Source organism: Geodermatophilus bullaregiensis (genome assembly GCF_016907675.1).
Classification (GTDB): Bacteria; Actinomycetota; Actinomycetes; order Mycobacteriales; family Geodermatophilaceae; genus Geodermatophilus; species Geodermatophilus bullaregiensis.
Genome location: NZ_JAFBCJ010000001.1, coordinates 4,338,044 through 4,564,303, shown reverse-complemented (window position 1 = coordinate 4,564,303; position 226,260 = coordinate 4,338,044). Strand labels below are relative to the sequence as shown.

General features: G+C 74.7%; 223 protein-coding genes and 1 riboswitch (2 of these 224 only partly in view). Of the genes, 113 read left to right on the top strand and 110 right to left on the bottom strand.

All coding sequences use genetic code 11. The features are described 5' to 3' along the window. The 4 genes from JOD57_RS21905 to JOD57_RS21890 form a co-directional block, all read left to right on the top strand. Window positions 1–821: the 3' portion of an ATP-dependent DNA ligase gene (locus tag JOD57_RS21905; RefSeq protein WP_204693950.1), read on the top strand. It extends 250 nt beyond the left edge of the window; only the last 821 of its 1,071 coding nucleotides appear in the window; its start codon lies beyond the left edge, outside the window; it ends in the stop codon at window positions 819–821. An 86-nt stretch (window positions 822–907) separates the two neighbouring features. Then, entirely contained in the window at window positions 908–2,485 is a 1,578-nt protein-coding gene (locus JOD57_RS21900) for an alpha/beta hydrolase (protein WP_204693949.1), read from the top strand. A 30-nt stretch (window positions 2,486–2,515) separates the two neighbouring features. Beyond that, a complete protein-coding gene (locus tag JOD57_RS21895; protein WP_204693948.1) occupies window positions 2,516–3,589 on the top strand; it encodes a DNA polymerase domain-containing protein in 1,074 nt (357 codons plus the stop codon). A 49-nt stretch (window positions 3,590–3,638) separates the two neighbouring features. Then, window positions 3,639–4,562, top strand: a complete 924-nt coding sequence (locus JOD57_RS21890; protein ID WP_204693947.1) for a tyrosine-type recombinase/integrase — start codon at window positions 3,639–3,641, stop codon at window positions 4,560–4,562. Here the strand turns inward: JOD57_RS21890 and JOD57_RS21885 are convergent. Together JOD57_RS21885 and JOD57_RS21880 are read right to left on the bottom strand one after the other, a co-directional pair. Further along, complete coding sequence (locus JOD57_RS21885; RefSeq protein WP_239568730.1) at window positions 4,559–4,864, bottom strand: hypothetical protein; 306 nt, start codon at window positions 4,862–4,864, stop codon at window positions 4,559–4,561. The two genes, JOD57_RS21890 and JOD57_RS21885, sit on opposite strands and share 4 nt — an antisense overlap. A 604-nt stretch (window positions 4,865–5,468) precedes the next feature. Beyond that, window positions 5,469–6,257 (bottom strand): M48 family metalloprotease, encoded by a 789-nt coding sequence (locus JOD57_RS21880; RefSeq protein ID WP_204693946.1) that lies wholly within the window; start codon window positions 6,255–6,257, stop codon window positions 5,469–5,471. Between the two features lie 400 nt (window positions 6,258–6,657). Here JOD57_RS21880 and JOD57_RS21875 point away from each other — a divergent pair, with 400 nt between their 5' ends. From JOD57_RS21875 to JOD57_RS21860, 4 genes are all read left to right on the top strand, one after another. Then, complete coding sequence (locus JOD57_RS21875) at window positions 6,658–7,107, top strand: hypothetical protein (RefSeq protein WP_204693945.1); 450 nt, start codon at window positions 6,658–6,660, stop codon at window positions 7,105–7,107. Next, complete coding sequence (locus JOD57_RS21870) at window positions 7,104–8,168, top strand: helix-turn-helix domain-containing protein (protein ID WP_204693944.1); 1,065 nt, start codon at window positions 7,104–7,106, stop codon at window positions 8,166–8,168. The genes JOD57_RS21875 and JOD57_RS21870 overlap by 4 nt, the downstream gene beginning before the upstream one ends. A 638-nt stretch (window positions 8,169–8,806) precedes the next feature. Next, entirely contained in the window at window positions 8,807–9,769 is a 963-nt protein-coding gene (locus tag JOD57_RS21865; protein ID WP_204693943.1) for an NADPH:quinone oxidoreductase family protein, read from the top strand. Between the two features lie 145 nt (window positions 9,770–9,914). Then, entirely contained in the window at window positions 9,915–10,364 is a 450-nt protein-coding gene (locus JOD57_RS21860) for a MaoC/PaaZ C-terminal domain-containing protein (RefSeq protein WP_204693942.1), read from the top strand. A 491-nt stretch (window positions 10,365–10,855) separates the two neighbouring features. Here JOD57_RS21860 and JOD57_RS21855 read toward each other — a convergent pair whose 3' ends face one another. Next, window positions 10,856–12,862, bottom strand: coding sequence for a CehA/McbA family metallohydrolase (locus JOD57_RS21855; protein ID WP_204693941.1), 2,007 nt, complete (start codon window positions 12,860–12,862; stop codon window positions 10,856–10,858). Between the two features lie 274 nt (window positions 12,863–13,136). Further along, the gene (locus JOD57_RS21850; protein WP_204693940.1) at window positions 13,137–13,706 is read right to left on the bottom strand and encodes a carboxymuconolactone decarboxylase family protein; all 570 of its coding nucleotides are present in this window, start codon (window positions 13,704–13,706) and stop codon (window positions 13,137–13,139) included. Window positions 13,707–13,874: 168 nt separating this feature from the next. Here JOD57_RS21850 and JOD57_RS21845 point away from each other — a divergent pair, with 168 nt between their 5' ends. Beyond that, on the top strand, window positions 13,875–15,089 hold the full coding sequence (locus JOD57_RS21845) for an FAD-dependent monooxygenase (protein ID WP_204693939.1): 1,215 nt from the start codon (window positions 13,875–13,877) through the stop codon (window positions 15,087–15,089). A 26-nt stretch (window positions 15,090–15,115) separates the two neighbouring features. Continuing rightward, the gene (locus tag JOD57_RS21840) at window positions 15,116–15,388 is read left to right on the top strand and encodes an acyl carrier protein (RefSeq protein ID WP_204693938.1); all 273 of its coding nucleotides are present in this window, start codon (window positions 15,116–15,118) and stop codon (window positions 15,386–15,388) included. 55 nt (window positions 15,389–15,443) lie between these two features. On the opposite strand, the gene JOD57_RS21835 is transcribed toward JOD57_RS21840, so the two are convergent. The 4 genes from JOD57_RS21835 to JOD57_RS25820 all read right to left on the bottom strand — a co-directional run bounded on the left by JOD57_RS21835 (window position 15,444) and on the right by JOD57_RS25820 (window position 19,401). Continuing rightward, window positions 15,444–16,691 (bottom strand): benzoate/H(+) symporter BenE family transporter, encoded by a 1,248-nt coding sequence (locus tag JOD57_RS21835; protein WP_204693937.1) that lies wholly within the window; start codon window positions 16,689–16,691, stop codon window positions 15,444–15,446. Between the two features lie 283 nt (window positions 16,692–16,974). Then, window positions 16,975–17,430, bottom strand: coding sequence for a universal stress protein (locus JOD57_RS21830; protein WP_204693936.1), 456 nt, complete (start codon window positions 17,428–17,430; stop codon window positions 16,975–16,977). Between the two features lie 75 nt (window positions 17,431–17,505). Next, window positions 17,506–18,912 (bottom strand): MFS transporter, encoded by a 1,407-nt coding sequence (locus JOD57_RS21825; RefSeq protein ID WP_204693935.1) that lies wholly within the window; start codon window positions 18,910–18,912, stop codon window positions 17,506–17,508. A gap of 147 nt (window positions 18,913–19,059) precedes the next feature. After that, on the bottom strand, window positions 19,060–19,401 hold the full coding sequence (locus JOD57_RS25820) for a cupin domain-containing protein (RefSeq protein WP_204693934.1): 342 nt from the start codon (window positions 19,399–19,401) through the stop codon (window positions 19,060–19,062). Between the two features lie 408 nt (window positions 19,402–19,809). On the opposite strand from JOD57_RS25820, the gene catA (JOD57_RS21815) reads away from it, so the two are divergent. The 6 genes from catA (JOD57_RS21815) to JOD57_RS21790 all read left to right on the top strand — a co-directional run bounded on the left by catA (JOD57_RS21815) (window position 19,810) and on the right by JOD57_RS21790 (window position 24,560). Further along, on the top strand, window positions 19,810–20,679 hold the full coding sequence (gene catA / locus JOD57_RS21815) for a catechol 1,2-dioxygenase (protein ID WP_204693933.1): 870 nt from the start codon (window positions 19,810–19,812) through the stop codon (window positions 20,677–20,679). Between the two features lie 184 nt (window positions 20,680–20,863). After that, window positions 20,864–21,151 (top strand): muconolactone Delta-isomerase, encoded by a 288-nt coding sequence (gene catC / locus JOD57_RS21810; RefSeq protein ID WP_204693932.1) that lies wholly within the window; start codon window positions 20,864–20,866, stop codon window positions 21,149–21,151. Continuing rightward, window positions 21,148–21,564, top strand: coding sequence for a nuclear transport factor 2 family protein (locus tag JOD57_RS21805; RefSeq protein WP_204693931.1), 417 nt, complete (start codon window positions 21,148–21,150; stop codon window positions 21,562–21,564). Before catC (JOD57_RS21810) ends, JOD57_RS21805 begins: the two co-directional genes overlap by 4 nt. Next, window positions 21,561–22,325 (top strand): 3-oxoadipate enol-lactonase, encoded by a 765-nt coding sequence (pcaD, locus tag JOD57_RS21800; protein ID WP_204693930.1) that lies wholly within the window; start codon window positions 21,561–21,563, stop codon window positions 22,323–22,325. Before JOD57_RS21805 ends, pcaD begins: the two co-directional genes overlap by 4 nt. 12 nt (window positions 22,326–22,337) lie before the next feature. Next, a complete protein-coding gene (locus tag JOD57_RS21795) occupies window positions 22,338–23,159 on the top strand; it encodes a CoA transferase subunit A (protein ID WP_204693929.1) in 822 nt (273 codons plus the stop codon). Between the two features lie 186 nt (window positions 23,160–23,345). Next, window positions 23,346–24,560, top strand: coding sequence for an acetyl-CoA C-acetyltransferase (locus JOD57_RS21790; RefSeq protein WP_204693928.1), 1,215 nt, complete (start codon window positions 23,346–23,348; stop codon window positions 24,558–24,560). A 99-nt stretch (window positions 24,561–24,659) separates the two neighbouring features. Here the strand turns inward: JOD57_RS21790 and JOD57_RS21785 are convergent, their stop codons facing one another. The 4 genes from JOD57_RS21785 to benA form a co-directional block, all read right to left on the bottom strand. Further along, window positions 24,660–27,392 (bottom strand): helix-turn-helix transcriptional regulator, encoded by a 2,733-nt coding sequence (locus JOD57_RS21785; RefSeq protein WP_204693927.1) that lies wholly within the window; start codon window positions 27,390–27,392, stop codon window positions 24,660–24,662. A 61-nt stretch (window positions 27,393–27,453) separates the two neighbouring features. After that, window positions 27,454–30,213, bottom strand: coding sequence for a benzoate 1,2-dioxygenase electron transfer component BenC (gene benC / locus JOD57_RS21780; RefSeq protein WP_307824856.1), 2,760 nt, complete (start codon window positions 30,211–30,213; stop codon window positions 27,454–27,456). A gap of 74 nt (window positions 30,214–30,287) precedes the next feature. Beyond that, window positions 30,288–30,836, bottom strand: coding sequence for a benzoate 1,2-dioxygenase small subunit (benB, locus tag JOD57_RS21775; RefSeq protein ID WP_204693925.1), 549 nt, complete (start codon window positions 30,834–30,836; stop codon window positions 30,288–30,290). Window positions 30,837–30,840: 4 nt separating this feature from the next. Continuing rightward, window positions 30,841–32,217: a benzoate 1,2-dioxygenase large subunit gene (benA, locus tag JOD57_RS21770; protein ID WP_204693924.1), complete on the bottom strand. Its 1,377-nt coding sequence runs from the start codon at window positions 32,215–32,217 to the stop codon at window positions 30,841–30,843. A gap of 243 nt (window positions 32,218–32,460) precedes the next feature. On the opposite strand from benA, the gene JOD57_RS21765 reads away from it, so the two are divergent. The 6 genes from JOD57_RS21765 to JOD57_RS21740 all read left to right on the top strand — a co-directional run bounded on the left by JOD57_RS21765 (window position 32,461) and on the right by JOD57_RS21740 (window position 39,111). After that, window positions 32,461–33,405, top strand: a complete 945-nt coding sequence (locus JOD57_RS21765; protein WP_204693923.1) for a LysR substrate-binding domain-containing protein — start codon at window positions 32,461–32,463, stop codon at window positions 33,403–33,405. Next, entirely contained in the window at window positions 33,402–34,505 is a 1,104-nt protein-coding gene (locus JOD57_RS21760) for a mandelate racemase/muconate lactonizing enzyme family protein (RefSeq protein WP_204693922.1), read from the top strand. Before JOD57_RS21765 ends, JOD57_RS21760 begins: the two co-directional genes overlap by 4 nt. A 143-nt stretch (window positions 34,506–34,648) precedes the next feature. After that, on the top strand, window positions 34,649–35,500 hold the full coding sequence (gene catA / locus JOD57_RS21755) for a catechol 1,2-dioxygenase (RefSeq protein ID WP_204693921.1): 852 nt from the start codon (window positions 34,649–34,651) through the stop codon (window positions 35,498–35,500). Beyond that, on the top strand, window positions 35,497–35,817 hold the full coding sequence (gene catC, locus JOD57_RS21750; protein WP_204693920.1) for a muconolactone Delta-isomerase: 321 nt from the start codon (window positions 35,497–35,499) through the stop codon (window positions 35,815–35,817). The genes catA (JOD57_RS21755) and catC (JOD57_RS21750) overlap by 4 nt, the downstream gene beginning before the upstream one ends. 160 nt (window positions 35,818–35,977) lie before the next feature. Next, window positions 35,978–37,378, top strand: a complete 1,401-nt coding sequence (locus tag JOD57_RS21745) for an MFS transporter (RefSeq protein WP_204693919.1) — start codon at window positions 35,978–35,980, stop codon at window positions 37,376–37,378. Window positions 37,379–37,497: 119 nt separating this feature from the next. Continuing rightward, the gene (locus JOD57_RS21740; protein WP_204693918.1) at window positions 37,498–39,111 is read left to right on the top strand and encodes a tannase/feruloyl esterase family alpha/beta hydrolase; all 1,614 of its coding nucleotides are present in this window, start codon (window positions 37,498–37,500) and stop codon (window positions 39,109–39,111) included. Between the two features lie 301 nt (window positions 39,112–39,412). On the opposite strand, the gene JOD57_RS21735 is transcribed toward JOD57_RS21740, so the two are convergent. Both JOD57_RS21735 and JOD57_RS25815 read right to left on the bottom strand, forming a co-directional pair. Further along, complete coding sequence (locus tag JOD57_RS21735) at window positions 39,413–40,144, bottom strand: SDR family NAD(P)-dependent oxidoreductase (protein ID WP_204693917.1); 732 nt, start codon at window positions 40,142–40,144, stop codon at window positions 39,413–39,415. Between the two features lie 84 nt (window positions 40,145–40,228). Then, window positions 40,229–40,615, bottom strand: a complete 387-nt coding sequence (locus JOD57_RS25815; RefSeq protein ID WP_307824855.1) for an MmyB family transcriptional regulator — start codon at window positions 40,613–40,615, stop codon at window positions 40,229–40,231. A 21-nt stretch (window positions 40,616–40,636) separates the two neighbouring features. Here JOD57_RS25815 and JOD57_RS21725 point away from each other — a divergent pair, with 21 nt between their 5' ends. From JOD57_RS21725 to JOD57_RS21715, 3 genes are all read left to right on the top strand, one after another. Then, window positions 40,637–41,983, top strand: a complete 1,347-nt coding sequence (locus JOD57_RS21725) for a metallophosphoesterase (RefSeq protein WP_307824854.1) — start codon at window positions 40,637–40,639, stop codon at window positions 41,981–41,983. A 28-nt stretch (window positions 41,984–42,011) separates the two neighbouring features. Continuing rightward, window positions 42,012–43,400: an MFS transporter gene (locus JOD57_RS21720; protein ID WP_204693915.1), complete on the top strand. Its 1,389-nt coding sequence runs from the start codon at window positions 42,012–42,014 to the stop codon at window positions 43,398–43,400. 395 nt (window positions 43,401–43,795) lie between these two features. Further along, on the top strand, window positions 43,796–44,029 hold the full coding sequence (locus JOD57_RS21715) for a hypothetical protein (protein WP_204693914.1): 234 nt from the start codon (window positions 43,796–43,798) through the stop codon (window positions 44,027–44,029). Window positions 44,030–44,365: 336 nt separating this feature from the next. Here JOD57_RS21715 and JOD57_RS21710 read toward each other — a convergent pair whose 3' ends face one another. Continuing rightward, window positions 44,366–45,589, bottom strand: coding sequence for an IS110 family RNA-guided transposase (locus tag JOD57_RS21710; RefSeq protein WP_239572960.1), 1,224 nt, complete (start codon window positions 45,587–45,589; stop codon window positions 44,366–44,368). 481 nt (window positions 45,590–46,070) lie between these two features. Between JOD57_RS21710 and JOD57_RS21705 the strand changes: the two genes are divergently transcribed. Next, entirely contained in the window at window positions 46,071–46,961 is an 891-nt protein-coding gene (locus JOD57_RS21705) for an IS110 family transposase (protein WP_204693912.1), read from the top strand. Window positions 46,962–47,443: 482 nt separating this feature from the next. Here JOD57_RS21705 and JOD57_RS21700 read toward each other — a convergent pair whose 3' ends face one another. After that, window positions 47,444–47,728 carry a hypothetical protein gene (locus JOD57_RS21700; protein ID WP_239568722.1) on the bottom strand — a complete coding sequence of 95 codons (285 nt, stop codon included), beginning with the start codon at window positions 47,726–47,728 and terminating at the stop codon, window positions 47,444–47,446. Between the two features lie 5 nt (window positions 47,729–47,733). After that, the gene (locus JOD57_RS21695; RefSeq protein WP_204693910.1) at window positions 47,734–47,988 is read right to left on the bottom strand and encodes a hypothetical protein; all 255 of its coding nucleotides are present in this window, start codon (window positions 47,986–47,988) and stop codon (window positions 47,734–47,736) included. A gap of 944 nt (window positions 47,989–48,932) precedes the next feature. Here JOD57_RS21695 and JOD57_RS27110 point away from each other — a divergent pair. The 8 genes from JOD57_RS27110 to JOD57_RS21655 all read left to right on the top strand — a co-directional run bounded on the left by JOD57_RS27110 (window position 48,933) and on the right by JOD57_RS21655 (window position 59,961). Continuing rightward, window positions 48,933–51,347 (top strand): DEAD/DEAH box helicase, encoded by a 2,415-nt coding sequence (locus tag JOD57_RS27110; protein ID WP_204693909.1) that lies wholly within the window; start codon window positions 48,933–48,935, stop codon window positions 51,345–51,347. 671 nt (window positions 51,348–52,018) lie between these two features. Next, window positions 52,019–54,820, top strand: a complete 2,802-nt coding sequence (locus JOD57_RS21685; RefSeq protein ID WP_204693908.1) for a winged helix-turn-helix domain-containing protein — start codon at window positions 52,019–52,021, stop codon at window positions 54,818–54,820. Window positions 54,821–54,973: 153 nt separating this feature from the next. Next, window positions 54,974–55,678 carry a hypothetical protein gene (locus tag JOD57_RS21680; RefSeq protein ID WP_204693907.1) on the top strand — a complete coding sequence of 235 codons (705 nt, stop codon included), beginning with the start codon at window positions 54,974–54,976 and terminating at the stop codon, window positions 55,676–55,678. 140 nt (window positions 55,679–55,818) lie between these two features. Next, window positions 55,819–56,052 carry a hypothetical protein gene (locus JOD57_RS21675; protein ID WP_204693906.1) on the top strand — a complete coding sequence of 78 codons (234 nt, stop codon included), beginning with the start codon at window positions 55,819–55,821 and terminating at the stop codon, window positions 56,050–56,052. Next, the gene (locus JOD57_RS21670; RefSeq protein ID WP_239568719.1) at window positions 56,049–56,399 is read left to right on the top strand and encodes a DUF8691 family protein; all 351 of its coding nucleotides are present in this window, start codon (window positions 56,049–56,051) and stop codon (window positions 56,397–56,399) included. Before JOD57_RS21675 ends, JOD57_RS21670 begins: the two co-directional genes overlap by 4 nt. A 412-nt stretch (window positions 56,400–56,811) precedes the next feature. After that, window positions 56,812–58,092 (top strand): ABC transporter substrate-binding protein, encoded by a 1,281-nt coding sequence (locus JOD57_RS21665; RefSeq protein WP_204693905.1) that lies wholly within the window; start codon window positions 56,812–56,814, stop codon window positions 58,090–58,092. 40 nt (window positions 58,093–58,132) lie between these two features. Beyond that, a complete protein-coding gene (locus tag JOD57_RS21660; protein WP_204693904.1) occupies window positions 58,133–59,119 on the top strand; it encodes a carbohydrate ABC transporter permease in 987 nt (328 codons plus the stop codon). After that, entirely contained in the window at window positions 59,116–59,961 is an 846-nt protein-coding gene (locus JOD57_RS21655) for a carbohydrate ABC transporter permease (protein ID WP_204693903.1), read from the top strand. Before JOD57_RS21660 ends, JOD57_RS21655 begins: the two co-directional genes overlap by 4 nt. A gap of 517 nt (window positions 59,962–60,478) precedes the next feature. Here the strand turns inward: JOD57_RS21655 and JOD57_RS21650 are convergent. Both JOD57_RS21650 and JOD57_RS21645 read right to left on the bottom strand, forming a co-directional pair. After that, window positions 60,479–62,182, bottom strand: a complete 1,704-nt coding sequence (locus tag JOD57_RS21650) for a S8 family peptidase (RefSeq protein WP_307824853.1) — start codon at window positions 62,180–62,182, stop codon at window positions 60,479–60,481. A 241-nt stretch (window positions 62,183–62,423) separates the two neighbouring features. After that, window positions 62,424–62,648: a hypothetical protein gene (locus tag JOD57_RS21645; RefSeq protein WP_204693901.1), complete on the bottom strand. Its 225-nt coding sequence runs from the start codon at window positions 62,646–62,648 to the stop codon at window positions 62,424–62,426. Between the two features lie 326 nt (window positions 62,649–62,974). Here JOD57_RS21645 and JOD57_RS21640 point away from each other — a divergent pair, with 326 nt between their 5' ends. Next, on the top strand, window positions 62,975–64,978 hold the full coding sequence (locus tag JOD57_RS21640; RefSeq protein ID WP_307824852.1) for a transglycosylase domain-containing protein: 2,004 nt from the start codon (window positions 62,975–62,977) through the stop codon (window positions 64,976–64,978). 651 nt (window positions 64,979–65,629) lie between these two features. Here the strand turns inward: JOD57_RS21640 and JOD57_RS21635 are convergent. After that, window positions 65,630–66,346 carry a DUF4383 domain-containing protein gene (locus JOD57_RS21635; RefSeq protein WP_204693899.1) on the bottom strand — a complete coding sequence of 239 codons (717 nt, stop codon included), beginning with the start codon at window positions 66,344–66,346 and terminating at the stop codon, window positions 65,630–65,632. Window positions 66,347–66,577: 231 nt separating this feature from the next. Between JOD57_RS21635 and JOD57_RS21630 the strand changes: the two genes are divergently transcribed. After that, window positions 66,578–68,374: a GmrSD restriction endonuclease domain-containing protein gene (locus JOD57_RS21630; protein WP_307824851.1), complete on the top strand. Its 1,797-nt coding sequence runs from the start codon at window positions 66,578–66,580 to the stop codon at window positions 68,372–68,374. A gap of 215 nt (window positions 68,375–68,589) precedes the next feature. Further along, window positions 68,590–68,793, top strand: coding sequence for a cold-shock protein (locus JOD57_RS21625; protein WP_073420333.1), 204 nt, complete (start codon window positions 68,590–68,592; stop codon window positions 68,791–68,793). Between the two features lie 84 nt (window positions 68,794–68,877). Here JOD57_RS21625 and JOD57_RS21620 read toward each other — a convergent pair whose 3' ends face one another. Beyond that, on the bottom strand, window positions 68,878–69,339 hold the full coding sequence (locus JOD57_RS21620) for a hypothetical protein (protein WP_204693898.1): 462 nt from the start codon (window positions 69,337–69,339) through the stop codon (window positions 68,878–68,880). A 75-nt stretch (window positions 69,340–69,414) separates the two neighbouring features. Between JOD57_RS21620 and msrB the strand changes: the two genes are divergently transcribed. Next, window positions 69,415–69,834, top strand: coding sequence for a peptide-methionine (R)-S-oxide reductase MsrB (gene msrB / locus JOD57_RS21615; RefSeq protein ID WP_204693897.1), 420 nt, complete (start codon window positions 69,415–69,417; stop codon window positions 69,832–69,834). A 108-nt stretch (window positions 69,835–69,942) separates the two neighbouring features. On the opposite strand, the gene hemQ is transcribed toward msrB, so the two are convergent. The 4 genes from hemQ to hemE are packed head-to-tail and all read right to left on the bottom strand — an operon-like array spanning window position 69,943 to window position 73,588. Next, window positions 69,943–70,671: a hydrogen peroxide-dependent heme synthase gene (gene hemQ, locus JOD57_RS21610; RefSeq protein WP_204693896.1), complete on the bottom strand. Its 729-nt coding sequence runs from the start codon at window positions 70,669–70,671 to the stop codon at window positions 69,943–69,945. A 7-nt stretch (window positions 70,672–70,678) separates the two neighbouring features. After that, window positions 70,679–71,143 (bottom strand): hypothetical protein, encoded by a 465-nt coding sequence (locus tag JOD57_RS21605; protein WP_204693895.1) that lies wholly within the window; start codon window positions 71,141–71,143, stop codon window positions 70,679–70,681. 25 nt (window positions 71,144–71,168) lie between these two features. Next, window positions 71,169–72,536, bottom strand: a complete 1,368-nt coding sequence (gene hemG / locus JOD57_RS21600) for a protoporphyrinogen oxidase (protein ID WP_204693894.1) — start codon at window positions 72,534–72,536, stop codon at window positions 71,169–71,171. Further along, complete coding sequence (gene hemE / locus JOD57_RS21595; RefSeq protein WP_204693893.1) at window positions 72,533–73,588, bottom strand: uroporphyrinogen decarboxylase; 1,056 nt, start codon at window positions 73,586–73,588, stop codon at window positions 72,533–72,535. The genes hemG and hemE overlap by 4 nt, the downstream gene beginning before the upstream one ends. Before the next feature lie 103 nt (window positions 73,589–73,691). On the opposite strand from hemE, the gene JOD57_RS21590 reads away from it, so the two are divergent. Both JOD57_RS21590 and JOD57_RS21585 read left to right on the top strand, forming a co-directional pair. Continuing rightward, entirely contained in the window at window positions 73,692–74,321 is a 630-nt protein-coding gene (locus JOD57_RS21590; protein WP_307824850.1) for a DUF3000 domain-containing protein, read from the top strand. Window positions 74,322–74,435: 114 nt separating this feature from the next. Beyond that, complete coding sequence (locus JOD57_RS21585) at window positions 74,436–75,734, top strand: ribonuclease D (RefSeq protein ID WP_204694994.1); 1,299 nt, start codon at window positions 74,436–74,438, stop codon at window positions 75,732–75,734. 115 nt (window positions 75,735–75,849) lie between these two features. On the opposite strand, the gene JOD57_RS21580 is transcribed toward JOD57_RS21585, so the two are convergent. The 3 genes from JOD57_RS21580 to JOD57_RS21570 form a co-directional block, all read right to left on the bottom strand. Continuing rightward, window positions 75,850–77,136: a sugar ABC transporter permease gene (locus JOD57_RS21580; RefSeq protein WP_204693891.1), complete on the bottom strand. Its 1,287-nt coding sequence runs from the start codon at window positions 77,134–77,136 to the stop codon at window positions 75,850–75,852. Between the two features lie 3 nt (window positions 77,137–77,139). Continuing rightward, entirely contained in the window at window positions 77,140–77,946 is an 807-nt protein-coding gene (locus JOD57_RS21575; RefSeq protein ID WP_307824849.1) for an ATP-binding cassette domain-containing protein, read from the bottom strand. An 84-nt stretch (window positions 77,947–78,030) separates the two neighbouring features. Then, entirely contained in the window at window positions 78,031–79,140 is a 1,110-nt protein-coding gene (locus JOD57_RS21570; RefSeq protein ID WP_204693889.1) for a sugar ABC transporter substrate-binding protein, read from the bottom strand. A gap of 254 nt (window positions 79,141–79,394) precedes the next feature. On the opposite strand from JOD57_RS21570, the gene JOD57_RS21565 reads away from it, so the two are divergent. The 3 genes from JOD57_RS21565 (at window position 79,395) to JOD57_RS21555 (ending at window position 83,437) form a co-directional block, all read left to right on the top strand. Beyond that, on the top strand, window positions 79,395–80,600 hold the full coding sequence (locus tag JOD57_RS21565) for a thiolase family protein (RefSeq protein ID WP_204693888.1): 1,206 nt from the start codon (window positions 79,395–79,397) through the stop codon (window positions 80,598–80,600). Further along, window positions 80,597–82,681 carry a 3-hydroxyacyl-CoA dehydrogenase NAD-binding domain-containing protein gene (locus tag JOD57_RS21560; RefSeq protein WP_204693887.1) on the top strand — a complete coding sequence of 695 codons (2,085 nt, stop codon included), beginning with the start codon at window positions 80,597–80,599 and terminating at the stop codon, window positions 82,679–82,681. Before JOD57_RS21565 ends, JOD57_RS21560 begins: the two co-directional genes overlap by 4 nt. Window positions 82,682–82,867: 186 nt before the next feature. After that, window positions 82,868–83,437 (top strand): dihydrofolate reductase family protein, encoded by a 570-nt coding sequence (locus JOD57_RS21555; protein ID WP_204693886.1) that lies wholly within the window; start codon window positions 82,868–82,870, stop codon window positions 83,435–83,437. 9 nt (window positions 83,438–83,446) lie between these two features. Here the strand turns inward: JOD57_RS21555 and dxs are convergent, their stop codons facing one another. Next, window positions 83,447–85,366, bottom strand: coding sequence for a 1-deoxy-D-xylulose-5-phosphate synthase (gene dxs / locus JOD57_RS21550; protein ID WP_204693885.1), 1,920 nt, complete (start codon window positions 85,364–85,366; stop codon window positions 83,447–83,449). Between the two features lie 224 nt (window positions 85,367–85,590). Here dxs and JOD57_RS21545 point away from each other — a divergent pair, with 224 nt between their 5' ends. Continuing rightward, window positions 85,591–86,772: an ROK family transcriptional regulator gene (locus tag JOD57_RS21545; RefSeq protein ID WP_204693884.1), complete on the top strand. Its 1,182-nt coding sequence runs from the start codon at window positions 85,591–85,593 to the stop codon at window positions 86,770–86,772. Between the two features lie 39 nt (window positions 86,773–86,811). Here JOD57_RS21545 and JOD57_RS21540 read toward each other — a convergent pair whose 3' ends face one another. The 5 genes from JOD57_RS21540 to JOD57_RS21520 all read right to left on the bottom strand — a co-directional run bounded on the left by JOD57_RS21540 (window position 86,812) and on the right by JOD57_RS21520 (window position 91,741). Beyond that, window positions 86,812–87,180 carry a hypothetical protein gene (locus JOD57_RS21540; protein ID WP_204693883.1) on the bottom strand — a complete coding sequence of 123 codons (369 nt, stop codon included), beginning with the start codon at window positions 87,178–87,180 and terminating at the stop codon, window positions 86,812–86,814. A gap of 66 nt (window positions 87,181–87,246) precedes the next feature. Then, window positions 87,247–88,068, bottom strand: a complete 822-nt coding sequence (locus JOD57_RS21535) for a histidine phosphatase family protein (RefSeq protein WP_204693882.1) — start codon at window positions 88,066–88,068, stop codon at window positions 87,247–87,249. 50 nt (window positions 88,069–88,118) lie between these two features. Continuing rightward, window positions 88,119–88,328 (bottom strand): hypothetical protein, encoded by a 210-nt coding sequence (locus JOD57_RS21530; protein WP_204693881.1) that lies wholly within the window; start codon window positions 88,326–88,328, stop codon window positions 88,119–88,121. Between the two features lie 43 nt (window positions 88,329–88,371). Continuing rightward, a complete protein-coding gene (locus JOD57_RS21525) occupies window positions 88,372–89,562 on the bottom strand; it encodes a class I SAM-dependent RNA methyltransferase (RefSeq protein WP_372440274.1) in 1,191 nt (396 codons plus the stop codon). A 139-nt stretch (window positions 89,563–89,701) separates the two neighbouring features. Then, entirely contained in the window at window positions 89,702–91,741 is a 2,040-nt protein-coding gene (locus JOD57_RS21520) for an APC family permease (protein ID WP_204693879.1), read from the bottom strand. A 167-nt stretch (window positions 91,742–91,908) separates the two neighbouring features. Between JOD57_RS21520 and JOD57_RS21515 the strand changes: the two genes are divergently transcribed. Next, window positions 91,909–92,574, top strand: coding sequence for a potassium channel family protein (locus JOD57_RS21515; RefSeq protein ID WP_204693878.1), 666 nt, complete (start codon window positions 91,909–91,911; stop codon window positions 92,572–92,574). Next, window positions 92,574–93,239, top strand: a complete 666-nt coding sequence (locus tag JOD57_RS21510; RefSeq protein ID WP_204693877.1) for a potassium channel family protein — start codon at window positions 92,574–92,576, stop codon at window positions 93,237–93,239. The genes JOD57_RS21515 and JOD57_RS21510 overlap by 1 nt, the downstream gene beginning before the upstream one ends. A gap of 25 nt (window positions 93,240–93,264) precedes the next feature. Here the strand turns inward: JOD57_RS21510 and JOD57_RS21505 are convergent, their stop codons facing one another. The 7 genes from JOD57_RS21505 to JOD57_RS21475 all read right to left on the bottom strand — a co-directional run bounded on the left by JOD57_RS21505 (window position 93,265) and on the right by JOD57_RS21475 (window position 97,866). Continuing rightward, window positions 93,265–94,017 carry a DUF3159 domain-containing protein gene (locus tag JOD57_RS21505; protein WP_204693876.1) on the bottom strand — a complete coding sequence of 251 codons (753 nt, stop codon included), beginning with the start codon at window positions 94,015–94,017 and terminating at the stop codon, window positions 93,265–93,267. A 107-nt stretch (window positions 94,018–94,124) separates the two neighbouring features. Next, on the bottom strand, window positions 94,125–94,502 hold the full coding sequence (locus JOD57_RS21500; RefSeq protein WP_204693875.1) for an OB-fold nucleic acid binding domain-containing protein: 378 nt from the start codon (window positions 94,500–94,502) through the stop codon (window positions 94,125–94,127). Further along, window positions 94,499–95,296: an alpha/beta hydrolase family protein gene (locus tag JOD57_RS21495; RefSeq protein WP_204693874.1), complete on the bottom strand. Its 798-nt coding sequence runs from the start codon at window positions 95,294–95,296 to the stop codon at window positions 94,499–94,501. The genes JOD57_RS21500 and JOD57_RS21495 overlap by 4 nt, the downstream gene beginning before the upstream one ends. Further along, window positions 95,293–96,018: a DUF3710 domain-containing protein gene (locus tag JOD57_RS21490; RefSeq protein ID WP_204693873.1), complete on the bottom strand. Its 726-nt coding sequence runs from the start codon at window positions 96,016–96,018 to the stop codon at window positions 95,293–95,295. The genes JOD57_RS21495 and JOD57_RS21490 overlap by 4 nt, the downstream gene beginning before the upstream one ends. A 1-nt stretch (window position 96,019) precedes the next feature. Further along, window positions 96,020–96,496 carry a dUTP diphosphatase gene (gene dut, locus JOD57_RS21485; protein WP_204693872.1) on the bottom strand — a complete coding sequence of 159 codons (477 nt, stop codon included), beginning with the start codon at window positions 96,494–96,496 and terminating at the stop codon, window positions 96,020–96,022. A 50-nt stretch (window positions 96,497–96,546) separates the two neighbouring features. Further along, complete coding sequence (locus tag JOD57_RS21480) at window positions 96,547–97,470, bottom strand: hypothetical protein (protein ID WP_204693871.1); 924 nt, start codon at window positions 97,468–97,470, stop codon at window positions 96,547–96,549. Between the two features lie 93 nt (window positions 97,471–97,563). After that, window positions 97,564–97,866 carry a DUF4193 domain-containing protein gene (locus JOD57_RS21475; protein ID WP_204693870.1) on the bottom strand — a complete coding sequence of 101 codons (303 nt, stop codon included), beginning with the start codon at window positions 97,864–97,866 and terminating at the stop codon, window positions 97,564–97,566. Between the two features lie 299 nt (window positions 97,867–98,165). On the opposite strand from JOD57_RS21475, the gene JOD57_RS21470 reads away from it, so the two are divergent. Continuing rightward, entirely contained in the window at window positions 98,166–99,212 is a 1,047-nt protein-coding gene (locus JOD57_RS21470; protein ID WP_204693869.1) for a phosphotransferase family protein, read from the top strand. Between the two features lie 70 nt (window positions 99,213–99,282). Next, window positions 99,283–99,819, top strand: coding sequence for a LytR C-terminal domain-containing protein (locus tag JOD57_RS27105; protein ID WP_204693868.1), 537 nt, complete (start codon window positions 99,283–99,285; stop codon window positions 99,817–99,819). A gap of 59 nt (window positions 99,820–99,878) precedes the next feature. Here JOD57_RS27105 and JOD57_RS21460 read toward each other — a convergent pair whose 3' ends face one another. Then, complete coding sequence (locus tag JOD57_RS21460; protein ID WP_204693867.1) at window positions 99,879–100,688, bottom strand: inositol monophosphatase family protein; 810 nt, start codon at window positions 100,686–100,688, stop codon at window positions 99,879–99,881. 51 nt (window positions 100,689–100,739) lie between these two features. Between JOD57_RS21460 and ppgK the strand changes: the two genes are divergently transcribed. The 5 genes from ppgK to JOD57_RS21435 all read left to right on the top strand — a co-directional run bounded on the left by ppgK (window position 100,740) and on the right by JOD57_RS21435 (window position 107,668). Continuing rightward, complete coding sequence (gene ppgK, locus JOD57_RS21455) at window positions 100,740–101,492, top strand: polyphosphate--glucose phosphotransferase (protein ID WP_307824848.1); 753 nt, start codon at window positions 100,740–100,742, stop codon at window positions 101,490–101,492. Between the two features lie 361 nt (window positions 101,493–101,853). After that, window positions 101,854–103,212 carry an RNA polymerase sigma factor gene (locus JOD57_RS21450; RefSeq protein WP_307824847.1) on the top strand — a complete coding sequence of 453 codons (1,359 nt, stop codon included), beginning with the start codon at window positions 101,854–101,856 and terminating at the stop codon, window positions 103,210–103,212. Between the two features lie 477 nt (window positions 103,213–103,689). Further along, on the top strand, window positions 103,690–103,914 hold the full coding sequence (locus JOD57_RS21445) for a DUF7455 domain-containing protein (protein WP_239568717.1): 225 nt from the start codon (window positions 103,690–103,692) through the stop codon (window positions 103,912–103,914). Between the two features lie 143 nt (window positions 103,915–104,057). Beyond that, window positions 104,058–106,481: a VanW family protein gene (locus tag JOD57_RS21440; protein WP_204693866.1), complete on the top strand. Its 2,424-nt coding sequence runs from the start codon at window positions 104,058–104,060 to the stop codon at window positions 106,479–106,481. Window positions 106,482–106,561: 80 nt separating this feature from the next. Then, the gene (locus tag JOD57_RS21435; RefSeq protein WP_307824846.1) at window positions 106,562–107,668 is read left to right on the top strand and encodes a YihY/virulence factor BrkB family protein; all 1,107 of its coding nucleotides are present in this window, start codon (window positions 106,562–106,564) and stop codon (window positions 107,666–107,668) included. A gap of 80 nt (window positions 107,669–107,748) precedes the next feature. Here the strand turns inward: JOD57_RS21435 and JOD57_RS25800 are convergent, their stop codons facing one another. Further along, window positions 107,749–107,979, bottom strand: a complete 231-nt coding sequence (locus JOD57_RS25800; protein ID WP_204693865.1) for a DUF3039 domain-containing protein — start codon at window positions 107,977–107,979, stop codon at window positions 107,749–107,751. 107 nt (window positions 107,980–108,086) lie between these two features. On the opposite strand from JOD57_RS25800, the gene JOD57_RS21425 reads away from it, so the two are divergent. Together JOD57_RS21425 and JOD57_RS21420 are read left to right on the top strand one after the other, a co-directional pair. Next, entirely contained in the window at window positions 108,087–109,040 is a 954-nt protein-coding gene (locus JOD57_RS21425; protein WP_204693864.1) for a pseudouridine-5'-phosphate glycosidase, read from the top strand. Between the two features lie 11 nt (window positions 109,041–109,051). Next, window positions 109,052–109,927, top strand: coding sequence for a carbohydrate kinase family protein (locus JOD57_RS21420; RefSeq protein ID WP_204693863.1), 876 nt, complete (start codon window positions 109,052–109,054; stop codon window positions 109,925–109,927). Between the two features lie 9 nt (window positions 109,928–109,936). On the opposite strand, the gene JOD57_RS21415 is transcribed toward JOD57_RS21420, so the two are convergent. From JOD57_RS21415 to JOD57_RS21400, 4 genes are all read right to left on the bottom strand, one after another. Beyond that, window positions 109,937–110,251 carry a DUF3099 domain-containing protein gene (locus JOD57_RS21415; RefSeq protein WP_307824845.1) on the bottom strand — a complete coding sequence of 105 codons (315 nt, stop codon included), beginning with the start codon at window positions 110,249–110,251 and terminating at the stop codon, window positions 109,937–109,939. A gap of 226 nt (window positions 110,252–110,477) precedes the next feature. Beyond that, entirely contained in the window at window positions 110,478–111,098 is a 621-nt protein-coding gene (locus JOD57_RS21410; RefSeq protein ID WP_204693861.1) for an HhH-GPD-type base excision DNA repair protein, read from the bottom strand. A 133-nt stretch (window positions 111,099–111,231) separates the two neighbouring features. Next, window positions 111,232–111,729, bottom strand: coding sequence for an SRPBCC family protein (locus tag JOD57_RS21405; protein ID WP_204693860.1), 498 nt, complete (start codon window positions 111,727–111,729; stop codon window positions 111,232–111,234). Then, a complete protein-coding gene (locus tag JOD57_RS21400; protein ID WP_204693859.1) occupies window positions 111,726–112,757 on the bottom strand; it encodes an LLM class flavin-dependent oxidoreductase in 1,032 nt (343 codons plus the stop codon). Before JOD57_RS21400 ends, JOD57_RS21405 begins: the two co-directional genes overlap by 4 nt. A 102-nt stretch (window positions 112,758–112,859) precedes the next feature. Between JOD57_RS21400 and dtd the strand changes: the two genes are divergently transcribed. From dtd to JOD57_RS21385, 3 genes are all read left to right on the top strand, one after another. Next, window positions 112,860–113,291: a D-aminoacyl-tRNA deacylase gene (dtd, locus tag JOD57_RS21395; RefSeq protein ID WP_204693858.1), complete on the top strand. Its 432-nt coding sequence runs from the start codon at window positions 112,860–112,862 to the stop codon at window positions 113,289–113,291. 241 nt (window positions 113,292–113,532) lie between these two features. After that, window positions 113,533–114,516, top strand: coding sequence for an RNA polymerase sigma factor SigB (sigB, locus tag JOD57_RS21390; protein ID WP_204693857.1), 984 nt, complete (start codon window positions 113,533–113,535; stop codon window positions 114,514–114,516). Between the two features lie 148 nt (window positions 114,517–114,664). After that, window positions 114,665–115,216 (top strand): TIGR03086 family metal-binding protein, encoded by a 552-nt coding sequence (locus tag JOD57_RS21385; protein WP_204693856.1) that lies wholly within the window; start codon window positions 114,665–114,667, stop codon window positions 115,214–115,216. 177 nt (window positions 115,217–115,393) lie between these two features. Here the strand turns inward: JOD57_RS21385 and JOD57_RS21380 are convergent, their stop codons facing one another. Both JOD57_RS21380 and JOD57_RS21375 read right to left on the bottom strand, forming a co-directional pair. After that, the gene (locus JOD57_RS21380) at window positions 115,394–118,006 is read right to left on the bottom strand and encodes a bifunctional acetate--CoA ligase family protein/GNAT family N-acetyltransferase (protein ID WP_307824844.1); all 2,613 of its coding nucleotides are present in this window, start codon (window positions 118,004–118,006) and stop codon (window positions 115,394–115,396) included. Window positions 118,007–118,175: 169 nt separating this feature from the next. Beyond that, window positions 118,176–119,357, bottom strand: coding sequence for an acetoin utilization protein AcuC (locus JOD57_RS21375; protein ID WP_204693855.1), 1,182 nt, complete (start codon window positions 119,355–119,357; stop codon window positions 118,176–118,178). 196 nt (window positions 119,358–119,553) lie between these two features. Here JOD57_RS21375 and JOD57_RS21370 point away from each other — a divergent pair, with 196 nt between their 5' ends. Both JOD57_RS21370 and JOD57_RS21365 read left to right on the top strand, forming a co-directional pair. Next, on the top strand, window positions 119,554–120,261 hold the full coding sequence (locus JOD57_RS21370; protein ID WP_204693854.1) for an iron-dependent transcriptional repressor DtxR: 708 nt from the start codon (window positions 119,554–119,556) through the stop codon (window positions 120,259–120,261). A gap of 103 nt (window positions 120,262–120,364) precedes the next feature. Then, window positions 120,365–122,494, top strand: a complete 2,130-nt coding sequence (locus JOD57_RS21365; RefSeq protein WP_307824843.1) for an alpha/beta fold hydrolase — start codon at window positions 120,365–120,367, stop codon at window positions 122,492–122,494. 43 nt (window positions 122,495–122,537) lie between these two features. On the opposite strand, the gene JOD57_RS21360 is transcribed toward JOD57_RS21365, so the two are convergent. The 3 genes from JOD57_RS21360 to JOD57_RS21350 all read right to left on the bottom strand — a co-directional run bounded on the left by JOD57_RS21360 (window position 122,538) and on the right by JOD57_RS21350 (window position 124,999). Further along, on the bottom strand, window positions 122,538–123,320 hold the full coding sequence (locus JOD57_RS21360) for a DUF899 family protein (RefSeq protein ID WP_204693852.1): 783 nt from the start codon (window positions 123,318–123,320) through the stop codon (window positions 122,538–122,540). Between the two features lie 143 nt (window positions 123,321–123,463). Continuing rightward, a complete protein-coding gene (locus JOD57_RS21355) occupies window positions 123,464–124,579 on the bottom strand; it encodes a DUF4192 domain-containing protein (protein WP_204693851.1) in 1,116 nt (371 codons plus the stop codon). A gap of 126 nt (window positions 124,580–124,705) precedes the next feature. Beyond that, the gene (locus JOD57_RS21350) at window positions 124,706–124,999 is read right to left on the bottom strand and encodes a Dabb family protein (protein ID WP_204693850.1); all 294 of its coding nucleotides are present in this window, start codon (window positions 124,997–124,999) and stop codon (window positions 124,706–124,708) included. Window positions 125,000–125,061: 62 nt separating this feature from the next. Between JOD57_RS21350 and JOD57_RS21345 the strand changes: the two genes are divergently transcribed. The 5 genes from JOD57_RS21345 to JOD57_RS21325 are packed head-to-tail and all read left to right on the top strand — an operon-like array spanning window position 125,062 to window position 129,982. Continuing rightward, window positions 125,062–126,315 (top strand): glycosyltransferase family 4 protein, encoded by a 1,254-nt coding sequence (locus JOD57_RS21345; protein WP_204693849.1) that lies wholly within the window; start codon window positions 125,062–125,064, stop codon window positions 126,313–126,315. Continuing rightward, window positions 126,309–127,091, top strand: a complete 783-nt coding sequence (locus tag JOD57_RS21340) for a class I SAM-dependent methyltransferase (protein WP_204693848.1) — start codon at window positions 126,309–126,311, stop codon at window positions 127,089–127,091. Before JOD57_RS21345 ends, JOD57_RS21340 begins: the two co-directional genes overlap by 7 nt. 37 nt (window positions 127,092–127,128) lie before the next feature. Then, complete coding sequence (locus tag JOD57_RS21335) at window positions 127,129–128,166, top strand: prenyltransferase (protein ID WP_307824842.1); 1,038 nt, start codon at window positions 127,129–127,131, stop codon at window positions 128,164–128,166. After that, window positions 128,163–129,050: a glycosyltransferase gene (locus JOD57_RS21330; RefSeq protein WP_307824841.1), complete on the top strand. Its 888-nt coding sequence runs from the start codon at window positions 128,163–128,165 to the stop codon at window positions 129,048–129,050. The genes JOD57_RS21335 and JOD57_RS21330 overlap by 4 nt, the downstream gene beginning before the upstream one ends. Continuing rightward, window positions 129,047–129,982, top strand: coding sequence for a glycosyltransferase family 2 protein (locus JOD57_RS21325; RefSeq protein ID WP_204693847.1), 936 nt, complete (start codon window positions 129,047–129,049; stop codon window positions 129,980–129,982). The genes JOD57_RS21330 and JOD57_RS21325 overlap by 4 nt, the downstream gene beginning before the upstream one ends. Before the next feature lie 227 nt (window positions 129,983–130,209). Here JOD57_RS21325 and JOD57_RS21320 read toward each other — a convergent pair whose 3' ends face one another. From JOD57_RS21320 to JOD57_RS27100, 3 genes are read right to left on the bottom strand one after another with little or no spacing between them, the layout of a single operon-like run. Further along, window positions 130,210–130,536, bottom strand: coding sequence for a TraR/DksA family transcriptional regulator (locus JOD57_RS21320; protein WP_204693846.1), 327 nt, complete (start codon window positions 130,534–130,536; stop codon window positions 130,210–130,212). Further along, a complete protein-coding gene (locus JOD57_RS21315) occupies window positions 130,533–131,150 on the bottom strand; it encodes a class I SAM-dependent methyltransferase (protein ID WP_204693845.1) in 618 nt (205 codons plus the stop codon). The genes JOD57_RS21320 and JOD57_RS21315 overlap by 4 nt, the downstream gene beginning before the upstream one ends. Next, window positions 131,147–132,415 carry a YibE/F family protein gene (locus tag JOD57_RS27100; protein ID WP_307824840.1) on the bottom strand — a complete coding sequence of 423 codons (1,269 nt, stop codon included), beginning with the start codon at window positions 132,413–132,415 and terminating at the stop codon, window positions 131,147–131,149. Before JOD57_RS27100 ends, JOD57_RS21315 begins: the two co-directional genes overlap by 4 nt. A 326-nt stretch (window positions 132,416–132,741) precedes the next feature. Here JOD57_RS27100 and JOD57_RS21305 point away from each other — a divergent pair, with 326 nt between their 5' ends. After that, complete coding sequence (locus JOD57_RS21305) at window positions 132,742–133,185, top strand: hypothetical protein (RefSeq protein ID WP_204693844.1); 444 nt, start codon at window positions 132,742–132,744, stop codon at window positions 133,183–133,185. On the opposite strand, the gene JOD57_RS21300 is transcribed toward JOD57_RS21305, so the two are convergent. After that, entirely contained in the window at window positions 133,182–133,676 is a 495-nt protein-coding gene (locus JOD57_RS21300; protein ID WP_239568711.1) for an STAS domain-containing protein, read from the bottom strand. The genes JOD57_RS21305 and JOD57_RS21300 overlap by 4 nt on opposite strands. A 130-nt stretch (window positions 133,677–133,806) precedes the next feature. On the opposite strand from JOD57_RS21300, the gene JOD57_RS21295 reads away from it, so the two are divergent. The 8 genes from JOD57_RS21295 to JOD57_RS21260 all read left to right on the top strand — a co-directional run bounded on the left by JOD57_RS21295 (window position 133,807) and on the right by JOD57_RS21260 (window position 140,057). Then, complete coding sequence (locus JOD57_RS21295) at window positions 133,807–134,298, top strand: Hsp20/alpha crystallin family protein (protein ID WP_204693843.1); 492 nt, start codon at window positions 133,807–133,809, stop codon at window positions 134,296–134,298. Window positions 134,299–134,423: 125 nt separating this feature from the next. Next, on the top strand, window positions 134,424–134,840 hold the full coding sequence (locus JOD57_RS21290) for a MerR family transcriptional regulator (RefSeq protein ID WP_307824839.1): 417 nt from the start codon (window positions 134,424–134,426) through the stop codon (window positions 134,838–134,840). 33 nt (window positions 134,841–134,873) lie between these two features. After that, on the top strand, window positions 134,874–135,185 hold the full coding sequence (locus JOD57_RS21285; protein WP_307824838.1) for a metal-sensitive transcriptional regulator: 312 nt from the start codon (window positions 134,874–134,876) through the stop codon (window positions 135,183–135,185). A gap of 24 nt (window positions 135,186–135,209) precedes the next feature. After that, window positions 135,210–135,419, top strand: coding sequence for a heavy-metal-associated domain-containing protein (locus JOD57_RS21280; RefSeq protein ID WP_204693841.1), 210 nt, complete (start codon window positions 135,210–135,212; stop codon window positions 135,417–135,419). Between the two features lie 31 nt (window positions 135,420–135,450). After that, window positions 135,451–136,401: a DUF8832 domain-containing protein gene (locus tag JOD57_RS21275; protein ID WP_204693840.1), complete on the top strand. Its 951-nt coding sequence runs from the start codon at window positions 135,451–135,453 to the stop codon at window positions 136,399–136,401. Between the two features lie 10 nt (window positions 136,402–136,411). Further along, on the top strand, window positions 136,412–138,721 hold the full coding sequence (locus JOD57_RS21270; protein ID WP_307824837.1) for a heavy metal translocating P-type ATPase: 2,310 nt from the start codon (window positions 136,412–136,414) through the stop codon (window positions 138,719–138,721). Then, a complete protein-coding gene (locus tag JOD57_RS21265) occupies window positions 138,718–139,071 on the top strand; it encodes a hypothetical protein (protein WP_204693839.1) in 354 nt (117 codons plus the stop codon). Before JOD57_RS21270 ends, JOD57_RS21265 begins: the two co-directional genes overlap by 4 nt. Window positions 139,072–139,160: 89 nt before the next feature. Continuing rightward, window positions 139,161–140,057, top strand: coding sequence for an oxidoreductase (locus tag JOD57_RS21260; RefSeq protein WP_204693838.1), 897 nt, complete (start codon window positions 139,161–139,163; stop codon window positions 140,055–140,057). A 38-nt stretch (window positions 140,058–140,095) separates the two neighbouring features. On the opposite strand, the gene JOD57_RS21255 is transcribed toward JOD57_RS21260, so the two are convergent. Together JOD57_RS21255 and JOD57_RS21250 are read right to left on the bottom strand one after the other, a co-directional pair. Next, the gene (locus JOD57_RS21255; protein ID WP_204693837.1) at window positions 140,096–141,028 is read right to left on the bottom strand and encodes a M56 family metallopeptidase; all 933 of its coding nucleotides are present in this window, start codon (window positions 141,026–141,028) and stop codon (window positions 140,096–140,098) included. 1 nt (window position 141,029) lies between these two features. Further along, window positions 141,030–141,389 (bottom strand): BlaI/MecI/CopY family transcriptional regulator, encoded by a 360-nt coding sequence (locus tag JOD57_RS21250; protein ID WP_204693836.1) that lies wholly within the window; start codon window positions 141,387–141,389, stop codon window positions 141,030–141,032. Between the two features lie 172 nt (window positions 141,390–141,561). On the opposite strand from JOD57_RS21250, the gene JOD57_RS21245 reads away from it, so the two are divergent. Genes JOD57_RS21245 through cydC form a run of 3 tightly spaced genes read left to right on the top strand, consistent with a single transcriptional unit; the run spans window position 141,562 to window position 147,532 of the window. Next, a complete protein-coding gene (locus JOD57_RS21245; protein WP_204693835.1) occupies window positions 141,562–143,133 on the top strand; it encodes a cytochrome ubiquinol oxidase subunit I in 1,572 nt (523 codons plus the stop codon). An 11-nt stretch (window positions 143,134–143,144) separates the two neighbouring features. Next, complete coding sequence (gene cydB, locus JOD57_RS21240; protein WP_204693834.1) at window positions 143,145–144,164, top strand: cytochrome d ubiquinol oxidase subunit II; 1,020 nt, start codon at window positions 143,145–143,147, stop codon at window positions 144,162–144,164. Continuing rightward, entirely contained in the window at window positions 144,161–147,532 is a 3,372-nt protein-coding gene (cydC, locus tag JOD57_RS21235) for a thiol reductant ABC exporter subunit CydC (protein ID WP_204693833.1), read from the top strand. The genes cydB and cydC overlap by 4 nt, the downstream gene beginning before the upstream one ends. Here cydC and JOD57_RS21230 read toward each other — a convergent pair. Continuing rightward, entirely contained in the window at window positions 147,529–147,840 is a 312-nt protein-coding gene (locus JOD57_RS21230; protein ID WP_204693832.1) for a hypothetical protein, read from the bottom strand. The genes cydC and JOD57_RS21230 overlap by 4 nt on opposite strands. A gap of 149 nt (window positions 147,841–147,989) precedes the next feature. Between JOD57_RS21230 and JOD57_RS21225 the strand changes: the two genes are divergently transcribed. Further along, entirely contained in the window at window positions 147,990–148,541 is a 552-nt protein-coding gene (locus tag JOD57_RS21225) for a dihydrofolate reductase family protein (RefSeq protein ID WP_204693831.1), read from the top strand. Window positions 148,542–148,545: 4 nt separating this feature from the next. Here the strand turns inward: JOD57_RS21225 and rraA are convergent, their stop codons facing one another. Then, window positions 148,546–149,037: a ribonuclease E activity regulator RraA gene (gene rraA, locus JOD57_RS21220; RefSeq protein WP_204693830.1), complete on the bottom strand. Its 492-nt coding sequence runs from the start codon at window positions 149,035–149,037 to the stop codon at window positions 148,546–148,548. An 86-nt stretch (window positions 149,038–149,123) separates the two neighbouring features. Here rraA and JOD57_RS21215 point away from each other — a divergent pair, with 86 nt between their 5' ends. Both JOD57_RS21215 and JOD57_RS21210 read left to right on the top strand, forming a co-directional pair. Further along, complete coding sequence (locus tag JOD57_RS21215) at window positions 149,124–149,816, top strand: GntR family transcriptional regulator (protein WP_307824836.1); 693 nt, start codon at window positions 149,124–149,126, stop codon at window positions 149,814–149,816. Further along, a complete protein-coding gene (locus tag JOD57_RS21210) occupies window positions 149,813–150,997 on the top strand; it encodes an MFS transporter (RefSeq protein WP_204693829.1) in 1,185 nt (394 codons plus the stop codon). The genes JOD57_RS21215 and JOD57_RS21210 overlap by 4 nt, the downstream gene beginning before the upstream one ends. Before the next feature lie 93 nt (window positions 150,998–151,090). Here the strand turns inward: JOD57_RS21210 and JOD57_RS21205 are convergent, their stop codons facing one another. Genes JOD57_RS21205 through JOD57_RS21195 form a run of 3 tightly spaced genes read right to left on the bottom strand, consistent with a single transcriptional unit; the run spans window position 151,091 to window position 152,939 of the window. After that, window positions 151,091–152,176: an isocitrate/isopropylmalate dehydrogenase family protein gene (locus JOD57_RS21205; RefSeq protein WP_204693828.1), complete on the bottom strand. Its 1,086-nt coding sequence runs from the start codon at window positions 152,174–152,176 to the stop codon at window positions 151,091–151,093. Beyond that, the gene (locus JOD57_RS21200; RefSeq protein WP_307824835.1) at window positions 152,173–152,631 is read right to left on the bottom strand and encodes a cupin domain-containing protein; all 459 of its coding nucleotides are present in this window, start codon (window positions 152,629–152,631) and stop codon (window positions 152,173–152,175) included. The genes JOD57_RS21205 and JOD57_RS21200 overlap by 4 nt, the downstream gene beginning before the upstream one ends. After that, the gene (locus JOD57_RS21195) at window positions 152,628–152,939 is read right to left on the bottom strand and encodes a putative quinol monooxygenase (protein ID WP_204693827.1); all 312 of its coding nucleotides are present in this window, start codon (window positions 152,937–152,939) and stop codon (window positions 152,628–152,630) included. The genes JOD57_RS21200 and JOD57_RS21195 overlap by 4 nt, the downstream gene beginning before the upstream one ends. Before the next feature lie 48 nt (window positions 152,940–152,987). Between JOD57_RS21195 and JOD57_RS21190 the strand changes: the two genes are divergently transcribed. Together JOD57_RS21190 and JOD57_RS21185 are read left to right on the top strand one after the other, a co-directional pair. After that, window positions 152,988–154,070 carry an Ldh family oxidoreductase gene (locus JOD57_RS21190; RefSeq protein WP_239568708.1) on the top strand — a complete coding sequence of 361 codons (1,083 nt, stop codon included), beginning with the start codon at window positions 152,988–152,990 and terminating at the stop codon, window positions 154,068–154,070. Next, complete coding sequence (locus JOD57_RS21185) at window positions 154,067–154,780, top strand: GntR family transcriptional regulator (protein WP_204693826.1); 714 nt, start codon at window positions 154,067–154,069, stop codon at window positions 154,778–154,780. The genes JOD57_RS21190 and JOD57_RS21185 overlap by 4 nt, the downstream gene beginning before the upstream one ends. A 112-nt stretch (window positions 154,781–154,892) precedes the next feature. On the opposite strand, the gene JOD57_RS21180 is transcribed toward JOD57_RS21185, so the two are convergent. From JOD57_RS21180 to JOD57_RS21170, 3 genes are all read right to left on the bottom strand, one after another. Beyond that, a complete protein-coding gene (locus tag JOD57_RS21180; protein WP_204693825.1) occupies window positions 154,893–155,288 on the bottom strand; it encodes a universal stress protein in 396 nt (131 codons plus the stop codon). Window positions 155,289–155,379: 91 nt separating this feature from the next. Continuing rightward, a complete protein-coding gene (locus JOD57_RS21175) occupies window positions 155,380–156,117 on the bottom strand; it encodes a response regulator (protein ID WP_204693824.1) in 738 nt (245 codons plus the stop codon). Beyond that, window positions 156,114–157,697 carry a sensor histidine kinase gene (locus JOD57_RS21170; protein WP_204693823.1) on the bottom strand — a complete coding sequence of 528 codons (1,584 nt, stop codon included), beginning with the start codon at window positions 157,695–157,697 and terminating at the stop codon, window positions 156,114–156,116. The genes JOD57_RS21175 and JOD57_RS21170 overlap by 4 nt, the downstream gene beginning before the upstream one ends. Before the next feature lie 172 nt (window positions 157,698–157,869). On the opposite strand from JOD57_RS21170, the gene JOD57_RS21165 reads away from it, so the two are divergent. The 4 genes from JOD57_RS21165 to JOD57_RS21150 all read left to right on the top strand — a co-directional run bounded on the left by JOD57_RS21165 (window position 157,870) and on the right by JOD57_RS21150 (window position 161,413). Continuing rightward, complete coding sequence (locus tag JOD57_RS21165) at window positions 157,870–158,877, top strand: Bug family tripartite tricarboxylate transporter substrate binding protein (protein ID WP_204693822.1); 1,008 nt, start codon at window positions 157,870–157,872, stop codon at window positions 158,875–158,877. Continuing rightward, window positions 158,874–159,389 carry a tripartite tricarboxylate transporter TctB family protein gene (locus JOD57_RS21160; RefSeq protein ID WP_204693821.1) on the top strand — a complete coding sequence of 172 codons (516 nt, stop codon included), beginning with the start codon at window positions 158,874–158,876 and terminating at the stop codon, window positions 159,387–159,389. Before JOD57_RS21165 ends, JOD57_RS21160 begins: the two co-directional genes overlap by 4 nt. After that, window positions 159,389–161,002 (top strand): tripartite tricarboxylate transporter permease, encoded by a 1,614-nt coding sequence (locus JOD57_RS21155; RefSeq protein ID WP_204693820.1) that lies wholly within the window; start codon window positions 159,389–159,391, stop codon window positions 161,000–161,002. Before JOD57_RS21160 ends, JOD57_RS21155 begins: the two co-directional genes overlap by 1 nt. Window positions 161,003–161,086: 84 nt before the next feature. Continuing rightward, complete coding sequence (locus JOD57_RS21150; protein WP_204693819.1) at window positions 161,087–161,413, top strand: glycerate kinase; 327 nt, start codon at window positions 161,087–161,089, stop codon at window positions 161,411–161,413. Window positions 161,414–161,423: 10 nt separating this feature from the next. Here the strand turns inward: JOD57_RS21150 and eutC are convergent, their stop codons facing one another. The 5 genes from eutC to JOD57_RS21125 form a co-directional block, all read right to left on the bottom strand. Further along, complete coding sequence (gene eutC, locus JOD57_RS21145) at window positions 161,424–162,167, bottom strand: ethanolamine ammonia-lyase subunit EutC (RefSeq protein WP_204693818.1); 744 nt, start codon at window positions 162,165–162,167, stop codon at window positions 161,424–161,426. A 73-nt stretch (window positions 162,168–162,240) separates the two neighbouring features. Then, the gene (locus tag JOD57_RS21140; RefSeq protein WP_204693817.1) at window positions 162,241–163,656 is read right to left on the bottom strand and encodes an ethanolamine ammonia-lyase subunit EutB; all 1,416 of its coding nucleotides are present in this window, start codon (window positions 163,654–163,656) and stop codon (window positions 162,241–162,243) included. After that, window positions 163,653–165,119: an ethanolamine permease gene (eat, locus tag JOD57_RS21135; RefSeq protein WP_307824833.1), complete on the bottom strand. Its 1,467-nt coding sequence runs from the start codon at window positions 165,117–165,119 to the stop codon at window positions 163,653–163,655. Before eat ends, JOD57_RS21140 begins: the two co-directional genes overlap by 4 nt. Before the next feature lie 110 nt (window positions 165,120–165,229). Next, entirely contained in the window at window positions 165,230–166,111 is an 882-nt protein-coding gene (locus JOD57_RS21130; RefSeq protein ID WP_204693816.1) for an SDR family NAD(P)-dependent oxidoreductase, read from the bottom strand. Between the two features lie 82 nt (window positions 166,112–166,193). Next, the gene (locus tag JOD57_RS21125) at window positions 166,194–166,592 is read right to left on the bottom strand and encodes a hypothetical protein (RefSeq protein WP_204693815.1); all 399 of its coding nucleotides are present in this window, start codon (window positions 166,590–166,592) and stop codon (window positions 166,194–166,196) included. A 154-nt stretch (window positions 166,593–166,746) separates the two neighbouring features. Here JOD57_RS21125 and JOD57_RS21120 point away from each other — a divergent pair, with 154 nt between their 5' ends. The 4 genes from JOD57_RS21120 (at window position 166,747) to JOD57_RS21105 (ending at window position 168,915) form a co-directional block, all read left to right on the top strand. Continuing rightward, window positions 166,747–167,373 (top strand): hypothetical protein, encoded by a 627-nt coding sequence (locus JOD57_RS21120; RefSeq protein ID WP_204693814.1) that lies wholly within the window; start codon window positions 166,747–166,749, stop codon window positions 167,371–167,373. A gap of 83 nt (window positions 167,374–167,456) precedes the next feature. Beyond that, window positions 167,457–167,726 (top strand): DUF2277 domain-containing protein, encoded by a 270-nt coding sequence (locus JOD57_RS21115; protein WP_204693813.1) that lies wholly within the window; start codon window positions 167,457–167,459, stop codon window positions 167,724–167,726. Window positions 167,727–167,827: 101 nt separating this feature from the next. Further along, window positions 167,828–168,373 carry a hypothetical protein gene (locus tag JOD57_RS21110; protein ID WP_204693812.1) on the top strand — a complete coding sequence of 182 codons (546 nt, stop codon included), beginning with the start codon at window positions 167,828–167,830 and terminating at the stop codon, window positions 168,371–168,373. A 44-nt stretch (window positions 168,374–168,417) separates the two neighbouring features. Further along, complete coding sequence (locus JOD57_RS21105; RefSeq protein ID WP_204693811.1) at window positions 168,418–168,915, top strand: PGPGW domain-containing protein; 498 nt, start codon at window positions 168,418–168,420, stop codon at window positions 168,913–168,915. A gap of 56 nt (window positions 168,916–168,971) precedes the next feature. On the opposite strand, the gene map is transcribed toward JOD57_RS21105, so the two are convergent. Both map and JOD57_RS21095 read right to left on the bottom strand, forming a co-directional pair. Beyond that, complete coding sequence (gene map, locus JOD57_RS21100) at window positions 168,972–169,754, bottom strand: type I methionyl aminopeptidase (protein ID WP_307824832.1); 783 nt, start codon at window positions 169,752–169,754, stop codon at window positions 168,972–168,974. Between the two features lie 41 nt (window positions 169,755–169,795). Continuing rightward, complete coding sequence (locus JOD57_RS21095; protein WP_204693810.1) at window positions 169,796–170,068, bottom strand: hypothetical protein; 273 nt, start codon at window positions 170,066–170,068, stop codon at window positions 169,796–169,798. Window positions 170,069–170,206: 138 nt separating this feature from the next. On the opposite strand from JOD57_RS21095, the gene JOD57_RS21090 reads away from it, so the two are divergent. Next, window positions 170,207–170,779, top strand: coding sequence for a DUF6328 family protein (locus JOD57_RS21090; RefSeq protein ID WP_204693809.1), 573 nt, complete (start codon window positions 170,207–170,209; stop codon window positions 170,777–170,779). 119 nt (window positions 170,780–170,898) lie between these two features. On the opposite strand, the gene JOD57_RS21085 is transcribed toward JOD57_RS21090, so the two are convergent. Then, window positions 170,899–171,363: a very short patch repair endonuclease gene (locus JOD57_RS21085; protein WP_204693808.1), complete on the bottom strand. Its 465-nt coding sequence runs from the start codon at window positions 171,361–171,363 to the stop codon at window positions 170,899–170,901. A gap of 56 nt (window positions 171,364–171,419) precedes the next feature. Between JOD57_RS21085 and JOD57_RS21080 the strand changes: the two genes are divergently transcribed. The 3 genes from JOD57_RS21080 to JOD57_RS21070 all read left to right on the top strand — a co-directional run bounded on the left by JOD57_RS21080 (window position 171,420) and on the right by JOD57_RS21070 (window position 174,831). Then, window positions 171,420–172,856 carry a glycosyltransferase family protein gene (locus JOD57_RS21080; protein ID WP_204693807.1) on the top strand — a complete coding sequence of 479 codons (1,437 nt, stop codon included), beginning with the start codon at window positions 171,420–171,422 and terminating at the stop codon, window positions 172,854–172,856. A gap of 98 nt (window positions 172,857–172,954) precedes the next feature. Further along, entirely contained in the window at window positions 172,955–173,986 is a 1,032-nt protein-coding gene (locus JOD57_RS21075) for an ATP-binding cassette domain-containing protein (protein ID WP_307824831.1), read from the top strand. Then, a complete protein-coding gene (locus tag JOD57_RS21070; RefSeq protein ID WP_204693806.1) occupies window positions 173,983–174,831 on the top strand; it encodes an ABC transporter permease in 849 nt (282 codons plus the stop codon). The genes JOD57_RS21075 and JOD57_RS21070 overlap by 4 nt, the downstream gene beginning before the upstream one ends. A 1-nt stretch (window position 174,832) precedes the next feature. On the opposite strand, the gene JOD57_RS21065 is transcribed toward JOD57_RS21070, so the two are convergent. From JOD57_RS21065 to JOD57_RS21040, 6 genes are all read right to left on the bottom strand, one after another. Then, the gene (locus tag JOD57_RS21065) at window positions 174,833–175,513 is read right to left on the bottom strand and encodes a glycosyltransferase (protein WP_204693805.1); all 681 of its coding nucleotides are present in this window, start codon (window positions 175,511–175,513) and stop codon (window positions 174,833–174,835) included. Further along, window positions 175,510–176,361 carry an NAD-dependent epimerase/dehydratase family protein gene (locus JOD57_RS21060; protein ID WP_204693804.1) on the bottom strand — a complete coding sequence of 284 codons (852 nt, stop codon included), beginning with the start codon at window positions 176,359–176,361 and terminating at the stop codon, window positions 175,510–175,512. The genes JOD57_RS21065 and JOD57_RS21060 overlap by 4 nt, the downstream gene beginning before the upstream one ends. Further along, window positions 176,358–177,161 (bottom strand): aldolase/citrate lyase/malate synthase family protein, encoded by an 804-nt coding sequence (locus JOD57_RS21055; protein ID WP_204693803.1) that lies wholly within the window; start codon window positions 177,159–177,161, stop codon window positions 176,358–176,360. Before JOD57_RS21055 ends, JOD57_RS21060 begins: the two co-directional genes overlap by 4 nt. A 257-nt stretch (window positions 177,162–177,418) precedes the next feature. Next, window positions 177,419–178,483 carry an ABC transporter ATP-binding protein gene (locus JOD57_RS21050; RefSeq protein ID WP_204693802.1) on the bottom strand — a complete coding sequence of 355 codons (1,065 nt, stop codon included), beginning with the start codon at window positions 178,481–178,483 and terminating at the stop codon, window positions 177,419–177,421. Next, window positions 178,480–179,982 carry an ABC transporter permease gene (locus JOD57_RS21045; RefSeq protein ID WP_204693801.1) on the bottom strand — a complete coding sequence of 501 codons (1,503 nt, stop codon included), beginning with the start codon at window positions 179,980–179,982 and terminating at the stop codon, window positions 178,480–178,482. Before JOD57_RS21045 ends, JOD57_RS21050 begins: the two co-directional genes overlap by 4 nt. 86 nt (window positions 179,983–180,068) lie before the next feature. Next, window positions 180,069–181,091, bottom strand: coding sequence for an iron ABC transporter substrate-binding protein (locus JOD57_RS21040; RefSeq protein ID WP_204693800.1), 1,023 nt, complete (start codon window positions 181,089–181,091; stop codon window positions 180,069–180,071). A 114-nt stretch (window positions 181,092–181,205) separates the two neighbouring features. Here JOD57_RS21040 and JOD57_RS21035 point away from each other — a divergent pair, with 114 nt between their 5' ends. Beyond that, entirely contained in the window at window positions 181,206–181,646 is a 441-nt protein-coding gene (locus tag JOD57_RS21035) for a GNAT family N-acetyltransferase (protein WP_307824830.1), read from the top strand. 7 nt (window positions 181,647–181,653) lie between these two features. Here the strand turns inward: JOD57_RS21035 and JOD57_RS27095 are convergent, their stop codons facing one another. Further along, window positions 181,654–182,193, bottom strand: coding sequence for a DM13 domain-containing protein (locus JOD57_RS27095; protein ID WP_204693799.1), 540 nt, complete (start codon window positions 182,191–182,193; stop codon window positions 181,654–181,656). A 71-nt stretch (window positions 182,194–182,264) separates the two neighbouring features. Between JOD57_RS27095 and JOD57_RS21025 the strand changes: the two genes are divergently transcribed. Next, window positions 182,265–182,648, top strand: a complete 384-nt coding sequence (locus tag JOD57_RS21025) for a PaaI family thioesterase (RefSeq protein ID WP_204693798.1) — start codon at window positions 182,265–182,267, stop codon at window positions 182,646–182,648. 61 nt (window positions 182,649–182,709) lie between these two features. Here JOD57_RS21025 and JOD57_RS21020 read toward each other — a convergent pair whose 3' ends face one another. Further along, window positions 182,710–183,375 carry an LppU/SCO3897 family protein gene (locus tag JOD57_RS21020; protein WP_204693797.1) on the bottom strand — a complete coding sequence of 222 codons (666 nt, stop codon included), beginning with the start codon at window positions 183,373–183,375 and terminating at the stop codon, window positions 182,710–182,712. A gap of 53 nt (window positions 183,376–183,428) precedes the next feature. Continuing rightward, window positions 183,429–183,686, bottom strand: coding sequence for a hypothetical protein (locus JOD57_RS21015; RefSeq protein ID WP_204693796.1), 258 nt, complete (start codon window positions 183,684–183,686; stop codon window positions 183,429–183,431). Between the two features lie 172 nt (window positions 183,687–183,858). Here JOD57_RS21015 and JOD57_RS21010 point away from each other — a divergent pair, with 172 nt between their 5' ends. After that, window positions 183,859–184,140 carry a DUF427 domain-containing protein gene (locus tag JOD57_RS21010; RefSeq protein ID WP_204693795.1) on the top strand — a complete coding sequence of 94 codons (282 nt, stop codon included), beginning with the start codon at window positions 183,859–183,861 and terminating at the stop codon, window positions 184,138–184,140. A gap of 112 nt (window positions 184,141–184,252) precedes the next feature. Here JOD57_RS21010 and JOD57_RS21005 read toward each other — a convergent pair whose 3' ends face one another. The 4 genes from JOD57_RS21005 to JOD57_RS20990 form a co-directional block, all read right to left on the bottom strand. Then, complete coding sequence (locus JOD57_RS21005) at window positions 184,253–184,675, bottom strand: hypothetical protein (protein ID WP_204693794.1); 423 nt, start codon at window positions 184,673–184,675, stop codon at window positions 184,253–184,255. 116 nt (window positions 184,676–184,791) lie between these two features. After that, window positions 184,792–185,763: a ferritin-like domain-containing protein gene (locus JOD57_RS21000; protein WP_204693793.1), complete on the bottom strand. Its 972-nt coding sequence runs from the start codon at window positions 185,761–185,763 to the stop codon at window positions 184,792–184,794. Between the two features lie 148 nt (window positions 185,764–185,911). Continuing rightward, window positions 185,912–186,055 (bottom strand): hypothetical protein, encoded by a 144-nt coding sequence (locus JOD57_RS20995; RefSeq protein ID WP_204693792.1) that lies wholly within the window; start codon window positions 186,053–186,055, stop codon window positions 185,912–185,914. Window positions 186,056–186,480: 425 nt separating this feature from the next. After that, complete coding sequence (locus JOD57_RS20990; protein WP_204693791.1) at window positions 186,481–186,945, bottom strand: NUDIX hydrolase; 465 nt, start codon at window positions 186,943–186,945, stop codon at window positions 186,481–186,483. Window positions 186,946–187,192: 247 nt separating this feature from the next. On the opposite strand from JOD57_RS20990, the gene proA reads away from it, so the two are divergent. Beyond that, the gene (gene proA / locus JOD57_RS20985; protein ID WP_204693790.1) at window positions 187,193–193,213 is read left to right on the top strand and encodes an anti-phage protein ProA; all 6,021 of its coding nucleotides are present in this window, start codon (window positions 187,193–187,195) and stop codon (window positions 193,211–193,213) included. Window positions 193,214–193,345: 132 nt separating this feature from the next. Further along, window positions 193,346–194,632 carry a threonine ammonia-lyase IlvA gene (ilvA, locus tag JOD57_RS20980; protein ID WP_307824829.1) on the top strand — a complete coding sequence of 429 codons (1,287 nt, stop codon included), beginning with the start codon at window positions 193,346–193,348 and terminating at the stop codon, window positions 194,630–194,632. Between the two features lie 3 nt (window positions 194,633–194,635). Here ilvA and JOD57_RS27090 read toward each other — a convergent pair whose 3' ends face one another. Both JOD57_RS27090 and JOD57_RS20970 read right to left on the bottom strand, forming a co-directional pair. After that, window positions 194,636–196,903, bottom strand: a complete 2,268-nt coding sequence (locus tag JOD57_RS27090) for a SpoIIE family protein phosphatase (RefSeq protein WP_204693788.1) — start codon at window positions 196,901–196,903, stop codon at window positions 194,636–194,638. Between the two features lie 10 nt (window positions 196,904–196,913). After that, window positions 196,914–197,264 carry an STAS domain-containing protein gene (locus JOD57_RS20970; protein WP_204693787.1) on the bottom strand — a complete coding sequence of 117 codons (351 nt, stop codon included), beginning with the start codon at window positions 197,262–197,264 and terminating at the stop codon, window positions 196,914–196,916. A 69-nt stretch (window positions 197,265–197,333) separates the two neighbouring features. Here JOD57_RS20970 and JOD57_RS20965 point away from each other — a divergent pair, with 69 nt between their 5' ends. Then, a complete protein-coding gene (locus JOD57_RS20965) occupies window positions 197,334–197,756 on the top strand; it encodes an ATP-binding protein (protein ID WP_204693786.1) in 423 nt (140 codons plus the stop codon). Window positions 197,757–197,767: 11 nt separating this feature from the next. On the opposite strand, the gene JOD57_RS20960 is transcribed toward JOD57_RS20965, so the two are convergent. Together JOD57_RS20960 and JOD57_RS20955 are read right to left on the bottom strand one after the other, a co-directional pair. After that, complete coding sequence (locus tag JOD57_RS20960; RefSeq protein ID WP_307824828.1) at window positions 197,768–198,124, bottom strand: cupin domain-containing protein; 357 nt, start codon at window positions 198,122–198,124, stop codon at window positions 197,768–197,770. Window positions 198,125–198,185: 61 nt separating this feature from the next. Then, the gene (locus tag JOD57_RS20955; protein WP_204693785.1) at window positions 198,186–199,154 is read right to left on the bottom strand and encodes a TIGR03557 family F420-dependent LLM class oxidoreductase; all 969 of its coding nucleotides are present in this window, start codon (window positions 199,152–199,154) and stop codon (window positions 198,186–198,188) included. 200 nt (window positions 199,155–199,354) lie between these two features. Between JOD57_RS20955 and JOD57_RS20950 the strand changes: the two genes are divergently transcribed. After that, the gene (locus JOD57_RS20950) at window positions 199,355–200,518 is read left to right on the top strand and encodes an RtcB family protein (protein WP_204693784.1); all 1,164 of its coding nucleotides are present in this window, start codon (window positions 199,355–199,357) and stop codon (window positions 200,516–200,518) included. Between the two features lie 618 nt (window positions 200,519–201,136). On the opposite strand, the gene JOD57_RS20945 is transcribed toward JOD57_RS20950, so the two are convergent. Together JOD57_RS20945 and JOD57_RS20940 are read right to left on the bottom strand one after the other, a co-directional pair. Further along, on the bottom strand, window positions 201,137–202,312 hold the full coding sequence (locus tag JOD57_RS20945; protein ID WP_204693783.1) for a serine hydrolase domain-containing protein: 1,176 nt from the start codon (window positions 202,310–202,312) through the stop codon (window positions 201,137–201,139). Between the two features lie 238 nt (window positions 202,313–202,550). Next, window positions 202,551–202,703, bottom strand: a complete 153-nt coding sequence (locus JOD57_RS20940; RefSeq protein ID WP_204693782.1) for a hypothetical protein — start codon at window positions 202,701–202,703, stop codon at window positions 202,551–202,553. A 375-nt stretch (window positions 202,704–203,078) separates the two neighbouring features. Further along, a riboswitch (cyclic di-AMP (ydaO/yuaA leader) is annotated at window positions 203,079–203,213 on the top strand. A 12-nt stretch (window positions 203,214–203,225) separates the two neighbouring features. Between JOD57_RS20940 and JOD57_RS20935 the strand changes: the two genes are divergently transcribed. The 4 genes from JOD57_RS20935 to JOD57_RS20920 all read left to right on the top strand — a co-directional run bounded on the left by JOD57_RS20935 (window position 203,226) and on the right by JOD57_RS20920 (window position 206,679). Next, window positions 203,226–203,738, top strand: coding sequence for a C40 family peptidase (locus tag JOD57_RS20935; protein WP_204693781.1), 513 nt, complete (start codon window positions 203,226–203,228; stop codon window positions 203,736–203,738). A gap of 80 nt (window positions 203,739–203,818) precedes the next feature. Then, a complete protein-coding gene (locus JOD57_RS20930; protein ID WP_204693780.1) occupies window positions 203,819–204,724 on the top strand; it encodes a carbohydrate kinase family protein in 906 nt (301 codons plus the stop codon). A 112-nt stretch (window positions 204,725–204,836) separates the two neighbouring features. After that, the gene (locus tag JOD57_RS20925; protein WP_307824827.1) at window positions 204,837–205,994 is read left to right on the top strand and encodes an HNH endonuclease signature motif containing protein; all 1,158 of its coding nucleotides are present in this window, start codon (window positions 204,837–204,839) and stop codon (window positions 205,992–205,994) included. 64 nt (window positions 205,995–206,058) lie between these two features. Continuing rightward, entirely contained in the window at window positions 206,059–206,679 is a 621-nt protein-coding gene (locus JOD57_RS20920) for a restriction endonuclease (protein WP_204693778.1), read from the top strand. A gap of 134 nt (window positions 206,680–206,813) precedes the next feature. On the opposite strand, the gene JOD57_RS20915 is transcribed toward JOD57_RS20920, so the two are convergent. Together JOD57_RS20915 and JOD57_RS20910 are read right to left on the bottom strand one after the other, a co-directional pair. Beyond that, a complete protein-coding gene (locus tag JOD57_RS20915; RefSeq protein ID WP_204693777.1) occupies window positions 206,814–207,257 on the bottom strand; it encodes a hypothetical protein in 444 nt (147 codons plus the stop codon). Further along, window positions 207,254–210,532, bottom strand: coding sequence for a TM0106 family RecB-like putative nuclease (locus JOD57_RS20910; protein ID WP_204693776.1), 3,279 nt, complete (start codon window positions 210,530–210,532; stop codon window positions 207,254–207,256). Before JOD57_RS20910 ends, JOD57_RS20915 begins: the two co-directional genes overlap by 4 nt. 66 nt (window positions 210,533–210,598) lie before the next feature. Here JOD57_RS20910 and JOD57_RS20905 point away from each other — a divergent pair, with 66 nt between their 5' ends. Beyond that, window positions 210,599–211,999 carry an ADP-ribosylglycohydrolase family protein gene (locus JOD57_RS20905; protein WP_204693775.1) on the top strand — a complete coding sequence of 467 codons (1,401 nt, stop codon included), beginning with the start codon at window positions 210,599–210,601 and terminating at the stop codon, window positions 211,997–211,999. A 4-nt stretch (window positions 212,000–212,003) separates the two neighbouring features. Here JOD57_RS20905 and JOD57_RS20900 read toward each other — a convergent pair whose 3' ends face one another. From JOD57_RS20900 to JOD57_RS20875, 6 genes are all read right to left on the bottom strand, one after another. Then, window positions 212,004–212,444: a VOC family protein gene (locus JOD57_RS20900; protein WP_204693774.1), complete on the bottom strand. Its 441-nt coding sequence runs from the start codon at window positions 212,442–212,444 to the stop codon at window positions 212,004–212,006. Window positions 212,445–212,707: 263 nt separating this feature from the next. Then, window positions 212,708–212,998, bottom strand: coding sequence for a type II toxin-antitoxin system RelE family toxin (locus tag JOD57_RS20895; protein ID WP_204693773.1), 291 nt, complete (start codon window positions 212,996–212,998; stop codon window positions 212,708–212,710). Continuing rightward, on the bottom strand, window positions 212,995–213,267 hold the full coding sequence (locus tag JOD57_RS20890) for a type II toxin-antitoxin system Phd/YefM family antitoxin (protein WP_204693772.1): 273 nt from the start codon (window positions 213,265–213,267) through the stop codon (window positions 212,995–212,997). The genes JOD57_RS20895 and JOD57_RS20890 overlap by 4 nt, the downstream gene beginning before the upstream one ends. A 96-nt stretch (window positions 213,268–213,363) precedes the next feature. Further along, window positions 213,364–213,795 (bottom strand): ester cyclase, encoded by a 432-nt coding sequence (locus JOD57_RS20885; RefSeq protein ID WP_204693771.1) that lies wholly within the window; start codon window positions 213,793–213,795, stop codon window positions 213,364–213,366. Window positions 213,796–214,219: 424 nt separating this feature from the next. Continuing rightward, entirely contained in the window at window positions 214,220–214,858 is a 639-nt protein-coding gene (locus JOD57_RS20880; protein WP_204693770.1) for a DUF8548 family protein, read from the bottom strand. Continuing rightward, window positions 214,858–216,246 (bottom strand): DUF4407 domain-containing protein, encoded by a 1,389-nt coding sequence (locus JOD57_RS20875; protein WP_204693769.1) that lies wholly within the window; start codon window positions 216,244–216,246, stop codon window positions 214,858–214,860. The genes JOD57_RS20880 and JOD57_RS20875 overlap by 1 nt, the downstream gene beginning before the upstream one ends. Window positions 216,247–216,446: 200 nt before the next feature. On the opposite strand from JOD57_RS20875, the gene JOD57_RS20870 reads away from it, so the two are divergent. The 4 genes from JOD57_RS20870 (at window position 216,447) to JOD57_RS20855 (ending at window position 218,989) form a co-directional block, all read left to right on the top strand. After that, window positions 216,447–216,863 (top strand): cupin domain-containing protein, encoded by a 417-nt coding sequence (locus JOD57_RS20870; RefSeq protein ID WP_204693768.1) that lies wholly within the window; start codon window positions 216,447–216,449, stop codon window positions 216,861–216,863. A gap of 250 nt (window positions 216,864–217,113) precedes the next feature. Next, the gene (locus tag JOD57_RS20865) at window positions 217,114–217,311 is read left to right on the top strand and encodes a ribbon-helix-helix protein, CopG family (protein ID WP_239572884.1); all 198 of its coding nucleotides are present in this window, start codon (window positions 217,114–217,116) and stop codon (window positions 217,309–217,311) included. A gap of 213 nt (window positions 217,312–217,524) precedes the next feature. Next, window positions 217,525–217,953, top strand: coding sequence for an SRPBCC family protein (locus JOD57_RS20860; protein ID WP_204693766.1), 429 nt, complete (start codon window positions 217,525–217,527; stop codon window positions 217,951–217,953). A gap of 175 nt (window positions 217,954–218,128) precedes the next feature. Then, the gene (locus JOD57_RS20855; protein WP_204693765.1) at window positions 218,129–218,989 is read left to right on the top strand and encodes a trypsin-like serine protease; all 861 of its coding nucleotides are present in this window, start codon (window positions 218,129–218,131) and stop codon (window positions 218,987–218,989) included. A 78-nt stretch (window positions 218,990–219,067) separates the two neighbouring features. Here JOD57_RS20855 and JOD57_RS26515 read toward each other — a convergent pair whose 3' ends face one another. Both JOD57_RS26515 and JOD57_RS20845 read right to left on the bottom strand, forming a co-directional pair. After that, window positions 219,068–219,466 carry a type II toxin-antitoxin system VapC family toxin gene (locus tag JOD57_RS26515; protein ID WP_204693764.1) on the bottom strand — a complete coding sequence of 133 codons (399 nt, stop codon included), beginning with the start codon at window positions 219,464–219,466 and terminating at the stop codon, window positions 219,068–219,070. Next, window positions 219,463–219,699, bottom strand: coding sequence for a FitA-like ribbon-helix-helix domain-containing protein (locus JOD57_RS20845; RefSeq protein WP_204693763.1), 237 nt, complete (start codon window positions 219,697–219,699; stop codon window positions 219,463–219,465). Before JOD57_RS20845 ends, JOD57_RS26515 begins: the two co-directional genes overlap by 4 nt. 179 nt (window positions 219,700–219,878) lie before the next feature. Between JOD57_RS20845 and JOD57_RS20840 the strand changes: the two genes are divergently transcribed. Further along, window positions 219,879–220,397, top strand: coding sequence for an HAD domain-containing protein (locus tag JOD57_RS20840; RefSeq protein WP_204693762.1), 519 nt, complete (start codon window positions 219,879–219,881; stop codon window positions 220,395–220,397). Window positions 220,398–220,470: 73 nt separating this feature from the next. On the opposite strand, the gene JOD57_RS20835 is transcribed toward JOD57_RS20840, so the two are convergent. Further along, entirely contained in the window at window positions 220,471–220,734 is a 264-nt protein-coding gene (locus JOD57_RS20835; RefSeq protein ID WP_204693761.1) for a type II toxin-antitoxin system RelE family toxin, read from the bottom strand. Then, complete coding sequence (locus JOD57_RS20830) at window positions 220,731–221,006, bottom strand: type II toxin-antitoxin system Phd/YefM family antitoxin (RefSeq protein WP_204693760.1); 276 nt, start codon at window positions 221,004–221,006, stop codon at window positions 220,731–220,733. Before JOD57_RS20830 ends, JOD57_RS20835 begins: the two co-directional genes overlap by 4 nt. A gap of 145 nt (window positions 221,007–221,151) precedes the next feature. Here JOD57_RS20830 and JOD57_RS20825 point away from each other — a divergent pair, with 145 nt between their 5' ends. Beyond that, the gene (locus JOD57_RS20825) at window positions 221,152–221,346 is read left to right on the top strand and encodes a hypothetical protein (RefSeq protein WP_204693759.1); all 195 of its coding nucleotides are present in this window, start codon (window positions 221,152–221,154) and stop codon (window positions 221,344–221,346) included. A gap of 203 nt (window positions 221,347–221,549) precedes the next feature. On the opposite strand, the gene JOD57_RS20820 is transcribed toward JOD57_RS20825, so the two are convergent. The 5 genes from JOD57_RS20820 to JOD57_RS20800 are packed head-to-tail and all read right to left on the bottom strand — an operon-like array spanning window position 221,550 to window position 225,439. Next, window positions 221,550–222,197, bottom strand: coding sequence for a 4Fe-4S single cluster domain-containing protein (locus JOD57_RS20820; RefSeq protein WP_204693758.1), 648 nt, complete (start codon window positions 222,195–222,197; stop codon window positions 221,550–221,552). 38 nt (window positions 222,198–222,235) lie between these two features. Next, a complete protein-coding gene (locus JOD57_RS20815) occupies window positions 222,236–223,123 on the bottom strand; it encodes a ComEA family DNA-binding protein (RefSeq protein WP_204693757.1) in 888 nt (295 codons plus the stop codon). After that, window positions 223,104–223,319, bottom strand: coding sequence for a DUF2997 domain-containing protein (locus tag JOD57_RS20810; protein WP_204693756.1), 216 nt, complete (start codon window positions 223,317–223,319; stop codon window positions 223,104–223,106). Before JOD57_RS20810 ends, JOD57_RS20815 begins: the two co-directional genes overlap by 20 nt. 2 nt (window positions 223,320–223,321) lie before the next feature. Beyond that, complete coding sequence (locus tag JOD57_RS20805; protein WP_204693755.1) at window positions 223,322–223,774, bottom strand: hypothetical protein; 453 nt, start codon at window positions 223,772–223,774, stop codon at window positions 223,322–223,324. Window positions 223,775–223,804: 30 nt separating this feature from the next. Then, a complete protein-coding gene (locus tag JOD57_RS20800) occupies window positions 223,805–225,439 on the bottom strand; it encodes a Ycf46 family AAA ATPase (RefSeq protein WP_307824826.1) in 1,635 nt (544 codons plus the stop codon). A gap of 289 nt (window positions 225,440–225,728) precedes the next feature. On the opposite strand from JOD57_RS20800, the gene JOD57_RS20795 reads away from it, so the two are divergent. Further along, a protein-coding gene (locus JOD57_RS20795; protein WP_307824825.1) for a phosphorothioated DNA-binding restriction endonuclease crosses the window boundary here: on the top strand, window positions 225,729–226,260 show its 5' portion. It continues 371 nt past the right edge of the window; the window shows 532 of its 903 coding nt (coding positions 1–532); it begins with the start codon at window positions 225,729–225,731; its stop codon lies off the right edge, out of view.

Here is a 226,260-nt window from a genome sequence, read left to right as displayed (position 1 = left end):
CGCAGGGCGACCGGCTGCACTTCGAGTCGCTGCTGCAGCGCATCCACCCCGCGCAGTCGCGCGTCGACCTGCTCGCCGAGCAGACCCCGGCCCACTTCGTCGCCTTCGACCTGCTGGCGCTGGGCGACGAGTCGCTGCTCGAGGTCCCCTTCGCGCAGCGGCAGGCCCGGCTGCACGCGGCGCTGTCCGGGAGGCACGAGCGGGTGCACGTCACCGCCGTCACCCAGGACGTGGCGACGGCGCAGCGCTGGTTCGAGGAGTTCGAGGGCGCCGGGCTCGACGGCGTCGTCGCCAAGGCGCCCGACCTGCCCTACGGCCCGGACCAGCGGCTGATGACCAAGGTCAAGCACGTGCGCACCGCCGACTGCGTGGTGGCCGGGTTCCGCTGGCACAAGAGCGGCCCGATCGTCGGGTCGCTGCTGCTGGGCCTCTACGACGACGGCGGCCTGCAGCACATCGGCGTCGCGGCGTCCTTCCCCATGGCCCGCCGGGCCGAGCTGGTCGAGGAGCTGGCGCCCTACCGGACCGACGCGCTGGAGACCCACCCGTGGCGGGAGTGGGCGAACGCCGAGCTGCAGGCCGACGGCGAGCACCGGATGCCCGGTGCGCAGAGCCGGTGGAACGCCAAGAAGGACCTCTCCTGGGTGCCGCTGCGGCCCGAGCTCGTCGTGGAGGTCAAGTACGACCAGCTCGAGGGCCGGCGGCTGCGGCACACCGGGCAGTTCCTGCGGTGGCGGCCCGACCGCGAGCCGCAGAGCTGCACCTACGAGCAGCTCGAGGTCCCGGTGCGCTACGACCTGGCCGAGGTGTTCGACGGGTGACGGACCCCCGTGCCCCCCGCCGCTCGCGAGCCCGCGGCGGGTCCCTGGAGGGGAGCCGTCCCGGGACGCCTCCTACCCTCGTGATCATGCGTCTGCGCCGCGGCCTGTTCGCCGCCTCGACCGGGCTGCTCCTGGCGGTCACCGGCTGCACCTCCTTCTCCGGGTCGATGCAGGCCTCGGAGACGTCGGCCACCGCGACGACGTCGGAGGGTGAGGCGCAGGACGGCGCCGAGGCCGCGCCGATCACCTGGACCGACTGCGACGCCCAGATCACCGGCCTCATCGCCGGCTCGCCGGGCAGCGAGCGCGACCTGGCCTTCGAGTGCGGCCGCACCGAGGTGCCCATCGACCACGACGAGCCCGACGGGGAGACGCTGCCGCTGTTCCTCATCCGCGCGACGCTGGCCGGCCAGACCGACCGGATCGGCTCCCTGCTGATCAACCCGGGCGGCCCCGGCGCCTCGGGCGCGGACTTCACGCTCAGCCAGGCGCTCAGCCTGCCCGAGGACGTGCTGCGCCGCTTCGACCTCGTCGGGTTCGACCCCCGCGGCGTGGGCCTGTCGACGCCGGTCGAGTGCATCCCGGCCGACCTCAAGGACCGGTCGGTCGCCGCCGAGCCGCGCCCGACGACGCAGGAGCAGATGGAGGAGGTCCTCGCGCTCGCCGACGAGGCCGCCGACGCCTGCGCCGAGGAGTACGAGGAGGCGCTGGGCACCTTCAACACCGTCGACACCGCCCGCGACATGGACCTGCTGCGCGAGTCCCTCGGCGACGAGCAGCTCACGTACCTCGGCTACTCCTACGGCACCACGCTGGGCTCGACGTACGCCGAGCTCTACCCCGAGCGGGTGCGCGCGCTGGTGCTCGACGCCGCCGTGGACCCCGACGCGGACCAGCAGGAGAAGGCCGAGGCCGCCTCCGCCGGGCTGGAGGCCGCCTTCGACGCCTTCGCGGCCAACTGCACCGGCCTGGTGTCGGGCTGCCCGCTCGGCGGTGACCCGCGCCGGTTCCTCGAGGACCTGCTCGCCGTGGCCGCCGGCGCGCCCATCGCGAGCAGCGCGCCCGGCGAGACCCGCAGCGCGACGCCCGGGGTGGTCATGACCGCCGTGCTCGCCGCGATGTACGACCCGGCGAGGTGGCCGCAGCTGTCGCAGGCGCTGTCGGCCGCCAGCACCGGCGACGCGGCGGGCGTGTTCTCCCTGGCCGACAGCTACTCCGGCCGGCTCGACGACGGCAGCTACACCAACCTGCTCGACGCCAACGTCGCGGTCACCTGCGCCGACACCCCCCAGGACGAGACCTACGACGAGGAGCAGGTGCTCCAGCTGGCCCAGCAGTGGGCGCAGCAGTACCCGCTCTTCGGTGCCGGCGGGGCCGCGGGCCTCTACGCCTGCTCGGTCTGGGAGGCCGCGCGCACCCCGCTGCCCGAGCGGGACGCCGACGGCAGCGCGCCGATCGTGGTCGTCGGCAACTCCGGGGACCCGGTGACCCCGCTGCCCGGTGCGGTCGACATGGCCGAGGACCTCGAGTCCGGCGTGCTGGTGACCTGGCAGGGCCAGGGGCACACCTCCTACCCGAGGACGCCCTGCGTCACCGACGCGGTGAACGCCTACCTCGTCGACCTCGTCCCGCCGCAGGACGGGCTGACCTGCCCCGCCGCCTGACCGCCCGACCCGCCCCGAGACGAGGAGCCCATGGCCAGCAGCAAGGACGCCGTCGTCCTGTCGGTCGACGGGCGGGAGGTGCGGGTCACCTCGCCGGAGAAGCCGTACTTCGGTGAGCGCGGGATCCGCAAGATCGACGTCGTCGAGTACTTCGTCGCCGTGGGCGAGGGGATCCTGTTCGCGCTGCGGGACCGGCCGACGACGCTCGAGCGCTGGCCCGGCGGGGTGTTCGAGGGCGCCCGGCTGTCCACCCGGGTGGACAACACCGGCGACGCCTTCTACCAGAAGCGCGTGCCCAAGAACGCGCCCGACTGGGTGCCGACGGCGCACATCACCTTCCCCAGCGGGCGGACGGCGGACGAGATCGCGCCGGACTCGGTGGCCGTCGTCGCCTGGTGCGCCAACCTCGGGACGCTCACCTTCCACCCGTGGCCGGTGTCGAAGACCGACGTCGAGCAGCCCGACCAGATCCGCATCGACCTCGACCCGCAGCCGGGCACCGACTTCTCCGACGCGGTCTGGGTGGCGCCGCACGTGCGCGCGCTGCTGCACGAGCTCGGCATGGAGGGCTGGCCGAAGACGTCCGGCGGGCGCGGCGTGCACGTCTACGTGCCGATCCAGCCCCGGTGGACCTTCCCCGAGGTGCGGCGGGCGGTCATCGCCTTCGGCCGCGAGCTGGAACGCCGCATCCCCGACCGCGTGACGATGTCGTGGTGGAAGGAGGAGCGCGGCGAGAAGATCTTCATCGACTACAACCAGATGGCCCGGGACCGCACGATCGCCTCGGCGTACTCCATCCGGCCCAAGGCGCACGCCCCGGTGTCAGCACCGCTGGACTGGGACGAGCTGCCCGACGTCGTCCCCACCGACTTCGACGTGCTGACCATGCCCGCCCGGTTCGCGGCCGTCGGGGACAAGCACGCCGGGATGGCCGGGCACGCCTTCGGCATCGAGCCGCTGCTGGAGCTGGCCGAGCGGCAGGTCAGGGACGACGGCCTAGGCGACCTGCCCTACCCCCCGGACTACCCGAAGATGCCGGGCGAGCCGATGCGCGTGCAGCCCAGCCGCGCCAAGCGCCTCACCAGCGAGGATACCGTCGGCTGACGTCTCGGGGCCGATGGCACACCGCTCGTTCGACCGATAACCTCCCCCCGTGGCGGTGCGGCTGGAAGACCTTCTCGCGTCATTTCGTCGGCACCTGCGGGCGGCCAGCAAGGCGCCGCGGACCATCGAGCTGTACAGCCAGAGCGTTCGCTACTTCAGCGCGTGGCTGGTCGAGCGCGGTCGCCCGGCGACCCTGGACGAGCTGACCCGCCACGCGATCAGCGCCTGGCTGGCCGAACTCGCCGAGACCTGCCAGCCCAGCACCGTGGCCACCCGGCTGCGCGGCATGCGGCGGTTCTGCCGGTGGCTGGTCGTCGAGGGCGAACTGGACAAAGCACCGACGGAGGGCATCGAGATCGCCACCGCCCCGGACAAGCCGGTGCCGATCCTCACCGACGCCGAGATCACCGCTCTGCTCAAGACGTGCGCGGTCGGCCGCGGCCGTCCGGGGACGTTCGCTCGCCCGATATTTCTCGGCCGACGCGACGAGGTGATCCTGCGGTTGCTGCTGGACACCGGCGTCCGGGTGTCCGAGCTGTGCGGGCTCAAGCTCGAGGACGTCGACCTGGACCGCGAGGTCGCCTACGTCATCGGCAAGGGGTCCCGGCCGCGGGCGGTGCCTTTCGGCGCCAAGACCGGGCAGGCGATCGACCGCTACCTGCGGTTGCGTGCACTGCACGCCCGGGCGAGCTCACCGAAGCTGCTGCTCGGGTTGCGCGGCGCGATGACCGTCGACGGGGTTCGCGAGGTGCTCGAGGTGCGCAGCCGGCAGGCGGGGGTCGAGGGGGTGCATCCGCACCGGTTCCGGCACACGTTCGCCCACCGCTGGCTCGTCGGCGGCGGGCAAGAGCGGGACCTGATGATGCTGGCCGGCTGGCGCAGCGACGAGATGCTGTCCCGCTATGCCGCCTCGACCGCGGTCGAACGTGCGCACGAGGCGCACCGCCGACTGGCCCTCGGCGACCGGCTCTAACGGCGTCGGCCGCGTTCGGCGGCCGTCCGCCGCGCCTGTGCCGAGGCCCTGGCCAGACGCAGCATGTGCGCGGTCAAGAGGGCCTCGGCGCGGCGAGCGCGCTCGGCGGCGTCGAGAACGCCGTCGGGGTCGGCCTCCCGCTCGAACCGAGCCCGCAGCCCACGCCGGGCCGGCTCGGTCGCCGCCGCCCGGTCGGACGTGCGCGCCCACCGCTCGGCGGCTGCGATGCGCGCGATCACGGCACGGTCGCGGGCACGGCTGTCGCCGGACGCCGGCTTCGGCTCGGGGGCAGGCTCGGTCATGTCTCCTCCGGAGAGCTGCGCCCGCTGCCTCGGCCGGCGCGGGTCATCTGGAGAAGGCGCCGAAACGGTCGATTTGGTGACAGCCGCGCGGAGGTGACGTCGACCCAGCAACGCTGACGGTCTGGGGTGACGCCGCACGGACAGACGATGCGTCGGGGGGTGACATCGTTCCTCCCCGTCGCTCCGTCGCGGGGGGTGACACAGTGCAGGCCCCCTGGGGGACCTCGTCGCCTGCGGTGGCGCCGCCGATCTCTCCGCCCGTGGAGTGGTGGTTGCGCCGACCGCTGCCCCGTCAGGCCCTGCTACGCCCGCAGGGATCCGGATTGCCGAAGATCGGTCGTCGGGCCTGCCCAACGGCCGATCCATCCTGCGATTTGATCTTGAGCCGTTGGGCCGCGTTGTTTGGCGTTGAACATGCAGGTCAGGCCCAGTGTGCAGGGTTGGCTGCGACGGTTGGAGACGGCTAGGAACGAGAGTATTGGGTGCGTAAAGAGTGCTTGGTCGCAGTACTCGCGCGCCGACGACCGTTCCGCCTCGCCCTCGCCGACACGCCTATGTACCGGACCTCAAGCCGTCTCGGCTGCTGCGGACTCCTCCCCTGTTGCTATCCCCGTCTCCCGGTCACGATGCCGGCTCGGGGCCGTAGTGGCGCACTGGACGAAGAAGACCCAGTCGCCGCGAGGAGTGCGCGGATGCGCTGCTCGAAGGTCGGATGAGGGGTCATCAGCCGAGACCATCCGCAGGCCCCACGACGGCCGTCGTCCATCGCGCGCAGTGCAGCGGCCAGCTCCAGCGCGAGGCCGTGGTCGACGGCGAACCGGTCGGCGGCGAACTCGGACTGTCGGCTGATCGCGGCGTCGGCCAGGGGACAGAGCACCGCCGCCAGCCCCACGAAGGCCAGCACTCCCCCGACCAGCCACTGGCCCTGCTGCAGAGCGCGCGTCACGGCCACGGCCAGTCCGGCGGCCACGACGATGGCCATGCCGCGCCGGGGCGGGCGGTTGGCCAGGATGCTCGCGAGACCGGTCAGCAGGCTCGCCGCCAGCCGCCACGGCGCGGCGAGGAACGACACGAGCAGCATCGGCCGAGTCGCTCCCGTGGCGTGGTGGCCCAGCTCGTGCACCAGCACGGCCACCAGCTGGTCCTCCGGCAGTCGACCAGAGTCGTAGTCCTCCAGGACCCGGCTGGTGACTGCGACGCTGCGTCCCCCGGCGGCGTACGCGTTGGGCGTCCGAGCGGTCTGGACGTACAGCTCAACGTCGCCGGCCGCTGTCCCGGTCGTTCGTAGGGCGGTCGCCCATGCCGACTTCAGCGCCGCGGCCTGCACCGGGCTGGGGCCGCGGAACCGGCACGCGGCGCGGACGGCGAACCGTTCGCCGACCCGGGTGATCATGCCGTTCCGCAGGCTACCCAGCCCAGCAGCAGCAGTTCCGCCCACCGACCCTGTGGGCCGACGGCGACCGAGACGCACAGCAGGCTGCCGATCACGGCCGGCGTCGCGGCGAGCGCCCGCCACAGCCCGAACCGGGCGGTCTGACGCCGTGGGCCACCGGATGGCCGGGACCCGCTGCTCCCCATTCATGGACCTCCTCGACGTCACAGACGCCGATCAGCCTGCCGGGCGGTGATGACATCCGCGTTCACCGTCGTGAGCGCGCAGGGTGCCGGGCTCCGGGGTTCGACGCGGCCGCTGTGCCGGCGCCGCCGAGACTTCTTTCGCCGACGGTGTCACCAATCGGCCGAAAACGACGCCTCCTCCCGGTGTGAGCACCAGCCACCCGGCGGGAGGGCCGATGTGGGAGCAGAACCCGGCAGCAGTCATCGCCGACACGTGCCCGACCGTGGACCCGGACGACCATCGCCGGCCCCGAGCCGCCGACCCGGTCGTCCCGGTCGGGCCGGTCGTGCGCTGCTGGGCTGTCGAGGCCCTCATCGCCGCCTACGGCGGGGACACCCACCGGCTGCTGACCGAGCTGGCCGATGCCCTCGGGGCCAGCGTCGCCTACGTCGACCGGCCCACCGTCGAGGCCCACCTGGAGCGCCCGCTGTCCGACGACGAGTGGTCAGCGGTCGCCACCCAGTTCACCGCCATGGCCTTCGACGAGCACGTCGGTGAAGCCGGAACCCTGCGCACCGACTGGATCGAGGACAGACTGCGCCGCGCCGGCGTCCCCGGCCGCACTCTGCGCGCCACCCTGAGGTCGGGGGCCTCGCGGCCGCCGCGGCCGCCGCGGCCGCGATGAGGGTCAGCCGCACCTGCCCGGCCTGCGGCTACACCGCCGACTACGCCAGCGCGCCACTCGCCGACGCCCGCCATCGGCGGCACTCGTGCGCCAAGCACCGGCGCGGCCTCGACCAAGCCGCTCGCCGAGTTGAGCGCCTCCAGCCGCGGCTGACGCGGGAGTGCAGTCATCCACAGGCCTGCCACCGGCACGGCACCCGAGCTGCCTACGTCAAGGACCGCTGCCGCTGCACCGAGTGCACCGCCGCCAACACCGCCGCCAGCCGCACCGCCACGCGAGAACGGGCCTACGGCCGCTGGCAGCCCTACGTCGACGCCAGCCCCGTTCGTGAGCACATCGCTGCGCTGCGCGCGGTCGGGATAGGCGTCGAGCGCATCGCGCACCTTGCCGGAATCTCGGTCAGCCACATTCGCGAACTGGCCGAGCGCGACCATGGCGATTCCCCAGGGACGCAGCGGGTCCGCCCAGGCACGGCCGCCCGCATCCTGGGCATCGGCATCAGCGACGCTAGCCGGGCGCCGCACAGCCGGGTCGACGCCACCGGCACCCGCCGTCGCTTGCAAGCGCTCCAGGCCGTCGGCTGGTCAGTTGAGCTGCTGGCAGTCCAGCTCGGCCGCCGGCCGAACAGCCTGCACCGCAGCATGACTGGCCGATCGGTCACCGCTGGCACCGCCCAAGAAGTGACGACCCTCTACGAACAGCTGTGGCACATCAGGCCGCCACGGATGACCGGCGAGCAGCGTGCCGCCGCCGACGCTGCCCAGGCTCATGCCGCTGCACAAGGCTGGCTGCCACCGCTGGCCTGGGACGACATCGATTCCGACCCCACACCGCCGGCAACGATTGCCGGCGCCTCCCAGCAAGGCGACATGGACGAGATCGCCGTGGAACGTGCCCTCGCTGGCGATCACATCACCTATGACGACCTCACCACAGTCGAACAACAGGAGGTCATCCGCCGTCTCACTGCCCGCGGTAGCTCGATCCGGGACATCGCTGCCCAGCTCGGGACCACGAAGCGCACCGTCTCCCGCCGGCGAGCATCCTTCGGCGCAGCATGACCACGTGGGCTGCGGGCGGGCCGACCTTCACCTTGACGACCAGCCGGATGCCGGAGTCCGACGCTTGCATCGGCGACAACGATCTCCAGCCGGCCAAGCTGGCCATGCGGGTTCGATTCCCGTCACCCGGGAGGACGAGCGGTCCGCCCAATTGCACCCCCACGCTGTGCTGACGGTTCCTTTCGGACCGGTCGAGACGTCTTGTCCCCAGTCACGTTCGGGACATTTGCCGTCGTTCGCGGTCGTGCTGTTCGGGCAGGTCACAAGGCCGAGAGCGTCCGCCGCGGTTGGGCCGGGTACGCGCTCATCCGGACCGCGTCGCTGTACCGGTTGCTGTAGTCGTCCCCTGCGCCCGGACGTGTCAGCCGCTGTGCCCCGCCTTCAGTGCTGAACCGGGGCGGACGCCTGGTGCACTCCCGGCTGGCAGGACGAGATGTCACGAGCTGCAGCGCATGCCGAGGGCCTGGCGCGCCGCAGCTGAACGACTGACGGGCCAGGAGTGCGCCAGCAGCCTCTGGACTCTTCGGTCGTCCTGCCACAGTTGCGTCACGAACACGCTCGGGACGAGCCGCGGCCCCCGTCAGGTCGGCCCGCCTCCCTGCTGCCCCGCGGTTCTGACGACCCCAGAGGAGAGACCAGTGCACGCAGCACTCATCACCACCCTGACCGGTCCGGACGCCGTCGAGGTCGGCGACGTTCCCGACCCCGTGCCGCAACCGGGCCAGGTGTTGGTCGACGTGGAGTTCGCCGGCGTCGTCTTCCCCGACGTGCTGCAGACCCGCGGGGAGTACCAGCTGTGCCCCGAGCTGCCCTTCATCCCGGGGTGGGAGGTGGCGGGGGTGGTGCGCGAGGACGCCGCCGGCTTCCGGGCGGGTGACCGGGTGGCGGCGATGCCGGTCACCGGCGGCTTCGCCGAGACGGTCGCCGTCGACCCGGGCATGGTCTTTCCACTGCCCGACGAGGTGCCGTCGGACAAGGGGGCGGCACTGCCGCTGAACTACCTGACCATGCACTTCGCCCTCACCCGCCGCGCGCGGCTGGCGGCCGGCGAGACCGTTCTGGTGCACGGCGCGGCCGGCGGCGTGGGCACTGCGGCGTGCCAGCTGGCAGCGGCCTACGGGGCGCGGGTGATCGCGGTCGTGTCCACCCCGGACAAGGGAGTGGTCGCCCGGACCGCGGGGGCGCACGAGGTCGTGCCGGTCGACGGCTTCCGCGAGGCGGTCCGCCGGCTCACCGACGGTCGCGGTGTGGACGTCGTCGTCGACCCGGTCGGCGGCGACCGTTTCACCGACTCGCTGCGCTCGCTGGCCCGGGAGGGCCGGCTCGTCGTCCTCGGCTTCACCGGCCGGGAGATCCCCACGGTCAAGGTCAATCGGCTGCTGCTGGCCAACACCACGGTGGTGGGGGCGGCCTCGGCGGAGTTCTGGCGGACGGAGCCGGGACACGCCGGCCGGCAGTGGCGCGACCTCGTGCCCCTGATGCAGTCCGGGGCGATCGACCCACCGATCGGTTCGGTGTACGCCCTGGACCAGGCCGCAGCAGCGATCCGGGAGATCGACCTGCGCCGAGCGGCGGGCAGAGTGCTCATCCGCGTCCGCTGACCGACGGCATCCCGGGAGCGAGTCGTTGCCACGCATGCCGACACGGCCGGCTCCCGGCGGCGGCCGCCCTGATCGACCGACCGACACCTGCAGCGCGGTCCGAGGCCGACGAGACAGCCCCGGCGCACGAACGAGAGGAGCCACGGTGACCCACTACTACGAGGACTTCCGGCCTGGTCAGGTGTTCCTGAGCCAGGCGCGCACCATCACCGAGGCGGACGTCGTCACCTTCGCCGGGTGGAGCTGGGACACCAACCCCGTGCACACCGACGCGGAGACCGCCCGGCACGGACGGTTCGGCGGACGGATCGCGCACGGACTCCTCGGGCTGTCCGTCGCGCTGGGGCTGGCATCACGGCTCGGGGTGTTCGAGTCCTGCTCGATCGCGCTGCTGGGCATCGACGGCTGGCGGTTCCAGCGGCCCCTGCTGCTCGGGGACACGGTGCGCTGCCGCGTGGAGATCCTGGACACCAGGCTGACCAGCAAGGGGGATGCGGGCGTCCTGCGGCGGCGCTTCACGCTCCTCAACCAGCGCGACGAGGACGTCCAGGAGGGAGAGCTCCCCTTGCTGGTCAGCCTCCGCGCCGGCGGCTGACCCCCTGCGCCGCGGAATCCCTCCGTGCGTCAAGCTGGCTGCGTGCCCTGGCCGCGCCGACGAGCCGGCTGTCGAGCTCCGTCCGATGGTCCGCGGCACGGACCACCTCCCAGGGCGGTTCAGGCCGGTGCTGCTCGTCAGAATACCGGCCGGGGGTGATCGACTCGTGGTCACGACGCCATGCATCACCATGGTGTGGGTCGACCTCCACCGTGATGATCTGCGCGTCCGGATCGTCGTCTGTGACGATGAGAAGCACCTTGTCCGCGCCGTTCCACACGTCCAGGTGGGGGTTGAAGTAGGCAGGTGGCGATGACCCCGACCGGCAGTCGGGTGAGTGCGGCCACGTCAACAGCCAGACGTCCGCCCATGCTCGCTTCGAAAAGCACCACCGACCGGGTGTCGTGGCTGGCCCTGGTCACGGCCCGAACCAGTGAGCGCGGCGGGTTCTCGCTGACCCTGGACGTGCGCTCCCGTCTGCCCGCTCGTGGTCATCGTTCGACGGCGCGATACACCTGCCGGGCACGGTCGAGCACTGCGACGAGGTCGCCGAGCTGGCGCGCGCGCCGCTGCGGATCGAACCGGCCGTGCTCGGTCACCAGCGACTGGAACCCGTCGAGCACGTCGAGGCACCACCGAGCCGACTCGGCGCGCGCGACGCGGCGCCCACCGACGTCGACGTACACCGGAGTGGTGTGGGCGAACACGGGTGCGCCGAGCGTGTGGGGATCATCGTCGCCGTGCGCGGCGGCCGCCAGCCAGGACCCGGCCTCACCGAGCACCACCTCGTGGTGCAGCTCGTCGCCGGCAGTGGCGGCGAGCTCCCCATCGGGCCCGTAGAGCACCAGTCGCTGTACCCCGGACCCGACCGTCTGCACGCGGACGGTCAGCCGCTGGCCCGGCCGGCGGTCGAGGACCGTGCCCGGGCCGTGCCCGTCGACGTCGAGGGTGAGCCAGGGGCCGTTGGTGACGACGGTCCGGCCCGCGCGGATGGCGTCGGCGAACGCCGCTGCCGACAGGCGGGCACCACCGAGCTGCGCGTAGACCCGGCCCCAGCCCGGTGGGTTGGACGCGGGGGCCGGACCGTGGGCGAAGGACAGGAAGGTGTCGGTGCCCGCGGTGGCCGCCAGGCGCAGCCCGCAGGAGAGCAGGTGGTGGTAGAGCACCAGCGCGCCGCGGTCGTCGAAGCAGGAGACCAGCTCGATGGCGTCGACCACGCCCAGCGCGGCGTCGGCCACCAGCTCGCGGGCCTCCACCGTGCGGTGAGGGCTGAACAGGTCGCCGGGTTGGGTCAGCGGGGAGTACACGGGGTGCGCGTAGGTGGTGACGGCCCCGAGGGCCCGCATCTGCCCGCACGCGACGCTGTTCGGTGGCCAGTCCCACGGGTGCTCGCTGCCCTCGTGGCCGGTGTGCAGCACCTCCGGCACTCCGGCCAGGCCCAGCCCGTGCACGTGCCCGAGCAGGTCGTTGCGGTACTCCAGACCGGCACGGGCGACCATGCGGTCGCGCGCCCACAGGTCGGCACCGGCAGTCGACTCCAGCAGCTCTCGGTCGTAGACCAGTGATCCGCCGAAGTTGCCGGCCGTGAGGTGCATCAGGTGCAGGCCCTCGCCGCGTTGCATCCGCGCGGCGTCGACGGGGTGCACGACGTGGTCGCCGCTGTAGTTGAGGTGCACGTGCAGGTCCGCTCCGTACCAGCCGTCCGCGGCCGGGGCAAACCGCCGGGCGGGCCGGTAGTCCAGCTCGACAGTCTGGCCGGGGGCCGGTTCGGGCGCGAACTCCTGCCGCTCGAACTCCAACCCGCGAGCGGCGGTCACGTGCAGCGGCCCGGCCGGCACGGCCATGGTGACCGTTCCCGGGTCGGTGTGGAAGAACGGCCGGTCGTCCGCGTCCCACTTGCGCGGTACCCCGCCCGCGAACCACGCGCCGCCGGTGGCGTCCAGCACGGACCAGCGGGCCCCGTCGGGGCAGGTCAGCCGGAGCGTCGCCGCCGGAGTCGCGACGACGGCCCCGTCGACGTCGAGTCGCTCGGCACCGCATGCGACCGCGATCGGCGGCGCGTCGGCGTCGAGGTCGAGGGTGCACAGGCCGGCCCCTCCGGTCGGCACGGCGACGTCCTCGCCCGCCACCGTGACGGCGACGTCGCGGTCGAGTCCGGAGTCGATCACCACGTCGACCTGGACCGCTCCACCGGCGATCCCCGGGCGGGGCGGGCCGAGGCGCGCGGAGAGAGCGCCGTCCGCGTCGATCGAGACCAGCACCAGACCCGCTGGGACGACGTCGCCGACCGCGGCGCGGACCGCTCCCGCCCAGTCCCCGGTCGCAGCGAGTTCGTCGAAGACCGGCCCGAGCCGGGAGAACCGGGCCCATCGGAAGAACTCCGGCAACGCCTCCTCGCCCCAGCCGAAGCCCCGCTCGTCGCGCATCCGGCGGTAGCGCGCCACCATCTCGATCACCGCGGGCGGCAGCCCCAGCACGCCGTCGTCCTCACAACACATCGCTCTCCTCCCCAGACGCGGAGCCGTGAGGCGGCTCCGGCGAGGCTGCCACCGACCCGCCCAGGGCCCGACCCGCGTCGCCGCAGGTCGGGGTCCTCCCGGTGCCGGCCGGGTCAGTGCAGATGAGCAGCACGGGCTCGCGGCCGGACGATGCACTGGAGAGGTCGTGATCGACCGCCTCGGAGCATGACCTCCTGCGACCCGCGGCAGCACGGGCACCGGTCACGGGCACTGCGGGCTGTGAGGTCCCGGCCCGGGACGTCGTGTGCCCCGGTCACGGTTCCTCACCCTCGACGGGGACTCTGAAGGCGTCGAGCACTCGCGGCACCATGGCGTAGAAGCCCGCGGTGAGGATCAGCTCCACCTGCTCCGATCCGGTGAAGTGGCGAGACAGCTCCTCGTGCACAGCGTCGACGACGTTGCCCGTCAGCATTGCGTCGGTGAGCATCAACGCGGCACGTTCCGCCGGGTCGTACAGGTCGGAGGGCTGCCAGGCCGCGACCGCCCGGACCTTGTCCTCGGGGACCCCCGCCTTGTGGGCCATGGCGACGTGCTGGCTCCACTCGTACTCCGAGCGCATCACCACGGCGGTGCGGAGGATCATGATCTCGCGGAGCGAGCGGGGCGTGCTGCACCGCTCGCGGAGCGCCCACGCCCAGGTGATCCACGCATCCAGCAGCTCGGGGTTGTGGGCGAGGGAGCGGTACAGGTTGACCTGCCTGGCCCCCAGCCCGCGGACCCGCTCACCGATCGGTCCCTCGAGATCCAGCAGCGGCACCCCCTGCCGCTCGGGCGCCCACGGCAGGTCGGACGGGTCGTCGGTGGGCGGCTCGGCTGCGGGCACGGTTGTCCCTCCTCCCTCGGCGGTCGGGTGTGGCCATGATGGGCCCGGCCCCTCCCTCCGCTGCCCGGCCGGAGCCGCCCGGACACCCGGCGCCACTCCCCCGCAGGCCGGCGGTGCCGGTCCGCACAGCCGATGTCGTCCCGGGCCGCCACGGCTAGGTTGCCCCGCATGAGGGACAACGACCTCCGGATCGCGATCGTCGGAGCCGGCATCGGGGGGCTGTCCCTGGCTCTCGCGCTGCGGGAGCGCGGCGTGCAGGCCGACGTGTTCGAGCAGGCCGCGGAACTGACCGAGATCGGCGCCGCGATCGCGCTGTCGGCCAACGCCACCCGGGAGTATGCCCGGCTGGGCCTGGTCGACGAGCTGGCCGCGGCCGCCACGATCCCCACGGAGCTGGTCTACCGCCACTGGGAGGACGGCAGCCGCGTCGCCGCCCATCCCGTCCGCGAGGGCGACGCCTACGTGCACCGGTTCGGCGCCCCCTACTTCGGGATCCACCGCGCCGACCTGCAGCGGACCCTCAGCACGGCGTTCGGGACCGAGCACCTGCACCTGGGCTGCCGGTTGACCGACATGGTCCGGGAGCGGGACTCGGTGGTGCTGGAGTTCACCAGCGGTCGGGTCGAGCGGGCCGACGTCGTCGTCGGCGCCGACGGCGTGCGGTCCATGGTGCGGCGGTGGGTCACGGGCGCGGACGACGTCGTCTACTCCGGTACCAGCGCCTTCCGCGGGATCGTGCCGACGGCGGCGCTGCCCTCGCTGCCCGATCCGCACGCCATCCAGTTCTGGATGGGCCCCGACGCCCACCTGCTGCACTACGCGATCGGCGGCGCCGGTGAGTCGGTCAACTTCTTCGCGGTGGTGGAGGGCCCGCCGGTCTGGCCGCACGACGGCTCGGTCGCCGAGGTCCGCGAGGACGTCCCCGTCGAGTCCTTCCGGGGCTGGCACCCCGCCGTCACCGAGATGATCCGAGCGGCCGAGAGCCCCGTCCGCTGGGGGTTGTTCACGGTGCGCCCGCTGCTGCGCTGGTCCCGGGGGCGGATCGTCGTCCTCGGCGACGCCGCCCACGGCATGCTGCCGCACCAGGGTCAGGGCGCCAACACCTCGATCGAGGACGCCTTCGCCCTGGCGGCACTGGTAGCCGGCGCCCGGCCCGGGGACGACCTGGAGCCGGTGCTGACTCGGTTCCAGGCGCTCCGCCGGGCCCGCACGCGCGCGATCCAGCGCAGCTCTCGAGTGACCAGCTCCCTGCTCCACCTGCCCGACGGACCGGCCGCCCGGATGCGGAACGCGAAGATGGCACGGTTCCCGGAGGACTTCGGCTGGATCCACGAGCACGACGTGCAGCAGACGCTCCAGGCGTCAGCTCCCCTGCACCGCTGAACCACCGGCACCGACGGAGACACCCGATGACGCGAGACGAGCTGGCAGCCGGGCTGGCCGAGGTCCTCGGCACGGTCGCGGGCATCGACCGCGCCGCAGTCGCCCCGGGGAAGTCCTTCGCCGAGGACCTCGGCATCGACTCCCTGACCATGGTCGAGGTCGTCGTCGCGGCCGAGGACCGGTTCGGCGTGCTGGTCCCCGACGACGAGTGGGCGCGGTTCACGACGGTGGACGACGCCCTCCGGTTCCTCGCGCAGTCCGCCGTCGCACCGCCGTGGACGCCGCCGCGGACCCGGTAGGTGCGGGCTGCCCCGGCGGGGCCCCTGCCGCCGAGGCCGGGCCCGCGTTGGGCGCTCAGCTACGCCCCGAGGAGAAGTCGGGACGCTCCAGCAGCCCGGAGACGGCCAGCCCGGCGAGCAGGCCCCAGAAGGCGGCGCCGACGTTGAGGACCGCCGTGTCGGCGACGGTGACCACGAAGGTGACCAGGGCGCCGAGGGTGAAGCGGGTGCTGAACGCCGCGACGAACGAGGCCTGCAGCACCCGCAGCAGGGCCAGGCCGCCGAGAGCGGCGATGAAGGCCGGCGGCGTGGCGAGCATGGCGCTGGTGAACAGCGGCGAGAACAGACCGAACAGCATGGCCAGCAAGCCGCAGGTGATCCCGGCGGTGTACTGCCGGGATCGCTCGCCGGAGGCCGCCAGCAGGGCGTTGGTCGGTCCGGTCAGGCAGGTCGACACCGTGCCCACCACCGCGGTGAGGATCGACCAGGCGCCACAGGCGACGGTGGCGACGTTGATCGGCGGGGTGTGTCCGGCGGACCGCAACACCGCGATGCCCTGCCCGTTCTGCACCACCAGCACGGTGATGGCCAGCGGTACGACGAGTTCCACCATCGCCTGCAGCGACCACTCGGGCGCCTGGAGCACCGGCGCGGCGAACCACTCACCTCCCGCTACGGCGGGGCTGAACCGGCCGGACACCACCACCGCCACCGCCCCGACGACCAGCGCACCGATGATCGGAGGGACCCGCCGCCCCAGGCTCGGCAGCGCGCTGAGCAGCAGGAAGACCAGGACCATGGGCACGGCGATCATCACGTCGTCGCGCAGGGCGTGCACCAGGTCGATCCCGAACCGCAGGAAGATCCCGGCGACCATGGCCATCACGATCGGCATCGGCACGACCGCCATGGCCCGACGCACCCACCCGCTCAGCCCCAGGAGGAGGACGAGCACGCCGGTGGCGACGAAAGCACCGACCACCTGCGGCCAGCTGAGGTGGCTCAGGGCCGGCCCGACGAGCACGGTGCCCGGGATCGTCCAGAAGAAGGCCAGCGGCTGTCGGTAGAGCCAGCACGCCACGACGGTGAGGACGCCGTTGAGGAAGAAGGCGCCGAAGATCCACGAGGCCAGCTCCTGCTGGGACAGCCCGCCCTGCGCGCCCACCGCCAGGATCACCGCGACCGGACCGGTGGCGGCGAAGACGAGGCCGATGAGGCCGTTGGCGGCGTAGACACCGCCGGCGTCCTGCAGCAGCCGGCGCGGGCCGGCCAGGGGCCGGACGGGGCGCTCGAGCAGGTGCTCGTGCACTGCTGAGCCGGGCACGGCGTTCTCCAAGGCGCGCCGGGGTCTCATGTGCTCCGTTCCCGTCCGGTCACCGCTCGGGGAAGAGAACGTGTCCGGCGCGGGGACGAGGGCGACCGCCGGCGCTGCACTGCCGCCTCGGCGCGGCGCGAGGACCACGGAGGGGTCGCCCGCGCGAGGACGGTCCCGCACGTGCGACCGCCAGGCGGCGATCCCCGTCCTGGGTTCTGCGCACCTGCTCGGCCCGGGCCGACCGAGGTCACGCTCGGTCTCCGGGGCGAGTCGGGGTGGTCACCAGCGACCCCTACCGCCGTTCCTGGGGTGGCCGGGCCAGCAGGACGGAGTACGCCGGGTGGTGGTGGATCACCCGTTCGGCGGTGCGGGATCCCCGGTGGTGCTGGTGACCGAGGACCAGGAGGTCCACGCCGAGCTCGTCGGCCCGTTGCAGGATGACGTCGGCAGCGTCGTGTTCGGTCGCTGTCACCATCTCTCCGTGGGCGTCGACGCCGGCGGCGCAGAGCCCGTCGATCAGTTGCTGCAGCGCGGCCCGGTCGGCGTCCTCGGGGTCATCCTCGGCAGTCCAGACGCCGAGGCGCGCCGAACCGCCGGTGATGTCCTCCGGGATGATGTGCCCCCGCGCCACGTGGAGCACGTGCACGACAGCCCCGGTCAGCGTGCCGATCTGCTCGGTGCGCCGGATCGCGGAGGCGTTCTCCTCCGTGGGGTGCGCATCGATTGCGACGAGGATCCGCTCATACACCGTTGCTCGCCTCCCTGGAGGAGTAGAAGATCGACGGACGAACCGCTCCCCGGAGCGGTCGCGCCTGACCGGCGCTCATCGCCCGGCGGAGGGCTGCGCCGCGAGGCTGGGCTCCACCAGCACGGTCCTGACCGGGACCGCTCGCCGGGCCACGGGGACCAGCAGGGTGAGCAGTGCACCGAAGGCCGCCAGCCCGGTGAGCACGTAGAAAATGGACTCCAGCGCGAGCCCCGCGGCCACGAGGAGGCCGCCGACCAGAGGGCCTGCGACACCCCCCAGGCGCCCGAAGCCCGCGCACCAGGCGACACCGGCGCTGCGCACGTTGGTGCGGTAGTAGTTGGCCACGAAGCCGTAGATCAGGATCTGGGTGCCGCTCGTCCCCGCCCCGACGACCGCGACGAAGAACAGGAGCAGGGCGAGGGGAGCGTCGACGGTGAGCAGCGCCAGAGCGATCGCCCCCATCAGGAACGACCCGACGACCACCATCTTGGGCCCGAACCGGTCGGCGAGGCGAGAGGCCACCAGGGCCGCGACGACCGCCCCGCCGTTGAGCACCAGGAGGAAGGACAACGATCCCTGCGTCGAGTACCCGGCGCGGCCCATGAGCTCGGGCAACCAGGTGTTCAGCACGTAGACCAGGATCAGCCCGGTGGCGCTCATCAACCCCAGCACCAGCGTGGGGAACAGGTACTGCCGCCCGAACAGCCCCGCGAAGCCCGCCCGCTCCCGCCGTGCCGGTGCCGTGCCGTTGCCGGGCGCGGAGCTGGATGTCACGACGATCGGCACGCCGGTGCGTTCGGAGACCCTCCGGGCCTCCGCCAGCCGACCGCGGGACGCGAGCCAGCTGGGCGACTCCGGCATCAGGAAGAAGGCCAGCGGCAGCAGGGTCACCAACGGGAGCGCGCCGATCCAAAACATGCCGCGCCAGCCGATCTGCCCCAGCAGGAGGATCGCCATCAGCGCGGCCAACAGGCTCCCGATCGGCACACCGGAGTAGGTGATGGCGTTGGCGAGGTTCTTCTTCCCGGCCGGTGCGTACTCGGCGACCAGGGCACCGGTGGTGGCGACCAGGGCCCCGACGCCCATGCCGGTGAGGAAGCGCAGGAGCCCGAAACCGCCGACGCTGTTCATCAGCGCGGTTGCGCCCATGCCGATGCTGAACCACGCGTACGCCGTCAGCATGACCTTCCGGCGGCCGACGATGTCGGCGACGCTGCCGGCGAGCAGGGCGCCGACCAGGACGCCGAACAGCGCGTAGCTGCCCAGTGCACCGGCGACGGGGGGCGTGACCTGGCCGATCTGGCCGGGATCGGCGAGGAACAGCGGGACGACGGTGCCGTAGACGACCAGGTCGTACCCGTCGAACACGAGCCCGAGGGTGGCCAGCGCGACGACCCAGACCACGGTCCGCCGGCGCCGGGCCTCCTGCTCCCGGGTCGGCTCCGTGGCGGCGTCCGGAGAGCCGGCGGTGACGGTTGACATTGCGGACCTCCTGGCAGGTGGTGGTGCGGCCGACCAAGTCCGTGGGCACCGCATCCGGCACCGCGGGCCCCGCAGGTGGCCCGGGTCACACCTCAGCGCCGGATGCGGGTGGGCATCGAGCGGTCGTCGGGGCGACGTGGCGGTGGGTCACTCCTGGTCGGGGAACTCGGGCGGGGCGAACACCACCATGAGGTGGAGGTCCTCCCTGATGTCGACGAAGCGGTGGTCCTCGCCGTGGTCGACCGAGACCACGCTGCCGGGACCCACCGCGACATCGTGATCGCGGACCCGCAACGTCCCCCGCCCGCGCAGGACGAGGTACATCTCGTCGGCGGCGTGCGGGTGCTGCCGGTCCTCGGCGCCGACCGGGAGCCGGTACAGCCCGACGGACATGCCCCGTCGCCGCAGGAACTCGAGGTACGGCTGGTCGGACTCGCTCACCTTCCGCTCGAGGTCCTCGAGCTGGAAGACCTGGAAGAACGCGGTCACCACTCCTCCTCTTCTCGGGTGAGGGGACACCCCACCCGAGGTCACAGGGTCCACGAGGGATCAGCGGACACGGGCCCGGACCCGAACCGCTGTCACGGCCGTGTCCGTGGGGCTCGGTCCTGGCTGGTCCGCCCGATCCTGTGACCTGGGTCACTGCAGCGTAGAGGTGTCGCCACGTCTCCGCGTCCCCATCCGTGGCCTGGACGGAGGTCGCGCACAATGGCCGCGCATTCAGACGTGACGACCGGCCCGGAGCAGCTACCGGCCTGGCCGAGAGCCGAATGCGACCTCGATGGCTGGACGGCCACCCACCGCGGGGGCCACGATGGCACGACTCCACTCCGGAATCGCAGGCCCGGCCCAGGACGCGCGGTCGGAGTACCGCGCTGACATCCGAGGAGCACAGCCATGACCGACACCCAGCAGACCCCCACTGCGGCCGGTTCGGGCGCCAGCGCAACCGAGTCGTTCCTGACCAACGAGATGTACGAGGCTGCCCGCCAGGTGCCCCCGGAGCGGGTCGACGCGGTCGTCCGCGCGGTACTGGACGGCGTGCACTCGGCCATCCGGGAGCACAAGGTCACCTATCCGGAGTTCCAGGCCGCCAAGGCCTGGCTCATCCAGGTGGGCGAGGGCGGCGAGTGGCCGCTGTTCCTCGACGTCTTCGTCGAGCACGTCGTCGAGGAGGTGCAGTCCGAGACCCAGCAGGGCACCAAGGGCACCATCCTCGGTCCCTATTACCTGCCCGGTCAGCAACGGCTCAGCTCCCCGGCCACCCTGCCCACGCGCGAGGACGAGAAGGGCACCCCGCTGGTCTTCGCCGGCCAGGTCCGCGATCACGACGGCAACCCCGTCGGTGGCGCGGAGATCGACATGTGGCAGGCCGACGCCGACGGCTACTACTCCGGCTTCGCCCCACACGTGCCCGAGGGCAACCTGCGCGGCCTGGTCGTCGCCGACGACGACGGCCGGTTCGAGATCCGCACCATCCAGCCCGCGCCGTACCAGATCCCCACCGACGGACCCACCGGCAAGCTGATCGAGACCGCCGGCTGGCACCCCTGGCGCCCGGCCCACCTGCACCTGATCGTCAGCGCTCCGGGCCACCGGGCCATCACCACCCAGCTGTACTTCCGCGGCGGCGAGTGGCTCGACAGCGATGTCGCCTCCGCGGTCAAGCCCGAGCTCATCCTGGATCCGCAGGACCAGGGCGACGGCACCGGACGCGTCGAGTACGACTTCGAACTGCAGCGCAACGAGGCCGCCCAGGCCGCCTGACCGCCGAGCCCGGGCCGGACAGCGGCACCCCGCGCCCGGCCCGGGGCGCCCCGAGTGGAGGGAGTCGACCGTGGCGGACCCGGCGATCGATCGCGTCAACGGCTCCCTGCGCCCACTCCCACGGCCCAGGGTCCGGCGTGGAGCTCGATCCGGCCGTCGTCGCCAGGTCCAGGAGGAACTGAGCATGCTCTTCCACGTCCGCATGGACGTCGCGGTTCCCCGCGACCTCGACCCAGACGAGCGCACCCGGCTGGTCACCACCGAGAAGGCCCGGGCGCTGGAGCTGCAGCGCAGCGGCACGTGGGTGCACCTGTGGCGGGTGGTCGGCCAGTACAGCAACATCAGCGTCTTCGACGTCGACTCCAGCGACGAGCTCCACGAGATCCTCTGGAACCTCCCGCTGTTCCCGTTCATGTCGATCGCGGTGACCCCGCTGACCGAACACCCCTCGGCGCTGTCAGCCAACCCGTGAGCCCGCTCGAGGAACGGCTGCGGCGGCTGGAGGACGCCGCGGCGATCCGGACCCTCGACGCCACTTGCTGCCGCCTGCTCGACGACGTCGACTGGCCGGCGCTGGTCGCGCTGGTCACCGAGGACGGCGTCTTCGACGGGCTCAGCCGGGTGCGCGGGCACCGGGACCTGCTCATGTTCTCCGGCGGCCTGGCAGACGCCGGGATGAGCGTCTTCTGGCACCACGACGGCATCGCCCACGTGGCCTCCGGCCGGTATGCCGACGAGCTGACCCACGCCGGCGAGGGCTGGCGCTACCGGGTCGAGCAAGTCCGGTTCTCCTACCGGGCCCCCCTGGCCGAGGGGTTGGACCGGCACCGGTTCGCCCTCGAGTCCGCCCGCTCCGCCGCCGTCGCACGGAGGACGCCCGCATGACCGCACGCCTGTCGGCCGTCGGCGACGGTCCGGACGACGCCCCGGTGCTCGTGCTGGGCCCGTCGCTGGGCACCGACACCGGCCTGTTCGACCCCCAGGTCGCCGAGTTCGCCCGCACCCACCGGGTGGTCCGCTACGACCTGCGGGGGCACGGCGGCTCGGAGGTCGTGCCCGGGCCGTGCACCATCGCCGACCTCGCCGGTGACCTGCTGGCGCTGCTGGACTCGTGGAGGGTGGAGCGGTTCTCCTACGCAGGCGTCTCCATCGGCGGCGCCATCGGCCAGCAACTCGCGCTCACGGTCCCCGGCCGGCTGGAGAAGCTGGCGATCATCGCCTCCGCGGCGCAGTTCGCCGATCCGCCGTCGTGGGCGGTGCGGGCCGCGCAGGTGCGGGAGCAGGGCACCGAGATCCTCGTGTCCTCGCGCACCGGCACCTGGTTCACCGCCGAGTGGGCCGAGGAGGAACCGGCCGCAGCCGAGCGGCTGCTGGACATGCTGCGGGCCACCCCCGCGGAGGGCTACGCCGCCTGCTGCGAGGCGATCGGCGCCTTCGACGTCCGCGACCGGCTCCGCGGCATCACCGCCCCGACGCTGGTCGTCGCCGGCGCCGAGGATCCCGCGACTCCCGTCGACATGGTCCGGCTGGTCGCCGACGGCATTCCGGACAGCGAGTTCGTCGTCGTCCCCGGAGCCGCCCACCTGCCCAACGCCACCCACTCCGGAGCGGTGAACGCCGCGCTGCGGGACCACGTCGGCGACTGAAGGAGGCCGTCCATGGACAAGGTCGTTGCCGGGGCCAGGGAGGCCGTCGCCGACATCCCCGACGGCGCCGTGCTGGCCGTGGGCGGGTTCGGGTTGTGCGGTGTGCCGTTCGGGCTGATCGACGCGCTGCTGGAGCAGGGCACGCGGAACCTCACCACGATCTCCAACAACTGTGGCGTGGAGGACCAGGCGCTCGGGGTGCTGCTGTACGCCGGCCGGATCCGCAAGACGATCAGCTCCTTCGTCGGCGGCAGCAAGGAGGTCGCCCGGCTGTACCTGTCCGGGGAGCTGGAGGTGGAGCTCACCCCGCAGGGCACGCTGGCCGAGCGCCTGCGCTGCGGGGGTGTCGGCATCCCGGCCTTCTACACCCCCACCGGCGGCGGCACGCTCGTCGCCGACGGCGGCATCCCGTTCCGGTACGACGCCCAGGGCAACGTCGTGGCCACCAGCGAGCCGAAGGAGGTGCGGGTCTTCGACGGCCACCAGTACGTGCTGGAGACGGCGTTGACCGCCGACTTCGGCCTGGTCCGGGCCGCCACCGGTGACCGGCACGGCAACCTGTGGTTCCACGAGTCGGCCTGCAACTTCAACCCGCTGGTCGGCATGGCCGGACGGATCACCATCGCCGAGGTCGAGGAGCTCGTCGAACCAGGCCGGATCCGGCCCGAGGACGTGCACCTGCCCGGCGTCTTCGTCGACCGGGTCGTCGTCGTCGGCCCCGAGGGCAAGAGAATCGAGAAGCGCACCACCCGGTCGCGCACCGAGCCATCCGCCGCGCCGCCGGCCGCCGCCGGTGAGGAGGCCACCACCGCTCCCGAGGGAGGCGACGCCTGATGGCTCGGACCCGTGACCGGTTCGCCGCCTCCGTGACCCTCCCGGCAGGGAGCGCCCCCGCGCGTGGGCATGCCGCGGACCGGCTGTCCCGGCTCGGTGCTCCCGGGCCCTCGGCACGCCGGTGAGCTGCGCCGTCTCTGCCGCACGCGGGTCAACCGCTGACCGACGATCGACCAGGAGGAAGCCGTGCGCACTGCGGTCATCTGCGAGCCCCTGCGGACCCCCGTGGGGGGCTTCGGCGGATCCCTCCGGGACGTCCCGGTGCAGGAGCTCGCCGCCACCGTCATCCGGGCGCTGATGGAGCGCACCGGCCTGCCACCGGAGTCGGTGGACGACGTCCTGCTCGGCCACTGCTACCCGACGATGGACGCCCCGGCGCTGGGCCGGGTCGCCGCACTCGACGCCGGCCTGCCGGTCACCGCCTCGGGCATCCAGCTCGACCGCCGCTGCGGCTCCGGCCTGCAGGCGGTCGCCTATGCGGCGATGCAGGTGTCCTCCGGCACCTCGGACGTCGTGCTGGCCGGCGGGGCCGAATCGATGAGCAATGCGCCGTTCTACTCCACCGCCATGCGCTGGGGCGTCAAGGCCGGTCCGGGGGTGCTGCTGGCCGACGGCCTGGCCCGCGGCCGGGTCACCGCCGGCGGCCAGCACCACCCCGTGCCCGGCGGCATGCTCGAGACGGCGGAGAACCTGCGCCGCGACTACCGCATCTCGCGCGAGGAGCAGGACGAGTACGCCGTCCGCAGCCACCAGCGCGCCGCGGCCGCCACCGAGGAGGGCCGCTTCGCCGACGAGATCGTGCCGGTGACCGTCAAGGGCCGGAAGGGCGACACCGTCGTCGACCGCGACGAGCACATCCGGCCCGACTCCTCGGTCGAGACGCTGGCGAAGCTACGGCCGATCATGGGTCGCGACGACCCGGAGGCCACCGTCACCGCCGGTAACGCCAGCGGGCAGAACGACGGCGCCGCCGTCTGCGTCGTCACCCACCCCGACAAGGCCGACGAGCTGGGGCTGCGGCCGCTGGCGACGCTGGTGTCCTGGGGCGTGGGCGGCGTCCCGCCGAAGACGATGGGCATCGGCCCGGTACCCGCCACGGCCAAGGCGCTCGACCTGGCCGGCGTGGCCCTCAAGGACGTCGACCTCATCGAGCTCAACGAGGCCTTCGCCTCGCAGGTGCTGGCGGTGACTCGGGAGTGGGGGCTCACGCCGGGCGACTTCGACCGGATGAACGTCAACGGCTCGGGCATCTCGCTGGGGCACCCGGTGGGCGCCACCGGCGGGCGCATCCTGGCCACGCTCACCCGTGAGATGGCCCGCCGCGACGCCCGCTACGGGCTGGAGACGATGTGTATCGGCGGCGGCCAGGGCCTCGCCGCCCTCTTCGAGCGGGTCGGGTGAGAGCGGCCGCGGCGCTCCACCCGGGCCCGCGGCGGGACCCGACGACCCCGCGCCACTACCGCCGGATACCACCGAGACCTCTGGACAGCGGCCCCGTCCTCAGGCCACGGGATGGCGTGGGAAGCGCGCGGCGAGCTCGGAACGGGACCGCACCCCGAGCTTGGTGTAGACGCGCGTGAGGTGGAACTGGACGGTCTTGACCGACAGCAGCATCGACGCAGCCACCTCCTTGTTGGTCAGGCCCGTCGCCACGAGTCCGGCGACGGTCCGCTCCTGCTCGGTGAGGCCCTGCGCATCGGCCTCGGTTCCTCGCGGTGCGGGGCGACCGGTCTTGAGCTCCCGATCGCAGCGCTCCACGTAGACCTGCGCGCCCAGCGCAGCGAAGGACTGGCGTGCCGTGGTGAGCAGCGCGGCGGCGCCCCGGCGCCGGCCGGCACGACGGAGGGTGATGCCGTGGGCGAAGTCCACGCGGGCCCGGTCGTACGGCAGCGGCAGTCCCCCCAGTTGGGCTCGCGCCTCCTCGAAGGCCGCCTCCGCGCGGACGAGGTCACCGCGTCCGGCCAGCAGCCGGCCCCGGACGTAACCGAGCCGGGCGCTCGCGGAGCGGTGCCCCCGCAGGTGCACCGTCGCCTCGAGCGGGGAGAGGAACTCCTCGGCCTCGGAGAGCCGGTCGGTCACGACGAGGGCGTTGGCGTAGACGTCGTGCCAGGGCCAGAAGCCGGGTTCGTCGAGCCCGCCCCGCGGCGTCCGGGTGGCCAGTGCGGCGAGGTGACGGACGACCGCTGGATAGTCCGACACCGCCTCGGCGACGTGTGCCCGTGCGAGGAGGGCGGGCACGGTCATGATCGTGTAGTCCTGCGCCCCTGCCCCGCCCAGTTGTAGGTGCCGCTCCGCGGCCTCCGGCTCACCGCGGAGGGCCCGGATCTGCGCGCCGGTCCAGTGGATGAGGGGCCGCAACAGCTCCAGCCCCGTGGTGCCGAGCAGGACCTCGCCCTGGCCGACCGCGTCCAGCGCCCCGGCCCAGTCCCCCAGCGCGAAGCGGGTGCGGGCCAGCCACACCAGAGCCCACAGCGAGATGCGGTTGGAGCCGGCCTGCCGGGCGGTGGGGACAGCGAACTCCAGCTCCCGTCGGGCCGCCTCGGGATCGTCCTGGGCCAGGTACAGCCAGCCCAGGCCCATGCGCGCCCGCTGGTGCTGGGGTCCGGACGGGTTCTCGGCCACCGCCTGCCGGTAGGCGGTGAACGCCGCGGCGACGTGGCCGCGGGCGGCGTGGCCGAGGCCCACGATCGCGCGTGACTCCACCGCGGCGGGCGAGCCGGGCTCGGCGTGCTCGACCGCTCGGCCGGCCCACCGGACCAGCGCCTCGCCGTCCCAGTCGGCCAGGGCGTGCAACACCTCCCGCTGGCACACCACCGCGGCGGCGCGCCGGTCCGAGCCCCGACGGCGCCAGGCGGTGTCGAGGTGGGTGGCGGCCTCGGCCCGGCGGCCACGCTGGATGGCGACGTAGGCCAGGACCGCGTCCCGGCGAGGGCCGGCGGGCAGCGCCTCCACCTCGGGGAGGGCGTCGACGGCCTGGGCGATCAGACCGGCCCCGGCGAGCGCGTCGACAGCCCGGATGAGGCGGTCCTCCCGGTCGGCCCGGGTGGGGCTGATCCGGCTGGCGTCGACGAGCGCACCGGCGACGACCGCCCACGCCCCCTCGTCGGCCTTGCGCGACGCCAGCTCCACCAGTTCGTCGGCGAGGTGGGCGTCCGGGAGGGGGGCCGCCTCGACCCGGTGGCGGAGCCGCTCGGTGTCGTCGGTGACCACGGCGGCCGCTCGCAGGTGCAGGTCGTGCCGTGCCCGCGGCGAGAGGGTCGCGTGGACGGCGCCGCGGATGAACCGCTCCGGAAAGACCAGCCCGTCCAGTCCGTGGCCGTCGGCGGTCGCCAGGAGCCCGGCGGCACAGGCCTCGTCGAGAGCGGCGATCGGGTCGGTGAGCCGGGCCAGGGCCGCGGCGTCGGCGAGCACGGGGTTCCGGCCGAGCACGGCCGCCGCCTGAACGAGCGCCTGGGCCTCCGGGGAGCAGCGCTCGAGCGCCTGCTGGACGCGGCGCTGGATGCTGGCCGGCGCGGGCAGCCGGGTCTGCCAGTCCGACCAGCGGACCGGTCGGGTGTCGCGGAGCATCTCCAGGAGGTGCCCGGGGATGCCGGCGGTGTGCTCGCAGAGTCGGCGGGCGACGGGCGTCGGGAGGTCGACCGCCGCCACCCGCGCGGCGAGCAGCCGGGTCTCGGCCGGCCCGAGCCGCGACACGGGGACAGAGACGGCCGCGAGCCGGTCGAGGACGGCGCCGGCCTCGGGGTCGCTGGTGTCCGGCCACCCGGTGGTCCGGACGAGCAGCAGGACGACCGGGTCCTCGTGGATGCGCGCGACCGCGGAGGCGATCGCCTGCAGCGAGACGGGGTCCGCGCAGTCGGCGTCGTCGACGACGACCAGCAGCGGCTCCTGCCCGGCCCGGGCCTCCCACCGTCGGGCGAGCGCGATGCCGAGGTCGACCGGGTCGTTGCCGGCCGGCCCCGGCGAGGTGTCCTCGGGGTCGTCGTCGAGCAGCCGTCGGGCGAGCTCACCGGCCCGGCGGCTCTCCCACGGGAGCCCGGCGACCGTGGTCGTCGCCAGCCCGGGGTGCCGGCGGAGGAACCGGCGCAGGAGGGTCGTCTTGCCGATCCCGGCCGGGCCCTCGACGAGGGCCACCACCGGCCCGCCGGCGGAGGCCCGGCCGAGCAGGGCCTCGAGCCGCGCCGTCTCGGTGGTCAGCCCGACGACGTGGAGGTCCTCGTCGTCGGGCTGGCTCATCCCGACACCGTAGGCCCGACAAGCCGGGCGCTCCGCCGTTCCCAGCCGCCCGTCCAGCGACTCAGCCGAGGTCGCCACCGGCCACGGGCAGGACCGTCCCGGTGATGTAGGAGGCCTCCTCCGATGCCAGGAAGGTGATGGCTGCGGCCTGCTCGTCTAGGGTTCCGTACCGCTTCATCAGCGAGGACTCGACTGTCTGGTCGACGATCGTCCGGTACCAGGACTGCTCCTGCTCCGTCTCCGGCGCGGGCCCGCGCGGGGTGCGGCGCGGCGGGGCGTCGGTCCCGCCGGGGGCGGTGGCGACGACGCGCACGCCGTGGGGGGCCATCTCCAGGGCCAGCGCGGTGGTGATGGCGTTGACCCCGCCCTTGGCGGTGGCGTACGGGAGGCGGTTGACCCCCCGGGTGGCCACCGACGAGACGTTGACGATGGTGCCCTGCCCCCGCTGGACCATGTGCGGCACGACCGCGCGGCAGCACCACATCGTGGGCCACAGGGACCGGTTGATCTCGGCCTGGATCTGGTCGGGCGGGTAGTGCTCGAACGGCTTGGCCCAGATCGTGCCTCCGACGGTGTGGATGGCGACGTCGATGCGACCGAACCGTCGCAGCGCGGCGTCGACCACCGACTTCGCGCCCTCCCAGGTCTCCAGGTCGGCGACGACGGGGAGTGCCTCACTCCCGGGTTGCCCCAGCTCCCCGGCCAGGTCGCGCACCAGCTCGGCCCGGTCGGCCAGTACCAGGGTCCCGCCCTCGGCGCTGATCCGCCGGGCCGTGCGCTCGCCGATCCCCTGCCCGGCACCGGTGATCAGGACGACCTGGCCGGCGAACCGGCCCGGCGTGACGAACCGGGGACGACGGCCCGCGGCCAGGTCGTGCATGGCCCGGCGGGTGGTCTCCTTCGACCGTTCCGCGTGCTCGGTGACGAGGACCCGTGCCCGCTCGCGGTCGCCGTCCCGGAACGCCTCGACGATGTCGAGGTGGTCCTGCGCGCACCGGGGGTGGCACCAGGTGGCCGAGCGCAGGGACTCCTCCATGTGCCCCTTGACACCGAGCGCCTGGTAGGCGCGCAGCAGGTGCTCGTTCCCGGTGAGGGTGAACAGGTAGTCGTGGAAGGCGGCGTTGGTCTCGGTGTACGCCGCCGCGTCGACGAACCGGTCACCCTCGACGTAGGGCACGGTGGCCTCGGCCAGTATCCGGTAGCCGACGAGCTGCTGGTGCGTCAGGCGACCGATGGTCAGCTCGAGCGCGCCCAGCTCCAGCGCCCGGCGGGCGTCGAAGATGGCGTCGGACTCGTGCACCGACGGGTGCTCCTCACCGATCTCGTACCCGTCGCCCGTGATCGAGTAGCCGTCGGCGGTCAACGCCGGCTCGATCGCCGCGTCCGACTGATCCGCCTCCGGCTGAGCGGCCGACGCCTCGGGCACCGGCGCGGTGAGCTGCTCCAGCGCCACCTCGGGCAGCATCTCCTGGCCGGCAACGGCGCGGGCACCGACGGCGAGCACGAGGTCGTCGGCGTCGTCCACGGGGAGGACGTCTCCGGTGGGAAACGGTTCCCCCACCTGCTGCCCCGCCAACCGCCACAGCTCCGCCGGCAACTCGGCACGCGGCCCGGGCCCGTCGGCGCCGAGCGGGGACAGCTCGACCGGCGGGAACAGGGCCTGCCCGGCCGACGTCCGGCCCTCCCGGCCGCCGAGGGCCAGCAGCTCGGCGACGGTGTCCGGGACGACGACCGGCACCGGCGGCGGCTCGAGAGCGACCTCCTCGGACTCCGGCACGACCGCCCCGGGCTCGGGCTCGGCGACCTCCTCGGCGGCCTCGGTCGGGACCGCGGCCAGGGCGAACTTCTCGTAGTAGAAGCCCGAGGGGGCCACTCCCAGCCCGGCGACGTGCCCGCGGACGGCCTCCACCATCGCCGGCGGACCGCAGAGGTACACCGCGGCGTCGCCGTCGTGCAGGTGCTCCGGCCCGTAGAGCCCGGTGACGTAGCCCTGGTTGGGCGCCGTCGTCGCCGGGTCGGCGACGCAGTAGTCCCAGGTGAGCCCCTCGATGGCGCCGGCCAGCTGCTCGATGGCCTCCATCTCGACCAGGTCGTCATCGGTCGTGACCCCGTAGACCAGGTGCATCTGCCGGTCGCTGCGGTTGCCCTCCAGCGTCCGCAGGATGGACAGGACCGGCGCCAGGCCGGTCCCGCCCGCCAGGAGCAGCAACGGGGCGTCGGACTCGCGCAGGAAGAAGCTGCCGTGCGGACCGGTGAAGGTGATTTCGTCACCGACCCCCGCCCGCTCCTCCAGGTAGGTCGACATGACGCCGCCGGGCGTCAGCTTGAGCAGGAAGGTCAGCTCCTCGTCCTGCGGAGCGCTGCTGAAGGAGTACGACCGGGACTCCTCGGTGCCCGGGACGGCGATGTTGACGTACTGCCCGGGGAGGAACGCCAGGGAGTCCCGGTCGTCGATCTCGACCGTCAGCCCGACCGTCGTCGGGGACAGCCGGTCCAGTGCGGTGATCCGACCGTGGTGCGTGGCGGCGCTGGTCTTGGCCACCGCGGAGGTGGTCGCGATCTGCAGCACCATGTCCGAGCGCGGCTTCATGCTGCAGGTCAGCACGTACCCGCTCCCGGCCTCGTCGTCGGACAGCGCGTCCTCGAGGTAGCCGCCCATGTCGAACTCGCCCGACTCGCAGAACGCCTTGCAGGTGCCGCAGACGCCGTCACGGCAGTCCAGCGGGATGTTGATCCGCGACCGGTAGGACGCGTCGGCGACGGTCTGGTCGTCCCGGCAGGTGATGAAGCGGGTGACCCCGTCCTCGAACGCGAGTGCCACGCGGTGGTCCATGGAGATCTCCGTAGCTCGGAGGAACAGCGGCTTGGAGGAGAACAGACTGGTGGAGCCGCTGCTCAGAGGTGGTAGACGTCGACGACGTGGTGGATGTAGTCGTTCTTGAGCACCACGGTCTTGCGCCGGATGAGCGGCGCAGGCCCCGAGAAGTCGATCGTGTAGAACGACGTCCCGTAGTACGGGTCGATGGTCTTGTACCGGAAGTACATCGTGTGCCAGTTGAACCGGATGTCGACCAGGTCGCCGCGGCGCTCGATGACCTCCACGTTGGTGATGTTGTGGCTGGTGCGCGGCTCGGGCAGCGACGTCGCGCTGGAGCGCTCGGTGCGGATCCGGAAGACGCGGTCCTCCAGGCCCCCCTTGTTCGAGTAGTAGATGAGCGACATCTCGCGCTGCGGGTCCTCGGTGAGCCGGTCGTCGTCGGCCCACGACGGCATCCAGAAGACGACGTCGTCGGCGTAGCACTCCAGCCACTTCTCGAACTCGCGGTCGTCGAGGTAGCGGGCCTCGCGGTAGAGGAACTGCTCGATCGCGTTCTGGGTGATCAGCTTCCCGCTCGCGGGCGCCGCCTCGGCCGGGGTCTGCACGCGGTTCTGCGTCGTGGTCACGGGATCAGCCCTTCGAGGTCTCGGTGGACGCGCCGGCCTGCTTCTCGACGGCGGCGCGCATGGTCTGCAGCCAGTAGCCGTGCTGGATCGGGTACAGCCCCTCGTCCTCGTTGCGCTGCCCCGCGGAGATGACGCCGTCCATGCCGAGAGCCTTGGCGACCGGGTCTGGCCCGTTTAGCCAGTGCTCGGCACCGCGGCTCATGTCGTTCCACGGCGCGGCAGTCGCTCGGAAGGTGAGCTGGCAGGAGCGGAACTCCTCCAGGTCGTCCGGGGTGGCCATGCCCGAGGCGTTGAAGAAGTCCTCGTACTGGCGGATCCGGTGCGCACGGGCCTCGGCACTCTCGCCCTTGGGGGCGATGCAGTAGATGGTGACCTCGGTCTGCTCCGGCGAGATCGGCCGGAAGTGCCGGATCTGGGTGCTGAACTGGTCCATCAGGTAGACGTTCGGGTACAGGCACAGGTTGCGGGAGCCCTTGACCATGAACTCGCCCTTGGCCTCGCCGAACTGGGCCTTGAGCTCGTCCAGGCGGTCCCACAGCGGGCGGTCCTCCGGGTTGGCCGCCCAGGTCCACAGGCACAGGTGCCCGTTGGGGTAGGACCAGTAGCCGCCGCCGGACTTGCCCCAGCCGCCGGCGTCCAGCGCCTTCGTCGTGTTCTTCGACTCACCCGTGCTGCGCCGCGAAGTCGTGGCCGCGTAGTTCCAGTGGGTCGCGCTGACGTGGTAGCCGTCGGCGCCGTTCTCCGCCTGGACCTTCCAGTTGCCGTCGTAGGTGTAGGTCGAGGAGCCGCGCAGCACCTCCAACCCCTCCGGCGACTGGTCGACGAGCATGTCGATAACCATGGTGGTGTCACCGAGGTGCTCGGCCAGCGTGCTCACGTCCGGGTTGACGCTGCCGAAGAGGAACCCGCGGTAGCTGTCGAACCGCGCGACCTTGACCAGGTCGTGCGAGCCGTCGATGTTGAAGCTGGCCGGGTATCCAGCACCGTCGGGGTCCTTGACCTTGAGCAGCTTGCCGTCGTTGCGGAACGTCCAGCCGTGGAACGGGCAGGTCAACGTCATCCGGTTGTCCGTCTTGCGGCGGCACAACATCGCGCCCCGGTGCGCACAGGCGTTGATGAGGCAGTGCAGCTCGCCGCTCTTGTCGCGCGTGATGACGACCGGCTGGCGGCCGATGTAGGTGGTGAAGTAGTCCCCCGCGTTCGGGACCTGGCTCTCGTGCGCGAGGTAGACCCAGTTGCCCTCGAAGATGTGGGTCATCTCCAGCTCGAAGATCTCCTCGTCGGTGAAGATCCGACGGTTGGCCCGGTAGATGCCGGCCTGGGGGTCGTCGATGACGGCATCGGCGAGGACGTCGCTGAGCTGGGTGGAGTCGACTGTCATGGCGGACCTCCGGTCCAGTGGGCTTTGGTTCGTAACGCGCTGCACCCCACTGTGGGTGGCGCGGGTCACGTCCGCGTCAGAAATCTGCCTAGTCCTGACCAGGCACTAATTAAGACCCTGCGCGTCTGGAACCAGCGAGACTCAGTCTTTGTCCATACACGGCGGTGGTCCCTATGTTGGGCGTGTCACAGCAGGTGGGAGCGAGTCTCCACCTCGGCGCCGACATGAAGCAGGGGAGGGCACGTGGAGATCCGGCAGTTGCACTACTTCGTCACCGTGGCCCGAACCCGGCACTTCGGGCGGGCGGCCGAACGGCTGCACATGGCCCAGTCCCCGCTGTCCCAGGCCATCCGCCAGCTGGAGAATCAGCTCGGGGTTCCCCTGTTCACCCGGACGACACGACGGGTCGAGCTCACCCCCGCCGGCGAGGCCCTCCTGCAGGACGCCGAACGCATCCTCGACTCGATCGAGGCCGCGCGGACCCGGGTGCAGCTCGTCGGCGCCGGCAACGCCGGGCTGCTTCGCGTGGGGTCGACCGGGCTCGCGGCACTTCGCCAGCTGCCCCAACTGGCCCGGATCGCCGCCCGGGAGGTGCCCGGCCTGGTGCTGCGGTTCCAGCCCAATCTGCTCACCCCGGCGCAGGAGGCCGCGCTCGAGGAGGACCGGATCGACCTCGCCGTCCTCCGACCACCGCTGCGCAGCCCGGGGCTGTCGTCCCGGCTGATCACGCGGGAGCGCCTGCTCCTCGCCGTACCGCGCAGCCACCGTCTCGCCGGTGAGGAGCCGGTCGGGCTCGCCGAACTGCGGGACGAGGAGTTCGTCGTCTACGGCGTCCCCCACTCGGTCGTCGACACCGTCGTGACCCAGGCCTGCCTGAGCGCGGGCTTCCTGCCGCGGCGCACCCACCAGGCCGCCGAGACCTCGGTCATGCTCACGCTGGTCGCCGCCGGCCTCGGGGTGGCACTGCTCCCCGAGGCGGCCCGCGCTCTCCACGTGGAGGGCGTCCGACTCGTACCCGTCGCCGACGACGTGCACATCGACCTGGCCCTCGCCTGGCGCAGCGCCGACCCCTCGCCTGCCCTCGCCCGGCTGCTGGAGGCGCTGGAGGCCAACGGCTTCATCTCACCCCACGTGGGCTTCCCCGCCGTGTCCGCCCCGGATGCCGTCCCCCTCGGAGGAACCCGATGAAGATCACCCGGATCGAGGCGATCCCGTTCGCGATCCCGTACCGCAAGCCCCTGCGCTTCGCCAGCGGTGAGGTCACCGTCGCCGACCACGTGCTGGTCCGGGTGCACACCGACGACGGCGTGGTCGGCGTCGCCGAGGCTCCACCGCGGCCGTACACCTACGGCGAGACCCAGGAGTCCATCGTCGCGGTGGTCGACAAGCTGTTCGCGCCGGAGCTGCTGGGTCTGTCCCTCCTGGAACGGGAGGTCGTCCACGCCCGGATGGACCGGACCGTGGGGAACCCGGCCGCGAAAGCGGCGGTGGACATGGCGATCTGGGACGCGCTCGGCCGCACGCTGGGTGTGTCGGTCTCCCAGCTGCAGGGCGGGTTCACCGACCGCATGCGGGTCTCCCACATGGTCGGGTTCGCCCCCGACGCCGAGATGGTCGCCGAGACCGAGCGGGTGCGCGACACCTACGGCATCAGCGTGTTCAAGGTGAAAGTGGGGCGGCGCCCCGTCGAGCTCGACGTCGGCGCCTGCCGCGCCCTGCGGGAGGCCCTCGGCCCGGACGTCGAGCTTTACGTGGACGGCAACCGCGGGTGGACGCCATCGGAGGCGGCCCGTGCCCTCGACGCGATGGCCGACCTCGGCCTGACGCTGTCCGAGGAGCTCTGTCCAGCCGACGACGTGCTCGGCCGCCGCTGGCTCACGGCACGGACCACCGTGCCGACAGTCGCCGACGAGAGCGCCACCACGCCCGGCGAGGTGACCCGCGAGCTGCTGGACGGCGCGGCCACCATGATCAGCATCAAGACCGCCCGCACCGGTTTCAGCACCTCGCAGCGCATCCTGCACCAGTGCGAGGGCCTCGGCGCCGAGGTCGTCATGGGCAACCAGATCGACGGCCAGATCGGCACCGCCTGCACCGTCGCCTTCGGCGCCGCCCACCGGTCCTCGTCACAGCGTGCCGGTGAGCTCTCCAACTTCCTGGACATGAGCGACGACCTGCTCACCGAGCCGCTGGAGATCTCCGGCGGCGAGCTGGCCGTTCGTCCGGGACCCGGGATCGGCATCGAGATCGACCCCGACAAGCTCGCCCGCTACCGCCAGGACACGTGAGACAGGACCTCCCTCCCCCGCCAGAGAAGGACCCCGTCCTCTCCACCCTTCGCATGCTCAGGGTGGCACCCGAGACGGGGACCGCGGCGGGGCCCTGCATGGAAGCCGCCCCATCCGCACCGCACCGACACAGGAGGACCACCATGAGCGCACCCACTGCCCCGAGCCCGACCGCGGCCGGCTCCGGCCGCAACGCCACCGAGCGCTTCGCTCACAAGCAGCGCTCGACGGCGGAGGTCGACCACGCCCGCGTCTCTGCGATCGCCACCGACGCCATCACCGCCCTGCACGAGGTCATCCGCGAGCACGGGGTGACCTACGCGGAGTACGACGCCCTCAAGTCATGGCTGATCCGGGTCGGTGAGGACGGCGAGTGGCCGCTGTTCCTCGACGTGTGGATCGAGCACGTCGTCGAGGAGGTCGCCAACGCCGACCGTAAAGGCGCCGTCGGCACCATCGAGGGCCCGTACTACATCCCGGGTTCGCCGGAGTCCCGCAGCGAGGCCACCCTGCCGATGCGCGACGGCGAGAAGGGCACGCCGTTCGTGTTCCAGGGCACCGTCACGGACCTCGACGGCAACCCGGTCGAGGACGCGCGGGTCGAGCTGTGGCACGCCGACGACGACGGCTACTACTCGCAGTTCGCGCCGGGCATCCCGGAGTGGAACCTGCGCGGCACCGTCCGCACCGCGGCCAACGGCCGGTTCGCGTTCCACACGATCAAGCCCGCGCCGTACCAGATCCCGACCGACGGCTCCTGTGGCGCGCTGATCGCCGCGGCTGGCTGGCACGCCTGGCGCCCGGCACACCTGCACCTGAAGGTGTCCGCCCCCGGCAAGCAGCTGGTGACCACCCAGCTGTACTTCGAGGGCGGCGAGCACGTGCAGGACGACGTCGCCCAGGCCGTGAAGCCGGAGCTGGTCCTGCGCCCCACCCCGGCCGCCTCGGGAACGGGTGAGGAGGTCACCTACGACTTCGCCCTGGACCCCGCGTGACACAGCTCTACGCCGTCCGGATGGAAGTCGCGCTGCCGCCGGACATGGACCCGGCCGCACGCGACGACCTCCTCGCCCGGGAGAAGGCCTACTCCCAGCGCTGGCAGCGCTCGGGCCACTGGCCGCACATCTGGCGGTGTGTCGGCCAGTACGCCAACCTCAGCATCTTCGCCGTCGACAGCAACGAGCAACTGCACCAGATCCTGTGGGGCCTGCCGCTGTTCCCCTACATGAGCATCACGGTCACGCCGCTGGCCCCGCACCCGTCAGACATCGCCCAGGACCCGGCGCAGGACGGCACCGCGCAGGCCGACTGACCACCGCACGACCCGCACCACCGGACCGCCCGGCGTCCGACACTCCGCCCGGGCACCCTCCCCTCCCCCACCCGTGGCGACGTCGGTCGCCGGGTGCCCCCTGCCCTGCCACGGCCACCGCGCCGTCTTCGAGCCAGGGCCCGTCCCGAGGAGAACAGCAGTGGCATCAACCCCGCAGGACGGGGCCGTCCGCCAGGACGCGCTCCGCCGCAGATCGGTCACGTGGATCGTCTCGCTCGCCACGGTCGGCCTGGTCTTCGACGGCTACGACCTGGTTGTCTACGGCACCGTCGTCCCCCTCTTCCTGCGCGACCCCGGCCAGATCGGCGAGGTCACGCCCGCCCTGGCCGGGGCGCTGGGCAGCTACGCCCTCATCGGCGTCCTGGTCGGCGCCCTGCTGGCCGGCAGCGTCGCCGACATCATCGGCCGGCGGAAGGTCATGCTCACCGCCTACGCCTGGTTCTCCGTCGGCATGGCCCTCACCGCCCTCGCGACGACCACGACGGCGTTCGGCCTGCTCCGCTTCGTCACCGGCATCGGGGTCGGCGCGCTGGTCGCCACCACCGGCGCACTGGTCGCCGAGTTCGCACCCGCCGGCAAGAAGAACCTCGCCAACGCGATCACCTACTCGGGAGTGCCGCTCGGCAGCCTGCTCGCCGCGCTCACGGCGATCCTCCTGCTGGACGCCATCGGCTGGCGGGGCATGTTCCTCATCGGCGCCCTCCCGCTGGTGACCTTGCTCCCCCTCGCCTTCGTCAAGATGCCCGAGTCGCCGGCCTGGCTGGCCTCCCGCGGCCGGCTCGAGGAGGCCCGGGCGGTCGCCGCGCGGACCGGGGTGGCGTTCGCTGCGCCGGACGCGACCGGCGTGCCGGCCGCAAATCCGGCTCCCGCGGGCCGGGCGGGCTTCGCCGGCCTGGCGAGCCGGGTCTACCTGCTGCCAACGATCCTGCTGGGCCTGCTCAGCGCCACCGGCCTGCTGCTGGTCTATGCCCTCAACACCTGGTTGCCGGAGCTGATGGGCCGCGCAGGGTTCTCCACCAACGGGTCGCTGGCATTCCTGCTGGTGCTCAACGGCGGCGCAGTGCTGGGCGCCCTGGTCGCCTCCCGCTTCGCCGACCGGTACGGGCCGAAGCTCGTCGTCTCCGCGTCGTTCCTCCTCGGCGCGCTGGCGCTCGTGCTGCTCACCGTCAGCCTCCCGCTCGGCGTGCTGCTGGCCTTCGTCGCGGTCGTCGGCCTCGGCACCAGCGGTACACAGATCCTCATCTACGGCTTCGTCGCGACCTACTACCGCACCAACGTGCGCAGCGCGGGGGTGGCGTGGTGTGCGGGCTTCGGGCGCCTGGGCGGCATCGGCGGCCCGCTGGTCGGCGGCCTGCTCATCGCCTCCGGCCTCGCGCTCAACTCGATCTTCTACGTGCTGACCGCGCTCGCGGTCGTCGGCAGCCTGCTGACGCTGCTGGTGCCCAGGGCCGAGTCCCGCACTGCGTCGTCCCCTCGCAGCGAGGCATCGACGACACGCACCCCACCGACGAGTGACCGACTCGTGCCCACCATCGAGTGAGACCCGCACCGAGCGCTGGACGCAGATCAAGACGTCCAGGGGCTAGGTCCGGCCTCTGCAGCGGGAATGGGATCCCAGTACGAAATCCGTCTACAGCAAATCGCAATCGAAGGACTTCCATGACACTCCTGAGATCGATCCGCCCAGCCAAGGACTTCCGGCGTCGCCTCCTGGCGACATTGGCCATCGCCTTTCTGACCGCTGGGCTCGCAATCATCACCGGCGTCAGCCCAGCTTCAGCGACCGATCGCACGACCACCGGCTCGGCCCCTCCCGACGCGTCGGATTGCGAGGCGTTGGCCTCCCTGCAGTTGCCGGAGGTCACCGCGATCTCCGCGGAACCGGTCACCACGGGCACGGCTGAGGCGGAGGCGGATCTGCCGGTCTTCTGCCGGGTTGCGCTGACCGTGCAGCCGTCGATCAACATCCAGGTGTGGCTGCCCACGGGCTCCTACAACGGGCGGTTCCAGGCCGTCGGCGGTGGCGGATACGCCGGGACGATCAGCTATCCGGCGATGGCCACGGCGTTGCGGGCCGGCTACGCGACCGCGTCGACCGACACCGGCCACGTCGAGACCGGCGAGGTGGGCGGGTCGTTCGCCCTGATCGGGCCCGGGCAGTTGAACTGGCAGCTGATCGAGGACTTCGCGTCCCGGTCGTTGTTCCAGATGACCGACAAGGCCCAGACGTTGGTAGCGGAGTTCTACGGGGAACCTGCCGAGTACTCGTATTGGAACGGTTGCTCCACCGGCGGGCGCCAGGGGCTGATGCTGGCTCAGCGGCTCCCCGACGCCTACGACGGCGTCCTCGCCGCGGCGCCGGCGATCAACTGGGACCGGTTCATCCCCGCCGAGCTGTGGCCCCAGGTCGTGGCCCAGCAGGAGCTGGACGGCCCGATCGCCCAGTGCAAGCTGGACGTGGCCACCCGCGCCGCGGTCGCCGAATGCGACCCGCTCGACGGTGTCGTCGACGGCGTGCTGGAGGATCCGCGGCAGTGCGATTTCGACGCGGGCACCCTGGTGGGGCAGGAGACCGAGTGCGGCGTCTTCACCGAGGCCGATGCCCGCGTGGTGAACGCCACCTGGGAGGGCGCACAGGCGACCGACGGCTCGCGGCTGTGGTACGGCCTGGTTCCAGGGGCTCCGCTGGAGGCGCTGGCCGGTCCGGAACCTTTCGTGATCGCCGAGCACCACCAGCGCTACTGGATCGAGCAGAACCCGAACTTCGACTGGCGCACGCTGGACTACGCCGGGTTCGAGGAGAACTTCCGCGACTCGGAGAAGCTGTTCAACGACGTCATCGGGACTGACGACACCGACCTGTCGGAGTTCCGCAGCTCCGGCGGCAAGCTGCTGATGTGGCACGGCTGGAACGACCAGCTGATCTTCCCCGAGGGCACCATCGACTACTACGAGCGTGTGCTCGAGACCAACGGCGGCCTGCATGACGTGCTGTCCTTCGCCCGCCTGTTCATGGCACCAGGCGTAGAGCACTGCTCGGGCGGCGTGGGGCCCAACCAGTTCGACATGTTCGACTCGCTGGTGGCCTGGGTCGAGCGTGGTGGCGCCCCCGAGCGGATCACCGCCTCCCTGGTGACGCAGGACGGTCAGGTCGCCCGGACCCGCCCGCTGTGCCTCTACCCCGCGGTGGCCGTCTACAACGGCGAGGGCAATCCGGACGACGCCGCGAGCTTCGCCTGCGAACCCGCCGAGCGAGGAACCCGTCCCGAGTAGTCGACGTGATCCGGTAGGAGCGGGGCGGTGCCCTCCACATCGATGAGGCACCGCCCCGCTGCCTGCTCATGGGATCCGCTCGCACGGCACGCCGGTCGGCTCGCTCGGCCGCCCCCATGCCCATGGCCTTGGCCTCAACGGGCGGGACATGAAGGTCTCGCCCACTGGAGACCGTTGACGGTCTCCAGTGCACCGTCTCGGTCGAGCCGATGCCCAGCTTCTGCGCCACTGAGCGCATCGCCTCCCACTCGGTGGCATGGTCCGACCAGCCCTCGCGGCGAGATCGAGGAGAACCTCGCCGTCAGATCGGCGATGTGCGCGTGAAGCCCGCCAGAGCATCGAGCAGTTCGTCCTGGAAGCGTTCGTCGAGCACGGCGGGATGCGGCTTCTGCAGCCGCTGGTGATGCCAGTAGCCGCCGGTGGTGAGCGCGTCCGGATCGTCGCTGACGGCGAGCCACTCCTGGGTGAGGTGACCGAGGCGGAGGTCGTCGGGGGCGCTCGGACCGCCCATCCGGGTGGGCACCCAGCCGGGGTCGACGGCGTTGCTGACCACGTCCGGCAGGATCCGCGCGACTGCTGCGGCGAGCGTCGTGACGAAGAGCTTGCTGTCGGAGTAGGAGCCGGTCGCGGAGCGGCCGCTCCAGTCCAGGCCGGCCAGGTCGGCCCGCCCGCCGGGGTGCATGTCGCTGCTGAGGTACACCAGCCGCTGCGGCCGGTGGATGAGGGCTGTGAGCAGGTAGGGGGCGATGACGTTGACCGGCAGGACGGCCCGGCCGGTGGACACCCCGGCGTTGTGGATCACGGCGTCCATCCGGCCGATCCGGTTGACCTGCTCGGCGACGTCCCGCGTCTGGTCCAGGTCGGACAGGTCTCCGACGACGGGCACGGCCCCGCGGTCGACGAGTTCGCCGACGGCGGCGAGACGCGCCTCGCTGCGCGCGTGCACCACGACCTCGTGCCCGCCGCCGAGCAGGGTCTGCGCCGTCGCTCGACCGAGGCCGTCGGCGGAGCCGGTGATGAAGATGCGGGACATGGGTCCTTCCGCTCTGTCGCTGGCTCGCGACCGTGCCCGGTCAGGTGGTGAGCGCTGCGGCGCTCGACCGTTCCGGGTCCCCGGTCAGATGGTGTCGGCTGCGGAGGAAGCAGGGTCGGATGCAGCGGTCAGATGGGTCGCCGCCCAGCTGGCCAGCAGCTTGAGCCCGTCCTCGTGCGGGGTGCCGGGCTCGGCGGTGTAGACGGTCATGACGAGCTTGCTCTGGTCCGCGGCCGCCAGGTCGAAGCTGTGGAACACCACCTCGAGGGTGCCCACGGCGGAGTGCCGGAACTGCTTGGCCCCGGCCTGGTGCAGCCGCACGTCGTGCGCCGCCCAGCGGGTGCGGAACTCCTCGCTGAGGGTCGACAGCTCCCCGACGAGCTCACGCAGGTCCCTGTCGTACGGGTCGCGGCCTTCATCGCCGCCGCCGGTGACGACTTCCAGCTGACCATCACCGCCCTCGACTGACACCAGGCGGGACTGGAGCACAACGTGACCGTCATCGTCTTCGGCCTCGTGGTCCTCGTGGCCATGCTGCTGCACGCCTACCTGTGGTTCCGGCTGGCCCGCAGCAGCACCCGGCCAGGTCGCGCCCGGCGGCGCCTCACGGTGCTGACCGCCGCCCTGGCCGTCCTGCCCACCGCGGCGGTGATCGGCCGGAGCGTGCTGCCGTGGTCGGCCCAGGCGCCTCGGGACTGGGTGGCCTACACCTTGCTGGGGCTGGCCGTCTACACATCTCTGGCGCTGCTGGTCCTCGAGCCGGTCCGCTGGCTGCTGCTCGGCGTGCAACGCCGACGCGAGAGTCGCACGCCCGGCGGGGCGCCACCAGTCGCCACCAACGGACGAACCGACGACCTCCTTTCGATGGTGGCCTCATCCGGTGACTCCCCGCTCGGCGGCCCTGGCGCGGGCAGCTCGACCTCGGAGGGCTGGATGGGGGAAGCCCTCCCCGACGCCCGTCCAGCGTCGGCCACGACCGCCGCGATGCCGGCTCGTGATCTGTCGCGGCGGCTGTTCCTGGCCCGCTCGCTCGCGGTCGCCGCCGGCGCGGTCGCGGTCACCACCGCCGGCACCGGCGCGGTGCTGGCGAACTCCGCCCCCGTGGTCCGCCGGGTGCCGGTCTCTATCGCCGGCCTGGACCCGGCGCTGGTCGGATACCGCATCGTCACCTTCTCTGATGCCCACCTGTCGACGACCTATGGCGGCCGCCGGTTCGAGCGGCTGGTCGAGACGGTCAACGCCCAGGTCCCCGACGTCGTCGCCGTCGTCGGGGACCTGGTGGACGGCGAGGTCGCCGACCTGCGCGAGGAGGTGGCCCCACTGGCCGATCTGGTCAGCAACCAGGGCGCCTATTTCGTCACGGGCAACCACGAGTACCTGGTGGACACCGACGCCTGGCTGCGGCACCTGCCCAAGCTCGGCGTGGACGTGCTGCGCAACGAACGCGTGACGCTCGGGCGCGGTGGGGCGACGTTCGACCTTGCCGGCATCGACGACCGCACCGCCGCGCGCTCGGGACTGCCCGGGCACGGCGCGAACCTCGATGCCGCGCTCGACGGCCGCGACGCCGACGTCTCGGTGGTGCTGCTGGCCCACCAGCCGTTCATGGTCGACCAGGCCCGAGCCGCCGGAGTGGACCTGCAGCTGTCCGGGCACACCCACGGCGGCCAGCTGTGGCCCTTCGACTACGCCATCCGGCTCGACCAGCCGGCCGTGGAGGGCCTGTCCCGGCACGGCGACACGCAGCTCTACGTCACCGCCGGCGCCGGCTACTGGGGGCCGCCGATGCGGATCGGTGCCCGCCCCGAGGTCACCGTTCTTGAGCTCACCCGTGCCTGACGGCTTCCGTACGGAAGGAACCATCCAGATGGCCAGTCGCCGGTTTCCGCTGCTGGGGTTGATCGGGGCGGCCTGCTCGCTGGTGGCGGTGTTCGCCGCCTCGGGCAGTCCGATCCCGCTGTACGAGACCTACCGCCGCGCCGACGGGCTGACCACCGGCGACCTGGCGCTGACCGCGGTCGCCTACTTCGCCGGCGCGATGCTCGCCCTGCTCACGCTCGGCCGGCTGTCGAACCACCTGGGCCGCCGCCCGGTCACCCTCGCCGCGCTGGCCCTAGCCGCGGCCGGGTGTCTGGTCCTGGTCGAGGTCCACGGCACCGCCACCCTGGTCACCGGGCGGGTGCTGCAGGGCCTGGCGTGCGGGCTGGCCTCCAGCGCCGTCGCCGCCTACGTCGTCGACACCGCCCCTCCCACGCCCCGCTGGCTCGCCGCGGCGGTCACCGCCGGCGCCCCCATGATCGGCCTCACCGTCGGCGCAATCGGTTCCGGTGCGCTGGCTGAGTACGGGCCGGCGCCGCGGACGCTGGCCTACCTGCTCGCCGCCCCCATGCTCGCGGCCTGCGCCGTGCTGGTCGCCGTCGGGCCGGAGACCGCCGCCCGCACCCCCGGGGTCGCCGCCTCGCTGCGCCCGCAGGTGCGGGTCCCACCCGGCGCCCGCCGCTTCCTGCCCGTTGCCGCCGCCACGTTCGTCGCCACCTGGGCGCTCGGCGGCTTCTACCAGGCCTTCGGCCCCACGGTCGCTGCGGATCAGCTGGGCACGACCAACGCCCTGGTCGCCGCTGCGGTCTTCGCCTCGCTGATGGCGCCGAGCGCCGTCGGCGGACCGCTGGCCGGCCGGTTGGCCCCGGCGACCGCGCAGCGCGCCGGCATGGTCGTCTACCTGCTGGCCGTGGCCGTGATTCTCACCTCGCTGCGGCTGGGCACCGTGCTGCCCTTCCTGGTCGCCAGTGCCGTCGCCGGCGCCGCGCAGGGAGCAACCATGACCGGCAGCATGCGCGCCCTGCTGATGCGGACCGGGCCGGCCGACCGGGCCGGCCTGCTTGCCGCCGTATACCTCATCTCCTACAGCGGCGCGGCGATCCCGGGCCTCGTCGCCGGTCAGCTCTCCTCCAGCCTCGACCTCTTCACCATCGCCGTCGGCTACGGCGTGCTCGCCGCACTGGCCTGCGTCCTCACCCTCGCCACGGCCCGGAACCCAGCACCGCTGCCCCAAGCCGAGTTATCAGCCCGAGCCGTCGTCACGGACCTCTTATCCGCTCCGCGGGAGGGGCGGCCCGACACCCGCCACCAGACGGCATCGTTCCGGTCGCCGTCGACCTTCGTGCCCAATCCGCCGCCCAGGGACCACGGTTCCCGCACAACCGCGTCGCCTGCTGAGCGGAGATCGAGGCAGTCAACCCGCGTGTACCCCAGCTGAGGATCGCGGGTCCTGGCAGCGTGGCAGAACGGGAACACGACCGGCCTGCTGCGGCGGAACTTCCTCAAGGGCGCCAACCTGTCGCGATGGACCGCCGAGGAGATCGAGGCCATCGCCGCAGCCCTCAACGGCGGGCGCACAACGCTCGGATGGAGGCCCCCCGCCGAAGCCCTGAGCGACCACCGGCTCTCGGCCGAACAGACTGGTGCTGCGACAACCAATGGATGAGGACGTCGCACCAGCTTCATGGCGCGAGGCCCTCCATGACCCGCGCCTCAGTGGCCATGGCGCTCAGGAGTCGACCTTCGCCGGCCGCACTGCGACACGCCCAGCACGTCGCAGGATCGCCGCCCGGGTGTAGCAGTGCCGACATCGGACGGGCCGACCCTGGTGGCATGACGGCCAGCCTGTACGTGACCGGCACGCACGTCGCGTCTGTCGAGCGTGCGTCCCTTCGAGACGGCCGAGACCTCAATCGCGTGGTCAACGTGGCTCATGCGGTAGCCCGGCCCGTCGTGGACGGCCTTGCAGCGTCGGTCTGCGGCGTCCTGGTCACAGCGATCGCGGACATGGAATGGCGAAACCGCACAGTTCCGCGGTGCGAAGAGTGCGAACGGATCACCGCATGACGGCCACCGAGGGCCACCCAGCGTTCGTCGAGCTCGACCGCCGGGTGGTCCTACTCCAGCAGACGGCCGCACTGCTGGAATTGGAGATTCAGCGAGCGGCGTCCCCGCGAAAGGCCACACAACTCCAGCGCCGAGCAGCGCATCGTCGCCTCTGGGCCGACCGCATCTGCGAACACCTGCGCCAGCAAGCAAGGTAGACGCGCTCACCCGTGACGGCTCTGCCTGCACTGGAGCTGTACAAGATCAAGTGCTACACAAACCCGTGAATAGGTGAGCTGCAGGCGCGCGTCAGCGCGGGGCGGGCGAAGCCCGTCCTCCAGTTCTTGTGCAGTCGGGTCAGGCGGCCGGCTGATCGAGAGTCACGGTGTGGCCGAGGCGCTCCAGTTGGGCGACCAGCCGGCGGGCGTGCGCCTCGTCGTGACGGCGGGCCAGCCAGTCGGCACCCAGATCGGTGTAGGGCTCGTCGCGGGAGAGGATGTAGTAGACGCAGACGAGGATGGAGTGGGCGACCGCGACCGCCGCCCGACTCATGCCGCGGCGGGCGGTGAGCCGGGTGAACTGGGCCGACAGGTAGTTGCGGCCTTTCATCCGGCCGACCGAGCCGGCGGCCTCGACCAGCATCGCGGTCAGCCACTTGTTGCCGTGCTGCGCCTCGGGCTGGCGGCGCTTGCCGGCCGACTCGAAGACCCCCGGCGCCAGACCGGCCCAGGAGGCCAGATGCGCCGCCGAGGGGAAGCGGGACATGTCCCCGCCGGTCTCGGCGAGAATCACCTGGGCCACCTTCGGCCCGACTCCGGGAATGGTCTGCAGCAGCTCCAGCTGGTGCGCCCAGGGCCGGCAGGCCTGGTCGATCACCGCGTCGAGTTCGGCGAGAGCGGTCTCGATCAGCTCCAGCCGGTGCAGCATGGTCCGGGCCAGCTGCGTGTGTTCCTCGGTGAAGTGCCCGGTCAGCGCCTCGACCAGCTGCGGGATCTTGATCCGCATCTTGCCCTTCGCCAGGTCGGCGAGCACTGCCGGATCGCGCTCGCCGGCGATCATCGCGGTCAGCATCGCCCGCGCCGAGACGCTGGTCAGGCTGGCCGCCACCGAGGACAACTTGATGCTGGCGTCCTCCAGCATCAGCTCCAGGCGGGTCACCTCCCTCGTGCGGTCGCCCATCAGCTGCACCCGATAGCGGGTCAGCATCCGCAACCGACGGATCTCCGGTGGTGGCACGAACGACGGGCGGATCAGCCCGACCTCCAGCAGCTGGGCGATCCACTCGGCGTCCTTGACGTCGGTCTTGGGCCGGCGGATCGCCTTGATGTGCGCGGCGTTGCACAACCAGGTGTCCATGACCTCCTCCAGGCAGTAGAACGCCGGCTTCCAGTACGTCGAGGTCGACTCCATCGCCGCCACCGTCACCCCGCACTCGACCAGCCACTCGCGCATCACCTCCAGCGCGCGGGTGGTCGTGGGAAACGTCCGCATCTCGCTGTGCCGGCCCCGCGGCCCGGGCGTGCGCACGCAGACGGTCAGCGTCGCCTTGCCGATGTCCAGCCCGGCGACCCGCTCGAACATGACCTCCACCGCCGATCCCTCCTTGCGCATCGACACCGATGGGCGCCGCCCGGAGGGCCCTCTGCCAGGACACAGACCCACGCGCTCGGGGCAGCAATCAAGGGGCACCCGAGGACCCCGCGCCATACACATCTACGGGCTCACCCGCACCACTGTGTTCCGACGTCGCCGGACGACAGGAGCATTCTCATCGCCAAGGGCAGCGATCAAGATCGCAACCGTTACACGTCTTGCCCTTGCTGTACTACGGCCGCTCCGTCGTCGATGACGGGGTGCTCGCGGGCGTCACCGGCGAGGCTCGACGTCTTGCTGCCCGTCGTGATCTGCAGTGGCCTCTGCGATGAGTGCCCGCCGGTGACGTCGCCGCTGTCCTGGGCGGTTGACGCCTGATAGGAGCGCCGGCTGCGACAGCCAGCAAGTGCATGCGCTGCGCCCGGGGCATCGGTGTTCGCGGGCGTCGTCGACCAAGGAAGGAGTCGGCGTGCTCGCCGGCATCGACACCCACAAGGACACCCTTGCCGTGGCGGTCATCGACGACGTCGGCCGACCGGTGGCGATCACGGACCTGCCCAACACCGAGGCCGGCTTCGACGCCCTCGAGCAGCTCCTGACCGACCGCCAGGTGACACGGGTCGGCATCGAAGGCTCGGGCAACTACGGCCGCGGCGCCGCCGTCCGTCTCGTGCTGGCCGGCGGCATCGAGGTGGTGGAGGTGCCACCCAGCCTGACCTCCCGGGAACGCTCGGCCAAGCCCGGCCAGGGCAAGACCGACCCGATCGACGCGGTTGCCATCGCCCGGATCACCGCCCGCGAAGCGGGCCTGCCGCCGGTCCGGCTGGCCGTCGGCCAGGCCGCCGACCTGCGGGCGCTGGCCGACTACCGCACCCAGCTGGTCGCCGAGTGCACCGCCCTGGCCAGCCGCACCCACGCCGAGCTGCACGGCCTGCGCGAGCAGATCGCGGAGTTGGTGCAGCGCAGCGGCAGCTCGCTGACCGGGATTTATGGCATCGGCGTCTCCGTCGCCGCGCGGATCCTGGCCGAGGTCGTCGACGTTCGCCGCTATCGGTCCCGGCATGCCTTCGCTGCGGCGAACGGCTCGGCCCCGATTCCGGCCTCCTCCGGGCGCACCATGCGGCATCGGCTCAACCGCGGCGGCAACCGCCAGCTCAACCGGGCGCTCTACACGATCGCGATCACCGAGATCCGCGCCGACACCGAAGGCCGCGCCTACTACGCCCGCAAACGCGCCGAAGGAAAGACCGGCCGTGAGGCGCTGCGCTGCCTCAAACGCCGGCTCTCCGACGTCGTCTACCGCACCCTGCGCGCCGACCAAGCCGCCGACCCACTCCAGCTACTCGCTGCCACGGCCTGAAGGGCGGTGAGCGCGGAGTCGGCAACGGGACACGACTGACGGCCGAAGCCAGCTGCGCGACAGGAGTTGCAGTCCCGATCCTGCTCTTCGCTCGAGCCTGACATCCACGCCCACCGCACCGGCAACGCTACGACTGGCCGAGGGCTGGACATAGAGGCCCACCTGCGGCAGGCGCAATTCGTCGTGATGAAGGGCAGCGCCGAGAGGTGTATCGAGCAGGCGACTGATTCAGACGTGTTATGGGCGTCGGCGCGCCCGTCACTGTCACGCCGTGGCAGCGGCCGCTGCACTCACGGAGCGGTCCGGGGCTCTCGGGCGGCGAGAACTCGGGTCGTCACCGTCTGGCCGCCACGGCGTACCGGCCAGACGTCGCCGTGCGCGAGGCCTCATCCGCGGTGAGAGCGACATACTCCACCGCACGACTGCGGGTCCGGTCGACGTCCGCGGCTGCCTCTTCACCGCTCGCCGTGTGCGCGCTTGCTCTACGCCGGTCGGACCTCGCGCACGCCGGCCGTCAGCCGCCCGTACTTCTGCCGCGCCGCCTCACCGGAGGTACCGACAGCGTCTCCGATCCGGTCCCAGGACACGCCCGCTGCCCGGGCCGCGATCACGGCCTGACCGAGGTCGCTCTCGGCCACCGAGCGGCGCAGCGCGGCCGCCCGCAGAGCCGACTCGGCCGGCGGAGTGGCCGGCTCGCTGCGGTCCTCCTCCAGGGAGCGGGCCATCTCCTCGGAGAGGGCGACGATCTCGTCATAGCTGCGGGGCATCTGCATCACCTCTTTCGCACTCGATTGCGGTCGTACTTGCTGCGCCGCTCCATGACGTGGACGACGACGTAGCGGCCGTCCTCATCGCGGTCGTAACCCACCTCCAGGATGGCTCCGGTGGTGGCTGGACCGACCGCCACGGTCAGGTGGTGGTCGCCTTGGTCGGGGAACACGTCGATGGCGTTGCGCAGTGCGTGGCGGATGTCCTCTTCGCTGTACCCGCGCTTGAGCGCGCTGGGGAGGATCACCACATCACCCACGACTCACAAGTTACCTTGCAAGCCACCGCCAAGTGAGCCTATCCGGCCATCAGCTCCCGGCTCCGCAGTGAGGACGTCACGACCGTCCTGCCGGTACTTCAGCTTGACAAGATCACAAGCCGACACACCTAGTGCATCCAGGGCGAGCGTTCCGTCGTGACGCATCGGGGTGACGAACCCCGGAACCGCCGCCCGGATACTCGATGGCATGGGCAGACGCCGCCGGAGCGGAATTCACCGGACCCAGCAGCGGGCCCGCGGACCCAGGCGCCAACCGCCTTCGCTGCTGACGTCGGTCGCGTCAGCTGATGCCGGCGCAAGCCTGCTGCCACCCGACGAGGCGGCGACACGCCCGCGGCGGTTGGCCGCGCACACCTGCGGCTGGTGCGCGGGCCCCATCGCGGTCAAGGCCACGGGGCGACTCCCCAAGTGGTGCTCGCAATCCTGCCGGCAGCGCGCGTGGGAGCAGGCCCGAGCCGCGGCCTCCGGACTGTCAGCCGTCCGGGTCATCGAGCGCCGAGTGGGGGTTCACTCCCCCGCCGCTCCGACCCGCGGGGACTGGCCACAGCTGCTCCAAGAGCTCGGCCGCCAACTCGACGACGGCCGGGTCTACGACCGGGACCTCCCCGAGGTGGCCACCGCCCTGAACGCCGTTCTTGAGGCCTACAGCCGACGCCCTCATGTCCGGAGGCGGGGCGTCGGGCGAAGTGTCACCGCGGGTGACATTGCTCCAACCTCGCGGCCTTGAGGTGACGTCCTTGGTGAAGAGAACGGTGACGCTGAGCGGTCCGGGGTGACGTTCGGGACGACACGGCTCCGCACTCCGAGGGCGGGGTGACACTCTCAGTGCCAAGTCACTTCAGTTGAGGATGGGCGAGTCAGGGACGGCCCGAGCGGTTGTGCAGCGATCGCGTGTGGTCGTTTCCCGCGACATCATGAGAGGCGTGCCCACGACCTCGGGCCCGGAGCAAGGCACGCTGCCGTTCGTCGATCTGGACGACGAGCTCTCGGCGTTGTGCGACGAGGTGGCCCGGTTGCGGGTGGAGAACGCCCGGCTGCTGCGCCTGCTGGAGCTGACCCCCAGGGAGGCCCGGCCGCCGGGTCCGGTGCAGACCGGCGTGTTCGACGCAGCACCTGGCCCGGTGCATGCAGGCTCGCCGGCGTCGGCCAAGGTCGCCTTCTTTGCGGCGCTGTTCGCCGCACGCCGCGATGTGTACGCGCTGCGGTGGGAGAACGCCCGGTCGGGCCGGTCGGGCTGGACGCCGGCGGTGCGGGACGGCTGGCGCAGGGGCGTGCCGGCCGCGGAACGTCAGTACCTTCCGCTGACCGAGGAGGTGATCACCGCCCATCTCTCCGGAGAGTTGGAGCTCGGTCTGTACCCGCTGCTCGACGGTGACCGCTGCTCCTGGCTGGCGGCAGACTTCGACGGCGCCACCGCGCTGCTGGACGCCCTGGCCTATCTCAAGGCCGCCCGTGCCGCCGGCGCATCCGCCGCGCTCGAGATGTCCCGCTCCGGCCTGGGCGCGCACGTGTGGCTGTTCTTCACCGCGCCTGTCCCGGCGGTGACTGCCCGGCTAGTGGGCAGTGGACTGCTCCGCGAAGCGATCGCGGTGCGCGGACGGATGGACCTGGTCAGCTACGACCGGCTCTTTCCCTCCCAGGACGTCCTGCAGGTCGGTGGGCTGGGCAATCTGATCGCCGCGCCGTTGCAGGGCCGCGCCCGCCGCCGCGGGGCCACGGTGTTCCTGGACCTGGCCACGCTGGAGCCGCACGAGGACCAGTGGGCCTACCTGGCCAGCCTCGGCCGACTTACCCCGAAAGAGGTCGCCCGGCTCGCGCAGCGGCTGGGCCAGGTGACCGTCGGCGCCAACGTCGACCGGCTCCGCTCCCCCACCTCCACCAAGATCGCCGTCCAACCGCCCGCCGCCGTCCATGCCGCTTTCGGCGCTGTGATCACCGTCGACGGCGCGGATCTACCGCCCTCATTGCTGGCGACGCTCAAGCACGCCGCGTCGATGCCCAACCCGGCCTTCTACGAGCGCCAGCGTCGGCGGGCCTCCACATGGGACACGCCGCGGTTCCTGCGCAGCTACGACGAGACCCTCACCGGCGACCTGATCCTCCCCCGCGGGCTGCTCGACCGGCTCACCGCACTGGTCGAGCAGGCCGGCAGCCGCCTGGAACTGGCCGACAAGCGCGACCCGGGCCGGCCGCACACCTTCGGCTTCACCGCTCAGCTCGACCCCGAGCAGCAGGCCGCATGCGACGCCCTGACCGGCCACGAGCTCGGCGTCCTCGTCGCGCCACCCGGCGCCGGCAAGACGGTCATCGCCTGCGCGCTGATCACGCAACACGCCGTCTCCACGCTCGTGTTGGTCGACCGCAAGGCACTCGCCGACCAGTGGCGGGCGCGGATCGGCGAGCTGCTCGGCGTCAAGGCCGGCCAGCGCGGCGGCGGGCGCAGCAGGACCACCGGCGTCGTCGACGTCGCCACCCTGCAGACGCTCGCTCGCGCCGACGACGTCGCCGAGCTGACCGCCGGCTACGGGCTGGTCATCGTCGACGAGTGCCACCACGTTCCCGCGGCCGCCTTCGAACACGCCGTTCGGCAGATCCCAGCCCGCCGCTGGCTCGGCCTGACCGCCACCCCCTATCGCCGCGACCAGCTGGACGACCTCATCGCCCTGCAACTCGGACCGGTCCGGCACACCCTCACCCCGGCACCGACCGGCACCCTCGGCGCCCGGTCACTCGACGCGCCGGCACCGGAGCCGGTGCTGCACGTGCACCCCACCGGCTTCCGCTACACCGGCGACGCCGATCCGGCCGCACCCGGGGGCATCGCCGCCATCTACCGCGACCTCGTCGCCGACGACGCACGCACAGCACAGGTCGTCACCGACGTCGTGGCAGCACTGACCAACGGCCGGCACTGCCTGGTGCTCACCCAATGGACCGACCACCTCGACCGCCTCACCGCCGCACTGCGCGAGCGCGGGCACGACCCGGTCGTGCTGCGCGGCGGCATGGGCGCCACGGCCCGCGCCGTCGCACTCGCTCGGCTCCAGCCCCGACCCGACGGGCCACCGCTGCTCGCCGTCGCCACCGGCCCCTACGTCGGCGAGGGCTTCGACTGCCCGGCGCTGGACACTCTGTTCCTCGCCGCGCCGATCGCCTTTAGAGGCCGCCTCGTCCAGTACGCCGGGCGGGTCCTCCGCCCACACCCCGGCAAGACCACCGCCGAGGTGCACGACTACCACGACGCCGCCACCGGCGTACTCGCCTCATCCCTCGCCAAGCGCGCCCCCGGCTACACCAGCCTCGGCTTCCCCGATCCCCGCCAAGGCGCGGTCACGTGAGGCGGATTTCGTCACAGCGGCGCAGCCGCCGGGAGCCCTCCGCTGTTCGCCCGACAACCTGTCCAGTCTCGCTCCGCGGCGACGTGCATGTCTGCAGGTCAGCACGGCGTTTCGCGGGTCTGCACCCCGAAGATGCCGGGCGAGCCGATGCGGGTCCAGCCCAGCCGCGCGAGGAAGCCCGCCCCCGCGGACGACTGACAGCGGTGTCCCGATGGGTTGGCGGCTGTGGCCTCCGACGCCGGCGGTGATGTGCGCTCAGGGCTCATCCTGGAGACCAACATGCACCGTAGGCGCACAGTGCTGCAGGTCACGCCTCCCACCGTGGTCAGCCGACCGGCACCAGCTCCCGCCAGCGTGTGAGCCCGGGCCAGCACCTGGCAACCAACGCGCACACTGCTGTGACTCCGTACTCGACCGGACGTCCTGCGCGATGGCGATCCGGCTCGAGGACCGGCTGGCGTCCTCCCGGCGGCACCGGTGGACCGCGGCGGAGGCCCCGCGGACGATCGAGCGGTACAGCCGGAGCGTGCGGTGATCCAGCCGCTGGCCGGCCGGATGACCGCGGGCCTTCGTGTGGCCCGAGCCCTACGGGCGGCCCGCGGCGAGGACGTCCTCGGGACCGCACCGCGAACGAGGTACGTCGGTGGTCAGACCCCACCTACGCTGGCCGGATGCCGCTCCTGGGCACCAAGCTGCGCGCCCCGAGTCCGCGCCGTCAGCTCGTCCCCCGCGAGCGGCTGGACGTCGGGTTCCGCGCGAACCCGATGACGATGCCGCGGCTGGTACTCGTCTCGGCCCCGGCCGGTTACGGGAAGACGACCCTGCTGACCCAGTGGCTGACGCCGGGTCGGACCGAGGACGGCGACGCGGGCCGGAGACCGCAGGCCCTGCGGGTGGCGTGGCTGTCCCTCGACACGGCCGACGCCCACCTGCGCGTCTTCCTCACCCACCTCGTGGCCGCACTCCGGGCCGCCAGCCCCGAGGTGGGGGCCGAGGCGCTGGCGCTGATGGACACCGAACGCACCTTCCCGGTCGAGGACGTCGTGGCCAGCCTCGTCAACGACCTCGATGCACTCGCCGGCTCCACGGCCGTCGCCCTCGACGACTACCACGTCATCGACGACCCCGAGATCCACCGTGCGGTCGCGTTCCTGCTCGACCACCTGCCGCCCCAGGTCACCGTGGTCATGACGACGCGTGCGGACCCGCCTCTGCCGCTGTCACGCCTGCGGGCCCGTGGGGAGCTGCTCGAGGTCCGCGCCGCCGACCTGCGGTTCACCGCGGAGGAGGCCGATGTCTTCCTCAACCGGGTCATGGGCCTCGGGCTCGGGCCCGCCCAGGTGGCGGCGCTGGAGAGCCGGACCGAGGGCTGGGCGGCCGGCCTCCAGCTCGCGGCCCTCTCGGTCCGCGGCCACACCACCAGTTCCCGCGACCCGGCACCCGATCGGATCGCGGGGTTCGTCGAGGCGTTCACCGGCAGCGATCGGTTCGTCCTCGACTACCTGCTCGAGGAGGTCCTGGCCACCCAACCCGAGGACGTGCGCACCTTCCTCCTCGACACGTCGGTCCTCGACCAGCTCACCGGGCCGTTGTGCGACGCGCTCACCGGCGGCAGCGACGGGCAACAGCTGTTGGAGACCCTCGAGCGCGGCAACCTGTTCCTGGTCCCGCTCGACGGTCAGCGTCAGTGGTTCCGCTACCAGCACCTGTTCGCCGACGCGCTGCGCGCCCGGCTCTCGGCGGAGAGCCCCGGACGGGTCCGCAGGCTGCACCGAGCAGCCAGTGACTGGCACGCCGGACACGGGACGCTGAGCGACGCGATCACCCACGCCCTCGCCGCAGGCGACGCCGAGCACGTGGCCGACCTCCTGGAACTGGCGTTGTCGGAGGCCCGCCAGCGGCGGCAGGACCGGACCCTGCGCGCCTGGCTCGACGCCCTCCCCGACGACGTCCTCCGCGGTCGCGCGCTCCTCGCCGCGCAGATGGCGCCGGCGCGACTCTCCGTGGGCGACCTGGAGGGGGCCGGGCGCTGGCTCGACGACGCCGACGCGGCACTCCGGACGACGACGCTCGAACCTGCGGCGGGCGTGCCGCGAGCGGGCCGTCTGGCTGACGCAGCCCGCGCCCGGGAGAAGGAGCTCCGGGCCCTGCCGGCGCAGGTCGCCGTGTACCGCGCCGCAGTCGCTCAGGCCGGCGGTGACGTCCAGGGGACCATCGCGCACGCCCGCCGCGCCCTGGACCTGGCCGGGCCGACCGACCACGTCGCCCGGTCGGGCGGCGCCGGGTTCCTCGGCCTGGCCGCGTGGGCCGCCGGCGACCTGCCGGCAGCGGTGGACACCTTCGGCGAGGCCGTGCGCAGCCTGCGCGCCGCCGGCAACGTCACCGACGAGCTCGGCACGACCGTCGTCCTCGCCACCATGTGGCTCGCGCGCGGACAGCCCGACCGGGCGCGGCGACTCCACGAGCGGGCCCTCCGGACGGCACATGCCCATCCGGGCCCGGTGCTGTCCACGACCGGGGACCTGCACGTCGGCCTCGCCGACGTGCTACGCGAACGAGGCGACCTCGACGCCGCCGCCGAGCACCTGCGGATGGCGCAGGAGCTCGGTGAACGCGCGTCGCTGCCGGAGAACCGACACCGCTGGTACACCGCCATGGCCGGACTGCTGGTGGCACACGGCGACCTGGACGGCGCCGTCGGCATGCTGGAGCAGGCGCAGCCGCTGTACCTGCCGGGCTACTTCCCCGACGTGCGTCCCATCCCGGCCAGCCGCGCGCGGGTCCGCATCGCGCAGGGGCGGCTGGAGGACGCGGCCGCCTGGGCACGCGCCCACCACGTCACCTCCGACGACCCGTCGGACTACTCGGCCGAGTACGACCAGCTCACGCTCGCCCGTCTGCTCATCGCGCAGCACCGCGCCGCCCCGCGACCGAGGACCCTGGAGGCCGCCCGCACGCTGCTGGACCGGATCGTGGCCGCCGCCGAGGCGGCGGATCGTGGCGGCAGTTTCGTCGAGGCCCTGATGGTGCGGTCCCTCGGGCACCGCCACAGCGACCCGGACGCCGCGCTCGCAGACCTGGGTCGCGCGCTGCGGGCCGGCGTCCCGGTCGGGTACTGCCGGCTGTTCCTCGACGAGGGACCCGCGATGGGCGAGCTGCTCCGGGCGGCCGCCGGACGCCCCGACCTGCTCGGCTCGGCAGAGGCAGCGGCGTTGCTCCAGGCGGCCGAGCGCCAGCAGGGTGGCCGCTGCCGTACCCGCCCACCGGCACTCGGGAACCGGGAGCCGCTGAGCGGGCGGGAGGTCGAGGTGCTCCGGCTGCTGGCGACCGACCTGACCGGCCCCGACATCGCCGACCATCTGTTCATGTCGGTCAACACGTTCCGGACCCACACCCGGCACATCTTCACCAAGCTCGACGTGAACACCCGGCGGGCTGCGGTCAGCCGCGCAGGCGAGCTCGGCCTGCTGTAGGCCCCGGCCCAGCAGCGGGATGACGAGGCCGGGCAGGCGAGGCGAGATCACCAGGGCAATCACATGATCATGTGACGTGGGCCCGCCCACCGGGCTCCTAGCGTCCTCGACACCGCCGGAGACCCGCCCGGCACCGGAACGAGGAGCTCCGTCATGAACATCACCGCCACCGGCCTCACCAAGGCCGCGGGCGCCGCAGCTGCGGTCGCCGGAGCCATCTTCGTCACCGTCCAGATCGGTCACCCGTCCACCGGCTCGTTCACCACCGAGACCACCCAGTGGGTGGCACGCAGCGGCGCCAAGTCGGCGATGGCGGCGCTGGCGCTCGCGGGCATCACCGGCATGTACCTGCGCCAGTACCGCAAGGCCGGCGTCCTCGGCCTGGTCGGTTACCTCGTGTTCGCGGTCGGGTACCTGGCCCTGCTCTGCGTCGAGGTCGTCGCCGCCGCCGTCCTGCCCGACCTGGTCGACAGCGAGCCCGGGTTCGTCGACGACCTCGTCGCCGCCGCCAACGGCAGAACGCCGGACGGTGACATCGGCGGGGTGCAGACCCTGCTCGACGTCGCCGGGGCCGGCTACATCGTCGGCGGTCTCGTCTTCGGCATCGCCCTGTTCCGCACGGGCGTCCTCACCCGGTGGGCGGCCGCCCTGCTCGCCGTCAGCACTGCCGCCACCGCCGCGCTCGCGGTCCTGCCCGAGTCGTTCAACCGGCCGTTCGCCGTCCCCGCGGGCATCGCGCTCATCGCCCTGGGCGTGTCCCTGTGGCGCAACCCCCGCGATGGCCGCCAGACCGACCGCGCCACGGTCCCCTCGACCGCCGTGGCCGTCGGCCCGGCCGAGCAGGCCGCGGTCCGGTGACCATCCGGCAACGGGCCGCCCGGTCGACCTCCGACCTGACCTCATCCGCTGGGGGGTCAACGCTCCTGCGGGACCAGCGGGCCGGCCGGCCTCGGGCTGGCCGGTCCCGGCCCGCACGGCACGGCCGCGTCGGCCGTCTCGTGATCGCGGCGGGGCTCGCGGTCGCCGGGTCGGCGCTGTGGCTGACCCTCGTCCACGAGACGCAGTCCGGCACCGAGGAGCTGCGCCACGTCCTCCGGCTCGTGTTCGCCTCTGCGATGGGCGCCACCCTGCTGCGCGGCATCAGCGCGATCCGCCGCCGCGCCCGCCGGCGCACCCGCCCGCACCCAGGCACCACCACGATCCACGGCGCGCCCGCGGGAGCACCGACATGACCAGCCCCACGTCGAGCCCCGCCGGCCCGGGCCAGGCGCGGCCGACGGCGACCGGCCCCGCGACCTACGAGATCCGGGTCGCGGGCCACCTCGACGACCACTGGGCCGCCACCTTCGACGACCTCACCCTGGTCCGTCTCGACGACGGCACCACCAGCCTGACCGGGCCGGTCGTCGACCAGGCACGACTGCACGGTGTCCTCGCCCGGATCCGCGACCTCGGCGTCCCGCTGCTGACGCTGCGCACCCTCGATCGCGCCGGTACGCCGGCCGGGACCGAGTCCCGGGACCCGGCCGGGAGTCGGAGCACCCAGTGCTCGCGCCCGGGATGGGCCCCGGGCGCCTGACCCTGCGGCCCGCGGTCACAGTGCACGCCGTCGACGTGCGGGCGTACCGGCAGCTCCGCTGCGGGACCCACCAGGAACGCAGTCCGGTCGCGGTCGTCCTCGCCGTCGAGGACCACGAGCCCCTGATGGAGACCTGGAGATCCTGTCCGACACCCAGCCCTCTCCGACACCCGGCAGGCCGAGGAGGCGGTGTCCGGCGGCGAGGTCTTCGACGACCAGGTCCTCGTCGAGGTCGTGTGCACCTCGCACCGCGCCGACGTCCACGGCTGACGGTCCCCGGGTCCGGCACCCCTGCCGGTCAGCGGCGCACGACGGATGTGGTCGTCTCCTTGACGTTGCGTCCTGCCCGGACGGACGATGCGCGCTCCGTGCAACACACGGTTCACACGGCGTCGTCGAAGGGTCCTCACTCGTGCGCGCATCCTCGAAGGTCCTGCTGGGTTCGACGGTGTGCCTGCTGGCGACGGCGTGCACGGGGCAGACGGCGTCGTCCGGGGACGGCGGCGACGGCGGGGGCGGTGGTGCCGGCACGGTGCGGTACCTGGTCGAGCAGCTCGAGGACGCCGACGAGCTGAGCCGGCTCGAGGAGCACCTCGCCGACTTCGAGGAGTCCTCGGGCATCGACGTCGAGGTGCAGCAGCTCGACGTCGACACCCTGCGCACCGTGTTGCAGACCCGGCTGCGCTCCGAGGACGGCCCGGACGTCATCAGCTTCGGCTCGGGTCCGAGCTTCGGCGGGGCCCTGGCCGAGGCAGGGCTGCTCTACGACCTCACCGACGCCTACGAGGAGAACGGCTGGGAGGTCTACGACTTCGCCAAGGAGCGGGTCACCTACGACGGCAGCGTCTACGGCATCCCCGGTGAGATGGAGACCATCGGGCTCTTCTACAACACCGAGGTGCTCGCCGACCTGGGCATCGACCCACCACGGACGCTCGACGACCTCCGCGCCGCCTGCCAGACCCTCAGCGAGGCCGGCGTGGTCCCCATGGCCTTCGGTGACCAGGAGGGCTGGCCGGGCAGCCACCTGCTGAGCATGGCGCTGTCCAGCGCCGTGGGCGCCGAGGGCATGGAGGCGCTGCTCTCCGGCGAGCGGTCCTGGGACTCCCCTGAGGTCGTCGACGCGCTGACCTTCTGGCAGCAGGCCAACGAGAACGGCTGGCTGGGGGAGTCGCCGGTGTCGGTCGACTACGACACGATGACGGCGCAGTACATCTCCGGCGACGCGGCGATGATCCCCAACGGCTCCTGGTTCATCAACGACCTGGCCATCGCCGCCGACTTCGAGTCCGGTTACGTGCCCTTCCCGGCGCCGGACGGCGAGGGCCTGTTCGCCGCCGGCCTGGGCTCGGGCCCGATGGTCGCGGCCAACACCGACGACCCCGAGAGCGCGATCGAGCTGCTGGACTTCCTCGCCTCCGAGGAGCACGGCCAGTGGTCGGTGGAGACCCTGAAGACCATCCCGCCGCGGCCCGTGGACACCGGGGGGCTCGAGGTCGACCCGCTGCTGACCCAGGTGCTCGACGACGTCTCCGCGCTGTCCGAGGGCGGCGGCCAGCTCGGCTACAACATCGACGTCCTCATGCCCGAGGCCTTCAACGAGGCGATGTTCGACGGCGTCCAGGCGGTGCTCACCGGCCAGTCGACACCGGCCGAGGTGGCGGCCTCGCTGCAGGCGGCGTCGCAGCAGTGAGCCACGGCGTCCTCGGCGCCGTCCGCGGCCGGGTGCCGGCGTGACCGCGGCGCCTGCTCCGACCACGACGCCGCTGCCCTCGCCGGAGAAGCCGCGCCGGCGGGGGCGCCGCCCGGCGCGGTCCGGTGTCTCCCGGACCACCCGCCGGCAGCAGGCGCGCCTCGGCGCGCTGCTCGTGGCGCCGGCCGTCGTGCTGATGCTGGTCTTCCTCGTCTTCCCGGTGCTCAACTCCGTCTACTACGTCTTCGTCGACTTCGACGGCCTGGACACCACGCCGCCCTGGGTGGGGCTGGGCAACCTCACCGAGCTGGCACGGGACCCGCAGGTGTGGGCTGCCGCGAGGAACAACCTCCTCTGGATCGTCGCGGGCACCATCGGGCCGCTCGTGATCGGCCTCGGGCTCGCCCTGCTGCTGTGGGGGGTGCGGCGCGGCTCGACCTTCTACCGCGTCGTCTTCTTCCTGCCCTACGTGCTGCCCCAGGTGGCGGTCGGCGTGGTGTGGGGGTGGATCTACGCGCCGACCCGCGGCTGGCTGAACCGCGGGCTCGAGGCGGTGGGGCTCGACGGGCTGACCCGGGGCTGGCTGGGCGACCCGGGCACCGCGCTGTACGCGGTGCTCGGCACCGCGATCTGGACCGCCACCGGGTTCGTCTTCGTGATCATCCTGTCGGCGCTGCGCAACGTCGACACCCAGCAGGTCGAGGCAGCGGTGCTCGACGGCGCGGGCTACCTGCAGCGGCTGCGGCACGTGGTGCTGCCGCAGATCATGCCCGTGTTCCTCATGGTCACCGCGCTCACGCTGATCGGCGGCTTCGCCGTCTTCGACATCGTCTTCGTGATGACCGGAGGCGGTCCGGCGAACGCCACGGAGGTCCTCGGCACCTACGCCTACAGCAACGCCTTCCAGCTCAGCCGGATCAGCTACGGCACGACCCTCGCCCTGGTGGTGACGGCTCTCGCCGTGCCGGTGGCGGTGTGGCTCGACCGGCTGCAGCGGCGGGCCTCGATCGAGGAGCGGGGAGCGTGAACCGGCCGAGGCGGGCACACGCGCCCGGCCGGCCCGGAGTCGGGCGCCACCTGGCGCTCGGGCTGCTCGCCCTGCTGACGGTGTTCCCCGTGGTCCTCGTCGTGTCCACGACCCTGAAGAGCACCCAGGACGTGCGGGCGAACCCGTTCGGCCTGTTCAGCTCCTTCTCGCTGGAGAACCTCGAGACCGCCTGGACGGTCGGCGACTTCGACGAGTACCTCCTCAACAGCATCCTGCTCAGCGTCCCCAGCACGGTGATCGTCGTCGTCCTGTCGACCATGGCGGGCTACGCGTTCGCCCGGCTGCCGTTCCCCGGCCGGACCGTGGCGTTCTACGTGGTGGTCTTCGGGCTGCTGGTGCCGTTCTTCGCCTACATGGTCCCGCTGTACTTCCAGATGCGGTCCATGGGTCTGCTGGACAGCCTGGTCGGGGTCAACCTGGTGCTGGCCACCACGCAGCTGTCGTTCGGCGCCTGGTTCATGCGGGCCTTCTTCTCCGACCTGCCGGCCGAACTGGAGCAGGCAGCCCGGATGGACGGCGCCAGCGAGTGGCAGCTGTTCGTGCGCATCATGGTGCCGCTGGTGACCTCCGGGATGGGCGCGCTGGCCGTGTTCACCTTCCTGCAGCAGTGGAACAACTTCCTGGTGCCGCTGCTCTACATGCCCGGCGGGGAGTACCGCCCGCTGACCCTGGGCCTGTACCTGTTCATCGGCGGGCGGTCGGTCGACATCGGCCCGCTCGCGGCCGGCACGCTCATCACGATCCTCCCGGTGGTCGTGCTGTACGTCGTCCTGCAGCGTCAGGTCACCCAGGGCTTCCTGTCCGGAGCCGTCAAGGGCTGAGGCGCCCGCACCGGGCCGCCGGGAACCGCCCCGGTGGGTGCAGCGCGTGCCCCCCCGGTGGTCCCGCGGCGGGGTGGTGCGCCGCCACCCGGGTGGTGGCGACCCTCTGGTCAGCCCTCCGGGCCCAGACACCAGACCGCCGCCGCGCAGCAGGCGCTCGCGGAGGCCCGGGCCGTCGTCCGGGACGACCCGGTCCTGCCGCTGTTCGTGGCGAGACTGGCCGCGACCGAGCGGCGGCCGGCCGGCCGGGGACCCCATCCGCTGCCCGGACCGATGGCGTGGTGGTCGAGGCACTGACCGATCGGAAAGAGCGGCCTGCGCGCCCTGACCGGCCCGGCCACGCAGCGTGAGGTCGGCGCCGACCCGTACCTCTCGATCAACACGGTCAAGGGCTACACGAGGAGCCTGTGCCGCAAGCTGGGCGTCACCCCCCGGCAGGACGCGGTGCAGCAGGCCCGGGAGCTCGGTCTCACCTGACGACGGCGGGGTCGTGCGGCGGGACCCGGCCGGCGTGCGGTCACCGACCCAGCACGGCCGCCTCGGCGTCGACGATGCCCTCGCCGTGGAGGCCGTTGACGTCGGTCGTGCCCTGGCACACGGCGTTCCAGTCCGGTGGCCGCTCCTCGTCGGTGTAGACCTCCACACCGCCTGCGGGACAGGCGTGGTCCTGCGCCGACCCGGCCAGCACGCGGGCGACCGTGCCCGGGTCGAGGGCGGGTCCCCGGTGACGGGTGGGGCGGCCCCCCTCCTCGATGACCAGCGCCGCCACGCCCGCGACGTGCGGCGCGGCCATCGACGTGCCCTGGAGGTAGGTGTAGAAGCCGCAGACGCCCTGCGGATCGCAGTACTCCACGGAGAACTCGTCGACCGGGTCGCCGTCCTCGTCGGCCAGCCCCTCGGCGACGGCCACGTCCAGCGGGTACGACGACAGGATCAGGTTGCCCGGCACCTGGTACTGCGGCGTCCCGACGAAGTCGCGGAACCAGCCGCCGGGAGCGGCGATCTCGACGTCCCCGAGCCCGTAGTCGGAGTAGTCCGCCTTGGTGGTCGACGGGCCCACCGCCGACACCGAGATCACCTGCGGTGCCTCGTTGGGCAGGTTCAGGCACGTGTTCGCGACCGTTCGCGGCCGGGCCGTGTCCGGCGGGTGGTCCGGGCTCGTCTCGTCGACGCGCGTCGGGGCCGCCAGGTCCTGGTGCCCGTTGCCCGCCGACCCGACGAGCGTGACCCCCCGCTGGTGGGCGTAGGCGACGGCGTCCAGCACCAGGTCGCGGACGAGCCGCTGCTGGGCGAGCTCCTCGTCGGTCACGGTGCCCTCGAGGTACTCCTCCCGCGAGGAGCAGTTGTACAGCCAGGGGTCGGTGTAGAAGCTCAGTGTGACGACGTCGAGCCCGGTGTCGCTCGCGTGGACGAGCGCCGCGACCGTCTCGTACAGGAAGAAGAAGCCCGAGTCCTGGCCGGCACGCAGGTTGACGAGGGTCGCCTCCGGCGCCACACCCGCGATCCCGAACCCGTTGTCGGCGCCGGCGACGATGCCGGCCACGTGTGTGCCGTGCCCGTTGTCGTCCACGTCGGCCGGGTCGACGCAGCTCGCCACCTCGCACGGGCCGTCGACCTCGGGGATGTCGGTGGTGAAGTTCCGCGACCGCTCGGCGTCGACGTTCGGGGCGAGGTCCGGGTGGCTCGCGTCGATCCCGGTGTCGATGATCCCGACGTCGACGCCCTTCCCCGTCGCCTCGCGGTGGGCGCCCTCGGGCGTCGCACCGATCATCTCCATGTCCCACTGGAGTCCGGCCAGCGGTTCGGCGTCGGGGCCTCCCGGGTGGTCCGGACGGCCGGGCCCGCCGGCTCCGCGCTCCCCCGCCGACGGCCGTTCCTCGGCGAAGCGGTGCGGCATGCCGGGACGAGCGGTGCCGACCGCGTGGTTGCGCGCCGCCCCGCCGATCCCGCCGCGCGCCCGCACCTCCTCGAGGAACGCGGCGTCGCCGGAGGAGACCAGGGCCATGCCGACCTGCGCGGTGACGCTCTCGACGGTCCCGCCGGCGGCCTGGATCGCGGCCGTCGCCCCTTCGGGTGTGCCGGTGAAGGAGACGACGTACTCCTGGTCGCCGGTGCTCGTCCCCTGCTGCGCGACCTGGACGTCCGGGGCCCCGGCCGCGGACGTCGACGTCGCGACCACCGCCGTGGCCGCGACGGTGAGGACCCCGAGTGTCCCGAGCACGCTGCGCTTCCCACACCGCTGCGACCACATGACGCATGCCTCCCGGGGCGTGCCCTGGGCCGGTACCGGCTGCCTGTCCACGGCCGCGCCCGCCCCGGGAGCACACCGAGTCGGGACCCCCGGTGTCGAGAGGGACGACCCCGTCGGCCCGATCCTCCGGGCCCGGACGGCGCCCGGTGTGCTGCCCACTGCCGCCGGCTGTCAGCCCCTCACCGGTGCACCGGCCCGGCCTTGCCCACGGTCACCCCTGCGGTCCGGTGGCGTCCGGCATGCCAGGCCGCTTGCCGTCGGGGTGGTCGTCGCCAGCCGGTACTCGGGTGACGTCGTCGGACATGCCGCCCTGCGCCGCCCGCGGTGACTGCTCGGGCGCCGCCCCGACCACGTCCTCCTGTGCGCGCTCCCCGGGGAGCCCCTCGTCCCCGCCACGATCGTTCGTCCCGCCGTAGGGACGGCCGGTCTCGGTCATCGCGACACTCCCTTCGTCGGAGTCCTGCTCGCTGTCTTGATATCCGCTACCGCTGCGCGCAACCGCTCAGCCGAGATCGCGCGGCTACGGCGTGGTCCTGCCGCCGTGGGCCACCCTCGAGCACCGGGTCGCACTCGGCGCCCTTGCGGCCGGTGGCGCCCGCGCGCAACCGGTTCTCGTGGAGTCGTCATCCGGACACGAGGCTTCACGGTTCCGCAACCTGCCTGCAACGCGTCGGGGAACCCGGGTCACGTAGGTTCCCGGCAATGTGGTCGTACAGACGTTCGCGGTCCGCCGTTCTGGGGAGGCTGGCATCGGCGGTGGTCGTGGCTGGAGCGCTGGTTGCCGCGATCGTGCTCCCGTGGGTGGGGGGCGCCGGTGTGCTGGTGCAGAACTCGGCGGGGCCGCCCAGCGAACTGCCGGTCGCGCTGACGGAGAGCGTGTCGGGGAACAGCCGGGTGCTGGCCGCCGACGGGTCACTGATCACGAGCTTCTACACCAACGACCGCACCCCGGTGCCCAGCGACCGGATCGCCGCGGTGGTGAAGCAGGCGTTGGTCGACATCGAGGACTCGCGCTTCCATCAGCACAACGGCCTCGACGTGCAGGGCACGCTGCGCGCCGCGGTGGCCAACGTCGCCGCCGGATCCGTGCAGGAGGGGGGCTCGACGCTCACCCAGCAGCTGGTCAAGCAGACTCTGCTGGAGACGGCGGACACCGCCGAGGACCGGCAGGCGGCGACCGAGCAGGACGGGCAGGCAGGTCTGGCCCGCAAGCTGCGCGAGGCCCGCCTCGCACTGGCCCTGGAGGAGATTCACTCCAAGGACGAGATCCTCACCCGCTACCTCAACACCGTGTACTTCGGGCAGGGCGCCTACGGCGTCCAGGCCGCCGCCCAGAAGTACTTCAGCGTCGACGCCGCCGACCTCACCCTCCCGCAGGCGGCGATGCTCGCCGGGCTGGTGCAGAGCCCGACCATCGACGACCCGATCACCAACCCCGACAACGCGCAGGCCCGCCGCAACCAGGTGCTGCAGCGGATGTACGCCCTGGGGCACGTCAGCGAGCGGGAGCTGATCGAGATCTCGGCCTCGCCGGTCGCCGTCGCACCGGGCGACGCATCACCCAACGGCTGCATCGACGCCTCCATCGGCGGGTTCTTCTGCGCTCATCTGCAGCAGTACCTGGTGCAGACCCTGGGGATCGACCAGGCGACGCTGGACGACGGCGGGCTGACCATCCGGACCACGCTGCGCCCGGACGTGCAGGCCGCCGGGGACCAGGCGGTGCTCAGCGTGCTGCCGATGGGCGATCCGCTGGCCGGCATGTACACCGCCGTGGAACCGGGGACCGGACACGTGCTGGCGATGAGCGTCAACCGCCGCTACGGCTGCGCCGGTGCCGACTGCGAGTCCGTCGTCCTCCACACCGCCTACAGCCAGGGCGCCGGTTCCACCTACAAGGTGTTCACCGCCGCCGCCGCGCTGGAACGCGGGATCCCCGCCGACCACACCCTGACCACGAGCAACCCCTACGTCTCCCGGGTCTACACGAACAACGGCCGGCCCTACGTCGTGCAGGCCTTCGCCGGCGCCGACAAGCGGACGATGACCATGGAGGAGGCGCTCTACACGTCCTCCAACCCCTACTTCATGGCGCTGCAGGACGAGTTGGGCAGCGTGGAGGGCCCGGTGCGCGTCGCCGAGCGGATGGGCATGCACTTCACCGCCTCCTCGGCGGACCAGATCATCGGCGGGAACCGCGGGTCGTTCACCCTCGGTGCCGAGGCCACCAGCCCGCTGGACCTGGCCAGCGCCTACGCCACGCTGGCCGCCGGCGGCACCCGGTGCGACCCGACGCCGGTCACCGCTGTTCTCGACCGCGACGGCGAGCCACTGACCGGCCCCGACGGACGGGTCGGCGGCGGGGACACCTGCACTGCCGGGGCCGTCTCACCCGCTGTGGCCAACACCCTCGCCCAGATGATGCGCAAGGACGTCGAACCGGGACACCCCGGCCAGACCGCCCCGGCCGCCTACGTCCCCGGCCACCAGATCGCCGGCAAGACCGGAACGACGCAGAACAACTTCTCGATCGCCTTCACCGGCTACACGCCGCAGTACTCCGCCAGCGTTATGGTGCTCAACCCCAAGACCAACCAGGACGTCGGCGGGCAGGGCGGTGGCATGGGCGCCACCATCTGGCACAACGCCATGTCTCCCGTCCTCACCGGCGCACCCATGGTCCCCTTTCCTCCAGCCGACCCGGTCCTCGCCGGCAGCACCGTCCCGGCCGACCCGCCGACCGCAGCGGCCACCACCCTCGACTGAGACACCGGCGGTGAGGCGACCGGTGCCGCGGCGACCGCGTGGCACTGGCACCACGCCCGACGACAGCGGTGAGGGCCGAGGCATCATCTCGAGGGGTGGCAGTCGGCAGCAGCGGCCGCGTCGACGACCCAGCGTGCGTACTCGGATCGGCACCATGGGCGACGCCGCCGGCGCGACATGTGGGGGGAGGCCCCGGGCGCTGCTGGCGGCGGGGGTCGTCGGGGTCCCCGGTGCGGTGGGTCGCTGAGGGTCTCGCACGGACCCCCGGGGGGCGCGGGTGCACGAGCCGTCGAGGTCCGTCCCGGACAGCGTCGGCGGCGCGCGTCGAGTCCTGCGCGACGTGCGGCGCAGATCTCGCGGTGCTGCGATTCCCCGGCAGGCCGGCGGAGGAGTGCTCCGCTCTCTGCCCCGTCCGCGCTGGCGCGGTGACCGGCGTCGGTACGACAGCCGTGTCGAGGCAGCCCGCGCCTCGCTCGCGGTCTCCGACGCCGTCCGAGCCGCGCAACTCCGAACCTCGAGGAGTGCGCGTGACTCCCGCCTGAGTCCGCCCCGGTGGGGACGTCGTGCGGCGGTGTCAGGGGTACGTCCCGTCGCTCCGGCCGCTGGCCGCTGATGGAATCGGTCGTCACACGGGTCCGCCGCGGCCCGGGCTCAGCCGCGGGAGCGCCGGGCGTCCTCGTCGAAGGACGTCCACACCCGCCGGCGGTCGGCCCGGCTGGTCACCTGCGCCATCGCGGCCACCCGGCGGCGCTGGTCGAAGGAGGCCACGTGCTGGACGACGGCGACCTCGGCGTCGCGCATCGCCCGCTCGACGGCGAACTCCGCCGGTGTCGACGGGTACCCGTCGTCCTCGTCGGCGTCCCCCTCGAACACGTGCGGGTGGGCGTAGGGGCTATCCGGCGGCAGGTGACCGCCGATGCGGCCGTAGGCGCCGAGCATCAGCAGCCACAGTCCGACGACGACGGAGAACGCGACGTTGCTGAACTCGAAGGCCAGGAAGTTGAAGCTCGTCCGCAGCACGGCCAGGTTGACCAGCGCGGAGAGCAGGAACAGCGAGCCGACGACGATCATCACGGTCGACGCGACGCGGGGACCGCGCGCGGCGGCCCCCAGGAGGACCAGCGCGACGACCACCGAGAGCAGCGAGAGCAGGCCGTTGGAGGACAGGCCGAAGATGCGCTCGCCGTCGGTGGAGAAGAAGTCGAGGCCGCCGGCGAAGCCGAGCAGGCCGAAGACGAGCAGGAACAGCGCCACGAGGACCGCGCCGATGCGCTGCACGGTGAACACGCGGGCGCCGATGCCGGGCCGTTCCCGGGGAGGGGCGGAGTCCGTCGTCGGACGGTGCGGGAGGTGGAGTCGCAGTGCCATGGTCAGCTCCGCAGGGAAGAGGTGGACCCATTCTGCGCCCCTTCCGGGCACCCGGATGCGGTCCGTGCGGCCTTTCTCGGCTGCTCCGTGGCCGCCCGGCGGGCGGGCGGCCGACGCGGTGGGTCCGGCCTCGTGCGTCCCACCCGCGCCACCCGTCCCGCGGGCCCCGGGCCGGCCACTGCCCTGCCGCACCATGGCGGAGACGCACCCGAGCTCATGGGGGAACCGCTCGTGCCTTCGCTGTCCGACCCTGCCGTCGCCGCGATCCTGACCCACCACCGGGAGCGGTCGCCGGGCACGCCGATGCGGTCGGTGGTCGCCAAGGCCGCGGCTCTCGGCTACGACGTCGTCCCGCCGCGCGCGGGCGACGGTGCGACCCACCTGCGGCTGGTCGCCACCGCGTCTTCCGGCAGGCGGACCACCCTCCACGTCGACGGCGCGAAGCTGACGTCGAGCGGGGAGGCCGACCGGGCCTTCGCCAGCGCGCTGCCCGGAGCGGTGCCGACGACGGTCGACGTGCAGTTCCCCTTCGCCGGCGCCGACCCGTTCGAGGTCCTGGTCGCCTTCTCCGGCCACGCCGGGCGGGCCGAGGCGGCCAGCCCGGTGCCGGCCGCCGACCCGGTCCCGACGACTCCCCCGCCGCCCGTGCAGCCGGCACCCGCGCCCGCCGGCCGGCCGGGCCGGGGCCGGCTGGTCCTCGCGGCCGTCACGACCGTGGTGCTGCTGCTCGTGGTCGTCGGGGCCGCCACGGGCGGGATCGGCGGCGGGCTGGTCATGGCCGGACTCGCCGGACTGCTCGTCGGCCTCGGTGCCGTGGTGGCCGGCCGGGCCCGGTGGGCGTTCATCGCGTCGCGTCGAGTGGGTGCCGGCGTCCTCGCCGCCGGTGTGGCCGCCTTCCTCGCCGGCGGCGTCACCCTGCCGCGGACCGAGCCGACCGCCGCCTCCTCCCCGGCGACCGGCACCCCGACACCGACGACCGACGGGGCGCGGGCGGCCGCCGGGTCGTCGGCCGCCGACGCCGCTGCCGAGGCGGCGCTCGCCGAGGCCGAGACCGACGAGTCGGCGGTGCCCGCCGTCGACTCGGCCACCGGCCTGCTGTCCGACGCCGCCACGGAGACCGCCGTCGCCGGCGCCGCCCCGACCTCCGCCCTGGCGGCCCTCGCCGCTCTCCCGGTGCAGGGCCGGGCGCCGCGCACCGGCTACGACCGCGACCTGTTCGGCAGCGGCTGGGTCGACACCGACCGCAACGGCTGCGACACCCGCAACGACGTCCTGGCCCGCGACCTCAGCGGTGAGACGTTCAGGCCGGGCACCCGCGGCTGCGTCGTCCTCACCGGCACCCTCGCCGACCCCTACTCCGGCCGCACCATCGCCTTCCAGCGCGGTCAGGGCACCAGCGACGACGTGCAGGTCGACCACGTCGTCGCGCTGTCCGACGCCTGGCAGAAGGGCGCCCAGCAGTGGGACGGCACCCGGCGCACCGCCTTCGCCAACGACCCGCTCAACCTGCTCGCCGTCGACGGCCCGCTGAACGCGCAGAAGGGCGACGGCGACGCCGCCACCTGGCTGCCGCCGAACCGCTCCCACCGCTGCGCCTACGTCGCACGGCAGGTCGCCGTGAAGGTCACCTACCGCCTCTGGACGACGGTCGCCGAGCGCAACGCCATGGCCACCGTGCTCACCACCTGCCGGGGCGAGCCGCTGCCCGGCGGCGTGGTCGCCGACCTCCCCGACGAGCCCGCGCCCCCGACGGCCGCTCCGTCGAGCGCCGCGCCGCGGTCGACGCCGGCCCGCCCGGTGCCGACGACCTCGCGCCCCGCGCCGGTGCCGCTGCCCGCGCCCGTCCCGGTTCCTGCCCCGACGCCCGCTCCGGCTCCCGCACCCGCACCGGCACCTGCACCGGTTCCCGGGGTGTCCTACGCCAACTGTTCCGAGGCCCGTGCGGCAGGAGCGGCACCCGTCCACGTCGGGGACCCCGGCTACGCCCGCCACCTCGACCGCGACGGCGACGGGGTCGGCTGCGAGTGAACACCGCCGACGGGGCGGGTCCGCGCCCCTCGTGACGGCGACCGGCCGTGATCAGGCCCGGTGATCCGGCCCGACAGCGGTCGCCGGACGCGCCGGTGGGACCCCGACTGCGCCCCGACCCCCCACGGAGCCGTCCGGGCCGCTAGGGTCGTCGTGTCGGGAAGGCCCTGCGCACTGGCAGGACCCCGATGCACCACCGCAGCTAGGAGCGAGCAATGCCCGAAGGAACAGTGAAGTGGTTCAACGCGGAGAAGGGGTTCGGCTTCGCCACCCCCGACGGTGGCGGACCGGACGTGTTCGTCCACTACTCGGCCATCCAGACCAGCGGCTACCGCTCGCTCGACGAGGGGCAGCGCATCTCGTTCGACGTCGAGCAGGGCCAGAAGGGTCCGCAGGCGGCGAACGTCACCCCGCTCTGACCGCCTGAGCCGTAGCAGCGCCCCCGTCCGGTCCGCCGGACGGGGGCGCTGTCGCGTCCGGGGGCGGAGGACCCGGCGCGGGGCTCAGCGTGCCCGGGGGACGTAGCCGCCGATGAGGGCGGACATCAGCAGCGCGCCGTCGTCCGGGCCGACGGCGACGGCGGCGTCGGAGAAGGCGCGCCACCGGGCCCGCTCGACGTCGCTCGGGGCGTTCGCCGCGCGCGCGGCCAGCTGCTCGAGCAGCCGCTCCCACTCACCCTGCGGCGTCGGCCACAGCCCGGCGAGCCGGCGGGCCTCGGGCGACACGCCGGTGAACCGGACGATCTCGCCGGAGTAGGTGGTGAGCACCTCGACGTAGCCGGCGTCGGTCAGCGCCCGCGCGGCGGCCAGCACGTCGGGCTTGGGCAGCCCACTGGCCGGCACGACCTGCCCGAGGTAGGGCGCTCCCCCGTGCCTCGGCTCGTCGACCAGCCGCGCGACGGCGCGCAGCACCGGCAGGTCGCGGCGGAACCAGGTGTCGGGCAGCGGGGCGTCGAGCGAGGTCACCGGCCCAGTCTCCCGCCCGCGCGGGCCGTCGTCCGCGGGCCCCTGGCGGTGGCGCCTCCGCCGTACCGTTGGGCCATGACGACGTCCGCACAGCAGCCGAAGGTGACCAGGTCCGACGAGGAGTGGCGGGCGCAGCTCTCGCCGCAGGAGTACGCCGTCCTGCGGCAGGCCGGCACCGAGCGCCCGTGGACCGGCGAGTACGTCGACACCAAGGCGGTCGGTGTCTACACCTGCCGGGCCTGCGGCGCCGAGCTGTTCCGGTCGGAGACGAAGTTCGACTCGCACTGCGGCTGGCCGTCGTTCTACGAGCCGTCGTCGGCGGACAACGTGGTGCTCCGGGAGGACCGGACCCTCGGGATGCTCCGCACCGAGGTCCTCTGCGGCACCTGCCACAGCCACCTCGGCCACGTCTTCGATGACGCGCCGCAGACGCCGACCGGCGACCGCTACTGCATCAACAGCGTCTCCATCCGCCTGGAGCCCGCCGGGGACTGAGGTCCACCGCGCCGTCCTCCCGCACCGCAGCGCGTCCTCCCGCACCGTGGGCGGTGAGGGAGGACGCGCCACGATCAGGTCACCTGATCACGGCCGCCGGCCGCGCCGTCAGGGCAGGTCGCGCACCAGCTCGGCGACGGGCTTGCGGGTGCCGGTGTAGAAGGGCACCTCCTCGCGCACGTGCCGGCGGGCGCGGCTGGCGCGCAGGTCGCGCATGAGGTCGACGATGCGGTGCAGCTCGTCGGCCTCGAAGGCGAGCATCCACTCGTAGTCGCCCAGGCCGAACGAGGCGACGGTGTTGGCGCGGACGTCGGGGTAGGGCCGCGCCTGCATCCCGTGCTCCTTGAGCATGTCCCGACGCTCCTCGTCGGGCAGCAGGTACCACTCGTAGGACCGCACGAAGGGGTAGACGCACAGGTAGCGGCGCGGCTCCTCGTCGGCGAGGAACGCCGGGACGTGGCTGCGGTTGAACTCCGCCGGCCGGTGCAGGGCCATCTGCGACCACACCGGCTCCAGGTGCCGCCCCAGTGCGGTGCGCCGCAGCCGCGTGTAGGCCTCCTGCAGCGCGTCGGGGGTCTCGGCGTGCCACCAGACCATGAGGTCGGCGTCGGCCCGCAGGCCGGAGACGTCGTAGGTCCCGCGGACGACGACGCCCTTGCCGGCCAGCTCCTCGAACAGCCCGGCGACCTCGTCGGCGGCGGCGGTGCGCTGGTCGTCCCCGAGCGGCACGGCGAGCTTGAACACCGACCACATCGTGTAGCGGATGAGGGCGTTGAGCTCGTTGGCCCGCTTGCCCACGCTGCGCTGCCCGGTCGACTGCTCCGTCTGCTCGCTCATGCCCTCATCATCCCGCGCCCGCGGCGGTCCGGCCGGGGGCTCGGCTGTGGCGCGGGCCGCAGGCCAGGGCGGCCAGGCCGAGGACGAGCGCGTCCTCGACCAGCGCCGCGGGCAGGGGGCCGGTGCGCGGCGCCGCCCACCCCCGCCACCGGGCGCCGGCCAGCGTCCCCGCCGCCGCGCCGGCCACCGCGGCGAGCACCGGCAGCACCGGACCCCCGGCACCGCGCCCGGCGAGCAGCGCGCCGCCGGCCGCACCGGAGGCCAGCCGGACGGCGACGCTCGGCGGGATGGTCCGCGACGGGGTGCCCGGCAGCTTGTCGGCGACCAGCTCACCGGCGACGGCGGCGACCGCGGCCAGCCGCACCGGCCACCGCCGCGTCGAGGAGAGCACGGGACCGGCCACGCCGAGCGCGCTGCGGCCCCCGGTGGCCGTCCCGAGCAGCGCGGCCCGCAGGACCGGGGAGGTGGTCACGGGCACCAGCCTGTCACCCGGCCGCTCAGGCCAGGGCGTCCACCGCGCGGCGGGCGCTGCGGATGCACGCGGGCACGCCGACGCCGTCGTAGGCCGCCCCGGCGACCGCCAGCCCCGGCACCGCGGCGACGGCGTCGCGGACGGCCACCACCCGCTGCGGGTGGCCGACCAGGTACTGCGGCAGCCCGCCGCCCCAGCGCACCAGGGAGGCCTGCAGCGGCTCCCGGCGCTCCAGGTCGAGCAGGTCGGCGACGTCGGCCACGACCGCGGCGGTGAGATCGTCGTCGTCCCGCTGCAGCTGCACCTCGTCGCCGTAGCGGCCCACCGACGCGCGCACCCGCAGCAGGCCGCCGCCGGACAGGTGCGGCCACTTCGACGACGACACGGTGACGCCCTTGACCAGCCGGCCGGTCACCGGCGGCACGAGCAGGCCGGAGCCGGCGGCCACCGCCTGCGCCGGGAAGGCCATGGCCACGACCGCCATCGACGCGTACGGGATCCCGCGCAGCGGCTCGACCGCGTCGGGGGCGACGCCGGCCAGCAGCCGGGCGGACTTCCCGGCCGGCGCGGCGACGACGACGGCGTCGGCCTCGACCACCTCCGGCGCGGCGACCGGGCCGGCGGCGACCTCGAGACGGCCACCGGCGCGGCGGACCGCGTGCGCCGGGGTGCGCAGCCGGACGACGGCGCCCGACGCCTCGACCAGCGCCTGCGGCAGCGACCCCAGCCCGCCGTCGACGGTGACGAACACCGGCCCGTCGGCGTCGCCGCGGCTGCGCGCACCGGCGTCCCGCGCGGCGAGCGCGGCGGCCAGCACCGAGTCGGTGCGCGCCAGCTGCGCGGCCAGCGCCGGCATGGTCGCGGCCAGGGAGAGGTCGTCGGGCCGGCCGGCGTAGACCCCGCCGAGCAGCGGCTCGACCAGCCGGTCGACGACCTCGTCGCCCAGCCGGGTGCGCAGCAGCCGGCCGACCGAGACGTCACCCTCCAGGCGCAGCGGCGGCAGGTCGGCCTCGGCGCGCACCCGCGCGACGCCGTCGGGGGTGAGCACACCGGCGAGCCCGTCGGCCGACGTCGGCACGCCCTGCACGGTGCCCGGCGGGAGCGGGTGCCGGCCGTCGGGCAGCACGATCGAGGCCTGCGTCGTCGCGGGCGCGACCAGCCGGTCGCCCAGACCGAGCGCCTCGACGAGCTGCACCGCCTCCGGCACCCGGGCGAGCACCGCCTCCGGCCCGGTGTCGTACCACTGCCCGGCGAGCTCCAGCCGGTCGATCTTGCCGCCGACCCGGCCGCCGGCCTCCAGGACGACGACCTCGTCGCCGGGCCGGCGCCGGGACCACTCGAACGCGGCGGTGAGCCCGGCGATCCCGGCGCCGACGACGACCAGGCGGCTCATCGCGAGGAGAGCTCGTGCACCAGGTCCACGACGTGGGTGAGGGCCCCCGGGTCGGTCTCGGGCAGCACCCCGTGGCCGAGGTTGAACACGTGCCCCCGCGCGGCGCGGCCCTCCGCGACCACCCGCCGGACCTCGCGGTCGACGGTCGCCCGGTCGGCCAGCAGGACGGCGGGGTCGAGGTTGCCCTGCAGCGACCGCGAGGGGCCGACCCGGCGGGCGGCCTCGTCCAGCGGCACCCGCCAGTCGACCCCGACGACGTCGGCCCCCGCGTCGCCGATCAGCGCGAGCAGCTCCCCGGTGCCGACGCCGAAGTGGACGCGCGGCACGTCGCGGTCGCCCAGGCCGTCGAACACCGCGCGCGAGTGCGGCAGCACCCGGGTGGCGTAGTCGGCGGCCGAGAGCACGCCGGCCCAGGAGTCGAACAGCTGCACCGCCGAGGCACCGGCGTCGATCTGCGTGCGCAGGAAGGTCGCCGCCGAGACCGCCAGCCGGTCGAGCAGCCGGGTCCAGGCCTCCGGCTCGGCGTACATGAAGGCCTTGGTGCGGGCGTGCTCCTTGGACGGGCCGCCCTCGATCAGGTAGGTGGCCAGGGTGAACGGTGCCCCGGCGAAGCCGATCAGTGGCGTGGGCCCGAGCTCGGCGACCAGCCGGCGCACCGCCGTCGCCAGGAAGTCCAGCCGGTCGGGCTCCAGACCGGGCAGCGCGTCGACGTCGGCGACCGTGCGCACCGGGTCGGCCACCACCGGGCCGACGCCGGGCTTGATCTCGATGTCGACCCCGGCGACCACCAGCGGCAGCACGATGTCGGAGAACAGGATCGCCGCGTCCACGCCGTGCCGCCGGACCGGCTGGAGGGTGATCTCGGTGACCAGGTCCGGGTCCTGGCAGGCCTGCAGCATCGCCGTCCCGGCGCGCAGCGCCCGGTACTCCGGCAGCGACCGGCCGGCCTGGCGCATGAACCACACCGGCGTCCGGTCGACCGGCAGGCCGCGCGCGGCCCGGACCAGGTCCGAGTCGGCGGGGGACGGAGCGGGGGCGGCAGCGGCGGTCACGACGGTCGATCCTCCCAGACCGGGCAGGACCCGGCCGCCGAGCGGGGACGCCGGCTGCGGCGCGTCCGCGACAGACCGGGCCCGTGCCCCCTACCCTGCGAGCGTGGAGCCACGCAGCCTGGGCGGTCCTCCGGACGCCGCCGGCGCACGGCCGGTCGACGACCGTCCGGAGGACTTCGTGGCCGCCCTCGAGTCGCTGGCCTCGCTGCGGGTGCGCCCGGAGATCGCGGTCGAGCAGATCCCCGCACCCCAGCGGCTGGCCCCCTTCGCCTACGCCCTGGGCGCGCGCATCAGCGAGCTCGACGGCGACGAGGAGGTCGAGGTCGCCAACGGCCGGTTCATCGTCCTGTACGACCCGGCCGGCCACGAGGCGTGGGCGGGCACCACCCGCTGCGTCGGCTACCTCTCCGCCACCACCGACGAGCACATGGTCGACGACGCGATGTTCTCCGAGGTCGCCTGGAGCTGGCTGACCGAGGCCCTCACCGCGTGCGGCGCCCCGTGCCACGCGCTGGGCGGCACGGTCACCCGCACCGCCTCCACCCGCTTCGGTGACCTGGCCGGGCCGGAGCACTCGATCGACGTGGAGATCCGGGCCTCCTGGACGGCGGAGGACACCGCGCTCGACCGGCACCTCGACGCCTGGCTGGAGGTGCTCGGCAACGCCGCCGGCCTGCCGCCGCCGGGGGTGGCGATGCTGGGCCCCTCCGGCACGGTCGACGACGGCAACTAACATCGGAGGGGCGGGGGCACTCCCCCGGGTCCCCGCCGGCCGGCTCGTACCGCCCGGAGGCCGGGGGACCGGCCGCGGACGCACGGACGACACGGGCGATGAGGTGGACGGCAACTGAGCACCGACCCCCGGCCCGACCCCACCCCCGAGGACACGGTCCCCGAGGACCCTGCACCCGAGGACCCAGCCCTCGAGGACACCGCCCCCGACGACGTCGCGGTCCCGGTCCCCCTCCTCGCGCCGCGCGACGGCCTCCCCCCGGTCATCGAGACCTCCTCCGCACTGGAGGACTACGCCGACGCGCTGCGTGCCGGGACCGGGCCGGTCGCGGTCGACGCCGAGCGCGCCTCGGGGTACCGCTACGGCCAGCGGGCCTACCTCGTGCAGCTGCGCCGCGCCGGCGCGGGCACCGGGCTGGTGGACCCGGTGCCGCTGCCGGACCTCTCCGCGGTGCAGTCCGCGATCGCCGACGCGGAGTGGGTGCTGCACGCGGCCAACCAGGACCTGCCCTGCCTGGCCGAGATCGGCCTGGTGCCGGCGAGGGTCTTCGACACCGAACTGGCCGCGCGGCTGGCCGGGCTGCCGCGGGTGGGCCTGGGCGCCGTCGTCGAGTCGCTGCTCGGGTTCTCGCTGCAGAAGGGCCACTCGGCGGCCGACTGGAGCACCCGGCCGCTGCCGCAGGAGTGGCTGGTCTACGCCGCGCTCGACGTCGAGGTGCTCGTCGACCTGCGCGACGCGCTGGCCGCGCTCCTGGAGGAGCAGGGCAAGACGGAGTGGGCGCGGCAGGAGTTCGCGGCGGTCCTGGCTGCCGGGCCGCCGGCGCCGAAGGCCGACCCGTGGCGCCGGACCTCCGGGGTGCACGGGCTGCGCAACCGGCGGCAGCTGGGCATGCTGCGCTCGCTCTGGCAGGCCCGCGACGACCTGGCCCGCAAGCGCGACGTCGCCCCCGGCCGGGTGCTGCCCGACTCGGCGATGGTCTCCGCCGTCCAGGCCGACCCGCAGACCGAGGGCGCGCTGCTCGAGCTGCCGGTGTTCCGCGGCCGGGCCAACCGCAAGCTGGTCGGCACCTGGTTCGGCGCCCTGGCCCGCGGGCGGGCGCTGCCGGAAGCGGAGCTGCCGCCGCACAGCCGGCCGGGCGAGGGGCCGCCGCCGGTGAACCGCTGGGCCGACCGCGACCCCGCCGCGGCCACCCGGCTGCAGGCCGCCCGGGCCGGGCTGGCCGAGCTGTCGGAGAAGCACTCGGTGCCGGTCGAGAACCTGGTCTCCCCCGACCTCGTGCGCCGGCTGGTGTGGATCCCGCCCGAGCCGCGCGACCCCGAGACCGTGGCCGCGACCCTGCGCGCCGGCGGTGCCCGCGAGTGGCAGGTCGAGCTGACCCGCGACCTGCTCACCGACGCCGTCACCCGCGCCTGAACGACCCAGGGGTGGCCCCGGCGTGAGCCGGGGTCACCCCTGGTGACGGACTGGAACGGCCACCCTCCAGGGTCCCGCGCCGAGCCTGCGAGGCATGGGGGGAAGGGTGGTCCTTTCAGTGACCCGTCGCGGCCGCCCGCCGGCGGGCCAGCGCGTCGACGCTCGCGGCCAGCAGCAGCACTCCACCGGTGATGATGAAGTTGAGGTACGCCTCGGTGCCGAGCAGACCGAGGCCGTTGGCGATGATCGCCACGACCAGGCCACCGAGGACGGCGTCACGCACCCGTCCCCGGCCGCCGAACAGGCTGGTGCCACCGATGACCGCGGCGCCCACGGCGTAGAGCAGCGTGTTGCCGCCGCCGGACCCCGGCGCCACCGAGCCGAGTCGGGCGGCCGCGACGATGCCGCTGATCGCCGCCAGGGTCGAGCCGATGACGAACACGGACACCTTGATCCGGGTGACGTTGATGCCGGCCCGCCGGGCCGCCTCGGCGTTGCCGCCGACCGCGTAGACGTGCCGGCCGAAGCTCGTGCGGCCGAGCACGAAGGTCAGGAACAGCAGCAGGACGACCACGAGCGGGATGGCGTACGGGATCCCGGCGAGCACCACACCGACGGCCGGGGCGCGGTCGACGCTCAGCACCGCCGTCACCACGACGACGACGGCGGCGATCACGCCGATCCGCACGAGCACCACGGCGAGCGGGGAGTGCGCGAGCCCCCGGGCGCGCTGGACGCGGAACCGGTTGAGCTGCAGCGCGGCGTACGCGGCGATGACCAGCAGGGCGAGGACCCAGCCGAGGACGACCGGGAGGTTCCTGTCGCTGATCGCCGAGATCACCGGGTCGCGCACCGGGACCGTGCCACCCTCGCCGATCAGCCGCAGCGTGAAGCCCTGCCAGCCCAGGAAGAGCGCGAGCGTGACGACGAACGACGGGATGCCGATCATGCCGACGAGGCTGCCGGTGAACAGCCCGATGACCACGCCGGTGACGATGGCTGCCGCCACCGAGACGTACCACGGCACACCGGCGTCGGCGAGCAGCTTGGCCATGACCGCGGCGCAGACGCCGCTGACCACGCCGGCGGACAGGTCGATCTCGCCCAGCAGCAGGATGAAGACCAGCCCCATCGCCAGGATGATGATCGGGGCCGCCTGGTCGGCCAGGTTGGCCATGTTGCGCGGGGTCAGGAACGTCTCGGGCCGCAGTGCGAAGAACAGCAGGCCGAGGACGACGATGCCGAGGATGGCCGGCAGCGCCCCCAGGTCGCCGCCCCGGACGCGGTCGACGTAGGCCCGGACCGTCGCGCCGAGGGAGTCCGCGCTGCGGTCGGCCTCGAAGCCCGACGGCGCCCCGCCGGGCTCCTGCGCGCTGGTCGGCGCGGAGATCGTGCTGGACATCGCTCAGACCTCCACAGCCGCGACGTCGGCGGGGGCGATGCCGAGGTCGCCCGACCGGCCCGCCGTGATGAGCTCGATGACCTGGGGACGGTCGACCTGGGAGATGGGGACGTCGGCCGCCATCCGGCCCAGGTACAGGGCCGCGACCCGGTCGGAGACCTCGAAGACGTCGACCATGTTGTGGCTGATGAAGACCACCGCGTGGCCGGTGTCGGCCAGCCGCCGGACCAGGTCGAGCACCTGCCGGGTCTGCGCGACGCCGAGGGCGGCGGTCGGCTCGTCGAGGACGACCAGCTTGGACTCCCACAGCACGGCCTTGGCGATGGCGACCGTCTGGCGCTGTCCACCGGAGAGGCTGGAGACCAGCTGGCGGACGGACTTCAGCGTCCGCACGGAGAGCTTGCTGAGCGTGTCCCGGGCCGCCTCCTCCATGGACGTCTCGTCGAGGAGGATGCCGTTCTTGCGCTCGCGGCCGAGGAACATGTTCTGGACGACGTCGAGGTTGTCGGCCAGGGCGAGGTCCTGGTAGACGATCTCGATGCCGAGCGCCGCGGCGTCGCGCGGGCCGGTGACCGTGACCGGCCGGCCCTCGAAGACGAGCTCGCCGGAGTCGATGGCGTGGATGCCGGCGATGGACTTGATGAGCGTGCTCTTGCCCGCGCCGTTGTCGCCGACCAGCGCGGTGACCTGGCCGGGGTAGACCTTCATGTGCACGTCGTGCAGGACCTGGATGGCACCGAAGCTCTTGTTGACGCCGCGGAGCTCCAGGGTGGGGGTGCCGTCCTGGGGACGGTCGTCGGGTGCGGACACACCGGGCCTCTCGGTCGTGCTGGCGGGGGCTGCGGCAGCAGCCGCCGGGGCGCCCATCATCGGCGCCCCGGCGGCTGCTGACCACTACTCGATCCCGAGCTCCTCGCACGCGGCGGCGAACTCGCCGGTGCAGAGCTCCTCGGCGCTGACGAACTCGTCGTCGACGACGTCCTTGACGTTGTCGCGGAAGATCGAGACCGGCGTGAGCAGGACCGACGGGACGTCACGGCCGCCCTCGGTGTCCTCCACGGTGCCGGTGGTCTCGCCCTCCTCGCCGTTGATCAGCGCGACGGCCAGCTCGGCGAGCGCGTTGGCCTCCTCGCGGACGGACTTGTAGACCGTCATGCACTGGTCGCCGGCGAGGATGTTCTGCAGGCCCTCGACGCTGGCGTCCTGACCGGTCACGTTGGACTGGCCGGCGGCGTTGTTGCGCCCGAGGATCTGGATCACCGAGTTGGCCAGGCCGTCGTTGGCGGCCACCACGCCGGCGATGTCACCGCCCGCCTGGGTGTACATCTGCTCGAAGATCGTCGCCGCCTCCTGGTTGTCCCAGTCCGGGACCGCCTGCTCGGCCACCTGCGTGTACTGCGTCAGCGGGTCGAGCACCTCGTGGGCACCCGACGAGAACAGCGTCGCGTTGTTGTCGTCCGGCGAGCCGTTGAGGAAGGCGATGTTGCCCTCGGTGACCCCGTTGGCCTCCAGGCACTGCTGCAGGCCCTGGCCCTGGAGCCGGCCGACCTCGGTGTTGTCGAAGGAGACGTAGTACTCCGCGGACCCACCCAGGGTCAGCCGGTCGTAGTCGATCGTCCGGACGCCCTCGTTGGCGGCCTGCTCCTGGATCTGCGCACCCGAGGCCGAGTCGAGGTTGACGATCGCGAGGACGGTGGCGCCCTCGGTGATCATCTGCTCGGCGATGGTCGCCTGCCGCTGGGCGTCGCCCTCGGCGTTCTGGATGTCGGCCTCGACACCGGCCTCCTCGAAGGCCGCCTCGAGGTACGGGCGGTCGAAGTTCTCCCACCGCACCGAGGACTCGGTGTCGGGGAGGATCACGCCGACCCGGCCGGCGGCCTCGCCGCCACCCTCGCCGCCGCCACCGCCACCGGTGTCGCCGCCGCCGCTGTCGCCGCCACACGCGGCGAGGCTGAAGACGAGGGAGGCCGCGAGGGCCGTCATGATGGTGCGCCGTCGCGCCATGTGGGGTCCACCGTTCTGTCGGGAATGCGCAGAAGTGCGGCGGCCAATATGCGCGCTGTGTCACACGGTGTGCAAGCCCCGGTCCCGGACGTTGCCGGACCGTGACCTCCTCCGAGCGTCGCCCGACCGGCCGACCGGCACCACGGCGCGTCCTGCCCCTGCCGGGTCGGGTCGGCTTGGATGTCGGGTTACCGGCGGGTAACTTGGACGGCGCCGTGCCGTACCGGCCGGTACCGAACTGCTGCGGAGGTCCCATGTCCCGCTCGCTGCGTGAGGTCGTCTTCGTCGACGGCGTGCGCACCCCCTTCGGCAAGGCCGGCCCGAAGGGCGTCTACGCCGAGACCCGCGCCGACGACCTCGTCGTGCGCGTGATCCGCGAGCTGATGCGCCGCAACCCGGCGCTGCCGGCCGAGCGCGTCGACGAGGTGGCGATCGCGGCCACCACCCAGATCGGCGACCAGGGCCTGACCATCGGCCGCACCGCCGCGCTGCTGGCCGGGCTCCCGACGTCGGTCCCCGGCTTCGCGATCGACCGCATGTGCGCCGGCGCGATGACCGCCGTCACCACCACCGCGTCGGGCATCGCCTTCGGCGCCTACGACGTCGCCATCGCCGGCGGGGTCGAGCACATGGGCCGTCACCCGATGGGCGAGGGCGCCGACCCCAACCCGCGGTTCTTCAGCGAGGAGCTGGTGGACGGCTCCGCGCTGGTCATGGGCTCCACCGCCGAGAACCTGCACGACCGCTTCCCGCACCTGACCAGGGAGCGGGCCGACGCCTTCGCCCTGGCCAGCCAGCAGAAGTACGCCAAGGCCGTCGCCAACGGGCAGATCGGCCCGGAGCTGGTGACCGTCTCCACGCGCAGCGCCGAGCAGGGATGGGGGCTGGCCACCGTCGACGAGCCGCCGCGGCCGAACACCACCCTCGAGGGCCTGGCGACGCTGAAGACGCCGTTCCGCCCGCACGGCAACGTGACCGCGGGCAACGCGGCCGGCCTCAACGACGGCGCCACCGGCTGCCTGCTCGCCGCCGAGGAGGTCGCGCTCGAGCTCGGTCTGCACGTCGGGATGCGGCTGGTCGGCTACGGCTTCGTCGGCGTCGAGCCCGAGGTCATGGGCGTCGGTCCCGTCCCGTCGACCGAGCGCGCGCTGGCCCGCACCGGCCTGACCATCGAGGACATCGGGCTGTTCGAGCTCAACGAGGCCTTCGCCGTCCAGGTGCTGGCCTTCCTCGACCACTTCGGCATCGCCGACGACGACGAGCGGGTCAACCCGTGGGGCGGCGCGATCGCCGTCGGCCACCCGCTCGCCTCCTCCGGCGTCCGGCTGATGACCCAGCTGTCCCGCCAGTTCGCCGAGCGGCCCGACGTCCGCTACGGCCTGACCGCCATGTGCGTGGGCCTGGGCATGGGCGCCACCGTCATCTGGGAGAACCCGACCTGGGAGGGTCTCGCGAAGTGAGCGCCGTCTTCGAGAACGAGGTCGTGACCGCCGCCAAGGTGCGGTACCTGCGACTCCCCGGCCTGGCCGGCGAGATCGCCCTGGTCACGCTGGACAACGGGCACGACCACACGCGCCCGTCCACCTTCGGCCCCGGCGGGCTGGCGTCGCTGGACGCCGCGCTCGACGGGATCGACGCGCACACCCCCGCCCCGGCGGCCATCGCGGTGACCGGGAAGCCGTTCGTCTTCGCCGTGGGAGCGGACCTCTCCGGCGTCCCGGCGATCGCCACGGCGGCCGACGCGCGGGAGATCGCCGCGACCGGCCACCGGGTGTTCCGCCGGCTCAAGGACTCGACCGTCCCGACGTTCGCGTTCGTCAACGGCGCGGCGCTCGGCGGCGGCCTGGAGCTGGCGCTGCACTGCTCGTACCGCACGATCGCGAGCACCGCCGTCGTCGCGTTCCCCGAGGTGTTCCTCGGCCTGGTGCCCGGCTGGGGCGGCACGCAGCTGCTGCCGGACCTGATCGGCATCGAGGCGGCGGTCACCGTGGTGGTCGAGAACGCCCTGGCGCAGAACCGGGTCACCCCCGGTCCGAGGGCGGTGCAGCTGGGGATCGCCGACGTGCTGTTCGAGCCGGCCGACTTCCTCGAGCGGTCGCTGGAGTGGGCCGCCGCGGTCCTGAACGGCGACGTGACGGTCCCGCGCCCCGAGGTCGACCCCTCGGGCTGGGACGCCGCGATCGAGCGGGCCCGCGGCATCGTCGCGGCCCGCACGCGCGGCGCCTCCCCCGGCGCCCTGCGCGCCGTCGAGCTGCTCGACCTGGCCCGCCACGGGGTCGACGGCGAGGCGTTCACCGCCGGCACCGCCGCGGAGGACGAGGCGCTGGCCGACCTGCTGATGAGCGACGAGCTGCGGGCGAGCCTGTACGCGTTCGACCTGGTCAACAAGCGCGCCAAGCGGCCGGCCGGCGCGCCGGACAGGTCGCTCGCCCGCACGGTCACCAAGGTCGGCGTCGTCGGCGCCGGGCTCATGGCCTCGCAGCTGGCGCTGCTGTTCGTGCGGCGGCTGGAGGTGCCGGTCGTGCTCACCGACGTCGACCAGGCCCGCGTGGACAAGGGCGTCGGCTACGTGCACGGGGAGCTGGCGAAGCTGGCCACCCGCGGCCGGCTCTCCCCCGACCGCCTCAACCGGCTCACGGGCCTGGTCACCGGCTCGTTGGACAAGTCCGTCTTCGCCGACGCCGACCTCGTCATCGAGGCCGTCTTCGAGGAGATGTCGGTCAAGCAGCAGGTGTTCGCCGAGGTGGAGGCCGTCGTCTCCGCCGAGTGCTTGCTGGCCACCAACACCTCGGCGCTGTCGGTGACCGAGATGGCCGCCAAGCTCGAGCACCCCGAGCGGGTCGTCGGCCTGCACTTCTTCAACCCCGTGGCGGTCCTGCCGCTGCTGGAGGTGGTGCGCGCCGAGCGGACCGACGACGCCGCGCTGGCCACCGCCTTCGCCGTCGGCAAGGCGCTGAAGAAGTCGTGCGTGCTGGTCGCCGACGCCCCGGCGTTCGTGGTCAACCGGCTGCTCACCCGCTTCCTCGGCGAGGTCACCGCCTCGGTGGAGCAGGGGACGCCGGTGGCCGTGGCCGACCGGGCGCTGGACCCGCTGGGCCTGCCGATGACACCGTTCGAGCTGCTGACGCTCGTCGGCCCGCCGGTGGCGCTGCACGTGGCCGAGCGGATGCACGAGGCCTTCCCCGACCGGTTCGCCGTCGGTGAGGGGCTGCGGAGGATGGTCGAGCTGGGCAGGACGAGCGTCTACTCCGAGCCGGGCGTCGTGGACCCCGACCTCGCCGGCATCGACTCCGGCGACTCACCCCTGACCGAGGAGCAGGTGCGCGAGCGGGCGGTCGAGGCGCTGGCGCAGGAGATCCGGCTGATGCTCGACGAGGGCGTCGTCCAGGCGGTGCAGGACATCGACCTGTGCATGGTCCTGGGCGCCGGCTGGCCTTTCTGGCTGGGCGGGATCTCCGCCTACCTGGATCGAGCGGGCGTGTCCGAGCGGGTCACCGGCTCGCGGTTCCTGCCGAGGGGCGTGGCCAGCCTCCCGGCATGACCCGTGCACGTCCGCGGACGTGCACGCACCGCACGACGACGGCCCGGGTCCCGCGGGGGACCCGGGCCGTCCGTCGTCCCCGGGCGGCTCGGCCGGCGGCGGCGAGCCGCCGGCCACCTCCGCACCGATGACGTCGGGCAGGGTGGACCGCTCCGCGACCTCGGACACCCATCCCCGGAGGCTCCCGTGCGATCCCTCACCTACCTGGTCGGCACCACGGTCGACGGCTACGTCGCCGGGCCGGCCGACGAGACCGACTTCTTCCCGCTGGGCGAGGACCTCCTGGGTCATCTCGCCACCGCCCTGCCCGAGACGCTGCCCACCCACGTGCGCGCGCACCTCGGCATCGACGCTCCCAACGCCCGCTTCGACACGGTCGTGATGGGACGCCGCACCTACCAGCCCGGGCTCGACATCGGGGTGACCAGCCCGTACGCCCACCTGCGCCAGTTCGTGGTGTCGCGGCGCGGTGGGCTCCCGGAGGACCCGGACGTGACGGTGGTGCAGGACGACCCGGTCGCCGCGGTGCGGCGGCTCAAGCAGGAGGACGGCGGCCTCGACATCTGGCTGGCCGGCGGCGGGACCCTCGCCGGGGCGCTGCTGCCCGAGATCGACGAGCTGGTCGTGAAGTGCTACCCGGTCGTGGCGGGCGCGGGCGTGCCGGTGTTCGCCGGCGCGTTCACGCCGACGCGGTTCGAGCCGGTGCAGCGCCGGGAGTTCGGCGGCACCCTCGTGACGACCTACCGGCGGGGATGACCCGGCTGGTCACTGCTGGGCGCCGTCCACCGGCTGGGTGGCCGCCTGCTGCTCCTCGCGCTCGGCCAGCAGCGCCGTCTCCTCGGCGATGCGGCGGGCGACGTCCTGCTCGGTCAGCCCGGCGTCGGCCAGCACCTGCCCGCGGCTGCCGTGCTCGAGGAAGGCCTGCGGCAGGCCCAGCGCGCGCAGCGGGACGTCGGTGCCGCGGTCCTGCAGCGCCTGGGTCAGCGTGGTGCCCAGGCCGCCGGCGCGGCCGCCGTCCTCGACCGTGACCACCAGGCGGTGCCCGGCGGCGAGGTCGACGAGCTCGGCGGGCACCGGGAGCACCCAGCGCGGGTCGGCGACGGTCACCTCGATGCCGTGGTCGGCGGCGCGCTCGGCGGCGGCCAGGCACACCGGGACCATCGAGCCGACGGCGACCAGCAGCACCTCCGGTCGCTGCCCGCGGCGCAGCACGTCGACCGGGCCGCGTCGCTCCAGCGCCGGGATGTCGACCGGCGGCGGGCCCTTGGGGAAGCGCACCACGGTGGGCCCGTCGGTCACCTCGACGGCCTCGCGCAGCGCCTCCCGCAGGGTGGGCTCGTCGCGCGGGGCGGCCAGCCGCAGCCCCGGCACCACCGGCAGGATCGACATGTCCCACATGCCGTTGTGCGAGGCTCCGTCGGTGCCGGTGACCCCGGCCCGGTCGAGGACCACGGTGACCGGCTGGCGGTGCAGCGCGACGTCCATGAGCAGCTGGTCGAAGGCCCGGTTGAGGAACGTCGAGTAGACCGCGACCACCGGGTGCAGGCCGCCCATCGCCATGCCCGCGGCGCTGGTGAGCGCGTGCTGCTCCGCGATGCCGACGTCGAACGTGCGGTCGGGGAAGCGCTCAGCGAAGGCGTTGAGGCCGGTCGGGTGCAGCATCGCCGCGGTGACCGCCACGACGTCGGCCCGCTCGGCGCCGATGCGCACCAGCTCGTCGGAGAAGGCCGCCGTCCAGTCGCGGGCGGCCGTGGGGCTGACCCCACTGTCGGGCTCGAAGACGCCGGTGGAGTGCCAGGCGTCGATGGTGTCGGTCTCGGCTGGCGGGTAGCCGAAGCCCTTGGTGGTGACGGCGTGCACGATCACCGGGCCGCCGAACGAGCGGGCCCGGCGCAGCGCGGACTCCATCGCGCGGATGTCGTGCCCGTCGACCGGGCCGACGTACTTCATGCCGAGGTCCTCGAACATGCCCTGCGGCGCGAGGACGTCCTTGAGGCCCTTCTTGATGGCGTGCAGCGCGTCGTAGAGCGCCGAGCCGACGACCGGGGCGCGGTGCAGCGCGGAGCGCACCTGCAGCAGCGCCTGCTCGTAGCCCGGGCGCAGCCGCAGCGTCGCCAGCGCGTCGGCGACGCCGCCGATGGTCGGCGAGTAGGAGCGGCCGTTGTCGTTGACGACGATGACCACCGGCCGGTCCTGGGCGGCGGCGATGTTGTTCAGCGCCTCCCAGGCCATGCCGCCGGTGAGGGCGCCGTCGCCGACCACGGCCACCACCGGACGGGAGTCACCGCGGACCGCGAAGGCCTTGGCCAGCCCGTCGACGTAGGACAGCGCCGTGGAGGCGTGGCTGTTCTCCACCCAGTCGTGCTCGCTCTCCGAGCGGCTGGGGTAGCCCGACAGGCCGCCGCGCTGGCGCAGCCGCTCGAAGCCCTCCACCCGGCCGGTGAGCATCTTGTGCACGTAGGCCTGGTGGCCGGTGTCGAAGACGATCGGCTCACGCGGGGAGGTGAACACCCGGTGCAGTGCGATGGTCAGCTCGACACAGCCGAGGTTAGGGCCGAGGTGCCCGCCGGTGCGGGCGACGCTGGCGACGAGCGCGTCACGGATCTCGGCGGCCAGCGCGGGCAGCTGCTCGGGGGGCAGCGCCCGGACGTCGGCGGGGTCGCGGAGCGAGCGCAGGAGCGACACGGCGCAGCGGTGTCCTCTCTGTCGGCGGCGGGTTCACGGCTCGCGAGGGCCGCCGGCCCACTGTAGTCGCGCGGCCGGGACCCCTCCGGGTGAGCGGATCGGGCGATCCGGACGGCGCGGACGCCCGGCGCCCTTCCGTCACGCGGGGTCTGGCGACCACTCCGTCGCGTGGGGACTTCCGTCGGTGGTTGACAGAAGGGCGTCGGCCGCTGACCATCCCCGGCATGGACCCCCAGGCGTGGCTGCCCGACGTCACGGGTCACCCGCGCCGGCTGGTCGAGGCGCTGCGCCTGGGCGGGCCGGCCACCCGGGCCCAGCTGGTCGAGCAGACCGGGCTGTCCCGCGCGACGGTGTCCGGCTACGTCGCCGACCTGGTCGACCGGGGCCTGGTCACCCCGGCCGACCCGGCCGACGCCCGCCCCACCGGGGGCCGGCCCGCCGGGCTGGTGCGGCTGACCCGCCGGGCCGGTGTCGTCGTCGGCATCGACATCGGGCGCACGCACGTCCGCGTCGCCGTCGCCGACCTCTCCCACGAGGTGGTCGGGGAGCACGTGGCCGAGCTGCCGGTCGCCGAGCTGGCCGCCGGCGACGTCCTCGACACCGTGGCCGCCCGGGTCCGGGACGAGCTGGCGCGGGCCGGCGCGTGCACCGCGGACGTGGTCGGGACGGTGGTCGGCCTGCCCACGCCGGTCGTCAGCGCCGCCGGGACCCCGTACGGCACCGTCGCCCAGGCCAACATCCTGCCGAGCTGGTCGGGCACCACGCCCGCGGTCGAGCTGCGGGAGCGGCTCGGCGTCCCCGTCGTCGTGGACAACGACGCCAACCTCGGCGCCCTGGCCGAGGTCCGCTGGGGCGCCGGCCGGGGCTCCCGGTTCACCGTCTACCTCAAGATGGCCACCGGCGTGGGCGGCGCGATCGTCGTCGACGGCAACCTGCTGCGCGGCGTCTCCGGCACCGCCGGGGAGATCGGGCACGTGAGCCTCGACCCCGGCGGCGACCTCTGCCGGTGCGGCAACCGGGGGTGCCTGGAGCTGACCGCGGGCGGCAGCGCCCTGCTGCAGGCCATCCGGACCGCCGCGCCGCACTACGGCGACCTGCGGACGCTGGTCGCCGGCGCCGTCGCGGGCGACCAGGCCTGCCGGCGGCTCGTCGCCGACGCCGGCACGCACGTCGGCGTCGTCCTCGGCGGACTGGTCAACACGCTCAACCCCGACCGCATCGTCGTCGGCGGCGAGCTGGGCACCGCCGGCGACCTGCTGGTCGACCCGCTGCGGCGCGCACTCGCCCGCTCCGCCATCCCCGCCGCGGCCGAGCACCTGACCGTGGTGCCCGGCTCGCTCGGGGGCCGCGCCGAGGTGCTCGGCGCCCTGGCGGTCGCACTCCGGGAGGCCGACCGGCTCGGCTGAGGACCCTCCTGCCCCCGCCCCCCGCGCGCTCGCGGCGGGCTACAGGCGGGGCACCCACGTCTCGCCGCGCAGCGCGCGGGCCACCACCACGACGCCGCGCGCGGCGGCGGCCAGGCGGGCACCCTCCCGCTCGTAGGCGGCGACGGCGGCCTCGATCGCGTCGGGCGGCAGGTGGTCGGCCATCTCCACCCGCACCGTCCGCCACCCCTCGCGGGCGGCCTGCAGACCGGCGCTCAGGTGGTCCCCGGCGAAGCGGGCCAGCAGCACCGGGTAGCGGCGCAGGACCGCGTGCGCGCGGTAGTCCGGCGGCACGAGGTCGAACAGCCAGGCGACCGCGGTGGCCTCCCAGTCGGGGGCACCCGGCGGCCGCACCTGCTCCGGCCAGCCCGGCGGGACGCTCGCACCCACACCGCGCAGTGTGCCGCAGCCCGAACAGGTGTTCGAGCCGACGCACCCGATCGGGTGGGGGTGGGCTCAGCCGCTGGGGCGCTTGAGCCAGAACTGCTCGAAACCCCAGCTGCCCGCACCGCTGGAGTGGTAGCTGACCAGCTCCCAGCCCTCGCCGCCGAGCCGGTTGAGCACCGAGCTGGTGTCCCCCTGCTGCCGTTCCAGCGTGCCGCCGGGGAGCTTGACGCTGACCCCAGCGCGCTGGGACTCGGCGTCGTTGGCGGTGATGACCGAGGCGTACTCCCACGTCGTCACGGGGGACACGGTAGCCGGACGGCCGCGGCCGGCCGGGCCGAGGCGGACCCACGGGTGCGCGACGGAGCCGGTGTGCGGGTCGTAGGAGAAGACGCTGCCCTGCCCCGGCTGGTCGTGGCGGCGGTCGACGGGCACCCCGAGCAGGTGGCACAGCAGCAGCGTGCCGACGCCGCCGTGGCACACGACGGCGACGTCCCCGGCGGCGCCGGCCACCGCGCGGCCGGCCGCGGCGACGACCCGCTGCTGCGCGTCCACCGCCCGCTCCCAGCCGCGGACGCTCTCGGTGGGGCGGGCGAAGAACGCGTCGGCCACCGCCTCGAACTCGGCGGGCGGCAGGAAGCCGGTGGCCGACCGGTCGTTCTCCCCGAGCCCGGCGTCGAGGGCCACCGGCAGCCCTCCGTGCCGGGCCAGCGCGGCCGCGGTCTCCACGGCCTTGCGCTCGGTGCTGGCGACGACCCGGGTCAGCCGAGGCACCCACGGCAGCGCGAGCAGGTGCGCCAGCCGGTCGCGCCCGACCTCGGACAGGCCCCACTCGGGCACCGGCACGTCCGGCTCGACCCGGACCTCGGGATGGGTGACGACGTGGACCTGCACCCGCGCTGCCTACCGCGCCGGCGCCCGGAGCGGAAGGGAGGGGCGGCCGCTCAGGGGCGCCGGTGACCGGCCCGGTTCTGTCCCGATCCCGGGCACGGGGCCGGCTCGGCCCGCTGCCCCTGGCCCCACAGCGGCGGAGCCCAGAGGTGGTCGACGAACACCAGCGGGTCGGTGGTCTCGTCGTGCCGCTCGTCGGCGGCCCCGCTGTCGCGGCGCGGCGTCATCTCCCCGCACACCGGGCAGGAGTCGGGTCCGGCCATGCCCGCAGGGTGGGCCGCGGTGTGCCGGGCGGCGGGGACCAGGTCAGGCCGCGGGCACCAGCAGCGCCACGCACTCCACGTGCGCGGTCATCGGGAAGGCGGCGAAGCCGCGCAGGGCCGCGAGGGAGTACCCCGCGGCGCGGAAGACCGCGACGTCGCGCCCGAGCGAGGCGGGGTCGCAGGCCACGTAGACGACGGCGCGGGCACCGGTGCCGGCCAGCACCCGGCTCACCGCCGGGCCGGCACCGGCGCGGGGCGGGTCGAGGACGACGACGTCCGGGGCGCCCCCGAGCTCGTCGAGCAGCCCGGTGAGGCCCTCGGCGTCCACCTCGCCCTGCCAGACCTCGGCCTGCGGCAGGCCGGCCAGGTTGGCCTCGGCGGCCGCGCACGCCTCGGCGTCGGCCTCCACGCACACCACCCGGCCGGGCTCCCCCACCGCGGGCGCCAGTGCGCCGCCGAAGAGCCCGGCGCCGGCGTAGAGGTCGAGCACCGTCTCCCCCGGGCGCACGCCCGCCGCGCCGGCCACGGCCGCCACCAGCGCGTCGGCCGCGGCCTCGTGCACCTGCCAGAAGCCGGTGCCCTCGACCTCCCAGTCCCGCCCGGCGGCCTGGCGGCCGGCCCGGCCGGCGGGTGCGGCGGCGACGTCCTCCCCCGGCCGCAGCACCCGGGTCGACGTCGGCACGCCGCGGCGGTCCAGCCGCGTGGTGGTCACCGCGCCGGTGGAGTCGACGGCGACGTCGACCGCGCCGGCGCCCGGCCAGCGGCGGTCGAGCACGGCCCGGGCGGCGGGCTCGACGGTGATCGGGCAGTCGTCGAGCACGACGACGTCGTGGGAGCGGTGCCGCCGCAGCCCCGGCGTCCCGGTCCGGTCGACGGCGAAGCGTGCCCGCGAGCGCCAGCGCAGGGGCCCGCCGGGCAGCTCCTCGACGACGAGGTCGCGGACGACGGGGTCCCCGGCGCTCAGCCCGCCCAGGCGGGTCAGCTGCTCCCGGACGACGTCGGCCGCCAGCCGCCGCTGCCCCTCCGGCGAGACGTGCTGCCAGTCGCAGCCCCCGCAGCGGCCGGGGCCGCTGTACGGGCAGGGCCGCTCGACGCGGTCGGGCGCGGCCTCGAGCACCTCGACCGCGTCGGCGCGGCAGTAGCCGGGCTGGCGGTCCTCGGTGACCCGGACGACCACCCGCTCCCCCGGCAGCGCGTGCCGCACGAAGACCACCCGGCCCTCGGCGCGGGCCACGCAGTGCCCGCCGTGCGCGACCGGGCCGACGCTGACCTCGAACTCCCGCCCGACCCACCCCAGTCCCCGATCAGGCCGCAGTCGGCCCCGCTGCAGGGGCCCGCCGCGAGCTTGCGAGCGGTGGGGGGCAGCGGGGTCCTTACCCATACGGGGTGGCCTCCACCTGGTCGTCGGTGAGCCCGCGGCGCAGGTCGCCGGGCATGGGGCCCAGGCGCCGGTCGTCCTCGCCCCGGCCGACCGAGCTCTCCAGCTGCCACGGCACCGTGGTGATCATGACCCCGGGCTGGAACTGCAGCCGGGCGCGCAGCCGCAGCGCGCTCTGGTTGTGCAGGACGTTCTCCCACCAGTGCCCGACGACGTACTGCGGCACGAAGACCACGACCAGCTCGCGCGGGCTGTCCCGGCGGACGCCCTTGACGAAGTCGACCACCGGCCGGGTGATCTCGCGGTAGGGCGACTCCAGCACGGTCAGCGGCACCGGGATGTCGTAGCGCTCCCAGTCGGCCTGCAGCGAGCGGGTGTCCTCGTCGTCGACGTTGACCGTCAGCGCGGTGAGGACGTCGGGCCGGGTCGCCCGGGCGAAGGCCAGCGCCCGCAGCGTCGGCTTGTGCACCTTCGAGACCAGCACGATCGCGTGCACCTTGCTGGGCAGCAGCCGCGAGTCGCTGTCGGGCCGCAGCTGCGCGGCCACGTGCGAGTAGTGCTTGTTGATGGCCTTCATGAGCACGAAGAGCACCGGCATCACGAGGATCACCAGGTAGGCGCCGCGGGTGAACTTGGTGACGACGATGATGACCAGCACCACGGTGGTGAGGGTGCCGCCGATGGTGTTGATGACCTGCGAGCGGCGCATCCGCCGCTTCTCGACCGGGTCGTCGGACAGGCCGATCTCCCGGTTCCAGTGCCGCACCATGCCCCACTGGCCGATGGAGAAGCTGGTGAAGACGCCCACGATGTACATCTGGATCAGCCGGTTGACGTCGGCCTGGAAGGCGACGAGCAGCAGGGCCGCGAAGCCGGCCAGCAGCAGGATGCCGTTGCTGTAGACCAGCTTGTCGCCGCGGGTGTGCAGCTGCCGCGGCAGGAACCGGTCCTGGGCGAGCACCGAGCCCAGCAGCGGGAAGCCGTTGAAGGCGGTGTTGGCGGCCAGGACCAGGACCAGCGCGGTCGCCGCCTGGATGGCGAAGAACCCGACCGAGGTGTCCCCGCCGAACGTCGCGGCGGCCACCTGGGCGATGACCGTGCGCTGCGGCTCGGTCTCGCAGTCGGTGAACCCCTCGAGGTCGCAGGGGTGCTCGACGTACTTGACCCCGGAGGCCAGCGCGAGCGCGGTGACGCCGGCGAACATCGCCGCGGCGATCCCGCCCATGAGCGCCAGCGTGGTGGCCGCGTTGCGGCTCTTGGGTGGCTTGAAGGCGGGCACGCCGTTGGCGATGGCCTCGACGCCGGTCAGGGCCGTGCACCCCGAGGCGAAGGCCCGCAGCGCGAAGAACAGCAGCGCCACCCCGGCGAGCTGCTCGTAGCCCGGCTCCGGGGTGACGGTGAAGCCGGCCGTCTCGGCGACGACCGGGGAGTCGGTGAACAGGTCCCGGACCAGCCCGGTCACGACCATCACCAGGATGCCGCTGATGAACAGGTAGGTGGGGACGGCGAAGGTGCGCCCGGACTCCCGGACCCCGCGCAGGTTGGCCGCGGCGAGCACCGTCACCAGCCCGACGGCGATGAGCACGCGGTGCTCGTCGAGCGTGGGGAACGCCGAGATGATGTTGTCCGTGCCGGCCGCGACCGACACCGCCACGGTGAGCACGTAGTCGACCAGCAGGGCGCTGGCCACGGTGAGCCCGGCGAACTGCCCGTGGTTCTTCATCGCGACCTCGTAGTCGCCCCCGCCGGAGGGGTAGGCGCGCACCACCTGGCGGTAGGAGAGGACGACGGTCGCCAGCAGCAGGACGACGGCGATCGCCAGCCACGGCGCCAGGAAGAGGAAGGCGGTGCCGGCCAGCGTCAGGACGATGAGGATCTCCTGGGTGGCGTAGGCCACCGAGGAGAGCGGGTCGCTGGCGAAGATGGGCAGCGCCAGCCGCTTGGGCAGCAGGGACTCCCCCAGCCGGTCGCTGCGGACGGGCCGGCCGACGACCAGCCGTTTCGGGAGTTGTCCGAGGTCGGACAGGCTTGGCACGGCGGCGATGGTACGGACGCCGGACCCCCGGTGCCGCCCCCCGGCCCGCGTGGCCCCACGGGGGCGTGGCGTCCGGCACGCTGCCCGGACGGGGCCGCGGCGGGTGTAGCTTCGCGCCCGGTGGCGCGGGCGGGAGGCGCTCGCGACGACGACCCGGGGAGCGGCACGTGCACGTGGTCGTCATGGGCTGCGGCCGCGTCGGCTCGGCCATCGCGCGGAAGCTGGAGCAGATCGGCCACAGCGTCGCGGTCATCGACCAGGACCCCGAGGCCTTCCGCCGGCTGGGTCCCGAGTTCGGCGGCCGCCAGGTCACCGGCCTGGGCTTCGACCGCCAGACCCTGCTCGACGCCGGCGTCGACTCCGCCGGGGCCTTCGCCGCGGTGAGCAGCGGCGACAACTCCAACATCATCGCCGCGCGGGTGGCCCGGGAGACCTTCGGCGTCCAGCACGTGGTCGCCCGGATCTACGACTCCAAGCGCGCCGAGGTCTTCGAGCGCATGGGCATCCCCAGCGTCGCGACCGTCCCCTGGACGGTGAACCGGCTGCTGCGCGAGCTGCTCTCGGTCAAGGTCAGCGAGATCTGGCGCGAGCCCACCGGCACGGTGCTGCTCATGCGCGTGACCGTCACCGACGGGTGGGTGGGCCGCCGGCTGGCCGAGCTGGAGGCCGCCTCCGGCGCCCGGGCCGCCTGGCTGGTCCGCTTCGGCGACGCCCTGCTGCCCACGGCGAACACCGTGCTGCAGGACGGCGACCAGCTCGTCGTCGCGGCCACCGACGAGATCTCCGACCGCGTGCACCAGACGGTGGAGCGCCCCCAGGGAGGCCGGTCCTGATGCGGGTGGCCATCGTGGGCGCCGGCGCGGTCGGCCGCTCCATCGCCGGGGAGCTGCTCAACAACGGGCACACCGTGATGCTCATCGAGAAGGACGGCCGCAAGGTGCGCACCCGGGCCGTGCCCGGCGCGGAGTGGGTGCAGGCCGACGCCTGCGAGGTGTCCTCCCTGGAGGAGGCGCAGCTGGCCACCTGCGACGTGGTCGTGGCCGCCACCGGCGACGACAAGGCCAACCTGGTCGTCTCGCTGCTGGCCAAGACCGAGTTCGCGGTCAACCGCGTCGTCGCCCGGGTCAAGGACCCGCGCAACGAGTGGCTCTACACGGAGGCCTGGGGCGTCGACGTCGCCGTCTCCACCCCGCGGGTGCTCGCCGCGCTGGTCGAGGAGGCGGTGACCGTCGGCGACGTCGTCCGGCTCATGAGCTTCCGCAAGGGCGCGGCCAACCTGGTCGAGATCACGCTGGCCGAGGACACCCCGTGGGCCGGGCGGCCGCTGCGCGAGGTGCCGCTGCCGCGCGAGACGGTGCTCACCGCGCTGCTGAGGGGCGACCGGGTCATCACGCCGAGCCCGGACGAGCCGCTCGAGGTCGGCGACGAGCTGCTGTTCGTCACGCACGCCGACGTCGAGGAGCAGCTGCAGCAGGTGCTCTCCGCCACCGCCCGATAGCAGGACGGCCGGACGGGGTCGGTCCTCAGGTGTCGGTGGCTGCGGTCTCGACCCGGTGCCGGTGCAGGCGGGCGACCACCCACAGCGTGATGGCCAGGGCCACGGCGGTCACCGGCAGCCCGAGCGCCAGCGAGGCGATGCCGAGCAGCTCCTCCTCGTTGGCCAGGTACAGCGGCGTCTGCACCGCGACCCGCAGCAGGAACGTCAGCGCCCACATCACCGTCAGCCAGCCGTAGGCGCGCACCACCCGCGGGTCGTCGCGCCAGTGCCGCTCGGGCTCGGGGTCGGCCGGCCGCTCGCCGGGCGCCGCGGTCGCGGGCGGGGGCCGGTGGTGCAGCCGGGCGCGGGCGGTGTCGACCCGCCGGCGCAGCCCGGGCAGCGAGTGCGCGGCCATCGAGCCGAGGTGGCTGGGGGCGAGGAACTCGGCGGCCACGCCGACCAGCGGCCAGCGCAGCGGCACCGAGCCGAGCAGGACGACGCCGATGACGGCGTTGCGGATGATGCCCGGCACGAAGTAGTTGCGGGCCTGACCGGAGGCCGCCGCGATGGCCACCGCCACGGCGACGCCGAACAGGCCGCTGAAGGCCTGCTGCAGGCTCTCCCGGCGCACCAGCCGGAACAGCAGGACGAGGACGGCGGCCCCGAGGGCGCACCAGATCGCGGTGCGCAGGTCGCCGATCGAGTTGGCGACGATGAAGGCGACGGTCGGCAGCGAGGCGTCGACCATCCCCCGCCAGCCACCGAGCTGCTCGAGCACCAGGTGCCGGTCGAGGGTCACTCCCTGACCGTCACCGGGCCCACCACCGGCACCGTCGTCCGGCTGCCCCGCTGGCTGCCCCGCGGCTCGTCCCGGGGCGCGCCGGCCGTCGTCGTCGGCCGGCGCCGTCACCCCGCGCTCAGCTCGTACCAGGGGTTGTAGATGACCTTGCGGCCGTCGAAGTGGGCGAAGCGGCCCCGCGCGGTCAGCGTGCGGCCCGGCTCGATGCCGGGGATCCGCCGGCGGCCGAGCCACACCAGGGTCACCGACCCGGAGCCGTCGAACAGCTCGGCCTCGAGGGTGGGGACCGTCTCGCGCGGGGTGTAGACCACCGACTTGAGCCGGCCGGTCACGGTGACCACCTCGCCCTTGCGGCAGTGGCTCACCGGCTCGCAGCCGGAGCGGTCGGTCTCGGCGCGCAGCTCCTGCGCGTCGATGGTGGAGTCGTCGGCGGTCAGCCGCTGCAGGGTGCGCGCGAGCCAGCCGCCGGGACGCGTCTGTGTCACGGCTCCAGCGTAGTGCGGCCACCGCGTCCGTCGCGGCGGCGCTCCAGCCAGTCGCGGACGAGCGCCCACGCCTCCCCTGCCGGGTCGACGAGCCCCATGTGCCCGCCGGGCACGGTCCGCACCTCGACCCGGTCACCGGCGGCGGCCGCGGCCGCGGCGTAGCGCTCGCTCTGCCCGGGCGGGACGACGTCGTCGCCGGTGCCGTGCACGCACAGCACCTCGGCGCCGGTGGGCAGCAGCCGGACGGGGTCGGCGAGGGCGTACCGGCGGGCCCGGCGGCGGGGCCCGCCGCCGAGGAACGCCTGCACCGCCCGGGCGCCCAGCCGCCGGCGCGCGGCCCGCCGCAGGTCGAGCACGCCGGCCTGCAGCACCGCGGCGGTCACCGGGACCCGGGGTCCGGCACCGGGAGCGCCCGCGGGCAGCCGGCCGCGGCCGGCGGCCCACGCGGCGAGGTGACCGCCGGCGGAGTGGCCGACGACGGTCACGCCGGAGAGGTCGAGGCGCCCGGCGTCCGGGAGGCCGGGCAGCGCGTCGAGGGCGGCGGCGACGTCCTCGACCGTGGCCGGCCACCCGCCCCCGGCACCGACCCTGCGGTACTCGACGGCCACGGCGGCCCAGCCCGCGCCGGCGAGGTCGGCGGCCAGCGGGCGGGCCAGCTCGACGCCGTGCGCGGCGCGCCAGAAGCCGCCGTGCAGCACGACCACGACGGGCGCCGGACCGGCGCCCGCGGGCAGGGTCAGCTCGAGGAACTGGTCGGCGTGCGGGCCGTAGGGGACGACGACCGGGCCGGTCACGCGGTCGGGCCGGGCGCCGCCGTCCCCGGTCCGGCCGCGTGCCGGCCGCCGCCCTGCTGCTGGCGGGCCAGCTGCGCGGCGGCCTGCGGCGGGAGGGTGAGCGGCAGCTGCTCGCGCACCGGCATGGGGTCGCTGCCCCGGACGACGACGACCTTGCGGAAGGCCTCCTCCAGGACGGCCGCGGCGTCGGGGTTCTCCGCGGCCGGGCCGCTGATCATGCCGCGGAGGAACCAGCGCGGGCCGTCGACGCCGAGGAACCGGGCGGGCCGGCGCACGGGCTTGGGCGGCGGGCCGCCGGGCTGGGCCGGTGGGGTGACGACGACGGTGCCGGAGAGCTCGGGGCCGAAGGGACCGTCCACCTCGTGCAGCCGCCCGCCCTGGCCGGAGGCCCCGCGCGCGAGGTCGGCGCGGACGTCGTCCCAGATGCCGGTGGCACGCGGCGCGGCGAAGGCGGACAGCTGCAGCAGCGAGTCGCCGTAGCGCAGCGTCGCGCCGATGACCTTCTGCTGCTGGTTGACGTCGACCCGCAGCTCCGTGCCCGGGACGGCGGGCAGCCGGAGCGCGCCGAGGTCGACGCGGGTGGTCCCGTCGTCGGGGGCGTCGGCCTCGTCGTAGGGGCCGCTGGTCTCCTCGACGTCGCGCTCGCGGTGCTGCGGCTCCGGCGGGACGCCGCGCTCGCGCAGGCTGCGGTCGATGCGGTTGCGCCGTCGTCCGAACGGCATGTCAGGCCTCCTGTCCCGTCGACCCGTGCCCCGCCTCGCCGCGGGTGCTCGCGGGCAGCTCCTCCACGGGGACGAAGCGGGCCTGCACCACCGGCTGCACGACGAGCTGGGCGACGCGGTCGCCGCGGCGCAGGGTCAGCGGCGTGGTCGGGTCGAGGTTGACCAGGTTGACCTTGATCTCGCCGCGGTAGCCGGCGTCGATGGTGCCGGGGGCGTTGACCAGGCTCAGCCCGTGCCGGGCGGCCAGGCCCGAGCGCGGGTGCACGAACCCGGCGTAGCCCTCCGGGATGGCCACGGCCACGCCCGTGCCGACGAGGGCCCGCTGCAGGGGTGCCAGCTCGACGTCCTCGGTGACGGCGAGGTCGGCACCGGCGTCGCCGGGGAGGGCGTAGCGCGGGAGCGGAGCGCCCTCGGCGACCAGCCGGACCGGGACGTCGAGCCCGTCCGGCGGGGGTGCGGGAGGGAGGGGGTCGACCACGACGGCGACCCTAACCGCGGGCAGGCGGAGGTGGCGGACCGGCCGCCGGGTCAGGAACCGAGCCGGCGCAGGTCGGTGCGGACCCGCCGGGCCAGGGTCTCGGTGGCCTTGAGGTTCCCCCGCCCGCCGAGCGCGGCACCGACCAGCAGGGGCGCCGCCGACCCCAGGTTGCGGGCCATCCGCCGGGAGAGCCGGCGGCGCAGCGCCCGCAGGCCCGCGGTGCCCACCAGCGCGCCGAGGCCCTGCTCGCTGCTGGCGTCGACGGCGTGCTGCTGGGTCCAGCTGGCGAGGTAGGCGGTGGCGCGCTCGGCCGCGTCGCCCCGGGCCGGCCGGCCGGCCAGCTCGTGCAGCTCGCCGAGGAGCACCACCTCGACGGCGGCGACCACCAGCGTCTCCGCGCCGAGCTCCAGCGGGAGGGCGACCAGCGACGGCGGGGCGAACCACTGCGCGGCCGACAGGCCACCGGTGGCCGCACCGACCGCCGCGGTCAGCCGCGAGGCGCGGGTGACCAGCGCGTCGGCGATCTCCTCGTCGGAGCGGCCCGGGAAGGCCGCCCGCAGCCGCGCGGCGTCCCGGACGGGCAGCCACGGCGCCGTGGTGGTGAGCAGGTCGCCGAGCACCGTGCCCGGCGTCCGGCGGGGGTCCTCGCCGTCCGCCCGGCCGGTGGCCGGCTCCCCGCTGCGGCGGCCGACCGCGGCGGCGACCGCCCCGACGACGTCGCGGAGGGTGCCGGCCGTCGAGCGGCGGGGACCGTCGGACGCCGTGGCGCCGGCGTCGTCGGCGTTGCCGAGCAGGCCCGCCACGGCGTCGGCCACGGCACGGGCCGCGCGGCCCAGCCCGCTGTCGTCGGTCGGCCACGCCGCACCCCGGGTCGCCCCACCGGCCGGGCCCGCGCCGGTGGACGTGGCCCGCTGCACGGGCCGCGGCGGCGGGACGTCCCGCGGTGCCGCCGTGCGCTCCCTGTGCTCGCTCATCCCCTGCCCTCCGCGTCGTGTCCCGCCGCGTGGCCGCGGCCTGCGTTCCCCGCGTCAGCTGGCCCCCTGCGGGGAGCAGGGGGTCCTCCTCTTTCAGGCCGCGCAGTCGCGGCAGTACATCTGGTCGCCGCGGGTGGCGGCCAGCCGGCTGCGGTGCTGCACCAGGAAGCAGCGCGAGCAGGTGAACTCGTCCTCCTGCTTGGGCAGCACGCGGACGGTCAGCTCCTCGTTGGACAGGTCCGCGCCGGGGAGCTCGAGGCTCTCGTTGAAGTCGGTCTCGTCGACGTCGACCGAGGCGGACTGCGCCTCGGCCCGGCGGGCCTTGAGCTCTTCGAGCGAGTCCTCGCCGAGCTCGTCGGCCTCGTTGCGTCGCGGGGCGTCGTAGTCGGTGGCCATGGGGTGTGCCCCTCCTCCGGGGTCGTCGCAGGCGGACGTCGTCCGCCTCGTCCGGCGGCGTCGGGGGACGCCGCCGTCCTGGCCGGCCGCCTGGGCGGCCGCTGGTCGTGGGACCGGCGCCCGTCCACGTCCGACTCGCAGGAGTCGGCCCGGTGCGGGACCGGCAGCCCCCCAACGCCGTGCGGTCCCGGTTTGTGCCCGCCCGCGCGCGGGGGACACACGACCCCTGCGAGGGGGTCGGGGACGGGGCCCGGACGGGCCGGTCGGGAGGCGGAGTGCCGGAGGTTACCCTGCGGCCCGTGTCCAGTCCCGTGGGAGCTGACCCTGCCGTCGTCGGTCCGTATCTCGCCTCCGTCCTGGGGAACGAGCGCTGGCACGAGGTGACCGTCGACCTCATCGCCGCGGGCATGTCGAACCTGACGTACGTGGTGACACCGGCCGGGGGCGCGCCCGAGGACGCGGTGATCCTGCGGCGCCCGCCGACCGGCGCGGTCCTGGCCACCGCGCACGACATGGCGCGTGAGCACAGGGTCATCAGCGCGCTCGGGCCGACCGCCGTCCCGGTGCCCCGGACGCTGCACCTGTGCACCGACACCGAGGTGCTCGGGGCGCCGTTCTACGTGATGGAGCGGGTGTTCGGACTGCACGTGGTCGACCGGATCCCGGCCGGGTACGCCGACGAGCCGGCGCAGCGCCGGGCGATCGGTGAGGGGCTGGTGGACGTCCTGGCCGACCTGCACGCCGTCGACCCCGACGCGGTGGGGCTGGGCGACTTCGGCCGGCCGGAGGGCTTCATGGCGCGGCAGGTGCGCCGCTGGACCCAGCAGTGGGAGGCCACCCGCGACCGCGACCGCCCGGGTCTGGACGCCCTCGCCGCGCGCCTGGCACAGACCGTGCCGGCGACCCAGCGCACCGGGATCGTGCACGGCGACTTCCGGCTCGACAACTGCCTGCTCGACCCCGACCGTCCCGGCGGCGTCCGCGCGGTCCTCGACTGGGAGATGTCGACCCTCGGCGACCCGCTGGCCGACCTCGGCATGCTGCACGTCTACTGGCCGGAGACCGGTGAGGCGAGCGTGGCCGGCCAGAGCACGGTGACCGCGCTCGAGGGCTTCCCGACGCGGGCCGAGGTCGCGGCGCGCTACGCCGAGCGCAGCGGCGTCGACCTCGCGGACCTCAACTGGTACGTCGGGTTCGCCTACTTCAAGTTCGCCGCGATCGTCGCCGGGATCGTGGCCCGGTCGGCCGCCGGCGCGATGGCCGGGAAGGACACCGCCGGCTACGCCGACCGCATCGACCCGTGCGTCGAGCGCGGACGCGCCGCACTGGACGACGGTGTCCTCTGAGCCGGCGGGCCGCCTCTAGACTCCGCGCGACCCGCCGAGTCGTGCCGGGTCCCCGCCGAGGAGGACGACCGTGAGCACGAGCACCGACAGCCCCCCGGTGCGTCCCCGGCGGGACCGGCGCCCGGTGGGGCCGCTGGTCTTCCTGCTCGTGCTCGCCCTCGCGGCACTGGGCGTGTGGTGGAAGGTGCTCGCCGACGCCGGCGCCCGCGAGGACGCCGCCCAGGCCGCCTGCGCGACCGCCGCCGAGGCGCCGCCGTCGCTGGACCCCACGACGCTGTCGGTCCGCGTCTACAACGCCACCGACACCGCCGGGCTGGCCCAGACGGTGGCCTCGGAGCTGCAGGCCCGCGGCTTCGTCGTCGACGAGATCGCCAACGACCCCACCGACCGCGAGGTCACCGGGCCCGGCGAGGTCCGCCACGGCCCGCGCGGCAACGACGCCGCGGGCTACCTGGCGCTGTTCCTCCCCGGCGCCGGCGACCACCTCGACACCCGCGCCACCGCGCAGGTCGACCTGGTCATCGGCCCGGAGTTCGACCGGCTCGCCTCGCCCGAGGAGGTCGCGGCCACCCTCACCCCGATCGCCAGCGCCGAGGCCGCCTGCTGACGGACCACCCCTCTCCCACGCCTCGCACGCCAGGCGGAGGCCCCTGGAGGGTGGCTCGACTAGTGCAGTGAGTCGAGCAGGGCGAGGAAGGGCCCGGCGACGGTCTCCGGGACGGCGACCGCCATCGGCTCGGCGAACGGCCGGCCGGGCAGTCCGGTGACCACCAGGCCCGCCTCGGCGGCGACCAGGGCACCGGCGGCGTGGTCCCAGGGCTTGAGGTCGAGCTCGTAGTAGGCGTCCACCCGCCCGGCCGCGGCCGCGCACAGGTCCAGCGAGGCGCAGCCGTAGCGGCGGATGTCGCGCACCTCCGGGAGCAGCCGGGCGACGACGGCGCCCTGGGCGCGGCGCTGCTCGACGCGGTAGCCGAAGCCGGTGGCCACGAGGGTCTGCCCGAGTGAGTCCGGCCGGTTGGCGGACAGCCGCACCGGCTCCGGCTCGGCCGGCGTGGAGAGGAACGCGCCGCCGCCGGCGAGGGCGGTGAACAGCTCCCCGGTGGGCACGTCGAGCACCGCCCCGGCCACGGTGGCGCCGTCGACCTGGGCGGCGATGGAGACGGCGTAGCCGCGCAGCCCGTAGAGGAAGTTGACCGTCCCGTCGATCGGGTCGACCATCCAGCGCACGCCGCTGGTGCCCGCACGGTCGGCGCCCTCCTCGCCGAGCAGGCCGTCGTCGGGACGCGCCTCGAGGAGCCGGGCGGTGATCAACTGCTCGCTGGCCCGGTCGACGGCGGTGACCACGTCGGTGGGGCTGGACTTGACGTCGACGCGGGCGGCGGCCGACCCGCGCTCCCGGGCGACCAGGTCCGCCGCCTCCCGAGCGGTGGCGACGGCGAGGTCGAGCAGCTCGGCGGGCGGGGTCGCGGCACTCACCCGGGAGATCCTGCCCGAGCGGAGCCCCGCACTGCGGCGCGGGTCACTAGGGTGACCGCCGTGCAGGGCTTCGGTGTGGACATCGGTGGCAGCGGCATCAAGGGGTGCCTGGTCGACCTCGAGCAGGGCGTGCTCGAGGGCGAGCGGATGCGCGTGGAGACACCGCAGCCGTCGACCCCGGACGCCGTCTGCGCGGTCGTGGCCGGGATCGTCGACTCCTTCGGCTGGACCGGCCGGATCGGCGTCACCTACCCCGGCGTCATGAAGAAGGGCGTCGCGCACACCGCGGCCAACATGGACAAGGGCTGGATCGGCACCGACGTCGACGCCGGGATGACCGCGCTGGTCCCCGGCACCGTCGAGACGATCAACGACGCCGACGCCGCGGGCCTGGCCGAGATGCGCTACGGCGCCGGCCGCGACCAGCGGGGCGTCGTCCTGATGCTGACCTTCGGCACCGGCATCGGCAGCGCGCTGTTCGTCGACGGGCACCTGGTCCCCAACACCGAGTTCGGCCACATCCAGGTCGACGGCCACGACGGCGAGAAGAAGGCGTCGGCCGCCGCCAAGGACCGCGAGGACCTCAGCTACCCGCAGTGGGCCAAGCGGGTGGACCGCTACCTCGACGTCCTCGAGAGCGGCCTGTGGCCGGACCTGATCATCGTGGGCGGCGGGGTGAGCAAGAAGGCGCACAAGTGGGTGCCGCTGCTGACCACGCGCACGCCGGTGGTCCCTGCCCAGCTGCAGAACGACGCGGGCATCGTCGGCGCCGCCCTGACCGCCGCCGAGCGCATCGACCACTGAGGGAGGACCCCGCTGTCCCCACCGCTCGCACGCTCGCGGCGGGCCCCTGCAGAGGGGCCGCCACCCGGGGCGTGCGGCCCGGAGCGCCGGTCACCCCGTGGGGGGACGGGCCGGCCTGCGGTGGTGTGGCGCCCCGTCCGGGCGAGCAGGACCGTCCAGGACGGTGGTCACACCGCACTCCGTAGCTACAATGGTGGAGCCCCAGCCGTCGCCAGCCAGCCGGGAGTAATCCCCCGCCCGCGCCGCGGTCAAACACCGCGCCGGTCCGGCGGCCCTCCTGGCCCCACGGCCGCGATCGGGGCCGCTGCCCGGGAGTCAGACCCGCTCCCGGGGAACGCACCCAGCACGGGAAGGAACCTGAGTGCCCGCCGACAAGCCAGCACCGGACGACGCCGCCGCGAGCACCCCCCGCTCCAGGACGGTCGCCGCCGGCACCCGGGCCTCCCGGACCAACGCCCCCGTGGGGGTCGCCGACGCGTCCGCGAAGCCCGCGCGCAAGAAGGCCCCGGCGAGGGCCGCCGCGGGCGCCCGCACCAAGCCGAGCATCACCCCCTCCCCCGGGGCCGGTGAGGGCACCGTGTTGACCGCCGTCGCCTCCGAGGAGTCCACCGTCGCGGTGGTCGACGCCGGCGCCGAGGGCCTGACCCTCGACGAGACCGTCGTCGCCGGTCCCGACGGTGCCGAGGTCGCGGAGGTCCCGGCCGCGGTCGAGGAGACCACCGAGGGCGGCGACTTCGAGTGGGACGACGAGGAGGAGTCCGAGGCGCTGCGGCAGGCGCGCAAGGACGCCGAGCTCACCGCCTCGGCCGACTCCGTCCGCGCCTACCTCAAGCAGATCGGCAAGGTCGCGCTCCTCAACGCCGAGGAGGAGGTCGACCTCGCCAAGCGGATCGAGGCCGGGCTCTACGGCGCCGAGCGGCTGCGCCAGGCCGAGGAGGAGGGCATCAAGCTCTCCCCGCAGATGCGCCGGGACCTCAACTGGATCGTCCGCGACGGCGAGCGCGCCAAGAACCACCTGCTGGAGGCCAACCTCCGCCTCGTGGTCTCCCTGGCCAAGCGCTACACCGGCCGCGGCATGGCGTTCCTGGACCTGATCCAGGAGGGCAACCTCGGCCTGATCCGTGCGGTCGAGAAGTTCGACTACACCAAGGGCTACAAGTTCTCCACCTACGCCACCTGGTGGATCCGGCAGGCGATCACCCGCGCCATGGCCGACCAGGCCCGCACCATCCGCATCCCGGTGCACATGGTCGAGGTCATCAACAAGCTCGGCCGCATCCAGCGCGAGCTGCTCCAGGACCTGGGCCGCGAGCCCACCCCGGAGGAGCTGGCCAAGGAGATGGACATCACCCCGGACAAGGTGCTGGAGATCCAGCAGTACGCCCGGGAGCCGATCAGCCTCGACCAGACCATCGGCGACGAGGGTGACAGCCAGCTCGGTGACTTCATCGAGGACTCCGAGGCGGTCGTCGCCGTCGACGCGGTCAGCTTCACCCTCATGCAGGACCAGCTGACCAGCGTCCTGCAGACGCTGTCGGAGCGGGAGGCCGGCGTCGTCCGGCTGCGCTTCGGCCTCACCGACGGCCAGCCGCGGACGCTCGACGAGATCGGCCAGGTGTACGGGGTCACGCGTGAGCGGATCCGGCAGATCGAGAGCAAGACGATGTCGAAGCTGCGCCACCCCAGCCGGTCGCAGGTGCTGCGCGACTACCTCGACTGAGGAAGGACCCCGTCCCCCTCACCCCTCGCACGCCCGGGGCGAGCCTCCGGACGGGGCCGACCACGTGCGACGGCCGGCGCCCCCTCGGGGCGTCGGCCGTCGCCGTCCGCCCCGGTCCCGCCGTGTCGCCGCCGTGTGTCGTCCCGGTCGCGGGGAGGTCACGATCTCACCCCCCTGGGCGGACCGGGCGGTGTACGACGGCGACGGTCGGGTAGACGGCGTAGCGTGAGGGACGTCGAAGACAGCAGCGGACCCACAGCCGGAACCCACCCGGCGTACGGAACGAGCAGCACCACCCCGACAGACCGGCACCACCAGTGACGTCCCTGCTGAACCCACCTGTCCCAGCGGTCACCGGCTCACCAACCCCGGGCGAGTCCACCGCAGTGACCGGAGCAACGGGAACACAGGGGTCCATCCTGGCGCTGTGCAGGAGGCCGATCCGCAGCCGCGGGTCCGTGCGGTAGAGAGCGAGTGATGACCCAGATGACCCAGACGCTGACGACGACCCCCGCCGCCGACGACCTGGTCGTGCCCTTCCACTGCGACCGGTGTGGCGCACTGGCAAAGGTGCGTGTCGTGCTCGCCAGCGGCAGCGACCTCGTGTTCTGCGGGCACCACGCCCGTGAGTACGAGGGCAAGCTCCGCGACATCGCCGTCGACATCATCGAGACGGACGGCGAGCAGCGCCTCGCGCACTGAGAGAGGCGCTATCGTCGCACTCAGCGATGAAGCCCTCACCCGACGCCGCCGCCGGCACCCCCGACCCGCCTGAGGCGGACGGGGGGCCGGCGGCTCCGTCGTTCCCGGGGACCCCCGGTCGACGGCGACCGGAGGAAGACCCGATGCCGCAGTCCCCCGCCCCCCACGCCGCCGGCGAGGCGACCTCCCCGGGGGCATCCCGGGACGGCGTCTCCGCCGCCGACACGCCGTTCCTCCTCGAGGACGGCGGCCTGTCCGACGACACCCGTCCGGTCCCCCGCGACCGCGGCCCGATCGGTCCCGACGCCGTGCCTCCGCCGCCGGGGGCCGTCCCGGCCCCGGCAGCAGCGCCCGTCCCGGCAGCGGCGACCCCGACGGCGGCGACCCCGGCAGCCGAGACCCCCGCCTCCGCGGCGGCGGACGCCGACCCGCCGCCGGCCGACCCGGTCCACGACACGGTGGCGCTGACCGGCGGTCCCGTGCCCGCCCGCGACACCCGGCCGGTGGACCTCGGCGAGCCGGTGTCCGGACCCACGCCCGACCCCACGCCCGATCCTGTCGCCGACACGGCCTCGGACACCGTGGTCCTGGGCGACGCCGTGCCCGCGGCGGCCCAGGACCCCGCGGTGCAGGACCCCGCGGCGCAGAGCCCCCCGCCGCCGGCCGCCCCGGGCTCCGGAGACCCCGGCCCGGGCAGCGCCTCGGACAGTGGTCCGGGGGACGGTCCCGCCGATCCCCCCGCCGGCGCCGGCGCGCCCCGCCGTCCCTGGTGGCGCCGCCCGGCGCTGGTCGCCCCGGTGGGCCTGCTCGCCGTCCTCGGCGCCGCCTACGGCGTCGACCTCCTGGTCGCCGGCGACGACGTGCCGCGCAACACCGTGGTGGCCGGCGTCGACGTCGGTGGCCTGTCCCCCGCGTCCGCCGCGCAGCGGCTGGAGGAGCAGCTCGCCCCGCGGGTGGCCGCCGACCACGTCGTCGTCGCCGACGACGTGGAGGCCACGCTCTCCCCGGCGACCGCGGGCATCACCCTCGACGTCGAGGGCACCGTCGACGCCGCCGACGACCAGCCGCTGGCCCCCTGGACCCGGCTGGCCTCGCTGTTCGGCGAGCGCGAGGTCGCGCCGGTCATCACCGGCGAGGACACCGCGCTCACCGCGCAGGTCGACACGATCGCCACGCAGGTCGACCGCGTCCCGGTCGACGCCACGATCGCCCTCGCGGGCACCGCACCGAGCCTGGTCGAGCCCGTCGACGGCCGGACCCTGGACCGGGAGGGCGCGGCCGAGGCCATCACCGACGCGCTCGCCTCCGGCGGGGACCCGGACACCCCGATCGAGCTGCCGGTCGAGCAGGTCCCGGTCCGCGTCGGCACCGAGGAGGCGCAGCGGGTCCTCGAGGAGACCGTCACCCCCGCGCTGGCCGCGCCGGTGACGGTGACCAGCCAGGACGGTGCCACCTCCGTGGAGATCCCGGTGGAGGCCATCGCCGCGTCGCTCACGTTCACCCCGGAGGACGGCGGGGAGCTGACCGTCGGCGTCGACCCGGCCGCGCTGCAGACGGCGGTGGGCGAGGACTTCACCGCCTTCGGCACCCCGCCCCAGGACGCGCGCTTCGAGATCAGCGGCGGCACCGTCACGGTCGTCCCGTCGGTCGACGGCACCGGTGTCGACCCCGCGGCGCTGTCGACCCAGCTGCTCGAGGTGCTGCCCGACCCCGCGCCGCGCACGGTGACCGCGGCGCTCGGCGCGGTCCCGGCCGAGCTGACCACCGAGGAGGCGCAGGCGCTCGGCATCCGCGAGGAGGTCAGCTCCTTCACGACCACCACGGGCAACAACTCCAGCGGCACCAACATCCGCGTCGTGGCCGAGGAGGTCGACGGCGCGCTCGTGCTGCCGGGCGAGACCTTCAGCCTCAACACGTTCACCGGCCCGCGCGGCACCGCCCAGGGCTACGTGCCGGCCAACGTCATCAGCGGCGGGGAGCTCTCGACCGCGGTCGGCGGCGGGATCAGCCAGTTCGCCACCACGATGTTCAACGCGGTGTTCTTCGCCGGCCTCGAGGACGTCTACCACAAGCCGCACAGCTTCTACATCAGCCGCTACCCGGCCGGCCGCGAGGCGACGGTGTACGAGGGTCAGATCGACCTGCAGTGGCGCAACGACACCGAGACCGGCATCTACGTCGACACCCAGTGGACGCCGGGCGCCTCCGGCGGGTCGGTCACGGTCACCTTCTACGGCACCCGGTACTACGAGGTCGAGGCGATCGAGGGTGCGCGGCGCAACGTCCGGCAGCCCGCCGTCCAGGAGAAGGTCGACGACGGCAACTGCATCCCCCAGGGCGGCGCCCAGGGCTTCGACGTCACCGTGACCCGCGTGTTCCGCGACCTGCAGTCCGGCGCGGAGGTCCGGCGGGAGTCGTTCGACACCTCCTACGCGGCCGAGGCGGTCATCCGCTGCGTCCCGCCGGAGCAGCCGGTCGACCCCGCCGCGCCGCCGCCGGAGGGTGTCGTCCCGCCGGCCGCACCGTCGGCTCCCGGCCGGCGGCCGGAGGCGCGCCGGACCCGCTGAGCCTCGCCCACCCGGGGGACGCCGACGCGGCCACCCCGCGGAGGCGGCGGGCGCCCCGCGCGGGCGTGCACACTGGCCGGGTGAGCACCGTGCGGGCCGGCGGGCGGTCCCGCACCGACGGGACCGCCGGAGAGGGACCCCCGGCCGGTCCCCCGCCCCCGGACACACCGGCGGCGGGAGAGGACGGCGCCGCGCCGGCGTCCGGGGCGCGGCGCGCCGAGGTCGACCGGCCCGGCCGGCTCGACCACTGGCCGACCGTCGTCCGGGTACCGCTGGAGGTGCTCGGCCACACCGTGGCCAAGGCCTGGAAGGACCGCATCCTCGGGCTGTCGGGCGAGGCGGCCTTCTGGCAGATCCTCTCCGTGCCGCCCCTGCTCATCGGTCTGCTCGGCTCGCTGGGCTACCTGGGCAACTGGATCGGCGCCGCGTCGGTGCAGACCATCGAGGACACCCTGCTGCGGGCCTCGAGCGAGGTGGTGACCCCCGACGTCGTCGACGGGCTCGTCCGTCCCACCCTGGCCGACATCCTCGGCTCCGGGCGGCTCGACGTGGTCAGCCTCGGCTTCCTGCTCAGCCTGTGGGCCGGGTCGTCGGCGACGGCGACCTTCATGAACACCATCGTCATCGCCTACGACCAGCGCGACGTCCGCGGCCCGATCGCCACCCGGCTCATGGCGCTGTGGCTGTTCGTCGTAGGCCTGCTGCTGGCCGTGGTCACCCTGCCGCTGCTGGTGCTGGGACCCGGGCTGCTCGTGGCGCTGCTGCCCCAGGACTGGCAGGACACGGCGAACCTGCTGGTGAACGCGGTCTACGGGCCGCTGGTGCTCGTCGGCCTGCTGCTGGCCCTGACGAGCTTCTACCACGTGATCCTGCCCCGGCGGCTGCCGTGGCACCGGCACCTGCCGGGCACGGTGCTGGCGATCGCGTTCTTCGTGGTGGTGGCGACGGCGCTGCGGCTCTACGTCACCGACATCCTCGTCGCGGCGCTGCCCTACGGGGCGCTGGCCACCCCGATCGCGGCGCTGCTGTTCCTGTTCTTCTTCGGCATGTCGCTGCTGCTCGGCGCCGAGCTCAACGCGACGGTGCAGGAGCGCTGGCCGGCGCCGCTGCGGCGGCACACCCGCCGCGCCCAGCGCCGGCGTGCCGCCGAGCTCGACGCGGAGGCCAGGCGCCTCGGCCTCGGCTGAAGCACGCCGTCCCTCCACCCGCTCGCAGGCTCACGGCGGGACCCGGGACGGGCCCGGTGGCCTGTCCCCGGAGCCCGGTCTCAGTCCCTCTTGAGCTGCTCGTAGACCTCCTTGCAGGCCGGGCACACCGGGCTGCCGGGCTTGGGGCTCTTGGTCACCGGGAAGACCTCGCCGCACAGGGCCTCGACCAGGGTGCCCATGACGGCACTCTCGGCGATCTTGTTCTTCCGGACGTAGTGGAAGACCTCGTTGGCGTTGCCGGTGTCGGCGTCGCGGACGTCGGGCTTCTCGAGGAGGTCGGTGTCGCTCACGGGCTCTCCCGGGGTCGGTGGCGGGTCCCGGCGAGCGGCCCGGCACCGGGGAGGTGCCGGGCGGGGGCCCGCCCGGGCTCCATGATGGCAGGCCCCATGATGACGGGGTGTCCGTCGACCCCTCCCCCGCGACCGGCCGCCATGCCGCGGCGCCCCCGGTGCAGCTCTCCCCCGAGGTGGCCGACGCGCTGGCCGCCGGACGGCCCGTCGTCGCCCTCGAGAGCACGCTGCTCGCCCACGGCCTGCCCCGCCCGGACAACCGCGCGGCCGCCGACGACGTCGAGGCCGCCGTCCGCGCCGGCGGCGCCGTGCCGGCCACGATCGCGGTGCTCGACGGCGTCCCGCGGGTGGGGCTCACCCCCGCCCAGGTCGACCGGGTCTGCGCCGACCCCGGCCTGGCCAAGCTCGGCGTCCGGGACCTCCCGGTGGCCGCGGCCCTCGGCCTGTCCGGTGCCACCACCGTCTCCAGCACCGCCCTACTGGCCGCCGCGGCCGGGATCGGCGTCTTCGCCACCGGTGGGCTCGGTGGCGTGCACCGGCAGTCGGCCGACACCTTCGACGAGTCGGCCGACCTCACCGCCCTGTCGCGCACCTCGCTGGCCGTCGTCTGTGCGGGGGTGAAGTCGATCCTCGACGTCCCGGCCACCCTGGAGCGGCTGGAGAGCCTGTCGGTGACCGTCGTGGGCTACCGCACGAAGACGTTCCCCGGCTTCTACGTGGCCGACTCCGGGTCCCCCGTCGACTGGTCGGTCGACTCCCCCGAGCAGGCCGCCGCGGTCCTGGCCGCCCGCCGCGAGCTGGCGCCCGGCGCCGTCGTGGTCGCCAACCCGCTGCCGGCCGGCGAGCAGCTCGACCCGCACCTGCACGACCGGGTGATCACCGACGCGCTGGCCGCGGCCGAGGCCGCCGGGGTGCGCGGCAAGGACGTCACCCCGTTCGTGCTCGACCACCTGCACCGGGCCAGCGACGGCGCCACGCTGGCGGTCAACGTGCGGCTGGTGCTGCGCAACGCCGAGCTGGCCGGGCGGATCGCCGCCGCACTGGCGACGCAGGACCGCTGAGCGCCGGCGAGGTGCCCGCCCGGCCGGTGGTGGTCGTCGGCGACCTGGCCACCGACGTCGTCGCCGTCCTGTCCGGGGAGCCGGCGCCCGGCTCCGACCGGCCCGCCACCATCCGCAGCCGAGGCGGCGGCGCGGGGGCAAACGTGGCGGCCCACCTGGCCGCCCTGGGCGTGCCGGTGGTCCTGGCCGGCTGCGTCGGCGACGACGCTGCCGGGGCCGCGCTGCTGGCCGAGCTGGCCGCCGCCGGGGTGCGGACGGCGGTGCGCACCGTGACCGGGGCCGCCAGCGGCACCATCGTCAGCCTGGTCGAGCCGGGCGGGCAGCGCAGCATGCTCGCCGACCGCGGTGCCAACCTCGACCTGCGCGCCAACGACGTCCCAGCACCCGGACCCGGCGGGCACCTGCACCTGTCGGGCTACACCCTGCTGCACGAGCGGCCGCGCGCGGCCGGGCTGGCGGCCCTCGCGGCCGCCCGCGAGGCCGGGTGCACCGTGTCGCTGGACCCGGCCTCGACCGGGCCGCTGACCGTCTACGGCGTGGACCGGTGGCTCGCCGACACCGCCGGCGTCGACCTGCTGCTGCCCAACGCCGAGGAGGCGCGGCTGCTGTCGGGCCGCGCCGACGCGGGCGAGGCCGCGCGGGCGCTCGCCGAGCGGCACCGCGCGGTCGCGGTCACCCTCGGCGCCGAGGGCGCGCTGTGGGCGGCCGGCGCGACGCTGGTGCACCGGCCTGCGCACCCCGCCGTCGTCGTCGACACGACCGGCGCGGGGGACGCGTTCACTGCAGGACTGCTCTCGGTCTGGCTGGCCGGCGGGGCGCCGGCCGACGCCCTCGACGCCGGGCTGGCCCGGGCGGCCGCGGTGGTCGGCCGCCCGGGAGCGCGCTGAGCGGGCAGCTCAGCCGTCGATGACGGTCCCGCCGTCGATGACCCGCCGGCGGGCGGCGGGGTCCTCCAGGGTGCGGTCGGGCCGGGGCGCGACGTAGCGGTGGGCGTCGAGCTTCTTCTTCGGCGGCCGGTCGTTGGCCATGACGACGGCGATCCACGGCAGCACCGTGCCGAGCACGGCAAAGATGATCATCAACCACACGGTCTGGTAGAACACCGCGGCCAGCACCAGGCTGACGCCGCGGACGGCCATCGTGAGGACGTACCGCTTCTTCCGGGCGGCGTGCTGCTCCACCAGGCTGGGTTCGGCCTGGGTGATCAGCACCGGCTCCGCCCGGCGGGGTCGTGCGGACTGCTGGCTCGAGGCCACGGACACCCATCCCTCCGCTGGCCCGGGGCACCGACGGCACGGTGTCGTCTGTGCAGGCCGGGAGCCTGCCCCGCGGGGTCGGACCCCCGGGGATCCCCCGGTCCGCACCCCATGGTGCCACCGCGGATGAGGCCGTGCAGGCGCCCGTGCGGACTATCCGGGACCGGATCCCGCGGCGGGCTCAGCGGGGCGTCGCGGCCCTGCCGGTGGCCTTCCCGGCCGCCTCCCCGGCCGCCCTGGCGACCGCCTTCGCCTCCTGCTTGGCGGCGCGGACCTCGGCCAGCGACTCGGGGCCGGTGATGTCGGCGACCGACCGTCGCGACCCCTCCTCGCCGTAGGAGCCGGCGGCCTCGCGCCAGCCCGGCGGCGTGACGCCGTACTGCTTGCCGAGCAGCGCGACGAGGATCTTGGCCTTCTGCGCGCCGAACCCGGGCAGCTCCCCGATGCGGCGCAGCAGCGTGGCGCCGTCGGGGACGTCGTCCCAGAGCTGCTCGGCGCGGCCGTCGTAGCGCTCGAGCAGCAGCCGGCACAGCGCCTGCGCGCGGGCGGCCATCGAGCCCGGGTAGCGGTGCACCGCCGGCGGACCCTGGAACCAGGCGAGCAGCGCGTCGGGGTCGGCGTCGGCGATCGCCGCCGCGGAGAGGGAGTCCACGCCCATGCGGTCGGCCAGCAGGCGGGGCCCGGCGAAGGCCCGCTCCATCGGGAACTGCTGGTCGAACAGCATCCCGAGGACCAGCGCGAGGGGATCGCGGCCGAGCAGGTCGTCGGCGGCGGCGTCCTGGGTCAGGCGGAGGGTCGGCACCCGGGCAGTGTGCTCCACGGGGGCGCGGCGGCGACGACGCCCCGTTCCGCCGTGCGTCGCCGGCCGCCCTCCCGGCGGGGACGGGTGGCGCGGGCCGGGCCCGCACGAGGACCACCGGCCGCGACCGGGCTGGTCAGGGCGCGGACGCCTGCGCGGCCTCGGCCATCTGCCGGATGCCGTCGACGGTGTCCTGCATGTTCGCCCGGTGCTCCTCCAGTCGGCGGGCGACGATGCGCTCCTCCTTGTCCGGGCGCGCCTCGATGGCGAGGTTGAGTCCCGACCGCGCGGGGCCCATCCGCATCCACTGGCGCAGCAGGGTGCGCGGCCCGTCCGGCTCGAGGACGAACCGCCACTCGGCGGACGGGTGCCCGGGGTCGCCGACCACCCAGCCGAAGACCCGCTCGGGCTCGCGCGCGACGACGGTGCAGACGGTCTCCCACTCCCCGATCGCCGGGTGGGCGCTGCGCCCGACGAAGCGCTCCCCGTCGAGCCAGTGCGCCTCCTGCAGCTCCGCGGAGAACCGGACGGGCGTGCCGATGTCGCTCACCAGCGACCACACCGTGCCTGCCGGGGCGTCGACCAGCACCTCGACCTCGACCGTCGGACCGTCCGCGTACCGCACGACGCTCACCCCCCCTGCCCGGCCGGCTCGGCGCACAGCTCCAGGAGCGTGCCGAGCGTGCCCAGCCGCTCGTCCAGCGACCCGGTCAGCTTGGCCTGGAGGGTGGTGACGCCGGCGCCGCGGTGGAGCGCGATCCGCTCGGCCACGACCTCCCGGGGGCCGAGCAGGTTGGTCCGCCGGCCGAGGTCCACCGGCACCCGGTCGGCGGCCCGGTCCCGGTCACCGGCCAGCCACAGCTCCTGGACGGCGCGGACGTCGTCGCCGTACCCCTGCCGCTCGAAGGCGGCGTTGTAGAAGTTCTGGCTGCGGTTGCCCATCGCGCCGATCGTGAAGGCGTAGCCGCGCGCGTGCCGGCGGGCGGCCTCCTCCTCGTCGTCGGTGAACTCCACCCCCACCGGGACGACGACGTCGAGGTCGGCGACGGTCCGGCCCGCCCGGGCCGCGCCGGCGGCCAGCGGCTCGAGGAACGCGGCCGCTGTCTCGGGCATGAACGCGTTGGCCAGCCATCCGTCGGCCAGCTCACCGGTGAGGGCCAGGTTCTTCGGCCCCAGCGCGGCCAGGTAGACCGGCACCGGGACCGGCGGGGCCATCGACCTGATCGCCCGCCCGGCGCTGTCCGGCAGCGGCAGCCGGTAGACCGCGCCGTCGTGGACCAGGCGCTCCCCTGCCGCCACGGTGCGCAGCACCTCGATCGTCTCGCGGGTCATCGTCAACGGGGCGCTGAAGCGCACGCCGTGCCAGCCCTCCATGACCTGCGGGCCGCTGGTGCCGAGCCCGAGCAGGAACCGGCCGCCGGACAGCTCCTGCATCGACATGGACGACATGGCCAGCAGCGCCGGCGTCCGCGCCCCGAGCTGGGCGATGCCCGTCGCGAGCCGGATGCGGCTGGTCCGGGCCGCGAGGAAGGCCAGCGGGGTGAACGCGTCGTATCCCCACGCCTCGGCCACCCAGACCGAGTCCGCACCCAGGCGCTCCGCCTCCTCGACGAACACCACGTCGTCCGGGCCGGCACCGCTGACGGCGACCGCTACGCGCATGGCGGCAACGTAGCGAGATCCGTCCCCCCGAGGCGACGGTGGACGGGCGACCGCCGTCGGGCCGCTGCCGGGCCGCTGCCGGGCACGACGCAGGATGGGCGCGTGCGCGCGGTGGTGAGCAGGGTGGCCTCGGCGTCGGTCACCGTGGACGGCGCCGTCGTCGGCGACATCGGTCCCGGGCTGCTGGCGCTGGTGGGCGCCGGCCGGGACGACGACGCGGCCCGCGCGCGGGCGCTGGCGCGGAAGGTGCACGAGCTGCGGGTCTTCCCCACCGACGACGGCGCCCGCTCGGCCGGCGACCTCGGTCTGCCCGTCCTCGTCGTGAGCCAGTTCACGCTCTACGCCGACACGCGCAAGGGCCGCCGTCCCTCGTGGGCCGGCGCCGCGCCCGGTGAGCTGGCGGAACCGCTGGTCGAGGAGGTCGTCGCCGAGCTGCGCCGCCGGGGCGGCACGGTGGCCACCGGCGTGTTCGGGGCCCGCATGCAGGTGGCGTCTGTCAACGACGGACCGATGACCTTGCTGCTGGAGGTCTGATCCGCGGCGAGTCGGGTACGGAAGGTGACCGAACACACGGGCTGTGGGTTCCCTGAGAATCCCATCCCCGCGGAACACCGCGCCCGGTCGCGACCGTTGGACTGGGCATAACACAACGGACCACAACGGACCACAGCGCGGGGCCCCGCCGGACACCGGAGCCCCACCCCCGACGCGGGTGCAGCACCGCCATCGACGACCGGTGGTGCATCCGGATCACAGGCAAGGACGAAGACATCCCGTGACGCTCCTCCAGTCTTCCCCCAGTGACGCCCTCGAGGTCCGCTCGCCGCGCCGCGAGCCGGACACCAGTGGACTGGTGTCGACCGACCTGGTGCGCGTGTACCTCAACACCATCGGCAAGACCGCGCTGCTGACCGCCGAGCAGGAGGTCGAGCTCGCCAAGCGCATCGAGGCCGGTCTCTACGCCGAGCGGCTGCTCAGCGAGCGCCAGCTCACCCCGGCCGTGCAGCGCGACTACAAGGCCCTCGCCGCCGACGGCAAGGCCGCCAAGCGGCACCTGCTCGAGGCCAACCTGCGCCTGGTCGTCTCGGTGGCCAAGCGCTACACCGGCCACGGCATGACGTTCCTGGACCTCATCCAGGAGGGCAACGTCGGTCTCATCCGGGCCGTCGAGAAGTTCGACTACACCAAGGGCTTCAAGTTCTCGACCTACGCGACGTGGTGGATCCGCCAGGCGATCACCCGCGCGATGGCCGACTCCGGCCGCACCATCCGGCTCCCCGTGCACCTGGCCGAGCAGGTCAACAAGGTCGTGCGGACCCGCCGGCGGGTGCACCAGGAGCTCGAGCGCGAGCCCACCGCCGAGGAGCTCGGCCTCGAGCTGGACATGACGCCGGAGCGGGTGACCGAGCTGCTCGAGTACTCCCGCGACCTGGTGTCGCTCGACCAGACCGTCGGCGCCGACGAGGAGTCCCGCCTCGGTGACTTCATCGAGGACGCCGACGCCGCGGTCGCCGAGGACGCCGTCGCCTTCCAGATGATGAAGGGCGACGTCCGCACCGTCCTGGCCACGCTCGAGGACCGCGAGCGCGACGTGGTCGTGCTGCGCTTCGGCCTCGACGGCGGCCAGCCCCGGACGCTGGAGCAGATCGGCAAGCAGTTCGGCCTCTCCCGCGAGCGGGTGCGCCAGATCGAGCGCGAGACGATGGCCAAGCTGCGCGACCCGCAGCGCGCCGACGCCCTGCGCGACTACCTCGCCTGAGGGAGGCCACTCCCGCCCCTCGCACGATCGGGGCGGGAGCGGGCCGAGCCGAGAGCCGGTCACCCATCCGGGTGGCCGGCTCTCGGCGTTGACGGCCGGGCCGCGGGGGTCCACGATCGTCGTCAACCATCCGGTTGAGGAGGTCGCGGTGACGGAGACGGCGCAACGGTGGCGGCGGCTGGCCGACGACTTCGGCCGGCGGGTCGACGCCGTCCCCCCGGACCGCTGGGACGACCCCGCCCCGTGCCCCGGCTGGGTGGCCCGGGACGTGGTCCGGCACCTGGTGGAGTGGATGCCGGCGCTCTACCTGGGAGCCGTGGGTCTGCCGGTCCCCGACGGCCCCTCGGTCGACGACGACCCGGCCGGCGCCTGGCGTGCCGCCGACGCCGCGGTCTCGGCCCTGCTCGACGACCCCGCCCTGTCCTCGCGCCCCACGAGCACCCGCGCCGGGCAGATGACGCTGGAGCAGCTGGTCGCGATGACCGGGCTGATGGACCTGCTGGTGCACGCCTGGGACCTCGCCCGCGCCACCGGCCAGGACGAGACCCTGGACGCGGCCGAGGCGTCGGCCTTCCTCGCCGGGATCGAGCCGTGGGACGCCGCGCTGCGCAGCAGCGGCTACTACGGGCCCCGTGTCGCCGTCCCCGACGACGCCGACGCCCAGACGAAGCTGCTGGCCTTCACCGGCCGGCAGCCCTGACCGGCGAGACAGGCCGGGAACGGCACCGGACCGCGGTCCGGAGGTGAGCCGCCCTGCGGGGGTCGTGCCCGAGGGGGGCCCGGAGGGTTCCGCGACGGGTGCGACGGATCGGCTCAGCGCAGGCCGGGAACGGCACCTGGCCGCGGTGGAGCCCGGTAGGGCGACGGACAGCACAGCTCAGTACAGGTCGCGCATCCGCCGGGGGCCGGGGTCGATGCGGGCCGTGGGCGGGCCGATGCGGACGGTGCCGCCGGCGACGACCAGCGAGCGGCCGCCGTGCCAGGGGTCGGCCGGCCCGGCGATGACCGGCGAGAGGCTCAGCCCGAGCACCTCGGGCAGGTCGTCGGCCAGCCGCGCCACCCGCAGCAGCAGCTCCTCCAGGGCCGCGACGTCGACCGGCTCCGAGCCGCGCCAGCCGTCGAGCAGCGGCCAGGCGCGGGGGGCCCGCACGAGCTCGGCGGCGTCGAGGTCGGTGAGCGGCAGCGTGCGGTAGGCCCGGTCGCCGAGCAGCTCGGTGGCCACCCCGCCGACGCCGAAGCTGACCAGCGCACCGAACGACGGGTCGTCGACGACCTCGACGACGGTGGCCACGCCCGGCGCGGCCATCTCCTGCACGATCACCGGGTCGCCGGCCGGGATGGCGGCGAAGGCGGCGCGCACGGCGGCGTCGTCGGGGAGGTCCAGCCGGACCCCGCCGAGGTCGGTCCGGTGCCGCAGCCACGGCGCCGTCGACTTGAGCACCACCGGGTAGCCGACGGCGTCGGCGGCGGCGACGGCCTCCTCGGCGGTGGTCGCCACCCGGGTGCCCAGCAGCGGGACGCCGTAGGCGCCCAGCAGCGCCAGCGCCTCGTCGTCGGTGAGCTGCCGGCCGGCAGGGGTCTCGGCCAGCGCCCCGTGCACCACCGTCCGGCCGCGCTGCTCGTCGACGTCGGGCAGGTCGGGCACCGTGCCCACCGGGCGCTGCCGCCAGCGCGCGTACTCCGTCACGCGGGCCAGCGCGATGACCGCCCGCTCCGGCGTCGAGTACGAGGGCACCGAGCCACGGGCGGGCATGCCCGCCGCGTCGGGCACGGTCAGCTCCGGCGGGAAGCCCTCGGCGGAGAGGAAGGTGGCGAGGACCGGCTTGGCCGAGCCCGCCGACACCTCGCGCAGCGCCCGGCCGTACTCCTCCGGCGGCGTGCGCACCAGCGGCGGGAGGAACACCGCGACGACGGAGTCGACCCCGTCGTCGTCGACCGCCTCCTGCAGCGCCGCGCGGAACGCCTCGGGGCTGCCGCCGCTGCCGATGTCGACCGGTGCCTCGTGCGCCAGCGCCAGCCCCTGGTCCAGGACGGAGTCGGCGACGAGCACGCCGAGGGCGGTGGAGTTGCCGACGACGGCGACCCGGTTCCCGGCCGGCAGCGGCTGGTGGGCCAGCAGCATCCCGACCTCGAACAGCTGCGCGACGGTGTCGACGCGGATGACCCCGGCCGAGGTGAACAGCGCGGCCACCGACTGCTCCGGCACCGTGACCGACGTGCCGGCCAGGCCGGGCGTCAGGCCGCCGTGCCGGCCGCTCTTGACCGCCACCACGGGCTTGGTGCGCGCCACCGTGCGCGCCAGCCGGGCGAACTTGCGCGGGTTGCCGAAGCTCTCCAGGTGCAGCAGCACGACCTCGGTGCCGGGGTCGGTGGCCCAGTACTGCAGCAGGTCGTTGCCGCTCACGTCGGCGCGGTTGCCCGCCGAGACGAAGCTGGACAGCCCGATGTTGCGGGTGCGCGCCCGCTCGAGCAGCGCCACGCCCAGGGCACCGGACTGCGCGAAGAAGCCGACCCGGCCGCGCCCGGGCACGTGCGGCGCCAGGCTGGCGTCGAGCCGGATCGCCGGGTCGGTGTTGACGATCCCCAGGCAGTTGGGCCCGACCACCCGCATGCCCGACGCCCGGGCCGAGGCGACCAGCTGCCGCTCGGCCTCCCGCCCGGCCGGGCCGCTCTCGCCGAAGCCGCCGGAGATGACCACCAGGCCGCGGACGCGCTTGCGCCGGCAGGCCTCCACGACTCCGGCGACCTCGTCGGCCGGCACGGCGAGCACCGCCAGGTCGACGTCGTCGGGGATGGCGTCGATCGTGGCGTAGGCCGGCACCCCCCGGACGTGCCGGGCGCCGGGGTTGACCGGGTAGACCGGCCCGTTGAAGCCGTGGTCGAGCAGGTTGCGCAGCACGGCGTACCCGAGCTTGCCCTCGTCGTTGCTGGCGCCGACCACCGCGACCGAGGACGGGGTGAGCAGCCGGGCGATCGAGCGGGACTCGCTGCGCTGCTCGCGCTCGTAGGTCACGGCCAGCGAGTTCTCGGTGGGCGCGATCGGGAAGGTCAGGTGGACCACGCCCTCCTCGTAGGAGCGGCTGGCCTGGTAGCCGGCGTCGAGGAACACCCGCACCATCCGGGCGTTCTGGGCGAGCACCTCGGCGACGAAGCGGGTGATGCCGCGCTCGCGGGCGGCGGCGGACAGGTGCTCGAGCAGCACGGAGCCCAGTCCCCGGCCCTGGTGGGCGTCCTCGACGAGGAAGGCGATCTCGGCGTCGGTGGTGCCGGGGAGGCGGTCGTAGCGGCCGACGGCGATCAGCTGCTCGCCGAGCAGCACCACGAAGGCCACCCGGTCGGTGTGGTCGACGTGGGTGAACCGGTGCAGGTCGCGGTCGGAGAGCCGCTTCATCGGCCCGAAGAACCGCAGGTAGCGGGTCTGGTCCGAGCTGCGCTCCATCAGGCCGGTCAGCCCGTCGGCGTCCTCGGGGCAGATCGGGCGCAGGTGCACCGTGCCGCCGTCGGCGGCGATGATGTCGGCCTCCCAGTGCGCCGGCGGCCGCGGCGGGGCGGGCTCGTCGTGGACGGACGGGGTCGCGGACGGCCCCCCAGCGGCGCCCGCGGCCCCGTCCAGAGGCTCGCCGCGAGCCTGCGAGTGGTGAGGGGGGCGGGGTCCTTCCTCAGTCACGGGGGTCGTCCGGGTCGAGGCCGAAGTAGGGGAACGACGCGCGGCGGGTGCGCATGATCGCGCGGTCGACGCGGGTCTCGGTGAACGGGTCCCACGCGGAGAAGCCGGTGTAGCCGCCCTCGGTCATGTGCGTCGGTGGGCGGGCGCGCAGGCCGCGGGCGACGACGTCGTCGCGCCAGGACTGCGGGATCTCGGTGACCGGGTCCAGCCGCTCGCCGGACGCCTCGGCCAGCAGGTGCGTCCACGCCCGGGGCACGCAGCGCACCAGCCCGTAGCCGCCGCCGCCGAGGGCGATCCAGCGGCCGTCGCAGAGCTCGTGCGCGAGCTCGTGCACCGCCGTGTAGCTGGTCCGCTGGCCGTCGATGGTGAGGCCGAGGTCGGCCAGCGGGTCCTCGTGGTGGGCGTCGCAGCCGCACTGGGTGACCAGGATCTGCGGGGAGAAGGCGCGCAGCACGCTCGGGACGACGGCGTGGAAGGCGCGCAGCCAGCCGGAGTCGTCGGTGCCGTTGGGCAGCGCGAGGTTGACCGCGCTGCCGAGCGCCCTGTCGGGGTCGCCGGTCTCCTCGGGGTAGCCGGTGCCGGGGAAGAGGGTCAGCGGCGTCTGGTGGACGCTCACCGTGAGCACCCGCGGGTCGTCGTAGAAGGCGGTCTGCACGCCGTCGCCGTGGTGGACGTCGAGGTCGACGTAGGCGATCCGCTCCCAGCCCTGCCGGAGCAGCCAGGCGATGGCGATCGAGGCGTCGTTGAAGACGCAGAACCCCGACGCGCGGTCGCGCATGGCGTGGTGCAGGCCGCCGGAGATGTTGACCGCGTGCTGCGCCCGTCCGCTGTGCACCAGCTCGGCGGCCAGCACGCTGCCGCCGGTGATGAGCGCCGCGGCCTCGTACATGCCCTCGAAGACGGGGTTGTCCGCCGTGTGCAGGCCGTGCCCGACGCCGGGGTCGGCGGGCGCCCGGCGGACCGCCTCCAGGTACTCGGGGTCGTGGCACAGGGTGAGGAGGTCGGTGCCGGCGGGCGTCGGCTTCACCACCTCCACCCGGCCCGGCGCCAGCACGCCGAGCCCCTCGGCCAGCCGCATGGTCAGGTCCAGCCGCACGGGGTGCAGCGGGTGGTCGCCGCCCATCGTGTAGCCGAGCAGCGCGTCGTCCCAGACGACCGTCACCGCGTCGCTCACGGGCCCCTCCTGTCGCCGCCGGGACGTCGTCGTCCCTGGCCGGGACGCTACCGCCGGGGCACCGCCGCCGCGCTCCCCCGCGCGCCGCGGTCCGGCGGCGCGGACGTGGGCCGCCGAGCCGCGGGCGGTCCGCCGTGGACGGCCGGGCCGGGTGGCCCGCGGGCCGTAGGATCGGCAGGGACACGGAGGAGTGCCAGTGAACGACCTCATCGACACCACCGAGATGTACCTCCGCACGATCTTCGAGCTGGAGGAGGAGGGCATCGTGCCCCTGCGGGCACGCATCGCCGAGCGGCTGCACCAGAGCGGCCCGACGGTCAGCCAGACCGTGGCCCGCATGGAGCGCGACGGGCTGCTGACCGTCGAGGGCGACCGCCACCTGCAGCTGTCGGAGCAGGGGCGCCAGCTGGCCACCGCCGTGATGCGCAAGCACCGGCTGGCCGAGTGCCTGCTCGTCGACGTCATCGGCCTGGACTACGCCGACGTGCACGAGGAGGCCTGCCGCTGGGAGCACGTCATGAGCGAGGCGGTGGAGCGCAAGCTGCTGACCCTGCTCGGCAACCCCAGCGTCTCCCCGTTCGGCAACCCGATCCCGGGCCTCGACGCGCTGGGCGGTGAGACCTCCGCGGTGCTCGACTCGCTGACCCTGCTCTCCACGTCCGCGACCGCCGAGGGCCGCCGGGTCACCATCCGGCGGATCAGCGAGCAGCTCCAGGAGGACGCCGGCCTGCTGCGCTCCCTGGCCGACCGCGGGGTGCGCCCGGGCGCGACGGTGGTGGCCACCTCGAGCAACGGCACCATCAGCCTCGACGGCCAGCCGCTGCCGGCGGGGGTGGCCCAGCACGTGTTCGTCGCCGCCCTCGACGAGGACCTCACGCCCGCGGAGGCCGCGGCCCAGCTGTAGTCCCGGTCCCGGCAGCGCCCGGTGTCCCGCTCGTGCGGGACGCCGGGCGCTGCTTCGTATGGTGGTCGGCACCCCGAGTGCCGTCACCCCGCGAGGAGCCCCGGTGAGCCAGCCCGACGCCGACACCGCCACCGAGACCACCGCCGAGACCACCGCCGGGACCACCGCCGGGACCGCCCCGGCGGCCGACCCGGGTCCCGGGCACCCCTTCGCCCGGCTGGCCGACTTCGTCGCCGTCCCGCGGGTGGCCGGGCTGGCCCTGTCGGCCGACGGCCGGCGGCTGGCCGTCGCGGTGCAGACGCTGGACGCCGAGCGCAAGAAGTGGGTCTCGGCGCTGTGGGAGGTCGACCCCGACGGGCAGCGCCCGGCCCGGCGGCTGACCCGCAGCGCCCCCGGCGAGGCCGCGCCGGCCTTCACGCCCGACGGCACGCTGCTGTTCGTCTCCGCCCGGCCCGACCCCGCGGTGACCGACGGCGCCGAGCCGAAGCCGGCGCTGTGGGCGCTGCCGCCCGGCGGTGGCGAGGCCCGCCCGGTGGTCACCCGGCCCGGCGGCGTCGGCGGCTTCGCGGTGGCCGCCGACAGCGGCGAGGTCGTGGTCGTGTCCTCGGCCATGCCCGGCGCGGCCGACGCCGCCGAGGACGAGCAGCGCCGCAAGGCCCGCGCCGACGCCGGGGTGTCGGCGATCCTGCACGAGGCCTACCCCGTGCGGTACTGGGACGCCGACCTCGGCCCCGCCGCCCCGCACCTGTTCTGGGCCGGCGCCCTGCCCGCGGAGGGGCCGGCCGGCGAACCGCCCCGGCCGGTCGAGCTGCGCGACCTGACGCCGGACGCCGCCCCGCCCACCGGTGCCGGGGAGTCGGTGACCGTCTCCCCCGACGGCCGGCTGGCGCTGCGCGTCGACCAGGTGCCCGACGGACCGGCCGGCCGCCGGGACCGGCTCGTGCTCGTCGAGACCGCCACCGGCGGGAGCCGGGTGCTCGTCGACGACCCGCTGGCCGACGTGCACTCGGGCCGGTTCTCCCCCGACGGCACGGCGGTGGTCTGCGTCCGCGAGACCACGACCACCTACGCCGAGCCCCCGGACTACACCCTGCTGCTGGTCGACGTCGCCTCCGCCGCGACCCGCGAGCTCACCCCCGGCTTCGACCGCTGGCCCAGCGCGCCGCAGTTCAGCGCGGAGGGCGACGCCGTCTACTTCCTCGCCGACGACGACGGCCGGCACGCGCTGTTCCGTGTCGAGCTGGCCGGCGGCGACCCGGTCCGGCTGACCGCCGACGGCGCCTACAGCGACCTGCAGGTGGCCCGCGACGGCAGCGCCCTCTACGCGCTGCGCTCGGCCTACGACGAGCCGCCGGCCCCGGTGCGACTGGACCCCCGGGCGACCGGCCAGCACCCCGGGCCGCTGCCCAACCCGGGCACGGTCGGCCGGCTGCCCGGCACGCTGACCGAGGTGCAGGCCACCGCGGCCGACGGCGCGCGCGTGCAGTCGTGGCTGGTGCTGCCCGAGGGCGCGAGCGCCGAGCACCCCGCGCCGCTGGTGCTGTGGATCCACGGCGGGCCCCTGATGAGCTGGAACTCCTGGTCGTGGCGCTGGTGCCCGTGGGTGCTCGCCGCGCGCGGCTACGCCGTCCTGCTGCCCAACCCGGCGCTGTCGCAGGGCTTCGGACAGGACTTCGTGCGGCGCGGCTGGGGCGAGTGGGGCGGCGCCCCCTACACCGACCTGATGGCCGCCGTGGACGCCGCGGAGCGGTTGCCGGAGGTCGACGAGACCCGCACCGCGGCGATGGGCGGGTCCTTCGGCGGCTACATGGCCAACTGGGTGGCCACGCAGACCGACCGGTTCCGGGCGATCGTGACGCACGCCAGCCTGTGGGACCTCGACTCCTTCGTGGGCACCACGGACGCCGCCTACTACTGGGAGAAGGAGTGGGGCGACCCGCTCACCGAGCCCAAGCGCTACGAGCAGAACTCACCACACCGCTTCGCCGACGCGATCCGCACGCCGGTGCTGGTCATCCACGGCGACAAGGACTACCGCGTGCCGATCGGTGAGGGCCTGCGGCTCTGGTACGACCTGCAGAAGCGCGGCGTGCCCTCCCGGTTCCTCTACTTCCCCGACGAGAACCACTGGGTGCTCACGCCCGGGAACTCCACCGTCTGGTACGAGACGGTGCTCGCGTTCCTGGCCGAGCACGTCCTCGGCCAGGAGTGGCAGCGGCCCGAGCTGGTCTGAGGGAGCGTCGGCGGGAGATGTCGGCGCCGTCGACGGAGGCCGGTCAGTGGTGGGAGCCGTCCCGACCGAGGGTCTCCACGGGGGTCGCGCCGGGGCGGGTCCACTGCGGCACGGGGCGGCTGGTCGGGCCCCAGGTGGGGTGCCCATCCGCGTCCGAGCGCCAGTACCAGCACGCCTGACGCCCCTGGGGCCAGCCCTCGGGTGTGTCCTCCCACGCCTCGCCGCGGCCGTAGGGCGTCCGGTCGAGCAGGCCGAAGGACCCGACGACCGGCTCGTTGCCCCGGCCCGTCGTGGAGTAGGTCAGGAACGTGCGGTCGCCGTCGCGCAGGTAGCACGTGAGGTAGCCCATGTCGCCGCCGACCGGCTCGTCGATCCCGCGCACCGAGTACCAGGGCTGGGGGTAGCCCATGAACTCGACGAAGGCGGCCACCTCGTCCCACCGGCCCGTGGTCACGATGGCGAGGGAGACGCCGCGGGCGTCGAGGTAGACGGTGTCCCGCAGCTGCCAGGTGGTCATGGTGCAGCCCTCGCACTGGCCCTGGTGCGGCGCGCCGTCGTACCACATGTGCTTGTAGACCACGAGCTCGTCGCGGCCCCGGAACAGGTCCAGGAACGGGACCGGGCCGTCGGGTCCGACGACCTCGACGGTCCCGTCGAACTCCACCAGGGGCAGCCGGCGGCGGGCCGCGGCCAGGGCGTCACCCGCGCGGGTGTGGGCCTTCTCGCGGACCAGGAGCTCGTCCCGGGCGGCCTGCCAGGTGGCCAGGTCGACGACGGGCGGACGGCCGGGCAGCGCGGTGGTCGGGTTCCTCGGCGTGGTCGTCATGGCGTCCTCCGTGGGATCTCGGGCAGGACGGCGACGAACGACGTCCTGCGGCACCAGGACAGACCCCCGACCCGGGCGGAACTCATCGCGGCGGGGCCCTCGGCCGAGCCGGCGCGGACCACGTCGGCAGCCGACGGAGTCGCTCACCCGCCGGCCAGCGTGCTGGTGATCAGCGCGCGCAGCTCCGCCGGGGGCAGGCAGGCCTGCAGTCCGTCGGCGAGCAGGCGGGGCAGCTCGGCGGCCGGGTCGGCGGCCAGCGCCCGGTCGAGGGCGACGTTGGCCGTGGCGCCGTCGCCGCGCAGCCACGCGCTGACCGCCAGCAGGGTCGCCGGCGGGCCGTCGAGCGGGACCGGGGCCCGGCGGGTGCACTCGGTCCACAGCACCTCGGCGGCCGCGGCGTCGTCGCCCAGGGCCAGCCCCATCGCCCGGTCGCGGACCTCGGTCAGGGTGAGCGCCCAGAGCACCCGCGCCACCTGCGCGTCGGGGAGCCGGGTGCCCGCGGTGGCCGGCCCGGGGCGGCAGGCGCTCACCGCGTCGGCGATCGCGGCGTCGCACCCCCACGCCACGGCCGGCCGCCCGGCCGCGCGGAGCCGGGCAGCGTGCTCCCGGCCGGCGCGCAGGCACGCCTCGGCCATCGCCGCGAGTCCGGTGACCTCGGTCGGCGGGGCGATGCGGGCGGCGAGCGCCTCCCTGTCGCGGGCGAGGACCGCGCCGCCGGCGACGGCCGCAGCGGCCAGCGGGCTGGCACCGTCGGGCAGCGGGGTGCCGCGGCCGGGCTCGCAGCACGGGTACGGGCAGTCGTAGTCCCACCAGCGGCCGACGCGCACGAGCAGCGCCTCCCGGACCGGGACGTCGATCGCGTCGAGCGCCAGCACCACCTCGTGCACCAGGGCGCGGTGCGGCAGCTCGGGAGCGGCGCCGGGCGGCTCGAAGTGCGCCGGGAACACGGGGACCGTGACGTCGTCGGGCGCCTCCGACACCACCGCGAGCAGCACCGCGGCCGGGTCGTCGGTGTCCATCCGGACGGCCAGCGCGCGGGCCAGCGCGGCGGCGTCCGCGGGGTCGGGCAGGTCGGCGCGCGCGGTGAGGCCGACCCGGCTGCCGCCCGGGCCGCGCAGGCTGACCAGCACGAGGGACTCGGCGGGGTGGAAGCCGAGCAGGTGGGGCAGGGCCGCGGCGACCTCACCGCTGTCGCCGAGGCGGATGACGGGCGGCGCGGCGGAAGGCGGCCGGGTCGAGAGGGGCTGGGGTTCGTCCACCCCGCCGACCCTGGGACCCGGGCGGGGCCGGCAGGAGCGTCGTCGGCCGGCTGTGGACCGGCCGGCGGCTGTGGACGGCCGCGCGCCGGGCCGTCGGGAGCGTGTGCCGGACCGGCGGTCAGCGCCTCACAGCTCGTACTGGACGGCGCTGCGGGCGGCCAGGTAGGGGCGCACGTGCTCGGCGATGACCGCCAGGTGCGTGGGGTCGGTCGCGTAGCCGCGGAAGGTCCCGGCGTCGGGGAAGTCGGCGACCAGGATCGTGTGCGCGTTGCCCTCGACCAGGCCGGCGTCGGGCGCGACGGTGAAGGCGACCGGGCCGGGCACCTGCTCGGGCAGCCGGCGCAGCGCGGCCACCGTCTCGGCCCGCCGGGCCTCGTCGGCGGAGTCGGACCAGGTGAAGTGGACGACGTGTCGGATCACGGCGGCCAGCCTGTCAGGCACGGGCGGTGGGCGGACGGTACGGGGTCGTTAGAGTCCGGCGCATGGGACGACGGCTGCGGATCGCACTGCTGTCGTACCGGAGCAAGCCGCACAGCGGGGGCCAGGGCGTCTACGTGCGGGCCCTGTCCCGCGAGCTGACCGCCCTCGGCCACGCCGTCGAGGTCCTCAGCGGCCAGCCCTACCCCGAGCTCGACGACGGCGTCCCCCTCACCCGCGTCCCCAGCCTCGACCTCTACCGCGAGCCCGACCCCTTCCGGGTGCCGCGGCCCTCGGAGTTCCGCGACCGGGTCGACGTCCTGGAGTGGGCGGCGATGTGCACGGCCGGCTTCCCCGAGCCGCTGACCTTCACCCTGCGCGCGGCCCGCGAGCTCCTCCCCCGCGCGCACGAGTTCGACGTCGTCCACGACAACCAGAGCCTCGGCTACGGCCTGCTGCGGCTGGTCCGCGCCGGCGTCCCCACCGTCGCCACCGTGCACCACCCGGTCGCCATCGACCGGCAGCTCGAGCTCGCCGCCGCGCCCACGCTGCGCCGCCGGCTCACGCTCACCCGCTGGTACGGCTTCACCGCGATGCAGGCGCGGGTCGCCCCGCGCCTGGACGCGGTCACCACCGTCTCGGAGAGCTCGCGGCGCGACATCGAGACGCACCTCCGCGTGCCGGCGGCCGGCGTCGAGGTCATCCCGGTCGGCATCGACCCCGCGGTCTTCACCCCGCCGCCGCCCGGCCGGCCGCGGGGGACCGACTCGATCGTGGTCACCACCAGCGCCGACGTCCCGCTCAAGGGCCTGGTGCACCTGCTCGAGGCGGTGGCCAAGCTGCGCACCGAGCGGCCGGTGCGGCTCACCGTCGTCGGCACCGCCCGCCCGGGCGGCCCGGCGGAGTCGGCGCTGGACCGGCTCGGGCTGCGCGACGCCGTCCGCTTCACCGGCCCGCTGCCCGAGGCCGACCTGGTCGAGCTCCTGCAGACGGCGACCGTGGCCGCCATCCCCTCGCTGTACGAGGGCTTCTCCCTGCCGGCGGTCGAGGCGATGGCCTGCGGCACGCCGCTGGTCACCACCGACGCCGGCGCCCTGCCGGAGGTGGTGGGCACCCACGCCGGGCTGCGGGTGCGCGCGGGCGACGTCGGCGAGCTGACCGCGGCGCTGCGGCTGGTGCTGGAGAACCCCTCGCTGCAGGAGCAGCTGGGCCGCGCCGGGCGCCGCCGGGTGCTGGCCTCCTACACCTGGCGGGCGACCGCCGAGCGGACGGCGGACTGGTACGCCGAGGTGCTGCAACGGAAGGGTGCTCCGTGCTGACCGTCGACTACGACCTGCTCGACGTGCGCCCGGGCACGACCGTGCTCGACCTGGGCTGCGGCGAGGGCCGGCACGCCTTCGAGGCCTACCGGCGCGGCGCGCGGGTGGTGGCGGTCGACTGGGGCGTGCCCGAGGTGGAGACGACCAGGCGCTGGCTCGGTGCCATCGCCGAGGCCGGGGAGGCCCCGGCCGGGGCGCACTACGAGGTGGTGCGCGGCGACCTCCTGCACCTGCCCGTCCCCGACGCCAGCGTCGACCGGGTGATCGCCTCGGAGGTGCTCGAGCACATCCCGGACGACGCGCGGGCGATGGCCGAGATCGCCCGCGTGCTCAGGCCCGGCGGGCGGGTCGCGGTCACCGTGCCGCGCTTCGGACCCGAGCGGGTCTGCTGGGCGCTGTCGGACGCCTACCACGCCAACGAGGGCGGCCACGTCCGCATCTACCGCGGCGACGAGCTGCGGGCCCGGCTGGCCGGAGCCGGCCTCGTGCCCGGCCGGCGGCACCACGCGCACGCCCTGCACGCGCCCTTCTGGTGGCTCAGGTGCGCGGTCGGCGTCGAGCGCGACGCGGCCGTCGTCCGGGCCTACCACCGGCTGCTGGTCTGGGACCTGACCCACCGGCCGTGGCCGACCCGGACCGCCGAGCGGCTGCTCGACCCGCTGATCGGCAAGAGCCTGGTGGTGTACGCCAGCAAGCCGGCCGGCGAGCCGGCGGCACGCGCCCGCCGCCGGACGGTCGCCGCGGCGCCGGAGCGGGAGCGGACCCCTGCGGGCTGAGCTGCCGGAGCTCCCCGGCGTCCTCGACGGCGCCGCGGTGCGCCGCACCGTGTCCGCGATCGCCGCCGAGCAGGCCCGCGACGGCGCCCTGCCGTGGTTCCGCGGCGGGCAGCTGGACCCGTGGGACTCGATCGAGGCCGCGATGGCCCTCGACGTCGGTGGCGAGCACGAGCGCGCGGCGGCCGCCTACCGCTGGCTGGCCGCGCGGCAGCGGACCGACGGCTCCTGGGCGGCGGAGTACCGCGGCGGCGCCGAGACCCAGCCCGCCGTCGAGAGCAACCACGCCGGCTACCTCGCCGTCGGCGCCTGGCACTCCTGGCTGGCCAGCGGTGACGAGCGGCTGGTCACCGAGCTGTGGCCGGCCGTGCGCCGCGGACTGGACCTGGTGGTGCGCATGCAGCTGGCCGGCGGGGCGGTCAGCTGGGCGCTGCGGCCCGACGGCACCCCCGACGACACCGCGCTGCTGACCGGCAACGCCAGCCTGTTCCAGGCCCTGCGCTGCGGCGTCGCCCTGGCCGGGCTGACCGGCGAGCCGCAGCCGGACTGGGAGCTGGCCGTCACCGACCTCGGGACGGCGCTGCGCACCGACCCCGGTGCCTTCGCCGACCGGTCCCGCTGGTCGATGGACTGGTACTACCCGGTGCTGGCCGGCGCGGTCACCGGGGAGCCGGCCCGCGCGCGGCTGGCCGCCGACTGGGACCGCTTCGTCGTCCCGGGGCTGGGCGCCCGCTGCGTCGCCGACCACCCGTGGGTGACCGGCGCGGAGACCTGTGAGCTGGCCCTAGCCCTCGTCGTCGCCGGGCAGCACGACGCGGCGCTGGAGCAGGTGGCGGCGATGCAGCACCTGCGCCACCACGACGGCTCGTACTGGACCGGCCTGGTCTACGCCGACGACGCCCGCTGGCCGGTCGAGCGGCCCACGTGGACGGCGGCCGCGGTGGTGCTGGCCGCCGACGCGCTGGCCCAGGCGAGCCCGGCCGCGGAGCTGTTCGCCGACCCGTCCGCGCTGCCGGCGCCGGGCACCGCGGACGCGCCGGGTTCGGCGACCCCGGTCCCGGGAAGGGCCCAGCCGTGACCAGCACGTCGGCCGAGCCCACCACCTCCCGATCCCGCGTCCCCGAGGGCGTGACCGTCGTCGTCATGAGCCGCGACCGGCGCGAGGACCTGCTCGCGACGCTCCCCCGGCACGAGGCGCCCGTGGTCCTGGTCGACAACGGCTCCACCGACGGCACGGTCGACGCCGTCCGCGCGGCGCTGCCCGAGGTCACGGTGCTGCCGCTGGCGGAGAACGTCGGCGCCCGGGCACGCACCATCGGCGCCGGGCACGCGGGCACCGAGTTCGTGGCCTTCGCCGACGACGACTCGTGGTGGGCCCCCGGCGACCTCGCCCGCGCGGCCGAGGTCATGCGCGCGCACCCGCGGCTGGCGGTGCTCGACGCCCGCGTCCTGGTCGGCCCGGAGGAGCGGCTGGACCCGCTGTGCCCCGAGCTGGCGGCCAGTCCGCTGGGCACCCCGGAGCACCTGCCCGGGCCGCGGCTGCTCGGCTTCATCGGGTGCGCGGCGATGGTGCGCACGGAGGCGTTCCTCGCCGTCGGCGGCTTCGACCCGGTGGTGCGCTTCCCGGGCGAGGAGGAGCGGCTCTCCCTCGACCTGGCCGCGGCCGGGTGGGACGTCGCCTACGTCGACTCGGTGACCGTCCACCACCACCCCTCGACCCGCCGGCACGACCCCGCCGCCCGGCGCACGGCCATCTGGCGCTCGAAGGTGCTCACCGCGGTCATGCGGCTGCCGGTGCGCGACGTCGCCGGGACGGTCGTGACCGCACTGCGGACCGGCGCGCCCGAGCGGCGCGGGCTGCGGCGGGCGCTGCCCGACCTGCCGGCCGCGCTGCGCCGCCGCCGGCGGCTGCCCGACCCGGTGCTGGCCGACCTGCGGCTGCTCGCGGGGGAGCGCAGGTGACCGAGACGCGGGCCCGGCTGCAGGACACCGGCACCGACCCCGATGACCGGGTGGCCGTCGTCGTCATCACGCACCAGCGGCGCGAGGAGGTGCTCGGCGCGCTGTCGCGGCTGGCGGCCCTGCCCGAGCGGCCGCACGTCGTGGTGGTCGACAACGGCTCCACCGACGGGACGGCTCGGGCCGTCGAGGAGCGGTTCCCCGGGGTCGAGCTGGTCGCCAGCCCGGAGAACCTCGGCGCGGTCGGGCGCAACGTCGGCGTCGCCCGCGTCTCGACGCCCTACGTCGCCTTCTGCGACGACGACACGTGGTGGGACCCCGGCTCGCTGCGCCTGGCCGCCGACGTGCTCGACGCGCACCCGCGGCTGGCCGTGGTGACCGCGCGGATCGTCGTCGAGCCCGGCGGGACCGAGGACCCGATCGTGCCGGAGCTGCGCGACTCCCCCGTCCCCGGCGCGGACTGGCTGCCCGGGCCGGCGCTGGGCTCGTTCCTGGCCGGCGCGAGCGTGCTGCGGCGGGAGGCGTTCACCGAGGTCGGCGGCTTCTGCGAGCGGCTGTGGCTGGGTGGCGAGGAGGAGCTCATGGCCGGTGACCTCGCCACCGCCGGGTGGGAGCTGTGCTACCTGCCGGCGCTGACGGTGCACCACCAGGCGTCGAAGGCCCGCGACTCGCACCGCCGCCGCCGCGACGGCATCCGCAACACCCTCTGGACGACGTGGCTGCGCCGCCCGCTGCGCCCGGCGCTGCGCCGCACGCTGCACCTGCTGCAGACCCTGCCGCGCGACCGCGTCACCGCGCAGGGGCTGTGGGCCGCCGTCCGCGGCGTCCCGTGGGTGGTGCGCGAGCGGCGCGTGCTGCCGCCGCACGCCGAGGCGCGGTTCGCTGCGCTCGACGCGGTCCAGCGCCGCTCGACCGCCCGCCGCTACGTGAGCTGAGGCGCGCGGCGGCCCGGTGTCGCGCTGCGGCTCACCGTCGTCCTCCGGGGCCGACGGCGACGACGAGACGCATCTCGACGAGTGGGGGCCGGAGGTCCGTCGGGAGGTCCGTCGGGACGACTGGACCGGAACGGTGTCCCCGACCGAGACGCAGGTGAGACGGTGTGCGCTGACGCCGCGTTCCGGGCGCAGGAACGCGGCGTCAGCGCACACGCCGGACCCCCGTGTCAGGTCGCGCAGGTGATGCAGGTGCGCGCGGCGGGCCGGGCGGCGAGCCGCTCGGGGGCGATGGCGCCGCCGCAGGACTCGCAGATCCCGTAGACGCCCGCCTCGACGGCCCGCACCGCCGCCTCGGCGTCGGCCAGACGGCGGCGCGCGGCGGCCAGCAGCGCCGCCACCTGCTGGCGCTCGAAGGCGATCGTCGCGCCCTCCGGGTCGTGCTCGTCGTCGGCGTTGGAGGCGCGGGAGGCCGCCACGACCTCGTCGAACTCCCGGGTGAGCGCCTCGATCTGGGCGAGCGCGGCGGCCCGCTCCTCCCCCAGCGCATCGGTCACCGGAGGCGCCTCAGCAGGCGCAGCGACCCGGTGCCCGGCAGCTCCTCGAAGTCCCCGGAGGCCAGCACCCGCGTGTAGACGCCGAACGGTGCCTGGCCGCCGTCGGCGGGGTCCGGGAAGACGTCGTGGATGGCCAGCGTCCCGCCGACGGCCAGCTTGGCCACCCAGGCGTCCTGGTCGCGGCGGGCGGACTCCTCCGTGTGGCTGCCGTCGAGGAAGAGCAGCGCCAGCGGGGTCGACCACAGCGGGGCGAGCACCTCCGACCGCGCGACGACGGCGACGACGACGTCCTCGGCGCCGGCCTCGGCGACGGTGCGGCGGAACCGCGGCAGGGTGTCGATCCGGCCGACGGCGGGGTCGACCAGCGACGGGTCGTGGTACTCCCAGCCCGGCTGGTGCTCCTCGGAGCCGCGATGGTGGTCGACGGTGACGACCTGCCGGCCGGTCTCCCTGGCCGCGGCGGCCAGGTAGAGCGCCGACTTCCCCATCCACGTGCCCACCTCGAGCAGCGGCCCGGGCACCGCGACGGTGCGGGCGGCCTCGTACAGGGCGCGGCCCTCGTCGGCGGGCATGAAGCCGGGGGCCGCCTCGGCGGCGGCGAGGAGGTCGCTCACCGGGCGAACCTCGCACGCAGCGCCGAGATCCGCTGCTCGGGGGCCGCCCCGGTCGCCGTCCCCGCCACCGTGGCGAAGAAGGCCCCGACCGCCGTCGTCACCGGCGTCGCGAGGACCAGGGCGATCCCGCCGACCAGCGTGCGGATGACCTCCTCGGCCACCACCGAGCTGGTGAGGGTCGTGCCGGCCGGCCGCGCGTAGACCTCGAAGAGCAGCAGCAGCGGGAGCGCGGCCCCGGCGTAGGCGAAGACGATCGTGTAGACGGTCGAGGCGATGTGGTCGCGGCCCACCGCCATGCCGCGCCGGTAGAGGTCGCGCCAGCCCATCGCCGGGTCCACCTCGTGCAGCTGCCAGATCGCCGAGGCCTGGGTGATGGTGACGTCGTTGAGCACGCCGAGTCCGGCCACCACGCACCCGGCGATCACCAGGCCGGAGAAGTCCAGCGTGGGGTCGAAGGTGAGCAGCTGGGTGGTCTCCTCGCTGGTCAGCCCGGTCAGCCGCGCGACGTCGACGCTCACCGCGCCGAGCACGGTCACCAGCGCCAGGCCGAACAGCGTGCCCACCAGCGCCGTCGTCGTCCGGGCCGAGAAGCCGTGGGCGAGGTACAGGACGACGAACATGATCGCCGCCGAGCCCACCAGGCTGACCAGCGTCGGCGACTCCCCCGCCAGCAGCCCCGGGAGCACGAACTGCAGGAGCACGAAGAAGGCGAACGCCAGCCCGACCAGCGCGGCCAGTCCCCGCAGCCGGGCGACGACCCCGACGACGACGGCGAAGACCACGGCGAGCACGACCATCGGCGTCGTCCGCGCGAAGTCGGAGAACCCGTAGCTCACGCCGCCGTCGGCGCCCGCGACGCGGCTGAGCACGATCGTGTCGCCCTCGGCCACCCCGTTGGCGACGACCTCGGCCTGCAGGTCGACCTGCTGGTAGTCACCGGCGCCCTCCCCCTCGAGCACCTCGACGACGGCGGTGGCACAGGTGGCCTCGCCGCACGGCAGCTCCTGCAGCGAGACGACCCGCGCGTCGGGGTAGGTGGTGCCCGGTGGGACGAAGGTCTGGGCGACCTGCTCGGCGGGCGTCGGCTCGTCGCCGGGCCAGAGCACCACGAGCCCGATGACGGTGGCCAGCCCGACGGGTACCAGCAGCAGGAGCATCAGCCAGACGGCGCGGCGCCGGCGGGCCAGGGCCTCCGGGGTCGGCGGCGGTGCGTCGGGGTCGGGTCCGTGGCCGTGCGGGTGGCCGTGCGAGGGCGTGGCGGGCACCCGGTCAGGCTAGGAGCCCGGCAGGCCGCGACACGCGGGGACACGGCCGTCAGCCCGCTGCGGCGCCGAGGGGCCTTCCGCGCCGCGCTCGGGAGGCGGACCGTGGGCGCCACCCGGGTCCCACGCGCGGAGGGCAGCGGCGATGACGGCATCCCGGACACCGGCGGACCTCGACGTCTACGAGGTCGCCTTCCTCGCCGGCGGTGCGACGCGGAGCGTGGAGACGGCGGTGGTGGCCCTGGTGGAGTCCGGGCGGGTCCGCGTCCGGTCGCCGGGCGAGCTCACCGTCGTGTCGCCGGCCCGCCGGCCCCCCCGTCGAGGCGGCGGTGCTGGACGCGCTCGGGCCGAGGGGGCACCGGTCGGTCGAGACGGTGTGCTGGCGCGCGGCCGACGACCCCCGGCTCCTCGAGCTCGGCCGGCGGCTGACCGACGCCGGGCTGCTCGCCCAGCCGCGGCGGTGGCTTGGGCGGCGCGGCAGCGGCCGACCGGCCCCGACCCCCGCCGGCCGCCGCGTCCTGCGAGCGCTCCGGGAGGCACCGCCGGACGACGCCGTCGCGGCCGGCACCAGCGCGGTGCAGGTGGCGCTCGGCGGTCGCGACCGGGTGCCCGACCGCGACCTGCGCGAGGCCGTCTTCGTGGCCCGGCCGCGGCGGCCGCCGCGGGACCACGGCCTGCACAGCCGCATGGCGGAGCTGGCCCGGCTCCGCCAGAGCGAGTACGAGCGGACGTTCCGGGCCCCGTTGTACGACCCCGAGGAGCGCAACCGCTAGGCGCTGCGCCCGTCGGGGCCGTCCGGACGGCGCGACGGCGCCCCGGACGGCGGGGAGCCGCCGGCGTCGGCCGGTCCGGCGTCGGGGTCGACCACCTCGAAGCGCCGCCACAGGCCGGTCAGCTGCAGGGGCCGGGCGACGGCGGCCGGCGGCTCGACGAGCGCGACGGTGACCGCCCGCGGCTGGGCCATCCGCTGCAGCTGGATGAGCACGGCCATCCCGGCCGAGTTCATGAACGACACCCCGCTCAGCTGGATCTCCAGCCGGCGCAGCGTGGGCACCGAGAGCAGCTGGTCGGTGACCACCCGGACCAGCGGCCGCCGGGCGGCCTCGGTCAGCTCGCCCTCGACGGTGACCACGCTGACGTCGCCGTCGAGCGTCGCGGTGACCCGGGGCGCGTCGCCGGAGGGGTGGGCGTCGTCCCCGGCCGCTCCGCCGGGCGGTGCTTGATGGTCCATGCCCGGGGACTGCCCGCCTGCGGGACGGTCCATGCCTGCCCGGGAACAAAGTGTGCCGCTGGATGTTTGCATTACCGCCCGAGGGAGGTAATCTCCAGTTGCCACTAGAGGATACCCCTCGGGCGCCGAACACACACCGGATCTCCCAGGAGGTTCACCCACCATGCTGACCGCCTACGACCCGTTCGCCGCCACGTCCGCCGCCTTCCGCGCCCTGGACCAGCTCGCCGGTCGCCCCGGCACCGCCCGGGCCCTGTCGGGCATGCCGATGGACGCCTACCGGGTCGGCGACAAGTTCGTCGCGCACTTCGACCTGCCGGGCGTCGACCCGGGCTCGATCGACCTGTCGGTGGAGGGCACGACCCTCACCGTCAGCGCCGAGCGCTCGCTGCCGCAGCTCGAGAACGCCGAGTGGGCCGTCGCCGAGCGCCCCTACGGGGCCTACACCCGGCAGCTGGTCCTGGGCCGCAGCCTCGACACCGACCGGCTCGAGGCCAGCTACCACGACGGCGTGCTCACCGTGAGCATCCCGGTGGCGGAGAAGGCCCGCGCCCGCAAGATCACCGTGACCCGCGCCGACGTGCCGGCCGCGGTGGAGGGCCGGACCATCGAGCACGAGTCCGGCAACACCGGGCAGCAGGCCGTCGAGAAGTGACGACGGTGAGCTGATCGGCGAGCGATCGGCGACCCTGACGCGGGGCCGGGCCAGGGATGGCCCGGCCCCGCGCCGTTCCCGCACCCCCGACGGACACCGGGCGACCGGGCGAGCGAGGAGGACCCGTGGCCAGCGACGGCACCGGCCGGCGACCGGGCACCGGCACGGACACCGACCCCACCTCCGACGCCGCCTCCGACGCCGTCCGCCGGCTCGACGACCCGGACTTCCCGGCGCTGACCATGAGCCAGGCCGCCGCACTGCTCGGCGTCCAGGCCGCCTTCCTGCGCAGCCTCGACGGCTCCGGTGTCCTCCAGCCGCACCGCTCCCCCGGCGGCCACCGCCGCTACTCCCGCCACCAGCTGCTGCTCGCCGCGCGGCTGCGCGGCCTGCTCGACGAGGGCCACACGCTCGCCTCGGCCGAGGTCATCCTCGGGCTCCAGGACGAGCTCGCCGACGCCCGCGCCACCAGCGAGCGGCTGCGCGACACCGTCGACCGGCTGCGCACCCGCCGGGACGACGGCGACACCACGGCCAGATAAACCCCCACGGGGTATGGGTGTAGGATGGGGACCGTGACCGACCACGAGAGCAGTCCCGGCCACGTCCACGGCTACATCCACCGCAAGGACGACCACCTCAAGCGGCTGCGCCGCATCGAGGGCCAGGCCCGCGGACTGCAGCGCATGGTCGAGGACGAGAAGTACTGCATCGACGTCCTCACCCAGGTCTCGGCGATGACCTCGGCCCTGCAGTCGTTCGCGCTCGGCCTGCTCGAGGAGCACCTGTCGCACTGCGTCGCCGAGGCCGTCGCCACCGGCGGCCCGGAGGCCGAGGCGAAGGTCCGCGAGGCCTCGGCCGCGATCGCCCGGCTCGTCCGGTCCTGACCCCACCCCTCCCGGAGGCACCCCATGAGCACCGCCAGCTACACCGTCGTCGGCATGACCTGCGGCCACTGCGTCACCGCGGTGACCGAGGAGGTCAGCGGCCTGCCCGGCGTCACCGACGTCTCCGTCGACCTCGACAGCGGCGGCCTGACCGTCACCAGCCAGGCCCCGGTCGACGACGACGCCGTGCGCGCCGCCGTCGAGGAGGCCGGCTACGAGGTCGCCGGCCGCTGAGCCGGCTCCGCACCGCAGGAGGAGGACACCCGTGCGCACCGCCGCCCGGCTCGGCGCCACCGTCGTGGGCCTGGCCGCCGTCCTCGGCGCCGGCTGGGGCGTCGGCACGCTCGTCGGACCGGTCGGCGCGCCGGCCGCCGCGCAGGAGCACGCCGCCGACGAGGGACACCCCGACCCGTCCCCGGCGGCGACCGCGGACGCCGCCCCGCCCGGCGGCCTCCAGGTCTCCGACCGCGGGTACACCCTCGACCTGGTCGCCGACGAGCTGCCGGCCGGGACGTCCCCGCTGGCCTTCCGCATCCTGGGACCCGACGGGGCGCCGGTCACCGACTACGAGGTCGACCACGACGAGGACCTCCACCTGGTCGCCGTCCGCCGCGACCTCACCGGCTACCAGCACGTGCACCCCGAGCGGGGCGCCGACGGGACCTGGACGACGCCGCTGGAGCTGACCCCCGGCAGCTGGCGGGTGTTCGCCGACACCACGCCGGCCGCGCTCGGCGCCGACCTGACCCTCGGCGCCGACCTGGCCGTCGCCGGCGACCTGCGCCCGCAGCCGCTGCCCGGGCCGTCGCCGACGGCGGAGGTGGACGGCTACACCGTCGTCCTCACCGGCGGGCTGGTGCCGGGGCGCGAGTCCGGGCTGACCTTCAGCGTCAGCCGGGGCGGCGTCCCGGTGACCGACCTGCAGCCCCACCTCGGCGCCTACGGGCACCTGGTCGCGCTCCGGGCCGGCGACCTGGGCTACCTGCACGTGCACCCGGTGGGCGACCCGGCCGACCCCGCCACCGCGCCGGGCCCGCACGTCGAGTTCGCCGCCACCGCCCCCTCGGCCGGCGACTACCGGCTGTTCCTGGACCTCCGGCACGGCGACGTGGTCCGGACCGCCGAGTTCACCGTCCACGCCGGCAGCGGCCCGGCGGCCGACACCCCCGCCGCTGCCGAGCCGGACGCCGCCGGGCACGGCCACGGCGACGACTGAGGAGGACCCCGTGGACGCCACCACCCCCACCGCCGAGATCGAGCTCGCCATCGGCGGCATGACCTGCGCGTCCTGCGCGACCCGGGTCGAGAAGAAGCTCAACAAGATCGACGGCGTCACCGCCACCGTCAACTACGCGACCGAGAACGCGAAGGTCAGCTACGCCGGCGGGGTCACCCCCGAGGACCTCGTCGCCACCGTCGAGCGGACCGGCTACACCGCCCGGCTGCCCGCACGGCCCCGTCCAGAGGCTCACCCCGAGCCTGCGAGGGGTGAGGAGGACGGGGTCCTCCGACTCCGCCACCGCCTGCTGGTCTCCGCCGTCCTCACCGTGCCGGTGGTGCTGCTGGCGATGGTCCCGGCCCTGCAGTTCACCTACTGGCAGTGGCTCTCGCTCACCCTGGCCGCGCCGGTCGTGGTGTGGGGCGGCTGGCCGTTCCACCGTGCCGCCTGGACCAACCTGCGCCACGGCGCGGCCACGATGGACACCCTGGTCTCCCTGGGCACCCTCGCGGCGTTCCTGTGGTCCCTGTACGCCCTCTTCCTCGGCACCGCCGGCGAGCCGGGGATGGTGCACCCGTTCTCCCTCGACCTGACCCGCACCGACGGCAGGGGGGACGTCTACCTCGAGGCCGCCGCCGGCGTGACGACGTTCCTCCTGGCCGGCCGGTTCGCCGAGGCCCGCTCCAAGCGCCGGGCCGGCGCCGCGCTGCGGGCGCTGCTGGAGATGGGCGCCAAGGACGTGACCGTCCTCCGCGGCGGCACCGAGCAGCGCATCCCGGTCGGCCGGCTGTCCGTCGGTGACCTGTTCGTCGTCCGGCCCGGCGAGAAGATCGCCACCGACGGCGAGGTCACCGAGGGGGCCTCGGCGGTGGACACCTCGCTGCTGACCGGCGAGCCGGTGCCGGTGGAGGTCGGTCCCGGCGACGCGGTGGTCGGCGCGACGGTCAACGCCGGTGGCCGGCTGGTCGTCCGGGCCACCCGGATCGGCGCCGAGACACAGCTGGCCCAGATGGCCCGGCTGGTCGAGGAGGCGCAGAACGGCAAGGCGGAGGTGCAGCGGCTGGCCGACCGCGTCTCCGGGGTCTTCGTGCCGGTCGTCCTGGCCCTGGCCGTGGCCACGCTCGGCTTCTGGATCGGCGCCGGGACCGGCCTCGCGGGCGCCTTCCCGGCCGCGGTCGCCGTGCTGATCATCGCCTGCCCGTGCGCGCTGGGGCTGGCCACCCCGACGGCGCTGATGGTCGGCACCGGGCGCGGCGCCCAGCTGGGCATCCTCATCCGCGGCCCGGAGGTGCTGGAGTCCACCCGCGCGGTGGACACCGTGGTGCTCGACAAGACGGGCACCGTCACCACCGGCCGGATGACCCTGCTCGACGTCGTCCCGGCGCCCGGTGAGGACGCCGACCGCGTGCTCCGGCTGGCCGGCGCGCTCGAGCACGCCTCCGAGCACCCGATCGCGCAGGCCGTCGCCCGCGGTGCGGTCGAGCGGACCGGGCTGCTGCCGCCGGTCGAGGGCTTCACCAACGTCGCGGGGCTGGGCGTGCACGGGGTCGTCGAGGGCGCCGCGGTCGTGGCCGGCCGCCGCCGGCTGATGGCCGAGTGGTCCGTGCGGGTCCCCGCGGAGCTGGAGCGGGCCGCCGCCGACGCCGAGGCCTCCGGGCGGACGGCGGTCCTCGTCGGGTGGGACGGCGCGGCCCGCGGGGTGCTGGTGGTCGCCGACGCGGTCAAGGAGGGCTCGGCCGAGGCGGTGCGCCGGCTGCGCGCCCTGGGCCTGCGGCCGGTCCTGCTCACCGGCGACAACGCGGCCGCGGCGCGATCGGTGGCCGCGCAGGTCGGCATCGACGAGGTGATCGCGGAGGTGCTGCCGCAGGACAAGGTCGACGTCGTCCGGCGGCTGCAGGCCGACGGGCACACCGTGGCGATGGTCGGCGACGGGGTCAACGACGCCGCCGCCCTGGCCCAGGCCGACCTCGGGCTGGCCATGGGCACCGGCACCGACGTCGCCATCCAGGCCAGCGACCTGACGCTCGTGCGCGGGGACCTGCGGGTGGCCGTCGACGCCGTCCGGCTGGCCCGCCGCACCCTGGCGGTCATCAAGGGCAACCTGTTCTGGGCGTTCGCCTACAACGTCGCGGCGATCCCGCTGGCCATGGCCGGTCTGCTGAACCCGATGGTCGCCGGCGCGGCGATGGCGTTCAGCTCGGTCTTCGTCGTCACCAACAGCCTGCGGCTGCGCCGGTTCGCGCCGCTGGCGGAGCACGGGGCGACGACGGCGGCGCCGTCGGGCCGCCCGCTGGCGACCGCCGGGAGTGCGCGATGACAGGCCGCACCCTCGGCACCCGGTCGTTGGCCGCTGCCGGCGTGGGCGCCGGCCTGGCGCTGGTGACCCGCCCGCGGCAGGTGGCCGACGCGGTGGCGCCCACCTACCCGTCGAGCCGGCTGTGGGTGGCCCGGCTGCTCGGCGCCCGGCTGCTGGTGCAGCACGCGGCGGTGCTGGCCGCCCCCCGGCCGGCCGTCCTGCGCGCCGCCGCCGCCGTCGACGGGCTGCACGCGGCGAGCATGGTGCCGCTGCTGCGGTCGGCCCGGTACGGCCGGGCGGCCCGGGTCAGCGGCGGCGCCGCCGCGGGAACGGCGCTCGTGGCCCTCGCGCTCGCCTCGGAACGCCGGTGACAGCAGCACGGTCGGACGAGCAGCCGGGTCCGGGAGCAGACGCCGGCCCGACCCGGCACGGGATCGCCCCGGCCCGCGTTGGGCCGGGCATGACCAGTCGCTGGACCACCGCCGACATCCCCGACCAGACCGGCCGCACGGTCGTCGTCACCGGCGCGACGAGCGGGCTGGGCCTGGCCACCGCGCGGGCCCTCGCCGAGGCCGGCGCGCGCGTCGTGCTCGCCGTCCGCGACCCCGGCCGGGGTGCGCGCGCCGCCGCCGGCCTGCCCGGGGAGGTCGAGGTCCGCCGGCTGGACCTCGCCGACCTCTCCTCGGTGCGCGCCTTCGCGCACGCCTGGAGCGGTCCGCTCGACGTCCTCGTGAACAACGCCGGGATCATGATGGTGCCGGCCGGGCGCACCGCCGACGGCTTCGAGCTGCAGCTCGGGACCAACCACCTCGGCCACTTCGCGCTGACCAACCTGCTGCTGCCGCAGGTCACCGACCGGGTGGTGACGCTGTCGTCGACAGCGCACCGGACGGGCCGGATCGACCTCGCCGACCTCAACTGGGAGCGCCGCCGGTACTCCCCCGAGCGCGCCTACGGCCAGTCCAAGCTGGCCAACCTGCTGTTCACCCTCGAGCTGCAGCGCCGGCTGACCGCGGCCGGCTCGCCGGTGCGCGCACTCGCCGCCCACCCGGGCTGGTCGGCGACCAACCTGCAGAGCCGGACCGAGAACCGGGTCAAGGACGCGCTCATGGCCGTGGGCAACCGGGTGGTCGCCCAGCCCGCCGAGCAGGGCGCCCTGCCCACCCTGTTCGCCGCCACCGCCGACCTGCCCGGCGGCAGCTACGCCGGCCCGGACGGGCCGATGGAGGTGCGCGGGTACCCGACGCTGGTCGGGCGCACCGCCGCGGCCAGCGACCTGGAGACCGCGGCCCGGCTCTGGACGGCGTCGGCCGAGCTCACCGGCGTCGACTTCCCCGCGGCCCTGCCCACCCGCTGACGCTCCCCGTCGCGCACCTCCGTGGGAGGGCACACGGCTCAGAGGGCGGGAGCCAGGAGCAGGACGGTCGGGACGAGCAGCAGCAGGCCGGCGCAGGCCAGGGCGGCGGCCCGGGCGGCAGCCGGCAGGGGCGGGGGCGGCGCGAGCAGCCGGACGACGCGCTCGCGCACCGCGGCACCGGCGACGGCGAGCGCGCTGCTGGGCACCTGCCCGCCCCCCGCCGCGCCGGCCGCCGTCACGATCGCCCGCGCGAGCGTGCGCCGCGGCTCGGGGCCCCGCAGCGACCTCAGCGCACGGTCGTCGGCGCGCATCTCCACCAGCTCCCGGACGGCGGCGTGCGCGCGGGCGGCCGCGGGCAGCACCGGCAGCGCCGCCTCCCACGCCACGAACGGCAGCAGGTACAGGTGGTGGTGCTCGGCCAGGTGGGCCCGCTCGTGCGCGACGACGGCGGCCAGCTGGTCGTCGTCGAGCTCGGCCACCATGCCCGAGGACAGCACCAGCAGCGGGCGGGCGCCGGGGATGCAGAACGCCACCGGCGCGGGGTGCTCGAGCAGCCGCGCGTCCGGCGCGGCCGGTGCGGGCCGGACCACCAGCTCGAGCAGCTCCCGGTGCCGGCGGCGGGTGCGGGCGGTGCGCACCCACGACAGCGCGAGGACGCCGAGCAGCTCCGCGGCCAGGACGCCGGCCAGCGTGAGCGCGACCCAGTGGTCACCCCGCACCGCGCCCTCCGACGGGTTCCCGGTCAGCACCGCCCAGCCGGCCTCCGGCAGCGAGTGGCCCCACGGCGCCAGGCCGTGCACGAGCAGCGCGCCGATGATCGACAGCCCGCCGGCCAGGCCGATCGCCTGCCAGCAGACCAGTGCCACGAGCGGGTCGCGCCGCGGCCACCGGGCGCGGCCGAGCAGCGCCGGCACCGGCCAGGCCAGCAGCGCGGCGAGGACCGCGAGCGCCGCGGCGGTCGCGGGCAGCACGTCAGCCGGCGTCCGGCGCCGTCTCGCCGAGCAACTGCCGCAGCAGGCGGGCCTCCTCGGGGTCGACGCCGCCGACGAAGCGGGCCAGCACCGCCTGCCGGTCGCCGGAGCGGCCGAGGACCTCGTGCATCAGCTCGGCCGCGTGCTGCTCGCGGCTGGCCGTCGGGCGGAACCGGCGCGGCCGGGCGTCGTCGTGCGCGACGAAGCCCTTGCCCTCCAGCCGGGAGAGCACGGTGTGCACGGTGGTCAGCGCCAGGCCGCGGTCGGCCAGGGCGTCGCGCAGCTCGGCTGCCGCCACCGCGCCGTCGGCGGCCCACAGGTGGTCCATGACGGCGCGCTCCAGGTCGCCCAGTGACGCCACGGCTCCTCCTCCGGTCGCTTTCTACCCAGCGTAGAACGGACCTCCGCGCCGGCGCACGGACCCTGTCGCGCACCTCACGCCGACGTCTTCTACGAGACGTAGAGAAGTTGTTCTACGGAGCGTAGAAAGGAGGCGTCGGCCGAGGGTCGCGCCGGTGTGAGGAGCAGGTGCCGTGGACGTCCTGGACCTCGACGTGCTGGACATCGCCCGTTGGCAGTTCGGCATCACGACCGTCTACCACTTCCTGATGGTCCCGCTGACCATCGGCCTGGGGATCCTGGTCGCCGTCATGCACACCATGTGGGTGCGCACTGGCAAGCCCGAGTGGCTGCGCATGACCCGCTTCTGGGGCCGCATCTACCTGGTCAACTTCGTCCTCGGCGTGGCCACCGGGCTGGTGCAGGAGTTCCAGTTCGGCCTGGCCTGGAGCGAGTACTCGCGCTTCGTCGGCGACGTCTTCGGCTCGCTGCTCGCGCTCGAGGCGCTGCTCGCCTTCTTCCTCGAGTCGACGTTCCTGGGCCTGTGGATCTTCGGCTGGGGCCGCATCCCGAAGAAGCTGCACCTCGCGTCGCTGTGGGCCGCGGTCGCCGGTTCGATCGTCAGCGCGTACTTCATCATCGCGGCCAACTCGTGGATGCAGCACCCGGTCGGCGTCGTCGTCGGCGAGGACGGGCGCCCGCAGCAGGTCGACTTCCTCGCCGTCCTGACCAACAACACCGCCCTGGCCGCCTTCAGCCACGCCGTCGTCGCGGCGCTCGTGGTGGCCGGCGCGCTGCTGGTCGGCATCGGCCTGTGGCAGCTGCGCCGGAGGACGCTGGCCGGCCGGTCCACGACCGACGTCGACCAGTCGGTGTGGCGCCGCTCGGTGCGCCTCGGCGGGTTCGTCTCGCTGGCCGCGTTCGTGCTGGTCGCCGTCACCGGCGACTGGCAGGGCAAGCTCATGTACCAGCAGCAGCCGCTGAAGATGAGCTCGGCCGAGGCGCTCTGCGAGACCGAGGCGCCGGCGCCGTTCTCGGTCTTCGCGTGGGCCAAGCTCGGCAGCAACGAGTGCGACGACGTGCACAGCTACACCGTCCCGGGGCTGCTGTCCTTCCTCGCGCACGGCGACTTCTCCACCGCCGTCCCCGGGGTGGACGAGCTGCAGGAGCAGTACTCCGAGGTCTACGGCGAGACCTACCCCGACGACCCGTCCTTCGGCGACCGGGCCGGCCAGCCCATCGACTACACGCCGGTGCTGGCGGTGACGTACTGGAGCTTCCGGCTCATGATCGGCATGGGTGCGGTCTCGGCCGGCGTGGCCGCCTACGCCCTCTGGTCGACCCGCCGCGGCCGGGTGCCGACGTCACGGATCGGCGTCTACGGCTCGCTGCTGGCCGTCGGCGCACCGTTCGTCGCCAACGCGACCGGGTGGGTGTTCACCGAGATGGGCCGCCAGCCCTTCGTGGTCCACCCGAACCCGGACGTGCCGGTCGGCGAGCAGGTGTACTTCTTCACCGCCCAGGCCGTCTCCCCCGGCATCGGCGCCGCCGAGGTCTGGACCTCGCTGGTCAGCCTGACGCTGCTCTACGGGGCGCTCGCCGTGGTCGAGCTGTTCCTCGTCACCCGGCTGGTCCGCCGCGGCGTCACCACCGGCGACACCACCCCCACCCCACCGGCCGTCGGCAGCGACCGGTCGCACGGGGACGACGACGGGCGTCCCGACGCCGACCGCGCCGACGACGACGTCCTCTCCTTCGCGTACTGAGGAGCACGACCATGGACCTGCAGACCCTGTGGTTCGCCGCCGTCGCGGTGCTGTGGACCGGCTTCCTGCTGCTCGAGGGCTTCGACTTCGGCGTCGCCGCGCTGCTGCCGGTGCTCGGCCGGCGGACGGCCGACCGGCACCTGATGCTGCGCACCATCGGCCCGGTCTGGGACGGCAACGAGGTCTGGTTGATCACCGCCACCGGCGCGGTGTTCGCCGCCTTCCCCGGCTGGTACGCCACCTGGCTGCCGGCGCTGTACCTGCCCTTCGTCGTCGTGCTGCTCGGCCTGATCGTGCGGGCGGTGGCCTTCGAGTGGCGGCACGGCTCGCACGACCCGCGCTGGGACGCGGCCTGGACCCGCGTCATCACCGGCGGCTCGCTGGTCGCGGCGGCCGGCATCGGCGCCGCGCTGGGCGCGACCACGCTCGGCCTGCCGATCGACGGTGACGGCACCCGGGTCGGCGGCGCGTTCGCGGGGCTCGGCTGGTCGTCGCTGCTCGGCGCGGTCGCCGTCGTCGCCTACTCGCTGGTGCACGGCGCGCTGTTCCTGGCGCTGAAGACCGACGGCCCGCTGCGGCTGCGGGCGCGGGCGTTCGCGCTGCGCTGGTCGCCCCTCGGCGCGGTGCCGCTGCTGGCGTGGGCCGGGCTGGTGCAGCTGCGCTCGGGCACGCTGGTCACCGGGCTGCTGTGGCTGGTCGCCGCGCTGGCCGTCGTCGTCACCTGGACCCGCGTCCGGCTCGACCGCGAGGGGCAGGCCTTCGCCGGCTGGGCCACGGTGCTGCTGGCCTCGGCGGCCACGCTGTTCGGCGCGGCCTACCCGGTGGTGGTCCCCTCGACGATCGACCCGGCGTTCGACGTCACCATCGCGCAGGCCTCGGTCAGCGACTACACGCTCACCGTCATGACCTGGGTGGCCGCCGTCGGCCTGCCGGTGGTGCTGGCCTACCAGGCCTGGACCTACTGGGTGTTCCGCCGCCGCCTCACTGCCGAGCCGGAGCACGACGACGCCCCGGCGCAGGTGGCGGCATGAGCGGCGCCCGGGGGCCGCTGGCGCCGCTGGCCGGGGTGCCGGGGCTGACCGGCGCGCTGGCCCGGGCGGCGGCCGCCGCGCTCGGGTCGACGGCGGGGCTGGTGCTGCTGGCCGCCGGCCTCGCGCACGCGGTCGCCCGGGCCGCCGGGTACGCCGACGGCGCGGTGCTCCCCGCGCTGGCCGTGGCCGCCGCCGGTGCCGCGCTGCGCGCCCTCGCCGGCACCCTCGGCGACCTCGCCGCCGCCCGCGACGCCCGCCGCGCCGAGGACGGGCTGCGCCGCGCGCTGCTCGACCGGCTGGCCGCCTCGCCCGCCGCGGTCGCCGCCGCGGGCGGGCCGGCCCCGGCCGCGGTGCTGGCCACCACGCGGCTGGCCGACCTCGCGCCCGGCCTGGCCGGCCACCTGCCGGCGCTGGCGCAGACGCTCGTCGTCCCGCCGGTGCTGCTCGTCGTCCTCGCCGTCACCGACCCGCTCTCGGCCGGGCTGGTCGCGGTCACGCTGCCGCTGGTGCCGCTGTTCCTGGCGCTGGTCGGGCTGGCCACCCGGGACGGCACCACCGGCGCCGCCCGCGCGCTGGACCGGCTGGCCGCGCACGTCGCCGAGCTGGTCCGCGGGCTGCCCGTGCTGGTCGGCCTCGGCCGGGCCGCCGACCAGGTGGCCGCGCTCGCCGAGCTCGGGGAGGCCTCGCGGCGCCGCACTCTGGCCACGCTGCGGCTGGCGTTCCTCTCCGCGCTGGTGCTGGAGCTGGTGGCCACGCTGTCGGTGGCGCTGGTCGCGGTCACCGTGGGCCTGCGGCTGGTGCACGGGGACCTGGCGCTCGCCGTCGGGCTGACCGCGCTGCTGCTCGCGCCCGAGGCGTTCGCGCCGCTGCGCGCGCTCGGCGCCGCTCACCACGCCGGCGAGGCCGCGACACTCGCCGCCACCGAGGCGCGGGCCGTGCTGGCCGCACCCGCCGGGACCCCCGCCCCGGCGGTGGACGGCGACGACCCGCGCGGCGCCGACGTCGCCGTCACCGGGCTGTCCGTGCGCCACCCCGGCCGCACGCGCCCCGCCCTGCCGCCGACCGACCTCGTGCTGCGGCCCGGCGAGCTGGTCGTGCTCCGCGGTGCCAGCGGCTCGGGCAAGTCGACGCTGCTCGCCGCGCTCACCGGCGCGCTCGACCCCGCAGCGGAGGTCACCGGCACGGTCACCGGCGTGCCCGCCGGCGGCGTCGCGCTGGTGCCCCAGCACCCCCGGACGACGGCGCCCACCGTCGCCGACGAGCTGCGCCGGCACGCCGCACCCGGTCCCGGCGTGGACGCGGTGGTGGCCGAGGCGTTCGTCGTCGAGGCGCTGGCGCTCGTCGGCGCGACCGCCCTGGCCGGCCGCGACTGCGCCACCCTCTCCCCCGGCGAGCTGCAGCGGGTCGCGGTGGCCCGGGCGCTGGTGCGCATCCGGCGCGGCGCCCGCCTGCTGCTGCTCGACGAGCCGACCGCACACCTCGACGAGGCCTCGGCCGCCCGCGTCGCCGCCGTCCTCGCCGGCCTGCGCGGTACCGTCACCGTCCTGCTGGTCACCCACGACCCGGCGCTGGCCGCCCTCGCCGACCGCGCGGTCGACCTCGGCGTCCCCGCCTCCCCGGCGTCTCCCCCCGCGAGACCGGCGGTCCCGTGGCCGTCGGCGCCGGGTGGCCACGAGACCGCCGATCCCGCGCACCCGGACGCGGTGGGCACCACCGCGACGACGGCGGCGCTGGGGTGGCCGCGGCGGGCGCTGGTGCGGGCGGTCGCGGCCGGCACGGCGTCGGCCGGCGCGGGCGTCGCGCTGACCGCGGTGTCGGGCTGGCTGATCGTGCGGGCCGCCGAGATGCCGCCGATCCTCACGCTGCTGGTGGCCATCGTCGGGGTGCGGGCCTTCGGGCTGGGGCGGGCGGCGCTGCGCTGGGTCGAGCGGCTGACCGCGCACGACGCCGCGCTGCGGATGGCCGCCGACCTGCGCGTGCGGGTCTGGCGGGCGCTGGCCGCCCAGGGCGTGGCGGCCGACCGGACTCCGGGCAGCGCGCTGGCCCGCGTGGTCGGCGACGTCGGCCTGGTGCAGGACCTCTCGGTGCGGGTCGTCCCGCCGGCGCTGGTCGCGGCCACCGTCCCGGCCCTGACCCTCGGCGCGCTGGCACTGCTCTCCCCCGCCGCCGCGGGCGCCGCCGCGCTGGTGCTGCTGGCCACCGCCGGGCTGGTGCTGCTCGTGCACCGCCGGGTCGACGCCGGCGCCGCCCGCGCCGAGGCCGCGCTGCGGGTAGGCGCCCTGCGCGACGTCACCACGGCGCTCGAGGGCGCGGCCGACCTGCGGGCGCACGGCCTCGCGGCCGCCACCGCCGCCGACCTCACCGCCGTCGCCGGCCGCCGCGCCACGGTCGCCGCGACCGGCGCCCGCGCCGGTGCGCTCGGCACCGGGCTGGTCGTGCTGGGCACCGGCCTGGCCGCGGTGCTGGCGACCGCGGTGGGTGCCGCCGCGGGGTCGGCCGGCCCGGAGGTCGCCGTCCTCGGGCTGGCGCCGCTCGCGCTCGCCGAGCCGCTGTCCGGCCTCGTGACCGCGCTGCAGCGGCGCGGCGCCCTCGACGACGCCCGCGCGCGCCTGCACGCCGTCCTCACCGCGCCGGTGCCGGCCGACCCCGCCGACCCGCTGACCGCGCCCGCCCCGGTGCGCGAGGTCGCCGTCACCGACGTCACCGCCGGCTGGCCCGGCGGCCCCGACGTGCTGCGCGGCCTCACCGCCGGGGCGACCGCCGGCGGCGGCTGGCTGGTCGTGCGCGGCCCGTCGGGTGCGGGCAAGTCGACGTTCCTCGCGGTGCTGCTGGCCGCGCTCCGTCCGCGTGGGGGCAGCTACACGCTGGGCGGCGTCGACACCGCCCGGCTGACCGGCGAGGCGATCCGGTCCCGCACCGCCTGGCTGCCGCAGGACGCGCACGTGTTCGCCTCGACCATCCGCGCCAACCTGGCGCTGGCCGCCCCGCGCGGCGCGCTGGCTGGCCCGGCCGGCGCGGCGCGGATGACCGCCGCCCTCACCGCCGCGGGCCTCGGCCCGCTGCTGGCCGGCCTGCCCGAGGGCCTCGACACCCCGGTGGGCGCCGGCGGCACCGCGCTGTCCGGCGGCGAGCGGCGGCGACTGGCCGCGGCCCGTGCCCTGCTGGCCGACCGCGACGTCGTCCTGCTCGACGAGCCGACCGCGCACCTCGACCCGTCCACCGCCGCGGCGCTCGTGCGCGACCTGCGGGCGGCGCTGGCCGGCCGGGTGGTGGTCTGCGTGACCCACGACGACACGCTCGAGCAGCCCGGCGACGCCGTCGTCCGGCTCGGCGCCCCGGCGGCCGCACTGGCCGCCCAAGCCGTCTAGGCCGCCAGGACGCCGGGCCGGGCGGGACCGCCCGGCCGGATCCGGCGCACCTCGAAGCCGGGGAACTCGGGCAGCTCCGGGTCGACGACGAGCGGGACCCCGGCCGGCTCCCCGAGGACACCGTGCTCCGCCAGGGCGGGGCCGAGCTCGGCGAGCAGGCGGCCGTGCAGCTCGGGCCGGACGCGGATCTCCCGGGGCGGGGCGGCGCCGGGGGCCCAGGCGACGGCCAGGACGTCCCCGGCGACGTGGGGCCGGGCCCGGCGCGCGGCGGCGGGACGGCGGTCGATCGGCAGAGTGGCGGTGGCCATGACGAGCCTCCTGGGCGGTTCCCCCGTGCTCCGTACAACGCCGGGGTGAACATGTCCGTGCCTACTCCGGAGGTCCGACAGTCCCTGCCTGATACCGCCGGCGACGGCGCCACCCCGATCCGTCGTCCGGTTCGGGCACGCTGAGCGGCATGGACGCGCCCTTCACCGGATCGGTCTTCCTCGGCATGAGCGTCGACGGGTTCATCGCCCGGCCCGACGGCGACCTCGCCTGGCTCACCGGCGGGGCCGACGCCGGTGGCGCCCCGGACGACGGCGAGGGCGGCGACTTCGGGTTCGCCGAGTTCGTGGCCGGCATCGACGCGCTGGTCATGGGCCGGGGTACCTACGAGGTGATCGCGCCGCTGGACGAGTGGCCCTACCAGGGCAAGCCGGTGCACGTCGTCAGCACCACGCTCGGGCCTGGTGCCGACCCCCGCATCGCCGTGCACGGCTCGTTCGACGACGCGGTCGCCGCGCTCGCCGCGGCCGGGTACCGGCGGGTGTACGTCGACGGCGGCCGGCTCGTGCACACCTTCCTGACCGCCGGGCTGGTCGGGGAGCTCACGCTGTCGCGGGTGCCGGTGCTCATCGGCGAGGGGCACACGCCGTTCGGGCCGCTGCCGGCCGACGTGCTGCTCGAGCACGCGCGCACGCGGACCTTCCGCGGCGGGATGGTGCAGACCACCTACCGGGTGCGCTGAGCGGTCAGGCCGGCGGGGTCGGCAGCACGACGATCCCGTCGCTGTCCGCGCAGAGCCACTCCCCCTCGCGGAACACCACGCCCGCGAAGACGACCGGCCGGCCCACCTGACCGGAGTGCAGCCCGCGCTCGCTCTTGCGCGGGAAGGCGGCCAGCGCGCGGACCCCGACCGGCTGCCCGGCCAGCTCGTCGGCGTCCCGGATGCAGCCGTACACGACGATCCCGGCCCAGCCGTTGGTCGCCGCCGCGACCGCGAGGTTGCCGCCGACCAGCCCGCAGCGCCTCGAGCCCCCGCCGTCGACGACCAGCACGCGGCCCTCGCCGGGGCCCTCGACGGCCTGCTTGACCAGGGTGTTGTCCTCGAACACCTTGAGCGTGGTGATCGGCCCGCAGAAGGCGGTCCGGCCGCCGAAGGTCCGGAACACCGGCTCGCACACCTGCGCCTCCGGGTGCGCGTCGCAGAGGTCGGTCGTCGCGGGTACCGGCTGGTCGGTCATGGTCCGGAGGTTATAACCTGTTCGTGTCCTCGCGCACCTCAGACAGGTGTGCGCAGCTCAGGACGTCGAGGAGGTTGTGACCAGCTGTGTCTGTCGAGCAGGAGAGCGCCGCGACCAAGAGCGAGCTGGCCTACGCGCGGGTCCGCGAGATGATCCTGACCGGGGAGCTGGCGCCCGGGGCGGTGCTCAACCAGGCCGCCGTCGCCCACCGGATCGGCATCAGCACCACCCCGCTGCGGGAGGCGCTGCGCCGGCTCGCCCAGCAGGGGCTGGTGGAGCTCGGCGCGCACCGCGACGCCCGGGTCGCCCCGCTCGACGCCACCGAGGCGCGCGACCTGGTGGAGCTGCGGCAGGACCTCGACCCCCTCGCCGCCGGCCTGGCCGCGCACCGCCGCACCGCCGCCGACCTCACCGCGATGGCCGACACCCTGGACCGGCTCGAGTCACTGCCGGACGACCCGTCGCCGGCACAGCTGGCCGGGCACCGCCGGTTCCACGCGGCCCTCTACCGCGCGTCGCACAACGCGCTGCTCGTCGAGGTCCTCGACGGCCTGTGGGACAAGACCGACCGCTACCGCCGGCACGCGCTGCGGGCCGGGCGCAGCGACGAGGAGCGCGCACGGCGGGCCGAGGAGCACCGGCTGCTGGTCGAGGCGGTGCAGGACCGCGACGCCGCGGCGGCCACCGATCTCATGCGCCGCCACGTGGAGACCAGCCTCGCCGCCCGGGCCGCCGACCGCCTGGCTGCCGCGGACGCGACCCGACGGACGCGCCGGTGAGGGCCCCGGCGACGCCACCGGCCGGCGGACGGCGGCTGCTCGCCGTCCTGCTGGTGCACTCCGCGCTCACCCAGGTCATCACCTTCGTGCTGCGCCCGACGTCGGCCTACCGGGCGATCGAGCTGGACGTGCCGGCCGCCTGGCTCGGCGCCCTCACCGCGTCGTTCGCCGTCGTCCCGCTGCTGCTCGCCGTCCCGTCGGGACAGGCCACCGACCGGTTCGGCGAGCGCCGGGTGATGCTGGCCGGCGCGGTCCTGCTGCTGCTGTCGGCGGTCGTGTTCGCCGGCCAGCGCGGCGGGGCGGCCGGGCTGGTCGCCGGCAGCGTGGTGCTCGGGACCGGCCACCTGCTCTCGGTCGTCGGCCAGCAGGCGGCCGTGGCCAACACCGCCGGGCCCGGGCGCTTCGACACGGCGTTCGGCCACTACACCTTCGCCGCGTCCCTCGGACAGGCCGTCGGGCCCGGGCTGATCACCGTGGCCGGCGGGACCGGCGCCCTGCCCGACACCCGCCCGATCTTCTTCCTGGCCACGGCGATCGCCGTCCTGCTGCTGGCCTGCACCACCGTCCTGCGGTTCCCGGTCCGCGAGCGCACCGGCGGCTCCGCGGTGACCGGCGGCATGGGCACGCTGCTGCGCCTGCCGGGTCTCCTGCGGGCGCTGTCCATCAGCTGCGTCGTGCTCGCCGCCGTCGACATCACGCTGGTCTACCTGCCCGCCCTCGGCGCCGACCGCGGACTGGCCGCCGGCACCGTCGGGCTGCTGCTGACCCTGCGCGCCGTCGCCTCGATGACCTCCCGCTTCTTCCTCGGCCGGCTGGTGCGGCTGACCGGGCGGCGCCGGCTGATGCTGCTCAGCGTCACGCTGTCGGCGGTGTCGATGGCGGCCGTCGCGGTGTCGATGCCGGTCGCCGGGACGGCGGTGCTCGTCGTCCTGCTCGGGCTGGGGCTGGGCGTCGGGCAGCCGCTGACCATGTCCTGGCTGGCGGAGACGGCACCGGCCGGGCTGCGCGGCCGGGCGATGTCGCTGCGGCTGACCGGCAACCGGCTGGGCCAGGTGCTCATCCCCAGCGCCGTCGGGCTGCTCGCCGCCGGGGTGGGCTCGGCCGGGGTGCTGTGGGCGACCGCCGGCGCGCTCGCCCTCGCCGGGGCCGCCGCGCGGCGGCTGCGCGTGGACGGCGGCTGACGGCTCACGCGCGCGCGGCCTCCGACGCCGGCGGTGGTGTGCGCTCGGGGCTCGTTCTGCAGACCGAGATGCGCCCGTGGGCGCACACCGCTGTCAGGCGCCCGCGGCGATGCGCTCCACGACGGCGTCGGTGAACTCCCCGGTCGAGGCCGCACCGCCCAGGTCGCGGGTGCTCACACCGGCGCGCACCGCCGCCCGGACGCCGTCCTCGACGACCACCGCGGCCCGGGCGGCCCGGTCGTCGCCGTGCCGGGTGCCCAGCCAGTCGAGCAGCATGGCCGACGACAGCATCATGGCGACCGGGTTGGCCAGCCCCCGCCCGGCGATGTCGGGGGCCGAGCCGTGCGCGGCCTGCGCCATGCACCGGGTGTCCGAGGCGTTGATCGAGGGCGCGGTGCCGAGGGAGCCGGCCAGCTCGCCCGCCAGGTCGGAGAGGATGTCGCCGAACATGTTCTCGGCGACGACGACGTCGAAGGTCGACGCGCGGCGCAGCAGGTGCACCGTCATCGCGTCGATGTGGAGGTCGTCGACCTCGACGTCGGGGTGGTCCTCGGCCACCTCCAGGCAGACGCGCCGGAACAGCCCGGAGCTCAGCTGCAGCACGTTGGCCTTGTGGGCGATGGTCACCTTGTTCCGCCGGCGGCCGGCCAGCTCGAACGCCGCCCGCGCGATCCGCTCGATCGCCGGCCGGGTGAAGACCCCCATCGCGATGGCGACGTCGGGGGTCGGCATGTACTCGCCGGTTCCCGCGAACGTGTTCCGGTCGGCGTAGAAGCCCTCGGTGTTCTCCCGGACGATGACCAGGTCGGCGTCCGGGGCGATCGCCTCCCCGCCCTCGAACCCACGCGCCGGCCGGATGTTCGCGTACAGGTCGAAGTGCTTGCGCAACCGGCCGCTCGGGTTCAGCTGCGACCGGAACGGCTCGGGATAGGCCGCGCTGTCGTGCGGCCCGAGCAGCCAGCCGTCCAGCTCGGCCAGCGCCGACAGCGTGGCGTCGGGGACGGCGCTGCCGTGCTCGTCGATGGCGGAGGCGCCGACCGGCAGCTCCTGCCACTCGACCCGCTCGGCGTCGGCGGCGGCGAGCGCTGCGTCGACCACGCGCACGGAGGCGGGGACGATCTCGGGTCCGATGCCGTCGCCGAGCATCACGCCGAGGCGGTAGGGGCGGAGGGTGGTCATGCCGGGGTCGCGCCATCGCTCCGGCGCGCGGGTCCAGCGCCGCGGTCGCTGTCCGACAGGTGCTCGAACGTCTCGCCGGTGGCGGTGATGGTGCGGGTGACGTCGCGGCCGCCGTAGACCCAGTAGATGGTCATCGAGCCCTGGCCGCGGTTGCGGAAGCAGTGCGGGACGCCGGCCGGCACCCAGGTCGCCTGACCGGCGACCAGCTCGAACTCGTCGTCACCGACGACGGCGGTGGCCTCGCCCTCGAAGACGAGGACCGTCTCCTCGACGTTGTGCGAGTGCAGGGGGATGCCGGTGCCGGGCGCGAACACGGTCATCCCGGTGGTGACCTCGTTGTCCGCGCAGTTCCACCTGCCGACGAACGGGATCGTGACGACGCCGTTGCCGCGGTCGAAGCGCTCGATCTCCTCCGGGCGCAGGACCATCGACGGCGGGACGGGCTGGGCGCTCACGCGGACTCCTCGGAGGTGTGGGTGTGCAGCAGCCGGCCGGCCTTGTTGACCTGGCTCTCGACCACCCGCTCGGCGACGGCGCGCCACCGCGCGAAGTGCGGGGACGCCTTGTGCGCCGCGAACGCGTCGGCGTCGGTGTAGAGCTCGTAGAGCACGAAGCGGTTCTCGTCCGACTCGACCGAGCAGACGTCGAAGCGCAGGCACCCCGGTTCATCGCGCACCGACGCCTCCGCGTTCGCGGCCATGCCGGCGAGGAACTCCTCCCGCCGACCGGGCCGCACGGTCATCTGGACCACCAGGCTGAACACCGACGTCCTCCCCATCCGTTCGCTGCTGTATGCGTTACTGTATACAGTATGGAGGACAACCGGACGCGAGTGCCGGACGAGCGGCTCCCGCCCGAGACCCTGCGCGCCTTCGCGACGCGGGTGCTCGCCTCGCTGGGGGTGCCGGACGAGGACGGCGCCCTGGTCGCCGACAGCCTCGTCCAGGCCGACCTCTGGGGACACCAGTCGCACGGCCTCCTGCGGCTGCCGTGGTACGCCGCGCGGCTGCGGTCCGGGGCGATGCGCCCCGTCTCCGACCCGGCGGTCCTGTCCGACACCGGGCCCCTGGTGCTGCTCGACGGCCGCGACGGCGTCGGGCAGGTCCTCACCGAGCGCGCCCGCCTGCTGGCCGTCGACCGGGCCCGGGTGCACGGGGTCGGCGTCGTCGGTGTGCGCAACTCCAACCACTTCGGCACGGCCATGTACTTCACCCGCCGGGCGGCGCGCGACGGGTTCGTCGCCGTCCTGACCACCAACGCCAGTCCGGCCATGGCCCCGTGGGGTGGCCGGGAGAAGCGGCTCGGCACCAACCCGTGGTCGATCGCGGCTCCGGGGCCCGACGGGCGGGTCGTCGCCGTCGACATCGCCAACACCGCAGTCGCGCGCGGCAAGATCCACCTGGCCGCGAACCGCGGCGAGCCGATCCCGGAGACCTGGGCCCTGACCGCCGACGGCGCCCCCACGACCGACCCGGCGGAGGGGGTGCTCGGCGTGGTCCTGCCGATGGCCGGCCACAAGGGGTACGCGATCACCTTCCTGATGGACGTGCTCTCCGGCGCCCTGACCGGCAGCGCCGTGGGCACCGGTGTCCACGGGCCGTACGAGGCCGACCGGCCCAGCGGCGCCGGCCACCTCCTCCTCGCGCTCGACCCCGACGCCTTCGGCGACCGCACCGGCTACGAGGCGCGGGTGCGGCGACTGATCGACGAGGTCAAGACGGTCCCCCTCGCGCAGGGCTTCGACGAGGTCTTCTACCCGGGCGAGGTCGAGGACCGCGCGGAGGCGGCGAACCTCGCGGCCGGGGGCGTGCTCCTCGCAGAGCGGTCGCTGTCCGACCTGCGCGCACTCGGTGCCGGGACCGGTGTGCCGTTCCCCGCGGCGCGGGCACGATGAGCGCCGTGCCCGAGGGAGCCGGGCCCGACGTCAGCAAGGCCGACCTGGTCCACCGACGGCTCAAGGAGGAGATCGAGCTCGGCGAGCTCGCTCCCGGGACACCGCTGTCGGAGCTCTCGCTGGTCGAGCGCACCGGCGCGTCCCGGACGCCGGTCCGGGAGGCGCTGCGCCGGCTCGCGGCCGAGGGCCTGGTCGAGCTGGTGCCCCGGCAGGGGGCGCGGGTGTCCCGGGTGTCCCTGCAGAGCGTCCGCGACCTCTTCGACTTCCGCGCGCTGCTGGAGCCGGCCGCCATCCGCCAGGCGACCGAGGCCGCGGCGACCGATCCGCAGCTCCGCCGCAGCTTCACCGCGATGCGCGCCGAGTTCGCCCGCGTCGTGCGCCGCGCCCCCTCGCAGGCGCGCTCCCGCGCGTTCTACGAGCTGGCCGACCGGTTCGACTGGGCGATCATCGGCGCCACCCGCAACGAGCACCTGCGGCGGACCATCGCCGAGCTGCGGCCGCACACCGCCCGGCTGCGCAACCTCTCCCACGTCGACCCCCAGCGCGTGGAGGTGTCCGTCGCCGAGCACCTGCGCATGTGCGACGCGTTGCTCGCCGGGGACGCCGACGAGGCGGCGTCGGCGATCGCCGCGCACCTGGCGCAGAGCGTCCGGACGATCTTCGCCGACCTCACCAGGGGCGCGGGCGAGGACCTCGACGTCCTCGGCTGAGCCGGCCCCTACAGGGCCCGCCGCGAGCCTGCGAGCGGTGGGGGGCAGGGGCGGCCCCCCTGCAGGGACCCGCCGCGAGCCTGCGAGCGGCGGGGGGCAGGGGGGTCCTTTCTCAGTGCGGGGCCTTGACCGCCAGGACCGGGCACTCGGCGTCGAGCAGGACGCGCTGCGCGGAGCTGCCGGTGATCAGCTTCCCGGTGGGCGTCCGGCGGCGCAGCCCGATGACCAGGACGCTGGCCGAGAGCCGCTCGGCGGTGTCGACGAGCTCCTCGGCGGCCTCCCGGCCGCGCACCTGCTGCTCGAGCTCGTAGCGCACCCCCGCAGCGTCGAGCCGCTCCCGGACCGCGCGCAGGGCGTCCTCACCGGCGAAGCGGCGGTCGACCAGCGAGTCACCCCGCGAGGTGTTCACGACGTGCAGCGGCTCGTCGCGGCGCCGCGCCTCGGCGACGGCGGCGGTGAGGGCGGCCTCGCCCTCCGGGGTGGGCACGTAGCCGACGAGGACGGTCATGCCCGCAGCCTGCGGCAGTGCGGAGCCACGGTCACGCTTGCGGTCCTAGCGGCCACAGCGTTCCTTTCGTCCACGGCCCACGGCCCACGGCTCACGGCGCCGGGGCGGAGCCGGGCGGGGCGGAGCCGGCCGCGGTGGCCTCCCGCGCCGACCGGGCGGTGAAGCGCCGCTCCGGCCGCCCCGCCGTCCCGTAGCGCTGACGGACGTCGGCCTCCTGCTGGGCCACCAGCTGCTCGAGGTAGCGGCGCGCGCTGACCCGGGCCAGCCCGGTCCGCTCGCTGGCCTCGCTGGCCGACAGCCCGTCCCGTCCGGCCCCGACCAGCGCCCCGCGGACCAGTTCGAGCGTCTCGGGGCTGATGCCCTTGGGGGTGGCGGCCACCGGCGGGGTCCCGGCGGCCGCCCGGCGGCCGAACAGCCGGTCGACGTCGTCCTGCGCGAGCTGGGTCCCGTGCGCGAGGTCGGCGCGCACGGCGGCGTAGTCGGCCAGCCAGCGCTCGAACGTGCGCCGGTCGAAGGGCTTGACCAGGTAGTGCAGGACCCCGCCGTGCAGCGCGCTGCGGATGCTGTCGACGTCGCGGGCGGCACTGATGACCACGACGTCGACCGGCGAGCCGCCGGCCCGCAGCCGCTGCAGCGCCTCCAGGCCGGTCATGTCCGGCAGGTAGACGTCGAGCAGCACCAGGTCGGGCCGCAGCCGCTGCACGTCGGCCAGCGCCGCCGCGCCGGTCGAGGCGGTGCCCACGACCTCGTAGCCGTCGGTCGCCGCGACGAAGCCGGCGTGCACGCGGGCGACCATGAAGTCGTCGTCGACGATGAGGACCCGGATCACGCGCCCACCAGCTCGGGGTCGGCCGGCAGCCGGGCGGTGAAGACCGAGCCGCCGTCGGAGGACGCCACCACCCCACCACCGCGGCGGGTGCAGACCAGGTGCACCAGCGACAGCCCGATGCCGCGCTCCCCGGCGCCCGCGGGGTCCTTGGTGGTCACGCCCGAGCGGAAGACCTCGCGCTCCTGTCCCGGCGCCACCCCGGCGCCCGAGTCGCGCACGACGACGTCGACCTCACCGTCGACCAGGCCCAGCGACACCTCGACCCACCGCTCGGGCGCGGCCGCGGCGGCGTCGAGCGCGTTGTCGACCAGGTTGCCCACCACGGTGGCGACGTCGGTGCTCAGCTCGTCGCCGAGCGGCGGCAGGGCGGAGTCGGGCGCGAAGCGCAGGTCCACCCCGAGCTCGGCGGCCTGGCTGGCCTTGGCGATGAGCAGCGCGGCGATGACGGGGTCCTGCACCGCGGCGGTCACCTCGGCGCCCAGCTGCGAGCGGCCGGCGCTCACCCGGTGCACGAAGCGGACGGCCTCCTCGACCTGTCCCAGCTCGATGAGCCCGGCGATGGTGTGCAGTCGGTTGCTGAACTCGTGCGCCTGGGCGCGCAGCGTGTCGGTGACGTGCCGGGTCATCTGCAGCTCCCGGCGCAGCTCCAGCAGCTCGGTGCGGTCGCGCAGGGTGGTGACCGACCCGAGCGTGCGACCGCGGCTGCTGATCGGCAGCCGGTTGACCACGACGACGCGGCCGGCGGTGGCCACGGCGCGGTCGCGCTCCTCCTCGCCGCGCAGCAGGGCGTCGCGCAGCTCCCCGCCCACCCCGAGCTCGGCGAGGTCGCGGCCCACCGCGTCGCCCGGGATGCCGAGCAGCCGGATGGCCTCGTCGTTGACCAGCGTGACCCGCCCGTGCAGGTCCAGTCCGACGACGCCCTCGCGGATGCCGTGCAGCATGGCCCGCTGGTGCTCGACCAGGCCGGTGATCTCGGCCGGCTCCAGGCCGAGCGTCTGGCGCTTGACCCGGCGGGCCACGAGCAGCGAGCCGACGAGACCCAGCACGCTGGCGAGGCCGAGGTAGGTGAGCAGGTTCGGCGCGGCCGCGGCGAGGCCGTCGAGGACGCCCGGGTAGGGACGCTCCACCGCGACGAAGCCGAGCATCTCCCGGCCGGTGAGCACCGGCACCATCGCGACCGCGTAGCCGCCGTCCGCGTCGGCGCGCTCCCCCACCCAGGCCCGCCCCTGGAGCACGGTGCTGTCCCCCAGCGGGAACGCCGTCCCGAGCTCGGCGGGGTCGGCGCTGGCGAGGACCGTGCCGTCGGCGTCGGCCACGACCACCGACGCCGAGCCCGAGACGGTGCGCGCGCTCTCCGCGGCGATGCCGATGTACGGGACCAGTCCGTCGTCCACCGCCGAGCGCAGCGACACCGCGTTGGCCAGCGTCTCGGCCACCGACAGCGCCCGGCGACCCTCGACCTCCTCCGCCCGCTGCGTCGTCTGGGCGACGGAGACGGCGGCCACGCCGACCAGCACCAGCAGGATGATCACGACCTGCAGCGCCAGCAGCTGGCCGGCCAGCGACAGACGCCGGAGCACGGTGCCTCCCGGGGACTGGGGACGGGACGACAGTGCACCACGCCACCGCACTCCTGTGACCGTGAACACAAGGACCGCAAGACGCAATGCCTCCGCAACCGTGACACCTCCCGGGCCGGTTGCCAGCCTTCTCCCGACGCGGCCGGCAGCGGCCGCACCCCTGGAGGAACAGATGCGCACTGCCCACCTGCGGAGACTCGCCGCCGGCACCGTGGCTGCCGGCCTGGTGCTGACCGGCTGCGGCACGACGGCGGAGGGCGGCTCGGCCTCCGGTGGCGGGGACGGCGAGGAGGCGATCTCCGGCCTCCGGGTCATGGTCCCCAACTCGCCCGGCAGCGGCTACGACAGCACCGCCCGCGCCTGGGCGCAGGTCATGGAGGAGGAGGGGCTGGCCGAGAGCATCGAGGTGTTCAACCTCGAGGGCGCCGGGGGGACCGTCGGCCTGCAGCGCCTGGTCAACGAGGAGGGCAACGCCGAGATGCTCATGCAGATGGGCCTCGGCGTCGTCGGCGCCCAGTACAGCAACCAGTCCGAGGCGACCCTCGACCAGACCACGCCGATCGCGGGGCTGATCGAGGAGGCCGAGGCGATCGTCGTCCCGGCCGACTCCCCGTACCAGACGCTCGACCAGCTGGTGCAGGCCTGGAGCGCCGACCCCGGCAACGTGCCGGTCGGCGGCGCGTCGAACCCCGGCGGCCCGGACCACCTGACCCCGATGCTGCTGGCCCAGGAGGTCGGCGTCACCCCGACCGAGGTCAACTACGTCGCCTACGACGGCGGCGGCGAGCTGCTCGCCGGCATCCTCGGCGGCGACGTCCAGTTCGCCGCGACCGGCGTGGGCGAGGTGGCCGAGTCGGCAGTGGGCGGTGACGTCCGCATCCTCGCGGTCACCAGCGAGGAGCCGGTCGAGGGCGTCGACGCGCCGACCCTGCAGGACGAGGGCGTCGACCTGACCTTCACCAACTGGCGCGGCATCGTGGCGCCCCCGGGCATCTCCGAGGAGCAGACCCAGCGCTTCGTCGACGCGGTCACCGAGATGCACGACAGCGAGGCCTGGCAGCAGGTCCTGGAGGACCAGGGCTGGACCGACGCCTTCACGACCGGCGACGAGTTCTCCGAGTTCCTGCAGAGCGAGAGCGACCGCGTCCAGGGCGTGCTGAGCGAGCTGGGCCTGACGTGAGTGCCGCCTCCCCGGGGAGCACGACGCGGGCGGAGGGCCGCTCCGAGTACGGGGTGGCCCTCTTCCTGGCGGCGCTCGGCCTCCTCGTCATCGTGCAGGCCCTCCTCATCCCGGAGAGCCGGATCGTCCGCGGGCCGGTCGGGCCCGCCGCCGTCCCCATGGTCGTGGGCGGCCTGCTGGTCGTCGTCGGGATCGTCCTCGCGCTCGACATCCGGCGCGGCGGCCGCGGGGAGCCCGAGGGCGGCGAGGACGTCGAGCTGACCGGTGGCAGCGACTGGCAGACGATCGCGATGCTCGCGGCGGCCTTCGTCGCGAACGCCCTGCTGATCGAGCCGCTGGGCTGGGTCTTCTCCGGGGCTCTCCTGTTCTGGGGCAGCGCCTTCGCGCTCGGCAGCCGCCACTACGTGCGTGACGCGGTCATCGCCTTCACCCTGTCGATCGGCTCCTTCTACCTGTTCGCCCTCGGGCTCGGCATCGTGCTGCCGCCCGGGGTCCTGAGGGGGATCCTCTGATGGACGGGTTCAGCTCCCTGATCGACGGGTTCGGCACCGCCCTGACCCCGACGAACCTGGCCTTCGCGCTGCTGGGCGTACTGCTGGGCACCGCGATCGGCGTCCTGCCCGGGATCGGCCCGGCCATGGCGGTGGCGCTGCTGCTGCCGCTGACCCGCGGCCTCGAGGTCACCACGGCGCTGATCATGTTCGCCGGCATCTACTACGGCGGCATGTACGGCGGGTCGACGACGTCCATCCTGCTCAACACCCCCGGTGAGAGCGCCTCGGTGGTCACCGCGATCGAGGGCAACAAGATGGCCCGGTCCGGCCGTGCCGCGCAGGCCCTGGCGACCGCGGCCATCGGGTCGTTCGTCGCCGGCACGATCGCCACGCTGCTGCTGGCACTGGTGGCCCCGCTGGTCGCCGACCTCGCCGTCGAGGTCTCGCCGGCCGACATGTTCGCGATCATGGTCCTGGCCTTCATCGCGGTGACCTCGGTGCTCGGCAGCTCGCGCGTGCGCGGCCTGGCCTCGCTCGGGCTGGGCCTGACCATCGGCCTGATCGGCATCGACGCGACCTCCGGCCAGCAGCGGCTCACCTTCGGCATCGCCGAGATCGCCGACGGCATCGACGTCGTCGTCGTCGCGGTCGGTCTGTTCGCCGTCGGCGAGGCGCTGTGGACCGCCGCCCACCTGCGCCGTCGTCCGGTCGAGGTCATCCCGGTGGGCAACCCGCGGATGAGCCGGTCGGACTGGAGCCGGTCGTGGAAGCCGTGGCTGCGCGGCACCGCCATCGGGTTCCCCTTCGGCGCCGTCCCCGCCGGTGGCGCGGAGGTCCCGACGTTCCTCTCCTACGTCACCGAGAAGCGGCTCTCGAAGCACCCCGAGGAGTTCGGCACGGGGGCCATCGAGGGCGTCGCGGGACCGGAGGCGACGAACAACGCCTCGGCGGCCGGCGGTCTCGTGCCGCTGCTCACCCTGGGCATCCCGGTGACGGCCACCGCGGCGGTCCTCCTCGCCGCCATCGAGAGCTACGGCATCCAGCCGGGACCTCAGCTGTTCGACAACGAGCCGGAACTGGTCTGGGGCCTGATCGCCAGCCTCTTCATCGGCAACGCGGCGCTGCTGGTGCTCAACCTGCCGCTGGCGCCGGTGTGGGCGCGCCTGCTGCGCATCCCGCGCACGTACCTGTACGCGGGGATCCTGTTCTTCGCCAGCCTGGGCGCGTACGCGGCGAACGCCAACGTCTTCGACCTGTTCCTGCTGCTGGTCATCGGCGCGCTCGGCTTCATGATGCGCCGCTACGGGCTGCCGCTGCTGCCGGCCATCATCGGCGTGATCCTCGGGCCCTTCGCCGAGGCGGAGCTGCGGCAGGCGCTGCAGCTCAGCAACGGCGACCTCGGGGGGCTGATCGACCCGATGGCCGTCGTGGTCTACGTGATCGTCGCGCTGGTCCTGCTGTGGCCGCTGGTCCGGTGGCTGCTGCCCCGCAAGGCCGTGCACGTCCCCGTGCTGGACGAGGCGGTGCACGAGATAGAGGAGGCGCACGCCCACCACGGGGCGACGACGGCCGTGGCGGTCGAGCGCCGGGTGGACGGCCCCGACCGACCGCGCGACGGCGACGGGTCCTGACGCTCCGGAGGGACCCACCGAGGGGGAGGGGACGGCGGTCCCCTCCCCCTCCGGCCGCCCGCGACCCGGCCGACACGGAGCCGCATGAGAGCCGCTCCCACGTGCCTGGTGATCACCGCCGAGGGCGCGATCGACCGGCAGAGCGCGCGCGGCAAGGTGCCCGCCGAGGTGGCGGGCCGCGCGGCGCTGCGCGACATCCCGGTGATCGCGCTCAGCGGCACGGTCGGTGAGAGGGTGCAGGCCGCGCTCGACGTGGGCCTGGACGCCTACGCGTCGATCCTCACCCGCCCGTGCACCCTCGACGAGGCGCTGGAGGAGGCCTCGGAGTTCCTGGTGTGCTCTGCCGAGCAGACGATGCGGCTGCTGCTGGTCGGGCGCCGGCTGGCCTGGCAGGAGACCGGGACGCACTGACCGGCGGTCCTCAGCCCGCGGGCAGCGCCGGCCCCTCGTCCTTGAGCACGACGCCGGAGGCGCCCAGCTCGCGGGCGGCGCCCAGCAGCGCGGCGACGGTGTCGGCGGCCTGCGCGTAGGACAGCCCGTGCGGCGGGCGGACGTTGGAGACGCAGTTGCGCTCGGAGTCCGCCCGCCCCGGCCGCGGGTCCCAGGTCAGGTAGACGCCGAGGGAGTCCGCCGACGACAGCCCCGGCCGCTCCCCGATCAGCACGACGACGGCCCGGGCGCCCAGCGCCGCGCCCACCGCGTCACCGAGGGCCACCCGCGCCTGGTGCGCGAGCACCAGCGGCGCGAGGGTCCAGCCGGGCAGCCGCTCCCGCAGCGCGGTCACCAGCCCGGCGGCGTGCTCGTGCACCGCCCGCGGGGAGAGCCCGTCGGCGACCACCACCGCCAGGTCGGCGTCCGTCCGGGGCAGCTGCGTGCCCTCGGCGAGCTGCCGGCCGAGGTCGGGGCGCTGCAGGTAGGTGGCCCGGTCGGGCGCGGCCGAGTGCACCTCGAGCAGGTCCCCGAGCGCGGCGCGCAGCCGGTCGGGCTCCAGCGGCTGGTGCACCGCGTCGCGGGCGGCGGCGTGCGCGGCGCGGAACTCCAGCTCCCGCGCGGTGGGCAGCGCGTCACCGGCCCGGCCCAGCGCCACCCGGGCGCGGGTGGCCGACCGCAGCACCGCCCACGGGTCGTTCCCCGGCGGCAGCGGCCGGTCGAGGGCGTCGGTCACGAGCCCTCCTCGCCGGCGCTCGTCGGCCTCGTGCCCGGCGGTGCTGTGCCCCGGCGTGACCTCGCGAGCTCGGTCACGCCGAGGCCGCCGCGAGGAGGGCCCGCGCGGCGGGCGCGTCGGCGGTGAGCTCGCGGACCCGGCCGGCGTCGTCGAGCAGGTCCATCCGCGCCAGCCACGCCTCGAACTCCGGCGCCGGCCGCAGCCCCAGCACCGAGCGGGTGGTCAGCACGTCGGAGAAGGCCAGCGACTGGTAGTGCAGCATCACGTCGTCCATCCCGGGGACGGCGATGAGGAAGGTGACCCCCGCCGCGCCGAGCAGCAGCATGAGGGAGTCCATGTCGTCCTCGTCGACCTCGGCGTGGTTCGTGTAGCAGACGTCCACGCCCATCGGCAGGCCGAGCAGCTTGCCGCAGAAGTGGTCCTCGAGCCCGGCCCGCAGCACCTGCTTGCCGTCGTAGAGGTACTCCGGGCCGATGAACCCGACGACGGTGTTGACCAGCAGCGGCTCGAAGTGCCGGGCGACGGCGTAGGCGCGGGCCTCCAGCGTCTGCTGGTCCACCGGCCGCCCGCCGATGCCCCGGTGCGCGTCGGCCGACAGCGCCGAGCCCTGCCCGGTCTCGAAGTAGGTGACGTTCGACCCGACCGTGCCCCGGCCCAGCGCCAGCGCCCCGGCGCGGGCCTCGGCCAGCAGGTCGAGGGTGACGCCGAAGCCGCGGTTGCCCGGCTGGGTGCCGGCCACCGACTGGAACACCAGGTCGACCGGCGCCCCCTGCTCCAGCGCCCGCAGCGTCGTGGTCACGTGCGCGAGCACGCAGGACTGCGTCGGGATGCCGTACCTCGTGATCACCTCGTCGACCAGCTGCAGCAGCGCGACCGTGCGGGCCGGGGAGTCGGTGGCCGGGTTGATCCCGATGACGGCGTCCCCGCAGCCCTGCAGCAGCCCGTCGACGATGGACGCCGTCACGCCCAGCGGGTCGTCGGTCGGGTGGTTGGGCTGCAGCCGCGAGGCGAGGCGGCCGGGCAGGCCGAGGGTGCTGCGCAGCCCGGTGACCACCCGGGTGCGCCGGCCGACGGCGACCAGGTCGGCGTTGCGCATCAGCTTCGACGTCGCGGCGGCCATCTCCGGGGTCAGCCCGGGCGCCAGCGCGCCGATGGCGTCCTCGTCGCCGGCGGCGGCCCAGGCCAGCAGCCGGTCGCGGAACTCCCCGACCGTCAGCGACGCGACCGGCGCGAAGGCGGCCGGGTCGTGGGTGTCGAGGACCAGCCGGGTGACGTCGTCCTCGTCGTAGCCGACCACCTGCTCGTCGAGGAAGGTGGCCAGCGGCAGGTCGGCGAGCACCGTCTGCGCGGCCACCCGCTCGGCCGCGGACTCCGCGGCGCACCCGGCGAGGACGTCGCCGGAGCGCAGCGGGGTGGCCTTGGCCATGAGCTCGACCAGGGTCGGGAACTCGTACGTGCGCCCGGCGACGGTGCCCCGCCGCGCGGTCATCGCACGTCCTCCTCGGCGTCGGCCAGCAGCTCGAACTCCTCCTCCGGCGCCGAGGCCACCAGGTGGTGGCGGCTGTAGAGGGCGAAGTACGCGAGGAAGGCTGCATAGGCGGCGAGCGTCCAGAGCGCCGCGGTGACGTCGACGAGGAAGGTGGCCACGACCGCGGCGGCGGCGAGCACGAGCGCGACGCCGGTGGTCGCCGTCCCGCCCGGGGTCCGGTACGGGCGCGGCAGGTCCGGCTCCCGACGGCGCAGCACGATGTGGCTGACCATCATCAGCACGTAGGACACCGTCGCCCCGAAGACGGCCATGTTGAGCAGCACCGCGCCCTGGCCGGTCAGCGAGAGGACGAACCCGATGGCGCCGGGGACCAGCAGCGCCAGCACCGGCGCCTTGCGGCCGTTGGTGACCGACAGGGCGCGCGGCAGGTAGCCGGCGCGGGAGAGCGCGAAGGTCTGCCGCGAGTAGGCGTAGATGATCGAGAAGAAGCTGGCGACCAGGCCGAAGAGGCCGGCGTAGTTGACCACCCGGGTCAGCGCCTCGGGAGCGCCGGAGCCGGCGAGGGCGTCGACCGGCGGGTTGCCCGACCCCGCGACCGCCGCCGAGCCCGCGGCGCCCGGGGTGAACACCAGCATGAGGACGGCGAGGACGACGAGCACGCCCATCGCCGCGACGATCCCCCGCGGCATCGAGCGGGCCGGGTCGCGGGCCTCCTCGGCGGCCAGCGGCACGCTCTCCACGGCGAGGAAGAACCAGATCGCGAACGGGAACGCCGCCCAGATGCCGATGATCCCGTAGGGCAGGAACGACGAGGCGCCGGCGGCGTCGGTGGGCGCGATGTCGAGCAGGTTGCCGGCGTCGAACCGCGGGACGGCGCCGACCAGGAAGACCACCAGCCCGGCGAGCGCGACCACGGTGACGGCGAACATCGCCTTGAGCGCCTCGCCGACGCCGAGCAGGTGGATGCCGATGAACAGCCCGTAGGCCGCCAGGTAGACCCACCAGCCGTCGGTGATGCCGAACAGCCCCAGGGACTCGACGTAGGCGCCGATGAAGGTGGCGATCGCGGCCGGCGCGATGGCGTACTCGATGAGCACCGCGACGCCGGTGGCGTACCCGCCCCACGGGCCCAGCGCGCGCCGGGCGAAGGTGTAGCCCCCGCCGGCGGTCGGCAGCGCGGAGCCGAGCTCGGCCAGGCCGAACACCATCGCGGTGTACATGACCGCCATGAGCACGGTGGCGATCAGCAGCCCGCCGAACCCGCCCTCGGCCAGGCCGAAGTTCCACCCGGCGTAGTCACCGGAGATGACCGCCGAGACGCCGAGGCCGGCCAGCAGCAGCCAGCCTGCCGTCCCGGAGCGCAGTTGCCGGCGGTGCAGGTAGCCCTCGTCGACCCGCTCGGCCTCCACGCCCGCGTGTCCGGCGCGGGGCGGGGTCGGGCGGGCGGTGGGATCGGCGGTCACGGGCGCCTCCGCGGTCGGCCCGCCGACGGCGGGGAGGGCCAGCCTCGTCCCGCGTCCGGGCCCAGGTCAACGGCCCGCGCCCGGCGCGACGCACCGTGTCCACCCCGGTCTCAGGGGATGCCGTGCCACCGCCCCGCGGTCGCGTTGCCGGCCGGGTTGGACTCGAGGACGTTGCCCGGCGTGGGCACCGTCCGGTCGTCGTCCGCGAGGGCGAACACGCGCAGCAGCGGCCCCACGAGGGCGTCGTAGACCGCGGGGAGGAGCCGGAAGCCGAGGATGACCACCGGGTTGGCGAAGCCGGACTGGATCAGCCGCCGCGGCCGGTCCAGCCGCGCGACCACCGAGCGGGCCACCCGCTCCGGGGAGTAGATCGGGACGGGCGGGCGGCCCTTGAGACCGATGTAGCTGCCCGCCTGCGAGTAGATCGGTGTGTTGACCCCACCCGGGGCCACCGCGGAGACGTGGATGCCGGGGACGTCGCGGGTCTCCTGCTGCAGCGTCCGGACGAGGCCGAGCTGGCCCCACTTGGCGGCGTTGTAGCTGCCCATGAACGGCGTGGTCACCGACGCCAGCAGCGAGCTGACGACCACGAGGTGGCCGGCGCCCTGGCGGCGGAACACCGGCAGCACGGTGCGCACGAGGTTGGCCGTGCCGTGCAGCGCGGTGTCGACCACCCGCTCGAAGACGGCCTTGGGCACGTCCTCGATCCGCCCGTAGGCGATCACCTGCGCGGAGTGGACGACGACGTCGAGCGAGCCGAACCGGCGGACGGCGCCGTCGACGGCGGTGCCCAACGCGTCCTCGTCGAGGACGTCGGCCGGGCAGACGACGACGTCGCCGGCGCCCTTGGCGCGGGCCTCGGTCGCAGTGTCCTCCAGCGCCTGGCGGCCGCGGGCGAGCAGCACGAGGTGGTCGCCGCGCTCGGCGAACAGGTGCGCGGTGGCCCGGCCTATGCCGCTGGAGGCCCCGGTGATCAGCACGGTCTGCGGCATGCGGCGTCGTCTCCTCGGTGGTGGTTCGGGATGGCCGGGGACGCCGTCGCGGGCACCGCCCGGGCTCGGCGGACACCCCCGCCTACCCCGATCCGTTGCCCGCCATGCGATCGAGGACGTCCAGCAGCCGGCCGGGGCCGGTGACCGCCGTCCCCCCGGGCAGGCGGGCGCGCAGTCCCCGGTCGGCGGTGACCACCAGCACGCGGCGGCCCGCGGCGGCGAGGTCGGCGGCCGTGGCGGCCAGGGCGTCGTCGCCGCTGCCGGGCGCGCGCACCAGCGAGACGCCGTCCGGCTCCGGCACGTCCCGCGCCGCTCCCTCGACGACGGCCACCACCTCCTCGACCGACCACTCCTCCAGCCGCTGCCCGGGCAGGGCGGCCAGCCGCAGCAGCAGCCGGGTGGTGGCGGCGGCGCGGTCGCGCCACCAGCCGTCGGGACGGGAACCGACCACGTTGGCGGCGTCCACGAGCAGGACCGTCATCGCACCTCCCGCGCACTCCCCGGACGGGGGAACCGGCCCGCGTTCCCGTTCACGGCCGGCCGCACCGGGTAGCCGACCTGCGGCGACGCGCCGAGACCACCGGCGCGGGACCCGGCCGGGCACCCACCTCCCGGCCCGACGACGAGGAGGTCCGATGGCGAGCAACGACCGTACCCACCACGACCACGACGCGACGGTCACCACCGAGGGTGCGCACGCCACCCGCGGCGCGGCCCGGGACGCCGTCGCGGCGCAGCACGCCCGCTTCGGCGGGATCAAGTGGGGCGCGGCCTTCTTCGGCTGGCTGTCGGCCAACGGGCTCGCCGTCCTCCTGGTGGCGCTGCTGTCGGCGGCCGGTGTGGGCCTCGGCCTGGCGCAGGGGCTCGACAGCGTCGACGAGGCCACCGACCAGGCCGCCGGCATCGGTCTGGCCGGTGCGATCGGCCTGCTCGTCGTGTTCTTCCTCGCCTACCTCGCCGGCGGCTACGTCGCCGGACGGATGGCCCGCTTCGACGGCGCCCGTCAGGGGCTGGCCGTGTGGCTGATCGGCCTGCTGGTCGTCGTGCTGCTGGCGCTGGCCGGCACCGCGCTCGGGGCCGAGTACAACGTGCTGCAGCAGCTCGACCTGCCGCGCATCCCGATCGACGAGGGCACCGCGACGACGGCCGGCGTCCTCACGCTGGCGGCCATCCTGGTGGCGACGCTGCTCGGTGCCGTCCTCGGCGGCACGCTCGGCACCCGCTACCACCGCCGGGTGGACCGCGCCGGCTACGGCGTCTGACGTCGCAGCCGTGGGCCCGGTCCAGGCCGGCCCACGGCTGCGGTGTGTCCGGAGCGTCCCCGGCCGGTTCTACGCTGCGCGGCATGTGCCGCAACATCCGCCCGCTGTCGAACTTCGCGCCGCCGGCCACCGACGACGAGATCACGGCCGCGGCGCTGCAGTACGTGCGCAAGATCAGCGGGTCGGCGAAGCCGGCGCAGGTCAACGCCGAGGCCTTCGACCGGGCCGTCGCCGAGGTGGCCGCGGCCTCGGCCCGGCTGCTCGACGCGCTGGTCACGACCGCGCCGCCCAAGGACCGCGCCGTCGAGGCCGACAAGGCCCGCGCCCGCGCCGCGGTCCGCTACGCCCGCTGACCCGCTGCGCACGACCGGGGTGCACACCCCGGGCATGGGCTCCGACTGAGCGGGTAGGTGCCGGGCTGATCGCGACCGCCCGACGCCCCTGGAGGACACCCATGGCCCGCAACACCCTGTCCCGCGCCCTGCACGACCTCGGTCTCTCCGCCTGGTTCGGCGGCACGCTGGCCAACGCCGTCGCCCTCAACGCCGCCGCCGGCGAGGCCGGCAAGGACACCGGCAAGGTGGCCAACGCCGGCTGGAACCGCTGGACCCCGGTCAACGCCGTCGCCATCGGCGCCCACCTGGTGGGCAGCGTCGGCCAGCTGATCGGCAACCGCGGCCGCCTGGCCAACCAGGAGGGCGTCGCGAGCATGTCCGCCGTCAAGACCCTGGTCACGGCCGCCGCCCTGGGCGCCACCGCCTACAGCCGCTCGCTGGGTGTCATCGTCAACGGCGGTGGCGGCGGAGCCGGCAACCCCTCGGCGCGCTCGGGCACCAAGCCGACCAAGCGCACCAAGGCCGAGATCGCCGCCGCCCAGGAGCAGCTCGACGCGCTGCAGTGGATCATCCCGGCCCTCACCGGCACGCTCGTGGCCATCAGCTCCTACGCCGGCGAGCAGCAGCGCGCCAGCGAGGTCATCAAGGGCGTCTCGCGCAGCTGACCTCCCACCCGCACACAGCAGCCCGAGCACGTCCAGGGAGACCCATGACCCGCACCGTCACCGTCACCGGCACCGGCACCGGCAACAGAGTCGCCGGTGAGCACTCCGCCGGAGGCAGGGGCGCGACCCGCTGTCCCGACTGCACCGACGGCCTCGGCAAGCCGCGGCCGGTGAAGCCGGGGTCGTGGCGGGACCGCGTCCGGCAGAAGCCGGCGCTGGCGGTGGCCTACCGGGTCGCGGTCTTCGTGGTGGGGCTGCTGTTCGTGCTGCTCGGGCTGGCGCTGACGGTGCTGCCCGGCCCGCTCACCATCCCGCCGGTCCTGGCCGGCCTGTGGGTGTGGTCGACCGAGTTCGAGTGGGCGCGCCGCATCTTCGCCGCCTTCCGCCGGAAGGCGGTCGACGCGTGGCGGCACGCCAGGCAGCACCCGGTCAGCTCGGCGGCCGTCACGATCGGCGGGCTCGCGGCCGCCGCCTTCGTGTTCTGGGCGGTCGGCCACTGGGACCTCGTCGACCGGGGCAAGGAGCTGGTCGGCCTCGGCTGACCCAGGCGCCCTCCGCCGGCCGCCGTCCGCACCCGCGGGCGGCGGCCGGCGCACGTTCAGGGGCCGGTGAGGACGACGGGCCCGTCGTCGGTGACCGCCACGGTGTGCTCGACGTGCGCGGCGCGGCGGCCGTCGGCGGTGACCACCGCCCAGCCGTCCTTCTTGTGCTTGTAGCACGCCGCGCCGGCCAGCAGCATCGGCTCGATGGCCAGCGTGCTGCCGGCGTGCAGCCGCACGCGGTCCAGCCCCGCCGTCGGCCGGTTGGGCACGAACGGCGGCTCGTGCATCGACCGGCCGATGCCGTGCCCGCCGTGGTCGGGCAGGTGCGCGTAGCCGTACCCGCGGGCGACGGCGTCGACGGCCTGCGCGACGTCGAGCAGCGTCGCACCCGGCACCGCCGCGGCGATCCCGGCGGCCAGCGCCTCCTCCGTGGCGGTCACCAGCCGGGCGTCGTCCGCCGTCGTACCGGAGCCCACCGGCACGGTGAACGCGGCGTCACCGTGCCAGCCGTCGACGACGGCGCCGCAGTCGACGCTGAGCAGGTCGCCGTCGCGCAGCCGGCGCCCGCTGGGCCGGCCGTGCACGACCACCTCGTTGGGCGACAGGCACAGCGCCCCGTTGTAGGCGGTGGGCGCCCACGCCGGCTTGTAGCCGAGGAACGACGACGTCGCCCCGGCCTCCCGGATCGTGGTCTGCGCGAGGTCGTCGAGGTCGCGCAGCCGGGCGCCGGGGACGGCGGCGGCGCGCACCGCGGCCAGCGTCTGCGCCACGACTCGGCCGGCGGCGCGCATGGCGTCCAGTTCGTCGGCGGTGCGGCGCGGCAGCACGGTCAGGTCCACCCCCCGACGGTACGGCGGCCTCCCCCGCGCGCCGTCCCGGCTCAGGCGCGGCCGACGTCGCCCGGGTCCGGCGGCCGGAACGGGGTGTCCGGCAGCTCGACCTCACCGGGCGTCCGCTCGGGCTCCCCGGGGTGCCGGGGCTCCCCCGGACGCGGCGGCTCCTCCGGAGGCGGCGGCTCCTCGGGGCGGTCGGGCTCCTCGCCGGCCACACCGAACCCCTCGGCGGGCGGCGGCGCACCCGCTCCGGGATCGGCCGCGGCGATCTCGTCGTCGGGACGGTGGCCGTGCGGCGTCATCGGTTCCCAGGTGGACATGGACCCTCCCTACCCACTCCCGGAGGACACCGGTGGCCGGGAGGTGACACGGGGGTTGCGGCGGGGCACACGCCCGGGTGACGGACGGGGTCGCGGGGACCCACGGGGGCGGTGCCGGGAGCGAGGGAGGACCGAGACATGGCCACCACGGGATCGGGACAGCGGGCACGGCGCGGCACGCGGCCGGGTCCCGCACCGGCACCGCGCGACGGCGCCGCCGCAGACCGCCGGGACGACGCCCGCGACGGCGCCGACGGCCGCGACGAGACGCACGCCGAGCGCATCGACCGGGAGCTGATGGAGCTGCTCAACGAGCTGCGGGTCGCACTGCCGGGCGTGCAGTTCCTCTTCGCCTTCCTGCTGATCGTGCCGTTCCAGCAGGCCACGTCCCGCGCGACGGACTTCCAGCGTGACGTCTACTTCGTGACGCTGATCGCCGCCGTGGTGGCCACCGCCCTGCTCATCGCGCCGGCCGCGCAGCACCGGGCGCTGTTCCGCCAGCACGACAAGGAGGACCTGCTGCGGCGGAGCAACCGCAACGCCTTCCTCGGGCTGGTGGTGCTGGCGGTGGCGATCGTCTCGGCGGTGGTGCTGGTGGTCGACTTCGTGTTCGCGCTGCCGCAGGCGCTGGTCACCGGCGGTGTGGTGGCGGCGCTGCTCGGCTGGCTGTGGATCGGCAGCCCGGCGGTGCAGCGCGCCCGCAACCGCTGACCGCGGTGTGCGCGTTGGTTGCCAGGTGGGAGGCGTGACCTGCAGCAAACTGCGCCTACGGCGCATCCCGGTCTCCAGAACGAGCCCTCAGCGCACATCACCGCCGGCGTCGGACGGGGTCAGCGGTCCGGCGGGGACGGCGCCGGCCGGCCGAGAGCGGCGCAGATCGCGTCGGCGACGTCGTCCGGGTCCTCGTGCTCCCAGAAGCGCAGCACCCGCCAGCCCAGCCCGGTGAGGACGGCGTCGGCGCGGCGGTCGCGGGCGGTGTTGGCCGCCAGCTTCGCCGCCCACCACGCCCGGTTCGCGCGCGGCAGGTGCCCGCACGACGGGCAGCCGTGCCAGAAGCAGCCATCGAGGAAGACCACCAGCCGCCGGCCCTTCCACACCAGATCGCCGCGCGCCCGCGTCTCGCGGCACGGCCGCACGTCGACCCGGAAGCGGACGCCGCGCGCGTGCAGCCGGCGGCGCACCGCCAGCTCGTGCGCGGTGTCCCGCCGTCCCTGCCGGCGGAAGCGGACCCGCACGACCTCCGACGACGGCGGCGGCGCGGGCCCCGGGCCGGCACACGGGTCCACGACCCACATGCTGCGCCACCGCACCGACGGTGCGCGCGGGTGAGGGTCGCCTACCCTCACCTCCCGTGACGACGACGGCGACGGCGACCCGGACGGCGGACGCACCGGCAGCCGCGGCGCCCCGCTGGACGCGCGTCGAGCTGCTCCCGCCACTGGTGCTCGCCGTCCTCGGCGCGGTCCTGCTGGCCCCCGGCCACGGCCTGTGGTTCGACGAGCTGTTCACCGCCGAGGTCGGCCGCCGTCCGCTCCCCGAGATCCTGCGCGCGATCGTCACCGGGGAGGGGGTGACGAGCTACCTGGCCGACGTCCCGCCGTCCTACAACGCGCCCTACTACCTGGTCGTGCACGCGTGGACGTCAGTGCCCGGCCTGGACGGCGACACCTCGCTGCGCGTGCTCTCCGTGCTGGCCACCGCCGGCGGGCTGGCCCTCGTCACGCGTGCGCTGACCCGGCTGGCGGGGCGGGCGACCGGCGTGCTGGCCGGCCTGGTCCTGGCGACGGCGCCGCTGCTGCTCGAGCAGGCGGTCGAGGCGCGCAGCTACGGGCTGGCGGTCCTGGCCACCGGCGGCGCGCTGCTCGGGCTGGTCCGCTGGCTGCAGGAGCCGCCGCGCGGGCTGGTGCTCTTCGGTCTGGCCGGCGCCGGGATGGGGCTGGCGCACTGGTACGCGGTCACCGTCCTGGCCGCGTTCGTCGTCGCGGCGCTGCTGCTGCGCCACCGGGCCGCCGTCCGCGTCGCGGTCACCGGTGTCCTGGCCGTGCTGCCGGTGGTCGCGCTGATCGGCGTCAACCTGCTCAACGGCACCGGCGCGCGCAACGCCGAGCACCTGCGCGACACCGGCGGCACGCTCGCCGACCTCGCCGTCGAGGCCTGGGCCGGCGGCCGGACCCCGCTGCTGTACCTGACCGTCGGGCTGGCGGTGGTCGGCGCGCTGCGCGGTGCCGGGGTGCGGGTGGTCGGGACCTGCTGGGTGCTGGTCCCGCTGCTGCTCCTCGTCGCCGGTGAGCTGGTCCGCCCGCTCTACCACCCCCGCTACCTCATGGTCGGGCTGCTCGGGCTCGGTGTCCTGGCCGCGGCGGGGGCGACGGCACTCCCCCGCGGCGCCCGCGCACCGGTCGCCGCCGCGCTGGTCGGGCTGTCGCTGCTGGCGAGCTCCCCGCTGGCCGTGCGCGAGCCGCGGGAGCGCTCCGACGAGCTGGTGCGGCTGCTGGCCCGCGTGCAGCAGGCCGGCGAGCCGGTCGTCGCCGCCGACCAGCGCGCGGCCCTCGGCCTCGACCACCACACCCGCACGCTGGCCCCGCGGTTGCGGCCCGACGTCGTCCTGCCACCCGACGACGCCCCGTCCGGCGCCGACCGGGTCTGGCTGGTCCGGCGGCTGGTCGACGGCGAGCCGGTGCCCACCGACGACGACGCCGTCCTCGCCGGCGCCGGCCTCTCCCTCGCCGACGACTCCGCCTTCCCCGGGACGAAGACCGACCTGGTGCTGCAGCTCTGGACCCGCTGACCGGGAGCCGCCGGCGATGAGTTCCCCCGCGCCGCCCGGTCGGGACTGTCGGATCCGGGTGGCACGGTGCCTCCCGACCGACCCCGGAGGTGAGGCACGTGACGGCCGACATCGGCGACGCGGTCGCGGCGGGCAGGGACGAGCGGGAGCCCGGTGACACGGCGGCCCTGGCCATCGAGACCGAGGGCCTGGTCAAGCACTTCGGCAGCACGCGCGCCGTCGACGGGGTGGACCTGCGCATCCCGGTCGGTGGCGTGCACGGCTTCCTCGGTCCCAACGGCGCGGGGAAGACGACGACCATCCGCGTGCTGGCCACGCTGCTGCGCCCCGACGGCGGGACGGCGCGGGTCTTCGGCCACGACGTCGTCACCGAGGCCGACGCGGTGCGCGCCCGGGTGAGCCTGACCGGGCAGTTCGCCTCCCTCGACGAGGACCTCAGCGGCGCGGAGAACCTGCTGCTGCTGGCCCGGCTGCTCGGCTACTCCCGGGCCGCCGCGCGCCAGCGCACCGACCAGCTGCTGTCCGCGTTCGGCCTCACCGAGGCGGCCGGCAAACAGGTGAAGCAGTACTCCGGCGGCATGCGGCGGCGGATCGACATCGCCGCGAGCATCGTCGTCCGCCCGGACCTGATCTTCCTCGACGAGCCGACGACCGGCCTGGACCCGCGCAGCCGCAACCAGGTGTGGGACGTCGTCCGGGCGCTGGTCCGCGGCGGGACGACGGTCCTGCTGACCACCCAGTACCTCGACGAGGCCGACCAGCTCGCCGACCGCATCTCCGTCATCGACGCCGGCCGGGTCATCGCCGAGGGCACCCCGAGCCGGCTCAAGGCGTCGGTGGGCGCGGGCAGCCTGCACGTGCGGGTGCTCGACCCGGCGCGGCGCGGGGAGGCCCGCCGCCTGCTCGAGCAGGTGCTGGGCGTGCCGGTGGCCGAGGACGGCGACCCCGCCGCGCTCACCGCCCGCGTCCCCGACGGCGCCCCGACGGCCCGCGCGCTCACCGCGCTGGAGGACGCCGGCCTCCCCCTGGCCCAGTTCGCGCTGGGCCAGCCCAGCCTCGACGAGGTCTTCCTCGCCCTGACCGGCCGACCCGCCGACTCCCGCACCCCTGATCCGGAGGACCTCCGATGACCACTGTCGACTCCGCCCCGGCCGCCCTGGCGGCACCCGACACCGCGGCGGTGCTCGTGGCCCTCGGCTCCGGGGAGCGACCCCGGCCGCAGGGCCCGCTGGCGGCCTCGGCGACGTTCGGCTGGCGCACCCTGCTGCGGATCAAGCACGTCCCGGAGCAGCTGTTCGACGTCACCGTCTTCCCGGTGATGCTCACGCTGATCTTCTCCTACCTCTTCGGCGGCGCGCTGGCCGGTTCCGTCGAGGCCTACGTGCAGTTCTTCCTGCCGGGGATCCTCGTGCAGAGCATCCTCATGATCACGATGTACACCGGCGTCGCCCTGAACACCGACATCGAGAAGGGCGTCTTCGACCGCATCCGGTCCCTGCCGGTGTGGCGGCCGAGCGCGCTGGTGGGGGCGCTGCTGGGCGACGTCGTCCGGTTCGTCCTGGCCTCGGCGGTGGTGCTGTGCCTCGGCCTGGTGCTGGGCTTCCGGCCCGGCGGCGGGCTGCCCGGCGTGCTGGCCGCCGTCGGCCTGCTGCTGGTCTTCGCCTTCGCGCTGGGCTGGATCTGGACCTACCTGGCGCTGCGGCTGCGCACGCCCCAGGCGGTGATGGGCTGGAGCATGATGGTCCTGATGCCGCTGACGTTCGGCAGCAACATCTTCGTCGACCCCGCCACGATGCCGGGCTGGCTGCAGGCCGTCGTCGAGGTCAACCCGGTCAGCTCCCTGGTCACCGCGGTGCGCGGGCTGGTGCACGGCGAGGCGGCCGGCTCGGAGATCCTGCTGGTGCTGGGATGGGCGGCCGCGCTGGTCGCCGTCCTCGGGCCGCTGACCATGCGGCGGTACGGCAACCGCGCCTGAGTCAACGCGCGCGGGCCGCCCACGCCAGCGACCGCAGCGACTGCCGCAGCCGGGCCCGCGCCGTCCACGCCGACGAGCCCTCCGGCCGGCGGTCCCGGACCACGGGCACGCTGACCAGCGCCGTCCCCGCGCGGCCGGCGGCCAGCACGACGCTCGGGGCGTCCCCGGTCAGCACCCGCCCGACGACGGCGTCCCGCACCGCCGGCCCCAGGGCGAGGAAGGCGCCTGCGTCCGGCGGCAGCCCGGCCAGGCGGGCGGCGAGGCGGCGGTGCAGCTCCCCGGTCAGCCGCCGTCCCGGCGACTCGTAGCGGCCCCGCCGGCCGGCGAACACCGCGCCGGCGTCGCCGCGGGCCAGCCGGTCGAGCAGCAGCGGCACCGCCTCGGGCGGGTCCTGCAGGTCGGCGTCCAGGCACACCCACGCGTCGGCGTCCTCGGCCGCCAGCCCGGTGGCCAGCGCCCGGTGCTGGCCGGCGTTGACGCTCAGCGCGGTCACGGCGACCCGCGGATCGGCGGCGGCCAGCTCCGCGGCCACCCGCAGGCTGTCGTCCGGTGAGGCGTCCACGACCAGCCGCAGCCGCCAGTCCCGCCCGGCGAGTGCGGCGGCCAGCCGCCCGGCCAGCGGGCGCAGGGTGGCGGCGTTGCCGTACACCGGGACGACGACGGAGACCCGCGGCCCGCTCATGCCGCCGCCCACGTGCGCGCCAGGCCGTCGGCGAGGTCGACCATCGGTGCCCACCCGAGCGCATCCCGGGCGGCCTGCGGGTCGCAGACCCAGTCGGCGGTGTCCCAGACCCGGCCGGGGTGTGCGCCGGCCGCGGTGGCGATGGGCCGGCCGGTCACCTCCTCGGCGGTCGCGACGAGCTCCGCGACGCTCGTCTGCACGCCGGTGCCGATGTTGAACACCGCGCCCGGCGGGAGGTCGTCGGCGAGCGCGGCCCGCACGCAGGCGTCGACGACATCGCCCACCCACACCCAGTCGCGGCGGCTGACCGCGGCCGGCAGCGGCACGGTCGCCCCGGTGCGCGCGGCGGCCAGCACGACGGGCACCAGCCGGGTCGGGTGGTCGCCGGGGCCGTAGACCTGGAAGGCGCGCAGCACCGCGGCCCGCACGCCGCGCTCGGCCGCGGCGGCCTGCAGCAGCAGCGAGCCGGCCGCCTTGGTGGCGCCGAAGAAGCCGCGCGGGTGCAGCGGCGCGTCCTCGGCCAGCGGTGCCGGGCCGGCCCCGTACTCGGTCGAGGAGCCGAGCCGGACCACCGCGCGGCAGCGGTCGGGCAGCGCGTCGACCAGCCACGGGCTGGTGTTGACCGCCACGGTGGCGGCCCGCTCGGCCGGCGTCGCCTTGGCCCGCCCGGCGGCGAGGGAGAACACGACGTCGGGGTCGGTGGCCCGCACCGCCGCGGCCGCGGCCACCGGGTCGGCGAGGTCGGCGTCGGCGCGGGTCAGCCCGGTGACCGACCAGCCGTCGGCACGCAGCCGCGCGACCAGGTGCCGCCCGACGAAGCCGCCGGCGCCGGTGACCAGCGCCCTCACGCGGGGACGGCGACCGCGGCGTCGGCAGCGACCGCCGCACCCTCCACCGCCGCCACGAACCCCGCCCGCCGGTCGGCGGCAGTGCGCGGGTCGGCGCCGGCGAGGTCGGCCAGGGACGCGAGCAGGCGGGGCACCTCGACGAAGGGGTCGCGGCCGGCCATGTCGGCGGTGAACGAGCGGCGCAGGAAGGTGAAGTCGGTGCGCAGCCGCACGAGCTCGGCGGCCAGCAGCACCCCGGGCACCGGGAACCCGCCCCCGGGCAGCGTCAGCCCGCCGACGCCGAAGGGCTGCCGCACCGCGGCGCGGACGGCGTCGACCGTGCCGTCGACCAGCGGGCGGAACAGCTCGGTGGAGCGGCGGTCGATGCGCAGGTCGTTGAGGCCGACGTAGACGCGCGAGAGCGGCCGGCGGGCGAGCTCGGCGACCCGCTCCACCGCGCCCTGGGTCTCGACGAGGATGCCCAGCCCGCAGCGGCCGGCGACCAGGTCGAGCGCGCGGTCGACCTCCTCGGGCGTGCGCACCATCGGCAGCAGGATCTCGTCGGCGCCGGCGGCGAGGGCGTCCTCGACCTCCCCCGCCGTCCACGGGCCGGCGCCGTTGACGCGGCACAGCAGCCGGCCGTCGGTGGCCGCGCGCATGCGCGCCAGGTCCTCGACGGTGTCGGCGTTGATCTGGGTGCCCTCCCCCGCCTGGCGACGGGCCTTCCCGCGGCGCTCCCAGTCGACGACGATCCCGGCCGCACCGGCGGCGACGACGTCCCGGCCGAAGCCGGCGTCCACGGTGAAGAGGAACAGGTCCACGGCGGTGAGCTTAGGCACACCTAACCCCCGGCCCGCGCCCAGGTGCCTCCCCGCGGCCCGCGGGCACGGGTGAGCGGTGTGCACCCGTGGCGCGTTCCGGTCGCGGACAGCGCCACGACCGCACACCACCGAGGGCGGCGGCCGCGGGACGCCCCGCGCCCGAGAGATGCGTCCTCCCCCACCGCAGCGCGTCCTCCCCGACCGTCTGCGGTGCGGGAGGACACGCCACGATCAGGTCCCCTGGTCGTGGCGCACCCTCAGGCCGGGGTCGGGGTCCCGGTACGCGGAGCCGGGGCGGGCGCCGGGAAGGGCACCGCCGTCCCCTGCACGCCGACGGACACCTCCGCGCCGGTGATCGGCAGGTCGCCGCCCTCGGTGCGGGCGCTGACCCGCCGTCCCGACGGCAGCTCGAGCTCGACTCGGGCGTCGTGGCCGTAGAAGTCGACGGCGCGCACCCGCGCCCGCGGCCCGGGACCGGCGGACAGGCGCAGCTGCTCGGGCCGCAGCAGCACCCGCACCGGCCCGTCGGGGCACGGGCGGCCGAGCACCAGCTCGCCCAGCTCGGAGGCCACCCGGCCGTCGACGGCGTCCCCGTCGAGGACCACCGCCTCCCCCACGAACGCGGCCACGTCGAGGTCGCGCGGGTCGCGGTAGAGCGTGCGCGGGTCGGCCAGCTGGGCCAGGGTGCCGCCGCGCAGCACCGCCACCTGGTCGGCGGTCGACAGCGCCTCGGCCTGGTCGTGGGTGACCAGGACGGCGGTCGCGCCGGTGGCCCGCAGCGCGTCGGCGACCGCCCGGCGGGTGTCCTCCCGCAGCGAGGCGTCCAGCGAGGAGAACGGCTCGTCGAGCAGCACCAGCGAGGGCTCCGGTGCCAGCGCCCGGGCCAGCGCGACCCGCTGCTGCTGGCCGCCGGAGAGCTGGTGCGGCGAGCGGTCGGCCAGCGCGGCGTCCAGCCCGACCAGCGCGAGCAGCGCGACGACGCGGCCGCGGTCGCGGCGCAGCCGGCGCGGCAGGCCGAAGGCCACGTTGCCGGCGACGGTCAGGTGCGGGAACAGGCCGCCCTCCTGCGGCACGAACCCGATGCCGCGCCGGCGGGCGGGCACCGGGCGGCCCGCACCGGCCACCACCCGGCCGCCCAGGTCGACCGTGCCGCCGTCGGGGTCGTCGAAGCCGGCCACGATCCGCAGCAGCGTCGTCTTCCCGCAGCCCGACGGCCCCAGCAGCGCGGTGGTGGTGCCGGCCGGCACGTGCAGGTCGACGCCGGTGAGCACGGGGGTCCGGCCGTAGGACTTGGTCACGCCGGTGACGGTGAGCGCGCTCATGTGGTCAGACCTCGTCGGGCGTCGCGGGAGAGCAGCACCGTGGCCGGTGCCGAGAGCAGGACCATGACGACGGCGTAGGGCGCGGCGGCGCCGTACTCCAGGGCGCTGCTGGCCGACCAGAACGCCGTCGCCAGCGTCGTCGTGCCGGTGGGGGCGAGCAGCAGGGTGGCGGTCAGCTCGGTGACCACGGCGAGGAACACCAGCGCCGCGCCGGCGCCGATGCCGGGCGCGAGCAGCGGCAGGGTGACCCGCCACAGCCGGGACGGGGCCGAGGCGCCGAGGGAGGCGGCGACGTCGTCGTGCAGCGGCGGCGACTGCTCGACCGCGGCGCGCACGGTCACGATCGCGCGCGGCAGGAAGAGGATCGCGTAGGCGGCCAGCAGCACCGGCACGGTCTGGTAGAGGCCGGGCACCGCGCGGATGGAGACGGTCACCAGCGCCAGGGCGATGACGATCGCCGGCACCGCGCTGCCCAGGTAGGTCGAGCGCTCGATCAGGGTGGCCAGCGGACCGCGCCGGCGGACGGCGAGCCAGCCGGTGGGCAGCGCCAGCGCGGTGGTGGCGACGGCGGCCGCGGCGGCCAGCGCCAGCGTCGTCCCCGTGGTGGCGGCCAGCGTGGCGACGTCGAGCCCGGCCGAGGTGCCGGTGGCCATCCAGCGGGCGAGGCTGCCCAGCGGCACGGCCAGCGCGAGCGCCACCAGCGCGGCCAGGGCGAGCAGCGCCGGGACGGTGAGGGCGCCGAGCCGTACCGGGCGCAGCTGCCGGGCCGCGCCGGCGCCGGTGCGCGCGTAGCCGCGGGAGCCGCGCAGCCGGATCTCGGCGAGCAGCAGCACCAGGCACAGCAGCACGAGGACGCCGGCCAGCATCGTGGCGCCGGGACCGTTGAAGGTGGCGCGGTACTGGTCGTAGACCGCCGTGGTGAAGGTCGGGTAGCGCAGCATCGCCAGCGCGCCGAACTCGGCGAGCACGTGCAGCGCCACCAGCAGGCCGCCGCCGAGCACGGCCACCCGCAGCTGCGGCAGCTGCACCCGCCGGAACACCGCCCAGGTCGACAGGCCCAGCCCGCGGGCGGTGTCCTCCAGCGCCGGGTCCAGGCCGCGGAAGGCGGCCACGGCGGGCAGGTAGACGAACGGGGAGTAGGACAGCGACACCACCAGCAGCGCCCCGGCGTAGGTGTCGAACCCGGGCAGCAGCGAGATCCAGGCGTAGCTGTTGACGAACGCCGGCACCGCCAGCGGCGCGACCAGCAGCACGTGCCAGACCCGGCGGCCCGGCACGGCGGAGCGCTCCACGAGCCAGGCCGCCCCCACGCCGAGGACCAGGCAGACGGCGACGGTGCCGGCCACCAGGCGGGTGGTGTTCCACAGCAGGTCGGCCACCCGCGGGCGGAACACCAGCTCGGCGACGCCGCTCCAGCCGACGTCCACCGTCGCGGTGACGATGTAGCCGAGCGGGACCAGTGCCAGCGCCGCCACCGCGGCGGCCAGCAGCGCCGTCACCGGGGAGCGGTGCAGCCCCCCGGGCGCGCGCCGGCCCCGGGGCGCCGCGAGGACCGGCGTCCCGGGGCCCGGGAGCGGAGGGGCGCTCAGAGCAGACCCACCTCCTGCATCAGCGCGGTGACGCCGTCCTGGTCGAGCGAGCCGGGGTCGACGGCGGGGGCGCCGATGGTGTCCAGCGGGGGCAGCACCTCGGCCGACGCGACGCCGGTGCCGACGGCGTACTCCAGGGCCGTGCTCCCGGCGAGGCGCTGCTGGGCCTCCGGGGCGGTCAGCCAGGCGACCAGCCGCTGGGCGGCCTCCTGCTGGTCGGAGGAGGCGAGCACGCCGGCGCCGGAGACGCTGAGGAAGGCGCCGGGGTCGCCGTTGCCGAACAGGTGCAGGGCGGCGTCGTCGCCCTTGAGGCCGTTCTCGGCCTGGTCGCGGTACCAGTAGTAGTGGTACATGACGCCGGCGTCGATCTCGCCCTCGTCGGCGGCGACCATCACCGCGGTGTTGCTCTGGTAGACGTTCGCGTTGCGCTCGAGGCCCTCGAGCCAGGCGCGGGTGGCGTCCTCGCCCCGCAGCGCGAGGACGGCGGCCACGATCGCCTGGAAGTCCGCGCCGCCGGCGGCGATGCCGACGCGGCCCTCCCAGGCGGGGTCGGCGAGGTCGGTGATCGAGGCGGGCAGCTCCGCCTCCGGCAGCTGCGCGGGGTTGTAGACCAGCACGGTGGAGCGGGCCGCGAAGCCGGTCCACGTGCCCGACGAGGGCCGGAACTGCTCGCCGACCTGCTCCAGCGTCGCGGCGTCCAGCGGCGCGAGCAGGCCCTCCCGGTCGAGGACGTCGATCGAGGGGCTGTTCTCGGTCAGGAAGACGTCGGCCGGGCTGGCGTCGCCCTCCTGCACGATCTGGTTGGCCAGCTCCGCGTCGTTGCCGTCGCGGAACTCCAGCTCGATGCCGGTCTCCTCGGTGAAGCCGTCGACCATCGTGCGCACCAGGCTCTCGTGCTGGGCGCTGTAGACGGTGAGCGTCTCGGCGTCGGCGGCCCCGGCGTCGCCGCAGGCGGTCAGCCCCCCGGCGAGGGCGAGGGCGGAGAGGGCGGCGGCGGTCGCCCGCGCGGGCGTGGTCACGAGGACCTCCAGCAGACGTCGGGAGCCTGGGGTGGCAGCCCAGGGTAGGCACACCTAAACAGACGGCGCCGTCCCCCGGTCGGTGCGCTCCGCGGCATCGGCTACAAACGCCCCGTGACCGCCCCCGTGCTGCGTACCGCCCGCTTCGCCGAGCTGACCCCGTTCGAGGTCTACGCCCTCTGCCGGCTGCGGGTCGACGTCTTCGTCGTCGAGCAGGAGTGCCCCTATCCCGAGCTCGACGGGCGCGACACCGAGCCGGCCACGGTGCACCTGTGGTTCGAGGAGGACGGGCAGGTGCTGGCCACCATCCGCGTCCTCGACGACGGCGGCACGCGCGCGATCGGCCGGGTCGCCACCGCGGCGGCCGCCCGCGGACGCGGCCTGGCCGCCCGCCTGATCGAGGCCGGCATCGAGCTGTGCGTCGGCGTCCCGATCACCATGGGCGCGCAGTCGCACCTGGAGGGCTGGTACGGGCGGTTCGGCTTCGTCCGCAGCGGCCCGGGCTACGTCGAGGACGGCATCCCGCACGTCCCGATGCGGCGCGAGCCCGCCTGACCGGCGCTCAGGCCGCCGTCGCGGCGGCGAGGTCGGCGGCTCCGAAGGCGGCGTCGAAGCGGTCGCACCAGATGACGACGCTGGTCCAGCCGGTGGCGTCGACGTCCTCGGGGACGGCGTAGTTCTGGTCGCCGACGTTGCCCTTGAGCGCGCCGAGGTCGACGTACTCGTCGTCGAAGGCGGCCTCCTCCCCCGCGGCGGCGTTCTGCGAGAGGTAGACGAACAGCGCCGGGCCGTTCGACGTCGCGAAGCCCTCGAGCCGCACGACCACCTGGCCGTCGGGCAGCTGCACCACCCGGGCGGTGCCCGCCGTCTCGTGCTCGCGGGAGACGAAGGTGCCGGTGGCCAGGTCGACCGGACCGGCCGCGGGCGTGGACGGTGGCGCCTCGTCGCCCGCCGGCGCCTCCGCGGGGACCGACGGCAGCGCCTCGTCGACCCGCTGGTCGTAGAACAGCTTCTGCGGCTGGAACCACAGCAGGGTGACCGCGCCCAGCGCGACCGCCACGACCGCCGCCAGCCCGATCCACGTCCTCCGCCGCACCGCCACGGCGGCGGACCCTAGCCCTGCGGCGGCGTCCCGTGGGGTGTCCCGGACGCGGCTGCGGGTACCGGGCGGGCATGGCAGACGACGCGCCGGTGGGCGGGTTCGCAGAACGGCTCGGAGCGAGCCTGCAGGAGTCCGACGACGGCTCCGCGACGCTGGCGTTCGAGGCCGCCGACGAGCACCTCAACCCCGCGGGGACGCTGCACGGCGGCGTCGTCGCGACGCTGGTGGACACCGTGATGGGTCAGGCGGTCCGCACCACCACCGGGGACGGCGAGGTGCCCGCGACCAGCCAGCTCACGGTCACCTACCTGCGCCCGGGCAGGCCGGGGCCGCTGGAGGTGCGCGGGCGGGTGCGCACCCGCGGCGAGCACCTGACGATCTGCGAGGCCGACGTCGAGCAGGACGGCAAGGCGGTCGCGCACGCGGTGGCGACCTTCGCGCTGCTCGAACGCTGAGCCGGACGCGCGAGCGCCCCGCCGGGCACCGCCGGCGGGACGCTCGCTGCCGCGGTGCGGGTCAGATGGCCTCGGCGCAGTAGACGGTGCCGTCGGTCCCGGCGGCCTCCTGCTGCCACAGTGCGCTGACCGCGGAGGGGAAGTCGGCGCACGGGTCCGGGTCGGCGTCGAACTCGGCCTCGCTCATCTCCGCGTCGACGACGCCGACGATGCGGAGCTCGGCCTCCGGGTCGTCGCAGGCCACGGTCTCGAAGGAGATCCCGACCGGCTGCACGCAGTGGCCGACCTCGGGGTCGCCGAGGCCGCCGAAGGCGACGGCCGCGACACCGCCGGCGACGACGACCGCACCGATGGCACCGCCCAGGCGCGCCTTCCCGTTCCTGACGGCCGGGGCGGACGGGAGCGGCGTGCCCGGACCGGGCGGGGAGCCTTGGCCCGGCGGGAACCCCTGGTCCGGCGCGGGGCCCGAGCCCGGCGCGGGATGCTGCCCCGCGACCGTGCCGGGGCCGGGGTGGCCCCAGCCGCCGGCCGGCGCACCCGGCTGCGGGCTCCCGAACAGCTCCGTGCCGGGCCGCTGCCCGCCGGAGGACTGCGCCCCGGGCCGGGCCGGCGGCACCTGCGGCCCGGACCGCGGGCCTCCGGTCGGCAGCGGCGGGGTGCCGGGCTGTCCCGGGTGGGTCATGTCGTGCTCCTGGTCTCCGGCCGGCGCCAGGGGGGCGCCGGTCACCGGCGGGGAGCGTGACACGGGGACACGGCCGCCCCCGGCGACGCGCAGAGGCGTTACCGACCTGTCGCCGCCGGTCGGACGGCGGTCGACGGCGGAGCCGGGTCGTCGACCACCACGGCGGTGCCCTGCGGATCCCACAGGGCCTCGTCCTGGGCGCTCATGCCGCACTGGCCGACCAGGGTGATGAACAGGAAGACGAGGACGATCAGGCCGAAGAAGGTGGCGAGGAGCAGCGCCCGGCCGCGCTTGGGCCTCGGCCGCATCCCGCGGCGCGGGTCGTTCGGGTCGGGTGTGGGGTCGGCCTGGGACACGGCTGCGCTCCTCGTCATCGGTGCGACGTCGTCGACGGCGGCCGGCGCGGTGCCGGCCGGGGGCGGCTCGCGCCGCGCCCTCTCTCGGGACACATGCCCAGCCGACCCGGTCTCACGCCTGGGAGGCCGCCGAGGGGTGCCGGCGAGGCGGCCGGCGGAGGACGATCCGGGCATGACCACCGCCACCTGGAACGGGACCGTCATCGCCGAGTCCGACGACATCGTCACCGTCGAGGGCAACGCCTACTTCCCGCGCTCGTCGGTGCGCGAGGACGTGCTGCGCCCGTCGTCCACGCACACCGTCTGCCCCTGGAAGGGCACCGCGTCCTACCTGACCCTCGAGGTCGACGGGCAGACCAACCCCGACGCGGCCTTCTACTACCCCGAGCCCAAGGAGGCCGCGAAGCAGATCACCGACCGCGTGGCCTTCTGGCGCGGCGTCGAGGTGCGGTGAGGCCCCGCTGCAGGGTCCCGCCGCGAGCTTGCGAGTGGTGGGGGGCAGCGGCGGCCCCGCTGCAGGGTCCCGCCGCGAGCTTGCGAGTGGTGGGGGGCAGCGGGGTCCTTCCTCAGGCGCCGGGGCGGGCCCCGGCCAGCTCGCGCGCGGAGGCCGCCTCGTCGGGCGCCAGCGCGGCCGCGCGCTCCTGCCGCTCGATGGCCGCGTGGAACGCCGTCCAAGCCTCGGCCGGGGTGACGTCGAGCGCGGCGGCGATCTGCTCCCAGCTCGCTCCGCCGCGCAGTGCGGCGCGGAAGCCGACGAGCTGGCTGTCGTGGGCCTTGCGGGCGATGACCTCGCCGAGCGCCAGCAGCTCCAGCGACTCGGGGACGTCGAGGGACGTGCCGCCGTCGAGCAGGGTGCTCCAGTCGTCGCCGTCGTCGGAGACGGTGTTCAGGGTCGTGGCCCCGGAGTCCCGCCGGCTGAGGAAGTCCAGGCGGGTGGCGGCCGTCTGCAGCGAGAACTCCTGCTCGAGGGCCTCGGGCGTGATGCTCATGCCCTCCACGATGCCCCAGGGCAAGCGGCTGCGGACCCGGTGCGACGGAGATCTCCCCGGACGACGGAAGGCCCGCACCCGAGACGGGTGCGGGCCCTCCGGAGAGTGGCGGAGCGTCAGCTGTCGACGCCCACGGCCTCCTTGGCGACCTCGGCGAGGGCGACCTGGGCGGCGCTGACGACGCTCGACCGGTTCTTGTGGGTCTCCTCGTACCGGATGATCACGCGGATGTCGTGCGGCTTGCGCAGCGCCTTGACGGCCTTGGCGGCGTCCGACGTCGACAGCGAGTCGAAGCCCTTGATGGGCAGCTCGTCGGCGGAGACGTCACCGAGCTCCTCGCGGGCGGCCCGGGCCGTGTCGGCGGCCTCGCGGTTGCCCTCGCGGCGGGCGATCCGCTCCGCCCGGCGCAGCGAGGCGCTGCGGCCGACGGTGAGCGTCTCGCGCACGGCGTCGGAGAAGTTGCTGGCCTTGTCGGCCACCTCGCCGATCCGGTTCCCGGCGGCCTCACGACGCTGCTGGGCGGTGTCGAGGGCCTCGTTCACGCGGTTGGCGACGAAGCGGTAGGGCAGGTTGGCCGCGCGGACGGCGGTGCCGGCGACCTGCTGGAACGGGGTCGGGACCAGGGCGGCGGGGCCACCCAGGGCCTCCTCGGCCAGGACGACGGTCAGCCACTCGATGGTGGCCTTGTGCGCCGTGATCAGCCGCTCGGCCAGGGCGCGGACGCGGGGCAGCTCGTTCTTCTCGGCCAGCACCTTGACGTAGGTGGCGCGGTCGTGGAGCTGGTGCTCGAGCTGCAGGTCCTGCAGCAGGGCCTCCTCGAGCGGCTCGGCCTGCTCGACGGTGGCCTTGAGGACGGCCGACAGCCGGCCGATGGCCGGGGTGACGACGTCCGGCACGCCGCCGAGGGCGCGCAGCTGCTCGGTGATGGCGCGGGTGCGGTCCGCGGCGTTGTCGGCGTTCTGGGTCAGCTCACGGCGGACGGCGTCCGTGCGGGCCTGCGACACGCGGGTGCGGGCGACCTGCTCCTCGGTCTGGCTGAGGAGGACGAGCGCGCGGAGCTGGTTGACGATCTTGGTGTTGTCGGTCATGACTGGGGGTACTCCAACGATCGGGGGAATGACCTGACGACTGGTTCATGCCCCGCACCCCACGGCCGCTAACTCCAGCAAGCGTATTGCTAGCAGTGAGGTCGATCACGCCGGGTCGACCCGTCGGCAGGCCGACCCGGCGATCCCGCTACCGCCGCGGCGTCGCCGGCGGAACGACCGGCCGGCGGCGGGTCTCCAGCCGCAGCACCGGCTGGGTGAGCTGCGCCAGCGCGGCGCAGCGGGAGCAGACCGGGCCGGGGTGCGTCTCGGCGGCGCAGGTGGGACAGGGCACGGGGATCTCCTCGCTCGGGAGTCGGTCACGACTCGGGAGCAGGACTGTGACACCTGCCGCCGGCGGGATCACCGGTCGTGTGACGGGTGGGACGAGTCGTCGGCGATCCGTCACCTGCGCGGGCCGGCGTGCGCTCAGCGGGGCGACGGCGGGGCGGACGGCGCGGGCCTCCAGCGCGGCCGCAGCCGGACGACCGCCGTCGCGACCGGACGGCGGTCGGCGGTGCACGGGCAGGGACGGCCGGGTTCGGCGGTGCAGCGGTGGTCGGTGCTCACGGGGACCTCCGGGGACGGGGAGGCGCCGAGGGTGGCAGCGCGCGGCGCCGGCCGGCAGCGCCGCCGCGCCCGTGCGACGAGATGTCATCCGTTCGACCTACGCCCGTTCCCCCGACCGGATCCCCGCGCCCCCGTCCGTCGCCGCCGCCGTCAGCCGGCGAGCAGGTCGAGCAGGCGCTGCAGGTAGGCGACCTGGCCCTTCACCAGCCTGGCGCGCGCCTCGTCGACGCCGAACCAGGCGGCGCGGTCGACCTCGGGGAACTCCTGCACCCGCCCGGACCGGGGCGGCCACTCGAGCGGGAAGGTGTTGCTGCGGATCGCGGTGGCGTCCAGGTCGCCCTCGGCGGCCCACACCGTGAGCACCTTGCCGCCGGCCCGCAGCTCCCCGAGCGGGACCAGCTCGGCGGCCGGCACGGGACTGCCCAGCTCCTCCTCGAACTCGCGGTGGGCCACCGCGAGGGGGTCCTCGCCGTCGGCGTACTCGCCCTTGGGGATCGACCAGGCGCCCTCGTCCTTCCTCGCCCAGAAGGGTCCGCCCATGTGGCCGAGCAGCACCGCGACGGTGCCGTCGGGCTCCCGCCGGTACAGCAGCACCCCTGCACTGGTCCTCGGCACGCCCCCATCCTGGCCGAGGCGGCGCCGCGTCCCAGGGTCCCCCGGTGTCGAGATCGCGCGATCTCGGACGTCCGCAGCCCGTTCGGGCGGCGAGATCGCGCCATCTCGGCCGGGAGGCGCTCCGTCAGGGGCCGTGGTGGAGCGCCCCGGCGCCGATCCGGCATCGCTTCTCCCCGTCCGTCACACCCGTCCCAGACTCGTCCGGCGGTGACCGGACCGTTCCGTCCGGACCGGTAGACAGGACGCCATGGGCACCACGGGCACCCGGCCGCATCCGCACGACGGCGGCACCCGGGTGGCCGTGGCGATCTCGGCGACGAGCACGCCGGTGCTGTCCTCCGCGCTGGCGCACAACCGCGTGCCGGTGGTGTCCCGGCTGGCGCTCACCACCCACGGCGGACCGCTGCCGGGGGCCACCGTGCGGCTGGCTGTGCGTGACACCGAGGGCCCGATCGGCCGTCCCGTCGAGCTCACCGTCGACCTCGAGGCCGGCCGGACGACGGTGCTCAGCGACCTCGGCCTGGTGGTCGACCCCGCCGCCGTGCTGCAGATCGACCGGCCGCGGCCCGGCTCCGTCGAGATCGACGTGACCGCCGGCGGCGTCGACGTCGGCGGCACCGCCGTCCCCGTGCAGGTGCTCGCCGCCGGCCAGTGGTCGGCCACCCCGCTGCCGCTGGCACTGGAGATGCTCGCCGCGCACGTCCTGCCGCAGCACCCGGCGGTCGACGCCCTGCTCGCCGAGGCGGCCGCGCTGCTCGACGAGCGCACCGACGACGCCTCCGTGCAGGGCTCCTCCGCCGGACCCGAGCGGGTCGACCAGATCGTCGCCGCGGTCGCCGCCGCGGTGCGCGCCCGTGGCATCGCGCCGGGCGAGGCGCCGGCCGGCTGGGCCGACCGCGGGCACCCGGTGCGCACCCCCGGCGACGTGCTCGACGGCCGGACCGGCACCTGCCTGGACACCGTCGTGGCGATGGCCGCGGCGCTGGAGGCGGCCGGTGTCCGCCCGCTGGTGTGGCTCGCCGAGGGCCCCGGCGGAGGGGTGGGCGGGGCGCACGCGTTCCTCGGCTACTGGCGCGAGGAGCGCAGCGCGGAGAGCGCCGCCACCACCGACGTCGCCCCGCTGGTGGACCTGGTCGACCTCGGCCTGGTGCGCCTGGTGGAGACGACGCTGCTCACCGGGGACGCCGCCGGCGAGCCCGACCCCGAGCAGCTGCACCGCGCCGCGTACGACGCCTGGCTGACCGGCCCGCTGGACCGGGTGCTGGGCGTCACCGACGTCGCCCGGGCCCGCCGCGACGGCATCCTGCCGCTGCCGGCCCGCACCCGGGGCGCCGACGGCGCGGAGCACGTGGCCGAGTACCGCCCGGCCGACGCCGACCCCGCCGCCCGGCCCACCGGCCGGCACGCCGCCCCGGCCCCCGGCAGCCGCCCGGGCGTGCCGCCGCGGGTGCAGCAGTGGAAGAACAGCCTGCTCGACCTCGGCCTGCGCAACCGGCTGGTCGACCACCCCGAGGGCGCCGGTCTGCCGCTGACCCTCCCCGGCGCCTACCTCGCCACGCTGACCGACCTGCTCACGAGCGGGACGGCGGTCGCCCTGCTGCCGGCCGACCGGCTCGCCGCGGTGCACACCGACCAGGGCCTGCACTCCGCCCGCGAGCTGCCGGTCGGCCGGCTCGGCGACCTGCTGCACGAGCAGCGGGCGGTGCACGTCGACGTCAGCGAGGGCGGGTACCTGCCCCGGCTGCGCGCCCTGGCGCACCGCGCGAGGACGGTCCTCGAGGAGACCGGCGCCAACGGCCTCCACGTCGCCCTCGGCAGCCTGGCCTGGGAGCTCGACGGGCGGCCGCTGCGCTCACCGCTGGTGCTGCTGCCGGTGGTCCTCTCCCCCGCCGGCCGCGCCGGCTACCGGCTCACCGTCGACGAGACGGGCAGCGCCGGCCCCAACTGGTGCCTGCTGGAGAAGCTGCGCCGGGTGCACGGCCTGACCGTCCCCGGGCTGGACCGGCCGCTCGAGGGGGACGGTGTCGACGTCGACGGCGCGCTGACCGCCGTCCGCCAGGCGCTGGCCGACGCCGGGCTGCCCTTCCGGGTCGAGGCGACCGCCGACCTCGCCGTCCTGCAGTTCGCCCGGTACCGGCTGTGGCGCGACCTCGACGAGCACTGGGGCGAGCTGGCGACCAGCCCGCTGGTGTCCCACCTCGTGCACGCCCCGACCGAGCCCTTCGCCGACCCCGTGCCGGCCGCCGCCGCGACCCCCGACCTCGACGAGCTGGCCGCCGCGTGCCCGCTGCCGGCCGACGCCTCGCAGCTGCGCGCCGTCGCGGACGGCGTCGCCGGGCGCACCGTCGTCGTCGAGGGCCCGCCCGGCACCGGCAAGTCGCAGACGATCGCCAACCTGCTCACCCGCGCGGTCGCCGAGGGCAAGCGCGTGCTCTTCGTCGCCGAGAAGCGGGCCGCGCTCGAGGTCGTCGCCCGGCGGCTCGAGGCGGTCGGCATGGGTCCGTTCACCCTCGACCTGCACGGCCGCGGTGCCCGCGCGGCCGAGGTGCGCGCCCGCGTCCGCGCCGCGCTGGACGCCGTGGTCGCCGTCGACGAGCAGGGCCTGGCCGCCGACGGCGAGGACCTGCGCGCGGCCCGCCGCACGCTGGCCCGCTACGCCGACCGGCTGCACGCGCCCAACGCCGCCGGGCTGTCCTGCTACTCGGCGCGGACCGCGCAGCTGGCGGTCGGCGTCGACGTGCCGCAGATGCCGCTGCCGCCGGCGTTCGCGGCCACCGCCCCGCCCGCGACGCTCACCGCGGTGCGGCGGTCCCTGGCCCTGCTGCCCGACGTCGCCGACCTGGTCCGGCCCTCGCCGCGGCACCCGTGGGCCTTCGTCGACACCGCGCGGGTGGACCTCCCGGCCGCGCACCGCGCCGCCGCCGAGGTCGACGACGCCATCCGCGCACTCCCGGCCGAGGAGCACCTGGCGCGGGCGCTGCGCGAGGTCCGCACGCCCAAGGACCTCACCGCGCTGGCCCACCTGCTGGCCGGTCCGGACGTGGGCCTCGCGGTCCTCGACGAGGTGCCCACCGAGCGGTGGGAGACGGCGACGGCGACCGTGCTCGACGACCTGGCCGCCTTCGCCGCCGCCGTCCACCCGGGCCTGGAGCTGGCCACCCCCGACGCGCTGGGCCTGCCGCTGGCCGACCTCTACGTGGCCGCGCAGACCGCGCAGGCCGCTCGCTGGTGGCCCCGCCGGCAGGGGCTGCAGGCGGTGCGCGACCGGCTCGCGCCGGTGCTGCGGCCGGGCGGGAAGGTGCGGCTGCGCGACGTCCCGGAGCTCACCGCCGCGCTGTGGCGGGTGCAGACCGCGGCCGCCGGCCTGGTCGCGCGGGCCGCGGTGGTCCCGGGCCTGTCGGTGCCGGCCGGCTGGAACCCGCTGGCCGAGCCCACGCTGCTCGACGGGCAGGTCGCCTGGCTGCAGCGGGCCGGCGCCGTCGTCGACAGCGCGCGGACCTTCGCCGTCGCGCTGCGCCGCTACGTCGTCGCCGGGCCGGGGCCGGACGCGGCCGCCGCCGCGGCGGTGGTCCGGCTGCGCAACGGCCTGACCGCGCTGCTGCGCGTGTGCGGCAGCACCCCCGCGGAGCTGGCCGACTGGTGCGGGAGCGACGGCGTGGTGCTGCGCTGGGCGATGACCCGCCCCGAGCGCGGCCTCGACCACCCCGGCCTGATCTCGCTGCGCCGGTGGGCGGAGTTCCTCGACACCCTCGAGCCGCTGCGCGCCGCCGGGCTCACCGAGGCCCGCGCCGCGCTGCTCGACGGCCGGCTGCCCGCCGAGGACGCCACCCGCGCGTTCGAGGCGGGCCTGGCCGCCGCGTCGGCCGCCGAGCGGCGCGCGGCCACCGGCCTGGAGACCTTCGACGAGGAGGCCCACGACAAGGCGGTCGCCCGCTTCGCCACCGCGTCGCGCGCGGTCCGCCGCCACCTGACCGCGGCGCTGCCCGCGTCGGTGCTGGCCGCCCGGCGTCTCGACGGCGACCGGCTCGGCGCGCTGCAGCAGGAGCTGACCCGGTCGGACCGCGGCCCGGACGTGCGCGCGCTGCTGGCGCAGTACGGCGACCTGGTCACGGCGGTGCTGCCCTGCGTGCTGGCCGGCCCCGACTCGGTGGCACGGTTCCTCCCCGCGCGGGCCGGCCAGTTCGACCTGGTCGTGTTCGACGAGGCCTCGCAGATCCGGGTCGCCGACGCGGTGGGGGCGCTGGGCCGGGCCCGCGCCGCGGTCGTCGTGGGGGACAGCCGGCAGCTGCCGCCGACGTCGTCCGCCGGGCCGGCCGCCTCCACCGACGACGACCTGGCCGACCTGCCGGGCACCGCGGGAGAGGACGACGAGTCGCTCCTGTCGGCGTGCGTGCAGGCGCGGGTGCCGCGGCACTGGCTGTCGTGGCACTACCGCAGCCAGGACGAGTCGCTGATCGCCTTCAGCAACGCGCACTACTACGGCAACCGGCTGGCGTCGTTCCCGGCGCCTGCGCACGGGCGGCCCTCGGCCGACGTCGGCGGGCGCGGCATCACGCTGGTGCGGGTCGACGGCACGTTCCACCGCGCGGGCGCCGGGCGGCTGCTGCGCACCAACCCGATGGAGGCCAAGGCCGTCGTCGCCGAGGTGCGCCGCCGCTTCGCCGCCTCGACGGACGCCGTCCCCTCGATCGGCGTGGTCACCTTCAACGCCCAGCAGCGCGCCTACGTCGAGTCGCTGCTGCGCGACGCCGGCGACGAGCGGCTGGTCGCGGCGCTGGACCGCACCGACGGCGAGGGCCTGTTCGTCAAGAACCTGGAGGACGTGCAGGGCGACGAGCGCGACGTCGTGCTGCTGTCCACCGCGTTCAGCCCCGACGACCGCGGCGTGCTCCCGCTCACCTTCGGCCCGCTGAACCGGGTCGGCGGCGAGCGCCGGCTCAACGTGGCGATCACCCGCGCGCGGCGGCAGGTCGTCGTCTTCTCCTCGTTCGACCCGTCGGCGCTGCGGGCCGAGCAGACCTCGTCGGTGGGCATCAAGCACCTGCGGGCCTGGCTCGACCTGGCCGCGCTCGGCACCGACGCGCTGCCCCGCGAGGCCCGGCGGCCGGGCGTCCCCGACCGGCACCGCGAGGACGTCGCCGCGGCGCTGCGCTCGCGCGGCCTCGTGGTGCGCACCGACGTCGGGCTCTCCGACTTCCGGATCGACCTGTCGGTGGCCTCGCCCGCCGCGCCGGACACCCCGCTGGTGGCCGTGCTGCTCGACGGTCCCGAGTGGGCGCGGCGGGGCACCGTCGGCGACCGCGACGGGCTGCCGGTCGAGGTGCTCGGCGGGCGGCTCGGCTGGCCGGCGGTGGAGCGGGTGTGGCTGCCGTCCTGGCTGCGCGACCGCGAGGCGGTGCTCGACCGGCTGGTCGCCGCGGTGTCCGCGGTCTCCCCTGCGCAGGCCTCCCCCGCTCCGGTGGCCGCCGCCCCGACGCCGGTGCCGGCCCGCGTGCCGGAGGTCGGGGACGACTCCCCCGCGCCCGCTGCCCCGGCCGCGCCGCGGGCCCTGCGGGCGGTGGCGTCCGCTGCGCTCGCCGAGCTGCCGGCCGCCGAGGACGAGGCGCCGGCACCCACCCCGGTGACGCTGAGCGTGGTGCCCACGCCGGTCGAGCCCGAGCCCGCCCCGGCGCGCGGTGCCCGCCCGGCGCCCACCGGCCGCACCGCCGAGTCCCGGCTCGACGGCGAGCTGCCCTTCCGCCCGTGGACGCCCAGGCCCGCCGGCGACCGCAAGGCGCTCGACCAGCTCGCCGACCCGCGCACCGCCCGCCTGGTGCGCCGGGTGCTGCTCGCCGGGGTCAGGGCCGAGGGCCCGGTGCACCGCGACCGGCTGACCCGGCTCGCGGCCGGCGCGTTCGGGCTGTCGCGGGTCGGCGAGGCCCGCCGCGACGCGCTGCTGGCCCTGCTGCCGCCGGAGACCCTCGCCGGTGAGCACGTCTGGCCCGAGGCGCTGGACCGCGCGGGCTGGACCGCCTTCCGCCGCCAGGCCACCAGCACGGCCCGCCCGCTGGAGCACGTCGCGCCCGAGGAGGTCGGCAACGCGATGGTCGCGCTGTGCCGCGCCGCCGACGGCGGGCTGTCCCGGGAGCAGCTGTTCCTGCGCACCGCGGAGGTCTTCGGCCACCGCCGCCGCACCCCGTCGCTCACCCCTCGGCTCACCACCGTCCTCGACGGCCTCACCGCCGCCGGCCGGCTGACTGTCCGCGAGGACGGCGTCGTGACGGACTGATCCCCGGAGCCGACCACCTCCCCGGCGGAGGGTCGTGCTCTGCCCCGCAGTGTGGGCAGAGCACGACGTCCCGCCGGACGCCTCCCGGGGCGGTCCGCGGCCCGGCCCGCCGGCGACGGGAGGATGGACGCCGTGACCGCCACCGTGACGCCCGATCTCGACCGCTTCCCCGCCGACGTGCGCGACGCCGTCGGCCGGCTCGCGGGCATCGCCGAGCGGACGCCCCTGCAGCGCAACGAGCGGCTCTCCGCGCTCACCGGCGCCGACGTCTGGCTCAAGCGCGAGGACCTGCAGGTCGGCCGGTCCTACAAGGTGCGCGGCGCCTACAACACGATCAGCCGGCTCGACAGCACCCGCCGGGCGGCCGGCGTCGTGTGCGCCAGCGCCGGCAACCACGGGCAGGGCGTGGCCCACGCCTGCCGGGCCCTCGGCGTGCACGGCGCGGTCGTCGTGCCCGGGACGACGCCGCGGCAGAAGCGCGCCCGCATCCGGGCCCTCGGCGGCGACATGGTCGAGCTGGTGGTCACCGGCGACACCTACGACGACGCCGCGAGCGCCGCGGCCGCCCGCGCCCGCGACACCGGCGCCACCCTGGTGCCCGCCTTCGACGCCTGGCCGGTGGTGGTCGGGCAGGCGACCGTCGCCGTCGAGGTGGTCGAGCAGCTCGGCCGCGCGCCCGACGTCGTCGTCCTCCCGCTCGGCGGCGGCGGGCTGCTCGCCGGGTGCGGCACGTGGCTGCGGCAGGCCAGCCCGGGGACCCGGCTGGTCGGGGTGGAACCGGCCGGGGCGGCGAGCATGGCCGCGGCGCTGGCGGCCGGGCACCCGGTGGAGCTGCCGGCCATGGACACCTTCGTCGACGGTGCCGCCGTCCGCCGCGCCGGCGCGGTCACCTACCCGCTGGTGCGCGACTCCGGCGCCGAGCTGGTCGCCGTGCCCGAGGGGCAGGTCTGCACCGAGATGCTCGAGCTGTACCAGGTCGACGGGGTCATCGCCGAGCCCGCCGGGGCGCTGGCCGCCGCCGCGCTGACCGGCGGGGTCGTGCGCGTGCAGCCCGGGCAGACCGTCGTCTGCCTGCTCTCGGGCGGCAACAACGACGTCAGCCGGTACGCCGAGGTCATCGAGCGGTCCCTGGTGCACCAGGGCCTCAAGCACTACTTCCTCGTCGAGTTCCCGCAGGAGCCCGGGGCGCTGCGCCGCTTCCTCGACGACGTCCTCGGCCCGGAGGACGACATCGTGCTGTTCGAGTACGTCAAGCGGGACAACCGCGAGACCGGCGCCGCGCTCACCGGCATCGAGCTGGGCAGCGCCGCGAGCCTGCCGGGCCTGCTGGCCCGCACGCAGGCCAGCCCGCTGCGCATCCAGCACCTCGACCCCGACTCCCCGGCCTACCGCTACCTCGTCCGCGGCGGCGCCGGGTAGGCGTCAGAGGCGTGCGAGCGCCACCACGGTGACGTCGTCGGTGCCGGGCGGGTCGAGCGCGGCGACCACGCCGTCGGCGACCTCCTGCGGCGACCCGGAGACGGTGGCCACCGCGGTGCGCAGCACCTCCAGCCGCTCGACGAGGTCCTGCCCGCGGCGCTCGACCAGGCCGTCGCTGTAGAGCAGCAGCCGGTCGCCGGCGTCCAGGCGCAGCGCGGTCTGCGGGTAGTCGGCGGCGTCGAGCAGACCCATCGCCGGGCCGCGGCCGTCGGTGACCAGCCGGCTGCCGCCGTCGCCGGTGTGCACGGCCGGCAGGTGCCCGGCGCTGGCCAGCGTCAGCTCCCCGGTGGCCGGGTCGAGCTGGACGACGACGGCGGTGGCCATCTCGCCGGGCAGCAGCGCGGCCACCAGCTGGTTGAGCGCGGTCAGCGCGGCGGCCGGGCCCTCGTCGCGCAGCAGCGAGGCGCGCAGCGCGTGCCGCAGCTGGGCGGTCACCGCCGCCGCCGACAGCCCGTGCCCGGCGACGTCGCCGAGCACCACGGCCAGCCGCCCGGACGGCAGCGGCACCAGGTCGTACCAGTCGCCGCCGACGACGTCCTCCGCGCTGGGCCGGTACCGCGCGCCGAGGGCGACGCCGGGCACCTTCGGCAGCTCCTCGAGCAGCAGCGTGCGCTGCAGCGCCGCCGAGAGCCGGTCGTCCTCACCGGCGCGGGCCAGCACGGCCTCGCCGACGTGGCCGGCCAGCGCGCGAGCGGCGGCCAGCTCGTGCTCGCGCCACGGGCGGGCGGTGCCGCGCACGGTCTCGGTCCAGCGGGCGAACGACCGGCGCGGGCTCAGCCGCAGGCCGCCGGCGTCCTCGGTGAGCTTCGAGGCGTACGGGTCCCCGCCCCAGGTGACCTCGCGCGGCGTCTCGGGCCGGAACCAGGCGAGGAAGTCGCCCCGCCCGCCGCCGACCTCGACGGCGAGCACCCCGCTGGCGTCGTCGGCGACGTCGTCGAAGCCGGGCAGGTCGCGGGTCAGCCGGTCGGTGGCCCCACCGGCGCGCAGCACCGCGGGGACGACGGCGGCGACCCGGTCGGCCGGCGGCGTCCGCCCGAGCAGGCGCAGCCGCCCGCCGAGGCGCACCGCGGCACCGGCGGCGGGCAGCAGGTCGAGCACGGTGGCCGCGCCGTCGACCAGCGCGGTCGCGGGCGTGCGCGGGGTGCGGCCGACCGCGGCGGCCAGCTCGGCCTCGCGCTGGGCCACCGCGACCGCCGCGTCGCGCTCGCCGGCCTCGACGGTGGTGTGCAGCAGCAGCGAGGCGGTGCGGCCGAGGAACTCCGCGGCGGTGCGGTCGGCGGAGGAGGGCCGGTGCGGGCCGCTGTAGGAGTGGCAGGCGACGAGGCCCCACAGCCGGCCGCGGTCGACCAGCGAGACCGACATCGAGGCGGTGACGCCCATGTTGGCCAGGTACTCCAGGTGCACCGGGGAGACGCTGCGCAGCACCGCGCCCGACAGGTCCAGCGGCCTCCCGGTCCCCGGCACCAGCGCCGGCTCCAGCGGCACCGGCGAGTAGGTGGCATCGGGGATCAGCCGCAGCCAGTTGGTGGCGTAGAGCGCGCGCGCCTGGGCGGGGATGTCGCTGGCCGGGTAGTGCAGGCCGAGGAAGGGCTCGAGGTCCGCGCGCCGGTCCTCGGCCACCACCTCGCCGTTCCACCCGGCGTCGAAGCGGTAGACCATCACCCGGTCGAAGCCGGTGAGCGCGCGCACCTCGCGGGCCAGGACGCCGGTCAGCCCCTCGAGCGTCGTCGGTGCCGACAGCCGCTGCAGCACCGTGGGCAGCCGGCGGTGCCAGGCGGCGCCGGCCTGCCCCGCACCGGCGACCGGCTCCCACTCCGTGACCAGCAGGCCGCCGCTGCGGGAGAGCACGAGGTCGGTCGCGCGGCCGCCGGGTGCCACCCGCAGCGGCTCGGCCCCGGCGACGTCGCCGGCCAGCGCCTCGCGCAGCCGGTCGAGCTCGGCGGTGGTCAGCAGGTCGGCCAGCGTCGCGCCGGTGACGTCGGCGCCGAGGACGTCGGCGGCGTTGGCCGAGGCGACGACCACGGCCAGGTCGGGCTCGGTGACCGCCAGCAGGGCGCCGTGCGGCTGGACGGCGCCGGGGACGGCGATCGGCTCGTCGGCGCAGCGGGCGAGGGCGTCGGCGTTGCGGAACGGGGCGCCCGGGGAGGACGGTGCCGCGGGCGCCGGCGCCGTCGTGTCGAGGGCGGGCCGTGGCGGCTCGGGCGTCGTCACCGGCGCGCCCCTACGACCCGACCTCCCCGTCGGCGCGGCCCGCCTGCTCCACCACCGGCACCAGCCGGTCGAGCTCGAGCAGGTCGATGACCAGGCGCACCGGGGTGTTGCGCCGGGGGCAGACCACCTGCAGGGCCGCGCCGGCCTCGGCCGCCCGGCGGGCGGTGCGCACGAGCTGCCGGGCGCCGGAGGAGTCCAGGAACGTCGTCTCGGTCAGGTCGACCACCAGGGCGCGCGGCGACGTGGCCAGCTCGGCCTCGACGCACTCGGCCAGCTGCGGGACCGTGGCGATGTCGAGCTCACCGCGTACGCTCAGCGCCGGCCGTCCGTGCACCGCTGTGCGGTCGACGGCGAACTGCACGATCGGGCTCCCTCGGTGCGGTGGACGGACCCGGGGAGCGTAGCCCGACCGCATGGGGAGAAGCTCGGCGTGGAGATCGCGTTCACCGTACGGTTGCCCGTCGACGTCGACAGCGTGCCCTTCGTCCGCGGGCTGTGCCGGCAGGCGCTGGAGCACCTGCGGATCGAGCGGGCCGTCGTCGAGGAGACCACGCTGGCGCTCACCGAGGCCTGCGCGAACGTCGTCGAGCACGCCGGCGAGCACGCCGAGTACGAGGTGTCGGTGGACATCCGCGACGACGTCTGCCGGATCACCGTGGTCGACGACGGCAGCGGCTTCGACCCCGGGGAGGTCGCCGACCGGCCTCCGGTCGAGGGCGGCGCGGGCATCCGGCTCATGCAGGCGCTGGTCGACCGGCTCGACTTCCGCCAGGATCCCGACGGCCGGCACTTGGTGGGCCTGGAGAAGCGGCTGTCCAGCCGTCCCCAGCTGCGGCTGCTCGACCGCCGCTGAGCCGAGGTCGCTCAGGAGGGTGGCGCGTCCCGGCCGCCCTCCTGCGCCGGTGGTGACGTCGCCTCCACCGCGGTGAAGGTCTCGACGATCTCGTAGGTGTGGCCCACGCCGGCCGGCACCACCCAGGAGTCACCCGGGCCCAGCTCCAGCGTCCGGTCCCCCGCACGCAGCCGGGCCCGGCCGGTGATCACGTAGCCCACGGTCTCGTAGTCGCGGGTCGCCTCGGGTTTGCCCTCGCCCGGCTCTTCCGCGGCCCACAGGCGCATCGCGACCCGGGAACCCGCGGCCAGGTGGCGCTGGCCCATCTCCCCGGCCCGGACGGCCGTCGCCCCGACCCTGCTGACCTGGCCGCTCGTCGAATCGCTCACGGACGACGGCTACCCCGGGGCGGTGCCGGGCACGCCTGTCGGCCGGCGTGCCCGGCCGCGGTCAGGACGACGGCGTGAGCGCGCGCACCCGCTCGATCAGCCCGCTCGCGCAGGCGTCGATGAAGCCGTCGGGGTCGGGACCGGCGTTCTGCAGCACGATGTGGTCGAAGCCGGCGTCGACGTAGGGCTGCACCTGCGCGAGGTGCTTGTCGGCGTCTGGGCCGCAGGAGAACTGCTGCTTGACGTCCTCGAGGGTCACCGTCGCGCTGGCGGCGTCGAAGTTGACCGGGTTGGGCAGCTCGCTCATGACCTTCCAGCCGGTGACCGCCCAGCGGCTGGTCTCCAGGGCGGTCCGCGCGGCGGTGTCCTCGTCGGCCGCCCACGCCATCGGCACCTCGGCGTAGCGCGGACCCTTCCCGCCGGCGTCGCGGTAGGCCTCGACGAGGTCGGCACGGGGTTCGGTGGCGAACAGCCCGTCGCCGTGCTCGGCGGCCAGCGTGGAGGCGTTGTGCCCGCCGCTGGCGACGGCGATGACCGGCAGCTGGTCGGGCAGGTCGAAGACGCGGGCGTCCTCGAGCTGCAGGTGCTTGCCCTCGTAGGTCTGGTAGCCGCCCTGCCAGAGCAGCTTGATGATCTCCAGTGCCTCGGTGAGCATCTGGTGCCGGACGTGCACGGCCGGCCAGCCCTGACCGACGACGTGCTCGTTGAGCCGCTCGCCCGAGCCGACGCCGAGGGTGAACCGGTTGTCCGACAGGATCTGCACGGTCGCCGCGGCCTGGGCGATGACCGCCGGGTGGTACCGGATCATCGGGCAGGTGACGCCGGTGGCCAGACCGATCCGCTCGGTCCGGGCGGCCATCGCGCCAAGCACCGACCAGGTGAAGGCGCTGTGCCCCTGGACGTCGAGCCACGGGTGGTAGTGGTCGCTCAGCTCGACGAAGTCGAAGCCGGCCTCCTCGGCGCGGACGGTCTGCCGTACGACCTCGTTCGGGGGGAAGGCCTCGGTGGCGAGCTTCAGTCCGACCTGCATGGTCGTGGTTCCTCACTGTCGGGTTCGCGCTGGTCCGCCGTCCCGCCTGCCCGGTGCCCGCGGAACGGAAACGGCACGCCGGAGCCCGGCCTGGGCCCGCCGTCCCCGGGTAGTCGCGAGTGCACCGGGCGACGCAGCGGCGTCGACCGCCCCGGCCCTGCGCCCGCGGCAGGCCCGATCCGCGACCGGAGGGGTGGACCATGGAGAGGATCAGCGATCGGCTGCTCAGCTGGGCGTCGATCCTCGAGCCGACCACGCGGGTGCAGGCCGAGCGCACCGCCTCGATGCCGTTCATCCACCCGCACGTGGCCCTCATGCCCGACGCGCACCTGGGCCTGGGCGCGACCGTCGGCTCGGTCATCCCGACCGACGGCGCGATCATCCCGGCGGCGGTGGGGGTCGACATCGGCTGCGGGATGACGGCCGTGCGCACCCAGTTCACCGGTGACGACGTCCGCGGCCGCAACCTGGCGACGCTGCACGAGCAGATCTCGCGGGCGATCCCGCTGTCGGCCGGCCGCAACAACAGGAAGGTGCGGGAGACGGCCACGCCGCGCGTCGAGGAGCTGCGGGGCCTGCCCGGGGCGGCCCAGGCCGACGGCGTCGTCCCCGACTGGCCGCTGCAGCTGGGCTCGCTCGGGTCGGGCAACCACTTCATCGAGGTCTCCCTCGACGAGGCCGACCGGGTGTGGCTGTTCCTGCACTCGGGCTCCCGCGGTGTGGGCAACAAGCTGGCGTCGAAGCACATCCGGGTGGCGCAGGAGCGCACGCGGGCGAGGGGCGTCGACGTCCCCGACCGCGACCTCGCCTACCTGGAGGAGGGCGAGCCGGAGTTCGACGCCTACGTCGAGGCGCTGCACTGGGCGCAGCGGTTCGCCGCGCTCAACCGCGAGGAGATGATGGACCGCCTCGCCGAGCAGGTGTCCCGGTTCCTGACCGAGGAGGTCCGGCGGGTGCAGGTGGTGCAGTGCCACCACAACTACACCGAGCGGGAGACCCACCACGGCACCGAGGTGTGGCTGTCCCGCAAGGGCGCGATCTCCGCGCGGACCGGCCAGTGGGGGCTGATCCCCGGGTCGATGGGCGCGGCGTCCTACGTCGTCGTCGGGAAGGGCAACGCCGAGGCGCTGATGTCGGCGCCGCACGGCGCCGGCCGCAACCACTCGCGGGGCGCCGCCCGGCGGATGTTCAGCCGCGCCGACCTCGACCGGCGCATGAGGGGCATCGCCTGGGGCCGCTCGGACGCCTTCCTCGACGAGCACCCCGATGCCTACAAACCCATAGGTCAAGTGATGTCAGACGCTTCTGATCTAGTCGAGGTGCGACACACCCTCAGGCAGATGGTCAACGTGAAAGGCGACTGACGTGGATCCATTCCTACTCTACTTCGCTGGCTTCTTCGACGGCGAGGGATCGGTTGGGGTCTACAGGAACGGGAAAGGCGGTCGGACGCTACGGGTGCAGTTGACGCAGAACATCACGGCGAAGAGCACTCTGCTACTCAGAGAGTGCCAGGCGCGCTGGGGCGGCTCCCTGTCTGAGATGAACAGGAGCTACAGGCGCACGGCCTGGAACTGGCAAGCAAGCTCTCTGTCTGGCGTGCGGGCACTGAGGGACATCCGCCCATGGCTGCGTCTCAAAGCAGACGAAGCAGACATCGCGTTGGAATGGTGGGCACAACGTCCGATCCCCCGACGCGGTGTCGATGGTCGATACCTCCCACTCACCGAGAACGAGCGCAACTCGGACGCTTCCGCAGAGGTGAGACTGAAGGCAGCAAAGGCAGGACTCCGGACAGAAGATGCCATGGTGCTCAACGTCGCTCCCTCGGTGAGTCAACTCCTGATCGTCGAGCCAGATGGATGAGCACATGAATCATCGAGCAGGTGGCGTCCACATCGGCCTGCGCGCCACAACGTTGACGCGGGTGCTCGTGCTCTGCGCCGACCGGCGGGGCAGAGCACGAGCGGCCGCAGAGTGGGTCAGAGCGCGGCGTACAGAGCCTCCTCGAACTCGCCGTAGACCCGCCACGCGCCGTCCTGCTCGATGAAGGGCAGGGAGTTGGTGTAGATCGAGGCGCAGACGCCGGTGGTGCGGTCGACGAAGAAGTGCGTGTTGAACAGCCCCGCCCAGGAACCGGTGCCGGCCCGGCGGCGGCCCGGCTGGTCCTCGGTGTTGAGGAGCAGCCCGTAGCCCCACGTGTGGCCGGGGCCGGCCCGGAGGCTGTCGGTGATCGGCGGGTCCGCGGTGAGGATCTCGGCGGGGAAGTCGAGGTCGCCGATCTGGTTGGTGAACGCCCGGTCGACCGTCTCCGCCGAGAGGATGCGCTCGCCGTCGAGCTCGCCTCCGCGGAGCAGGGCGCGCGCGAAGCGGGTGTAGTCGCGCGGTGTCGAGTAGAGGCCGTGCCCGCCGGCCCACCAGTCGGGCTCCTGGTTGAGGATCTCGTCGACCGCGGTCCACCCGCCGTCCTGGCCGCGGGTGTGGATGGCGACGCAGTGGGCCTTCCGCTCCTCGTCGAGCCGGAACATCGTGTCGGTCATCCCGAGCGGGCCGGTGATGCCGGTGGCGATCACCTCGTCGAGGGTCGTGCCGGCCACCGCCTCGACCACCCTGCCGAGCCAGTCGGTGTTGATGCCGTAGACGTACCGGGTGCCGGGGTGGGCGACCATCGGCGCCTCGAACGCGCGCGCCGACCCGGGGACGACGTTGGGGACCCCGGTCGCCGTCTCGTACCGCAGCAGCTCGGCGTTCCAGAACCAGTAGCCCAGTCCCGTGGTGTGGGTGACCAGCTGGTGGACGGTCGCCTTGCGGGCCGGCTCGACCAGCCGGGGCGTGTCGCCGTCGAAGCCCTCGAGGACCCGGACGTCGGCGAACTCGGGGCGGTACTGCTCGACCGGGGCGTCGAGGTCCAGCTCGCCGCGCTCCACCTGCTGCAGCGCGGCCGCCGTGCAGACCATCTTGGTCATCGACATGATCCGGAACTGGGTGCTCGTGGTGACCGGGTCGTCGGACTCCCCCGCGACGCGCACCCCCGCGCCGCCCTCGTAGAGGACGCCGTCGCGGTCGGCGGCGATGGCGGCGACGTGCGGCACCGCTCCCCGCTCCACCGCGTCGGCCAGTACGGCGTCGATCCGGCTGCCGTCGATGTCCCTGCTCATGGCGCCTCCTCGGTCGGTCCGCCGCGACTCTGCGGCGGGCCCGGCGTCAGGCTGGCGGGTGCCCTGGAGCAGCGCAAACGCGGCGGCGAGCACGGCGGCGCGCTCGTGCCCTGGTCGACGCCGGGAGCGGCGCGGCGAGCGGCTCCGGGTGCACGCTGCTGCGTCCCCGGTCCCGGCGCGACGCGACCCCCGTCCCGGCGGTCCGGGGCGGGGGTCGCGAGACAGGTGCGCGGTGCGGTCAGTAGCGACCGGCCGTGCCGCCGCCCCTCTTGTTCTTGGCCTGGTAGTCGCGGATGAACTTCTTGATCTTGGCCTGGTTCTGCGGCTTCTGCAGCTCCTGCACCACCTTGGCGGCGACGCCCGAAGCGACGAGCTTCCTCAACATCCCCATGGGGTTGCCTCCTCGTGTCGATTCCTGTCCTCGTGCCCCGTGAACGCGCGCCGCAACCGTGGCGATCCCGACGTCCTCCGTGCCGTGTCGGTGGTGGGCCGCTGACTGCGCGTTCGGACGCACCGCCGCGTCCTTTCTGGCCCGGCGCGGCGTGTCCGCGCCGGGCGGCCGGCTCCCGCGTGTCGAGGAGTTCGGGTGTCCGCGCTGGTCAGCGCGGCGTGTCGGATCCGGGGCGGGAGTCAAGTGCGCGGACCCGGATCGGGCGTGGCGGCCGACCGGAGCGGTTGAGCGCTCAGGGACCCCTACCTACCGTCGTCGCGGTCCGGCCAGGGCCCTTCGTCACTCCCCGTGTGACACCCGCCGGATGCGCCGAACCGGATGCCGGCACCCAGCCGGTCTCCCGGGCCGGGGACCCACCGCAGCACTGGGGTGGAGCGCGACTCGTCGCGCCGGGCGACTCCTCCGTCCGAACCCGTCAGCTAACCCGGTAGGCGATCGTGGAGAACAGGAGAACCGTCGTCGATGACGACTACCCGCACGTCCACCGCTCGTCGCTCGTTCCGCGGCATCGCCGTCGCGGCCATCGCCGGAGCCGGCATCGTCCTCTCACCCCTCCCGGCCTCGGCTGCCGTGGGTGGCGGCGGTGGTGGGGCCGTGACGGCCGCGCCGGTCGCCGCTCCCAACGGCGCGGCCCAGACGGCCGTCGACACCGCGCTCGCCCAGCGCGGTGACATGTACCTCTACGGCGCGACCGGTCCCGACCGGTTCGACTGCTCGGGGCTGACCAGCTTCGCCTACAAGGCGGCCGGCGTCTCGATCCCGCGCACCTCGAAGGCCCAGTCGACGTTCGGCACCCCGGTGGCGAAGGCCGACCTCCAGCCGGGTGACCTGGTGTTCTTCTACAGCCCGGTCTCGCACGTGGGCATGTACATCGGCAACGGCCAGATGGTCCACGCCTCGACCGCCGGCAAGCCGGTGGCCGTGGTCGCCCTGGACTCCATGCCGCAGTACCAGGGCGCCCGTCGCATCGTCTGACGCGATCCTCGGACGACGCCCCGGCCCTGGTGGGCCGGGGCGCCGTCGCGTCAGGACGGTCCGGTGGAGACTCCTCGGCCGTGACCTCCACCGGCCCGGCGTGGCCCCGCCCCGCCGGGCGGGGACCGGTCGTCGCGCTGGGCAAGCTGGTCGCCGACCAACTGCTCGAGCTGTCGGCTCCCCTGGTGGTCGGCGGCCAACAGCGGGTGGTCCGGACGACGACGGCTGGCGGCGCCCCGGCCACCGTGACGGCGAACCTGGCACGGCTGGGTGTCCCGTCCCGGCTGGCGGGCTGGGCCGGCGCGGACCCGCTCGCCGACGACCTGCTGGCCGGTCTCGCCGGGCGCGGCGTCGAGGTGGCGGTGGTGCGTCGCGGACGGGCGCCGGTGTCGACGGTGCTGGTGCACCCCGACGGCGAGCGCACGCTGCTGACCGACCGTGGGGAAGGCGGGCTGGAGCCTTCCGACGTCCGCGCCTCGTGGGTCGCCGATGCGGCCGTCGTCCACCTGGACGGCTACGACCTGCTGCGCTTCCCCGGCGCGCTGCGGGGCGCCGCGTCGGCGGCACACGGGCGCGGGGTGCCGATCAGCGTGGACGTCGCCGCCGCGACCCGCATCGCCGCGCACGGGGTCGGCGCCTACACCGACCTGCTCGCCGGGCTGCGGCCGGACCTGCTCTCCTGTAACGCCGCCGAGGCCACGGCCCTGGGCCTGGACGGTTCGTTGCCGGCCTGGGCACCCGGGCTGGTGCTGGTGCACGCCGGTGCCCGCCCGACCCGGGTGGTCTCGGCGGCGGGCGCGTGGGAGGTGCCGGTCGAGCCGCTGCCGGCGGGGCGGCTGCGTGACACGACCGGGTGCGGGGACGCGTTCGCGGCCGGGGTGCTGAGCGGCTGGCGCGCCGGGCAGTCCGTGCTGGACGCCGTCCGGTCCGGTTATGCCGCGGCCGCGGTGGTCGCCGGCGTGGTCGGCGGCCAGCCGCCGCCGTGACCTCTCTCGATGCGCGCTGACACATCGCACCTCATAGGCCGCTGACCTGCATTTTCAGGTTGAGCACCCCGGTCCGATCGGTTAGAATTCGTACATGTGTTCGGGTGATCCGGTGGGCGGTGACGTTCTCGACGACGTCGCCGCGCTGGTCGCCGAGCGCAACCGGGTCGATGCCCTGCTGGCGCGGCGGGTACGGGCCGCGGAACTGTCCCAGGCACCGGAGCGGGACGGGCTGACGAGCACGGCGTCCTGGTTGCGCGGGCACTGCCGGCTCTCGGCGGCCGCGGCCGGCCGGCTGGTGACCGCCGGGCGGGTTCTCGAGCACCTGCCCGCGCTGGCCGAGGCGCACGACACCGGGCTGGTCAGCGCCGAGCAGGTGGCCGTGGCCGGGCAGATCCTCACGCCCGAGCGGCTGGCCGCCGCCGCGGCCGCCGGGGTGGACCTGGCCGTCATCGACGCCGTCCTCACCCAGGTGGCCCTCGATCACCCGCACGCCGACTTCGTGCGCGTGGTGCGGCACTACCTGGCCGACCTCGACCCCGACGGACCCGAACCCGATCCCACCGAGGGCCGGTCGCTCACGCTGGCCAAGCACGCCGACGGATCGCTGTCCTTCCGTGGCCAGCTCGACGCCGCCGGTGGGGAGAAGTTCCAGGCGGCGGTCGAGTCCTTCGTGCAGGCCGACCGGCCCGCCGGCGACGACCGCACCCGCGCCCAGCGCCTCGGCGACGCCCTGGTGCAGCTGGCCGACAACGCGCTGGCCGCCGGGGACCTGCCCACCCTGCGCACGGTCAAGCCGCACGTCGCCGTGGTCATCGACGTCGAGGACCTGGCCGATCCGGCCACCGGACCCGGGGCCGGGCGGATGGGCTTCGGCGCGACCATCTCCGCCGCCCGCGCCCGACGGCTGGCCTGCGACGCCACCGTCTCCCGCGTCGTCATGGGCCCCGACGGCGCACCGCTGGACCTGGGCCGCGAGCAGCGCCTGGCCGACCGGTACCTGCGCCGCGCGGTCGAACTGCGCGACGGCGGCTGCGTGTTCACCGGCTGCGATGCACCCACCTGGTGGGCCGAGGTGCACCACCTCGTCCACTGGATCGACGGCGGCGAGACGAACCTGGAGAACTCGGCACTGCTGTGCGAGCGCCACCACACCAAGGTCCACCACGGCTTCCGCGTCGAACGACAACCCGACGGGCGATGGCGCACCTGGCGACCCGACGGCACCCCGATCACCGTCCCCGAACCCCTGCTCCCCCGCGCCGCCTGACGCCCCTGCGCGCGTCCGATCCTCCGGGTGCGAGCATCCGCAGGCAGCTCGAGATGGGGGATGCATGGCGCTCTGGATGGTCCGCAGTGGCCGGCACGGCGAGGGTGACGAGCTCGCCCTGAGCCGTCACGTGGTGGGGATCGGCTGGCCGCGGGCCGGGGACCTCTCCGACGTGACGACGACCGACGAGCTGCGGGAGCGGCTCATCGAGACCCACCCGGACGCCAAGCCCTCGACGATCTCCAACTGGGTCGGCCAGGTCGACGCCTTCCAGAGGCGCATGGCCGACGGCGATCTGGTCGCGCTGCCGTTGAAGACCGAGCCCGTCGTCGCCTTCGGCCGTGTCACAGGGCCCTACGGCTACGTGCCGGACGCCCCCGAGTCGATGCGGCACCAGCGACCGGTCACGTGGCTCCGTGAGGTACCACGGGACGCGATCGACCAGGACATCCTCTACTCCCTCGGCGCCTTCCTCACCGTCTGCCGCATCCAGCGCAACGACGCGGAGGCGCGGATCCGGCAGCTCCTCGCTCGCCCGGACGGCTCACCGCCGCCCGTTTCAACCCCACCGACCGAGGAGCTCCCAGCTGTCGACACCGACCGCCAGCCGGACAGGGACCTCGACCGCGTGCTCAACCGGGAACTGCCGCGCTACGCCGAGGCTCTGGAGCGACTCGGCCAGTGACCCACCTCGACCTGGACGAACGGCTGCCGCTCGCCGCCACCGTCGCGTTCCACGGCCTGGACCGGATCTCACTGCCCCTGTCGGACGACGAGGCACACGAGCTCGTCATCGCCCAAGGGCCCGACCGGTGCCGTTCAGTGCACGATGCCGAGGAAGTGTCCGGCGCAGCGGCTGCACAGGCCGGTGCTGTCGTGCACGTGCTCGCGGGCGTTGACCTCGCGGCACACCGGGCACCAGCGGAAGGTCCGCCGACGGCGGCGGGCGACCTCCTCGGCGGCCTCTGCCAGCACCTCTGGCTCGTACAGGACCTCCTCGGCCTGGAACCGGCGGTCGGCCGCGAACTCCCACACCAGGGGCCACACCCCGTCCCACCGCGGCTCCGGCCGCGCCAGGGTGAAGCCGAAGCCGTCCCAGCCGACCGCCACCTGCGCCGGCTCCCCACTCACGAACCACTGCTCGTGCGCGGGCCCCGGCACCTCGGTCCAGCCAGCGCCCAGCGCCCGCGCCAGCGCGCCGACGGGCACACCGAGCAGCGCCGCCAGGACGGCGTCGCCCTCGGTCAGCCCGTCGTCCGTCACGCCGACTGCTGCGCCATCTCCGCGAGCCGGCACAGCGCGTTGACCTGGCGCAGCTGCTCCGGCGTCCGCACGGCCGCGTCGAGCAGCAGCGGGCTCATCACCACCACGGCCAGCGCCTTGGCCCGCGACACCGCCACGTTGAGCCGGTTGAGGTCGTACAGGAACGGCACCCCGCGCGGCGCGTCGTCGGCCGACGTCGAGGTCGTCGAGTACACGACCACCGGCGCCTCCTGACCCTGGAACCGGTCGACCGTGCCCACCCGCGCGCCGTCCGGCAGCAGCGACCGGATCAGCCCGACCTGGTTGTTGTACGGCGCCACCACGAGGACGTCGTCCGGCCCGATCGGCCGCTCGGCGCCCTCGGCGTCCACCCACCCGACGCCCTGCAGCGAATGCCAGACGGCGGCGACCTCGGCCGCCTCCTCCCGGGACGACGCCGACGCCGACGTCGTGTGGCCCACGGAGCGCACCGCCAGGCCGCTGCCCGACACCAGCCCCCCCGGGCGCACGGTGATCCGCTCCCGCAGCGGCGCCGACTCCAGCCGGCCCTCGTACGCGAGGTCGGACACGAACGCGGTCAGCGCCGGGTGCATCCGGTAGGTCGTGTCGAGGAAGATGCCGCGGCCTGCCGGCACGGTCGGGTGGCCCTCGAGCAGGTGCTCGAGCGCCGAGAGCCCCGAGTCACCGGGGTGCACGCCCTGCGAGGGCTGGGCGAGCTGCTGCGGGTCGCCGAGCAGCACCAGCGAGCGGGCCGACCGCGCCACCGCGACGGCGTTGGCGAGCGAGAACTGGCCGGCCTCGTCGACGACGAGCACGTCGACGGCCTCGGCGAGGTCGGGCTGCGTCCAGAACCACGCCGTCCCACCGACGAGCGACACGTCGCCGTCGAGCAGCCGCGAGGCGACCTCCTTGCCGTCCCTCGACCACTCGACGCCGGGCGCGCCACAGGCCTGCTTCTCGTCGCACTTCTGCAACGCGGGCCGGCCGACCGCCGACAGCACGTTGCCGATGACGGCGTGCGACGTCGCCGTGACGCCGACCTTCTTGCCGGCGTCGAGCAGCGCGCGGATCAGCCGCGATGCCGCCCGCGTCTTGCCGCTGCCCGGCGGGCCCTGGACAGCGAGCACCTCGCCGTCCAGCGCGAGCCCGATGCGGACGACGGCGTCGCCGGCCTGCTCGTCGGGACGGCGGCGGCAGTCGGCCGGTACCCGCCGCTCCAGCAGCGCCTGCCCGAGACAGGGCCTGCCGCCCAGCACGTCGCCGGCGGTGGCCGCGATCGCGCCGCGCATGCCCTTGTCGTCGATCGGCCCCTCCGGGCCGAGCGCCCGCGGTGAGGGCTCCTTCGTCGACTTCACGACGACGCGGCCGGCGACGGCGTCCAGCTCGCGGATCTCCCCGACGCGGACGCGGGTGTCGACGTCGACCACCGTCGACCCGACCGACAGCTTGGTGTCCTGGGTCGGGAACGCGAGCGCGTAGAGCTTCGACCGCTTCTCGGTGCCGACCTCGACGGGCGCCGACAGCCCGCCGAGCACCGTGCCGTCCTCGACCAGGGCAGCGTCGTCGAGGTCCTTGCGGCTGAAGAACTCCCACCAGCCGGGACGGGCCTCGCGGCGGTGCCACTGGACGAGGTCGGCGAGCAGGTCGTGACCGGCCTCCTGCAGCCGGCCGACCAGCGCCAGCTCGGCGAGCTCGGCCTCCGACCGCTCGGCCGGGCCGGTCGTCTCCGACACCAGCGGGCGGTCCTGGCCGCCGAACTCCCGCTCCAGCTCCTCGCGCTGCGTCTCCAGCCAGTCGTGCAGCTCGCGGGTGGAGTCGACGTCGTCCTTGTCGTAGAGCTCGATGTCCACGAGCCGCTGGGGGTCGCGGTCGGCGAGCCACTTCTCGTAGGCGATGACGCTGCCCATCGCGTCGGCGACCTCGCCGGTGTGCTGCCGGCCGTAGAACGCCTCGACCTTCTTGATCGAGTACGAGCCCTTGCTGATCCGCATCGACTGCCGGACGACGGGGTGGAGGTCGACGAACCGCTCGGCGCGCAGCAGCTCGTCGAGCTCGGCCTCGCGGACGCCGTAGCGGCCGGTGAGCCGCTTGAGCGCGCTGACCTCGTAGGCGGCGTAGTGGTAGACGTGCATGCCCCGGTCGGCGTCCCAGGCCTCCCGGATCAGGTCGATCAGGTCGCAGACCATCTGCTTCTCGGCGGCGGGGTCGTGCGCCCACAGCGCGGCGAAGCTGCCGTCCCGCCGTCCGATGCCGGCGAGGTACTCGAGCCCGGCGCCGTCGGCGGAGTGCGGGTCGCCCTCGAAGTCGAGGTAGAGGTCGCCGTCGCTGGGCTCGGGCAGCCGGAGCAGGCCGGTGTTCTTCGCCGGCGGGAGCAGGGTCCGGGTGGGGACGCCGGTGGCGCGCTCGCGCAGCTGCTCGCGGGCCTGCTCCTGGACGCGGGTGCGGGTGGCCGCGCCGATGCGGGCGGCCCGGAGAGTCGCGTCGTCGGCGGCGGCGAGCTGCTCGAGGGTGGTGATGCCGGCGGCGCGCAGGGCCGCGCGGGTGTCGGCGCGCATGCCCGCGACGAGGCTCAGGTCGTCGGCCGCGAGCAGCTCGCCGTCGCAGCGCGGCTTCCAGGTGCACTGGCTGCAGTAGGGGGTCGGGACCGGCTCGGTGGCCGGCGGGTCGGCGACGAAGGCGGCCAGCTTCGCGCGGGCGCGGCGGGCGTAGGCGGCGACGTCGACCAGCCGCCACGGGTGGGCGACGCCGTCGCCGGTGACCACGCAGACGCGGTCGGGCTGCCGGCCCTGGAGGACGGCGAGCCGCTCGGCGTAGGTGGCCATCTGCAGCAGCGCGGGCACCTTGACGCGGCGGGCGAGCTTGGCGTCGGCGACCTCGTAGGACCAGTCGCCCAGCGCGGACGGGGTGCCGACCTTGAGCAGGAAGTCGGCGGCGCCGGCCCACGTGCCGTCGGTGAACTGCGCCTGGTGGACGACGTCGACGCCGGCGCGCATCGCCTCGAGGGTGAGCGCCTCGGCCTCCCGGCGGCCGCGCGCGTCGAGCCGGACGGGGACGCGCACGATGGTGCGGCCCTCGGCCTCCAGCGCGTCGAGGTAGCGCAGCTCGTGCTCGGTGCCGAGGTCGGCGATGAGCTCGGCGTGGTCGCCGGGGCCCTCGGCCGGCGGCGCGAGCCGGCCGTCGGCGACGGCGAGGTCGAGCGTGGTCAGGTGGGCGCAGGCCTGGTGGCGGGTCAGGTCGGTGGGGCTGAGGACCAGGGAGCCGTCGGTGCGGTACATCGAGACGGGACGGTCTCATGCGGACTGCGTGATCGGGGTGACCCGCGCCGGAGGGAGGATGCGCACGTGACCGCAGGACTGCACCGCTCGCACCGGGTGGCCGGCGCTCTCGTCGGCTCGGCGGTGGGTGACGCGCTGGGGGCGCCGTTCGAGTTCGGCCCGCCGGGCGCCTTCTCGGCCCGCTTCCCGCTTCCTGCCCGTGGCTCGTCGACGGAGATGTGCGGCGGCGGGTCGGGCGACTGGGAGCCGGGCGAGTTCACCGACGACACGCAGATGGCGCTGATGGTGGCCGGCTCGCTGGTGGAGAACGGCGGGCTGTCCGAGCCGGAGCTCTTCGACCGGTTCGTCAGGTGGGCAGAGGCCGAGCCGCCGGACATCGGCAACCAGACGCGGGCGGTGCTGCGGTCGGGGCTGCCGTGGGACCGGGCCGCCGCCGAGCACTTCGCGCGGTCGGGGCACGCGGCGGGCAACGGGTCGCTGATGCGGACGACGCCGGCGGCGATCTGGTTCTCGCGCTTCGGCACCGACGCGACCGTGGACGCCGCGCGGCGGATCTCTGCCCTGACCCACGGGGACCCGTCTGCCGGCGAGGGGTGCGCGGTGTTCCACGAGCTGCTGCGGGTGGCGCTGGACGGCGGTGACCCGCTGGCCGCCGTCCCCGCTGCCCTGTCCCTGGTGGCGTCTGAGCACCGCGAGCGCTGGGCGACGGTGCTCGCGCCGGACTGGGAGCCGTCGATGGCGACCGAGTCCAACGGCGCGGTGTGGCCGACGCTCGGGCAGGCGGTGTGGGCGCTGCGGATGGGTGCGGACTTCGCCGAGGTGCTGCGGCTGGTGGTCGACCTCGGCGGCGACACGGACACCGTCGCGTGCGTGGCCGGCGGGCTGGCCGGGGCGGTGTACGGGATGGGCGGCATCCCCATGCGGTGGTCGTCGGTGGTGCACGGGCGGGTGCCCGGGCACGGGGACCGGGTGTGGCGGCTGGCCGACCTGCAGCAGCTGGCCGCGGCGCTGGACGGCAAGCCGGTGCCGTCGTACGACCCGGGCGTCATCCCACGGATCGGGCCGGTGGAGGTGCTGCCGGGGATCTGGGCGGGCAACCTCGACGGGGCGCGGTACTCGGACGAGGGGTTCGCGGTCATCTCGCTGTGCCGGTTGGGCGAGCCGTTCCCGCACACCAACCACCGGATGGCCTACATCGCCGACAACGAGCACAACGTCGACCTCGACGTGATGCTCGCCGACGTCCTCGACGACCTGACCGCGCTGCGCGCCGAGGGCCACCCGGTGCTGGTGCACTGCCACGGCGGGGCGTCGCGGACCGGGCTGGTGCTGCGCGGCTGGCTGGTGCGCGAGGAGGGGATGTCGGTCGACGAGGCGACGGCGCACGTGGCCGAGCGCTGGCCGCACCTGGGTCTGTGGAACGCCAGTTTCACCGCCGCGCTGGAGCGGCTCGCCGACGCCCGCTGACCGCTCAGGTCGGGAGGTGGACCATCTCCAGCTGGATGTTGTCCGGATCGCGGAAGACGAGCACCGAGTACGGCATGGGATCGGTGGTGTCCGTGACCCCTGCGTGTTGAACGCCCATGCCGTCGAGCCACGCAGCCCAGGCGTCGAGGTCCTCCCGGGTCGCCACCGCCAGCGCGACGTGGTCGAGCCCGGTCACCGTCTCGTCCGCCGGCGTGCCGGAGTTCGCGACGTTGTGGTGGATGCCGATCGCCCACCCCTGCTCCGGCTCGAGCAGCACGATCGCGTGTCCGGAGTCCTCCGAGCCGTAGTGCGGGAACGTCATGGGCAGGGGTTGCAGACCCAGGACACGCTGGTACCACGCGACACTGGCGTCGAGGTCGGTGGCGGTGATCGAGACGTGGTGGAAGCCCTTCAGAGCCGGGCGACCCTGTGCTGTGGCGGTCATGTCCCCTCCCCACTGTGCCGACCGCGAAACCGCTCCGGTGCCCACGGCCGTGGCACGACATGCTCCGCCGGCCGCGGAACCGCCACAAGCCGTTTCCGAGTCCGCCCGGGTCACCAGGCCGGGTCCCCGGCGTGCAGGGATCCCGGTAGCGAGGCCCGGTCTGGAGCTGTGCACGGTCCACCACGCTGCCTACGACCGGCAGGTCCTCGGCATCCGTCCGGACCACACGGTCTCCCGCCAGGCCTGATCGCGCTGATCCGGCGTCACTCCGTGCCGGACGGCGCCGGGGGCCGGTAGACGTCGGACCGGTGCGCGATCCGCATCACGAGGATCTGCCGACTGCTCTCGTCCACCTCGATGAGGACCCGGTAGTCCCCTCGTCGTGCGCTGCGCAGTCCGGCCAGTTCCCCGGTCAATGGCTTGCTGAGTCGTAGCGGGTTGTCGGGGAGGACGAGGGTGAGGAACTCGACCACGGCCGCCGCCACCTTGGCGGGCAGGCGGCCGAGCTGACGTCGGGCCGCCGAGGAGATCCGGACCTCGAACGGCGTGGTCACTCGCCGAGGCCGAACTCGGCTCTCAGCTCGTTCCCGGACGTCGTCTCACCCCGCTCGGCCTCGGCACGGGCCGCATCGATGTCCCGGCGAACGTCAGGCTGCGAGAGCCAGAACAGGGTCTCGTGCAGCGAGTCGAGGTCCGCCTTGGCCATCAGGACGGCGGCTTCGCGGCCGTGCCGGGTGATGGTGACGATCTCGTGCGTCTTCTCCGCTGCCTCGACCAGCGCCGACAACCGGTCCTTCGCCTCGCTGAGCGGGATCGTGGCCATGCATGCAGTCTAGCCGGACTTCTGGCCAGTAAGTCCTCGCTGCAGGCTCGCGGTCCACCATGTCGCCCTGCCAGAAGCGGGGCGGAAGCTGCCTCCTCAGGCGGGAGCGGGGGCCGGGATGGCACCCAACTGCACCATCAGGCCCAGGAAATCGGCAGTCGTCCAGCGCTCGACCACCTGGCCGTCGCGAAACCGCATGATCGTGACGCCCCCGAACTCGTAGGGCCGACCCGTGGTGGGCACGCCCATGAAGTCGCTGCGGTGCTCACCGCTCACGACGAACCGGCCGCCGAACATGTCGCCGTCCGTGAGCTGCTGGTGGAACTCGAGGTGCGGGTTCGGGCGGCCCGGTGCCCCCATTGCCGACCAGAACTGCCCGTAGAAGGCGGCAACGGCCGCCTTGTCCATCGGATCCGGCTCCACGCCGTGGAACCGCAGGTCCTCGGCGTACAGCTCGAGGTAGCCGGGCAGGTCCCCGGCGTTCCACCGCTGCCGCGCCCGTTCGACCAGTTCGGCGGGAGTGGTCATGACTCCTCCTGGATGTCCCGACCTCGCAGCTCCTCCGAGGACCCTGGCAGCCGGACCCATCCGTCCCCAGAGCCCTTCGTCCCCACTGGGCCGGTCGGCGACCGGCACTGCCCCGAGGATCCGCACCAGCACCAGGAGGTCCTCCGGGTCGAGGCGGTCGACCTCGGTCACATGGTGCCCAGGCGGTGCAGGACGTTCCTCCACCGGCTCGCTAGACGCTCAGCGCTGTCGGTCACCCTTGCGGCGTGCCCGCCGCGGACAGAGGGCCCGTGCACCACGCCTCGGCTCACCTCCTGCCGGGAGGTGCCTTCGTCCGCGGCGAGCACCCTGTCGGGTTCCTCGTCGGTGTGGGGGGTCATCGCCACCGGGCCATGGTCCCGCGGTGACACCACACGGCAACTGACGGATCAGCCGGGCCCGGTCGTCAGACCTGCTCGCGCGACCTCTCGAAGGCCCAGAGCGCGTGCTCCAGTCGGGTCGGGCTCTCCCCCGTGTCGCGGGCCGTCGCGAGCACGACGTCCTTCGCCTCGGTCGCGGTCACCACCGGTCGGCGGACCGCGTTGCTGACTGCCCGGATCACCCACCGGTCGGCCTTGACGCCGGGACGGCCGAGCAGCATCCCGAAGTACTCCCAGGTGACCCAGCCCAGGCCACGGACAGAGGTGTAGGCGCGCTTCTGGCGCTCGTCTCCCGGCTGGACGTCGTCCGCGCGGACGACCCCGACTGCGGCGAGCGCCGCGGCCGCGCGGACGATCGCCTCGGCCTTCAGCTCACCGCCGGTCCTCTGACTGCCTACCGCCCGCCCCATGTCGGCCGGGTCGATGGCGGCCAGGGCACCGAGGTCGTCGAGCATCCCCTCGCCGCGGAGCCTCCGGTAGGCCGCCACCGCGCGGTGCACGCCGGTCGGCGCCAGGCCGGGCCGGCCGTAACGGGCGCGGATGGACATGACCGCGTCGACGAGGGCCACCTCGACCTCACCGGGCCGCCCACCCGGCCACTCGACCAGCTCGTCGCCCAGGTGCTCGGCGACGTAGGCGCGCAGCGCGCGGACGTCGTCCTGCATCAGACCGCGATGCGGTCGGACGGGCGGCGGGAGGTCCGGAGCGTCCGCGCGGCCGTGCGGGCCAGGCGGATCGGGCCGGTGTCCCACAGCTGCCGGCCGGGCTCCTCGGCCGGCGGCGCAGGCTGCGACGTCGGCCGGGCGGCGTCCTCGGCGTCGAGCTGGGCCTGAGCCAGGGCGGCGAGGTGGCGGGCGCGGATGGCGGCCTTCTGCCGGTCGAGACGCTCCTGCTCGGCCATCACCAGCAGCTCCTCCTTGGCCTCGGCCACGGTGCGCCGCGACTGCTGCTGCAGCTCCTCGATGTCCAGGTCGCCGGAGTCGCGCATCGCGGCGAGCCGGTCGTAGGCGGTGGGCGGGCCGAAGTTGAGCAGCACCTTCATGAGCACGGGGAGGATCTCCACGCACATGAACAGCAGCGACAGCATGAACTTGGCCACGGCGAGCGTCGCGTTGCGGTCGCTGAGCCGGTCGAGCGCCTCGAGCCGCAGCAGGATGCCGCCGGAGCCCTCGTTGGTGGCGTCGAACGCCGACTGCAGCCGGTCGAGCTCGGCGTTCAGCCGCGCCAGCTCGGCGGAGTCGGTGGCCAGCGCAGCGGCGGCGAGGTCGGCACTGCGCGACTCGGCGCCGTCCGCCGTCGACAGGGCGGCGTCCAGCTCCGAGCGCGCACCGGCGACGACGGCGGCCTGCGCGTCGGCGGCCGCACGGGCCTGCACGTAAGCGGCGCCGGTTCCGGCGTCGCCGGTGCCGCAGGTGCCGTCGAGCTCGCACTGGGCGCGGGCCTCGAGGTCGCGCTGGGTGGCCAGCGCCGCGTCGTAGGCGGCCTGCTTCGCGGTCACCTCGGCCTGCACGGCGGCCAGAGCGACGTCGGTGGCGCCGCCGCTGGCGACGACGTCCTGCTCGGTGGCGACCCGCTCCTCCAGCTCGGCCAGCCCGGTGAAGCGCGCGTCGAACTCCAGCGACTGCCGGTAGGCGTCGGCGGCCTCGGCCTGCATGACGGTGATCTCGGCGTCGATCTCCTTGTGGAACACCTGCAGCGTCAGCGGCGTGGCGACGACGACGCCGAGCACCAGCGCCAGGCCCACCCGCGGGACGGCGAGCGCGAGGTTGCGCTTGAGCGAGGAGTCGTGGGCCATGCCGACCAGCAGCATCCGGTCCAGGTTGACCACAACGGCGCCCCACCCCAGGCCGAGCAGCAGCGCGAACGGCCACCACACGCCGAGGGCCATGTGCAGCGCGAAGGCCGCCGAGGCGACGGCGAGGCCGCCGGTGCTGAGCAGGACGCCGCCGAGCGCGACGAACCGCGAGCGCGCACCGGGCGCCGCCGCGAGCAGGTCGGGCCGCGCGCCGCCGAGGACCGCGAGGCCGTCCCCGAGCCGTCGTCGTCCAGCCATCGCGAGTGCACTCCCCGGCGACGGGGGTTGGACCGTCGCTCCCCTGAGCCATCGGCAGTCGCGCCGCCGGTCGGCACCTCCGCCTCGGTCGCCGTCGTCACACCCGCCCCACGACGGGGGACGGCCGGACCACGACGGCCTCGTCCCGGCCGGAACCGTCCGCGCTTGACCGCGGCCCGGCCGCGCGATCGGCTGAGGCCATGACCGAGCAGCACGCCGACGGCTGGCACCAGCCGCTGCGGCACATCCGGGCCGGCGACCTCACCGGCGACACCGGCCAGACCAGCGGCATGACCCGGCGCGAGGCGGTGTCGGCCAAGACGGTCGGCGCCCAACGGGTGTGGATGGGGCAGACGCACGTCGCCCCACGGACGTCGTCCGGCGACCACCACCACGGCGACTCCGAGACCGCGATCCACGTGCTGCGCGGCCACCCGGTGTTCGTCTTCGCGCAGGACGGCGAGGAGGTGCGGCTGCCCACCGGGCCGGGTGACTACGTCTTCGTGCCACCGCACACCCCGCACCGCGAGGAGAACCCGACCGACGAGGAGGCCGTCGTCGTCATCGCCCGCAGCAGCCAGGAGGCGATCGTGGTCAACCTGCCCGGGCTGACCTGACCGACCGCGCCGCGGGGGCACGAGTGGCGACGCACGCTGCGCCACCACGACCTCGGTGGGCGACTCCTGCTCCACCTTGCTTCGATCGTCGCGAAGGCCGGGACAGAGGCAACCGAGGCCCAGTCGACACTGGTCGTTGACGCTCCCCCAAGAGGCCGTCCCGCCATGGCCTGTGGCCGCATCGGGGCGGCCTCCGCGACGTCCAGGTCATCTGCTGACATCAGGCTCGGCATCATGTGAGGCCGTGGCGATGACTCTCCGTCTCGACGAGCAGGAGACCGAGGCCCTGCGCCGCAGGGCGGAGCTGGAGGGCCGGTCGATGCAGGACGTCGCCCGACAGGCGGTCCGCGACTACATCGAGCGGAACAGCAAGCGCGAGCTGCTCGACCGGGTCCTCGACCGGGAGCTCCCCCGCTGTGCCGAGGCCCTGGAGCGGCTCGGCCAGTGATCCACCTCGACCTCGGGGATCTGCTGCACGTCGCCCGATGGTCGCTGGGCGCGTTCACGGTACGCGACATGAGGTTGTTGGAGCCCGATCTCGCCGGACTCATGCGCGACGGCACGGCCCCGTGGAGCTGACGGGGCGGACGACGTCGCCCACAGCGAGCGCCGCGGCTGCTTCCATGTCGGCATGACCGGCGACGAGGAGGTTCCCCGCGTCGTGAGCGCCAGTCGCGAGATCGCGGCCGGCGCCGGACGTATCTTCGAGCTCATCGCCGATCCGGCCCAGCAGCCCCGCTGGGACGGCAACGACAACCTGGCCGCGGCTGCCGACGGCCAGCGGGTCCGGGCCGTGGGTGCGGTGTTCCGCACGACGCTCACCATGGGCAGCGTCCGGGAGAACCACGTCGTCGAGTTCGAGGAGGGCCGGCTCATCGCGTGGCGCCCCGCGGAACCGGGCGACCAGCCGCCGGGGCACCTCTGGCGGTGGGAGCTCGAGCCGATCGACCCGTCGCGGACACGCGTCACCCACGCCTACGACTGGTCCCGGCTGACCGACGAGGAGCGCCTCCCGCGCGCGCGGGCGACCACGGCCGACCGGCTCCAGGCCTCGCTCGCCCGGCTTGCCGCCCTCGCCGAGCGCGGCTGACCGCTCGCCCACCGGTCGCCGGCGCGACGCCCGCCGGACGGACGCGGACGGTGACGACTGCGGTCACGCTCCGGAACGGTCCGCCTCCGCTCTGGCGTTTCCGCAGCTCTGCTGGCTAACCTCCGGAACCGGTCCTGTCCGGGACCGGAACCGACGCAGATCGAAGGAGATCCGCATGCGGAAGACCGTGACCACGGTGGCGCTGGCATCGGCGCTGGTGCTCGCCGGGGGGACCGCCGCGCAGGCGATCACGGGCAACTTCACCGACGACCACGAGCACGAGTACGTGGGCCTCGCCGTCTTCTACAACCCCGACGGGACCGCCTCGCACCGCTGCTCCGGCAGCCTGCTCACCGACCGGGTGTTCCTCACGGCCGGGCACTGCGTGACCCTCGACGACGAGGGCACCGTGGCCACCAGCGCGCGGGTCTACTTCGAGCAGGACGTCCAGGCCGACGTCCCGGGCTACCCGGAGTCGGGCGGCGCGACGTCGCACGAGATCTACTCGTACGGCTACGAGGGCCTCGACGAGATCCCGGAGACCAGGGACGCCGGCCTCCTGCTCCTCGACGCCCCGGTGCAGACCGTGTACCCGGGGATCGACGAGTACGCCTCGCTGGCCACCGCCGGCGCGCTGGAGCGGTACAAGGCCGCGCACCCGGGCAACTCGGCGACGACCACGATCTCGGGCTACGGCGTGCAGGAGAGCAACGGCAGCCGGACCAAGACGGTGGCCTACCGGGAGCGGCTGACCGCCCAGAGCTTCATCATCGGGCTCAACGGCACCAACGCCGGCGGCTACAACGTGAAGCTGTCGACCAACCCGGGCGACGGCCGCGGCGGCACGTGCTTCGGGGACTCCGGCGGCCCGATCCTCATCGGTGACACGGTGACCGCAGTCAACTCGTTCGTGGTGAACGGCGCCTGCGCCGGGACGGGCTTCGCGTACCGGACCGACACCGCGGACGTCATCGCCTTCATCCTCGCGAAGGCCGGGTCCGAGGCGGGCGAGATCCAGTTCGACGACGTCGCCTGACGCACCCCTGACGGAGGCCGTCCCGCCGTGGCCGATCACCGCGGCGGGACGGCCTCCGTCGTCTCGGCTGGGCGCCCCTCAGCCGACAGGGGTCCGGAAGCGGCACCGCGGCCCGGACGCTCCAGCGAGCCTGCGGTCGAGGGTCCACAGGTCGGCGTCCAGCTCCTCGGCGAGGGCGACGTAGGCGGCGTCGTAAGCGGTCACGGTGGGGTGCAGCGCCCAGACGCGGTCGCTCAGCGGCTCGAACGGGAAGGTCGTCACCGACAGGAGCACGAGGTCACGGTGGGCCAGCGCCGCGGCGTCGCGCCCCAGTCGCTGCGTCAGCACGGCACGCCGGAGGACGTTCGACACCTCGACGTGGAGGTGCGCCGGTGCCGCGAGGACCTCGCCGCGGAGGCCGTGACGGGCCCAGGCGCCGTCCGGGCCGTCGTCCACCAGCGCCGCGACCACGACGGATGAGTCGACGACGATCGTCACCGTCGGTCGTCGTCGCGGAGCTGGGTGATCTCCTCGGCCGCCAGCCGGCTCCCCGTCGTCCTGACCCGGTGCTCGACCCGGTCCCAGAGATCCACGGGACTGGGACGCCGCGCCAGCTCGTTCAGCTGCGCGCGCACGTACTCCTGCAGCGACTGCCCCGCGCGAGCGGCACGCGCGGCGAGCTCATCGCGCGTCTCGTCCGGCACGTCGCGGATGGTCATCGACACGGGCACGCATGCACTATAGCAGCGTTGCATGCACGGTGCTTGACACTACGAGCGCTGCCGCTCCGTCTCACGCGCTCGGGACCGGCCGGAGCTCAGCGGCTTCGCGGCTCGTGGTGATCGGCGTCAATCCCTCCCCCGGGTCCGGAGCAGTCGACCGCGCGTCCGTTCCGGGCGGAAGATCGGCCATGCGCTCCACCTGGGACCGTCCGATCCTGCTGCTGGACGTCGACGGTGTGCTCAACGCGCCCCGCCGGGAGCTGCGCGAGGGCTGGGAGCGGGGCGTGTTCAACGGCTTCGTGCTGTCCTGGGACCCGACCGTCACCGCCCGCCTGCGGGAGCTGCACGAGTCGGGCCGGGTGGAGATCCAGTGGCTGACCACCTGGTCCACGGACGCCGACCGGCTGCTTGCCGAACCGATGGGACTGCCGCGCGGGTTGAGGACGCACGCCCGCGCCGGCGCCGCACCGGTCGGGTTCCTCGGGGCGCTCGACGGTGCGTCGGGGTGGTGGAAGCTCGCCATGGCCCGCGAGGTGGCCGAGTCGGAGCCCGACCGCCGGATCGTGTGGATCGACGACGACCTGGCCGAGCAGGCCACCGACACCGGGGACTGGCTGGCCGCTCACCCGCACGTACTGGTGGTCGCCCCTGACCGGGCCGTTGGGCTCACCCACGCCCAGCTCGACGAGATCGAGGCCTGGCTGTAGCCGTGGCGTCCGTCGTCCACTGTCCGCGCCGACGGCCCCCCTTCACCCGCCGGCCACCGTCGCCAGCCCCTGGTCACCGCCGCTCATAGACGTCTCTCCGGTGACCGATCTTGACGACCAGGACCAGCAACTCCCGGTCGCGGATGTCATAGACGATGCGGAAGTCGCCGGTCCGCACCCGCCACTCCCCGGCTCCGCCGACCAGTGGCCGTGCTCCCGGCGGACGAGGGTCATCGGCCAGGAGGTCGATGGCCGCCTGGACCCGCCGGCGACCCGGCGGGTCGAGCTTGCGCAACTGACGGACGGCGGCCGGCGCGAGCCGGATCTGGTAGATCACGTCAGGCCCAGGTCGGCCTTCACCTGCTCCCAGGGCACCGGCTCGGCCGCCGTGTTGCGGAGCTCCGCCCGGGCGGCCTCGGCATCGAGGATGTCGGACATGTCCTCGGCGAGCCCTTGCAGGCGTTCGAGGTCTTCCGCGGCGATGACCGCCGCCACCCGCCGGCCGCGGCGGCTCAGGTAGACCGGCTGGTGAGTCGAGCGGGCCTGGTCGACGACGGCAGCGAGGTCCTTGCGCGCCTCGGAGACGCTGCGCTCGCTCAGCTCGGACATGTACACAAGTTACATCTGAGCAGTGTCAGCCCACACGCTCCCCGGTGGGGCGACCCGCGGCTCGGAGGTGCACGAGTCGGGCCGGATGGGAACTCAGCGGCCGACTGCCCGAACCACGGACGCCGACCGGCTGCTGGCTGAGCCGATGGGACTGCCGCGCGGGTTGAGGACGCACGCCCGCGCCGGCGCCGCACCGGTCGGGTTCCTCGCGTCGCTCGACGGCGCGTCGGGGTGGTGGAAGCTCGCCATGGCCCGCGAGGTGGCCGAGTCGGAGCCCGACCGCCGGATCGTGTGGATCGACGACGACCTGGCCGAGCAGGCCGCCGACACCGGCGACTGACTGGCCGCTCACCCGCACGTGCTGGTGATCGCCTCGGACCGAGCCGTCGGCCTCACCCACGCCCAGCTCGACGAGATTGTGGCCTCGCTGTGACACCTCGCCGGTGCGACCTGTACCGGCAGTCGTCGAGGGCCCGGACGACCGTCGGCCGGTCGGAGTCACAGCGCGATCCGTCGATGGCAGGGCCGTGACGTCGGGACGGGTCAGGAGCGTCGCGGACCGTCTCCCCGGCGTCCGACACCTGCGAGCAGACGGTCCAACGTCTCCGTGTCGGCCCAGCCGTTGACGGCGACCAATCCATCGCGGTTGACCCTGATCTCGAGGCGGTCGGCCTCTTGATTCAGCGCGGACAAGCGGTCGGCGTAGCGTTTGGTGAGAGCGTGCAGCCCCTGGTTGGTGGACCCGATCCACGGCCTGGAGACATCCAGCCGGTCCTGGAGAAATGGGCCGTCCGCGAGCAGATCGGTGGACCGGAGCAGCGTCGCGATGTCGGAGCGACCGACCGCCCAGGTCCGGAGCACGGGGAGTTCGTAGCCGGTGAAGGTCATCACCGACAACCCAGCCGCCTGCACCAGGGCAGCCAGTCGCGCCAACGGAGCCGCTTGTTCGAACGGTTCACCACCGAGAATCGTGACGCCCTCGACGTCCCCGGCCGTGGCGCCGGCGATGATCTCGCTCGCGAGCTCGTCGACGTTGCGTTTCACACCCCCGCGCCGGGTCCACATCTGCGGGTTGAAACAACCTGGACATCGGATAGAGCAGCCCTGGACCCATAAGGCGGTGCGCCGGCCGGGGCCTTCCGCCTGGGTGACCGGCACCAGGCGGGCGACTCCGACGACGCCCTCGGGCACCTGCTCGGGCGGTGCCGGAGGCTCCGTGGCGAAGCGGCTCAGAAGTCCACCACCCGTCCGCCACTCGACCCGCCCGCCGGACGAGGGGACGCAGGACGGCTGCAGTGGACTAGGCGCCTGATGTGCTGGTGTTCGTGTGGGGCCAGGCCCGCGACCTCGGCAAACTCCTCCACCGTGCTGAAACCGCCTCGGTGAGCGCGAGCGATCACCAGCCTCCCCGCCCGCTCTGGGGTGACGCCGGGCAGTGCCACGAGCTGGTGCTCAGTGGCCTCGTTGATGTCGAGGGGTGGGACCGAGGAGGGGGCCTGAGGCGCGTGGGACGCGGTGGGCGCTCCGAGCGGAGCCGGGTACGCCACTGGAGGCGCCGGCGGAGGTGGCGGGGCGGGGTCGCCGGTCAGTGTGGCCACCGGTTGCTGCGGGACAGCCGACGGTGGCGCAGCTGCGTAGAACCGTGACGAGTCGATGCCGAGTGCCGATAGCTCCGCCGGGGGCCCCGGGACGGGGACAGTGCCGCCCGCGACCGGTTGCTGCGCCTGCTGGGCGTACCAGGGAGTGGTGTCCTGCGACCGCCAGGTCAGCCAGGCGCGGTTACTGAGCAGCGCGTGCACGATGCCGCCCACCCACAACGCCACGAGGAAGCCGCCCAACCACTCGTTCGACTTCCCGTCGGGGCCTTCGGTCCCGTCGGTGAAGTAGAAGCCGACTGCGGTGGCGACCGCGTACAGGGCTCCGGCGACGAGCCAGGCGCGCCGGCGTGCCTTCCACCCGATGTAGAGGAACGAGGCCCAGGTGACCATGCCGAGGCCGAAGAGGGGACCGAGCAGCCAGAGGCTGTGCCGCCGGCGCCAGGAGGCACTGAGGAGCCTGTTCTCGGCGGATCGCCCAGGAAGCCCGTTGAACCGAGGATCAGTACTGGCGTAGGTCATTGCGGTTGTCCAGCTCCTGCTGTGTGGCGGTTCGGGTGTAGTCGGCGGTGTAGGCGCTGTCGGTGGTGGTGGCCTCGAGGAGGTCCTCCAGCACGGCGATGTAGTCGAGGCAGGCGACACCGGTGACCTTCCTGGTCTCCGCGGTGACGACCCCGTCGACCCCGACGCGGACGTGCAGCTCCACGGGATCGGTCATCGTCAGGCGCTCCGCTGCACGGTGAGGACCAGGGTGACCGAGGCGTCGTCCTCGACGCTTTCCGACTCGAGCCGCAACCCGACGGCCGGTGCCCGTTGCCGCAGCCGCTGCAGGACGGCAGCCTGAACGCGCCGACCGTAGGCGGCGTCGATGAGGCCCACCACCTCACGGGCCCGCTGCTCGTCCACGTCACCGCTGAAGTGGGCGTTCCAGACGCCGGCCATGTCGCGGTCGAAGCGAGCCGCCATGCCGGTCCACCGAATGAGCAGGCTGTCCGCCGACGCGTCAACCGAGGCACCGGTGTCCTCCAGGGCGCGGGCCAACAGGGCACCGTCGCGCATCCGGGTGGACACGGAGCAGACTGGACGGCCGTCCGCCGACCGACGTTCCATGGCGTCATGGGCTGCGGTCACGGCCGCCACAGCCAAGGGCAACAGCACGAGCGAGATGCTCACGTCCTACTCCACCTCCGGGAGCCGCCGCGGTCAGAAGTCGACGAACCGGCCGCCGCGGGCCGGGGCCGTGGGTGCGTGCCCCAAAACCCCAGGCGTCGCAGCTCCTGACACGAGGGCGGGTTCCGCTGCACTGGCCGCAACGGCCCGCACGTCGGCCCACTCGCGCACGGCCTGGATCTGCTCGGCCTGCGTGACCGAGAGGGGCACCATGTTCCGGAGCGCCCGGAGCAGGTCGTCCCCCCGCAGCGGGCGACGCTCGGCGAAGGCGTCGAACAACCCTGCCGTGACCGCCTGCTCGATCTCGGCGCCGGAGTAGCCCTCGCTCTGATCGGCCAGGGCGTCGAGCAGTTGCCGGTCGCTGTCGAGCCGACCGCGCACCTCGTCGCTGCGGACCCGCTTCAACAGCTGGATGCCCCAGATGTCGCACCGCTCGGACCGCGTCGGCAGGTCGACGAAGAAGATCTCGTCAAATCGTCCCTTGCGTAGGAACTCCGGCGGGAGCCGGTCGATGTTGTTGGCGGTGGCGATCACGAACACGGGACGCGACTTCTCCTGCATCCAGGTCAGGAACGAGCCGAACACCCGGGACGAGGTCCCCGAGTCACCGCCGCCGCCAACGCCGGCGAAGCCCTTCTCGATCTCGTCGATCCAGAGGACGCACGGTGAGATGGCCTCGGCCGTGGCGATGCCGGTCCGCATGTTCTGCTCGCTGGAGCCGACGAGTCCGGAGAAGACCCGGCCGATGTCCATGCGGAGCAGCGGGAGACCCCAGGCTGAGGCGATCGCCTTCGCGGTCAGGGACTTGCCGCAGCCGGGAACCCCGGTGATCAGGACGCCCTTGGGGGCCGGGAGCCCGTAGGCCGATGCCTCGGCGAGCCACGAGTCGTTCCGCTTGGCCAGCCACCGCTTGAGGTTCTGCAGGCCCCCGACGTCGTCCAGCTCGACGTCGACCGGGATGAACTCGAGCAGCCCGGACTTGCGGATGGTCTGCCGCTTCTCCTCCAGCACCACGTCGACGTCGTCGGCGGTCAGCCGTCCGTCGTTGACCATGGCGCGGGCGAAGGCGTTCTCCGCCTCGCCCACCGTGAGACCGAGGGCTGCCTTGGCCAGCTTCTCCTTGCCGCGGTCGTCCAGGTCGACCTGGATGCGCCCACCGGCCAGGTTCGTGCTGATCATGCTCTCAAGGAGCTGACCGATCTCCGACTCCCGGGGTAGCGGGAAGTCGAGCAGCGTCACGTCCTTCTCCAACTCCGGGGGGATGCGCAGCAGCGGGGACAGCAGCACCAGGGCACGCGGCGCCGCTCCGGACTTGAAGGCGTACGCCAGGTCGCGGAGGCGCCGGACGACGGTGGGGTCCGCAGGCCGATTGCCGTCACCGAGCGACGTGTGCAGGTCCCGGAACACGAAGACGGCCGGCTCGTCGACCCGCGCCGCGGCCTCGAGCGCGGCAGCGGCGTCCCGGCTGCTGCACCGGTCCGTCGACCCGTTGGGCGAGACGAGCCCCTCGGTTACCGACCACGTCCAGACGCCGCGCGGTGTGCGCAGGCCTGATGCGACGGAGGCGACCTCGGAGATGACCCGCTGCTCCTCGAAGCTCTCGACGTAGAGGAGGGGGAACCGCGCCTTGAACATGTGATCGAGCGTCGAGCGGAAGGATGCGCTCACCTGAGGAACTCCCGTGACGGACGAGACAGCCTGAGCACTCGACCTGCCGCCCCGTCGAAACTCGTGCTCAGGACCGTCAGCGACCTCGACGGCGACAGGACGCTAAGCGACCGGGAGGCCGCGCCGCCGCACATCGGGACCGTTTCGGTGCGGAATGGTCCCTACCGTCCCGCTCGCCACACCCGAACCAGGCACTCACCTGCCGCGCTGGGTGCACACCTGCCTCGCTCGATCGCCGTGCACCGTCGCGGTGCGCACAATCGGCCCGGTCGTAGAGGATGGTGGGGTCGTGGCAGATGCTGATGCCCGGACCCGAGCCGTCCTCGGTCGGCTGGCCGCGCTGCGACAGCACCAGCAGGACGGCAGGCGCTCCCCGCACAAGCCGCTGCTGGTACTCCTGGCGCTGAGCCGGTTTGCAGCCAGCGGATCGAGCGAGCTGCCGTGGGACGTCGCCGAGCGAGAGCTCGCGGAACTCATCCAGGAGTTCGGCCCGGCGTCGAAGACTCCACGAGCCCAGAGCGCCGCCTATCCCTTCACCCGCTTGCGGTCGGACGGTGTGTGGACGCTGGACCGGGACGTGCCCATGGACAACGTCGGCCCGCTGCGGGCCGGTGTGACCGGCCGACTGGAGGCGTCGCTGGAGGCGGCACTGCGGTCACGTCCCGGGCTGGTCGACGACGTCGCTCGCGGGCTCGTCGAGGCCCACTTCCCCGCCACGGTCGCACCCGACGTCCTGGTCGCCGTCGGGCTCGACCCCGAACTCCTCCACGGCGGCACGGTCGCGCCTGGAACGGGTCGGCGGAGGAGCAGCTCGTGGCCGG

Excerpts from the sequence above, each read along its gene's own strand:
- JOD57_RS21900 (WP_204693949.1), top strand. The coding sequence starts at position 908 with ATGCGTCTGCGCCGCGGCCTGTTCGCCGCCTCGACCGGGCTGCTCCTG.
- JOD57_RS21895 (WP_204693948.1), top strand. The coding sequence starts at position 2,516 with ATGGCCAGCAGCAAGGACGCCGTCGTCCTGTCGGTCGACGGGCGGGAG.
- JOD57_RS21885 (WP_239568730.1), bottom strand. The coding sequence starts at position 4,864 with ATGACCGAGCCTGCCCCCGAGCCGAAGCCGGCGTCCGGCGACAGCCGT.
- JOD57_RS21880 (WP_204693946.1), bottom strand. The coding sequence starts at position 6,257 with ATGATCACCCGGGTCGGCGAACGGTTCGCCGTCCGCGCCGCGTGCCGG.
- JOD57_RS21875 (WP_204693945.1), top strand. The coding sequence starts at position 6,658 with ATGTGGGAGCAGAACCCGGCAGCAGTCATCGCCGACACGTGCCCGACC.
- JOD57_RS21870 (WP_204693944.1), top strand. The coding sequence starts at position 7,104 with ATGAGGGTCAGCCGCACCTGCCCGGCCTGCGGCTACACCGCCGACTAC.
- JOD57_RS21855 (WP_204693941.1), bottom strand. The coding sequence starts at position 12,862 with ATGTGTTGTGAGGACGACGGCGTGCTGGGGCTGCCGCCCGCGGTGATC.
- JOD57_RS21845 (WP_204693939.1), top strand. The coding sequence starts at position 13,875 with ATGAGGGACAACGACCTCCGGATCGCGATCGTCGGAGCCGGCATCGGG.
- JOD57_RS21840 (WP_204693938.1), top strand. The coding sequence starts at position 15,116 with ATGACGCGAGACGAGCTGGCAGCCGGGCTGGCCGAGGTCCTCGGCACG.
- JOD57_RS21825 (WP_204693935.1), bottom strand. The coding sequence starts at position 18,912 with ATGTCAACCGTCACCGCCGGCTCTCCGGACGCCGCCACGGAGCCGACC.
- catA (WP_204693933.1), top strand. The coding sequence starts at position 19,810 with ATGACCGACACCCAGCAGACCCCCACTGCGGCCGGTTCGGGCGCCAGC.
- catC (WP_204693932.1), top strand. The coding sequence starts at position 20,864 with ATGCTCTTCCACGTCCGCATGGACGTCGCGGTTCCCCGCGACCTCGAC.
- pcaD (WP_204693930.1), top strand. The coding sequence starts at position 21,561 with ATGACCGCACGCCTGTCGGCCGTCGGCGACGGTCCGGACGACGCCCCG.
- JOD57_RS21795 (WP_204693929.1), top strand. The coding sequence starts at position 22,338 with ATGGACAAGGTCGTTGCCGGGGCCAGGGAGGCCGTCGCCGACATCCCC.
- JOD57_RS21785 (WP_204693927.1), bottom strand. The coding sequence starts at position 27,392 with ATGAGCCAGCCCGACGACGAGGACCTCCACGTCGTCGGGCTGACCACC.
- benA (WP_204693924.1), bottom strand. The coding sequence starts at position 32,217 with ATGACAGTCGACTCCACCCAGCTCAGCGACGTCCTCGCCGATGCCGTC.
- JOD57_RS21760 (WP_204693922.1), top strand. The coding sequence starts at position 33,402 with ATGAAGATCACCCGGATCGAGGCGATCCCGTTCGCGATCCCGTACCGC.
- catA (WP_204693921.1), top strand. The coding sequence starts at position 34,649 with ATGAGCGCACCCACTGCCCCGAGCCCGACCGCGGCCGGCTCCGGCCGC.
- JOD57_RS21740 (WP_204693918.1), top strand. The coding sequence starts at position 37,498 with ATGACACTCCTGAGATCGATCCGCCCAGCCAAGGACTTCCGGCGTCGC.
- JOD57_RS21735 (WP_204693917.1), bottom strand. The coding sequence starts at position 40,144 with ATGTCCCGCATCTTCATCACCGGCTCCGCCGACGGCCTCGGTCGAGCG.
- JOD57_RS21720 (WP_204693915.1), top strand. The coding sequence starts at position 42,012 with ATGGCCAGTCGCCGGTTTCCGCTGCTGGGGTTGATCGGGGCGGCCTGC.
- JOD57_RS21715 (WP_204693914.1), top strand. The coding sequence starts at position 43,796 with ATGACGGCCAGCCTGTACGTGACCGGCACGCACGTCGCGTCTGTCGAG.
- JOD57_RS21710 (WP_239572960.1), bottom strand. The coding sequence starts at position 45,589 with ATGTTCGAGCGGGTCGCCGGGCTGGACATCGGCAAGGCGACGCTGACC.
- JOD57_RS21700 (WP_239568722.1), bottom strand. The coding sequence starts at position 47,728 with ATGCCCCGCAGCTATGACGAGATCGTCGCCCTCTCCGAGGAGATGGCC.
- JOD57_RS21685 (WP_204693908.1), top strand. The coding sequence starts at position 52,019 with ATGCCGCTCCTGGGCACCAAGCTGCGCGCCCCGAGTCCGCGCCGTCAG.
- JOD57_RS21680 (WP_204693907.1), top strand. The coding sequence starts at position 54,974 with ATGAACATCACCGCCACCGGCCTCACCAAGGCCGCGGGCGCCGCAGCT.
- JOD57_RS21670 (WP_239568719.1), top strand. The coding sequence starts at position 56,049 with ATGACCAGCCCCACGTCGAGCCCCGCCGGCCCGGGCCAGGCGCGGCCG.
- JOD57_RS21645 (WP_204693901.1), bottom strand. The coding sequence starts at position 62,648 with ATGACCGAGACCGGCCGTCCCTACGGCGGGACGAACGATCGTGGCGGG.
- JOD57_RS21635 (WP_204693899.1), bottom strand. The coding sequence starts at position 66,346 with ATGGCACTGCGACTCCACCTCCCGCACCGTCCGACGACGGACTCCGCC.
- JOD57_RS21625 (WP_073420333.1), top strand. The coding sequence starts at position 68,590 with ATGCCCGAAGGAACAGTGAAGTGGTTCAACGCGGAGAAGGGGTTCGGC.
- msrB (WP_204693897.1), top strand. The coding sequence starts at position 69,415 with ATGACGACGTCCGCACAGCAGCCGAAGGTGACCAGGTCCGACGAGGAG.
- hemQ (WP_204693896.1), bottom strand. The coding sequence starts at position 70,671 with ATGAGCGAGCAGACGGAGCAGTCGACCGGGCAGCGCAGCGTGGGCAAG.
- hemG (WP_204693894.1), bottom strand. The coding sequence starts at position 72,536 with ATGAGCCGCCTGGTCGTCGTCGGCGCCGGGATCGCCGGGCTCACCGCC.
- JOD57_RS21580 (WP_204693891.1), bottom strand. The coding sequence starts at position 77,136 with ATGTCCAGCACGATCTCCGCGCCGACCAGCGCGCAGGAGCCCGGCGGG.
- JOD57_RS21570 (WP_204693889.1), bottom strand. The coding sequence starts at position 79,140 with ATGGCGCGACGGCGCACCATCATGACGGCCCTCGCGGCCTCCCTCGTC.
- JOD57_RS21565 (WP_204693888.1), top strand. The coding sequence starts at position 79,395 with ATGTCCCGCTCGCTGCGTGAGGTCGTCTTCGTCGACGGCGTGCGCACC.
- JOD57_RS21545 (WP_204693884.1), top strand. The coding sequence starts at position 85,591 with ATGGACCCCCAGGCGTGGCTGCCCGACGTCACGGGTCACCCGCGCCGG.
- JOD57_RS21530 (WP_204693881.1), bottom strand. The coding sequence starts at position 88,328 with ATGGCCGGACCCGACTCCTGCCCGGTGTGCGGGGAGATGACGCCGCGC.
- JOD57_RS21510 (WP_204693877.1), top strand. The coding sequence starts at position 92,574 with ATGCGGGTGGCCATCGTGGGCGCCGGCGCGGTCGGCCGCTCCATCGCC.
- JOD57_RS21490 (WP_204693873.1), bottom strand. The coding sequence starts at position 96,018 with ATGCCGTTCGGACGACGGCGCAACCGCATCGACCGCAGCCTGCGCGAG.
- JOD57_RS21480 (WP_204693871.1), bottom strand. The coding sequence starts at position 97,470 with ATGAGCGAGCACAGGGAGCGCACGGCGGCACCGCGGGACGTCCCGCCG.
- JOD57_RS21475 (WP_204693870.1), bottom strand. The coding sequence starts at position 97,866 with ATGGCCACCGACTACGACGCCCCGCGACGCAACGAGGCCGACGAGCTC.
- JOD57_RS21445 (WP_239568717.1), top strand. The coding sequence starts at position 103,690 with ATGACCCAGATGACCCAGACGCTGACGACGACCCCCGCCGCCGACGAC.
- JOD57_RS21440 (WP_204693866.1), top strand. The coding sequence starts at position 104,058 with ATGCCGCAGTCCCCCGCCCCCCACGCCGCCGGCGAGGCGACCTCCCCG.
- JOD57_RS21400 (WP_204693859.1), bottom strand. The coding sequence starts at position 112,757 with ATGCGCGTAGCGGTCGCCGTCAGCGGTGCCGGCCCGGACGACGTGGTG.
- JOD57_RS21360 (WP_204693852.1), bottom strand. The coding sequence starts at position 123,320 with ATGACGACCACGCCGAGGAACCCGACCACCGCGCTGCCCGGCCGTCCG.
- JOD57_RS21345 (WP_204693849.1), top strand. The coding sequence starts at position 125,062 with ATGGGACGACGGCTGCGGATCGCACTGCTGTCGTACCGGAGCAAGCCG.
- JOD57_RS21300 (WP_239568711.1), bottom strand. The coding sequence starts at position 133,676 with ATGGACCGTCCCGCAGGCGGGCAGTCCCCGGGCATGGACCATCAAGCA.
- JOD57_RS21295 (WP_204693843.1), top strand. The coding sequence starts at position 133,807 with ATGCTGACCGCCTACGACCCGTTCGCCGCCACGTCCGCCGCCTTCCGC.
- JOD57_RS21280 (WP_204693841.1), top strand. The coding sequence starts at position 135,210 with ATGAGCACCGCCAGCTACACCGTCGTCGGCATGACCTGCGGCCACTGC.
- JOD57_RS21265 (WP_204693839.1), top strand. The coding sequence starts at position 138,718 with ATGACAGGCCGCACCCTCGGCACCCGGTCGTTGGCCGCTGCCGGCGTG.
- JOD57_RS21260 (WP_204693838.1), top strand. The coding sequence starts at position 139,161 with ATGACCAGTCGCTGGACCACCGCCGACATCCCCGACCAGACCGGCCGC.
- cydB (WP_204693834.1), top strand. The coding sequence starts at position 143,145 with ATGGACCTGCAGACCCTGTGGTTCGCCGCCGTCGCGGTGCTGTGGACC.
- cydC (WP_204693833.1), top strand. The coding sequence starts at position 144,161 with ATGAGCGGCGCCCGGGGGCCGCTGGCGCCGCTGGCCGGGGTGCCGGGG.
- JOD57_RS21230 (WP_204693832.1), bottom strand. The coding sequence starts at position 147,840 with ATGGCCACCGCCACTCTGCCGATCGACCGCCGTCCCGCCGCCGCGCGC.
- JOD57_RS21225 (WP_204693831.1), top strand. The coding sequence starts at position 147,990 with ATGGACGCGCCCTTCACCGGATCGGTCTTCCTCGGCATGAGCGTCGAC.
- rraA (WP_204693830.1), bottom strand. The coding sequence starts at position 149,037 with ATGACCGACCAGCCGGTACCCGCGACGACCGACCTCTGCGACGCGCAC.
- JOD57_RS21205 (WP_204693828.1), bottom strand. The coding sequence starts at position 152,176 with ATGACCACCCTCCGCCCCTACCGCCTCGGCGTGATGCTCGGCGACGGC.
- JOD57_RS21190 (WP_239568708.1), top strand. The coding sequence starts at position 152,988 with ATGGAGGACAACCGGACGCGAGTGCCGGACGAGCGGCTCCCGCCCGAG.
- JOD57_RS21185 (WP_204693826.1), top strand. The coding sequence starts at position 154,067 with ATGAGCGCCGTGCCCGAGGGAGCCGGGCCCGACGTCAGCAAGGCCGAC.
- JOD57_RS21180 (WP_204693825.1), bottom strand. The coding sequence starts at position 155,288 with ATGACCGTCCTCGTCGGCTACGTGCCCACCCCGGAGGGCGAGGCCGCC.
- JOD57_RS21165 (WP_204693822.1), top strand. The coding sequence starts at position 157,870 with ATGCGCACTGCCCACCTGCGGAGACTCGCCGCCGGCACCGTGGCTGCC.
- JOD57_RS21155 (WP_204693820.1), top strand. The coding sequence starts at position 159,389 with ATGGACGGGTTCAGCTCCCTGATCGACGGGTTCGGCACCGCCCTGACC.
- JOD57_RS21150 (WP_204693819.1), top strand. The coding sequence starts at position 161,087 with ATGAGAGCCGCTCCCACGTGCCTGGTGATCACCGCCGAGGGCGCGATC.
- JOD57_RS21140 (WP_204693817.1), bottom strand. The coding sequence starts at position 163,656 with ATGACCGCGCGGCGGGGCACCGTCGCCGGGCGCACGTACGAGTTCCCG.
- JOD57_RS21130 (WP_204693816.1), bottom strand. The coding sequence starts at position 166,111 with ATGCCGCAGACCGTGCTGATCACCGGGGCCTCCAGCGGCATAGGCCGG.
- JOD57_RS21125 (WP_204693815.1), bottom strand. The coding sequence starts at position 166,592 with ATGACGGTCCTGCTCGTGGACGCCGCCAACGTGGTCGGTTCCCGTCCC.
- JOD57_RS21120 (WP_204693814.1), top strand. The coding sequence starts at position 166,747 with ATGGCGAGCAACGACCGTACCCACCACGACCACGACGCGACGGTCACC.
- JOD57_RS21115 (WP_204693813.1), top strand. The coding sequence starts at position 167,457 with ATGTGCCGCAACATCCGCCCGCTGTCGAACTTCGCGCCGCCGGCCACC.
- JOD57_RS21110 (WP_204693812.1), top strand. The coding sequence starts at position 167,828 with ATGGCCCGCAACACCCTGTCCCGCGCCCTGCACGACCTCGGTCTCTCC.
- JOD57_RS21105 (WP_204693811.1), top strand. The coding sequence starts at position 168,418 with ATGACCCGCACCGTCACCGTCACCGGCACCGGCACCGGCAACAGAGTC.
- JOD57_RS21095 (WP_204693810.1), bottom strand. The coding sequence starts at position 170,068 with ATGTCCACCTGGGAACCGATGACGCCGCACGGCCACCGTCCCGACGAC.
- JOD57_RS21090 (WP_204693809.1), top strand. The coding sequence starts at position 170,207 with ATGGCCACCACGGGATCGGGACAGCGGGCACGGCGCGGCACGCGGCCG.
- JOD57_RS21085 (WP_204693808.1), bottom strand. The coding sequence starts at position 171,363 with ATGTGGGTCGTGGACCCGTGTGCCGGCCCGGGGCCCGCGCCGCCGCCG.
- JOD57_RS21070 (WP_204693806.1), top strand. The coding sequence starts at position 173,983 with ATGACCACTGTCGACTCCGCCCCGGCCGCCCTGGCGGCACCCGACACC.
- JOD57_RS21065 (WP_204693805.1), bottom strand. The coding sequence starts at position 175,513 with ATGAGCGGGCCGCGGGTCTCCGTCGTCGTCCCGGTGTACGGCAACGCC.
- JOD57_RS21050 (WP_204693802.1), bottom strand. The coding sequence starts at position 178,483 with ATGAGCGCGCTCACCGTCACCGGCGTGACCAAGTCCTACGGCCGGACC.
- JOD57_RS21025 (WP_204693798.1), top strand. The coding sequence starts at position 182,265 with ATGGCAGACGACGCGCCGGTGGGCGGGTTCGCAGAACGGCTCGGAGCG.
- JOD57_RS21010 (WP_204693795.1), top strand. The coding sequence starts at position 183,859 with ATGACCACCGCCACCTGGAACGGGACCGTCATCGCCGAGTCCGACGAC.
- JOD57_RS21005 (WP_204693794.1), bottom strand. The coding sequence starts at position 184,675 with ATGAGCATCACGCCCGAGGCCCTCGAGCAGGAGTTCTCGCTGCAGACG.
- JOD57_RS21000 (WP_204693793.1), bottom strand. The coding sequence starts at position 185,763 with ATGACCGACAACACCAAGATCGTCAACCAGCTCCGCGCGCTCGTCCTC.
- proA (WP_204693790.1), top strand. The coding sequence starts at position 187,193 with ATGGGCACCACGGGCACCCGGCCGCATCCGCACGACGGCGGCACCCGG.
- JOD57_RS20955 (WP_204693785.1), bottom strand. The coding sequence starts at position 199,154 with ATGCAGGTCGGACTGAAGCTCGCCACCGAGGCCTTCCCCCCGAACGAG.
- JOD57_RS20950 (WP_204693784.1), top strand. The coding sequence starts at position 199,355 with ATGGAGAGGATCAGCGATCGGCTGCTCAGCTGGGCGTCGATCCTCGAG.
- JOD57_RS20945 (WP_204693783.1), bottom strand. The coding sequence starts at position 202,312 with ATGAGCAGGGACATCGACGGCAGCCGGATCGACGCCGTACTGGCCGAC.
- JOD57_RS20940 (WP_204693782.1), bottom strand. The coding sequence starts at position 202,703 with ATGGGGATGTTGAGGAAGCTCGTCGCTTCGGGCGTCGCCGCCAAGGTG.
- JOD57_RS20935 (WP_204693781.1), top strand. The coding sequence starts at position 203,226 with ATGACGACTACCCGCACGTCCACCGCTCGTCGCTCGTTCCGCGGCATC.
- JOD57_RS20920 (WP_204693778.1), top strand. The coding sequence starts at position 206,059 with ATGGCGCTCTGGATGGTCCGCAGTGGCCGGCACGGCGAGGGTGACGAG.
- JOD57_RS20910 (WP_204693776.1), bottom strand. The coding sequence starts at position 210,532 with ATGTACCGCACCGACGGCTCCCTGGTCCTCAGCCCCACCGACCTGACC.
- JOD57_RS20900 (WP_204693774.1), bottom strand. The coding sequence starts at position 212,444 with ATGACCGCCACAGCACAGGGTCGCCCGGCTCTGAAGGGCTTCCACCAC.
- JOD57_RS20890 (WP_204693772.1), bottom strand. The coding sequence starts at position 213,267 with ATGGCCACGATCCCGCTCAGCGAGGCGAAGGACCGGTTGTCGGCGCTG.
- JOD57_RS20885 (WP_204693771.1), bottom strand. The coding sequence starts at position 213,795 with ATGACCACTCCCGCCGAACTGGTCGAACGGGCGCGGCAGCGGTGGAAC.
- JOD57_RS20880 (WP_204693770.1), bottom strand. The coding sequence starts at position 214,858 with ATGCAGGACGACGTCCGCGCGCTGCGCGCCTACGTCGCCGAGCACCTG.
- JOD57_RS20875 (WP_204693769.1), bottom strand. The coding sequence starts at position 216,246 with ATGGCTGGACGACGACGGCTCGGGGACGGCCTCGCGGTCCTCGGCGGC.
- JOD57_RS20870 (WP_204693768.1), top strand. The coding sequence starts at position 216,447 with ATGACCGAGCAGCACGCCGACGGCTGGCACCAGCCGCTGCGGCACATC.
- JOD57_RS20865 (WP_239572884.1), top strand. The coding sequence starts at position 217,114 with ATGACTCTCCGTCTCGACGAGCAGGAGACCGAGGCCCTGCGCCGCAGG.
- JOD57_RS20855 (WP_204693765.1), top strand. The coding sequence starts at position 218,129 with ATGCGGAAGACCGTGACCACGGTGGCGCTGGCATCGGCGCTGGTGCTC.
- JOD57_RS20840 (WP_204693762.1), top strand. The coding sequence starts at position 219,879 with ATGCGCTCCACCTGGGACCGTCCGATCCTGCTGCTGGACGTCGACGGT.
- JOD57_RS20830 (WP_204693760.1), bottom strand. The coding sequence starts at position 221,006 with ATGTCCGAGCTGAGCGAGCGCAGCGTCTCCGAGGCGCGCAAGGACCTC.
- JOD57_RS20825 (WP_204693759.1), top strand. The coding sequence starts at position 221,152 with ATGGGACTGCCGCGCGGGTTGAGGACGCACGCCCGCGCCGGCGCCGCA.
- JOD57_RS20815 (WP_204693757.1), bottom strand. The coding sequence starts at position 223,123 with ATGACCTACGCCAGTACTGATCCTCGGTTCAACGGGCTTCCTGGGCGA.
- JOD57_RS20810 (WP_204693756.1), bottom strand. The coding sequence starts at position 223,319 with ATGACCGATCCCGTGGAGCTGCACGTCCGCGTCGGGGTCGACGGGGTC.